198 protein-coding genes, 4 tRNA genes, 3 rRNA genes and 17 pseudogenes (2 of these 222 running past the window's edge) are annotated in these 230,686 nt (G+C 52.4%); 144 read left to right on the top strand and 78 right to left on the bottom strand.

Features of this window, described 5'->3' with window-relative positions:
* The 3 genes and pseudogenes from secA to K8W53_RS18515 all read left to right on the top strand — a co-directional run.
* A protein-coding gene (secA, locus tag K8W53_RS18525) for a preprotein translocase subunit SecA (RefSeq protein ID WP_000905756.1) crosses the window boundary here: on the top strand, positions 1-901 show its final stretch. 1,805 nt of this gene lie to the left of the window's left edge; only the last 901 of its 2,706 coding nucleotides appear in the window; the start codon falls outside the window, past its left edge; its stop codon occupies positions 899-901.
* Positions 902-1,052: 151 nt separating this feature from the next.
* On the top strand, positions 1,053-1,448 hold the full coding sequence (gene mutT, locus K8W53_RS18520; protein ID WP_001615842.1) for an 8-oxo-dGTP diphosphatase MutT: 396 nt from the start codon (positions 1,053-1,055) through the stop codon (positions 1,446-1,448).
* A 212-nt stretch (positions 1,449-1,660) separates the two neighbouring features.
* Positions 1,661-1,774: pseudogene (locus K8W53_RS18515) on the top strand (LysR family transcriptional regulator); the annotation flags it as partial.
* Here the strand turns inward: K8W53_RS18515 and yacG are convergent.
* From yacG to coaE, 3 genes are read right to left on the bottom strand one after another with little or no spacing between them, the layout of a single operon-like run.
* A complete protein-coding gene (gene yacG / locus K8W53_RS18510; RefSeq protein ID WP_023195283.1) occupies positions 1,771-1,962 on the bottom strand; it encodes a DNA gyrase inhibitor YacG in 192 nt (63 codons plus the stop codon). The pseudogene K8W53_RS18515 and the gene yacG sit on opposite strands and share 4 nt — an antisense overlap.
* A 9-nt stretch (positions 1,963-1,971) precedes the next feature.
* On the bottom strand, positions 1,972-2,715 hold the full coding sequence (gene zapD / locus K8W53_RS18505) for a cell division protein ZapD (protein WP_000557441.1): 744 nt from the start codon (positions 2,713-2,715) through the stop codon (positions 1,972-1,974).
* Positions 2,715-3,335: a dephospho-CoA kinase gene (gene coaE / locus K8W53_RS18500; RefSeq protein WP_001270913.1), complete on the bottom strand. Its 621-nt coding sequence runs from the start codon at positions 3,333-3,335 to the stop codon at positions 2,715-2,717. The genes zapD and coaE overlap by 1 nt, the downstream gene beginning before the upstream one ends.
* 225 nt (positions 3,336-3,560) lie before the next feature.
* Here coaE and K8W53_RS18495 point away from each other — a divergent pair, with 225 nt between their 5' ends.
* Positions 3,561-4,604 (top strand): GMP reductase, encoded by a 1,044-nt coding sequence (locus K8W53_RS18495; protein ID WP_001217365.1) that lies wholly within the window; start codon positions 3,561-3,563, stop codon positions 4,602-4,604.
* A 30-nt stretch (positions 4,605-4,634) separates the two neighbouring features.
* Here the strand turns inward: K8W53_RS18495 and hofC are convergent, their stop codons facing one another.
* The 4 genes from hofC to nadC form a co-directional block, all read right to left on the bottom strand.
* Entirely contained in the window at positions 4,635-5,837 is a 1,203-nt protein-coding gene (hofC, locus tag K8W53_RS18490) for a protein transport protein HofC (RefSeq protein WP_023223781.1), read from the bottom strand.
* Positions 5,827-7,212 carry a type II secretion system protein GspE gene (gene gspE, locus K8W53_RS18485; RefSeq protein WP_023223782.1) on the bottom strand — a complete coding sequence of 462 codons (1,386 nt, stop codon included), beginning with the start codon at positions 7,210-7,212 and terminating at the stop codon, positions 5,827-5,829. The genes hofC and gspE overlap by 11 nt, the downstream gene beginning before the upstream one ends.
* A 9-nt stretch (positions 7,213-7,221) precedes the next feature.
* A complete protein-coding gene (ppdD, locus tag K8W53_RS18480; protein WP_000414989.1) occupies positions 7,222-7,659 on the bottom strand; it encodes a prepilin peptidase-dependent pilin in 438 nt (145 codons plus the stop codon).
* A 221-nt stretch (positions 7,660-7,880) separates the two neighbouring features.
* Complete coding sequence (nadC, locus tag K8W53_RS18475; RefSeq protein ID WP_023223783.1) at positions 7,881-8,774, bottom strand: carboxylating nicotinate-nucleotide diphosphorylase; 894 nt, start codon at positions 8,772-8,774, stop codon at positions 7,881-7,883.
* An 87-nt stretch (positions 8,775-8,861) separates the two neighbouring features.
* Here nadC and ampD point away from each other — a divergent pair, with 87 nt between their 5' ends.
* A complete protein-coding gene (ampD, locus tag K8W53_RS18470) occupies positions 8,862-9,425 on the top strand; it encodes a 1,6-anhydro-N-acetylmuramyl-L-alanine amidase AmpD (protein ID WP_000936326.1) in 564 nt (187 codons plus the stop codon).
* Positions 9,422-10,276, top strand: coding sequence for a beta-lactamase regulator AmpE (gene ampE, locus K8W53_RS18465; protein WP_000172039.1), 855 nt, complete (start codon positions 9,422-9,424; stop codon positions 10,274-10,276). Before ampD ends, ampE begins: the two co-directional genes overlap by 4 nt.
* 91 nt (positions 10,277-10,367) lie before the next feature.
* Here the strand turns inward: ampE and K8W53_RS18460 are convergent, their stop codons facing one another.
* From K8W53_RS18460 to aroP, 4 genes and pseudogenes are all read right to left on the bottom strand, one after another.
* Entirely contained in the window at positions 10,368-11,318 is a 951-nt protein-coding gene (locus tag K8W53_RS18460) for a family 43 glycosylhydrolase (protein ID WP_000024767.1), read from the bottom strand.
* Positions 11,318-12,724, bottom strand: a complete 1,407-nt coding sequence (locus K8W53_RS18455; protein ID WP_000357539.1) for a glycoside-pentoside-hexuronide (GPH):cation symporter — start codon at positions 12,722-12,724, stop codon at positions 11,318-11,320. Before K8W53_RS18455 ends, K8W53_RS18460 begins: the two co-directional genes overlap by 1 nt.
* Before the next feature lie 163 nt (positions 12,725-12,887).
* Positions 12,888-13,118: pseudogene (locus K8W53_RS18450) on the bottom strand (aromatic amino acid transporter AroP); the annotation flags it as partial.
* Complete coding sequence (gene aroP, locus K8W53_RS18445) at positions 13,114-14,490, bottom strand: aromatic amino acid transporter AroP (RefSeq protein ID WP_023223785.1); 1,377 nt, start codon at positions 14,488-14,490, stop codon at positions 13,114-13,116. The pseudogene K8W53_RS18450 and the gene aroP, both read right to left, overlap by 5 nt.
* Before the next feature lie 562 nt (positions 14,491-15,052).
* On the opposite strand from aroP, the gene pdhR reads away from it, so the two are divergent.
* The 5 genes from pdhR (at position 15,053) to K8W53_RS18420 (ending at position 22,743) form a co-directional block, all read left to right on the top strand.
* Positions 15,053-15,817: a pyruvate dehydrogenase complex transcriptional repressor PdhR gene (gene pdhR, locus K8W53_RS18440; protein ID WP_000331771.1), complete on the top strand. Its 765-nt coding sequence runs from the start codon at positions 15,053-15,055 to the stop codon at positions 15,815-15,817.
* Between the two features lie 159 nt (positions 15,818-15,976).
* Positions 15,977-18,640, top strand: a complete 2,664-nt coding sequence (gene aceE / locus K8W53_RS18435; protein ID WP_020437936.1) for a pyruvate dehydrogenase (acetyl-transferring), homodimeric type — start codon at positions 15,977-15,979, stop codon at positions 18,638-18,640.
* A gap of 14 nt (positions 18,641-18,654) precedes the next feature.
* Entirely contained in the window at positions 18,655-20,544 is a 1,890-nt protein-coding gene (gene aceF, locus K8W53_RS18430; protein WP_023223786.1) for a pyruvate dehydrogenase complex dihydrolipoyllysine-residue acetyltransferase, read from the top strand.
* Positions 20,545-20,745: 201 nt separating this feature from the next.
* Positions 20,746-22,170, top strand: a complete 1,425-nt coding sequence (gene lpdA, locus K8W53_RS18425) for a dihydrolipoyl dehydrogenase (protein ID WP_052939483.1) — start codon at positions 20,746-20,748, stop codon at positions 22,168-22,170.
* 288 nt (positions 22,171-22,458) lie between these two features.
* A complete protein-coding gene (locus K8W53_RS18420) occupies positions 22,459-22,743 on the top strand; it encodes an outer membrane protein (protein ID WP_000765363.1) in 285 nt (94 codons plus the stop codon).
* A gap of 37 nt (positions 22,744-22,780) precedes the next feature.
* Here the strand turns inward: K8W53_RS18420 and K8W53_RS18415 are convergent, their stop codons facing one another.
* A complete protein-coding gene (locus tag K8W53_RS18415; protein ID WP_000757452.1) occupies positions 22,781-23,572 on the bottom strand; it encodes a DUF2950 family protein in 792 nt (263 codons plus the stop codon).
* 12 nt (positions 23,573-23,584) lie between these two features.
* Positions 23,585-25,207, bottom strand: a complete 1,623-nt coding sequence (locus K8W53_RS18410; RefSeq protein WP_023223788.1) for a DUF3300 domain-containing protein — start codon at positions 25,205-25,207, stop codon at positions 23,585-23,587.
* Positions 25,208-25,595: 388 nt separating this feature from the next.
* Between K8W53_RS18410 and acnB the strand changes: the two genes are divergently transcribed.
* Entirely contained in the window at positions 25,596-28,193 is a 2,598-nt protein-coding gene (acnB, locus tag K8W53_RS18405; RefSeq protein WP_023234440.1) for a bifunctional aconitate hydratase 2/2-methylisocitrate dehydratase, read from the top strand.
* A gap of 31 nt (positions 28,194-28,224) precedes the next feature.
* On the opposite strand, the gene K8W53_RS18400 is transcribed toward acnB, so the two are convergent.
* On the bottom strand, positions 28,225-29,196 hold the full coding sequence (locus tag K8W53_RS18400) for a DUF4424 family protein (RefSeq protein ID WP_023223789.1): 972 nt from the start codon (positions 29,194-29,196) through the stop codon (positions 28,225-28,227).
* Positions 29,197-29,334: 138 nt separating this feature from the next.
* On the opposite strand from K8W53_RS18400, the gene K8W53_RS18395 reads away from it, so the two are divergent.
* Both K8W53_RS18395 and K8W53_RS18390 read left to right on the top strand, forming a co-directional pair.
* Positions 29,335-30,357, top strand: coding sequence for a DUF4431 domain-containing protein (locus K8W53_RS18395; protein ID WP_223163375.1), 1,023 nt, complete (start codon positions 29,335-29,337; stop codon positions 30,355-30,357).
* On the top strand, positions 30,358-30,699 hold the full coding sequence (locus K8W53_RS18390) for a hypothetical protein (RefSeq protein WP_052939484.1): 342 nt from the start codon (positions 30,358-30,360) through the stop codon (positions 30,697-30,699). It abuts the gene before it with no gap.
* Positions 30,700-30,713: 14 nt separating this feature from the next.
* On the opposite strand, the gene K8W53_RS18385 is transcribed toward K8W53_RS18390, so the two are convergent.
* Positions 30,714-31,646: a DUF4424 family protein gene (locus K8W53_RS18385; protein ID WP_023223791.1), complete on the bottom strand. Its 933-nt coding sequence runs from the start codon at positions 31,644-31,646 to the stop codon at positions 30,714-30,716.
* A 74-nt stretch (positions 31,647-31,720) separates the two neighbouring features.
* Between K8W53_RS18385 and K8W53_RS18380 the strand changes: the two genes are divergently transcribed.
* Positions 31,721-32,854 (top strand): DUF4431 domain-containing protein, encoded by a 1,134-nt coding sequence (locus K8W53_RS18380; protein WP_023223792.1) that lies wholly within the window; start codon positions 31,721-31,723, stop codon positions 32,852-32,854.
* An 88-nt stretch (positions 32,855-32,942) separates the two neighbouring features.
* Positions 32,943-33,035, top strand: a pseudogene (locus tag K8W53_RS24045) (hypothetical protein); the annotation flags it as partial.
* 39 nt (positions 33,036-33,074) lie between these two features.
* On the opposite strand, the gene K8W53_RS18370 reads toward K8W53_RS24045, so the two are convergent.
* Both K8W53_RS18370 and K8W53_RS18365 read right to left on the bottom strand, forming a co-directional pair.
* Entirely contained in the window at positions 33,075-33,539 is a 465-nt protein-coding gene (locus tag K8W53_RS18370; RefSeq protein WP_000110442.1) for a membrane protein, read from the bottom strand.
* 409 nt (positions 33,540-33,948) lie between these two features.
* Complete coding sequence (locus K8W53_RS18365; RefSeq protein ID WP_023223793.1) at positions 33,949-34,272, bottom strand: low molecular weight protein tyrosine phosphatase family protein; 324 nt, start codon at positions 34,270-34,272, stop codon at positions 33,949-33,951.
* 270 nt (positions 34,273-34,542) lie between these two features.
* On the opposite strand from K8W53_RS18365, the gene yacL reads away from it, so the two are divergent.
* From yacL to K8W53_RS18340, 5 genes are all read left to right on the top strand, one after another.
* Complete coding sequence (yacL, locus tag K8W53_RS18360) at positions 34,543-34,905, top strand: protein YacL (protein WP_000384308.1); 363 nt, start codon at positions 34,543-34,545, stop codon at positions 34,903-34,905.
* A gap of 234 nt (positions 34,906-35,139) precedes the next feature.
* Positions 35,140-36,093: a 2-keto-3-deoxygluconate permease 1 gene (locus tag K8W53_RS18355; protein ID WP_023223794.1), complete on the top strand. Its 954-nt coding sequence runs from the start codon at positions 35,140-35,142 to the stop codon at positions 36,091-36,093.
* Positions 36,090-37,361, top strand: coding sequence for a D-threonate kinase (gene dtnK / locus K8W53_RS18350; RefSeq protein WP_023205849.1), 1,272 nt, complete (start codon positions 36,090-36,092; stop codon positions 37,359-37,361). Before K8W53_RS18355 ends, dtnK begins: the two co-directional genes overlap by 4 nt.
* On the top strand, positions 37,351-38,334 hold the full coding sequence (locus K8W53_RS18345) for a D-threonate 4-phosphate dehydrogenase (protein ID WP_017441544.1): 984 nt from the start codon (positions 37,351-37,353) through the stop codon (positions 38,332-38,334). The genes dtnK and K8W53_RS18345 overlap by 11 nt, the downstream gene beginning before the upstream one ends.
* Positions 38,335-38,343: 9 nt before the next feature.
* The gene (locus tag K8W53_RS18340; protein ID WP_023223795.1) at positions 38,344-39,111 is read left to right on the top strand and encodes a DeoR/GlpR family DNA-binding transcription regulator; all 768 of its coding nucleotides are present in this window, start codon (positions 38,344-38,346) and stop codon (positions 39,109-39,111) included.
* 29 nt (positions 39,112-39,140) lie between these two features.
* On the opposite strand, the gene speD is transcribed toward K8W53_RS18340, so the two are convergent.
* The 3 genes from speD to K8W53_RS18325 all read right to left on the bottom strand — a co-directional run bounded on the left by speD (position 39,141) and on the right by K8W53_RS18325 (position 41,279).
* On the bottom strand, positions 39,141-39,935 hold the full coding sequence (gene speD / locus K8W53_RS18335; protein WP_000734276.1) for an adenosylmethionine decarboxylase: 795 nt from the start codon (positions 39,933-39,935) through the stop codon (positions 39,141-39,143).
* A gap of 20 nt (positions 39,936-39,955) precedes the next feature.
* Positions 39,956-40,825, bottom strand: coding sequence for a polyamine aminopropyltransferase (gene speE, locus K8W53_RS18330; protein ID WP_023223796.1), 870 nt, complete (start codon positions 40,823-40,825; stop codon positions 39,956-39,958).
* A 106-nt stretch (positions 40,826-40,931) separates the two neighbouring features.
* Positions 40,932-41,279 carry a YacC family pilotin-like protein gene (locus tag K8W53_RS18325; protein WP_000846613.1) on the bottom strand — a complete coding sequence of 116 codons (348 nt, stop codon included), beginning with the start codon at positions 41,277-41,279 and terminating at the stop codon, positions 40,932-40,934.
* 201 nt (positions 41,280-41,480) lie between these two features.
* Between K8W53_RS18325 and cueO the strand changes: the two genes are divergently transcribed.
* Positions 41,481-43,091, top strand: coding sequence for a multicopper oxidase CueO (gene cueO / locus K8W53_RS18320; protein WP_000946058.1), 1,611 nt, complete (start codon positions 41,481-41,483; stop codon positions 43,089-43,091).
* 77 nt (positions 43,092-43,168) lie between these two features.
* On the opposite strand, the gene K8W53_RS18315 is transcribed toward cueO, so the two are convergent.
* Positions 43,169-45,559: a glucose/quinate/shikimate family membrane-bound PQQ-dependent dehydrogenase gene (locus tag K8W53_RS18315; protein ID WP_052939486.1), complete on the bottom strand. Its 2,391-nt coding sequence runs from the start codon at positions 45,557-45,559 to the stop codon at positions 43,169-43,171.
* A gap of 205 nt (positions 45,560-45,764) precedes the next feature.
* Between K8W53_RS18315 and hpt the strand changes: the two genes are divergently transcribed.
* Positions 45,765-46,301, top strand: a complete 537-nt coding sequence (hpt, locus tag K8W53_RS18310) for a hypoxanthine phosphoribosyltransferase (protein WP_000683342.1) — start codon at positions 45,765-45,767, stop codon at positions 46,299-46,301.
* Positions 46,302-46,358: 57 nt separating this feature from the next.
* Here hpt and can read toward each other — a convergent pair whose 3' ends face one another.
* Positions 46,359-47,021 (bottom strand): carbonate dehydratase, encoded by a 663-nt coding sequence (gene can / locus K8W53_RS18305; protein ID WP_023203629.1) that lies wholly within the window; start codon positions 47,019-47,021, stop codon positions 46,359-46,361.
* 108 nt (positions 47,022-47,129) lie between these two features.
* Between can and K8W53_RS18300 the strand changes: the two genes are divergently transcribed.
* Entirely contained in the window at positions 47,130-48,056 is a 927-nt protein-coding gene (locus K8W53_RS18300) for an ABC transporter ATP-binding protein (RefSeq protein WP_000150619.1), read from the top strand.
* Positions 48,053-48,823 (top strand): ABC transporter permease, encoded by a 771-nt coding sequence (locus K8W53_RS18295; RefSeq protein ID WP_000983418.1) that lies wholly within the window; start codon positions 48,053-48,055, stop codon positions 48,821-48,823. The genes K8W53_RS18300 and K8W53_RS18295 overlap by 4 nt, the downstream gene beginning before the upstream one ends.
* 112 nt (positions 48,824-48,935) lie before the next feature.
* Here the strand turns inward: K8W53_RS18295 and K8W53_RS18290 are convergent, their stop codons facing one another.
* The 4 genes from K8W53_RS18290 to stiA are packed head-to-tail and all read right to left on the bottom strand — an operon-like array spanning position 48,936 to position 53,858.
* The gene (locus K8W53_RS18290) at positions 48,936-50,012 is read right to left on the bottom strand and encodes a fimbrial protein (RefSeq protein ID WP_023223798.1); all 1,077 of its coding nucleotides are present in this window, start codon (positions 50,010-50,012) and stop codon (positions 48,936-48,938) included.
* Positions 50,013-50,020: 8 nt separating this feature from the next.
* Positions 50,021-52,567 carry a fimbrial outer membrane usher protein gene (locus tag K8W53_RS18285; protein WP_023223799.1) on the bottom strand — a complete coding sequence of 849 codons (2,547 nt, stop codon included), beginning with the start codon at positions 52,565-52,567 and terminating at the stop codon, positions 50,021-50,023.
* 26 nt (positions 52,568-52,593) lie between these two features.
* Positions 52,594-53,277, bottom strand: a complete 684-nt coding sequence (gene stiB / locus K8W53_RS18280; protein WP_023223800.1) for a fimbrial biogenesis chaperone StiB — start codon at positions 53,275-53,277, stop codon at positions 52,594-52,596.
* A gap of 47 nt (positions 53,278-53,324) precedes the next feature.
* Entirely contained in the window at positions 53,325-53,858 is a 534-nt protein-coding gene (gene stiA, locus K8W53_RS18275) for a Sti fimbria major subunit StiA (protein ID WP_017441540.1), read from the bottom strand.
* A gap of 369 nt (positions 53,859-54,227) precedes the next feature.
* Between stiA and K8W53_RS18270 the strand changes: the two genes are divergently transcribed.
* Together K8W53_RS18270 and K8W53_RS18265 are read left to right on the top strand one after the other, a co-directional pair.
* Positions 54,228-54,668, top strand: a complete 441-nt coding sequence (locus K8W53_RS18270) for a PTS sugar transporter subunit IIA (protein WP_000901960.1) — start codon at positions 54,228-54,230, stop codon at positions 54,666-54,668.
* Positions 54,669-54,729: 61 nt separating this feature from the next.
* Entirely contained in the window at positions 54,730-55,959 is a 1,230-nt protein-coding gene (locus K8W53_RS18265) for a polysaccharide deacetylase family protein (RefSeq protein WP_000245316.1), read from the top strand.
* Between the two features lies 1 nt (position 55,960).
* Here K8W53_RS18265 and K8W53_RS18260 read toward each other — a convergent pair whose 3' ends face one another.
* From K8W53_RS18260 to thpR, 16 genes are all read right to left on the bottom strand, one after another.
* A complete protein-coding gene (locus K8W53_RS18260) occupies positions 55,961-57,022 on the bottom strand; it encodes a fimbrial protein StkG (RefSeq protein WP_023203635.1) in 1,062 nt (353 codons plus the stop codon).
* Between the two features lie 11 nt (positions 57,023-57,033).
* Positions 57,034-57,633 (bottom strand): fimbrial-like protein, encoded by a 600-nt coding sequence (locus tag K8W53_RS18255; RefSeq protein WP_001186616.1) that lies wholly within the window; start codon positions 57,631-57,633, stop codon positions 57,034-57,036.
* Between the two features lie 18 nt (positions 57,634-57,651).
* Positions 57,652-58,209: a fimbrial protein gene (locus K8W53_RS18250; RefSeq protein WP_000673424.1), complete on the bottom strand. Its 558-nt coding sequence runs from the start codon at positions 58,207-58,209 to the stop codon at positions 57,652-57,654.
* 26 nt (positions 58,210-58,235) lie between these two features.
* Positions 58,236-58,820, bottom strand: coding sequence for a fimbrial protein (locus K8W53_RS18245; protein ID WP_001267119.1), 585 nt, complete (start codon positions 58,818-58,820; stop codon positions 58,236-58,238).
* A gap of 22 nt (positions 58,821-58,842) precedes the next feature.
* Positions 58,843-61,440 (bottom strand): outer membrane usher protein, encoded by a 2,598-nt coding sequence (locus K8W53_RS18240; RefSeq protein WP_058654871.1) that lies wholly within the window; start codon positions 61,438-61,440, stop codon positions 58,843-58,845.
* A gap of 67 nt (positions 61,441-61,507) precedes the next feature.
* Positions 61,508-62,260 (bottom strand): fimbrial chaperone, encoded by a 753-nt coding sequence (locus tag K8W53_RS18235; protein WP_017441535.1) that lies wholly within the window; start codon positions 62,258-62,260, stop codon positions 61,508-61,510.
* 86 nt (positions 62,261-62,346) lie between these two features.
* On the bottom strand, positions 62,347-62,952 hold the full coding sequence (locus K8W53_RS18230) for a fimbrial protein (RefSeq protein ID WP_000466114.1): 606 nt from the start codon (positions 62,950-62,952) through the stop codon (positions 62,347-62,349).
* A gap of 278 nt (positions 62,953-63,230) precedes the next feature.
* Complete coding sequence (gene panD, locus K8W53_RS18225) at positions 63,231-63,611, bottom strand: aspartate 1-decarboxylase (protein ID WP_000621526.1); 381 nt, start codon at positions 63,609-63,611, stop codon at positions 63,231-63,233.
* A gap of 94 nt (positions 63,612-63,705) precedes the next feature.
* Positions 63,706-64,560 carry a pantoate--beta-alanine ligase gene (gene panC, locus K8W53_RS18220; RefSeq protein WP_017441534.1) on the bottom strand — a complete coding sequence of 285 codons (855 nt, stop codon included), beginning with the start codon at positions 64,558-64,560 and terminating at the stop codon, positions 63,706-63,708.
* A gap of 125 nt (positions 64,561-64,685) precedes the next feature.
* A complete protein-coding gene (gene panB / locus K8W53_RS18215) occupies positions 64,686-65,477 on the bottom strand; it encodes a 3-methyl-2-oxobutanoate hydroxymethyltransferase (RefSeq protein ID WP_000805489.1) in 792 nt (263 codons plus the stop codon).
* A 120-nt stretch (positions 65,478-65,597) separates the two neighbouring features.
* On the bottom strand, positions 65,598-66,077 hold the full coding sequence (folK, locus tag K8W53_RS18210) for a 2-amino-4-hydroxy-6-hydroxymethyldihydropteridine diphosphokinase (protein ID WP_000150777.1): 480 nt from the start codon (positions 66,075-66,077) through the stop codon (positions 65,598-65,600).
* Complete coding sequence (gene pcnB / locus K8W53_RS18205; protein WP_204355897.1) at positions 66,074-67,471, bottom strand: polynucleotide adenylyltransferase PcnB; 1,398 nt, start codon at positions 67,469-67,471, stop codon at positions 66,074-66,076. Before pcnB ends, folK begins: the two co-directional genes overlap by 4 nt.
* A 161-nt stretch (positions 67,472-67,632) precedes the next feature.
* The gene (gene gluQRS / locus K8W53_RS18200) at positions 67,633-68,529 is read right to left on the bottom strand and encodes a tRNA glutamyl-Q(34) synthetase GluQRS (RefSeq protein WP_023223803.1); all 897 of its coding nucleotides are present in this window, start codon (positions 68,527-68,529) and stop codon (positions 67,633-67,635) included.
* A gap of 68 nt (positions 68,530-68,597) precedes the next feature.
* Positions 68,598-69,053 carry an RNA polymerase-binding protein DksA gene (gene dksA, locus K8W53_RS18195; RefSeq protein ID WP_001155232.1) on the bottom strand — a complete coding sequence of 152 codons (456 nt, stop codon included), beginning with the start codon at positions 69,051-69,053 and terminating at the stop codon, positions 68,598-68,600.
* A gap of 176 nt (positions 69,054-69,229) precedes the next feature.
* Complete coding sequence (sfsA, locus tag K8W53_RS18190; protein ID WP_000899408.1) at positions 69,230-69,934, bottom strand: DNA/RNA nuclease SfsA; 705 nt, start codon at positions 69,932-69,934, stop codon at positions 69,230-69,232.
* Between the two features lie 16 nt (positions 69,935-69,950).
* Positions 69,951-70,481: an RNA 2',3'-cyclic phosphodiesterase gene (gene thpR / locus K8W53_RS18185; protein WP_001294175.1), complete on the bottom strand. Its 531-nt coding sequence runs from the start codon at positions 70,479-70,481 to the stop codon at positions 69,951-69,953.
* Between the two features lie 72 nt (positions 70,482-70,553).
* On the opposite strand from thpR, the gene hrpB reads away from it, so the two are divergent.
* The 13 genes from hrpB to stfH all read left to right on the top strand — a co-directional run bounded on the left by hrpB (position 70,554) and on the right by stfH (position 89,304).
* Positions 70,554-72,983 carry an ATP-dependent helicase HrpB gene (hrpB, locus tag K8W53_RS18180; RefSeq protein WP_052939491.1) on the top strand — a complete coding sequence of 810 codons (2,430 nt, stop codon included), beginning with the start codon at positions 70,554-70,556 and terminating at the stop codon, positions 72,981-72,983.
* A 140-nt stretch (positions 72,984-73,123) separates the two neighbouring features.
* Complete coding sequence (gene mrcB, locus K8W53_RS18175; protein WP_000918127.1) at positions 73,124-75,646, top strand: bifunctional glycosyl transferase/transpeptidase; 2,523 nt, start codon at positions 73,124-73,126, stop codon at positions 75,644-75,646.
* 292 nt (positions 75,647-75,938) lie between these two features.
* Positions 75,939-78,128 carry a ferrichrome porin FhuA gene (fhuA, locus tag K8W53_RS18170; RefSeq protein WP_058654959.1) on the top strand — a complete coding sequence of 730 codons (2,190 nt, stop codon included), beginning with the start codon at positions 75,939-75,941 and terminating at the stop codon, positions 78,126-78,128.
* A gap of 48 nt (positions 78,129-78,176) precedes the next feature.
* Entirely contained in the window at positions 78,177-78,974 is a 798-nt protein-coding gene (fhuC, locus tag K8W53_RS18165) for a Fe3+-hydroxamate ABC transporter ATP-binding protein FhuC (RefSeq protein WP_001157203.1), read from the top strand.
* Positions 78,974-79,864, top strand: coding sequence for a Fe(3+)-hydroxamate ABC transporter substrate-binding protein FhuD (gene fhuD, locus K8W53_RS18160; protein ID WP_001728684.1), 891 nt, complete (start codon positions 78,974-78,976; stop codon positions 79,862-79,864). Before fhuC ends, fhuD begins: the two co-directional genes overlap by 1 nt.
* A 14-nt stretch (positions 79,865-79,878) precedes the next feature.
* Positions 79,879-81,918 (top strand): Fe(3+)-hydroxamate ABC transporter permease FhuB, encoded by a 2,040-nt coding sequence (gene fhuB / locus K8W53_RS18155; RefSeq protein WP_094300858.1) that lies wholly within the window; start codon positions 79,879-79,881, stop codon positions 81,916-81,918.
* Between the two features lie 939 nt (positions 81,919-82,857).
* Positions 82,858-83,418: a fimbrial major subunit StfA gene (gene stfA, locus K8W53_RS18150; protein ID WP_001090554.1), complete on the top strand. Its 561-nt coding sequence runs from the start codon at positions 82,858-82,860 to the stop codon at positions 83,416-83,418.
* A gap of 85 nt (positions 83,419-83,503) precedes the next feature.
* A complete protein-coding gene (locus K8W53_RS18145) occupies positions 83,504-86,161 on the top strand; it encodes a fimbrial biogenesis outer membrane usher protein (protein WP_023223806.1) in 2,658 nt (885 codons plus the stop codon).
* 17 nt (positions 86,162-86,178) lie between these two features.
* The gene (gene stfD / locus K8W53_RS18140; protein ID WP_023223807.1) at positions 86,179-86,931 is read left to right on the top strand and encodes a fimbrial chaperone StfD; all 753 of its coding nucleotides are present in this window, start codon (positions 86,179-86,181) and stop codon (positions 86,929-86,931) included.
* An 18-nt stretch (positions 86,932-86,949) separates the two neighbouring features.
* Positions 86,950-87,462 (top strand): fimbrial protein, encoded by a 513-nt coding sequence (locus K8W53_RS18135; RefSeq protein ID WP_001647824.1) that lies wholly within the window; start codon positions 86,950-86,952, stop codon positions 87,460-87,462.
* A complete protein-coding gene (gene stfF, locus K8W53_RS18130) occupies positions 87,459-87,935 on the top strand; it encodes a fimbrial minor subunit StfF (RefSeq protein ID WP_000725074.1) in 477 nt (158 codons plus the stop codon). The genes K8W53_RS18135 and stfF overlap by 4 nt, the downstream gene beginning before the upstream one ends.
* The gene (locus K8W53_RS18125) at positions 87,935-88,465 is read left to right on the top strand and encodes a fimbrial protein (RefSeq protein ID WP_001129319.1); all 531 of its coding nucleotides are present in this window, start codon (positions 87,935-87,937) and stop codon (positions 88,463-88,465) included. The genes stfF and K8W53_RS18125 overlap by 1 nt, the downstream gene beginning before the upstream one ends.
* On the top strand, positions 88,465-89,304 hold the full coding sequence (stfH, locus tag K8W53_RS18120; protein ID WP_023223808.1) for a fimbrial adhesin StfH: 840 nt from the start codon (positions 88,465-88,467) through the stop codon (positions 89,302-89,304). Before K8W53_RS18125 ends, stfH begins: the two co-directional genes overlap by 1 nt.
* A 98-nt stretch (positions 89,305-89,402) precedes the next feature.
* On the opposite strand, the gene hemL is transcribed toward stfH, so the two are convergent.
* Positions 89,403-90,683 (bottom strand): glutamate-1-semialdehyde 2,1-aminomutase, encoded by a 1,281-nt coding sequence (hemL, locus tag K8W53_RS18115; RefSeq protein ID WP_000045249.1) that lies wholly within the window; start codon positions 90,681-90,683, stop codon positions 89,403-89,405.
* A 169-nt stretch (positions 90,684-90,852) separates the two neighbouring features.
* Here hemL and clcA point away from each other — a divergent pair, with 169 nt between their 5' ends.
* Together clcA and erpA are read left to right on the top strand one after the other, a co-directional pair.
* Positions 90,853-92,274, top strand: coding sequence for a H(+)/Cl(-) exchange transporter ClcA (gene clcA / locus K8W53_RS18110; protein WP_000845436.1), 1,422 nt, complete (start codon positions 90,853-90,855; stop codon positions 92,272-92,274).
* 81 nt (positions 92,275-92,355) lie between these two features.
* A complete protein-coding gene (erpA, locus tag K8W53_RS18105) occupies positions 92,356-92,700 on the top strand; it encodes an iron-sulfur cluster insertion protein ErpA (RefSeq protein WP_006893962.1) in 345 nt (114 codons plus the stop codon).
* A gap of 100 nt (positions 92,701-92,800) precedes the next feature.
* Here erpA and K8W53_RS18100 read toward each other — a convergent pair whose 3' ends face one another.
* Genes K8W53_RS18100 through mtnN form a run of 3 tightly spaced genes read right to left on the bottom strand, consistent with a single transcriptional unit; the run spans position 92,801 to position 94,952 of the window.
* The gene (locus K8W53_RS18100; RefSeq protein WP_000964234.1) at positions 92,801-93,424 is read right to left on the bottom strand and encodes a TRIC cation channel family protein; all 624 of its coding nucleotides are present in this window, start codon (positions 93,422-93,424) and stop codon (positions 92,801-92,803) included.
* 36 nt (positions 93,425-93,460) lie between these two features.
* Positions 93,461-94,261: a vitamin B12 ABC transporter substrate-binding protein BtuF gene (btuF, locus tag K8W53_RS18095; protein WP_023223811.1), complete on the bottom strand. Its 801-nt coding sequence runs from the start codon at positions 94,259-94,261 to the stop codon at positions 93,461-93,463.
* Entirely contained in the window at positions 94,254-94,952 is a 699-nt protein-coding gene (mtnN, locus tag K8W53_RS18090) for a 5'-methylthioadenosine/S-adenosylhomocysteine nucleosidase (protein ID WP_000689822.1), read from the bottom strand. The genes btuF and mtnN overlap by 8 nt, the downstream gene beginning before the upstream one ends.
* An 84-nt stretch (positions 94,953-95,036) precedes the next feature.
* Here mtnN and dgt point away from each other — a divergent pair, with 84 nt between their 5' ends.
* The 3 genes from dgt (at position 95,037) to cdaR (ending at position 99,412) form a co-directional block, all read left to right on the top strand.
* On the top strand, positions 95,037-96,554 hold the full coding sequence (dgt, locus tag K8W53_RS18085; RefSeq protein ID WP_000146450.1) for a dGTPase: 1,518 nt from the start codon (positions 95,037-95,039) through the stop codon (positions 96,552-96,554).
* 129 nt (positions 96,555-96,683) lie between these two features.
* Positions 96,684-98,102 carry a serine endoprotease DegP gene (degP, locus tag K8W53_RS18080; RefSeq protein ID WP_023166208.1) on the top strand — a complete coding sequence of 473 codons (1,419 nt, stop codon included), beginning with the start codon at positions 96,684-96,686 and terminating at the stop codon, positions 98,100-98,102.
* A gap of 152 nt (positions 98,103-98,254) precedes the next feature.
* Positions 98,255-99,412, top strand: coding sequence for a DNA-binding transcriptional regulator CdaR (gene cdaR, locus K8W53_RS18075; protein ID WP_000929420.1), 1,158 nt, complete (start codon positions 98,255-98,257; stop codon positions 99,410-99,412).
* Positions 99,413-99,500: 88 nt separating this feature from the next.
* On the opposite strand, the gene K8W53_RS18070 is transcribed toward cdaR, so the two are convergent.
* The gene (locus K8W53_RS18070; protein ID WP_000272193.1) at positions 99,501-99,887 is read right to left on the bottom strand and encodes a DUF3461 family protein; all 387 of its coding nucleotides are present in this window, start codon (positions 99,885-99,887) and stop codon (positions 99,501-99,503) included.
* Positions 99,888-100,133: 246 nt separating this feature from the next.
* On the opposite strand from K8W53_RS18070, the gene K8W53_RS18065 reads away from it, so the two are divergent.
* Complete coding sequence (locus tag K8W53_RS18065; RefSeq protein WP_023223812.1) at positions 100,134-101,435, top strand: MFS transporter; 1,302 nt, start codon at positions 100,134-100,136, stop codon at positions 101,433-101,435.
* 36 nt (positions 101,436-101,471) lie between these two features.
* Here K8W53_RS18065 and dapD read toward each other — a convergent pair whose 3' ends face one another.
* The 3 genes from dapD to map form a co-directional block, all read right to left on the bottom strand.
* Positions 101,472-102,296: a 2,3,4,5-tetrahydropyridine-2,6-dicarboxylate N-succinyltransferase gene (gene dapD / locus K8W53_RS18060; protein WP_023205841.1), complete on the bottom strand. Its 825-nt coding sequence runs from the start codon at positions 102,294-102,296 to the stop codon at positions 101,472-101,474.
* Positions 102,297-102,325: 29 nt separating this feature from the next.
* Positions 102,326-104,998, bottom strand: coding sequence for a bifunctional uridylyltransferase/uridylyl-removing protein GlnD (glnD, locus tag K8W53_RS18055; protein WP_001094519.1), 2,673 nt, complete (start codon positions 104,996-104,998; stop codon positions 102,326-102,328).
* Between the two features lie 237 nt (positions 104,999-105,235).
* Entirely contained in the window at positions 105,236-106,030 is a 795-nt protein-coding gene (map, locus tag K8W53_RS18050; RefSeq protein ID WP_001018214.1) for a type I methionyl aminopeptidase, read from the bottom strand.
* A 450-nt stretch (positions 106,031-106,480) separates the two neighbouring features.
* On the opposite strand from map, the gene rpsB reads away from it, so the two are divergent.
* From rpsB to tilS, 21 genes are all read left to right on the top strand, one after another.
* A complete protein-coding gene (gene rpsB, locus K8W53_RS18045) occupies positions 106,481-107,206 on the top strand; it encodes a 30S ribosomal protein S2 (protein ID WP_000246886.1) in 726 nt (241 codons plus the stop codon).
* A gap of 257 nt (positions 107,207-107,463) precedes the next feature.
* Positions 107,464-108,315 carry a translation elongation factor Ts gene (tsf, locus tag K8W53_RS18040; RefSeq protein ID WP_000808106.1) on the top strand — a complete coding sequence of 284 codons (852 nt, stop codon included), beginning with the start codon at positions 107,464-107,466 and terminating at the stop codon, positions 108,313-108,315.
* Between the two features lie 144 nt (positions 108,316-108,459).
* Positions 108,460-109,185, top strand: coding sequence for a UMP kinase (gene pyrH / locus K8W53_RS18035; protein WP_000224567.1), 726 nt, complete (start codon positions 108,460-108,462; stop codon positions 109,183-109,185).
* A gap of 146 nt (positions 109,186-109,331) precedes the next feature.
* Entirely contained in the window at positions 109,332-109,889 is a 558-nt protein-coding gene (gene frr, locus K8W53_RS18030; protein WP_000622423.1) for a ribosome recycling factor, read from the top strand.
* Between the two features lie 141 nt (positions 109,890-110,030).
* Positions 110,031-111,227, top strand: coding sequence for a 1-deoxy-D-xylulose-5-phosphate reductoisomerase (gene ispC, locus K8W53_RS18025; protein ID WP_000811899.1), 1,197 nt, complete (start codon positions 110,031-110,033; stop codon positions 111,225-111,227).
* A 312-nt stretch (positions 111,228-111,539) separates the two neighbouring features.
* Entirely contained in the window at positions 111,540-112,298 is a 759-nt protein-coding gene (gene ispU / locus K8W53_RS18020) for a (2E,6E)-farnesyl-diphosphate-specific ditrans,polycis-undecaprenyl-diphosphate synthase (RefSeq protein WP_000947413.1), read from the top strand.
* Positions 112,299-112,310: 12 nt separating this feature from the next.
* The gene (cdsA, locus tag K8W53_RS18015; protein WP_000922422.1) at positions 112,311-113,168 is read left to right on the top strand and encodes a phosphatidate cytidylyltransferase; all 858 of its coding nucleotides are present in this window, start codon (positions 112,311-112,313) and stop codon (positions 113,166-113,168) included.
* A gap of 11 nt (positions 113,169-113,179) precedes the next feature.
* Complete coding sequence (gene rseP / locus K8W53_RS18010) at positions 113,180-114,532, top strand: sigma E protease regulator RseP (protein WP_000949017.1); 1,353 nt, start codon at positions 113,180-113,182, stop codon at positions 114,530-114,532.
* 31 nt (positions 114,533-114,563) lie between these two features.
* Positions 114,564-116,975 carry an outer membrane protein assembly factor BamA gene (bamA, locus tag K8W53_RS18005; protein ID WP_001240924.1) on the top strand — a complete coding sequence of 804 codons (2,412 nt, stop codon included), beginning with the start codon at positions 114,564-114,566 and terminating at the stop codon, positions 116,973-116,975.
* Between the two features lie 122 nt (positions 116,976-117,097).
* Positions 117,098-117,583, top strand: coding sequence for a molecular chaperone Skp (gene skp / locus K8W53_RS18000; RefSeq protein ID WP_000758966.1), 486 nt, complete (start codon positions 117,098-117,100; stop codon positions 117,581-117,583).
* Positions 117,584-117,586: 3 nt separating this feature from the next.
* Positions 117,587-118,612, top strand: a complete 1,026-nt coding sequence (gene lpxD / locus K8W53_RS17995) for a UDP-3-O-(3-hydroxymyristoyl)glucosamine N-acyltransferase (protein ID WP_001139265.1) — start codon at positions 117,587-117,589, stop codon at positions 118,610-118,612.
* Positions 118,613-118,717: 105 nt separating this feature from the next.
* Positions 118,718-119,173 carry a 3-hydroxyacyl-ACP dehydratase FabZ gene (gene fabZ, locus K8W53_RS17990; RefSeq protein WP_000210741.1) on the top strand — a complete coding sequence of 152 codons (456 nt, stop codon included), beginning with the start codon at positions 118,718-118,720 and terminating at the stop codon, positions 119,171-119,173.
* A 3-nt stretch (positions 119,174-119,176) separates the two neighbouring features.
* Positions 119,177-119,965, top strand: a complete 789-nt coding sequence (lpxA, locus tag K8W53_RS17985; RefSeq protein ID WP_000565950.1) for an acyl-ACP--UDP-N-acetylglucosamine O-acyltransferase — start codon at positions 119,177-119,179, stop codon at positions 119,963-119,965.
* Positions 119,965-121,113 carry a lipid-A-disaccharide synthase gene (lpxB, locus tag K8W53_RS17980; protein WP_000741216.1) on the top strand — a complete coding sequence of 383 codons (1,149 nt, stop codon included), beginning with the start codon at positions 119,965-119,967 and terminating at the stop codon, positions 121,111-121,113. Before lpxA ends, lpxB begins: the two co-directional genes overlap by 1 nt.
* A complete protein-coding gene (gene rnhB, locus K8W53_RS17975; RefSeq protein WP_000569412.1) occupies positions 121,110-121,706 on the top strand; it encodes a ribonuclease HII in 597 nt (198 codons plus the stop codon). The genes lpxB and rnhB overlap by 4 nt, the downstream gene beginning before the upstream one ends.
* Positions 121,707-121,729: 23 nt before the next feature.
* On the top strand, positions 121,730-125,212 hold the full coding sequence (dnaE, locus tag K8W53_RS17970) for a DNA polymerase III subunit alpha (protein ID WP_023224203.1): 3,483 nt from the start codon (positions 121,730-121,732) through the stop codon (positions 125,210-125,212).
* 12 nt (positions 125,213-125,224) lie between these two features.
* Positions 125,225-126,184, top strand: a complete 960-nt coding sequence (gene accA, locus K8W53_RS17965; RefSeq protein ID WP_000055753.1) for an acetyl-CoA carboxylase carboxyl transferase subunit alpha — start codon at positions 125,225-125,227, stop codon at positions 126,182-126,184.
* Between the two features lie 179 nt (positions 126,185-126,363).
* A complete protein-coding gene (locus tag K8W53_RS17960; protein WP_042947538.1) occupies positions 126,364-128,127 on the top strand; it encodes a chitinase in 1,764 nt (587 codons plus the stop codon).
* A gap of 75 nt (positions 128,128-128,202) precedes the next feature.
* Positions 128,203-130,344, top strand: a complete 2,142-nt coding sequence (gene ldcC, locus K8W53_RS17955; RefSeq protein WP_023224200.1) for a lysine decarboxylase LdcC — start codon at positions 128,203-128,205, stop codon at positions 130,342-130,344.
* A 55-nt stretch (positions 130,345-130,399) separates the two neighbouring features.
* Positions 130,400-130,789, top strand: a complete 390-nt coding sequence (locus tag K8W53_RS17950) for a VOC family protein (protein WP_000901086.1) — start codon at positions 130,400-130,402, stop codon at positions 130,787-130,789.
* A gap of 62 nt (positions 130,790-130,851) precedes the next feature.
* On the top strand, positions 130,852-132,144 hold the full coding sequence (gene tilS / locus K8W53_RS17945; protein WP_023224198.1) for a tRNA lysidine(34) synthetase TilS: 1,293 nt from the start codon (positions 130,852-130,854) through the stop codon (positions 132,142-132,144).
* A gap of 83 nt (positions 132,145-132,227) precedes the next feature.
* Here tilS and rof read toward each other — a convergent pair whose 3' ends face one another.
* Complete coding sequence (gene rof / locus K8W53_RS17940; protein ID WP_000062330.1) at positions 132,228-132,488, bottom strand: Rho-binding antiterminator; 261 nt, start codon at positions 132,486-132,488, stop codon at positions 132,228-132,230.
* Positions 132,475-132,675 (bottom strand): YaeP family protein, encoded by a 201-nt coding sequence (locus K8W53_RS17935; protein WP_001518678.1) that lies wholly within the window; start codon positions 132,673-132,675, stop codon positions 132,475-132,477. Before K8W53_RS17935 ends, rof begins: the two co-directional genes overlap by 14 nt.
* A 197-nt stretch (positions 132,676-132,872) precedes the next feature.
* Between K8W53_RS17935 and K8W53_RS17930 the strand changes: the two genes are divergently transcribed.
* Genes K8W53_RS17930 through nlpE form a run of 3 tightly spaced genes read left to right on the top strand, consistent with a single transcriptional unit; the run spans position 132,873 to position 134,570 of the window.
* The gene (locus K8W53_RS17930; protein ID WP_023224197.1) at positions 132,873-133,418 is read left to right on the top strand and encodes a YaeQ family protein; all 546 of its coding nucleotides are present in this window, start codon (positions 132,873-132,875) and stop codon (positions 133,416-133,418) included.
* Positions 133,415-133,837 carry an alternative ribosome rescue aminoacyl-tRNA hydrolase ArfB gene (gene arfB / locus K8W53_RS17925; protein ID WP_000560527.1) on the top strand — a complete coding sequence of 141 codons (423 nt, stop codon included), beginning with the start codon at positions 133,415-133,417 and terminating at the stop codon, positions 133,835-133,837. Before K8W53_RS17930 ends, arfB begins: the two co-directional genes overlap by 4 nt.
* Before the next feature lie 31 nt (positions 133,838-133,868).
* Positions 133,869-134,570 (top strand): envelope stress response activation lipoprotein NlpE, encoded by a 702-nt coding sequence (gene nlpE / locus K8W53_RS17920; RefSeq protein ID WP_000252576.1) that lies wholly within the window; start codon positions 133,869-133,871, stop codon positions 134,568-134,570.
* A gap of 73 nt (positions 134,571-134,643) precedes the next feature.
* Here the strand turns inward: nlpE and proS are convergent, their stop codons facing one another.
* From proS to metN, 6 genes are all read right to left on the bottom strand, one after another.
* Complete coding sequence (proS, locus tag K8W53_RS17915) at positions 134,644-136,362, bottom strand: proline--tRNA ligase (protein ID WP_001260688.1); 1,719 nt, start codon at positions 136,360-136,362, stop codon at positions 134,644-134,646.
* A gap of 110 nt (positions 136,363-136,472) precedes the next feature.
* The gene (gene tsaA / locus K8W53_RS17910) at positions 136,473-137,180 is read right to left on the bottom strand and encodes a tRNA (N6-threonylcarbamoyladenosine(37)-N6)-methyltransferase TrmO (protein WP_023203652.1); all 708 of its coding nucleotides are present in this window, start codon (positions 137,178-137,180) and stop codon (positions 136,473-136,475) included.
* Positions 137,177-137,581, bottom strand: a complete 405-nt coding sequence (rcsF, locus tag K8W53_RS17905) for an Rcs stress response system protein RcsF (protein WP_001202315.1) — start codon at positions 137,579-137,581, stop codon at positions 137,177-137,179. Before rcsF ends, tsaA begins: the two co-directional genes overlap by 4 nt.
* Positions 137,582-137,699: 118 nt before the next feature.
* On the bottom strand, positions 137,700-138,515 hold the full coding sequence (metQ, locus tag K8W53_RS17900; protein WP_000874215.1) for a methionine ABC transporter substrate-binding lipoprotein MetQ: 816 nt from the start codon (positions 138,513-138,515) through the stop codon (positions 137,700-137,702).
* Positions 138,516-138,553: 38 nt separating this feature from the next.
* A complete protein-coding gene (locus tag K8W53_RS17895; RefSeq protein ID WP_001287486.1) occupies positions 138,554-139,207 on the bottom strand; it encodes a methionine ABC transporter permease MetI in 654 nt (217 codons plus the stop codon).
* Positions 139,200-140,231 carry a methionine ABC transporter ATP-binding protein MetN gene (metN, locus tag K8W53_RS17890; RefSeq protein WP_000594021.1) on the bottom strand — a complete coding sequence of 344 codons (1,032 nt, stop codon included), beginning with the start codon at positions 140,229-140,231 and terminating at the stop codon, positions 139,200-139,202. Before metN ends, K8W53_RS17895 begins: the two co-directional genes overlap by 8 nt.
* 189 nt (positions 140,232-140,420) lie before the next feature.
* Here metN and gmhB point away from each other — a divergent pair, with 189 nt between their 5' ends.
* The 8 genes from gmhB to dkgB all read left to right on the top strand — a co-directional run bounded on the left by gmhB (position 140,421) and on the right by dkgB (position 147,946).
* Positions 140,421-140,987, top strand: a complete 567-nt coding sequence (gene gmhB / locus K8W53_RS17885) for a D-glycero-beta-D-manno-heptose 1,7-bisphosphate 7-phosphatase (RefSeq protein WP_001140158.1) — start codon at positions 140,421-140,423, stop codon at positions 140,985-140,987.
* A 368-nt stretch (positions 140,988-141,355) separates the two neighbouring features.
* Positions 141,356-142,897 (top strand): 16S ribosomal RNA (locus tag K8W53_RS17880).
* Positions 142,898-142,966: 69 nt separating this feature from the next.
* Positions 142,967-143,043: transfer RNA gene (locus K8W53_RS17875), tRNA-Ile, on the top strand.
* A 109-nt stretch (positions 143,044-143,152) separates the two neighbouring features.
* A tRNA-Ala gene (locus tag K8W53_RS17870) sits at positions 143,153-143,228 on the top strand.
* 182 nt (positions 143,229-143,410) lie between these two features.
* Positions 143,411-146,397, top strand: a 23S ribosomal RNA gene (locus K8W53_RS17865).
* 197 nt (positions 146,398-146,594) lie between these two features.
* A 5S ribosomal RNA gene (gene rrf, locus K8W53_RS17860) occupies positions 146,595-146,710 on the top strand.
* The 16S, 23S and 5S rRNA genes sit together here with 3 tRNA genes alongside, the layout of an rRNA operon.
* 191 nt (positions 146,711-146,901) lie before the next feature.
* Positions 146,902-146,978, top strand: a tRNA-Asp gene (locus tag K8W53_RS17855).
* 164 nt (positions 146,979-147,142) lie between these two features.
* Entirely contained in the window at positions 147,143-147,946 is an 804-nt protein-coding gene (gene dkgB, locus K8W53_RS17850) for a 2,5-didehydrogluconate reductase DkgB (protein ID WP_023223885.1), read from the top strand.
* Positions 147,947-147,966: 20 nt separating this feature from the next.
* On the opposite strand, the gene yafC is transcribed toward dkgB, so the two are convergent.
* On the bottom strand, positions 147,967-148,881 hold the full coding sequence (yafC, locus tag K8W53_RS17845; protein ID WP_000648536.1) for a DNA-binding transcriptional regulator YafC: 915 nt from the start codon (positions 148,879-148,881) through the stop codon (positions 147,967-147,969).
* Positions 148,882-148,985: 104 nt separating this feature from the next.
* On the opposite strand from yafC, the gene K8W53_RS17840 reads away from it, so the two are divergent.
* The 3 genes from K8W53_RS17840 to K8W53_RS17830 all read left to right on the top strand — a co-directional run bounded on the left by K8W53_RS17840 (position 148,986) and on the right by K8W53_RS17830 (position 151,941).
* On the top strand, positions 148,986-150,161 hold the full coding sequence (locus tag K8W53_RS17840; RefSeq protein ID WP_001127551.1) for an MFS transporter: 1,176 nt from the start codon (positions 148,986-148,988) through the stop codon (positions 150,159-150,161).
* Between the two features lie 131 nt (positions 150,162-150,292).
* A complete protein-coding gene (locus tag K8W53_RS17835; RefSeq protein ID WP_001230970.1) occupies positions 150,293-151,093 on the top strand; it encodes an endonuclease/exonuclease/phosphatase family protein in 801 nt (266 codons plus the stop codon).
* Positions 151,094-151,170: 77 nt separating this feature from the next.
* Positions 151,171-151,941 (top strand): class I SAM-dependent methyltransferase, encoded by a 771-nt coding sequence (locus K8W53_RS17830; protein WP_000207236.1) that lies wholly within the window; start codon positions 151,171-151,173, stop codon positions 151,939-151,941.
* Between the two features lie 55 nt (positions 151,942-151,996).
* Here the strand turns inward: K8W53_RS17830 and mltD are convergent, their stop codons facing one another.
* Complete coding sequence (gene mltD, locus K8W53_RS17825; protein ID WP_023223886.1) at positions 151,997-153,364, bottom strand: murein transglycosylase D; 1,368 nt, start codon at positions 153,362-153,364, stop codon at positions 151,997-151,999.
* 71 nt (positions 153,365-153,435) lie between these two features.
* Complete coding sequence (gene gloB / locus K8W53_RS17820; protein WP_023223887.1) at positions 153,436-154,191, bottom strand: hydroxyacylglutathione hydrolase; 756 nt, start codon at positions 154,189-154,191, stop codon at positions 153,436-153,438.
* Positions 154,192-154,225: 34 nt separating this feature from the next.
* On the opposite strand from gloB, the gene K8W53_RS17815 reads away from it, so the two are divergent.
* The gene (locus K8W53_RS17815) at positions 154,226-154,948 is read left to right on the top strand and encodes a class I SAM-dependent methyltransferase (protein WP_023223888.1); all 723 of its coding nucleotides are present in this window, start codon (positions 154,226-154,228) and stop codon (positions 154,946-154,948) included.
* On the opposite strand, the gene rnhA is transcribed toward K8W53_RS17815, so the two are convergent.
* Positions 154,945-155,412: a ribonuclease HI gene (rnhA, locus tag K8W53_RS17810; protein WP_000917872.1), complete on the bottom strand. Its 468-nt coding sequence runs from the start codon at positions 155,410-155,412 to the stop codon at positions 154,945-154,947. The genes K8W53_RS17815 and rnhA overlap by 4 nt on opposite strands.
* Positions 155,413-155,475: 63 nt before the next feature.
* On the opposite strand from rnhA, the gene dnaQ reads away from it, so the two are divergent.
* Positions 155,476-156,207, top strand: coding sequence for a DNA polymerase III subunit epsilon (gene dnaQ / locus K8W53_RS17805; RefSeq protein WP_001670675.1), 732 nt, complete (start codon positions 155,476-155,478; stop codon positions 156,205-156,207).
* Positions 156,208-156,340: 133 nt separating this feature from the next.
* Positions 156,341-156,417 (top strand) — tRNA-Asp (locus K8W53_RS17800).
* 320 nt (positions 156,418-156,737) lie between these two features.
* Here the strand turns inward: K8W53_RS17800 and K8W53_RS17795 are convergent.
* Genes K8W53_RS17795 through tagK form a run of 6 tightly spaced genes read right to left on the bottom strand, consistent with a single transcriptional unit; the run spans position 156,738 to position 162,899 of the window.
* On the bottom strand, positions 156,738-157,793 hold the full coding sequence (locus tag K8W53_RS17795; RefSeq protein WP_023223889.1) for an ImpA family type VI secretion system protein: 1,056 nt from the start codon (positions 157,791-157,793) through the stop codon (positions 156,738-156,740).
* A gap of 10 nt (positions 157,794-157,803) precedes the next feature.
* Positions 157,804-158,799, bottom strand: a complete 996-nt coding sequence (gene tssG, locus K8W53_RS17790) for a type VI secretion system baseplate subunit TssG (protein ID WP_000145239.1) — start codon at positions 158,797-158,799, stop codon at positions 157,804-157,806.
* Positions 158,796-160,679: a type VI secretion system baseplate subunit TssF gene (gene tssF / locus K8W53_RS17785; protein ID WP_000371506.1), complete on the bottom strand. Its 1,884-nt coding sequence runs from the start codon at positions 160,677-160,679 to the stop codon at positions 158,796-158,798. The genes tssG and tssF overlap by 4 nt, the downstream gene beginning before the upstream one ends.
* A 15-nt stretch (positions 160,680-160,694) precedes the next feature.
* Positions 160,695-161,189 carry a type VI secretion system baseplate subunit TssE gene (tssE, locus tag K8W53_RS17780; RefSeq protein WP_000108007.1) on the bottom strand — a complete coding sequence of 165 codons (495 nt, stop codon included), beginning with the start codon at positions 161,187-161,189 and terminating at the stop codon, positions 160,695-160,697.
* Positions 161,186-162,010 carry a type VI secretion system accessory protein TagJ gene (locus tag K8W53_RS17775; RefSeq protein WP_023223890.1) on the bottom strand — a complete coding sequence of 275 codons (825 nt, stop codon included), beginning with the start codon at positions 162,008-162,010 and terminating at the stop codon, positions 161,186-161,188. The genes tssE and K8W53_RS17775 overlap by 4 nt, the downstream gene beginning before the upstream one ends.
* On the bottom strand, positions 161,997-162,899 hold the full coding sequence (gene tagK / locus K8W53_RS17770) for a type VI secretion system-associated protein TagK (protein WP_023223891.1): 903 nt from the start codon (positions 162,897-162,899) through the stop codon (positions 161,997-161,999). Before tagK ends, K8W53_RS17775 begins: the two co-directional genes overlap by 14 nt.
* 367 nt (positions 162,900-163,266) lie before the next feature.
* Here tagK and tssH point away from each other — a divergent pair, with 367 nt between their 5' ends.
* The 26 genes and pseudogenes from tssH (at position 163,267) to K8W53_RS17640 (ending at position 190,657) form a co-directional block, all read left to right on the top strand.
* Positions 163,267-165,906: a type VI secretion system ATPase TssH gene (gene tssH / locus K8W53_RS17765; RefSeq protein WP_023223892.1), complete on the top strand. Its 2,640-nt coding sequence runs from the start codon at positions 163,267-163,269 to the stop codon at positions 165,904-165,906.
* A 100-nt stretch (positions 165,907-166,006) separates the two neighbouring features.
* Entirely contained in the window at positions 166,007-166,549 is a 543-nt protein-coding gene (tssB, locus tag K8W53_RS17760) for a type VI secretion system contractile sheath small subunit (RefSeq protein WP_000996818.1), read from the top strand.
* A 23-nt stretch (positions 166,550-166,572) separates the two neighbouring features.
* Positions 166,573-168,081, top strand: a complete 1,509-nt coding sequence (gene tssC, locus K8W53_RS17755; RefSeq protein ID WP_000013884.1) for a type VI secretion system contractile sheath large subunit — start codon at positions 166,573-166,575, stop codon at positions 168,079-168,081.
* A 14-nt stretch (positions 168,082-168,095) separates the two neighbouring features.
* Positions 168,096-168,254 (top strand): BPSL0067 family protein, encoded by a 159-nt coding sequence (locus tag K8W53_RS17750; RefSeq protein ID WP_223228256.1) that lies wholly within the window; start codon positions 168,096-168,098, stop codon positions 168,252-168,254.
* A gap of 12 nt (positions 168,255-168,266) precedes the next feature.
* A complete protein-coding gene (locus K8W53_RS17745; RefSeq protein ID WP_024147897.1) occupies positions 168,267-168,713 on the top strand; it encodes an STY0301 family protein in 447 nt (148 codons plus the stop codon).
* A gap of 253 nt (positions 168,714-168,966) precedes the next feature.
* Positions 168,967-169,452: an Hcp family type VI secretion system effector gene (locus tag K8W53_RS17740; RefSeq protein WP_000312802.1), complete on the top strand. Its 486-nt coding sequence runs from the start codon at positions 168,967-168,969 to the stop codon at positions 169,450-169,452.
* A gap of 66 nt (positions 169,453-169,518) precedes the next feature.
* Positions 169,519-169,713: pseudogene (locus K8W53_RS17735) on the top strand (type VI secretion system lipoprotein TssJ); the annotation flags it as partial.
* 42 nt (positions 169,714-169,755) lie between these two features.
* Entirely contained in the window at positions 169,756-170,241 is a 486-nt protein-coding gene (locus tag K8W53_RS17730) for a type VI secretion system amidase effector protein Tae4 (RefSeq protein WP_001081550.1), read from the top strand.
* The gene (locus K8W53_RS17725) at positions 170,226-170,609 is read left to right on the top strand and encodes a type VI secretion system amidase immunity protein Tai4 (RefSeq protein WP_000379146.1); all 384 of its coding nucleotides are present in this window, start codon (positions 170,226-170,228) and stop codon (positions 170,607-170,609) included. Before K8W53_RS17730 ends, K8W53_RS17725 begins: the two co-directional genes overlap by 16 nt.
* A gap of 142 nt (positions 170,610-170,751) precedes the next feature.
* A pseudogene (locus tag K8W53_RS17720) lies at positions 170,752-171,236 on the top strand (Hcp family type VI secretion system effector).
* A 66-nt stretch (positions 171,237-171,302) separates the two neighbouring features.
* Positions 171,303-171,839 (top strand): type VI secretion system lipoprotein TssJ, encoded by a 537-nt coding sequence (gene tssJ, locus K8W53_RS17715; protein ID WP_023202967.1) that lies wholly within the window; start codon positions 171,303-171,305, stop codon positions 171,837-171,839.
* 3 nt (positions 171,840-171,842) lie between these two features.
* Entirely contained in the window at positions 171,843-173,186 is a 1,344-nt protein-coding gene (gene tssK / locus K8W53_RS17710; RefSeq protein WP_000118732.1) for a type VI secretion system baseplate subunit TssK, read from the top strand.
* Complete coding sequence (gene tssL / locus K8W53_RS17705) at positions 173,183-174,487, top strand: type VI secretion system protein TssL, long form (protein ID WP_023224021.1); 1,305 nt, start codon at positions 173,183-173,185, stop codon at positions 174,485-174,487. The genes tssK and tssL overlap by 4 nt, the downstream gene beginning before the upstream one ends.
* Positions 174,488-174,491: 4 nt before the next feature.
* Complete coding sequence (locus K8W53_RS17700) at positions 174,492-175,265, top strand: Rap1a/Tai family immunity protein (protein ID WP_224435198.1); 774 nt, start codon at positions 174,492-174,494, stop codon at positions 175,263-175,265.
* Positions 175,266-175,467: 202 nt separating this feature from the next.
* On the top strand, positions 175,468-175,899 hold the full coding sequence (gene sciR / locus K8W53_RS17695) for a Shiga-like toxin A subunit SciR (protein ID WP_077905250.1): 432 nt from the start codon (positions 175,468-175,470) through the stop codon (positions 175,897-175,899).
* Between the two features lie 33 nt (positions 175,900-175,932).
* The gene (gene icmF, locus K8W53_RS17690; protein WP_058654875.1) at positions 175,933-179,826 is read left to right on the top strand and encodes a Type VI secretion protein IcmF; all 3,894 of its coding nucleotides are present in this window, start codon (positions 175,933-175,935) and stop codon (positions 179,824-179,826) included.
* Positions 179,826-180,593 carry a TagF domain-containing protein gene (locus tag K8W53_RS17685; RefSeq protein ID WP_001254120.1) on the top strand — a complete coding sequence of 256 codons (768 nt, stop codon included), beginning with the start codon at positions 179,826-179,828 and terminating at the stop codon, positions 180,591-180,593. Before icmF ends, K8W53_RS17685 begins: the two co-directional genes overlap by 1 nt.
* A gap of 42 nt (positions 180,594-180,635) precedes the next feature.
* On the top strand, positions 180,636-181,106 hold the full coding sequence (locus K8W53_RS17680) for a glucosaminidase domain-containing protein (protein WP_000501517.1): 471 nt from the start codon (positions 180,636-180,638) through the stop codon (positions 181,104-181,106).
* Positions 181,091-181,552 (top strand): hypothetical protein, encoded by a 462-nt coding sequence (locus tag K8W53_RS17675; protein ID WP_023240609.1) that lies wholly within the window; start codon positions 181,091-181,093, stop codon positions 181,550-181,552. Before K8W53_RS17680 ends, K8W53_RS17675 begins: the two co-directional genes overlap by 16 nt.
* A gap of 8 nt (positions 181,553-181,560) precedes the next feature.
* A pseudogene (locus tag K8W53_RS17670) lies at positions 181,561-181,668 on the top strand (cytoplasmic protein); the annotation flags it as partial.
* A gap of 10 nt (positions 181,669-181,678) precedes the next feature.
* A complete protein-coding gene (locus K8W53_RS17665; protein WP_023181852.1) occupies positions 181,679-182,380 on the top strand; it encodes a hypothetical protein in 702 nt (233 codons plus the stop codon).
* Positions 182,381-182,393: 13 nt separating this feature from the next.
* Positions 182,394-182,843: a hypothetical protein gene (locus K8W53_RS17660; RefSeq protein ID WP_223152164.1), complete on the top strand. Its 450-nt coding sequence runs from the start codon at positions 182,394-182,396 to the stop codon at positions 182,841-182,843.
* 31 nt (positions 182,844-182,874) lie between these two features.
* Positions 182,875-185,097, top strand: coding sequence for a type VI secretion system Vgr family protein (locus K8W53_RS17655; protein WP_052939575.1), 2,223 nt, complete (start codon positions 182,875-182,877; stop codon positions 185,095-185,097).
* A gap of 14 nt (positions 185,098-185,111) precedes the next feature.
* A complete protein-coding gene (locus K8W53_RS17650; protein ID WP_001199685.1) occupies positions 185,112-185,543 on the top strand; it encodes a DcrB-related protein in 432 nt (143 codons plus the stop codon).
* 30 nt (positions 185,544-185,573) lie between these two features.
* Positions 185,574-190,112, top strand: a complete 4,539-nt coding sequence (locus tag K8W53_RS17645) for an RHS repeat-associated core domain-containing protein (protein WP_223163370.1) — start codon at positions 185,574-185,576, stop codon at positions 190,110-190,112.
* Positions 190,109-190,657, top strand: a complete 549-nt coding sequence (locus K8W53_RS17640; RefSeq protein ID WP_023236940.1) for a hypothetical protein — start codon at positions 190,109-190,111, stop codon at positions 190,655-190,657. Before K8W53_RS17645 ends, K8W53_RS17640 begins: the two co-directional genes overlap by 4 nt.
* Before the next feature lie 45 nt (positions 190,658-190,702).
* On the opposite strand, the gene K8W53_RS17635 is transcribed toward K8W53_RS17640, so the two are convergent.
* Positions 190,703-191,272, bottom strand: a complete 570-nt coding sequence (locus K8W53_RS17635) for a DUF4291 domain-containing protein (RefSeq protein ID WP_052939574.1) — start codon at positions 191,270-191,272, stop codon at positions 190,703-190,705.
* A 121-nt stretch (positions 191,273-191,393) separates the two neighbouring features.
* On the opposite strand from K8W53_RS17635, the pseudogene K8W53_RS24040 reads away from it, so the two are divergent.
* The 9 genes and pseudogenes from K8W53_RS24040 to K8W53_RS17595 form a co-directional block, all read left to right on the top strand.
* Positions 191,394-191,510 (top strand): annotated as a pseudogene (locus tag K8W53_RS24040) (hypothetical protein); the annotation flags it as partial.
* Between the two features lie 475 nt (positions 191,511-191,985).
* Positions 191,986-192,402 (top strand): DUF2195 family protein, encoded by a 417-nt coding sequence (locus K8W53_RS17630; protein WP_001596567.1) that lies wholly within the window; start codon positions 191,986-191,988, stop codon positions 192,400-192,402.
* A 23-nt stretch (positions 192,403-192,425) separates the two neighbouring features.
* A complete protein-coding gene (locus K8W53_RS17625; RefSeq protein ID WP_000968384.1) occupies positions 192,426-192,947 on the top strand; it encodes a DUF2778 domain-containing protein in 522 nt (173 codons plus the stop codon).
* A 396-nt stretch (positions 192,948-193,343) separates the two neighbouring features.
* Positions 193,344-195,533, top strand: coding sequence for a type VI secretion system Vgr family protein (locus K8W53_RS17620; RefSeq protein WP_052939573.1), 2,190 nt, complete (start codon positions 193,344-193,346; stop codon positions 195,531-195,533).
* A gap of 23 nt (positions 195,534-195,556) precedes the next feature.
* Complete coding sequence (locus K8W53_RS17615) at positions 195,557-196,003, top strand: DcrB-related protein (RefSeq protein WP_000375832.1); 447 nt, start codon at positions 195,557-195,559, stop codon at positions 196,001-196,003.
* 18 nt (positions 196,004-196,021) lie between these two features.
* On the top strand, positions 196,022-200,155 hold the full coding sequence (locus K8W53_RS17610) for an RHS repeat-associated core domain-containing protein (protein ID WP_072106084.1): 4,134 nt from the start codon (positions 196,022-196,024) through the stop codon (positions 200,153-200,155).
* Positions 200,156-200,168: 13 nt separating this feature from the next.
* Complete coding sequence (locus K8W53_RS17605; protein WP_023203424.1) at positions 200,169-200,690, top strand: SMI1/KNR4 family protein; 522 nt, start codon at positions 200,169-200,171, stop codon at positions 200,688-200,690.
* Positions 200,691-200,933: 243 nt separating this feature from the next.
* Positions 200,934-201,458 (top strand): annotated as a pseudogene (locus tag K8W53_RS17600) (DUF4329 domain-containing protein); the annotation flags it as partial.
* An 18-nt stretch (positions 201,459-201,476) separates the two neighbouring features.
* A complete protein-coding gene (locus K8W53_RS17595) occupies positions 201,477-201,785 on the top strand; it encodes a hypothetical protein (RefSeq protein WP_023203423.1) in 309 nt (102 codons plus the stop codon).
* Positions 201,786-201,843: 58 nt separating this feature from the next.
* Here K8W53_RS17595 and K8W53_RS17590 read toward each other — a convergent pair whose 3' ends face one another.
* Positions 201,844-202,101, bottom strand: a complete 258-nt coding sequence (locus tag K8W53_RS17590) for a SymE family type I addiction module toxin (RefSeq protein WP_023203422.1) — start codon at positions 202,099-202,101, stop codon at positions 201,844-201,846.
* A 136-nt stretch (positions 202,102-202,237) separates the two neighbouring features.
* Here K8W53_RS17590 and K8W53_RS24035 point away from each other — a divergent pair.
* From K8W53_RS24035 to K8W53_RS17575, 5 genes and pseudogenes are all read left to right on the top strand, one after another.
* A pseudogene (locus tag K8W53_RS24035) lies at positions 202,238-202,411 on the top strand (RHS repeat-associated core domain-containing protein); the annotation flags it as partial.
* Positions 202,412-203,173: 762 nt separating this feature from the next.
* Complete coding sequence (locus tag K8W53_RS17585) at positions 203,174-203,449, top strand: hypothetical protein (RefSeq protein WP_223163371.1); 276 nt, start codon at positions 203,174-203,176, stop codon at positions 203,447-203,449.
* A gap of 92 nt (positions 203,450-203,541) precedes the next feature.
* Positions 203,542-204,009, top strand: a complete 468-nt coding sequence (locus tag K8W53_RS17580) for a sugar tyrosine-protein kinase (RefSeq protein WP_000828182.1) — start codon at positions 203,542-203,544, stop codon at positions 204,007-204,009.
* A gap of 29 nt (positions 204,010-204,038) precedes the next feature.
* Positions 204,039-204,196 (top strand): annotated as a pseudogene (locus K8W53_RS24030) (RHS repeat-associated core domain-containing protein); the annotation flags it as partial.
* A gap of 130 nt (positions 204,197-204,326) precedes the next feature.
* Complete coding sequence (locus K8W53_RS17575; RefSeq protein WP_012664366.1) at positions 204,327-204,605, top strand: hypothetical protein; 279 nt, start codon at positions 204,327-204,329, stop codon at positions 204,603-204,605.
* Between the two features lie 138 nt (positions 204,606-204,743).
* Here K8W53_RS17575 and K8W53_RS17570 read toward each other — a convergent pair.
* Positions 204,744-204,986: pseudogene (locus tag K8W53_RS17570) on the bottom strand (SymE family type I addiction module toxin); the annotation flags it as partial.
* A gap of 52 nt (positions 204,987-205,038) precedes the next feature.
* Here K8W53_RS17570 and K8W53_RS24025 point away from each other — a divergent pair.
* The 11 genes and pseudogenes from K8W53_RS24025 to K8W53_RS17520 all read left to right on the top strand — a co-directional run.
* The gene (locus K8W53_RS24025; RefSeq protein ID WP_023203419.1) at positions 205,039-205,236 is read left to right on the top strand and encodes a transposase; all 198 of its coding nucleotides are present in this window, start codon (positions 205,039-205,041) and stop codon (positions 205,234-205,236) included.
* Positions 205,170-205,743, top strand: a pseudogene (locus tag K8W53_RS17565) (integrase core domain-containing protein); the annotation flags it as partial. The gene K8W53_RS24025 and the pseudogene K8W53_RS17565, both read left to right, overlap by 67 nt.
* 760 nt (positions 205,744-206,503) lie before the next feature.
* The gene (locus K8W53_RS17560) at positions 206,504-207,001 is read left to right on the top strand and encodes a Saf-pilin pilus formation protein SafA (RefSeq protein ID WP_058654878.1); all 498 of its coding nucleotides are present in this window, start codon (positions 206,504-206,506) and stop codon (positions 206,999-207,001) included.
* A 74-nt stretch (positions 207,002-207,075) separates the two neighbouring features.
* The gene (gene safB, locus K8W53_RS17555; protein WP_052939572.1) at positions 207,076-207,816 is read left to right on the top strand and encodes a pili assembly chaperone SafB; all 741 of its coding nucleotides are present in this window, start codon (positions 207,076-207,078) and stop codon (positions 207,814-207,816) included.
* Between the two features lie 23 nt (positions 207,817-207,839).
* A complete protein-coding gene (locus K8W53_RS17550; RefSeq protein WP_023223985.1) occupies positions 207,840-210,350 on the top strand; it encodes a fimbrial biogenesis outer membrane usher protein in 2,511 nt (836 codons plus the stop codon).
* A 21-nt stretch (positions 210,351-210,371) separates the two neighbouring features.
* Positions 210,372-210,842 (top strand): AfaD family invasin, encoded by a 471-nt coding sequence (afaD, locus tag K8W53_RS17545; RefSeq protein ID WP_000266939.1) that lies wholly within the window; start codon positions 210,372-210,374, stop codon positions 210,840-210,842.
* A gap of 407 nt (positions 210,843-211,249) precedes the next feature.
* Positions 211,250-212,071, top strand: coding sequence for a polysaccharide deacetylase family protein (locus K8W53_RS17540; protein ID WP_000119391.1), 822 nt, complete (start codon positions 211,250-211,252; stop codon positions 212,069-212,071).
* 82 nt (positions 212,072-212,153) lie between these two features.
* A pseudogene (locus K8W53_RS17535) lies at positions 212,154-212,391 on the top strand (PerC family transcriptional regulator); the annotation flags it as partial.
* Positions 212,392-212,886: 495 nt separating this feature from the next.
* Positions 212,887-213,834: a LysR family transcriptional regulator gene (locus K8W53_RS17530; RefSeq protein ID WP_000970302.1), complete on the top strand. Its 948-nt coding sequence runs from the start codon at positions 212,887-212,889 to the stop codon at positions 213,832-213,834.
* 119 nt (positions 213,835-213,953) lie between these two features.
* Positions 213,954-214,073 (top strand): annotated as a pseudogene (locus K8W53_RS17525) (hypothetical protein); the annotation flags it as partial.
* 80 nt (positions 214,074-214,153) lie between these two features.
* Positions 214,154-214,315 (top strand): annotated as a pseudogene (locus K8W53_RS17520) (transposase); the annotation flags it as partial.
* Between the two features lie 64 nt (positions 214,316-214,379).
* Here K8W53_RS17520 and K8W53_RS17515 read toward each other — a convergent pair.
* Positions 214,380-214,937: pseudogene (locus tag K8W53_RS17515) on the bottom strand (ATP-binding protein).
* A 1,035-nt stretch (positions 214,938-215,972) separates the two neighbouring features.
* Here K8W53_RS17515 and tcfA point away from each other — a divergent pair.
* From tcfA to tioA, 6 genes are all read left to right on the top strand, one after another.
* Positions 215,973-216,683 carry a fimbrial chaperone TcfA gene (gene tcfA / locus K8W53_RS17510; RefSeq protein ID WP_001009507.1) on the top strand — a complete coding sequence of 237 codons (711 nt, stop codon included), beginning with the start codon at positions 215,973-215,975 and terminating at the stop codon, positions 216,681-216,683.
* 50 nt (positions 216,684-216,733) lie between these two features.
* Positions 216,734-217,309 (top strand): fimbrial protein TcfB, encoded by a 576-nt coding sequence (tcfB, locus tag K8W53_RS17505; RefSeq protein WP_023223987.1) that lies wholly within the window; start codon positions 216,734-216,736, stop codon positions 217,307-217,309.
* A gap of 108 nt (positions 217,310-217,417) precedes the next feature.
* Entirely contained in the window at positions 217,418-220,105 is a 2,688-nt protein-coding gene (gene tcfC, locus K8W53_RS17500; RefSeq protein WP_052939571.1) for a fimbrial outer membrane usher protein TcfC, read from the top strand.
* A 22-nt stretch (positions 220,106-220,127) separates the two neighbouring features.
* Positions 220,128-221,207 (top strand): fimbrial protein TcfD, encoded by a 1,080-nt coding sequence (gene tcfD, locus K8W53_RS17495; protein WP_000066479.1) that lies wholly within the window; start codon positions 220,128-220,130, stop codon positions 221,205-221,207.
* A 132-nt stretch (positions 221,208-221,339) separates the two neighbouring features.
* Positions 221,340-221,795: an Lrp/AsnC family transcriptional regulator TinR gene (gene tinR / locus K8W53_RS17490; protein ID WP_000141547.1), complete on the top strand. Its 456-nt coding sequence runs from the start codon at positions 221,340-221,342 to the stop codon at positions 221,793-221,795.
* Between the two features lie 139 nt (positions 221,796-221,934).
* On the top strand, positions 221,935-222,552 hold the full coding sequence (gene tioA / locus K8W53_RS17485; protein WP_000241747.1) for a protein TioA: 618 nt from the start codon (positions 221,935-221,937) through the stop codon (positions 222,550-222,552).
* A 601-nt stretch (positions 222,553-223,153) separates the two neighbouring features.
* Here the strand turns inward: tioA and K8W53_RS17480 are convergent.
* A pseudogene (locus K8W53_RS17480) lies at positions 223,154-223,266 on the bottom strand (hypothetical protein); the annotation flags it as partial.
* 56 nt (positions 223,267-223,322) lie between these two features.
* Between K8W53_RS17480 and K8W53_RS17475 the strand changes: the two are divergent.
* Positions 223,323-223,511, top strand: coding sequence for a hypothetical protein (locus K8W53_RS17475; protein WP_031603649.1), 189 nt, complete (start codon positions 223,323-223,325; stop codon positions 223,509-223,511).
* 3 nt (positions 223,512-223,514) lie between these two features.
* On the opposite strand, the gene pagN is transcribed toward K8W53_RS17475, so the two are convergent.
* From pagN to fadE, 4 genes are all read right to left on the bottom strand, one after another.
* Positions 223,515-224,234 (bottom strand): adhesin/invasin protein PagN, encoded by a 720-nt coding sequence (pagN, locus tag K8W53_RS17470; RefSeq protein WP_000787603.1) that lies wholly within the window; start codon positions 224,232-224,234, stop codon positions 223,515-223,517.
* Positions 224,235-224,564: 330 nt separating this feature from the next.
* A complete protein-coding gene (locus tag K8W53_RS17465; protein ID WP_000788200.1) occupies positions 224,565-224,972 on the bottom strand; it encodes a Spy/CpxP family protein refolding chaperone in 408 nt (135 codons plus the stop codon).
* Between the two features lie 309 nt (positions 224,973-225,281).
* Complete coding sequence (locus K8W53_RS17460; protein ID WP_000015789.1) at positions 225,282-226,049, bottom strand: amidohydrolase; 768 nt, start codon at positions 226,047-226,049, stop codon at positions 225,282-225,284.
* A 108-nt stretch (positions 226,050-226,157) separates the two neighbouring features.
* Positions 226,158-228,602, bottom strand: a complete 2,445-nt coding sequence (gene fadE, locus K8W53_RS17455) for an acyl-CoA dehydrogenase FadE (RefSeq protein WP_000973041.1) — start codon at positions 228,600-228,602, stop codon at positions 226,158-226,160.
* A gap of 239 nt (positions 228,603-228,841) precedes the next feature.
* Between fadE and lpcA the strand changes: the two genes are divergently transcribed.
* Together lpcA and K8W53_RS17445 are read left to right on the top strand one after the other, a co-directional pair.
* Positions 228,842-229,420 carry a D-sedoheptulose 7-phosphate isomerase gene (lpcA, locus tag K8W53_RS17450; RefSeq protein WP_000284051.1) on the top strand — a complete coding sequence of 193 codons (579 nt, stop codon included), beginning with the start codon at positions 228,842-228,844 and terminating at the stop codon, positions 229,418-229,420.
* Positions 229,421-229,632: 212 nt separating this feature from the next.
* The gene (locus K8W53_RS17445; protein ID WP_000333387.1) at positions 229,633-230,400 is read left to right on the top strand and encodes a class II glutamine amidotransferase; all 768 of its coding nucleotides are present in this window, start codon (positions 229,633-229,635) and stop codon (positions 230,398-230,400) included.
* Here K8W53_RS17445 and dpaA read toward each other — a convergent pair.
* Positions 230,371-230,686: the end of a peptidoglycan meso-diaminopimelic acid protein amidase gene (gene dpaA / locus K8W53_RS17440; RefSeq protein WP_001225658.1), read on the bottom strand. Its footprint extends 425 nt past the window's final position; the window shows 316 of its 741 coding nt (coding positions 426-741); the start codon falls outside the window, past its right edge; the stop codon is at positions 230,371-230,373. The two genes, K8W53_RS17445 and dpaA, sit on opposite strands and share 30 nt — an antisense overlap.

Below are 230,686 nucleotides of genomic sequence, written 5' to 3'. Positions count from 1 at the left end.
TGTCTCCGGTATGATGCGTAAACTGGGGATGAAGCCGGGCGAAGCGATTGAGCACCCGTGGGTGACGAAAGCTATCGCTAACGCGCAGCGTAAAGTAGAAAGCCGTAACTTCGATATTCGTAAGCAACTGCTGGAATATGATGATGTGGCGAACGATCAGCGCCGTGCAATTTATACCCAGCGTAACGAACTGCTGGATGTGTCTGACGTGAGCGACACCATTAACAGCATTCGCGAAGATGTCTTTAAGGCGACTATCGACGCCTACATTCCGCCGCAGTCGCTGGAAGAGATGTGGGATATCCCGGGTTTGCAGGAACGCCTGAAAAACGACTTCGACCTGGAGATGCCGATTGCCGAATGGCTGGATAAAGAGCCGGAGCTGCATGAGGAGACGCTGCGTGAGCGCATCCTGGCGCAGTCCATCGAGGTGTATCAGCGTAAAGAAGAGGTGGTTGGCGCTGAAATGATGCGTCATTTCGAAAAAGGCGTGATGCTGCAAACGCTCGATTCCCTGTGGAAAGAGCACCTGGCGGCGATGGATTACCTGCGTCAGGGTATTCATCTGCGCGGCTATGCGCAAAAAGATCCGAAGCAGGAATACAAGCGCGAATCCTTCGCTATGTTCGCCGCGATGCTGGAATCGCTGAAATATGAAGTGATCAGTACCCTGAGCAAAGTCCAGGTACGTATGCCGGAAGAGGTCGAAGCGATGGAAATGCAGCGTCGCGAAGAGGCGGAGCGCCTGGCGCAGATGCAGCAGCTAAGCCATCAGGATGACGATGCCGCCGTGGCTGCCGATCTGGCCGCCCAAACAGGCGAACGTAAGATTGGACGTAACGATCCTTGCCCTTGTGGTTCCGGTAAGAAATACAAACAGTGTCACGGTCGCCTGAGCTAATGCGATAAACTTACCGGCCTGATAAGACATAATGTGTTGCCATCAGGTCGGTGCTGGCATTATTGCCGAAGGGCGCTACGCTTATTCGGCCTGGCATTGAACACAGATAAAAAGGCGCAGGCGACTGCGCCTTTTTTATGGATGCACCAAGATGAAAAAACTGCAAATCGCGGTTGGGATTATCCGCAACCCGAACGACGAAATTTTTATTACCCGACGCGCCGCTGATGCGCATATGGCGAACAAGCTGGAATTTCCGGGCGGAAAAATTGAAGCCGACGAAACACCAGAGCAGGCGTTGATCCGGGAGCTACAGGAAGAGGTGGGGATTACGCCAACACAGGTGACATTATTCGACACTCTGGAATATCAATTCCCGGATAGACACATTACGCTGTGGTTTTGGCTGGTTGAACGCTGGGATGGCGAACCGTGGGGGAAAGAAGGACAGCCGGGACGGTGGATCGCGCAGAACGCGTTGAGTACGGACGATTTTCCGCCGGCCAATGAACCGATTATTCGTAAATTACGCCAATTTGCGCTTTAGTGGGGGATCGCAACACGATCCCCATCGATCTTATTAGCGATTTAATGTCGACATAATTTCCGGCCAGTAGCGGGGGCCGGCCGCGGCGTCGTGAGGAAAAACCGTCTCAATTGCCGCCAGCTCCTGCGGGCTTAGGGTCAGTGATAACGCGCCGAGGTTTTCATCCACCCTGGCGCAGTGGCGGCTACGTTTCTGTTATAGCCTAATCTCGCCGGTTTTATTTGTATTATCCCGGCCGCGCGCATATGGCGCCAAAACTACGCGTATTTATTGATTATTTTTGTCATAAGGCGATATTGCCGTCTCAACAGAGCTATCACCGTTAGCGCTCTTCGCTCCAGTTGTCGCTATCAGACTGGTCGCCGCTGCTGGCGATTCGTTTCTCTTCGGCGGCCCATTCGCCCAAATCAATTAACTGGCAGCGTTTAGAACAAAATGGGCGGAAGGGGCTAATTTCCCCCCAGACGACCGGTTTACCGCAGGTCGGACAGTTTACGACGGTCACGTCAGACATTTTTACTCCTTAGCAACAGGCCAGTTCAAAATCAAGACGCTCCGGCACCAGACCATTTTCACTATCCAGCGGCATAAAGCGAATGGCAAAACGGCTCTTATGGCCGGAAATTTGCGGATAAAGTTGTGAATCGAGCGTCAGCATAAGACGCAGCAAATCGGCGTCGTCCCCGTTATCCTGATAAAAACCGTTCAGGCTGGTTTGCTTACGGAAAGGCGCTGAATTACGGATCAGATCAAGCACCAAAGTCAGCGCCTGGGTGAGGGGATTCAGGCTGGCAAGCCAGCTTTCAATCTGGGCGTCGCGCTGCGCCTGTTGTAGGTGTAACCAGATATGCAGAGTGGGTAAATCGAAACTGCAACAGCCGCCAGGAATACTTAAGCGTTGACGCACAAGGGCAATCAAGCGATCTTCGCGTAGCTGCTGGCCAATCCTCGGGGCGGAGATTAGCACGCTGCCCGCGGATTTTAACTGCTGGCGCAGGGCTTCAATACGGTCTTGATCGACGCCGGGAACCTCAACCCAGGCCTGTAATTTACGCTGCTGGCGCTCCAGTTCTTTCAGCAGTTCGGTACGGACTTCGCCCCGTTCGAACACATCCAGTAGATCGCTGATGTTACGGAAAAAATGCAGTGCGCCAGCATGGTCTGCAATTGGCAGGTTGATGGAGAGCTGTTGGATCAAAAACTCTATGCGCAGCCACGTACGCATCTTCTCATTGAGAGGGTGTTCAAATAGGACCTGGGTGTGCATTACGGTTTTTCCTGTGAGACAAACTGCGACGCGAGCTTAAGATAACTGGCGTGCAGGCGGGCCACATCTGATGCGATAGCATCCGGTGCGCCGTTATTATCAATAACATCGTCCGCCACGGCAAGGCGCGCTTCACGCGTCGCCTGCGCAGCGAGAATGTGTTCAACATGCTCGCGCGTAACATCATCACGCTGCATTGTGCGTATGAGCTGCGTTTCGGGCGTCACGTCAACCACCAGTACGCGGTTGGCTTTTTGATACAGCCTGTTTTCAACCAGCAGAGGCACAACCCATAACACATAGGGCGACGTAGCCTGTTGAAACTGTCGTTGGGTTTCCTGCTGAATTAAGGGGTGAAGCAGAGCGTTAAGCCAGGCTTTTTCTTCCGGATGCGAAAAAATACGCTCACGCAGCGCCCGGCGGCGTAACGTGCCGTCGGCGGCGATAAGTTCAGAACCAAAATGTTCCGCTATTGCGTTCAGGGCGGGCTGCCCTGGCTCAACCATCTGGCGCGCGATAATATCCGCGTCGATGACGGTTATTCCGAGGTCAGCGAAGGCATCAGCGACGGTACTTTTACCGCTGCCAATACCGCCGGTTAAGGCTACGGTATACCTCATATCTCCAGCTTCCGGAATTTTAGTTTGACAATCAAAAGGTTAAATTTCAAGCATGCAAAGACGATACGCTCTGAGCATTAACCTACTATTCGCCAGGTAAATTTATGGGATTGTAACGTAAAAAAAGAGAATTTCGCAGTCTTGTACGGCCATGATTAGTGCGTATGATAACGTCACTGGAGTTGTGAGTTTCGATTTTTCGCCATTAACCCCAGGAATCCGCACATGCGTATTGAAGAAGATCTGAAGTTAGGTTTCAAAGACGTTCTTATCCGTCCTAAACGTTCTACCCTCAAAAGCCGTTCCGATGTCGAACTGGAACGTCAATTCACCTTTAAACACTCAGGTCAGACCTGGTCTGGCGTACCGATTATTGCGGCCAATATGGATACCGTCGGGACGTTTGAAATGGCGCAAGCATTGGCCGGGTTTGATATTCTGACTGCTGTACATAAACATTATACCGTTGAAGAGTGGGCAGCTTTTATCAACACGGCTTCGGCTGATGTTCTCAAGCATGTGATGGTTTCCACCGGGACCTCTGATGCTGATTTCGAAAAAACCGTGCAGATTCTGGCGCTGAATCCTGCGCTGAACTTTGTCTGTATTGATGTAGCCAATGGCTATTCAGAACATTTTGTGCAGTTCGTCGCGAAAGCACGTGAAGCATGGCCGACAAAAACAATCTGCGCAGGCAATGTGGTAACGGGCGAGATGTGCGAAGAGCTTATCCTCTCCGGCGCCGATATCGTGAAAGTGGGAATTGGTCCCGGCTCCGTATGCACGACGCGTGTAAAAACCGGAGTTGGTTATCCGCAACTGTCGGCGGTTATCGAATGTGCTGACGCGGCGCATGGCCTGGGCGGCATGATCGTCAGCGATGGCGGCTGCACCATGCCAGGCGACGTAGCAAAAGCCTTTGGCGGCGGCGCGGATTTCGTTATGTTGGGCGGCATGCTGGCGGGTCACGAAGAGAGCGGCGGCAGCGTGGTAGAAGAGAACGGCGAGAAATTTATGCTGTTCTACGGCATGAGTTCGGAATCTGCGATGAACCGTCATGTCGGCGGCGTTGCGAAATACCGCGCGGCAGAAGGTAAAACGGTTAAATTGCCGCTGCGTGGGCCGGTGGGCAATACCGCCCGCGATATCCTGGGCGGCCTACGCTCAGCCTGCACTTATGTCGGCGCGTCTCGCCTGAAAGAGTTGACCAAACGCACCACCTTTATTCGGGTGCAGGAACAAGAAAACCGCATTTTCAATAGCCTCTAATATTCTGGCTGGCGTAAATGTGCGCCAGCCTTATCCCATCCCGCTCATCGCGTCTCCCAGATGAAAAATCGGCAAATACATCGCCACCACCAGCGTACCGATAATTAAACCGGTGATGATCAATAACGCCGGTTCCAACAGCGACGCCAGATTATCGGCCAGCGCCAGCGTAGTTTCACTGTGGTGACGGGCAAGGTTATGCAGCATGATATCGAGTGAACCGGACGCTTCGCCCGTTCTGACCAGTTGCAGGCATAGCGGACTAAATTCCTGGGTATTTTTTAGCGCCAACCAGACCGGATTGCCCGCGGAGATCTCCTGATGTACCTGCGTTAAACGCTGTGACCAGTAAGGGCAGCCGAGACTCTCGATAGCGCTTTCCAGTCCCTGAAGAAAAGGAATGCCTGCGCTTTGGGTTAATGCCAGTACGGTGAATATTTGCGCTAGTTTCTGGCCTCTTATCAGGCGACCCATAACGGGAAGCCGTAGCAGAAGACGCTGCCGCTGCGCTTGCCAGGACGGTTTTTGTTTTACCCTGCGGTGAGCGATAGCAATGAGCATCGTCAGGAACAAGATGAGCCAACCCCATGTCGACCCCCATTGCGCTATCGCGATAATACCGCGCGTCAGAAGAGGGAGCGGGGTATTGAAGCTACGGTAAATGGCGGCAAATTCCGGCAGGACAAAGTGCAGCATGGCGAAAACGACCAGGGCGGCCATTGTCAGAATAATGGCGGGATAGCGCAGCGCCTTTTTCACGCTAACCGTAATCTGCCGTTGCGCTTTTTGCTGACGGGCCAGTTCAAAGCAGCAGTCGGCCAGTTTGCCGGTCAGTTCTCCGGTGCGGATCATCGTCTGGTAGAGCGGCGGAAATACCTGCGGCCAGGAGACTAATGCGCTGGAAAAAGGGACGCCCTGTTCAAGCTCGTGAGCCAGCGTGCGCAACAGCGCTTGCCATTGTCGGTGTGGATGCTGTTGCGCAAGGAGTTCCAGCCCTTCAGAAAGCGTCAGTCCGGCATGAATGAGCGTGGCCAACTGATGAATAATTTCAGCGCTTTGCTCTTCTTTCCACAGTGCGGCGTTAACGCCCATGCGCTTGATGCAAAGCGGCATAATGCGCTGATGTTGCAGGGTGATGATCAGCGCCAGACGATTGTCCACCCATACAACGTCTTGTTCCAGTTGACCTTTATCGTTAACGCCTTGCCAGCGCCAGAGCTGTTTAACGCTCATGGGGCATTCCCAGAACGCGCAGTATCTCTTCAAAGGACGTCATGCCTTGCTCAACGGCGCGACAGCCATTTTCAAAAAGCGTCCCTGTACCGGTCTGTTGGAGGTGGGCTTCCAGTGCTTGCGCCGATGCGCCGCTCGCAATTAACTGACGTAATGCCGGGGTAACGGTTAACACTTCGAATAACGCGGTTCGGCCATAAAAGCCGTGGTAGCAATGCTGGCAGCCGCTTGCCTGCCAGCGCGGTAGCGCGCTGGGCCAAAGATTGGGCGATAGCACTACGGGATCGTTCAGGCGCTGTTTGCAGTGCGGGCAAAGCTTCCTTACCAGGCGTTGCGCTACCACCAGCGTAAGCGCCGATGAGATCATCCAGCGTGCTACGCCCATTTGCTGCAAACGTATCAGGGTTTCGCTGGTGGAGTTCGTATGGAGCGTTGAAAGTACCAGATGGCCCGTTTGTGCCGCCTTAATGGCGATTTCTGCGGTGTCGCCGTCACGAATTTCACCTACCATGATGATGTCAGGGTCCTGGCGTAAAAGCGCGCGCAGCACATTTTGAAAGGTGAGCCCGGCGCGGGGATGGATCTGCGTCTGGTTAATCCCATCCAGTGGAATTTCTATCGGATCCTCAACGCTACAGAGGTTGATATCCGGCGTATTCCGGGTTTGTAGCGCGCTGTATAGCGTGACCGTTTTTCCGCTACCGGTGGGGCCAGTCACCAGTACCAGCCCCTGAGGTTGCTGTAGAGCTTGTCTAAAAGCGGTAAGTTGTGCCCCGTACATGCCCAGCGTGTCCAGATCCAGCGTTTGTTCAACCTGATGCAACAACCGTAAGACGACTTTTTCGCCTTCTTTACAGGGAAGCGTGGCGATACGAAAAGAGATGCTGTCGCCCGTCAGGTCAACGGTAAATTGCCCGTCCTGCGGCAGCCGATGTTCAGCGATGTCCAAATTTCCCAGGACTTTCAATCTGGCCGTCAGCGCAAGCCCCGTCTCTTTGGCGATGTCCTGCAGAATATGAAGAACGCCGTCGATGCGGAGTCTTATTCGGTAGCGGCTGGCGCCTGGTTCGAGATGGATATCAGAGGCGCGTTTCGCCATCGCCGAGCGTAATGTCTGATTGAGAAGCTGGGCCGCGGTTTCTCCGCCTTTCGCGGCGTTTGCCGAGGGAGCCTGATCCGGCTTATGCCGATGATTTTCCATTTGCTGGCGAGTCCAGCACACAATATCAATCTGTTTTTGCGTGGCGAAATGCAGAGCGTCCAGTAACGCATGAGAGGGCGCGTCGACCACCGCAACAGTGATACTGTTGCTGGCGCTATTGATCAGTACAGCCTGATGACGTTGACACAAGGTGTTGAGCTGAGCGTCTTTCATCTTGTCTCCTTAGTTGGCGTCAAAACGGAAGACATCTTCACAAGCCTGTTGTAACGCGCTGTCGCTTTGAATATTGCAGTTACGCGTCCAGCCGGTAATGCCGTTAGCATTGTCCCAGGCGGGCGTCATGATGACGCTAAGCCCGCTCAGACTCTCCTGGCCGGTAAGCGTGATGACGCCTTTTTCCACGCTCATGCCCGAAACATAACGGGTGATGACGGGCGAGGGGATACCGTTGACGCCCGCATCGCATGTGCTCGTCCCACCATGTTCCAGAGCGCAGAGTTCGACGGCGGTACGGTAGGGGACAAACGTTTGCAACATATCCGTCAGCGCCGCTTTACGCAGATAGTTCTGGTAAGCCGGAATGCCAATGGCGCTTAAAATGGCGATGATGCCAATAACGACCATCAGTTCGATAAGCGTGAAACCGCGTTGTTTTTCCATTGTTCGCTCCTTGAGTTAGCTGGCGCTACTGTGGCAAACGCGGGAAGAGCGGGCGAGCGGCAAAAGGTAAAACGGGAAGGCGGATTCTGAAGATTTTTGCTGCGTTACATGACACGGCAACGTTATTGCGAGGCGCTACGAATATTTTACCGAATCACGACGCGGATCTACGGACAGGTGATTTATAGACCCGACGGCGCAGCGCCATCGGGTGGAGAGGATCAGCGAAAACGCATGGAGAGATCGAGCGCGCGTACGTGCTTGGTCAGCGCGCCAACGGAGATGAAATCCACCCCGGTTTCAGCAAATTCGCGTAAGGTTTCCGCGGTGACGTTGCCGGATACTTCCAGCCGCGCCTGGCCGTTGACGCGTTTCACCGCCTCGCGCATCTGGTCGGTGTTGAAATTATCCAGCATGATAATATCCGCGCCTGCTTTCAGCGCATCGTCCAGTTCATCCAGATTTTCGACCTCGACTTCTACCGGCACGTCCGGATGTAGCCAGAACGCTTTTTCCACCGCCTGACGAACCGAACCGGAGGCGATGATATGGTTTTCTTTAATCAGGAACGCGTCAGTGAGGCCCAGACGATGATTGGCGCCGCCGCCGCATAAAACCGCATATTTGAGCGCGGTGCGCAGACCCGGCAGCGTTTTACGCGTGTCGAGCAACTGGGTTTGGGTGCCAGCCAATAGTCCAACGTAGCGGCGTACTTCACTGGCGACGCCGGAAAGGGTCTGGACAAAGTTTAGCGCCGTGCGCTCGCCGGTCAGCAATACGCGAGCCGGGCCGTTCAGTTCAAACACTGTTTGGTTGGCATGAATGGCGTCGCCGTCATCGACATGCCAGGTGAGGCGCACATCATCGCCCGCCAGTTGGATGAAGACCTCTTCAGCCCAGCGCTTGCCGCAGAAAACGCCGTCTTCACGAGTGATCACCGTGGCATGGGCTCGCGTATCTGCCGGCAAAAGTTGCGCGGTGATATCGTTGCCAGCATCGACTTCTCCACCTAAATCTTCACGCAGCGCCTGAGCAACGGCGGCAGGGATATCGAGATTAATGCGTTCCAGTAGCGCGTCACGTCGGTCGTCTGGGTTATAACGGCGAGGCGGCATGATAAAACTCCAAATTGCTAACGAATCATAAGGTAGAAACATGCTACTCTGAAGCAGCTATAAGCACCACTCAAAAGGAGACTCCGCATGTTGCCAGATAAGGGTTGGTTGGTAGAGGCGCGACGCGTCCCTTCTCCGCATTATGATTGCCGTCCGGATGACGAAAAACCGTCCTTGCTGGTGGTGCATAATATTAGCCTGCCCCCCGGCGAGTTTGGCGGTCCGTGGATCGATGCATTATTCACCGGAACGATAGATCCAGACGCCCATCCTTTTTTTGCAGAAATCGCTCATCTTCGTGTTTCGGCCCATTGTCTGATTCGTCGCGACGGTGAAATCGTCCAGTATGTGCCTTTTGATAAGCGTGCGTGGCATGCGGGCGTGTCAAACTATCAGGGGCGGGAACGTTGTAATGATTTCTCCATTGGTATTGAGCTGGAGGGGACGGATACGCTGGCTTATACCGATGCGCAGTATCAGCAGCTAGCCGCCGTGACGCGCACGCTTATCGCTTGCTATCCGGCGATCGCCGACAATATGACCGGACACTGCAACATTGCGCCTGACCGCAAAACGGACCCTGGCCCTGCCTTTGACTGGCCGCGCTTTCGCGCTTTGGTAGCCCTCTCGTCGCACAAGGAGATGACATGACGCTGTTTACGACATTACTGGTGCTGATTGTCGAGCGCCTGTTTAAGCTGGGCGAGCACTGGCAGCTCGATCATCGGCTGGAGGCGCTATTCCGTCGGATTACGCATTTTTCGATGTTGCGCACGATGGGAATGACGGCGATCGCGATGGTGGTGACTTTTCTACTGCTCCAGGCGTTGAAAGGGCTGCTATTTAACGTGCCGACGCTGGTGGTGTGGATTCTCCTGGGCGTGCTGTGTATCGGCGCGGGCAAAGTGCGAGTACATTATCACGCCTGGCTGAAAGCGGCGTCCCGCAACGATCCGCATCCTTGCGAGGCGATGGCCAGCGAGCTTACGCTAATCCACGGCGTGCCGCCGGATTGTAATGAGCGTGAATTTTTGCGTGAGCTGCAAAATGCGTTGTTATGGATAAATTTCCGTTTTTACCTCGCACCGCTATTTTGGTTTATCGTTGGCGGTCCATGGGGGCCGGTAACACTGGTGGGCTATGCGTTTTTACGGGCCTGGCAGACCTGGCTGGCGCGCTATCAGACGCCGCACCAACGTTTGCAATCCGGCATTGACGCTATTCTTCATGTGCTGGACTGGATTCCGGTACGTCTGGCGGGCGTAGTTTATGCATTACTGGGGCATGGCGAGAAAGCGTTGCCGGCCTGGTTTGCCTCGCTGGCGGATCTGCATACTTCGCAGTATCAGGTGCTCACACGTCTGGCGCAGTTCTCACTGGCGCGCGAACCGCATACTGACAAAGTAGAAACCCCCAAAGCGGCGGTGTCGATGGCGAAGAAGGCCTCGTTTGTGGTGGTGGTGATTATTGCGTTGCTCACCATTTATGGGGCATTAGTGTAGCGTTGTGCCGATGGCGCTAACGCTTATGCTGCCTACAATGGAAAAATCTGTAGGCCCGGTAAGCGCTAGCGCCACCGGGCAGTGCAACGGCTCAGATCGTATCGGCTGGCGGCACGCCAAAATCAGGCATCCCGTTTTCGTCCCAGCGCACCCGTTTCAGACGCGTATGGCGGTTGGGATCGTACAACGGATCGCCTTCAATTTCGGTGTAATTTCTCGCGTGGTACACCAGTACATCTTCACCTTCCGGCGTTTGCGTAAAGCTGTTATGTCCCGGCCCATACTGGCGATTTTCATAGCTGGTGGTAAAGACCGGGCGCGGTGATTTATGCCAGTTGGCCGGATCGCGCGGATCGTCGTTTACGTTAATCCACAGTAATCCCATACAGTAGTTTTCATCGGTGGCGCTGGCCGAATAGCTGATAAACAGCTTGTCGCCATGCACCACGACGGCCGGACCTTCGTTAACCCAAAAACCCCGACACTCCCAGTCGTACTCTGGCTTACTGAGTCTTACCGGCTCGCCTTTAATCGTCCACGGATTTTCCAGTTCAGCCAGATAAATATTTGAATTACCGGCAATATCCGGCGCTTTTTGCGCCCACAGATACCACTGCTTTCCCTGATGATAAAAAGTGGTGGCATCGAGGGCGAAGGTATCAAACGGTGTTTTAATTTGACCTTTCTCCGTCCACTTGCCGGTGAGTGGGTCGGCATCGGCGCACTCCAGGGCAAACATGCGGTGCTGGAACATTCCCAGCTTATCAAGCGCTTGAGTATGGGTAGCGGCAAAATAGATGTACCACTTGCCGTTGATGCGGTGCATTTCCGGTGCCCAGATGAGCTGGCTCATCGGGCCACTTTCCGGTTTGCGCCAGACGACAACGGGGTCGGCGGCGCGCAACCCTTCCAGCGAATCAGCCCGGCGGATTTCCAGCCTGTCATATTCCGGTACGGAGGCAATAAAGTAGTAATCGCTGCCGTCGCGTAAAATAAACGGATCGGCACGTTGTTCAATAAACGGGTTTGGCCAGTTTGCCATCAGGCTTTCCTTACGCTTTCAGCGGCTTTGAGCTCCTGCAACTCACTCAATTCGCGGTAATTAGTGCGACGTTTTTCCAAATCGTCCTGGATTTTTTTCATCAGTTCACGGTCAACTTTCAGCAGACGTACCACGCCTGCGGTAATCAGATAGCCAACGCCGGGGATAACGGTAAACAACAGCATAATACCGTTCATCGCCGAGGCGCTTTGCGCTTTGGCGCTGGCGTCATAACCGTACCAGGAGAGCAAAAAGCCGACCATCGCCCCGGCAATCGCCAGGCCCAGTTTCAGGAAGAACAGATTACCGGAGAAGCTAATACCGGTAATGCGTTTGCCGGTTTTCCATTCGCCGTAATCATCGACGTCCGCCATCAGCGACCAGTGCAACGGGGAAGGGATCTGATGCAGAATATTGAGCAGGAAGTAGAGCGCCACTATCATCACGGTAGCTTTCGGATCAAAGAAATAGAACGCGCAGGAGAAAATCGCCAGCGCGATATTGGTCCAGAAAAATACCTTCAATTTACACCAGCGATCGGTTAAGACTTTTGCCAGCATACTGCCGATCATCATACCGACCACGCCAAGACTAATAAAAAGCGTAGCGAAATGGGTGCTTTGTCCCATCACCCAGGTGACGTAATACATGGTCGCCGCCATACGGATAAACCCCGGGCAGACGTTACATAAGGTCAATAGCAGAATGCGTACCCATTGATCGTTTTTCCACACGTCTTTGAAATCATTCTTCATATCATCGTGCGTCGGAACGGCAGGGCGAACGCGTTCGCGGACGCTGGCAAAGCAGAACAGAAACATACCCATGCCGATAATCGCCAGCACGGTCATCGCCAACTGATAGCCTTTGGCTTTGTCGCCGCCGCCAAACCAGTCCACCATCGGCAATAGCGTTAACGATAGCAACAGCGTCGCGATGCCGACTAACACGAAGCGATAAGCCTGACAGGCCACGCGCTCTTTTGGATCGTTGGTGATCACGCCGCCCAGTGAGCAATAGGGAATATTGATGGCGGTGTAGGTCACGGAAAGCAGAAAATAGGTGACGAAAGCATAGACAACTTTGCTGTTATAGCCCCAGTCCGGCGTCGTGAACATCAGAACGCTGAACAGCGCGTAGGGAAATGCAATCCACAGTAGCCAGGGGCGGAAACGACCATATTTACTTTGGGTACGATCGGCAAGCGCGCCCATCACCGGATCGGTAACGGCATCGATAACGCGTACTGAAAGGAGTAAAACACCGACTAACGCCGGGGCAAGACCAAAAATATCCGTATAAAAATAATTAACAAACAGCATGATAGCGCCAAAAATAATGTTACATCCGGCGTCGCCCATGCCATACCCGATTTTTTCTCTTACCGAAAGTCTGCCCTTATCCATTGAGACTTCTCCCCATCAGATGATGGTGGTAATTATTCGCTTGCGAGCTTTTTTTTGCGTAGCAGGATCACGCCGCTGATATGGATAAAATGGTTATACGTGGGAAACTGTGAGGCAGATAACACCCTCCCCGGACGGGGAGGGCGGAAAAGTAACGTCACGATCAGTGGGCTTTCACCGTTTTTGCCGTTTTTTCTTTACACAGGTAGCCGACGCCCAGGATGAGCAGCCATACGGAGATGGCCATGCCCGGGGTCGTCACCATAATGACCAGCACGGCAGCCATGAGGGCCAGGCAGATCCAGTTCCCCAGCGGGTAGAACAGCGCCGGGAAGCGCGTGATGACGCCCTGTTGCTGTTTGGCTTTGCGGAACTTCATGTGCGCCAGGCTAATCTAATGGCCAGCGCAGAAACCAAAACTTCTGCTTAGACATAAAGCCGATGCCCAGAATGATGATCCATGCCGGAATCAGCCACACGGAGATCGCCATACCTGGCGTCATCAGCATAATGATCAATACCGCCGCCATAAACAGCAGGCAGAGAACGTTGCCGAGCGGATAAAACAGGGCCGGGAAGCGGGTTTTCACGCCCTGCTGCTGTTTCGCGCGACGGAACATCATATGGGCAAGGCTAATCATCGCCCAGTTAATGACCAGCGCGGAGACCACCAGCGCCATCAGCAGTCCGAATGCGGACTCTGGGGCCAGGTAGTTGAGCAGCACGCACAACGCCGTCACGACGGCGGAAACCAAAATGGAGCTCACCGGCACGCCGCGTTTGTCGACGTTCAGCAGCGCTTTCGGCGCATTTCCCTGCTGGGCCAGACCGAACAGCATACGGCTGTTGCAGTAAACGCAGCTGTTATAAACCGATAGCGCGGCGGTGAGAACCACGATATTCAGCGCATTGGCGACAAACGTATCGCCCAGCTCATGGAAGATAAGAACAAACGGGCTGGTATCGGCGGTGACGCGAGTCCATGGCAGCAGCGAAAGCAGAACCGCCAGTGAGCCGATATAAAAAATCAGGATGCGATAGATAACCTGATTGGTGGCTTTGGGAATGCTCTGTTCCGGGTTATCGGCTTCAGCGGCGGTGATCCCTACCAGCTCCAGTCCGCCGAACGAAAACATAATAATGGCCATCATCATCACCAGCCCGGTCCAGCCATGCGGCAGAAAGCCGCCCTGTTCCCACAGGTTGCGCACGGTGGCCTGCGGACCAGCGGTATCGCTGAAGAGTAACCACGCGCCGAACAGAATCATAGCGATGACGGCGATCACTTTAATAATGGCGAACCAAAACTCCATCTCACCGAACACTTTAACGTTGGTCAGGTTGATGGCGTTGATAATCACAAAGAAGGCTGCCGCAGAAGCCCAGGTGGGGATCTCCGGATACCAGAACTGGATATATTTACCCACTGCGGTCAGTTCCGCCATGGCAACTAATACGTACAGTACCCAGTAGTTCCAGCCGGAAGCGAATCCGGCAAAGCCGCCCCAGTATTTATAGGCGAAGTGGCTAAAAGAGCCGGCGACCGGTTCTTCAACCACCATCTCCCCCAGCTGGCGCATAATCAGAAAGGCAATAAAGCCTGCAACCGCATAGCCCAGGATAATTCCTGGCCCCGCCGACTGAATAACGGAGGCGCTTCCCAGGAACAAGCCTGTCCCTATCGCGCCGCCCAATGCGATAAGCTGAATATGGCGGTTTTTCAGGCCGCGCTTGAGCTGCTCGCCGTGCTGCTGACTGTCCATCATAAAACCTCGTGTATCGGGCGCGGTTTATTCATAACGCGCTTATTTTGAACGATGCAGTAGTGCGTGTGTAAGTTTGCAATTCCGCTTTTTGTATTGATTTGTTTACAGATTCGTTTTTTTAAATGTCACTTCAACTCTTTCGTCTTGATCAGAATAATGGTATGTGGCCGCGAATGCACCTGCTTTGTGCAGGGGTGATGACGAGTTGCGTAAAAAGAAAGCACTTGTAAATACCTCCTTTTATTTTCCCTTACAGAGGTTAATTTATTTTTATTCATTATTTATGCATATAAATGCATTTAATCTGCTGTTGAATCGGTTCAGATGAGATTTTTTATCGTTTCAAATACGTTAAATCTACCTCCTGGTGGGTAAATTTAACATTTGTACACAGTTACAGTTTTGAAACATGATTTCTGTAAAATTGTTAAAATGTGCCTCCTTTACTGATTTCAATCAAAACCTGTATGGACAGAAGGTGAATACTTTGTTACTTTAGCGTCACAGACATGAAATTGGTAAGACCAATTGACTCCGGGCAAATGGCTTAAGACAGGAAATCATGGCCTACAGCAAAATCCGCCAACCAAAACTCTCCGATGTGATCGAGCAGCAGCTGGAGTTTTTAATCCTTGAGGGAACATTGCGTCCCGGAGAAAAACTCCCACCGGAACGTGAACTGGCAAAACAGTTCGACGTCTCCCGTCCCTCCTTGCGCGAGGCGATTCAACGTCTCGAAGCGAAGGGATTGTTGCTTCGTCGCCAGGGCGGCGGAACCTTCGTGCAGAGCAGCCTGTGGCAGAGCTTTAGCGACCCGCTGGTGGAACTGCTCTCCGATCACCCTGAATCCCAGTTTGACCTGCTCGAAACGCGCCATGCGCTGGAAGGCATTGCGGCTTATTACGCGGCGCTGCGCAGCACCGACGAAGATAAAGACCGTATTCGCGAGCTGCACCATGCCATTGAGCTGGCGCAAGAGTCCGGCGATCTGGATGCCGAGTCCGAAGCCGTGCTCCAGTATCAAATCGCCGTCACCGAAGCGGCGCACAACGTGGTATTGCTTCATCTGCTAAGGTGTATGGAGCCGATGCTGGCGCAAAACGTGCGGCAGAACTTCGAATTGCTGTATGCGCGTCGGGAGATGCTGCCGCTGGTGAGTACGCATCGCACCCGTATATTTGAAGCCATTATGGCCGGAAAACCAGAAGAAGCGCGTGAAGCGTCACACCGCCATCTGGCGTTTATCGAAGAGATTATGCTGGACAGAAGCCGTGAGGAGAGCCGTCGTGAACGCGCTTTACGCCGTCTGGAGCAGCGCAAGAATTAGTTTTTTCTGGCAGAACGTTAACCAGAAGATGTTGTGAATAAAGCGCAAAAATGTGCGCGGCAACTAAACGCAGAACCTGTCTTATTAAGCTTTCTGACGAAAGTTTAATGGGACAGGTTCCAGATAACTCAACGTATTAGATAGATAAGGAATACCCCCATGTCAGAACGTTTCCCAAATGACGTGGATCCGATCGAAACTCGCGACTGGCTACAGGCGATCGAATCGGTCATCCGTGAAGAAGGTGTTGAGCGCGCTCAGTATCTGATTGACCAACTGCTTTCTGAAGCTCGTAAAGGCGGCGTGAAAGTCGCGGCAGGCGCAGGGGCCAGTAATTACATCAACACTATTGCCGTTGAAGACGAACCGGAATACCCGGGTAATCTGGAGCTGGAACGTCGCATTCGTTCTGCTATCCGCTGGAACGCCATCATGACCGTGCTGCGCGCGTCTAAAAAAGACCTTGAGTTGGGCGGCCACATGGCGTCCTTCCAGTCTTCCGCCACGATCTATGATGTCTGTTTCAACCATTTCTTCCGTGCGCGCAACGAACAGGATGGCGGCGACCTGGTATACTTCCAGGGCCACATCTCTCCGGGCATCTACGCTCGCGCGTTCCTGGAAGGTCGTCTGACCCAGGAACAGATGGATAACTTCCGTCAGGAAGTTCACGGCAATGGCCTCTCTTCCTATCCGCACCCGAAACTGATGCCGGAATTCTGGCAGTTCCCGACCGTCTCTATGGGGCTGGGCCCAATCGGTGCTATCTACCAGGCGAAATTCCTGAAATATCTGGAACACCGCGGCCTGAAAGATACCTCTAAACAGACCGTTTACGCCTTCCTCGGCGACGGCGAGATGGACGAGCCGGAATCCAAAGGCGCGATCACCATCGCCACCCGTGAAAAACTGGACAACCTGGTCTTTGTTATCAACTGTAACCTGCAGCGTCTTGACGGCCCGGTCACCGGTAACGGCAAGATTGTTAACGAACTGGAAGGCATCTTTGCAGGTGCTGGCTGGAACGTTATTAAAGTCATGTGGGGCGGTCGTTGGGATGAACTGCTGCGTAAAGACACCAGCGGTAAACTGATCCAGCTGATGAACGAAACCGTTGACGGCGACTACCAGACCTTCAAATCCAAAGACGGCGCTTACGTGCGTGAGCACTTCTTCGGTAAATATCCGGAAACCGCAGCCCTGGTGGCCGACTGGACTGACGACCAGATTTGGGCGCTGAACCGCGGTGGTCACGATCCGAAGAAAGTCTATGCTGCACTGAAAAAAGCGCAGGAAACCAAAGGCAAAGCGACCGTAATCCTGGCCCATACCATTAAAGGTTACGGCATGGGCGACACCGCGGAAGGTAAAAACATCGCTCACCAGGTTAAGAAAATGAACATGGACGGCGTGCGTTACGTCCGCGATCGTTTCAACGTGCCGGTTGCCGATGCTGATCTCGAAAAACTGCCGTACATTACCTTCCCGGAAGGTTCTGAAGAACACAAATACCTGCATGAACGCCGTCAGGCGCTGCATGGCTACCTGCCAAGCCGTCAGCCGAACTTCACCGAGAAGTTAGAGCTGCCTCAACTTTCAGATTTCGGCGCGCTGCTGGAAGAGCAAAGCAAAGAGATTTCCACTACGATCGCTTTCGTGCGTGCTCTGAACGTGATGCTGAAGAACAAGTCGATCAAAGATCGTCTGGTTCCGATCATTGCCGACGAAGCGCGTACTTTCGGTATGGAAGGTCTGTTCCGTCAGATTGGTATCTACAGCCCGAACGGCCAGCAGTACACCCCGCAGGACCGTGAGCAGGTTGCTTACTACAAAGAAGACGAGAAAGGCCAGATTCTGCAGGAAGGTATCAACGAGCTGGGCGCAGGCGCATCCTGGCTGGCTGCGGCGACCTCTTACAGCACCAACGATCTGCCGATGATCCCGTTCTACATCTACTACTCTATGTTCGGGTTCCAGCGTATCGGCGACCTGTGCTGGCAGGCTGGCGACCAGCAGGCTCGCGGCTTCCTGATCGGCGGGACTTCCGGTCGTACTACGCTGAACGGCGAAGGTCTGCAGCACGAAGATGGTCACAGCCACATTCAGTCGCTGACTATCCCGAACTGTATCTCTTACGACCCGGCTTACGCTTACGAAGTGGCTGTCATCATGCATGATGGTCTGGAGCGTATGTACGGTGAGAAACAAGAGAACGTTTACTACTACATCACCACCCTGAACGAAAACTACCACATGCCGGCCATGCCAGCAGGTGCCGAGGAAGGTATCCGTAAAGGTATCTACAAACTCGAAACCCTCGAAGGTAGCAAAGGTAAAGTTCAGCTGCTGGGCTCCGGTTCTATCCTGCGTCATGTGCGTGAAGCGGCACAGATCCTGGCGAAAGACTACGGCGTAGGTTCTGACGTGTACAGCGTAACCTCCTTCACCGAACTGGCGCGTGATGGTCAGGATTGTGAGCGCTGGAACATGCTGCACCCGCTGGAAACCCCGCGCGTACCGTACATCGCTCAGGTGATGAACGACGCTCCGGCTGTAGCATCTACTGACTATATGAAACTGTTCGCCGAGCAGGTTCGTACTTACGTACCGGCTGACGACTATCGCGTACTGGGTACGGATGGCTTCGGTCGTTCCGACAGCCGTGAGAACCTGCGTCACCACTTCGAAGTTGATGCTTCTTATGTGGTTGTCGCAGCGCTGGGCGAACTGGCTAAACGTGGCGAAATCGACAAGAAAGTGGTAGCGGATGCGATTACCAAATTCAACATCGATGCAGATAAAGTTAACCCGCGTCTGGCGTAAGAGGTAAAAGAATAATGGCTATCGAAATCAAAGTACCGGACATCGGGACAGATGAAGTTGAAATCACCGAGATTCTGGTCAAAGTGGGCGACAAAGTGGAAGCTGAACAGTCGCTGATCACCGTAGAAGGCGACAAAGCCTCTATGGAAGTCCCGTCTCCGCAGGCTGGCGTCGTGAAAGAGATCAAAGTCTCTGTCGGCGACAAAACCGAGACTGGTGCACTTATCATGATTTTCGATTCCGCCGACGGTGCAGCTGACGCTGCACCTGCTAAGGCAGAAGAGAAGAAAGAAGCGGCTCCGGCAGCAGCACCTGCTGCGGCAGCGGCGAAAGACGTTCACGTTCCGGATATCGGCAGTGACGAAGTTGAAGTGACTGAAGTGATGGTGAAAGTGGGCGACACCGTAGAAGCTGAACAGTCGCTGATCACCGTCGAAGGCGACAAGGCCTCTATGGAAGTTCCTGCTCCGTTTGCAGGCACCGTGAAAGAGATCAAAGTGAACACCGGCGACAAAGTCTCTACCGGCTCTCTGATTATGGTCTTCGAAGTGGCGGGTGAAGCAGGCGCAGCAGCACCAGCGAAAGCGGAAGCCGCTCCGGCTGCGGCTGCTCCAGCAGCAGCGACGGGCGTGAAAGACGTTAACGTACCGGACATCGGCGGTGACGAAGTTGAAGTCACCGAAGTGATGGTCAAAGTCGGCGATAAAGTTGCCGCTGAACAGTCGCTGATCACCGTCGAAGGCGACAAAGCCTCCATGGAAGTGCCTGCGCCGTTCGCGGGCACCGTGAAAGAAATCAAAATCAGCACCGGCGATAAAGTGAAAACCGGTTCTCTGATTATGGTCTTCGAAGTAGAAGGCGCAGCGCCTGCGGCCGCTCCGGCTAAACAGGAAGCGGCGGCACCGGCTCCGGTGGCGAAAGCTGAGAAGCCTGCTGCCCCGGCTGCCAAAGCGGAAGGCAAGTCTGAGTTCGCTGAAAACGACGCTTACGTTCACGCTACCCCGCTGATTCGCCGCCTGGCGCGCGAGTTTGGCGTAAACCTGGCGAAAGTGAAAGGCACCGGTCGTAAAGGCCGTATTCTGCGCGAAGACGTTCAGGCTTACGTGAAAGACGCAATCAAACGCGCGGAAGCTGCGCCGGCTGCTGCGGGCGGTGGTATCCCGGGTATGCTGCCGTGGCCGAAAGTGGACTTCAGCAAGTTTGGTGAAGTTGAAGAAGTGGAACTGGGCCGTATCCAGAAAATCTCTGGCGCGAACCTGAGCCGTAACTGGGTGATGATCCCGCACGTTACGCACTTCGACAAAACCGATATCACCGATCTGGAAGCGTTCCGTAAACAGCAGAACGCCGAAGCTGAGAAGCGCAAACTGGATGTGAAATACACGCCAGTGGTCTTCATCATGAAAGCGGTTGCCGCTGCTCTGGAACAGATGCCGCGCTTCAACAGCTCTCTGTCCGAAGACGGTCAGCGTCTGACCCTGAAGAAATACATCAACATCGGCGTGGCGGTTGATACCCCGAATGGCCTGGTGGTTCCGGTCTTTAAAGACGTGAATAAGAAGAGCGTGACCGAGCTGTCTCGTGAACTGACCGCCATCTCCAAAAAAGCGCGTGATGGTAAGCTGACCGCTGGCGAAATGCAGGGTGGTTGCTTCACTATCTCCAGCATCGGCGGCCTGGGAACTACCCACTTCGCGCCGATTGTTAACGCGCCGGAAGTGGCTATCCTCGGCGTTTCTAAGTCGGCGATGGAACCGGTGTGGAATGGGAAAGAGTTTGTGCCGCGTCTGATGATGCCTATCTCTCTTTCCTTCGACCACCGTGTGATCGATGGTGCTGATGGTGCGCGTTTCATTACCATTATCAACAATATGTTGTCTGACATTCGCCGTCTGGTGATGTAAGCGAAAAAGCCGGCCCGACGGCCGGCTTTTTTTTGATAATCTCATGGAGTTTGTGAGGTTATTAGCGAAAGCGATAATTCGTGATCCGTTTGTTGTTTCAAAATTGTTAACAATTTTGTAAGATACGGGCGGATAGAACGACCCGGTGGATGATGGGCGATCAAGTACCCCGGACCGCCGGATACAAATAAAGAGGTCATGATGAGTACTGAAATCAAAACTCAGGTCGTGGTACTTGGGGCGGGCCCGGCAGGCTATTCTGCCGCTTTCCGTTGCGCTGATTTAGGTCTGGAAACCGTAATTGTAGAACGCTACAACACCCTTGGCGGTGTTTGTCTGAACGTCGGCTGTATCCCTTCTAAAGCGTTGCTGCACGTAGCAAAAGTTATCGAAGAAGCCAAAGCGCTGGCTGAACACGGTATCGTCTTCGGTGAGCCGAAAACCGATATCGACAAGATTCGTACCTGGAAAGAGAAAGTGATCACGCAGCTGACCGGCGGTCTGGCGGGTATGGCCAAAGGCCGTAAAGTGAAAGTGGTCAACGGTCTGGGTAAATTCACCGGGGCGAACACCCTGGAAGTGGAAGGCGAAAACGGCAAAACCGTGATCAACTTCGACAACGCGATCATCGCGGCAGGTTCTCGTCCGATCCAATTACCGTTTATTCCGCATGAAGACCCGCGCGTATGGGATTCTACCGACGCTCTGGAACTGAAAGAAGTGCCGAAGCGTATGCTGGTCATGGGCGGCGGTATCATCGGTCTGGAAATGGGGACCGTATACCACGCGCTGGGTTCAGAGATTGACGTGGTTGAAATGTTCGACCAGGTTATCCCGGCGGCTGACAAAGACGTAGTGAAAGTCTTCACCAAGCGCATCAGCAAGAAATTCAACCTGATGCTGGAAACCAAAGTGACTGCCGTTGAAGCGAAAGAAGACGGTATCTACGTTTCGATGGAAGGCAAAAAAGCCCCGGCTGAAGCGCAGCGTTATGATGCGGTTCTGGTAGCGATCGGTCGTGTGCCGAACGGTAAAAACCTCGACGCGGGCAAAGCTGGCGTGGAAGTTGACGACCGTGGCTTTATCCGCGTGGACAAACAGCTGCGCACCAACGTGCCGCACATCTTCGCTATCGGCGATATCGTCGGTCAGCCGATGCTGGCGCATAAAGGCGTTCACGAAGGCCACGTTGCCGCTGAAGTTATCGCCGGGAAGAAACACTACTTCGATCCGAAAGTTATCCCGTCTATCGCGTACACCGAGCCAGAAGTGGCATGGGTTGGCCTGACCGAGAAAGAAGCGAAAGAAAAAGGCATCAGCTATGAAACCGCCACCTTCCCGTGGGCAGCTTCTGGCCGTGCTATCGCTTCTGACTGCGCAGACGGTATGACCAAACTGATTTTCGACAAAGAATCTCACCGCGTGATCGGCGGGGCGATTGTCGGCACCAACGGCGGCGAGCTGCTGGGTGAAATCGGTCTGGCGATCGAAATGGGCTGTGACGCGGAAGACATCGCGCTGACCATTCATGCGCACCCGACGCTGCACGAGTCCGTCGGTCTGGCTGCTGAAGTGTTCGAAGGTAGTATTACCGACCTGCCGAACCCGAAAGCGAAGAAGAAATAATCTTCTGTAGGTGGCAATGCGCCACCCGATACAAAAAAGCGGCTTTACAGCCGCTTTTTTTATGCATGGCAAATCAGATGTGTCAAATGATGGCGAAGGATAACGAAACCGCAAAATTTATCTTTTCCGCAGCAGTGCGTTTTTCAAAGCTTATGCCGTCGGTAGTGCCTTTGTCTGTCATTTTCGACCAACTAATTGTTTCATAAGAAATACCTCTCCTTACTTTGTCATCACCCTGAAATTAGTAACGCTATAAAATAATAGCGAGCTAATTATGAGGTTTGATATATGAAACTTTTTCTGACAACAGCAGCGCTAACTGCGACGTTGATTTCCGGCATGGCATTTGCCAGCGATCCCGTCATCCCCTGGGCGACTAACAGCGGCGGTACGGAAAGCACGCATATTGCGGCAATGGGCGAGGATTTGAATGCGCAGCATCAGCAGATCACCCACACGCATGAAGGCGTATGGGCGGCCAATTCCGGCAGCATTCAGGCTGATGAAGCCGCGCTGACCAGCAACAAGCCGCCGGTACAAGGCCACCCGGAATTAATGCCGCATCAGGGCTAATGATCATGGCCTGGCGATAACGCCAGGCGCTTACGGGTTATTCGGCGACCTGCCACTGCGCGTCTGGCGCAAAACGCGTGATAGCCTGAACTTTACTCTCCGTCTCCTTGCCTAAATCCGCCTGATAAATACGATCGTCCTGGTTGACCATAAAACTCATCACCCCGGTTTCGCCGTAATGCATCGGCCAGGCCAGAAGCGCCGCGCCGTGACCGTCGTTATCGCTGATAATACGGAAATGGTAGCCGTGGTAACCCTCGTCTGGCGCTGCGGGGCTAAAGTTTGGGCCTAACGGACTGGGGACGTCGCCTGCTTTGGTTGGCCAGTACAGGCCATCTTTTTGGCCTTCGCTACTGATTATCCTGTGCGCCCAGCGATGGTTTTGTAAGTAATAATCCTGCTGCGCATCAACGTAAGCATGCATGGCCTGTAAGGTAGAAAGTTCATTTCGCCCAATAGTACGGGTGAGGATCTCATTCCCGGCTGCCGCCATATCAAAGCGCCAGCCGCCAGTCTCTTTCACCATGGGCACCGGGAGCTGCCAGTCTTCTCGTCCGACATTCAGGTGCGCCGTATTGTCTTTCTGTACAATGCGATGGCCTTCGCGCCAGTCACGATTGAAGCGGGCCACGGCCTCGGGATCGGCACCTTCCGGCGGCAGAAATTGCCGCCAGTCATCGCCCAGTAGCGCGGTAAGCTGCGTTTCGTTTTTTCCGGCTACCGCCGCGGCGAAGGCGCTGGCGGCCGCTTCCGGGGAGGGGAACCGTTCCTGCGCGTAGCCCAGCAAGGGTAACGACAGTAACAGAGCGCTTAACATAACCTTTTTCATTATCTGCTCCGGTTAACGGCGATGAAATTCATGATGTTCAGAAAAATGTTCCCGCGCGGCGGCGCGTTGCTCGGTGTTTAAGTGACTGCCGCGACGGCTTTCCAGGCCGCGTAGCTGTTGCGATTGCCATGACGGCGATCGACTGTCGTTCCCGCTAAACACATTGGCGTGCATATTCTGGCGAAATGCCTGACGCTGCTGCGGCGTAGAGGATTCAATACGCTGGCGGGCGGTGTCTCTCTGCTGCTGTGAAACAGGGTGCTGCTGGGCTTTAGCCTTCAGCTCGGAACGATGCTGCTGCGTGGTGGATTTATTCAGTGTCTGCTGCGCAGCCTCGCGACGACTGCTGTTTTGTGTTCCGTCATAGCCACGGTAATTATTACGCTGGGCAATTTGATTTAACTGCTGCGATGCCGCTTTGCGCTGTCTATCGCGGGATGTCTCGCCTGACAGGTTAGCGGGTGATGTATGGCTGCGTTGTTGGAATTGCGCCATGGCCGCCTGGCGCTGACTGTCGCGAGACACTGGCGCTTGCTGCGTTGCGCTTAACCCGCCGCTAACATTGGTGGGATGGAACTGTTGCGCAACGGTATTATTCGGATAGGGGACGCCATTGCGCCAGGCGGGATTATGCTGCCAGCCCATCGTTTGGCCCGGCAGGTTTTGCCCGGATATCCGGTTGAAATTATTGACATTGATGTTGATATTATCGCCATTATGTTGATAACCGTTACCACCATGATGGTAATCATCATCATGATGGTCGTCGTCATGGTGGTGATGATCGTCGTCATCCCAGTCTATGCTGCTGAACAACGCATAGGTGGTGGCGACGCCCAGACTATAACCAAAACCTTTAACAAAACTATCGGCAAACTGCTGCCCCGGAGGGGGCGGTAAATACACCGGCGGATAAGCGGTATTGGGCCAGGCGCCATACACCGTCGCGGGGTTATAGTTCGGCACGTACACCACCTGCGGATTCGCGGGTTCAATTTTTATAACGGTCGACGGTGTCGCTGGCGTACTGGCGGATGTGGTGGTTGTCGTCGTGACGGCGGTAGAAGCGCTGGACTTCGGCACGCTGGTGACGGTTTGCTGTGGCGTGGATTTTAGCGAACCGGTTTGTTGAGCGAGCAGACGCAGCCTTTGCACCGCATCCATCACATCCTGTGGCTGGGCTAAGAACGCATCGCCCAGGTTTTGCACCCATTGCGGATTCTCGCCCATAAGCGCCATCAACTGGGGAAAGGCGACCAGCGATTTGACGCTGGGGTCCCACGGTTGGCTGGCCACCGCCTGAATAGCGGCATCGCCCTGCAGCGTAGGGTTATCGCGCGACCACTGGACGGCCTGAACTACGTTCGCCGGGTAGGTGGAGGCCATGAGCACCTGCGAAAGCAGGGCATCGGGATAAAGCGCGACAGGCGCGACCCATTGATCAATTTGCGCAGTGGTAAAGGTCGTTTTCGCGACAGGCGCGGGCACAGCGGTCTGCGTTGGCTCAGAGGCGGGAGCTGCCGCCTGCGCGGGCGCTTCGGGAGCGCGGCTTTTAACATACAGTACGCCCGAAGCGGCAAATAACCCGGCACTGCACACAAGGGCAATGAGATGGGGTTTAAAGGGCAACGTCATTTTATCTCTCCCGATTCCAGAGAATCGCTATGGTCATTATGCCTGCCGCCGACGGGGTGCAGTTTCGCGTGAGTATAAAGGGACGATAGTTTAATTTTTAGCTAATGTTGGGATCGGTAACGTTACGTGACGATCAAAGCACGAAATGAGGTAAGCATTTATGGCTGCAGCTCCCGCCTCAGTAGAGCATTAGACCATCCTTAACGATTCAGCCACTTTTTTATGTTGCTTTTTTGTAAACAGATTAACACTTAAAGAAAATCCTGTTATTGTGCCTTATGCGGTACCGGGCATTTACCCTACTAACTACTGTCTCACAGGAGCGTGAAGAGAATCGCCCATCAACAAAAGCGCCGCATTATGACAATGAGAGCGAGGAGATATCGTCGTGCTAGAAGAATACCGTAAGCACGTAGCTGAGCGTGCTGCCCAGGGGATTGTGCCAAAACCTTTAGACGCAACCCAAATGGCTGCGCTTGTCGAGCTGCTGAAGACCCCGCCTGTGGGCGAAGAAGAATTCCTGTTAGACCTGTTGATCAACCGCGTTCCTCCTGGCGTAGATGAAGCCGCTTATGTTAAAGCCGGTTTTCTCGCTGCTGTCGCGAAAGGCGACACCACCTCCCCGCTGGTCTCCCCAGAAAAAGCCATTGAACTGCTGGGCACCATGCAGGGTGGTTACAACATTCATCCGCTGATTGATGCGCTGGACGATGCGAAACTGGCGCCGATTGCGGCCAAAGCACTGTCCCACACCCTGCTGATGTTCGATAACTTCTACGACGTAGAAGAGAAAGCCAAAGCGGGCAATGAATACGCCAAACAGGTGATGCAATCCTGGGCCGACGCCGAATGGTTCCTGAGCCGTCCGCCGCTGGCGGAAAAAATCACCGTCACCGTTTTCAAAGTGACCGGCGAAACGAATACCGACGATCTCTCTCCGGCGCCGGATGCGTGGTCGAGACCGGATATCCCGTTACATGCGCAGGCGATGCTGAAAAACGCCCGTGAAGGCATTGAGCCGGATCAGCCAGGCGTTGTCGGCCCGATCAAACAAATCGAAGCATTGCAGAAAAAAGGCTACCCGCTGGCTTACGTGGGTGACGTGGTGGGCACCGGTTCTTCCCGTAAATCCGCGACCAACTCCGTGCTGTGGTTCATGGGCGATGACATCCCGAACGTGCCGAACAAGCGCGGCGGCGGCCTGTGCCTCGGTGGCAAAATTGCGCCTATCTTCTTTAACACTATGGAAGATGCGGGCGCACTGCCAATCGAAGTTGACGTTTCTAACCTGAATATGGGCGATGTGATTGACGTCTACCCGTACAAAGGCGAAGTGCGCAATCATGAAACCGGCGAGCTACTGGCAACCTTCGAACTGAAAACCGACGTGCTGATCGACGAAGTGCGTGCCGGTGGTCGTATCCCGCTGATTATCGGCCGTGGCCTGACCACCAAAGCGCGTGAAGCGCTGGGTCTGCCGCACTCTGATGTTTTCCGTCAGGCAAAAGACGTGGCGGAAAGCAGCCGTGGCTTCTCGCTGGCGCAGAAAATGGTCGGTCGTGCCTGCGGCGTGAAAGGCATTCGTCCGGGCGCGTACTGCGAACCGAAAATGACCTCCGTCGGTTCTCAGGATACTACTGGCCCGATGACCCGCGATGAGCTGAAAGACCTGGCCTGTCTGGGATTCTCCGCCGATCTGGTCATGCAGTCGTTCTGTCACACCGCAGCCTATCCGAAGCCGGTTGACGTCACCACGCACCACACGCTGCCAGACTTCATTATGAACCGTGGCGGTGTCTCTCTGCGTCCGGGCGATGGCGTGATCCACTCCTGGCTGAACCGTATGCTGCTGCCGGATACCGTCGGTACCGGCGGTGACTCCCATACCCGTTTCCCGATTGGTATCTCTTTCCCGGCGGGTTCTGGTCTGGTGGCGTTTGCCGCCGCGACCGGCGTGATGCCGCTGGATATGCCGGAATCCGTGCTGGTGCGCTTCAAAGGCAAAATGCAGCCGGGCATCACCCTGCGCGATCTGGTCCATGCCATCCCGCTGTACGCCATCAAACAGGGCCTGCTGACCGTTGAGAAGAAAGGCAAGAAAAACATCTTCTCTGGCCGCATCCTGGAAATCGAAGGTCTGCCGGATCTGAAAGTCGAGCAGGCGTTTGAGCTGACCGATGCTTCTGCCGAGCGTTCCGCTGCCGGTTGTACCATCAAGCTGAACAAAGAGCCGATCGTTGAATACCTGACCTCCAACATCGTCCTGCTGAAGTGGATGATCGCCGAAGGCTACGGCGACCGTCGTACGCTGGAACGTCGTATCCAGGGTATGGAAAAATGGCTGGCAGACCCGCAGCTGCTGGAAGCCGATGCTGACGCGGAATACGCAGCGGTGATCGACATCGATCTGGCGGATATCAAAGAGCCAATCCTCTGTGCGCCGAACGATCCGGACGACGCGCGTCTGCTGTCTGACGTGCAGGGCGAGAAGATCGACGAAGTGTTCATCGGTTCCTGCATGACCAACATCGGCCACTTCCGCGCGGCTGGTAAGCTGCTGGATAGCCACAAAGGCCAGTTGCCAACCCGCCTGTGGGTAGCGCCGCCAACCCGTATGGACGCCGCGCAGCTCACCGAAGAAGGTTACTATAGCGTGTTCGGTAAGAGCGGCGCGCGTATCGAAATTCCAGGTTGTTCCCTGTGTATGGGTAACCAGGCGCGTGTGGCCGACGGTGCGACGGTGGTTTCTACCTCTACCCGTAACTTCCCGAACCGTTTAGGTACCGGTGCGAACGTCTTCCTGGCTTCTGCGGAGCTGGCGGCGGTGGCGGCGCTGATCGGCAAACTGCCGACGCCGGAAGAGTACCAGACCTACGTGGCGCAGGTGGATAAGACGGCGGTGGATACCTACCGTTACCTGAACTTCGACCAGCTCTCTCAGTACACTGAGAAAGCGGACGGCGTGATTTTCCAGACTGCGGTGTAAAAGTGACTGGCCCGGATTTCCGGGCCAGTTTTTACAGCGAAGAATCGTAATAAAAATGGATATCCAGGTTTTCATCGGGCTTGAAGTTTTTTTGTTTAAACTCCAGGGTTAACGGATCAATTTGTTTTAGCGGGTAATTAAAGCAGGGGACAACCACTTCAGTCTCATCCTTCTTATGAATGCGCAAGGTAAAGTCGCCAATGACACCCTCTTTCCAGTTAGCGCCAGTTTTCAGAATATAGCCCAGATAGCCCCAGCCGATATTCGCGCTACCGTCTTCGTTTTTATATTTTATTCCTGCATCCAGCTGTTTTAACGCCTTGCGAGTGGCGGCGGTCAGGCATTGATCGCCGAGCTCATCACCAAGAAGACTGTCAAGGCTGTCAGGCACGCCGGTGGATTTACTGGGCGTGTATGAGTGGTGAATAACGATCTCCTTGCCCGCCGGAAAACGTTGTTGCCAGATAAAATATTGTTGAACGGCAATATTCAGATAGCCGTCATCAAACCACTCTGACGGTAATTGCTGTTTTCCCTCTTTATATCCTTCTTCAATAGAGGCTTTGCCCTCGCGATTGAGGACATGGCGTAGCTGTGGGATCGTCCAGCCGGTTTGCAGTAGTTTCGCCGTAATGTCTTCTTCACCTTTACCGCCTAAGTCATGGATGACTCGCCAGCGGGACTCGCTTTTAACCGGTTTACCGTCCACGCTGATCTTAAAGTTGGCAATACCTTCTGTACTATCTCCCATATATCGTTGGGAAATAGCCGGCATCGGAAAGGCTACCGGAACGGTAATATCCTGCGCCGAATGATTAATAAATACATAATCGACATTGATACGATCGCTGGCAATCAACAATCGCTCTTTCGCCATGCTGATCTCATTTTGTTGCAGAAATTCAATGGAACCATTGGTTTCCCCGACCGCCGAGTCGTTTGCATAAGCATGGTAACTGGTAATAAAACACAGGAGTACGCTCAGCCATTTAAAATATGTCATACCGGTGCATTCCATGTCCGAAACATAATCATTATCATAATCCGGCGAGTGCCGTTTTTCGAGGGAAGAAAAATGCGGTATTATTTATTTTTATTATTAATAATTTGCCAAAATACATTTGCCGAAGAAATAAAGCCATTGCCACAAGGTGATACCTGGCACAAATATATTGCCCTGTCGCTGCGCGATGAAGAAGGGCTTGAGGATGGGCTGTTTAACCTGCGGCGGATTGAAGCAAGCAGTAGCATTGCTTACGTTTGTGGCTTAATAAAAGACAAAAACGATAATTTTCTGACGGATGGGCAAAATCAATATCATCTTTATGACCGCGTGATGGCGATAGGTTATCGCTGGAGTTGGGGCAGCGTTGTGCGCTTTGATAAAACCATTGCTTCGCCGCAGGATGTTCACTGCCATTATGGTAAAAACGTACCGTTAACGTCTGCGCTCTTACGTGAGCAGGTCGCCGCGCAAGGGCGCAAAAATATTTGCCAGCCGGTAAAAGCCAACGACCCGCTGCGAAGCGATATTCTGAACGGCCTGCGCGCCAGTTATATTGGCGACAGCAATAGCTTAACCCTTAACGGCCCGCTGCCGACGGTAAAATTTATCGTCGAAGACCTTTGCGCCACGGAAGATTATGCTTACTTTTTGGGTAAGGCGACGGGAGATAAAACGAGTTTTTTTATCCATGATGACGCCAATAATCGGCTTCGCGTCGTGTTGAAAAAATCCCCGGATGGCGTGTGGCGCCCGCAGCCGGAAAACAACCTGCTGACACAACAATCTAAAGTGAGCGGCGGGTACTATAGCGATGGCACGCTGCGAGAAACCGATTTAGCGCAACTGGCGCAGGCGTGCAGGGTGGAGGGAGACACCGTTAACCTCACCGGCACGCTTCGCCAGCAGGGGGACGGCGAGTCCGCTTACTGGACCCTGACCCCGGATAACCCCCTTGCCTGCGTGCGCGATGCCAATAAGCAGCAGCCTGGCTGGAACCAGACGATGCAACTGGTGCTAACCCCACAAGAGCGGGAATCGCTCAACAATTTGGTCGGTAAAAAAGTCAGCGTCGGCGGCGATATTTTTCTGGCGCTGAGCGCCTCGCATCATACGCCGCTGTTACTGGATAATATTTTTCGCTTAACGGAAATAAAGTGAATGAGAAAGTTATGGGTTATAGGAATGCTATTGATGCTATGCGGCAACGCTGATGCGGCGGCTAAATTACAGTATTTACACGTTACTAACGGTGGGATGATGGCATTTTACGATGACGGTAACGCAAAAATGTGCGCGCGCTGCGAACCGATGGTGCAGAATCTCAAATCAATGAATAACAAGGCGCCTTATGCCCGTTGGAAACAGATGGGGGATGTCATAAAACTGAAGTCGCCAAATGGCGAGAGTGATTATAAATTTTACCAGCAGGGTGAAATTCTTCCTACCTGGTGGATTTTTAATTATAAGACGCTTCACGCGCTCGTGGATTTGAGTGAGTAAAGCGTTTTATGCCATCATTCGTACATGGACGATAAAGAATAAAACGTCACTGCCAGATTTTCCGCAGGCCGGAAATTTTTCTGCTTAAATTCCAGCGTAGTGGCGTTAATCCGCGTCAGCGGCGGCTGAAAGCAGGTGGTTATCGCATCGCCGTGAAGGCGCAGCGTAAACTCGCCGATGTCTCCCTCTTTCCACGCGGGATCACCGGTTAGCACCACATCCATCCGGTTTTGCCCCAAAGCGCCTGCCGGGCCTTGCTTCGTCATTAACTGATCCAGCGCCTGCTGTATTTGCTGGCGGTTTTCCGCCGTCGGGCAGGTGTTGTCATTGTCCAGTTCATCCGTTGACATTAGCGCGCTGAGTGACACGCTCGGGGTATAAACCTGGTGGATAGTCACCGCTTTCCCCGCCGGAAAGGTCTGCTGCCAGATGAAGTTGCGCTGGATAGTAAACTGCGGCTGATTATCCTTAAACCATTCCGGCGGCAGCGCCGGGAGATCCGCCGGAGGCGAAAATTCACCATCGCTTAGCGCGGCGATCAGTTGCTCCACCGTCCAGCCAGCCTGCTGAAGTTTATTGGTGATCTCTTCCTGCGGAGCATTCAGTACTACGGTCCAGCGTGGTTGCGGGGTCACGATCTGACCATCGACGCGGATTTTAATGTTGCGGATGCCGGGGATGTAATCTTCACCGGCTTCGTCAACGTCGCTAAATGACAGCGGCGGCATGGGGAAAACGACAGGAACGGTAATATCCTGCGCGGTCGGATTCACAAACAAATAATCAGCATTAATCCGCTCGCGTTCAATTAACAGACGCTCTTTCGCTAGTTGAATATCGCTCTGTGCCAGTAAATGCAATGAACTATTCGCCACGGCCTCATTGGCTTGCGCCGGATAAGGCAATACTGCCAGCAATAACGGGAAACCGAACGCGATCTTTTTCATGAGCAAATGATTACTGATAATAACGCAAAGCGCTATTATGGCACCCTCAATGCAATTTTTCGACGGTCACGTTCATGCGTTATTTTTTATTGGTGTTGATGATGATTTGTTGCAATTTATATGCATCAGATATGTTCCCGCTGAAGCCTGATGAAAATCCACGCGGCGCTATTGCATTAACGCTACGCGAGGAGGTTGGGCTATTAAACGCCCGCTTCGATATCAAGCGGATTGAAATCAACGAGACGCGCGAACTGGCCTATTTTTGCGGCCTGCTAAAAGATACTGACGGTCAGTATATTAAAGATGAAGATGATAAATATTATCTCTTCGATCGTATTCTGCTGGACAGCGGTACCGAAGGGTGGGTGAGTACGGTTTACCTGGATGAAGAGTTTAGCGCGCCGGAGCAAGCGAAGTGCCACTTTGCCGGGAATGTTGACCTGAAGTCACAGGAATTACGCGCGCTGGTGAAACAGTACGGGCGCATCGCAGCTTGCCTGCCGGTAGAAAAAGGCGATCCGTTGCGCACGCAACTGCTTGACGCGGTACGTGAAAACTACGTTGGCGATCTTAATCGTAAAACAACGCTGAATAATACGCCTGTGCCATCCTTCGTGGTGACGCAGCTATGCGCGGCGCAAAAATATGCCTATTTTTGTGGCGAACCTGCCAATGCCGATGCTGACTGGTATAGTCAGGATAGTAAAAAGCTGGATGTGGTATTGCAGAAAGACGCTAATAATACATGGTGGTTGCCCGTTCCTCAATTTCAGGGCATTAGTCGCCAAAGCTCACTGGCCTGGTGTAACCACAGCACCGACATTTTGCCAGTCAAAACGGTTGAAGAAATGGCGAAAAAACGGCAACAGCGTTGCGTGCGGGAAGGCGATACCGTGTCATTGCGCGGAATACTGGCAGAGCAAAAAAGCGGCGCGCAGCGTTATTGGGTGGTTAAACTCGAAGAACCGTTAACCTGCGTCCAGGATGCCGACATGCAGACAGCCGACTGGAATGGGCAAGTGCAACTCTTGTTGAGCGATGAGATCATAGAAAGAGTTAAAGTACAGTACGGCGACGATTTGTTAAACCAAGAAATTGTTGTCACAGGTGATGTTTTACTGGCATTAAGTTCAGATCACCACACGCCACTGGTACTGGAGAATATTGTGGAACTCATGCCCGTGATGGAGGGGCCGGGTTGGTGATGTGAGACTCCCCATTTTTAATGACTGCGCTCTTCCGGCGCATAATAAAAGGTCATCGACAGATCGTTTTCCGGCTTCTGCGGAGTTGGCGGCGGTGGATACCTACCGTTACCTGAACTTCGACCAGCTCTCTCAGTACACTGAGAAAGCGGACGGCGTGATTTTCCAGACTGCGGTGTAACAGCGACGGGCCCGGATTTCCGGGCCCGAATGGCGCTTCTTATTTATTATTACGCTTCACTTCCCGTAGCCCCGGCAAATACGTAATTACCCCGCCCATTATTGCCCCGGCTACAATCGCTGGAATAAGCATAATCAATACTTCACCATATATTAATGGTAGTATGCTTATGTCAAAACCATATCGCACCAAATTAAACAGCGTCGTGATAAGACCACCTGCAATGGCGCAAAGGATCATCCTGTTAATTATTTTTTGATATAATTTCAGGGGTATCAGCGCGCAGGCGACACCGGTTAACCATGCGGGGAGGAGACTGTATATCCAGCCGGTAATAATAACTAATGCTGGTATTGTTCTGTAGAAACAGAACAAAAATGAGTCTGGTCCGCCAATAATGGCGGGTGAATAGTTTATGACACCTATCGCGGTGGCTGCGCCTATTAACGGCCCAAGCAGAATAAACCAACCGCTATGATAAATTATTCGTCGAAATACAGACATAATGTATCCTTCCTTAATTTTCCTTCAACCGTCTGACAAAAAATACAACTCACTACGGCTTCTCTGCTGATATCGCCCATTGCTGGAGCTCAGTTGAAAAGTGCTTATCAAGTAGCCAACAATTTCATGACAACGACCCGGATGATAAGGAAGCGTCTGAAAGACTAGCAGGCGTCGGCGTGGGCAGGGTATTGATGATTTCTGAAAAAACGCCAGAGGGACACCGGGCTGGTAATGCTATAACTGGATGAGGGTCAGCCGTTTTTAATGACTGCGCTCTTCCGGCGCATAATAAAAGTTCATCTAAACGGCGCGCTGCCTGATGTGAAATTTGTCGTCGAGTTTTCGCTTAACGGAGATTAAGTGAATGTAAGCGTGATGGATGATGGACATTTCCTTGCGGCAATGCCTATATCTCCAACACTTCCGGCACCAGCTCTTCCAGTTGCCTGACCAGCTCAGGGTCCATATAGCGGTAGTCGTCGGGGATGTCGAGTACGTGCAGGGGCTTATTTTCAATAATACGACGATATTCAGCCATCAACCGGTCTTTATGTTTCTGCTCCATAACGCAGATAACGTCAGCCCACTGAAGTAACCCGCACGACACGCTTTTTTTGGCATTACTGCTGGTGCCGGCGGAACGGACGCTAAGGCCGGGATAGCGGCGGAACACCTGCTCCGCCGTGGGGCTGCGCCATTGATTACGGCTGCATATGAAAAGCACATTCATTAAATAAATACTCTTCCAGATCGCGCTTCGCTAACGGCGAGTTTGTCAGTCGTGGAGACTCAATACCCCACGGTGCGGCACGTAGCACTTTGTCGGAGCGCGTGTAGATATATTGAAGCGCTAGAGTGACTTTCTGTATGAATAATAAACCGTTTTGGCATTTTTATTTTATCTTTTGTGCGCCCCGCTGTTTTTCTTTCACCGTGCTGCGATAATTACCTCAAGGCGCAATGCGGTATTGGCGCATTGCCAGGGCAGAGGAAAACAATTATGGATTACGAATTTCTGCGCGACGTTACCGGAGGGGTAAAAGTACGAATGTCGATGGGCCACGAGGTGGTCGGTCACTGGTTTAATGAAGAGGTTAAAGACAATCTCTCGCTACTGGATGAAGTAGAACAAGCCGCGCGTACGGTCAAAGGCAGCGAACGCTCCTGGCAACGAGCAGGGCATGAATACACGATCTGGATGGACGGCGAAGAAGTGATGATTCGCGCCAATCAGCTGGATTTTTCCGGCGATGAGATGGAAGAGGGGATGAGTTATTACGATGAAGAGAGTTTATCCCTGTGCGGCATGGAGGATTTTCTGCGGGTCGTCGCCGCGTATCGGGAATTCGTCAGTAAAGCCTGACCCTCTCTTCGTTATTGTCCCGCAACGCCAGTCGACGGACAGTTGGGGGCGGTAGTGGAAACGAAATCACCACACATTCCAGCCGGGAGTATCCCGGCTTTTTTATTGCAGAATGATTTTTTGATTTTTATTAATCATTTTAAAACTGTGATCTGACGCGTTTGTGATCTTAATTTGATTGAATATAATCGTTATGATTTTATTCAATCACAACAAGCAACAGGCGGTAAGACCATGAACATCAAAAAAGCAATAGAGCGCGTACCCGGCGGCATGATGGTCGTACCGCTCGTTATTGGCGCAGTCATTAACACCTTCGCTCCACAGGCGCTTGAGATCGGCGGTTTTACCACCGCCTTATTTAAAAACGGCGCGGCGCCGCTGATTGGCGCTTTTCTGCTGTGTATGGGAGCCGGTATCAGTGTGAAAGCCGCGCCCCAGGCGTTATTGCAGGGCGGGACGATTACGCTCACTAAGTTGCTTGTCGCCATCGGCATTGGCCTGGGCGTGGAGCATCTTTTCGGCGCGGAGGGTATTTTTGGCCTGAGCGGCGTGGCGATTATCGCGGCGATGAGCAATTCGAATGGCGGACTTTATGCTGCGCTGGTAGGCGAATTCGGCAATGAGCGCGACGTCGGCGCTATCTCTATTTTGTCTCTTAATGATGGCCCTTTCTTTACGATGATTGCGCTGGGCGCGGCAGGGATGGCGAACATTCCCATTATGGCGCTGGTGGCGGTGCTGGTTCCGCTGGTTGTCGGCATGATCCTCGGCAATCTTGATCCTCATATGCGCGATTTTTTGACCAAAGGCGGCCCGCTGCTCATTCCTTTCTTTGCTTTTGCGCTGGGGGCGGGCATCAACCTGGAAATGTTACTGCAAGGCGGACTTGCCGGAATTCTGCTCGGCGTGCTGACAACGTTCGTTGGCGGTTTCTTTAATATTCGCGCAGATCGTCTGGTTGGCGGAACTGGCATTGCCGGGGCGGCGGCCTCCAGCACCGCGGGTAATGCCGTTGCGACGCCGCTGGCTATTGCGCAGGCCGACCCTTCGCTCGCCGAGGTGGCCGCTGCTGCCGCTCCGCTGATTGCCGCCTCGGTGATCACCACGGCAATCCTGACGCCAGTGTTGACCTCCTGGGTTGCGAAAAAACAGACGCGTCAGGCTTCTTTGGAGAAAAACGCATGAAAATGATAGTTATCGCCGACGATTTTACCGGATCGAATGATACCGGCGTCCAGTTGGCGAAGAAGGGGGCGAGAACGGAAGTCATGTTGAGCGCGTCGCAAAAACCGTCCCGCCGCGCCGATGTGTTAGTCATTAACACCGAAAGCCGGGCGATGCCCGCAGATCAGGCGGCATCTGCCGTTTATGCCGCGCTTTTCCCGTGGTGTGAGACATCGCCAGCGCCGCTGGTGTACAAAAAAATCGACTCTACATTTCGCGGCAATATCGGCGCCGAAGTGACGGCGGCCATGCGCGCCAGTCAGCGAAAACTGGCCGTTATCGCCGCCGCGATCCCTGCGGCCGGACGCACGACGCTTGAAGGAAAATGTCTGGTTAATGGCGTCCCGCTACTGGAAACAGAATTTGCCAGCGATCCGAAAACGCCCATTGTCTCTTCCCGCATTGCCGAGATAGTGGCGTTGCAAAGTGAGATCCCTGTGTATGAAGTCTTTTTGCAGGATGTCCGACGCGGTGGGTTAAGCGCCTTACTTACGGCTTATGCGGCTGAGGGCGAAGGGATTATCGTCGTGGATGCGGTGGAAGAGCGGGACCTGACGTTGATTGCGCAAGCGGCGTGCGAACAACCGTCGATGCCGCTGCTCGTCGGCGCAGCGGGTCTGGCGAATGCGTTGCCGGTTGAACTTTTTATGCAAGACCGGCAGCGGCTGCCGGTGCTGGTGGTGGCCGGTTCGATGAGCGAAGCCACGCGACGTCAGGTGGATAATGCGCTGTGCCGGGGACGTGCGGAGGTCGTGGATATTGATGCCGCGCGCATGGTGTCGGATAGCGCGGAGCAGGAAATCGCGTCTGTCGTAGAGCAGGCCTGCGCGCTGTTAAGTCAGCATCGACATACGATTTTACGCACCAGCCGTCGCGCGGAAGATCGACAGTTAATCGACGCATTGTGCGAAAAATCCGCGATGAGCCGTCAGCAATTGGGCGAGCGACTGAGTCAGCGGCTTGGCGTCGTCACGTTAAACATTATCGAGCAGGCGCGGATTGGCGGGCTGTTTCTGACCGGCGGTGATATCGCTACCGCCGTCGCCGGCGCGCTTGGCGCTGAAGGTTATCGCATTCAGAGCGAGGTGGCGCCCTGTATTCCCTGTGGAACGTTTGTAAACAGCGAAATTGACGATCTGCCGGTCATTACCAAAGCGGGCGGATTCGGTTCAGACAGTACGTTGTGTGACGCGCTTTATTATATTGAGGAGATGTATTGTGGAGACTAAAACCGTTGCCATTACTATGGGCGATCCCGCGGGCATTGGGCCGGAAATTATTGTTAAAGCGCTAAGCGAAGACGGTCTCAACGGCGCGCCGCTGGTGGTTATTGGATGCCTCGCAACGTTGAAACGTTTACAGGCGAAGGGCATCACGCCGAACGTCGAGTTACGGGCCATTAAACGGGTCGCCGAAGCGCGTTTTGCGCCCGGCATCATTCATGTGATTGATGAGCCGCTGGCGCAGCCGGAGGCGCTGGAGGCCGGGAAAGTTCAGGCGCAGGCGGGGGATTTAGCGTATCGCTGCGTGAAGCGCGCCACCGAGTTAGCGTTACGGGGCGACGTACAGGCTATTGCTACCGCGCCGCTGAATAAAGAGGCGCTGCACCTGGCGGGGCACAACTATCCGGGCCATACCGAGCTGCTCGCGACCCTGACCCATAGCCGCGATTACGCGATGGTACTTTACACCGATAAACTAAAAGTGATTCACGTTTCAACGCATATCGCGCTGCGTAAATTCCTTGATACGTTAAGTACCACGCGTGTCGAAACGGTGATTGGTATTGCTGATACTTTCCTCAAGCGTGTGGGTTACGTTAAACCGCGTATCGCCGTGGCAGGCGTGAATCCTCATGCGGGCGAGAATGGCCTGTTTGGCGATGAAGAGACGCGTATCCTGACGCCAGCCATTACCGATGCCCGCGCAAAAGGTATGGACGTTTATGGGCCGTGCCCGCCGGATACTGTATTTCTCCAGGCTTATGAGGGGCAGTATGATATGGTGGTGGCGATGTATCATGACCAGGGGCATATCCCGTTGAAATTGCTTGGCTTTTATGATGGCGTGAATATCACCGCGGGGCTGCCGTTTATTCGGACCTCTGCCGATCATGGCACCGCATTTGATATCGCCTGGACGGGAAAAGCAAAATCTGAGAGCATGGCCGTATCGATCAAACTGGCAATGCAACTGGCATAATTCCCTGTTATGAAAGGACAACACCGTCTGGATCTCATTGTGGCGTATCTGAAAAACCATACGCTGGTTACGGTAGAACAGCTGGTTGAGGCGGTTGACGCATCGCCAGCCACTATCCGTCGCGATTTGATCAAGCTGGATGAGCAGGGCGTGATCAGCCGTAGTCATGGCGGCGTGGCGCTGCGGCGTTTTGAACCCGCCCAGCCCACCACCAATGAAAAACAACTGCGATCGCCCGCTGAAAAACGGGCGATCGCACGCGTTGCCGCATCGCTGGTGAATGCTGGCGATGCCGTCGTGCTGGATGCCGGTACGACAATGATGGAGCTGGCGAAATGCTTAACCCATCTTCCGCTGCGGGTCATCACCGTCGATCTGCATATTGCGCTGTTTTTAGCTGAGTTCCGGCAAATTGAAGTGACGATTGTCGGCGGTCGTATCGATGACAGCAGTCAGTCCTGTATCGGTGAGCATGGGCGTAAGCTATTGCGCAGCGTGTATCCGAACATCGCGTTTATGAGCTGTAATTCATGGGGGGTAAAAACGGGCGTGACGACCCCAACGGAAGATAAGGCCGGGCTTAAACAGGAGATTATTGCTAATGCGCAGCGCAAAGTGTTGCTGGTGGACAGCAGTAAGTATGGCGCGCATTCGCTCTTTAATGTGGTGCCGCTTGAGCGCTTTAATGATGTGATTACCGACGTCAATCTACCGCCGTCAGCACAGGTTGAACTGAAAGGGCGCGCTTTTGCGCTAACGCTGGTGCAGCCGGAGTGACAGCGCCGTCAGGCGCTGTCAGTGGTGAATCAGACCGCCGAAATATTGCGGCCGTAGTAAATCTCGCGCATCTCTTTCCACAGCGCGGCGGTGATCTCCTGGCGTTCGGTTTCAGTGAGATCTTCCGGTTTGGTGTGAAACATGTAGTGCTTAAGATCGAACTCTTTAAGCAGCATCTTGGTATGGAAAATATTTTCCTGATACACGTTTACATCCACCATGTCATACAGCGACTTCATATCTTCCGACATAAAATTCTGAATAGAATTAATCTCATGATCGATAAAGTGCTTCATACCGTTGACGTCGCGCGTAAAGCCGCGCACGCGGTAATCGATGGTGACAATATCGGACTCTAGCTGGTGGATCAGGTAATTGAGCGCTTTTAGCGGTGAAATCACCCCGCAGGTTGACACTTCGATGTCGGCGCGAAAGGTGCATAGCCCGCCTTCCGGATGGCTTTCCGGATAGGTATGCACACAGATATGGCTCTTATCGAGGTGCGCCACCACGGTTTCCGGCAGCGGGCCGGGATGTTCGGTTTGATCGATAAGTTTCGGGTCGATCGGCTCTTCGCTCACCAGAATCGTGACGCTGGCGCCCTGGGGTTCATAATCCTGACGGGCGATGTTCAGGATGTTCGCGCCGATAATGGAGCAGGTCTCCGACAGGATCTCGGTCAGTCGGTTGGCGTTATAGAGTTCATCGATATAGGCGATATAGCCATCGCGCTCTTCTGCGGTTTTGGCGTAGCAGATATCGTAAATACAAAAACTCAGGCTTTTCGTCAGATTGTTAAAGCCATGCAGTTTCAGCTTTTTCAATTTTTATCACCTCCTTAACGTCACTGTGCGGACAGTGCGTCATGTAGATATTGCGGTAGCGCAAATGCAGCGGCATGAATAGCCGGGTTGTAATAGCGACATTTGAGGCCGGCGGCATGAAAACGCGCCTGAATAATTTCGCTCGACAGGTGACGAAGAGCGTCGTTGTCCGTCGCCCAGGCGAAGGTCATAATGCCGCCGTAATAGGTCGGAATCGCCGCCTGGTAGAAGCCGACATCGCTGAAGTAATGACTCAGCTTGCGGTGGCTGTCGAGCGCTTCATCCTGTTGCAGGAAGCACACGCCGTTCTGGGCGACAAAAATGCCGCCCGGATTCAGGCAACGCTTACAGCCTTCATAAAAGGCGGAGGTAAACAGGCTTTCGCCGGGGCCGATCGGATCGGTACAGTCGGAAATGATCACATCAAAGGTCTGATGGGTCTGATGGGTCTGATTGACGAAATTCACGCCGTCGTCGATCACCAGCGTAAAGCGCGGATCGTCGTAGCTGCCGGCATTGTGGTTGGGTAAATACTGGCGGCAAAACGAGACTACGCCAGCGTCGATCTCCACCATGGTGATGGTTTCGACGTTTTTATGCCGGGTGACTTCACGTAGCATTGCGCCGTCGCCGCCGCCGATAATCAGAACGTGTTTCGCATGACCGTGCGCCAGCAGCGGGACGTGGGTCATCATTTCATGATAAATAAACTCGTCGCGTTCGGTGGTCTGTACCACGCCGTCCAGCGCCATCACGCGGCCAAAAGCGGCGTTTTCAAAGATGATTAAATCCTGGTGATCGGTTTTTTCATGATACAGAACGTTGTCTACGGCAAAGTACTGACCAAACTGGTCGTGTAGCGTTTCATGCCACATCGTATTTTCGGCCATTGGCTGATACCTCCATTGTTAACACCCGTAAAAAAAGGGCGCAACATCATAGCTAACAATGACCGTGGATGCACGGTCATTATTTCAGCAATAGGATCGCGGAGGATTATTTAACGTAGGCTAACAGGCTCAGAGAATCGCGGGCCAGAGCTTTGCATTTTTTAGCGACCGGAATACCGATGCCGCTAAGATCGCGGTAGCTGTCTTCGCCCAACGATTTCATATCGAAGGTGTCGTAGTTACTCAGGTCCCACTGATTTTGCTGGGCAAAAAAGACCAGCGCACGGCGAATCTGACTGTTGGGTAAATTTTGGTAACCACAGTCATTTTTCAGAAAAACGAAAACCGCCGTTAAATCGGCCATATCTTCAGCTTCGGATTCAGTAAGCGCATAGCTATTTGCGCATAAGGCCATCAGGCTGCCAAACAACACGGGTCTGAAAAACGTCTTCATTGCTTCTACCACGGCATCAGGGAAAGTCAACGTTAGCATACTGAGAACGTAGCGACGACTTTTATTATCAGGATTGGTCGCGGCGTTTTCATTCTTATTGTATTGCTGTCAGGAATGGTAAAGACGTGTTGCTGGCTTGACCTTCCCGTTAGGGCAGGGTCTAAGCTTAGACACCCGCCTGTTCATTATAAGGAAATGATTATGTTACGCCGTGATTTCTTAAAATATTCAGTGGCGCTGGGGGTTGCATCAGCGCTGCCGCTGTGGAGCCGCGCCGCTTTTGCCGCCGAACGTCCCGCGTTGCCTATTCCTGACCTGTTAACGGCAGATGCGAGCAACCGTATGCAGTTAATTGTTAAAGCCGGACAGTCGACATTCGCCGGTAAGAACGCGACAACCTGGGGCTACAACGGTAATTTGCTGGGGCCAGCGGTACAGCTTCACAAAGGAAAAAGTGTGACCGTTGATATCCATAACCAACTGGCCGAAGACACGACGCTTCACTGGCATGGTCTGGAGATTCCGGGCATCGTCGACGGCGGTCCGCAGGGGATTATTCCCGCAGGCGGAACCCGCACGGTGACGTTTACGCCGCAGCAACGCGCCGCGACCTGCTGGATTCATCCGCACAAACACGGCAAAACCGGGCGCCAGGTGGCGATGGGCCTTGCCGGACTGGTGCTGATTGAAGATGACGAGATTCGCAAATTGCGCCTGCCGAAACAGTGGGGCATCGACGATGTACCGGTGATCATTCAGGACAAACGCTTCTCCGCCGATGGCCAGATTGATTATCAACTGGATATTATGACCGCCGCCGTCGGCTGGTTTGGCGATACGCTGCTGACCAATGGCGCTATCTATCCGCAGCATTCCGCGCCGAAAGGCTGGCTACGTCTGCGCTTGCTAAATGGCTGTAATGCGCGTTCGCTGAATATCGCCGCCAGCGATAATCGTCCGCTTTATGTGATCGCCAGCGACGGCGGCCTGCTGGCGGAGCCGGTGAAAGTCACCGAACTGCCGTTATTAATGGGCGAGCGTTTTGAAGTGCTGGTGGATATCAGTGACGGGAAAGCCTTTGATCTGGTGACCCTGCCGGTCAGCCAGATGGGAATGGCGATCGCTCCGTTTGATAAACCGCATCCGGTGATGCGTATCCAGCCGCTGCGGATTACCGCCTCCGGTACGCTGCCGGATACGTTGACGACGATGCCAGCGCTGCCGTCGCTGGAAGGGCTGACGGTGCGCAACCTGAAACTGTCGATGGACCCGCGCCTTGATATGATGGGGATGCAAATGCTGATGAAGAAATATGGCGCTCAGGCGATGAGCGGCATGGATCATGACAGCATGAACGCGCATATGCAGGGCGGCAATATGGGGCATGGCGAGATGGATCATGGCAACATGGATCACAGCGGGATGAATCATGGCGCGATGGGCAATATGAATCACGGCGGAAAATTCGACTTCCATAACGCTAACTTTATCAACGGCCAGGTCTTCGATATGAACAAACCGATGTTCGCGGCGCAAAAAGGCCGACATGAACGTTGGGTGATTTCCGGCGTGGGCGACATGATGCTGCATCCTTTCCATATTCACGGCACGCAGTTCCGTATTCTGTCAGAGAACGGCAAAGCGCCAGCGGCGCACAGAACGGGCTGGAAGGATACGGTACGCGTTGAGGGCGGTATCAGCGAAGTGCTGGTCAAGTTCGATCACGACGCGCCGAAGGAACATGCCTATATGGCGCACTGTCATCTGTTAGAACATGAAGATACGGGAATGATGTTAGGATTTACGGTCTGACCGATATCTCCGACGCAGGCCGGGTAAGGCGAAGCCGCCACCCGGCACAATGCCCGGCATACGCCGGGCATTAATGGTTATTTCGCGTCGTCAGGCAAAGCATAGGCCACGATATAGTCGCCCATCTTCGTACCAAACGAACCGTGGCCTCCGGCAGAAACGACCACGTACTGCTTACCGTTTACCTCATAGGTCATCGGCGTTGCCTGGCCTCCGGCGGGTAAACGTCCCTGCCACAGTTTTTCCCCGTTGCTCATGTTATAAGCGCGCAGGTAGTTGTCGGCGGTCGCGGCAATGAACAGTACGTTACCGGCGGTTGAGATTGGCCCGCCGAGCATGGGCATCCCCATGTTGAACGGCACCGGAACCGGCATCGGGAACGGCATACTGTCGCGCGGCGTCCCTATACGTTTCTTCCACACGATTTCATTGGTCTTCAGATCCAACGCGGAAATATAGCCCCAGGCCGGTTGTTTACACGGCAGGCCAAACGGCGAAAGGAACGGATTCAGCGTGACGCCGAACGGTACGCCGTACTGTGGCTGAATACCTGCTTCTGTACCAGTACCTTTCGCGTCTTTCGGCGGCTCCATTGGATTACCCGGGCCGCGTGGGATCAGCTTCGAGACAAACGGCAGCGCCATCGGGTTAGCGATAGCGACCTGACGGTCTGGATCGACGGAAATACCGCCCCATTCAAACATCCCCAGGTTGCCAGGGAATACCAATGTCCCCTGCTCGGACGGCGGGGTGAAGATACCTTCATAGCGCAACTGGTGGAACATAACGCGGCACACCAGTTGGTCGAACATGGTCGCGCCCCACATATCCGCGCCGGAGAGATCTTTTTTCGGGCGGAAGGTTAAATCAGAGAACGGCTGAGTTTTGGCGACGTAATCGCCTTTTGCCGCGCCCTGCGGGACCGGTTTTTCCGGGGCGGGCACGACCAGCTCGCCATTACGTCTGTCGAGCACAAAGATATTACCGGTTTTCGCTGGCGCATAGATAACCGGAACGGTAGTACCGTCAACGGTAATATCTGCCAGCGTCGGCTGTGCCGGCAGGTCCATATCCCACAGATCGTGATGGACGGTCTGATAACTCCAGGCCAGTTTCCCGGTGGTGGCATTCAGCGCCAGGATGGAGCTGGCATAACGTTCCTGCTCCGGCGTGCGGTTACCGCCCCAGATATCCGGCGTGGTCACGCCCATCGGCAGATAGACCAGATCCAGTTTCGCATCATAGGCGGCAGGCGCCCAGGAGTTCGGCGAGTTAAAGGTAAAAGAGTGCTCATCGGCTGGAATCGCGTTCGGATCTTTCGCCCCCGGATCGAAGGCCCACAGTAGTTTACCGCTATTAACATCAAAACCACGGATAACGCCGGACGTTTCGCGGGTAGAGAAGTTATCCGTGACCGAACCGGCAATGACAATCGTTTTATCGGTGATAATCGGCGGCGACGTCGGTTCATACAGTCCCGGCGTGGTGTCCGGCATATTGGTTTGCAGATTCAGGACGCCTTTGTTGGCGAAGGTTTCACACAGCTTGCCGGTTTCGGCATTCACCGCGAAAAGGCGACCGTCATTGACCGGAAGGATAATGCGGCGCGGACAGTCGGCGATGACCTCCGGCGAGGCGGTATCCGCTTTGGCCTCATGATAAGAGACGCCGCGGCAGGTCACATGCTGGAAAGACGAATCGGTCTTCAACTGAGGATCAAAATGCCACTTCTCTTTACCGCTGGCGGCGTCCAGCGCGAACAGACGCTGGTGAGCTGTACACAGATAAAGCGTATCGCCGACTTTAATCGGGGTCACTTCGTTGGTGATTTCGCCCGGATCGTTGGGTTGTTTCAGATCGCCGGTGCGGAAGACCCACGCTTCTTTCAGTTGGTGAACGTTATCCGCAGTGATCTGTTTCAGCGGCGAATAGCGTTGGCCTTCCTGATTACGTCCATAGGCCGGCCAGTCTTCGTCGGCGATCGACGAGCTTGTTGCGACGGGCGTGGCGTCGGCGCGAAGCGTACCGTTGATCTCCTGCGGGTCGTTGAAGCCAGCCCAGGTCAGAATGCCGCCGCTAATCAGCAGCGCCACGACCAGCGCCGCCACTGCGCCGCTGGAAGGAACCACCAGCCGATGCCAGACAAACGGCAATATTAGCCAGATGCCGAAAAACACCAGAATATCGCTACGCGGCGTGAGCGCCCAGAAGTCGAACCCGACTTCCCACACGCCCCAAATCATTGTCGCCAGCAGCAGGGCGGCATACAGCCACAGCGCGGCACGTTTACTGCGCCATAGCAATCCGGCCACAACCAACATCACGAGGCCCGCGATGGGGTAGTACCAGGAACCGCCAATAGCAACCAGCCAGACACCTCCGATAAGAAGATACAGCCCACAAAGTGCTGCAAAGAGGGCCGTCAGCGTCACGAGTAATCGTGGCGATCGTGCGTTATTTTCTGCCATAAAAAGACACCATCCCAAATTGTTAATTTTTTAGTAGCAATTAAGTATAGGAATTAACATGTGTGATCGTCATCACAAAATGAGCTTTCTTATCAAATGCCGCGAATGAATACGTTTGCTGTTATACTGCGTGCCTTGCGCGTCAATGCGGCGTTATTAGTCACCGGCATTGAGTGATTTGTTTTTAAATCATATGGTTATAAATATGAAACATACTGTTGAAGTCATGATCCCCGAAGCGGAGATCAAAGCACGTATTGCCGAGCTGGGTCGTCAGATTACCGAACGTTATAAAGACAGCGGCAGTGAAATGGTGCTGGTAGGTCTGTTGCGTGGCTCATTTATGTTTATGGCGGACCTGTGCCGTGAAGTTCAGGTTCCTCATGAAGTCGATTTTATGACCGCCTCCAGCTATGGTAGCGGCATGTCCACCACCCGCGACGTGAAAATCCTCAAAGATTTGGATGAGGATATTCGCGGTAAAGACGTGCTGATTGTCGAAGACATTATTGATTCCGGTAATACGCTGTCGAAGGTCCGTGAAATCCTGGGCCTGCGCGAGCCGAAATCGCTGGCGATTTGTACGCTGCTGGATAAACCGTCTCGCCGCGAAGTGGACGTGCCGGTTGAGTTTGTTGGCTTTTCGATTCCGGACGAATTTGTAGTCGGTTACGGTATCGACTACGCCCAGCGTTATCGCCATCTACCGTATGTGGGTAAAGTGGTGCTGCTGGACGAGTAAGAGCAGAAATGCCGGATGGCGTCGCTAAAGCGACTTATCCGGCCTATAGCTAATGGCTTATTGGTGGGGAATGTATTTCAGACTTAGGGCGGAGATACCCTTATGATAGCCGTTCTCCAGCGTTTCTCTGTTGGTGGCGGTGACGTCAAGATCGCGCAGCAGGCCATCATTGATACTGTACGCCCAGCCGTGAATGGTCACATTCTGCCCGCGTTTCCACGCTGACTGCATAATGGTGGAATGCCCCAGGTTATAGACCTGCTCCATGACGTTCAATTCATAGAGCGCGTCCAGACGTTGCTCTTCGGGCATTTTTCCCAACAGCGCGCTATGTTTAAGCCAGATGTCGCGGATATGCAGCAGCCAGTTATTAATCAAGCCCAGCTCAGGGTTTTCTACCGCAGCCTTGATACCGCCGCAACCGGAGTGGCCGCAAATGATAATATGCTCAACTTCCAGAACATCTACCGCATACTGAACCACGGAGAGACAGTTCAGATCGGTGTGAATAACCAGGTTAGCCACATTACGGTGAACAAACAATTCGCCCGGTTCAAGCCCGGTTAAACGCTCTGCGGGAACGCGGCTGTCGGAACATCCAATCCATAGAAAGCGCGGTTTTTGCGCTTGCGCCAGTTTCTCAAAAAATCCGGGGTCCTCTTCCACCAGCATTTTTGACCATAGTGCATTGTTGCTGATGAGTGTATCTATGTCTTTCATGGAAGTTAACGACCTGTAACCAAATAAGTGCGTTGGGCTAATATAGGGCAACTCCGTAGTTATTTAAACCATATATAAAGTGTAAGAACGTAAAGTAAGTGAGAATTTATGACCATTGCGCTGGAACTTCAACAACTTAAAAAAACCTATCCCGGCGGCGTTCAGGCGCTGCGCGGCATAGATTTGCAGGTCGAAGCGGGGGATTTTTACGCGCTTCTGGGGCCAAATGGAGCAGGGAAATCGACCACCATCGGTATTATCAGCTCATTGGTGAATAAAACGTCCGGGCGCGTTAACGTTTTTGGTTATGACCTGGAAAAAGACGTGGTTAACGCCAAGCGACAGCTTGGACTGGTACCACAGGAATTTAACTTTAACCCGTTTGAAACGGTGCAACAGATCGTAGTGAATCAGGCCGGTTATTACGGCGTAGAGCATAAAGAGGCGGTTTTACGTAGCGAAAAGTATTTAAAACAGCTCGATCTGTGGGAAAAACGTCATGAACGCGCGCGGATGCTGTCCGGTGGGATGAAACGCCGCCTGATGATCGCCCGCGCATTGATGCATGAGCCTAAGCTATTGATTCTCGACGAGCCGACGGCGGGTGTCGATATCGAATTGCGTCGCTCGATGTGGGGATTCCTGAAAGACTTAAACGCCAAAGGCACCACCATTATTCTCACCACCCACTATCTGGAAGAGGCGGAAATGCTGTGCCGCAATATCGGTATTATTCAGCACGGCGAGCTGGTGGAAAATACCTCCATGAAAAATCTGCTTTCAAAGCTGAAATCGGAGACGTTTATTCTGGATTTAGCGCCAAAAAGCCCGCTACCTAAGCTTACGGGTTATCAATATCGTCTGGTGGATACCTCGACTCTGGAGGTGGAAGTGTTACGCGAGCAGGGGGTTAACAGCGTCTTTAGCCAACTGAGCGAGCAGGGGGTTCAGGTATTAAGTATGCGTAATAAAGCCAACCGTCTGGAAGAACTGTTTGTGTCGCTGGTGCATGAAAAACAAGGAGATCGCGCATGATGCAGCTTTACTGGGTTGCCCTTAAAAGCATCTGGGCGAAAGAGATCCACCGCTTTATGCGGATCTGGGTGCAAACGTTGGTGCCGCCCGTCATCACCATGACGCTCTATTTTATTATTTTCGGCAACCTGATTGGTTCGCGCATCGGCGAAATGCATGGCTTTAGCTATATGCAATTTATTGTGCCGGGCCTGATTATGATGGCGGTCATTACTAACTCCTACGCGAATGTCGCGTCGTCATTTTTTAGCGCCAAGTTTCAGCGCAATATTGAGGAGCTGCTGGTCGCGCCGGTACCAACGCATGTGATCATCGCCGGATTTGTCGGCGGCGGCGTGGCGCGCGGGCTGTGCGTGGGGATTCTGGTGACGGCGATTTCGCTCTTTTTCGTGCCTTTCCAGGTGCATTCCTGGGTATTTGTCGCGCTAACGCTGATTCTGACCGCGATTCTGTTCTCGCTGGCCGGACTGCTGAACGCCGTGTTTGCGAAAACCTTTGACGATATCAGCCTGATCCCGACCTTCGTGCTGACGCCACTAACCTACCTCGGCGGGGTATTTTACTCGCTGACGCTGTTGCCGCCGTTCTGGCAAGGGCTGTCGCACCTGAACCCGATCGTCTACATGATCAGCGGCTTCCGCTACGGCTTCCTGGGTATCCATGATGTGCCGCTGGTGACGACGTTTGGCGTACTGGTGATCTTTATCGCCGCTTTCTACCTGCTGTGCTGGTCGCTGATCCAGCGTGGGCGCGGGTTGCGCAGTTAAGCGTTGACAGGGGCGTTGGGTTGCACTTTGCTTCACCCCATCTACGGGCCCGTAATATCAATGGGTTACGGGACTGTAGGTGGGGGGGGCTTGCTGAAACCCAACGCTTCTCTCAGCGAATCTGAATCTCCAGCGTGGCGGTAGCCTGGTATTCTCCGGTGTGGGGAACATGTCCGGTGGTATTGACCGGCGCGGCGGTGAACTCGGTGCTGCCTTTACCGTCTGTGTAATCTTCAATCGGCAATTCGGCGCTACCGCCGGGAACGATGGTCTTATCGTATTTATCGGAAATCCGTATCCCTAAATTCTCATTGTCGGTTTTCAGGTATTCCGGGTTGTGCGGATCGGTTTCTCCGTTCAATGACATTGACAGGTTGGTGCCGTCCGCCACGTTGCTACAGGTAAAGTTTACTTGCGTGGTGACGTGCGAGTTCTGCGGACTGTCGCCGAGATTACGAATATCTTTGCCCTCAATATCCGGCAGCCTGACCTCGATAACCTGCCCGGCGTTGATGGAACAGGACTGCGGCACGGTAATAGTTCCGGACATGGTGACGTGCGCGACAGGGGGAACGGCGGGGGGAATATTATCTCCGCTGCTGCCCGGCGTTTTTGATAAATAGAGATTCATGATCGTTGTTTGCGGGATCGAGATTTCACCGACCAAAGGATGAGTAATATAAATCCTTACCGTGCCTTTATTGCCCGCCGTCATTGATTTCATTTCTGCATCGCCACAGCCGCCTGCGGAACTATCTTCATTGCTGATTGAGGAAAACGGGACAGGAATATTCTGGTTCAACTTCCCGGCTACATACGCTTCGGTGCCAATTTCCAGTTTGCCTGCCACGAGGACATAGTAATCCATATGTCCGTAGTATCGCGTCTCGCTGTGCGTGCCTTTCTGCGTCAGATCGCCGGTGGTCGCGGTGAAATAGTTGTACCCGCGATAATCACTGTTATCGCAGTCGCATTTAGCCGAATATTCTCCGCCAGCTGACCAGTGCTCTTCAACGATGGTTCCCGTGTGGTTCCCATCCGTATCGGTAATGGTTTGATTAAAACTAAAAGGAAAATTATGCGTGCCGTTGGTGGGTTGACACCAGCCGCTTCCGTTGCCCATCGTTCCTTCTGCCAGCGCATGGCCTGAAAATAGCGCCAGCGCCAGCAGCATCCATAAATTCTTCATTGTGTTCCTCACTGGCAGACGGCGTTCGCTATCACGATGCCGTTCATATTTTTGCTGATATCAAGGCGGTAATCCGCGCGGCAAGAGGCGCTTCCCCAGTTCACCAGCAGCAGGCCCTCTTCCGGCAGGCCGCTGAGGAAGACCTGGCCTTTATCGCCGACGATACTGGCCAGGTTCGCATCCTGCCCATCGACGCTTGCCGTCGCGCCAAAGGGCACGGGCTCGCCATTGCTGCGCGTCAGCGTTAACAACACGCGATAGCCCTTATGCGTGTCATACGCCGCGCGCACCACCGCATTACGCGTCGGGTAGACGGTCTGGTTGTTGAGCGGAATATCCACGTTGTCGGCAAACGTGCTGCTGTCGAGCGAGATATCGTAGCGATAATACGGCGTGACGTTGGGGATCACCGTATAACCCCGGAAGTCGGTGGCGACGCCGGTCTGGTTTTCAACCGAAACGCCGCTGGCGCCGGGCGCTTTAATTAAAATCGCCGCGCCGGTAATCGGCTGGCTCAGGGTAATACCGTTTTCGTGCGCCAGAATGCCGCCGCTGATGCCGTAGCTGACCTGTTGGCTATCTGGCGACTGATTGTAACCGGCGTTGAGGTTGGCATAAGTGCCTTTGTAGCTGGCGTTTACCCCGCCGGAATCACCGTCTTGTGTGCTGTGGCTCTGCTGTAACGACCAGTTCAGGTTTCTGTCACGCAGCGCGGTGCCGCTAAGGGTGGTGCTGTTCACCGTGGCATCATGCTTACGCGTGTTCAGCATATAGCTGGCGTATAGCCTGGAATCGAACACCGTAAACGGAACATGCAGCGACAACGTGAACAGCCGATCGTTCTGGTTATAACGATCGTCGTCGTTATCATCATCGTCATTGTCCGATCGGTACTGGTAGGTGTTTTTGTTATAGCTGTAGCTCAGCGTATAGCTCACCGGACCCCAGCTATTGTTGTAGCTGGCGCTCAGAGATTCCATCTGCTGCGCGCTGTGCCAGTAATCTTCTTTGACCCAACTTAGCGTTAAGGAACCGAGCGTATCGCTAATTTGCTGGTTGACCGAGGCTTCGAAACGATTATGGCGCTTGCCGTAGTTATCATAAAAATCGTCGTCCGGGTTGATCACCTCGCTCAGCGAATTGTAGTTTTCGCTGGCGTAACGATAGCCGGCCAGCGAAAACGTGGTGCCCGTACTGACGACGCCCTTGCTGTAGCGGACGCGCCAGGATTGCCCGACTTCTTTGCGGCCATCGTCAAATTTGGCGTGCGACCAGATGCCGTCCAGGGAAATGGCCCCCAGCATCTGCATATTTTGCCCGACGCCGAAGGCGACGGACTGGTATTTATCGCCGGCAATCTGGCTGCCGCCGTACAGGGTGATGCCCCACGGCAGGCCGTACAGCAGGGTTGCCTGGCCGAAGTCGTCCAGCGTGTGGTTGTTATAATCGCGATATTTACCCACGGTCACGCTGTATTTTGCCCGTCCGGTGCGCTGCAGAATCGGCAGCGAAGAGTAGGGCACGATAAAATGCTGTTCGCTGCCGTCGGCTTCTTTTACCGTTACGTCATAGTCGCCGTTGCTGCCGGTGGGAAACATATCGTTGATTTCAAATTCGCCCGGCGAAACGGCGGTCTGATAGGCGATATAGCCGTTTTGCCGCACGATAACCTGCGCGTTTGAGCGGGCGATGCCGCGAATCGTCGGGGCGTAACCACGCTGGCTGTTGGGCTGCATTTGATCGTCAGAGGTGAGCTGGAGGCCGCGAAAAGGTACGCTGTCGAACACGTCGGATGGCGTATTGCTGTCTCCGGCGGTGAACTGGCTTTTCAGCGCGATAATGTCGCGCTGTAAATAGTTATAAACGCTGTTCCAGCTACCGCTCTCGCCGTTATTTGAACTCCAGTTACTGTAGTTGCGAAAACGCCACGGCCCGAGGTTAAAACCCGGCTGGAGAGCGAGATACTTCGATTCCGCATCGTCGGAATCTTCGCTGGAACCGTACTCTTTATAGCCGCTGAAGCTGTAGTTCAGCATCAGCGCGGTAATCCCCTCCTGCCACTTTTCCGGCGGCACGTAGCCGCGCGCGTTGTTGGCGATGTAGAGTTGCGGGATGCTTACTGATAATGTCTGTTGCTGAAAATCAAACCGCTGGCTGGCGCCGGGGATAACGCTGAGATCGACGCAGCCTTTTTCACTCTCCAGGGGTGGAAAAAGGTCGGTTTTGACGCCGTTATCTTTTAGTTCCTGGAGCCGTAAACAGCCCTGTAATGCCTGTTGACCGTCACTGAGCGTCGTGAGTTGAAAATCAACGTTTCGCGCGCCGATTTCTGTTTTATTGATATTGATAGTGACGTAATAGGTGCCTGGCAGCTGGCTTTTGTCGTTATCAAATGTCGACAGATCGACGCTTGTGCGACTCGCCTGCCCATGGTTTTCAATAAATGCCGGATTGAAATAGTCGCGCGCCCATGCAACGTGTGCGAACGTGCTGCCCAGCGCGATACACACAGCGCAGCGCGATAAATAAAATACCCGGTGTTGCCTTTTGCGCATCGGCACTCTCATCCCTGTCACTCTTCTCAAGGCGTTTGTTTATGTTCGGGGCCAGTACCGCCAAAATCGTTGATGATAGACCAGATAATCGGGCCGCTGGCGGCGGCAGGCAGCGTGTACTGCGCGTTGCCGAAAGGCGCCACATAGCGCGGGGCTTTCACTTTTTGACTGCCAACGGAAAGGGTGGCGAAGTTCATATAATAGGGCGTGGGGTTCTTCACGGTGAGCGTGCGACCCTGACGCGACCACGTTAACCGATCGGCAACCTCTTCTGGTTTTTGAGTTAACGCTTTTGGCCGGTAAATCAGCTTAAATTCCGCTTTAACGGCCAGCATGAGTGTGTTGTGTTTATTGTCCGGATTGCTGCTGGGAATCGATTTAATATCCAGCCAGTACAGCGACTCGCGATCTTCCGGCAAATTGCCGCCGGTACGGATAATTCGTAGTACGTTCTTTTGCCCGCCATTAAGGCGAAAAAGCGGCGGGGTGACCATAAACGGCGCATCGCCGCTCGCCCCGGTTTCGCTGATCGATTGCGCCCAGGACTGAATTAAATAGGGAACGTTGTCGCTATTGCTTATCGATATGGACGCATCTTTGGCATCGCCGTGAAAAATAACCCGCGTTGTGCCGATGTTTATCCCTGCGGCATGCGCCAGCGAACCGCACAACAGGCAACAAAGCAACCCTGCTTTAGCCAATGAATTCATTGATGACCTCAATAAACAAAGGGGCCAGCCGACGCTGGCCACCAGGATCAGTTATATTGCAGATAGAATGTTGCGGTTGCATCGACCGTTCCCGACTTAACGGGAACCGCGGTGGAGATATAGCGGGCGGTGAAAGGCATTGAGAGTTCCGTCACCCCCTCTGTGAGCACGACTGCGGCAGACCATGCCTGAAGATCGTTAAAGGTCATAGGGGTGCTAGATTTATCAAGAATTTGCACGCCAATATTCTCAGCATCATCCTCATTTTTCAGGATGGTCGCATCGGTTCCGTCGAGTGTGCCTTCAAAGCGCGCCTGTACACTGCTGTAGACGTTTGCGTCGCAGTTTTCGAGTTCGATGGTGAAGTCTTTATCCCCTGCCGTCTGCCCTGCGGCAGTAAAAAGAGAGGCAAATTCGTCCTGTAATGTCACCTCTACTGAATCCGTTTTTACCGTACAGGCGTTTTGCTTAATGAGGCCGGTGATATGTACGGTGCCGTCTTTGGCGGTGTCTGCCAGCGCGGCGGGGGAGAGGGTGATGGCAGCCAGTGCCACAGTGAGTGTTTTTAAGGTGAGTTTCATTATCTTTGATCCTTTAAGATATTATAAATATTGACATAGTAACAATATCTATAGTGTGGAAAGTTATTGTTATTTTTATTGCCGAATGAGTAAATATAACGTCCGATGATTTTTGCGGAGCGAAGAAAAATTCAGAAAACATAAATATGAAATATTTATAATATATATTTAATCAATTATTTTGGTGAGTGTTTGTTTAATTGAATCGCCGTGATTACCCTTTAATGGGCCAGATTCTATGAAGGCTGTTAACAATTTTAAAAATAATGCAAATTTTTTTGAATAAAAAATGATCGTGGTCATAGTGTGTTGTCGGCCAAAAAAACATGCTGACATCATGCAGGATTGGAGCTCAATGGAGGAGAAGTTATGCTGGGATGGGTCATTTCCTGTCATGACGATCGGGCGCAGGAAATGCTCGAAGGTCTTGAAAAGAAGTATGGGCCGTTGGCGCAGTGTCGGGCGGTCAATTTCTGGCGTGGGTTAAGCGTAAATATGCTCAGCCGCATGATGTGTGACGCCCTCCATGCCACCGACTCCGGTGAAGGCGTGATATTTTTAACCGACATTTCCGGCGCGGCGCCTTATCGTGTAGCGTCGCTGATGAGCCATAAACATTCTCAATGTGAAGTTATTTCCGGTGTTAGCTATTCATTGATGGAGGAAATGATTACCTGGCGAGAGTCAATGAGCAGTTCAGCATTTCGCGACCAGATTGTCGCGCTTGGCGCGCCGGATGTCACCAGTCTCTGGCATCAGCAGCAGAAAAATCCGCCTTTTGTATTGCTGCATGATTCGTATGAGTTTTGATCAATACCATTGACGACGCTTTTGCTACAATGACGGCGTTTTTTCGCCTCGGTTATGATATATGGTTATGCGCGTTGTTCTTATCTTGCTGTTCTTTTTCGCCGGTAATGTGTTGGCTGCCTTGCCCGCTCGTTATATGCAAACGACGAAAGATGCCGCCATCTGGTCGCAGATTGGCGACAAAATGGTGACCGTAGGGAATATCCGCGCCGGACAAATTCTTTCCGTAACGCCTGTTGCGGCTGATTATTATGCCTTTAAATTCGGCTTCGGTGTGGGGTTTATCGATAAAGGCCATCTGGAATCCGTGCAGGGAAAACAAAAAGTGGAAGATGGCCTGGGCGATCTTAACAAGCCGCTCAGCAATCAGAATCTGGTGACCTGGAAGGACACGCCGGTGTATAACGCGCCGGACATCAGTAGCGCCCCGTTTGGCGTATTGGTGGATAATTTGCGTTACCCCATTATTAGCAAGCTGCAAGGCCGGCTACATCAAACCTGGTATCAGATTCGTATTGGCGACAGGCTGGCTTATGTCAGCGCCATGGATGCGCAGGAAGACAACGGCATTCCGATTTTGACCTATCATCACATCTTACGTGATGAAGAGAATACCCGTTTTCGCCATACGTCCACCACGACTTCGGTTCGGGCATTCAGCAACCAAATGACCTGGCTTCGCGATCGCGGCTATGCCACGTTGACGATGTACCAACTGGAGGATTACATCCATAACCGCGCCAATTTCCCGGCGCGCGCGGTGGTTATCACCTTTGACGATGGCCTTAAATCGGTGAGTCGCTATGCGTATCCGGTATTAAAGCAGTACGGTATGAAAGCGACGGCATTTATTATCTCATCGCGTATTAAGCGCCATCCGCAAACATGGAATCCCAGATCGCTGCAATTTATGAGCGTGTCCGAATTGCGCAAGATAAGCGACGTTTTTGATTTTCAGTCGCATACCCACTTTTTACACCGGGTAGACGGGCATCGTCGCCCGATTTTATATAGCCGCAGCTACCATAATATTCTGTTTGATTTTGAACGCTCGCGGCGGGCGCTCGCACAGTTTACTCCGCACGTATTTTATCTTTCTTATCCCTTTGGCGGCTATAACGCGACCGCTATCAAAGCAGCAAAAGACGCCGGTTTCCATCTGGCGGTCACCACGGTGAGAGGGAAGGTGAAGCCGGGGGATAATCCGATGTTGCTCAAAAGGCTGTATATTCTGCGCACGGATTCGCTGGAAACCATGTCGCGGCTGATCAGCAACCAGCCGCAAGGGTAGTTTACTCGTAGGTTACCTGGAAGGTGACAGACGATCCGAAAATACCGGGTGTCACGGCCTCCGTCCCTGTTTTGACCAGCTTTGCCTTAAAGTTGGCGTTTACTGAGGTCACCGGCCTCCCGATTATCTCGCCCACGGCAATGACTTCTGGCGTACTGTCGGCATGAATTTGCGGATAGGCCGGTGAGCTTATTTTTACGCCGACGCCGCCAGCCGCGGTAACGCTTGAGTTGCTGGTAATCGAGTTGGTGAACAGGTTCTTATCCGCATTGGTATATGAGGATTTCGCCACGAACGAGACTTCAATCGTCCCGGTACAGGTTCCGGTAATCTGAAAAGGCACCTCGGTGGTCTGATCTTTCTCCAGGTCGCTTCGGTACCAATCACCTAAATTCACGGTGGTGGGCGCGGTAAGAATACAGGTCGGTTCGGAGAATGGAATGTTAAACATCATATCAGAAATGGTGATTAGCGGGCGAGGATGGTCAGACTCAGAACCTACGGGGTCTCCGAGAACAATGCGCCCCAATGGGCCGCCGATTGAGCTAATAAAACCGACTCCTGAAGGCACGCCATTAAAGCCGGGCATCTGGTAGATTTCCATCACGGCGTACCATTTTTTTTCATTCTTGAAATAGCCTTCGTTGTCGTCAGCATAAGCGGTCATATAATATTGACCGGAATTGACGGGAAACCATCCGGTAATGCCTTTCCCTGCGGGGTATAACCCAATGGCATACGTAATGCCGGGTATATTAGTGCGAAACAACGCCTTACCGTCGACATACCCTTCAAGTAAGGTGTTGTCCGTCATCTGGTAAATGTTCTCTCCATCATCCCCCACTGCACAGTGGCTATGCATTTCCGGCGTTAATTCCATCGTAATACCGCTAGCCAGCAGCGTGGCGGTTTGCACCGAGGGGTGAAAGGTAATGATTGGCTGAACGCCTGGCGACATTATCTGTCGTGTATCGCCATTGTAAAATTTACATTCCATAGCACCATAGGCTGCGCCGGATGCGCTCAACAATAACAGTGCGGCCAGATAAGGGGATAGCTTCATCATAAATCCTTTTATTCGTAGCTGACGTCAACCAACACGTTGCTGGTGACAACGCCGCTGACAACTGCGCCCGTATTCTGATAGCGCGCGTAAAACTGATAATCCGTTAAATACAGCGAACTGCTTTTTCCGCTGACGTCGTAAACCACGTTAGAACTGCCATCGCTGTTTAAGACGTTAGTTTTATAGTCTGCCGAGAAAATGACGATACCAACGTTTTGCGCCGCGCCTGTTGTGGCATCATTTTTGAAAACCTGGTTTTGGTTGCTCCAAAAACCGGATTGCGGCGTAAAACTGAACATCAACTGCTTGATGCTACTGTTATCTGCACAGTTTTCGAGACGCACATTAAAAGGCGTGCCGCCCGCTTCGTCGGTAGGCGCATATTTACTGCTGCCGTCGTTATTGTAAAACCATGCCCGCGTGACGTTGGGAAGGTAGACTTCCCCCCCATTTTCCAGACTGAGTTTGCAGGTGCTGTTAACAATACTGGCGGTCAGATTGATATCCAAATTGGAACCCGCCTGGCTGATGCCAGACCAAAACCCGCCCGTCAGACCCATAAGCAACACAAGACCGGGCTGGCGTAAAAGAAACAGTAATTGTTGCATGAACAAAGCACCTGAAAATTAAGGGTATGTCACAACAAAGGTGACCGGAGCCGTGACATCGCCGGCGGTGACGTCGCTCAGGCTTTTACCGTTTGCCACCACAATGCGTGACGTCATTGGGTAGGTACCCGCACCGTTGGTAATGGTCACCTTCTGTGCGGCTGGTGGCGTTTTACAAGACAGTTTCACCCCCGTGTCTGCATCGCCGCCCCAAATTTCGAAGGCGGTATTCAGGCCCGCCGCGTAAGAATCGCCGTCTAAATTATCACCGGAGCAGGTGCCGCCGGTGCCCGCTTTTGCTTCTACTTCTGCGATGGTTACGCCGGAACAATTGCTCAAGACAATGCTCAGCGGCATCGCTTTCTTGTTAAGATCCGATTTATATGTCTCACCATAGCCAATGGTGCTGACATTTTTTCCGTCACCATTAACGACGATAGCTTTACAGGTACCGGTTGTCACTGTGGTCTTAAAGGTCATTTGTACACTGTCGGTACCGGTAATAGCGGCTCTGACCACTCCAGAGAATAAGACGGCAGAAACGGATAATGTGATTAAAGCTGATGTAAATTTCATAGTGATGCTCCGTAGATCTGCGTTAATTACTCGTAGCTAAATACGAAAGTCGCAACGGCTGAGAAAGCCCCGGTGGTAGCCGAATTTGCCTTGGTCTCTTTCATGATGGCGATCAGCGGAACCTCTTTATTGTTAATTTCTACCTCACTCCAGACCAGACGTTCTGAATCGGCGGTGGAGTTAATAACAAAAGGTTCATCTGGTTTGGATGCGCGCGCTACTGACACCCCCATATAGTCGGCTGAGCCTTTTGTTCCATTCGTTAATATTTTTGTTGAATACCCGGATGGCGTTCCGTTGATTGATGTCTTTAATGATTGAAGCGATGCCGGGCATTCAACAATCACTAATTTAAAATCTGCCGTTGCTGTTCCCGCTCTTACATCATCAATACGAACTTCACCACTACTATTACCAATGATTAATTCCTGTACCGTGTCGGAGCCTGTACCACCGACCAGTTTCATGTTGCACGTCGTCTCTAAAATTGTGGCCGTGAAGTTAACATCCAGGTTAGTGGAGTTAGCGGCAAGCGCGCTTCCAGAAGCTGCCATTACGGCAAGTGCCGCGATGGGAAGACTGAGGCGGTTTCTTTTCATATAAACTCTCATTAGTTTTTCCCTAAACAGGTCATTACATGTGACAAAGTTGATTACTCAGTACGGGGGTGAGTCCCGCTTTTGCCGTGGTTTCAGCTAATTGGTAACGCACTGTACAGGTGCTTTCTTTACCACTGCCCCACACCACGCGAAGTTCGCCTTGCTGTTCTACGCCGCGCACGTACGCCTGTCCGGCCTGGCCTACGGTACCGACAGTTTCATTTTTCTCGTTAAGGACATCTGCGCCTAAAGGAATAAAGCCTTTATCGCTACGCAGTAATTCCAGAATCAGTGAGCGACCTTCATCGGTTTCAAAATTCACCAGCACGACGGCGCCGCTACGCGGTACGGTAACCGTGCTGGTGCTTTTGATTTCAACATCGTTCTCCAGCGTGCTGATATCCAGCGACACCCGGTTTTCGCGGTAGGCTGACATATACGGTAAAATGCCATAGCCCGAACTGCCGATTTCGCTGCTGCTGTAGCCCAGTCCTGCGCCTTGTGCGCCGCTGGCTTTCACCATGGCGACAGCGTCGGTTTCGCCAATGCTGCCCGGCGCGAACGCCACGCCGCCAGAATGCAGCACCATGCCACCGCTGTAACTGGCGGAATATTGCTGGCTATTGTCGTCGCCAAACGAGGCGGAAAGCCCTAATGGGCCATAGCTGCTGTTAAGGGAGCCAAAGCCACTTACCTGATTCAGGTTGCCGTAATTACCGCTGCTGGAGGTGGCGCTCACGGAGTAGCTGATGTCGCTATCTTTGGTATTACCGCTGGCGGTGGAGTTGACGTTAGTACCGCCCTTCATGTCAGAACGCAGGCCCATGTTGATATTGGAGAAACCGCCAGAGCGTTCCCCGTTGTGCGAGAACATACTCAACGGAATACTGAAACTTAAATAGACGCTGTCGTCTTTACTGCCGTTCTGGTCATAGGCGCGTTGTAATGACACGCTATAGCTGCCGTAGGCAAAACTGTTGTTGTAACCCACGCTATAGTTGGCCGTGGAGCCCGCATCATTCCAGTAGTCCTGCCATGTTCCGCTGACATACACAGAACCCCAGGTTGTTTCTCCCTGGTTTAAGGGCTGGTTGATGCTGATTTGCACCTGATTTTTGGTACGCTGGTAATCGTCATATAACTCATCGCCTGAGCGATAACTTTGCTGCGCATATTGCTGATGTTTAACGCTGTCTTGCAAAGACGCGGCGTCATTCAGGCTGAGGTAGTCTTCAGTAGAAAAACGATAAGCGGCGACGTTAAATGAGGTATTGGTCGCCTCGATCATTTTGCTGTAGGTCAGCCGGTAGCTTTGCCCGCTGAGCGTGCCTAAATCATCAATACTGGCGTGAGATTGCGTCACATCAAAGGCGAATGCGCCAATACCGGTGTTCATTGCCAGACCTAATAACCCAGCATAGAAATTCATATCGGTATATTGCGCGCCGATATAGCCGGTAAAGGTGTTGTTCAGGCCATAGTAAAACTGCGCGTAACCCACCTGCGGTTTATCATGCAAAGAATCATCGTTCAGCTCGCCGACGCCGATATCCCAGCGCGTCGCGCCGGGGCGTAACATTTGGGTGACTGACGAAAAGGGAACGGTAAAGCTGCGTTTGCTGCCGTCCGCTTCTTCTACGGTGACCAGCAGATCGTTACCATAACCTGTGGTGCTAAGGTCGTTAATCTCGAATGCCCCCGGCGGTACGGTGGTTTCGTAGATTTTATTGCCGCTTTGCATCACCGTGACTTTGGCATTGCTGTTGGCGACGCCGCAGATAACAGGCGCGTAGTTGCTGGAGCCCATCGGTAACATGCGGTCATCGTTATACATCCGTATCCCGCTCAGGCTGAAGGAGTCAAACGCATCGCCACGGGTATAGGAGTCGCCTATCACCATTTGCGCTTTCAGCGCGGTGATATCTCGCTGTAAATAAACGTCCTGATTGTTGTATTCGCTACCGGTATCTTTGTTCCAGTTAAGGCTGCCTCGGGAACGCAAACGCCACGGTCCCATATTTAAACCGTAACGTAGCCCCACGTAAGCGGTATCGGACGTTGTGCCATTGCCTTCACTGTGCCAGGCGTTCATATCGTAAGAGACGATGGCCGCCGGAACGCCATCTTCCCACAGTGAGGGGTCAACATACCCGGCAGGACGCTTCAGGATATAAATCTGCGGGAAGTTGAGATCCATGGCCTGTTTGCCGGAATCGTAATTCGCCGTCGCACCGGGGTAGTATTTTTTTATATCCAGACACGTGGTGTTGTCGTCGACCTCGACGTCATCGCGCATTGCGGCGGGATCAACACCTGCCTGGGTGAGTAAAAGCGGCGTCAGACATGCACTGGCGCGTGGCGTACCGTTTTCATTAAAGGTAATTTCAGAGGTAGATTTCAACGCATTGTTAAGATTCACTTTCACACGATAGGTTCCGGCAAGCACCGGGTTGCCATATGCATAGCGACTAATATCGATATTAGCGCTGCTATTAAGTAAAAATTGTTCGTTAAATTCTACGGCTTCGTCCGACTCAGCAACGTTTTTTTCTGCTGCGGAAGTTGCAGCAGAAACGGAAAAAGGGAGTGCAGCGCCAATAGTAAGACATAATAATGAGCGTTGAAATAGCATTGTTTTTCCGAATAATTAACGTGGGCCAGAATGGCCCACTACATTGGTACGTAATTGTTATAATTGATTAGTCTATTTTGGCTTCTCGTTTATTTGTGCCGCCATTATCATTAATGGTGTTATAGATAACGGTACCGTTAATATTATTCGAAAGGCCTTTTACGGGCATGCTGACCCCGCTAAAGGGTAAAACGGATTTGCTGTCGACGGTATATTCTTTACCGCCCACTTTAAATTTTACGTTGGAAATAGAAACGTTGTACGCGCTGTCATTTTGGGCAAATAGTGAAAGCGTATTGCCTTCTTTTTTCTGCGACCATTTCAGGTTTGCCGCCGCATCGCCAGGCGTGCCTTTCAGGCCATCCGGGCGGAAAAATAATTTGATCCGCGTGCGAAAGGCGAGTTGAAGTTGATTTAAACTCTCGCCTTCTTTCGCTTTTGATTTTGGCGGAATTTCCAGCACGTTAAACCAAAACAGCGATTCCCGATCCTGAGGTAATGCGCTACCCATATACGTAATACGCAAGGATTGCCCTTTTTGTGGATCGATACGAGATACCGGAGGCGTAATGACAAACGGCAGTTTTAGCTCCTGCGGGTCAACACCGTCACGCCCGTCATCCAGCCAGGTTTGCACCAGTAGAGGTTTATTGCCCCGGTTATCCAGGTTCACAATCACGTCTTTTGATGACGCTGGGTACACAATACGTGTTCCGGATATGACGATATCCGCGTTTACCTGGAATGTGGCAAATGCCGTGAAGGCCGCGGCAGCGAAGCAGGTGGTTTTAAATCCCTTTGTAATAACCGTATTGACCATTTTACCCTCCCTGTAGGTATACTTTAAAATTAAAATCCCCCAGCACAGCCGCTGAGGGATTGGCTAATCTTTTTAAATACAAAGGATTAGTTATAAATAACGGTGAAGGCAACTTGTGCCTGTACGGTTCCTGCCGTTACCGGGCTGGTGTCTGCATTCCACTTCTGGCCCTGGGTGTAGGCTACGCGGTAGAACAGGTCACCGGTGCCATCAGCGGAAATAGTGGCTTTCTGCGTGTTGTTAGTCTGGTCAATTTTGATCAGATCGGTAGCGCCGTTACCGTTGTTAGCCAGCACCAGGTTAACGTTTTCTGCTGCACCTTGCAGATTAGCCGGTGGTACTAACAGACCACCTGACGTTGAACTGGAACCACCCCAGGAATTAAACTGAGCGGAGGCATCTTTTACCGTTGCGTTATCACATTCGCTCAGATTCAGGGTGAACTGTTTTTCGCCCAGAGTACTGTTAGCACCCAGTGCGGTAGCGAAGTTTTTAACAAAAACGGTATCCAGAGTAATGTCAAAATCATTACCGTCTTGATCTATTTTATTATCAAGAGAGATTTTACAGGTATTGTTAGAAACCAGACCGTGGAAAGTAATAGTACCCGTATCTGGATCTGCTGCCATTGCAGACCCGGCACCCAAAGTCATTGCAATAAAAGCGGCTACGCCATATTTTCTGAAAAACATTTAGAATATCCATATTTTAGTGATAAAGATAAATAAAATATATTTATATATCTTATTTGTTGAAATATTATATTTCGAGGCGGATTTTATAGAGAGTTGCGATGAAAAGGAATAAAACTATCCATTAGAAATACTTTATGTTCTTTTAAGTAAAGCTAATGTTTTTATTATTTAAGCAATAAGATAAATAATAAATAATATTATTTATTGGTGATTTAAAAAAAAGACAACCCGTCCCAAAATATGTTTTTCTGGAAGGGTTGTCCTATTATTGAAAATCAGGCAACCTGTACCGGAATAGCTTTCGCGGTGCGCTTCATTTCGTTGTCGCCTTCAAAATAGGCCACTTTCGGACGCCATGTACGCGCTTCTTCATCAGACATTGTGACGAAGCTGGCGATAATCACAATGTCGCCAACTTCAGCACAGTGCGCCGCCGCACCGTTCACCGAGATGATTCTGGAGCCGCGTTCAGCCGCAATCGCATAGGTTGAGAAACGTTTCCCATTGGTCACGTTCCAGATATCAATCGCTTCGTTTTCCAGAATACCGGAGGCATCAAGGAAATCCTGGTCAATGGCACAGGAACCTTCGTAGTGCAGGTCCGCCTGCGTGACTTTTACGCGGTGGAGCTTGCCTTGCAGCATGGTGCGAATCATAACTTCTTTACCCTGTCGTTTACCTTGGCTAAGCAGGCGCTTGTGGCCTGCTTTGGAAATTCTCAGGCAGTATTGCCCGATTTTTAACCCCTGTCTACTGGGCTAATGTAACGCTTTGATTATCGATCAGACGCGCCTGACCCAGCCAGGCGGCGGCCAGAATCACTGCGCGTTTGCTGGTTTCCGTCAGCTCCTGCAGCGTGTCGGCATCACGGATTTGAATGTCGTCGGCACGGAAGCCTTTTTCATTCAGTTCCTGTTCGGCAATGGCAATAATCTCTTGCAGCTCACGATTACCCGCAATCAGTTTTTCAGCGATGCTATTCATCACGTTGTGTAGACCCGGCGCAATTTTGCGCTGCTCTGCGGTCAGATAACCGTTACGTGAGCTGAGCGCCAGACCGTCTTTGGCGCGAATAATCGGCACGCCGACGATCTCAATGTCATAACTCATATCCGCCACCATTTTGCGGATCAGCGCCAGTTGCTGGAAATCCTTCTCGCCAAAGCAGGCGATATCCGGCTGGATCAGGTTGAACAGCTTGCTGACGATAGTCGAGACGCCGCGGAAGTGGCCCGGACGGCTGGCGCCTTCCAGCATGGTGGAGAGGCCGGGAACATCAACGTACGTCTGGCCTTCCAGCCCCTGCGGGTAGATTTCCTCAACGGCTGGCGCAAAGACATAATCGACTTTGCGTTTGTTCAGCTTTTCACAATCTTCCTGCAGCGTGCGCGGATAACGCGCCAGATCGTCCGGCCGGTCAAACTGCATCGGGTTGACGAAAATGCTGACGATCACCACATCAGCCCGGGCTTTTGCCTCATCGACCAGCTTCATATGGCCGTCGTGCAGGTTGCCCATGGTGGGAACCAGTGCGACGCGTTGACCTTCCTGACGCAGACGACGAATATGCTGGCGCAGCAGCGGCAGGGTTTCAATGATTAGCACAACAAAACTCCTTGAGTTGCTTGATGATCCTGCCCGATGGCGCTGCGCTTATCAGGCCTACATCCGTTGAGGATCGGTAGGCCGGATAAGACGCGTCGCGTCGCCATCCGGCACGGTCAGAAAAATTAGTGAAAGCTGTGTTCTTCGCCCGGATAAACGCCGGACTCCACTTCAGCCATATACTGCCGTACGGCGGCGCGCATGTCGCCCGCCTCGGCAAGGAAATTTTTCGCGAATTTGGGAATATGGCCGCCGGTGATGCCAAACGCATCGTGCATCACCAGGATCTGACCGTCGGTGACGTTGCCCGCGCCGATGCCGATCACCGGAATCGACAGCGCTTCCGTGACGCGCTTCGCCAGCTCAACCGGCACGCACTCCAGCACCAGCAGTTGAGCGCCAGCGGCTTCTAAAGCCAAAGCGTCATCCAGCAGCACTTGTCCGGCATCGCCGCGGCCCTGAATTTTATAGCCGCCGAAGATATTCACCGACTGTGGCGTTAGCCCCAGATGACCACAAACCGGCACGGCGCGTTCGGTGAGCATTTTCACCGTATCAACCAGCCAGGCGCCGCCTTCAATTTTGACCATATTGGCCCCCGCACGCATCACGATAGCCGCGTTTTCACATGCCTGTTCCGGGGTGGCGTAAGCCATAAACGGCAGGTCGGAGAGCAACAGGCAGTTGGGCGCGCCACGTCGCACGGCACGAGTGTGGTAAGCGATATCTTCCACGGTGACAGGCAGAGTGGAGTCATGCCCCTGAATCGTCATGCCCAGCGAGTCGCCAACCAGCATCACATTGATACCTTCGTCGGCAAATAACTTAGCGAAGCTGTAGTCGTAGGCGGTAATTGTCGCGAAGCGTTTTTTCTCTTGCTTGCATTTCTGCAGCAGTGAAATGGTGGTGGGTTTCATAACGTTTCCTGATGGTAAAAGTTATATTTCCCGGCATTCTAACAGTCATATTCAGGGGGGCAATTGATTTAAGCAATCGTTTGGCGTTAAAGCAGTAAACGCTAAAGGGGAGGCGATGTTTTACCAGTGGGCGGGTTTTGCAGCACCAAGATGGGTGAGATGCTGATGCAGGCTGATACCATCCGGAAAGATCAGATCAGGAGCGATTTCAAACAGCGGCCACAGCATAAAACCGCGGTTTTTCATGTCGTAGTGCGGTACGGTCAGACGGTCGGTGTTAATGACTTCATCGCCAAACAGCATAATGTCGAGATCCAGCGTGCGCGGCCCCCAGCGTTCGGCTTTGCGCACCCGGCCCTGTTGCAGCTCAATGCGCTGGGTATGGTTAAGCAATTCTTCGGGGGCGAGGGCGGTATCCAGCGCCACCGCGGCGTTCAGATAGTCCGGCTGATCCTGTGGACCAAGCGGCGGCGTGCGGTAAAACGAAGACACCGTGACGATACGGCTATCGGGAATGTCGGCGATAGCCTTCAGGGCGGCATTGACCTGCTCCAGCGGAGAGGCCAGATTACTGCCAAGCGCGATATACGCGATCGTCATACGGTGCCCTCGCGGCGCGGCGCGCGTTTGCGCGGACGTGAACGGCGGCGGCGTGGAGCAGGATCGTCGTCCAGCTCGTTGAGCATCCCTTTTTGTTCCGGCGGCGCGGAAGCCTGAAACTCGGCCCACCACTGCGCCAGACGTTGCAGTTCAGTATTATTTTCCACCTGAGCGCGCAGCTCCAGTAAATCAAACGCGGCGCGGAATTTGGGATGTTCCATCAGTTTCCAGGCGCGTTTGCCCTGGCGTCGCGACATCCGTAACTGAAGCTGCCAAATATCACGGGTAAGCGTGGTCAGGCGTTTCGGGATCGCCAGTGAACGGCAGGCTTCATCCAGCACGTCATTCATGGCCAGCGCGAAAGCATCGTAATAGGCCAGACCGCTCTCCTGAGCGATTTTTTGCGCCATCTCCAGCAGCGGATACCAGAACATGGCGGCAAACAAAAATGCCGGATTAACGCGCATCTCGTTACGGATGCGGTTATCCGTATTCTTCAACACCTGCGCAATGATACGTTCCATTGCGCTGTCGCCGTTTTCGGTGAAATAACGCGTAATGGTAGGAAACAACGGCTGGAAGAGGTTGTATTCCCGCAGTTGTTGATAGGTTTCAAAACCGTTCCCCGCCTGCAACAGCTTCAGCGACTCTTCGAACAGGCGCGCGGGAGGAATGTCGTTTAGCAAGGTAGCCAGACGCGGGATTGGCTCAGCCGTTTCAGGGCTGATACGCATATTGAGCTTCGCAGCGAAACGCACGGCGCGCAGCATTCGAACCGGATCTTCGCGGTAGCGCGTTTCCGGATTGCCGATCAGGCGAATCACGCCTTCTTGCAGATCCTGCATTCCGCCGACGTAATCGCGCACGGTAAAATCCGCTACGCTGTAGTAAAGGCTGTTGATGGTGAAATCGCGGCGCTGGGCATCTTCTTCGATAGAGCCGAAGATGTTATCGCGCAGCAGCATACCGTTTTGCCCACGCTGGGAGGTCGTACGGTCGCTTTCACTGCCTTCATGATGACCACGAAACGTTGCCACTTCGATAATTTCCGGGCCAAACATCACGTGAGCCAGGCGGAAACGACGTCCCACCAGACGGCAATTGCGGAATAATTTCCGTACCTGATCCGGTGTTGCGTTGGTGGTCACGTCGAAATCCTTCGGCTTTTTGCCGAGCAGGAGATCGCGGACGCCGCCGCCGACCAGGTAGGCTTCATAGCCCGCTTTGTTCAGCCTGTACAGTACCTTGAGGGCATTTTCACTGATATCTTTGCGGGAGATAGCGTGCTGTTCACGCGGGATAATCGTCATATGTGGACGGGCGACGGCTTGTTCTGCCTCGCTCTCCTCGCGGCTTAACACCTTACGGCAAAAATTAGCGACTCGGGTAAAAATAGCGCACCTCGGTAGTGTCATACATTAATAAGATCAACTTACTCTATGTCTTTCGCATTACGGCAGACGGGCGTAAGAGAACAACGCGACCTGGGCTGTAAGCATCATTAACGCCGCAGCAATGCGAAAGACGATGAGCAAAAATAGCGGCTAATCATAGCTCAGCGAGACGCATTTGAGAATGCCGGATTTACATTAGCCGATGTGGGTACGGCTGTAAGTCTCCAGTGCGCCACCGCAAAGCGCAGCAACTCCTCAACAGACATCTCCTGCCACGCTACGACGGCGCGTTGGCCTAAAAAGCGCAATGCCTGGACCAGTACCGGGCGCGGATCGCCTGTCGCAAGCGCAGGGGCATGATTTTGCTTGGAAAGTTTAGCGCCTTGTTCGTTGAGCGCCAGCGGAAGGTGCACGTAACCTGGCGCACGCCAGCCAAACTGTTTATACAGCGAAAGTTGTCGGACAGTGGGTTCGATTAAATCTGCGCCGCGGACGATCTCCGTCACCCCCTGAAAATGATCGTCGACCACCACGGCCAGATTATAAGCAAACAGTCCGTCGCGGCGGTGGATAATAAAATCTTCGCTCGCCAGCTGTGGGTCAGCCTGGATGTCGCCGCGCAAGGTATCATGAAAACGCATCACCGGATGCTGCTGCTTAATTCTGACGGCGGCATTCTCCGGCCCGTGGTATAACGTCCGGCAATGGCCGTCGTAAATACCGCCCAGACGCTGAATGCGCGAGCGGGGGCAAGTGCAGTAGTAGCTCAGTCCCTGCTCGTGAAGCCAGGCCAGCGCCTCGCGATAAGCCTCATGACGCTGTGATTGCCATAAGACCTCGCCATCCCAGTGCAGGCCGTAATGTTCCAGCTGGCGCAGAATGGTCGCTGCGGCACCGGGAACTTCACGTGGGGGGTCGATATCCTCTATGCGAACGCGCCAAATTCCGCGTTGCGCACGGGCTTGTAGATAGCTGCCGAGGGCGGCGATTAACGAGCCGAAATGCAGTTCGCCGGATGGCGACGGCGCGAAACGGCCAATATAGTGTGAGTCAGTCATGCTGCGGGCAATAAAGAATAAGGCGGGAAAACTCCCGCCTGTCATAAATAGGGTAGAAACGAACGGGATTAACCCGCCATCTGTTTTTCGCGAATTTCAGCCAGCGTTTTGCAGTCGATGCACAGATCGGCTGTTGGACGCGCTTCCAGGCGGCGGATACCAATCTCCACTCCGCAGGACTCGCAATAACCGAAGTCTTCATCTTCCACTTTCTTCAGCGTCTTCTCGATCTTTTTGATCAGTTTGCGCTCACGGTCACGATTACGTAACTCCAGGCTAAACTCCTCTTCCTGCGCGGCGCGATCGACCGGATCGGGGAAGTTGGCGGCTTCGTCCTGCATGTGCGTCACAGTGCGATCGACTTCATCCCGGAGTTGATTACGCCATGCTTCAAGAATACGCTTGAAGTGCGATAGCTGGGCTTCGTTCATATACTCTTCGCCCGGTTTCTCCTGGTACGGCTCCACCCCAGCGATGGCGAGAATACTCAGGGACGATGTTTTACGGTTTTGCCCTTCTTGCATGTTGCTTCTCCTTAACACGCACTATCGATCCCCATGTTCGGGGGAAAATCAGGTCGCTATAAATAGCAGATGCTTTTCCGGATAGCAATTATCTAAACGTAACACTTGACAACCCTGTGAGGAAAAGCGTATTTACGCACGCGGCCAGAATACTTAATAATCAGGCTGTTATTCCACTACAACGTTATGGGTACTGGTTCGTTCAGTTCCATTTTTTGGGCTGAAAGTTCTGCTTTATAAGCTAAAACTTCCACGCCTTTATTCTGAGCCTCGCTCAATAGCTGCGCGTATTTTATATCGATATGACGTGCGGGTGAAAAACGTGTAATGGCGGAGTGCAGCACCGCGAACACCACCACCGCGCGATGACCTGCCGCCGCAACGCCCATCAACTCCCGAAGATGTTTTTGCCCTCGTTCGGTGATGGCGTCGGGAAAATAACCGTTTTCTTTTTCCGCTAACGTGACCGATTTCACTTCAATATAGCAGTCCGGGCGGAAATCTGCCTGTAACATAAAATCTATACGGCTGCGCTCGGCGCCATATTTGACTTCACTTTTCAGAATATTGTACCCCGCCAGCGCCGGCAGGCGATTCTCCTGAATCGCTTCTTTCGTTAGCTGGTTCGCCCGCAGCGTATTCACGCAAATGAATGCGCCGAATTGCGTTTCAGTCAATTCCCAGGTATGCGGATATTTGCGTTTAGTATTTTCTGATGTCGAATACCAGACGGTATCGCCAGGCGTGGCGCAGCCGGTCATCGCGCCGGTATTAGGACAGTGCAGCGTAAGCGTTGTACCGTCAGGGGTGATCACATCGGCTAAAAAACGTTTATAGCGCTGAATCAGCGTAGCGCGTTGTAAAGGGGGTGAGAATAGCATCGACATTCCTTCATTATTATTCGCCCAGCGTCCAGCGCTGCAGCTCGGCATAGCGGGTACGGCCTTGCCCATACGAAGAGGCGTAAAGCGCAAACGACGTGACCGGAAATGACCAGCAAAAGCCCGGCGGCGGGATAGCCACCGTATGGCTGGCGTCGCGCAGCAGCGTAATATGCGGGTGAAAAGGCTGCGGGCTTTGGTAACAACCGCTGCGGGCGGCCTGCGCGCGCAGCATATTAGCCAACTGCAACAACCCGCGCGGCGGCTGGCGCATCCCCAGCCACACCACGCGCGAACGCAGCCACTGACCGGCGTCATCCAGATGTAGCGTAAAGCCCGGCTGGCGAATTCGTCCGGCCAGTTGCGCAAGCGCGCGCTGCTTATCGTTACTGACGTCGCCTAAAAAGGCCAGCGTCAGGTGCAGGTTCGCCGCTGCCACGGGGCGTCCGTCTTCAGACGCAAAATGGGCGGCGCGCCAGGCGATAATTTGCGCGCGCGCGTCGTCGGGTAAGTCAATCGCAAAAAACAGCCGTTTTGGCTCAGACATAGGGATACTCGGTTATGGATTAACACGATGCTACAATGCGGCGCAAAGAAAGTTAACCCCGTGGAGCCGTTTGTGACGTCATTGCCCGTTGCCGCCGTATTGCCTGAATTGTTGACAGCCCTAAAAACCGCGCCGCAGGTTTTGTTGTCCGCGCCTACCGGGGCGGGGAAATCCACCTGGCTGCCGTTGCAACTCCTGCAACAGGGGCCGGTTGCTGGAAAAATCCTTCTGCTTGAACCGCGTCGTCTGGCGGCGCGTAATGTCGCGCAGCGTCTGGCGGAAGCGTTGAATGAAAAGCCTGGCGAAACGGTAGGTTACCGGATGCGCGCGCAAAGCTGCGTGGGGCCGCGTACCCGGCTGGAAGTGGTGACCGAAGGCGTATTGACCAGAATGATTCAGCGCGATCCCGAATTACGCGGCGTGGGGCTGGTGATACTGGATGAATTTCATGAGCGCAGTTTACAGGCGGATTTAGCGTTGGCGCTGTTGCTGGATATCCAGCAAGGGCTCCGTGACGATCTCAGGCTGTTAATCATGTCAGCGACGCTGGATAACGACAGGCTTTGTCAGCGACTGCCTGATGCGCCGACGATCGTCTCGGAGGGGCGCGCGTTCCCGGTGGAGCGACGTTATCAGCCGCTCGCGGCGCATTTGCGTTTTGATGAAGCCGTCGCGATGGCGACAGCGGAACTGCTGCGCAATGAAAACGGTTCGCTGCTGCTATTTTTACCCGGCGTAGGCGAAATACAGCGCGTTCATGAACATCTGGCGTCGCGGGTAGGGAGCGATGTCCTGCTTTGTCCGCTGTATGGCGCATTGTCTCTGGAGGCGCAACGCAAAGCGATTGTTCCCGCCCCCGCCGGGATGCGTAAAGTGGTGTTGGCGACTAACATTGCCGAAACCAGTTTGACGATTGAAGGGATTCGTCTGGTTGTCGATAGCGCTCAGGAGCGCGTGGCGCGATTCGACGCGCGAACGGGACTGACGCGGCTGGTTACGCAGCGTATCAGTCAGGCGTCAATGACGCAGCGCGCGGGGCGCGCCGGACGACTGGCGCCGGGTATCTGTTTACATCTGCTGGCCAAAGAACAGGCGGAGCGGGCGGCGGCGCAAAGCGATCCGGAAATCTTACACAGCGACCTCTCCGGTTTGTTGATGGAGGTGTTGCAGTGGGGATGTCACGATCCGGCATCGCTTTTCTGGCTGGACAGACCGCCGGAGGTGAATCTTCAGGCCGCCCGCCGTTTATTATTGATGTTAGGCGCGCTGGAGGGCGAGCGGTTAAGCGCGCGGGGCCGGAAAATGGCGGCAATGGGTAACGATCCGCGCCTGGCGGCGATGTTAGTCAACGCCGACGAGGGCGACAGCGCCGCCACCGCCGCCATGCTCGCGGCCATCCTTGAGGACCCGCCGCGCGGCGGCGGTACGGATTTAAGCGTGCTATTTTCGCGGCGACAGCCGGGCTGGCAGCAGCGTAGCCAGCAGCTTTTAAAACGGCTGCAGGTGCGTAATGGCGAGCCGGATAGCGCGCTTATTATGCCGCTGTTGGCCAGAGCGTTTAGCGACCGCATCGCGCGGCGTCGTGGTCAGGAAGGGCGCTATCAGTTAGCCAATGGTATGGGCGCGATGTTAGATGCGGATGACGCGTTGGGACGTCATGAATGGCTGATCGCGCCGCTGTTGCTGCAAGGTAGCGCCTCGCCGGACGCCCGAATATTGTTGGCGCAGCCGCTGGATATTGCCTCGCTGATTCAGGCGTGTCCTGATTTACTGCGCCAGTCTGACACGGTTGAATGGGACGAAGCGCAGGGAACGTTGAAAGCGTGGCGCAGAATGCGTATTGGACAGTTGACGGTTAGCGTTCAGCCACTGGCGAAACCGTCTGAAGAGGAGCTTCATCAGGCGATGCTGAACGGCATCCGCGATAGAGGTCTGGCTGTCCTTAACTGGACGCCGGAAGCGGAGCAGTTCCGTCTGCGTCTGCACTGTGCGGCGAAATGGCTGCCGGAATATGACTGGCCTGCCGTGGATGAGGCGTCGCTGCTGGCGACTCTGGAAAACTGGTTGCTGCCGCACATGACAGGCGTACAGTCGTTACGGAGTCTGAAATCTCTGAATGTGACTCAGGCGTTACGGGGACTGCTTGACTATGCCATGCTGCAACGTCTGGATAGTGAACTGCCTGGGCATTACACTGTGCCGACGGGAAGCCGAATAACGATTCGTTATCATGAAGATAACCCGCCCGCTCTGGCGGTCAGAATGCAGGAAATGTTTGGCGAAGCGAAGACCCCAACCATCGCTCAGGGCCGCGTGCCGCTGGTGCTGGAACTGCTTTCGCCTGCGCAGCGACCGCTACAGATTACGCGCGATTTAAGCGCTTTCTGGCAGGGGGCGTATCGCGAAGTGCAAAAAGAGATGAAGGGCCGTTACCCCAAACATGTCTGGCCGGACGATCCGGCGAATACGGCCCCAACGCGGCGCACGAAGAAGTATTCGTGACGTGTTATACGTTGCCTCCAGGCCGGATAAGGCGTTAATCGCCATCCGGCAAAAGGGTAAATTGAGAGATTTCTTCTTCTGTCGTCTGGCGGAAGAATAGAGAATCGGGCCTTTGCGCCTGTATGTTGCGGAGAAAAAGCATGGCGGGGAATGACCGCGAGCCGATTGGACGTAAGGGGAAACCGTCACGTCCTGTGAAACAAAAGGTGAGCCGTCGTCGGCAGCATGACGACGATTATGATGATGACTATGAGGATGAAGAACCGATGCCGCGTAAAGGTAAGGGCAAAGGGCGTAAGCCTCGTGGCAAGCGCGGCTGGCTGTGGCTATTGCTAAAACTGTTTATCGTTTTTGTGGTGCTGTTCGCCATTTACGGCGTCTATCTGGATCAAAAAATCCGCAGCCGTATCGATGGCAAGGTCTGGCAGCTTCCGGCGGCGGTATATGGCCGGATGGTGAACCTTGAGCCAGACATGCCTGTCAGCAAAAACGAGATGGTGAAATTGCTGGAAGCGACGCAGTATCGTCTGGTGACGAAGATGACCCGTCCCGGCGAATTTACCGTGCAGGCCAATAGCATTGAGATGATCCGTCGTCCGTTTGACTTCCCGGACAGCAAAGAAGGGCAGGTGCGCGCGCGGCTGACGTTCAGTGACGGGCGTCTGGAAACCATCGTCAATCTGGATAACAACCGCCAGTTTGGCTTCTTCCGTCTCGATCCGCGGCTTATCACCATGCTTTCTTCGCCAAATGGCGAGCAGCGTTTATTCGTCCCGCGCAGCGGTTTCCCGGATCTGCTGGTCGATACGCTGTTGGCGACGGAAGACCGTCATTTCTATGAGCATGATGGCATTAGTCTTTACTCTATCGGGCGTGCGGTACTGGCCAACCTGACGGCGGGACGTACGGTGCAGGGGGCAAGTACGCTAACCCAGCAGCTGGTGAAGAACCTGTTCCTCTCCAGCGAAAGATCATACTGGCGTAAAGCGAATGAAGCCTACATGGCGCTGATCATGGATGCCCGTTACAGTAAAGATCGTATTCTTGAGCTGTACATGAACGAGGTCTACCTCGGTCAAAGCGGGGATAATGAAATTCGCGGTTTTCCTCTGGCGAGCCTGTATTACTTTGGTCGTCCGGTAGAGGAACTGAGCCTCGATCAGCAGGCGTTACTGGTGGGGATGGTAAAAGGGGCGTCGATTTATAACCCGTGGCGCAACCCGAAACTGGCGCTGGAGCGTCGTAACCTGGTGCTACGCCTGTTACAGCAGCAGAAAATCATCGATCAGGAACTCTATGACATGCTGAGCGCGCGTCCGCTTGGCGTACAGCCGCGCGGCGGCGTTATTTCACCGCAGCCAGCGTTTATGCAGATGGTTCGTCAGGAACTGCAGGCGAAGCTGGGGGATAAAATTAAAGATCTCTCCGGCGTGAAGATTTTCACCACCTTTGACTCCGTGGCGCAGGATGCCGCAGAAAAAGCCGTTGTCGAAGGCATTCCGGCGTTGAAGAAGCAGCGTAAATTGAGCGATCTGGAAACCGCGATGGTGGTAGTGGATCGCTTTAGCGGCGAGGTGCGCGCGATGGTTGGCGGGGCGGAGCCGCAGTATGCCGGCTATAACCGTGCCATGCAGGCGCGCCGTTCCATCGGGTCGCTGGCGAAACCGGCGACCTATCTGACCGCGTTAAGTCAGCCGAACTTATACCGTCTGAACACCTGGATTGCCGATGCGCCGATTTCTCTGCGCCAGCCGAATGGTCAGGTCTGGTCGCCGCAGAACGACGATCGTCGCTACAGTGAAAGCGGGAAAGTGATGCTGGTGGATGCGTTAACTCGCTCAATGAACGTACCGACGGTCAATCTGGGGATGGCGTTAGGTTTACCGGCGGTAACCGATACCTGGACGAAGCTCGGCGTGCCGAAAGATCAGCTCAATCCGGTTCCGGCGATGCTGTTAGGGGCGCTGAACCTGACGCCGATCGAAGTGGCGCAGGCGTTCCAGACTATCGCCAGCGGCGGAAATCGCGCGCCGTTATCAGCGCTGCGTTCGGTTATTGCGGAAGATGGTAAGGTGCTGTACCAAAGTTATCCGCAAGCTGAACGCGCCGTACCGGCACAGGCGGCTTACCTGACGCTCTGGACAATGCAGCAGGTCGTCCAGCGTGGTACGGGGCGTCAGCTTGGCGCGAAATATCCGGGTCTGCATCTGGCGGGTAAAACCGGGACGACAAACAACAATGTCGATACCTGGTTTGCCGGTATCGACGGCAGCCAGGTGACTATCACCTGGGTAGGCCGTGATAACAACCAGCCGACGAAATTGTACGGCGCCAGCGGCGCGATGGCGATTTATCAGCGCTATCTGGCGAACCAGACGCCGACGCCTTTAGTTCTGACGCCGCCGGAAGATGTGGTGGATATGGGCGTTGATTACGACGGTAATTTTGTCTGTAGCGGCGGTATGCGCACTCTGCCGGTCTGGACGGACGATCCAAATACGCTGTGCCAGCAGGGCGAGATGATGCAGCAGCAACAGCAGCCGTCAGGCAATCCGTTCGATCAGTCGTCTCAGCCGCAGCAGCCTGCGCAGCAACAGCCGCCGAAAGAAGAGAAGAGCGACGGCGTTGCCGGCTGGATTAAGGAGATGTTCGGCGGCAATTAATCACGGTAATAGTGCCGGGTGGCGCTGTGCTTACCCGGTCTACACCGTTACGACCCCATTATGTGCGACGTAGGCCGAATAAGACGCTTACGTCGCCATCCGGCAAATCCCTTATAAATAACATTTCAGTCTAATTTATTAACCCTTCCTTTTCATCTGGTTATTTCTTAACCCCTTAGTTTTCGTAGGGCCGCGTATCGCTTGCCATTGCGACGATATTTCGCCTATCATGCTGCGGTTATAATAATAATTATCGTTTACGTTATCATTCACTTTCATCAGAGATATACCAATGGCGCGTCTTAAAACTGCTCAGCCAAACTCTTCACTGCGTAAAATCGCAGTTGTAGTAGCCACAGCGGTTAGCGGCATGTCTGTCTATGCACAGGCGGCGGTTCAACCGAAAGAAGAAACCATTACCGTAACCGCAGCGCCTGCCGCGCAGGAAAGTGCCTGGGGACCGGCTCCGACCATCGCCGCGAAGCGTTCCGCCACTACCACCAAAACTGATACACCTATCGAAAAAACGCCACAGTCGGTTTCGGTGGTCACTAACGAAGAGATGCAGATGCATCAATTCCAGTCAGTAAAAGAAGCGTTGGGTTACACACCAGGCGTAACGGTAAGCAGCCGCGGCGCTTCCAATACCTATGACTTCGTGATTATCCGTGGCTTCTCTTCCGTCGGCCTGAGCCAGAATAACTATCTGGATGGCCTGAAATTGCAGGGTAACTTCTACAACGATGCGGTTATTGATCCCTACATGCTTGAGCGTGTTGAGTTGATGCGTGGCCCAACGTCCGTTCTCTACGGTAAGAGCAACCCGGGCGGTATCATTTCTATGGTTAGCAAGCGGCCGACTACTGAGCCGCTGAAAGAAATTCAATTCAAAATGGGGACGGACAATTTGTTCCAGACCGGTTTTGATTTTAGTGATTCCCTGGATGACAACGGTGAGTTCTCATATCGTCTGACGGGGCTGGCGCGTTCGACAAATGAGCAGCAAAAGAGTTCTGAGTCGCAGCGCTACGCGATTGCGCCCTCTTTTACCTGGCGTCCTGATGAGAAAACGAATTTTACGTTCCTTTCTTATTTCCAGAACGAACCAGAGACTGGCTACTACGGCTGGCTGCCGAAAGAGGGAACGGTTGAACCGTTACCGAATGGTAAACGCTTGCCAACAGATTTCAATGAAGGGGCGTCAAACAACACCTATTCTCGTAACGAGAAAATGGTGGGATACAGTTTCGAGCATGGCTTCAACGACACTTTTACCGTGCGCCAGAATTTACGTTTTGTCGAAATGAAAACCGCGCAAAAAAGCGTCTATGGCACGGGGATTGCGGCGGACGGCCATACGCTTAACCGCGGTACTATCGTTGACAACGAGCGTTTACAGAATTTCAGCGTAGATACACAACTGGAAAGTAAATTCGCGACCGGCGATATTGATCATACGTTGCTGACGGGTGTCGATTTCATGCGTATGCGTAATGATATTAACGCGACGTTTGGTAGCGCGCCGTCAATCGATCTCTATAACAATTACCATCCTGCATACTTTGCTTTCGGCGGCGCTGAGCCGTACCAGATGAACGAAAGTAAACAAACAGGCCTTTATGTTCAGGATCAGGCGGAATGGAATAAGTGGGTATTTACTCTCGGCGGCCGTTATGACTGGTCTAAACAAGCGACAACGGTGCGTCAGAATTCCACTACGCCGACAGAAGGATATATTGAACGTAATGACCACCAGTTCACCTGGCGCGGTGGCGTAAACTACGTATTCGATAATGGAATTTCACCTTACTTCAGCTATAGCCAATCTTTCGAGCCAAGCGCCTTCGATTTGTGGAGCACCCCACGCGTTTCTTACAAGCCATCAAAAGGCGAGCAATATGAAGCAGGGGTGAAATATGTACCGAAAGACATGCCGGTTGTTGTTACGGGTGCCGTTTATCAGCTGACCAAAACCAATAACCTGACCGCCGATCCAACCAACCCATTAGCGCAGGTGCCGGCAGGCGAAATTCGTGCGCGAGGTGTAGAGCTGGAAGCCAAAGCAGCATTGACGGCTAACATCAATATGACGGCGTCTTACACTTATACTGATGCTGAATACACGAAAGACACTAACCTGAAAGGGAATACGCCAGAGCAGGTGCCTGAACACATGGCGTCGTTGTGGGGCGATTACACCTTCAACGATGGTCCGTTGTCAGGTTTAACGCTGGGAACAGGCGGTCGTTTTATTGGTTCCAGTTACGGCGATCCGGCCAATAGCTTCAAGGTAGGCAGCGCAGCGGTGATGGATGCGGTCGTCAAGTACGATCTGGCGCGTTTTGGTATGGCGGGCTCCAGCATTGCGGTTAACGTTAATAATCTGCTCGACCGCGAATACGTCGCCAGCTGCTTCCAGACCTATGGCTGTTTCTGGGGCGCAGAACGTCAGGTCGTTGCAACGGCAACCTTCCGTTTCTAATTTCTTTTTGGGCACGGCTTGCCGTGCCCGTTTTACAAGTTGGCTGCGATGCAGGAAAACCACATTCATTCCGATACCACCTTTGCGCTGCGAAGCGTCGCCTTTCGTGTGCCGGGCCGCACGCTTTTACACCCCCTCTCGTTAACGTTTCCCGCAGGTCGCGTCACCGGACTTATTGGTCATAATGGTTCCGGTAAATCCACGCTGTTAAAAATGCTGGGCCGCCATCAGCCGCCTTCCGAAGGGGATATTCTGCTCGACAATCAGCCGCTGGCGAGCTGGAGCAGCAAGGCGTTTGCCCGCAAAGTTGCCTATCTGCCTCAACAATTGCCGCAGGCGGAAGGAATGACGGTGCGCGAACTGGTGGCGATTGGCCGCTATCCATGGCACGGCGCGCTGGGGCGCTTTGGCGTCGCGGACCGGGAAAAAGTAGACGAGGCGATTACGCTGGTCGGCTTAAAACCGCTGGCGCATCGTCTGGTAGACAGCCTTTCCGGCGGCGAGCGCCAGCGCGCGTGGATTGCCATGCTGGTCGCGCAGGACAGCCGTTGTCTGCTGCTGGATGAGCCGACGTCAGCGCTGGATATCGCCCATCAGGTTGACGTGCTGGCGCTGGTGCATCGCTTAAGCCAGCAGCGCGGGCTGACGGTGGTTGCGGTGCTGCACGATATCAACATGGCGGCCCGCTACTGTGATTATTTAGTCGCGCTACGCGGCGGTGAAATGATTGCGCAAGGAACGCCTGCGGAACTGATGCGCAGTGACACGCTGGAGAAGATTTACGGTATCCCGATGGGTATCCTTCCGCATCCGGCGGGCGCGGCACCTGTGAGTTTTGTGTATTAATGCGTGATTTATATCCTCTTACTCGCCGCCGTTTATTAACGGCGATGGCGCTCTCGCCGCTGCTGTGGCAAATGAATACGGCGCAGGCTGCCGCTATCGATCCCCGCCGGATTGTGGCGCTGGAGTGGCTGCCGGTTGAGCTGCTGCTGGCGCTCGGTATTACGCCGTATGGCGTGGCGGATGTGCCAAATTATAAGCTGTGGGTTAGCGAACCGCCGTTGCCGGATTCGGTGATTGATGTGGGTCTTCGCACTGAACCCAATCTCGAACTGCTGACGGAGATGAAGCCGTCGTTTATGGTCTGGTCGGCAGGTTACGGACCCTCGCCGGAGAAACTGGCACGGATCGCGCCGGGGCGCGGGTTCGACTTTAGCGACGGCAAAAAGCCGCTGGCGATAGCCCGACGATCGCTGGTTGAACTGGCGCAGACGCTGAATCTGGAAGCTGCGGCAGAAAAACATCTGGCGCAATACGATCGCTTCATCGCCAGCCAGAAGCCGCATTTTATCCGCCGCGGGGGGCGTCCGTTACTGATGACGACGCTTATCGATCCGCGGCATATGCTGGTGCTCGGCCCGAATTGCCTGTTCCAGGAGGTACTGGACGAGTATGGCATTGTCAATGCCTGGCAGGGTGAAACCAACTTTTGGGGCAGTACGGCGGTTAGCATCGATCGGCTGGCGATGTATAAAGAAGCGGATGTGATCTGCTTCGATCACGGGAATAGCACCGATATGAACGCGCTGATGGCAACGCCGCTGTGGCAGGCCATGCCGTTTGTCCGCGCCGGGCGTTTTCATCGGGTGCCCGCCGTTTGGTTCTATGGCGCGACCCTCTCCACGATGCATTTTGTCCGCATCCTGAATAACGTGTTGGGAGGCAAAGCGTGAGCAGAAAACGTGAAATGCCGGATGGCGGCGCGAAAAGCGTCTTATCCGACCTACGGTTCGGGCGCTTTGTAGGCCGGATAAGGCGAAGCCGCCATCCGGCGTTGCTGTTATTGGCGCTGTTTGTTGCCGCCTGCTGGCTGACATGGGTTAACTTCTCCGTTGCGCTACCGCGCAGTCAGTGGCAACAGGCTATCTGGTCACCGGATATCGACATCATTGAGCAGATGATTTTTCATTACAGCCTGCTGCCAAGACTGGCGATTTCGCTACTGGTGGGCGCGGGACTTGGGCTGGTAGGCGTCCTGTTCCAGCAAGTATTGCGTAACCCGCTGGCGGAACCGACCACGCTGGGCGTGGCGACCGGCGCGCAATTGGGGATCACGGTGACTACGCTATGGGCGATTCCCGGCGCGCTGACCACGCAGTTTGCCGCCTTGACGGGAGCCTGTATCGTCGGCGCGCTGGTGTTCGGCGTGGCGTGGGGCAAACGCCTGTCGCCGGTAACCCTGATCCTCGCCGGGCTGGTGGTCAGCCTCTATTGTGGCGCAATCAACCAGTTACTGGTGATTTTCCACCACGATCAGTTGCAAAGCATGTTTTTATGGAGCACCGGAACGCTGACGCAAACCGACTGGAGCGGCGTGCAGCGTCTGTGGCCGCAGTTGCTGGGCGGTGTGATGCTCACATTATTGTTGCTACGTCCGATGACGCTGATGGGGCTGGATGACGGCGTTGCGCGTAATCTGGGGCTGGCGCTGTCGTTAGCGCGTCTGGCGGCGCTGTCGCTGGCGATTGTGTTGAGCGCGCTGCTGGTCAACGCGGTGGGCATTATCGGTTTTATCGGCCTGTTTGCGCCGCTGCTGGCGAAAATGCTTGGCGCAAGACGTCTGCTGGCGCGCCTGATGCTGGCGCCGCTCATTGGGGCGCTTATTTTGTGGCTATCCGATCAGATTATCCTTTGGCTCACCCGCGTATGGATGGAAGTTTCCACCGGTTCAGTGACGGCGCTAATCGGCGCGCCGCTGCTCCTGTGGCTGCTGCCGCGGCTTAAAAGCATGAGCGCGCCGGATATGAACGCCAGCGATCGTGTGGCGGCGGAACGTCGGCATGTCCTCGCTTTTGCCGTTGCCGGTGGCGTGCTCCTGCTGCTGGCAACATGGGGCGCGCTCTCTTTTGGTCGCGACGCGCACGGCTGGACGTGGGCGAGCGGAACGCTGCTTGAAGAACTGATGCCGTGGCGCTGGCCGCGGATACTGGCTGCGTTAATGGCGGGCGTCATGCTGGCGGTGGCGGGCTGCATTATTCAGCGTCTGACCGGTAATCCAATGGCCAGTCCGGAAGTGCTGGGGATCAGTTCCGGAGCCGCGTTTGGCGTGGTGTTGATGCTGTTTTTGGTGCCGGGGAATGCTTTCGGTTGGCTACTACCTGCCGGAAGCCTGGGCGCGGCGGCGACACTGCTGATTATTATGATAGCCGCCGGGCGCGGCGGTTTCTCGCCGCAACGGATGTTGCTGGCGGGGATGGCGCTCAGCACCGCGTTTACCATGGTGCTAATGATGCTCCAGGCGAGCGGCGACCCGCGGATGGCGGAAGTGTTGACCTGGATCGCAGGATCTACCTATAACGCCACTGGCGGGCAGGTTACGCGAACCGCGATCGTAATGGTGATTTTGCTGGCCATTGTGCCGTTGTGCCGCCGCTGGTTAACGATTTTGCCTCTGGGCGGCGATGCCGCGCGCGCGGTGGGCATGGCGCTTACGCCGTCGCGTATCGCGCTGCTGGCGCTGGCGGCTTGTTTGACGGCAACCGCGACGATGACCATTGGGCCGCTGAGTTTCGTTGGACTGATGGCGCCGCATATTGCGCGGATGCTCGGTTTTCGCCGGACGATGCCGCATATGGTCATCTCGGCGCTGGCAGGGGGCGTTTTACTGGTCTTTGCCGACTGGTGCGGCAGGATGGCGCTATTTCCGTATCAGATCCCGGCGGGACTACTTTCAAGCTTTATTGGCGCGCCGTACTTTATCTATTTGCTACGTAAACAGAGCCGGTAAAAAAGCTGTGCCACATTTATGTCGGGTAGCGGCCATGCTCAACCCGACCTACAAATTACACAATATCAATATGTTGTGGCAATATTTTGTAGACCTAAAAATAGCTGAACGCTATCAGCGTGCGAAAGCTGTCCTGTCACGTTTTATCGAGGGAACTCTGCTTGTATGTTCAGCAAAAAGCAGGTGTTATTTCTGTATCGATAAGTCATGTGCTATTTCAGTGGCGCGCCGCTGTCTCCTGAACAGGGTGACTAATTTCAACATATCCAGGCCCGAAACGTTGATGATAAATTGCGGCATGATCTATCCAATAATAAGTATTACCGGTTTCGGTATTAAGCCTTTTTAAATATTAAGATGTAGATGCCGCATCTTTAATGCATCCCGTAAATCAATTTTAATTTAATAATAAGTTTTCATTATAAAACTTCGATAATAAAATATTGTTTTTTTATCGAAGTAATAAAAAACAACTCTATTAAAATAAATTAATTGCCACGAGTAAACAAAAAAAATGTAACTTAGCATTTTTTGATTTTTTTAATGGAATTTATACCAAAAATAAATCTTATGCATCATTGCTATATACTCAGTACTGTAATTCTGATCTTTTTTTATTCATTTTGACATGTTTATTGTTTTTTTGGCTCTCCCGTCTTGCTTGTTTTGTTTGTTTTTTGAACGGTAAAAAATATTTATTATTTAATGCTGATGATCCTTTAAATAAAAAACACTTGTCTTTGGGTTTTTAATGGAAAATACTTTGCCGCGCCTAAGGGATGTTATTTATTAACGTGTTGTTTGCTTCTTTTGAATGTTGCATCGGGAATTTCATAACTCGTCATATAATATATATCTACCCATATAAACATGGGGTATTGAGTATAGCTCCGTGTGAATAGCGTAAAAATACTCACCAACTTTTAATAAGGATGAAAAATGAATACAGCAGTAAAAGCTGCGGTTGCTGCCGCACTGGTTATGGGTGTTTCCAGCTTTGCCAATGCTGCGGGCAGTAATACTGGTACGGTGACTTTTACCGGTACTATTGAAGATTCACCGTGTTCAATCGTGGTTGGCGACGAACACCAGACCGTTAACCTGGGCCATATCGGTACCGGTTCTCTGATGGGCGGTAAAGAATCTTCAAAAGTCGATTTCCATATCGGTCTGGAAAACTGCGCATTCACCACTGAGAAAGAAGCGTCTACCGTTTTCTCTGCCATCGGTAACGAATCCAGCGCTAATCCGGGCAGCGTTGCGCTGATGCGCATCGGCGGCGGCGAAATGGCGGGTTCCAGCATTGTTATCGGCAACCACCTGGGTTCCGCGATCAAATTGGGCGACGCTTACAGCGAAAACCTGACGATGAACGGCAGCGTTGCGGCGGCGAAACAGACTCTTAACTTCAAAGCCTGGGTGAAAGGCGATTCCGCTGCCACCACTATCGATACCGGCGAATTCAGCAGCACCGTAAACTTCACGATCAGCTATCTGTAAGTGAAATATCATCCTGCGGCAGTCTGCCGCAGGATAATGCTCAAAGTAAAAAAATAGATTATATATTTCAGGGATAGATTGTCTGATGGCTCACTATAAAAAATTTCGTCTGAGCACGCTTGCGGCCGTGGTGGGTATTGTTCTGGCTGTCGGTCCGGAAAATAGCTACGCGGAAGCGCCCATTCAATTTAATACCCGATTTCTTGATGTTAAAGATGATGCCAGCCTGGATCTCTCCCGTTTTTCCCGTAAAGGCTACATTATGCCGGGGAGCTATCATCTTCAGGTGCTGGTCAATCAGAGTCAAATTGCTCAGGATAATATTATTACGTATTCCGTTGATAATGACGATCCTGATAATACATATCCCTGTTTATCGCCTGAACTGGTATCGCTGCTGGGGTTAAAACCTGAAATAGCAGATAAAATGATCTGGATAAATGCCGGTCAGTGTCTGCAACCAGATCAACTGGAAGGGATGGAAACCCAAACGGATTTAAGCCAGTCAACGCTGACGGTGATTATTCCGCAGGCGTATCTGGAATACAGCGATGAAGAGTGGGATCCACCTTCCCGCTGGGATGAAGGGATTCCCGGCGTGTTATTTGACTACAACGTTAACAGCCAGTGGCGACATGCTGAACATGATGACGGCGATGAATATGACATCAGCGGCAACGGCACGGTGGGCGCCAACCTCGGCGCGTGGCGTTTGCGCGCGGACTGGCAGGCTAACTATCGTCACGAAAATGACAGCGAAGATAAAGACAACTTTGGCTCCAGTTCCGAACAGAACTGGGACTGGAACCGCTATTACGCCTGGCGGGCGATCCCGCAGCTCCGGGCGCAGCTAACTCTGGGCGAAGGATCGCTGGAATCCGATATTTTCGACGGCTTTAACTATGTTGGCGGCAGCCTTATCACCGACGATCAGATGTTACCGCCTAATCTGCGCGGCTACGCCCCGGATATATCAGGCGTGGCGCGCACCAACGCCAAAGTCACCGTGACCCAGCGCGGGCGGGTGATTTATGAGTCGCAGGTCCCGGCAGGGCCGTTTCGCATTCAGGATATTAATGAAACGGTATCCGGCGATCTACACGTCAAAATTGAAGAACAAAGCGGTCAGGTGCAGGAATATGACGTCAGCACCGCCTCCATTCCGTTTCTGACCCGTCCCGGCCAGGTGCGCTACAAGTTGGCAGCCGGGCGACCGCAGGACTGGGATCACAATATGGAAGGCGGCTTTTTCACCTCAGCCGAAGCCTCCTGGGGGATCGCTAACGGCTGGTCGCTGTACGGCGGCGCCATCGGTGAGCAGGATTATCAGGCGCTGGCGTTAGGACTGGGGCGCGATCTGGCGCTGCTGGGCGCGTTTTCCGTCGATGTCACCCATTCCCGTGCGACGCTGCCAGAGGGTAGCGCCTACGGCGACGGCACCATTCAGGGTAACTCGTTCCGTGCCAGCTACGCTAAAGATTTTGATGATATAGACAGCCGTCTGACGTTTGCTGGTTATCGCTTTTCCGAAGAAAACTACATGACGATGGACGAGTTTATCGATACGCATAATGACGATAACGATCGTCAGCGTACCGGCCACGATAAAGAGATGTATACCCTGACGTACAGCCAGAACTTTTCGGCAATAAACGTCAACGCCTATATCAACTACACCCATCGCACCTACTGGAATCAACCTAACCAGGACAGCTATAACCTGACGCTGTCGCACTATTTCGATGTCGGCGAGGTGCGCGGGATCAGTCTGTCGGTGAACGGTTTTCGCAACGAATATGACAATGAACGTGATGACGGCGTGTACGTCTCGCTGAGTATTCCGTGGGGCAACAACCGCACGCTGAGCTACAACGGCTCCTTTAGCGATGACAACAACAGCAATCAGGTCGGCTATTACGAGCGCATTGACGATCGCAATAACTACCAGATCAACGCTGGCCGCGCGGATAACGGCGCGACTCTCGACGGCTACTACCGTCATCAAGCGAGCTATGCCGACATTGACGTCAGTGCGAACTATCAGGAAGGCGACTATACCTCCGGCGGGCTGAACATCCAGGGCGGCGCGACGCTGACTGCTAAAGGCGGGGCGCTGCACCGCACCAGCGTCAACGGCGGCTCGCGGCTGCTGGTGGATGTCGGCGATGAAGCGAACGTACCCATCTCCGGCTACAGCACGCCGGTATATACCAACGCGTTTGGTAAAGCCGTCATTGTCGACGTCAACGACTACTACCGCAACCAGGTGAAAATCGACATTACCCAGTTGCCGGAAGACGCGGAAGCAACCCTCTCCATTGCTCAGGCGACCCTGACGGAAGGGGCGATCGGTTATCGCCGCATGGAGGTGCTCAGCGGTAAAAAAGCCATGGCCAGTATCCGCCTGCGCGATGGCGGCACGCCGCCCTTCGGCGCGGAGGTTTACAACAGTCGCCAGCAACAGTTAGGGATCGTAGGTGAAGACGGCAGCGTTTATCTGATAGGCATTAACCCCGGCGAGCGGTTGCAGGTGACATGGGAAGGTAAAACGCAGTGTGAAGCGGCGTTGCCCGATCCGCTGCCGGGCGATCTGTTTAGCGGCCTGTTGCTGCCGTGCATCGGCGACGCTTCATCACCTGAGGCAACGCAGCCCGCAGAGAAACCATTACTCCAGCTTCATACGCAGCGGCGGACGTCTTCAACGCAACCCGAAGCGCTCTCTTCTCGTTATCCAACACATTGATTCAGGAAATCGCATTCATGATGCCATTAAAACGTTATAACCTGACCGCTGTTTTGCTGCTTTTGCTGGGCGGCTACGGTAGCGCCCAGGCCGCCATCGCGCCCGATCGCACCCGCCTGGTGTTTCGCGGCGAAGATAAATCGATAAGCGTCGATCTGAAAAACGCCAACAGCAAACTGCCCTATCTGGCGCAGTCCTGGGTGGAAGATGAGAAGGGCGTCAAAATTACCTCACCTTTAATCGTCGTCCCACCGGTCCAGCGCATTGAGCCGTCGGCAATCGGACAGGTCAAAATTCAGGGGATGCCGGCGCTGGCGTCGCTCCCCCAGGATCGGGAAAACCTTTTTTATTACAACGTGCGCGAAATTCCGCCGCAAAGCGACAAGCCCAACACGCTGCAAATCGCCCTGCAAACGCGCATCAAAGTTTTTTACCGCCCGCAGGCGCTATCGAAAATCGATATGCAGCATCCCTGGCAATACAAGATCACCCTTCAGCGTCAGGGCAATGGCTATCAGGTGAGCAATCCGACCGGTTACTACGTGGTGTTAAGCAACGCCAGCAACCGCATGGACGGCACACCAGCCAGAGGCTTTAGCCCTTTAGTGATTGCACCAAAAAGCAACGTGACGCTGGGAGGGGACGCCAGTGAATTAGGTCGCTCGCCTGTGCTGACTTACGTCAACGATTATGGCGCGCGGTTACCGCTGATTTTTAACTGTACTGACAATAGTTGTGCGGTAGATGAAGCAAAAAGCAGAAAGTCGTAACCGACAAGGAGACGCAAGATGAGGCAATGGCGGTTACGGCTGGGCACGGTAACGTGTGCGGCCATGCTGAGTGCGGTCAGTATGCCGCTGGCAGCGGAAAGTAAGACGGTCAACATGACGCTGACGATAGTCGTTAATGCCGCGCCGCCCTGTACTGTGACCGGCGGTGAGGTGGAATTTGGCAATGTGTTGACGACGAAAGTGGACGGGGTGAATTACCGGCAGGCGGTGGGCTATCGCCTGAGCTGTAATGGCAGAGTGAGCGATTACCTGAAGTTACAGATTCAGGGGAATGCGGTGACTATCAATGGCGAGTCGGTATTGCAAACCGATGTCGATGGATTGGGTATCCGTCTGCAAACCGCCACGGATGGCGCGCTGATTTCACCCGGCAATACGCAATGGTTGTCATTTCAATACAGCGGTGGCAGCGGTCCGGCCATTGAGGCAATTCCCGTCAAAAATAATGGCGTAACGTTAACAGGTGGCGCGTTTAACGCAGGCGCCACGTTGGTGGTGGATTACCAATGAAAAAAATAGTTTTGACGATGTTAATGGGGGGCAGCCTTGCCGCACAGGCAGCCGATAATCTTAAGTTTCACGGCACATTAATTTCACCGCCGAATTGTACGATTAACAATGATCAGACGATCGACGTTGAGTTCGGTAACCTGCTGATTAATAAAATAGATGGTACGCGTTATGCGCAGAATGTTCCGTATGAGATCACCTGTGATTCAACGGTGCGCGATGAGACGATGGCGATGACCCTGACGCTAAGCGGTTCCGTGAGTGATTTTAATCCGGCGGCGGTAAACACCAGCGTGGCGGGACTGGGGATTGAACTCAGGCAGAACGACCAACCCTTTACGTTGGGGTCCACCATTACGGTGAATGAACAATCGATACCTGTTCTGAAAGCCATACCGGTTAAAAAGAGCGGTGCTTCGCTGAAAGAAGGCGGCTTCGATGCGACGGCAACATTACAGGTGGATTATCAGTAATGGCTAAAAGACAGGCGTTATTACACGGCGCGGCCTGCATCCTCTGTGGGGCGCTGATATTGCCGGTCTCAGCGGCAGATAACCTGCATTTTTCCGGTAGCCTGGTGGCCAGTCCTTGCACGCTCACGATGCAGGGGACGGGGATTGCCGAAGTCGATTTTTCGTCGCTTGACAGTTCTGATTTCACTCCCGACGGCCAGTCTGCTCGTAAGCCTCTGGTGTTTGAGCTCACGGATTGCGATTCGGCGCTGAGTAACGGGGTGCAGGTGACTTTCACTGGAACCGAAGCGACCGGAATGCGCGGTATCCTGGCCATCGATAGCCACTCAGGCGCTTCCGGGATCGGGATTGGTATTGAAACGCTATCCGGCGTTCCCGTGGGCATGAACGATGAAGAGGGTGCGATATTCACGCTGGTGACGGGGAATAACGCGCTAAGCCTGAATGCCTGGGTACAACGCCTTCCTGGCGAAGATCTGGTTCCGGGAACGTTCTTCGCAAGCGCACTAGTTACATTTGAGTATTTATGATGAGAAACATACAGATTTTATTTTTACTGTTGGCGGTCGTTTGTTGCCGTTCAATAGCGGCGGGACCCATGCTGAAAGCGACATTTTCAAGCACCACGATGTATTATGGTATTGGCCCTAATAGCGACAAATCTATTGTGGCGGAGGTGACGATAGCGACTCCGGAGGGAGTGTACTATGGCTCCTGGAACCTTTCGGGACATCGTAAAGGAGAAACGCTAACCGCAGACTCCTGGTCTGGGCCAGAACCTGCGCCGAAGGTTGTATTGAAGGATTTTGATAACACTGTTTCGCGATCTGCGTGCAAGAATCTTCCCTCGAACTGGAGGGGGTGTGGCTCTTTTACCCTGGAGATTACGGTACAAAGCGATGATTATGGTTGCCCCTGGCTGGCGTCGAGCCATATCGTTGCTACCGCTTTTATCACTAACGAAACGTATTCTCCGCCGGATACGCGCAGTTCAGTTTGCCCGAAAGTTCCCGTTGATACTTTTGATATCTCCTGGGATGCGAACGTTTCGAAACAGAAAACAACCCTCATGCTTGATGCCACCGGTGGCACGGTGAATCGCACGTTACATACCTATTTGATGGAGGGGGGGAAACTGTGCGATGGCAGCAAATTTGACAACCGTGGCGCTTATTGCCGTTTTGTCTCATCGGGTATTACGCTCAATGTGCTGGGCTGCGACCAGTCGAGCGTCACGACCAGCGCCGTTGATCATCCGATAACCGATGTTGAGCTTCATGACATTAATGTAGCGGTGAACACCCGCAACATTGGCTCCGGGCAGTTCACGTCGACCTGTAGCTTTCAGTATATTATTGATGAGCTTTAGGTTGTCTGGTGCGGTTCAGGCTAACCTGCGATGAACCAAAAAAAAGCCGGGTGGCGGCTTCGCCTTACCCGGCCTACGTTGTTTCTGGACGTTCTCTTTTACAATTTCGCAAACACCCGACGCGCGGCGTCAATAGTATTATTAATGTCGTCCATGCTGTGTGCGACCGACATAAAGCCCGCCTCAAACGCCGATGGCGCCAGATACACGCCTTCCTCCAGCATCAGGTGGAAGAAACGCTTAAAGCGTTCCACGTCGCACGCCATCACGTCCTGATAGCAGGTTACGCTCTCAGCGTCGGTGAAGAAAATCCCGAACATGCCGCCGACATGGTTAACCACCAGCGGAATATTCGCTTCTTCGGCAGCTTCCAGCAAACCTTCCGCCAGACGGGTGGTGAGCTCATCCAGCGTTTCATGAATGCCGGGTTGGGCGACTTCATTCAGGCAGGCGAAACCGGCCGCCATCGCAATCGGGTTGCCGGAAAGGGTGCCAGCCTGGTAAACCGGGCCCGTCGGCGCCAGCGCATCCATTACATCGCGACGACCGCCAAACGCGCCTACCGGCATCCCGCCGCCGATGATTTTACCCAGACAGGTCAGGTCCGGCACGACGCCGTAGTAATCCTGGGCTCCGGCCAGTGCTACGCGAAAACCGGTCATCACTTCGTCGATAATCAGCAGTGCGCCGAACTCATCGCACAAGGCGCGCAGACCTGGCAGAAATTCCGGCAGCGGCGGGACGCAGTTCATATTGCCCGCCACGGGTTCGACGATGATACAGGCGATTTCCTGTGGATATTGTTCAAACGCCGCGCGCACTGATGCCAGATCGTTATAAGTGCAGGTCAGCGTATGTTTCGCGAAATCTGCCGGCACGCCCGGCGAGTTCGGCTGACCAAGCGTCAGCGCGCCAGAACCGGCTTTGACCAGCAGGCAGTCTGCGTGGCCGTGGTAGCAGCCTTCGAATTTGATAATCTTATCGCGGCCAGTAAAACCACGCGCCAGGCGAATCGCGCTCATCGTTGCTTCGGTACCGGAGTTCACCATGCGCACCATGTCCATGGTCGGCACCAGGTTGGTGACCAGTTCCGCCATTTTCACTTCCATTTCGGTTGGCGCGCCGAAGCTTAAACCGCGCTCCGCAGCTTCGATCACCGCATTGCGGATAGCCGGATGGTTATGCCCCAGTACCATTGGCCCCCAGGAACCGACATAGTCGATATACGCTTTGCCATCGACATCATAAAGATACGCGCCGTCCGCTTTTTCGATAAACAGCGGGGTGCCGCCCACGCCAGTGAAGGCGCGAACAGGGGAGTTCACGCCGCCGGGGATCAGCTCGCGGGCCGCGCTATAGAGATTTTCAGACTTACTCATGGAAAGATTCCTGGTTCGTAGAAAAAGTGAATACCCGCTATTCTAAGTTATTCAGAGAAGGTTATGAAAGTTTTACGCATTTGAAACAATACGATTTGCAGGGGATTTTCGCGGCGTTGGCGAGTAGAATGCCGACTTTAGATTTGTATTACCAATTAATGATCTTCTGATGAAAACAGACACTTCCACCTTTTTAGCTCAGCAAATTGTGCGTTTACGGCGCAGAGATCAGATTCGCCGGTTAATGCAGCGGGATAAAACGCCGCTGGCCATCCTGTTAATGGCGGCCGTTGTCGGCACGCTTACCGGCCTGGTTGGCGTCGCCTTTGAAAAGGCGGTTTCCTGGGTACAAAACATGCGCATTGGCGCGCTGGTTCAGGTCGCGGACCATGCGTTTTTGCTTTGGCCGCTGGCCTTTATCCTTTCGGCGTTACTGGCGATGGTCGGCTACTTTTTGGTGCGAAAATTTGCGCCGGAAGCCGGCGGCTCGGGTATCCCGGAAATTGAAGGCGCGCTGGAGGAGCTACGTCCGGTACGCTGGTGGCGCGTGTTGCCGGTGAAGTTTATCGGCGGGATGGGAACGTTGGGCGCAGGAATGGTATTAGGGCGCGAAGGGCCAACGGTGCAAATCGGGGGCAACCTGGGGCGCATGGTGCTGGATGTTTTTCGTATGCGCAGCGCCGAAGCGCGGCATACGTTGCTGGCGACCGGCGCGGCGGCGGGGCTCTCTGCGGCGTTTAACGCGCCGCTGGCGGGTATCCTGTTTATTATTGAAGAGATGCGCCCGCAGTTTCGCTACAACCTGATTTCGATTAAAGCGGTGTTTACCGGCGTCATCATGTCGAGCATTGTGTTCCGCATATTTAACGGCGAAGCGCCGATTATTGAAGTCGGCAAACTGTCTGATGCGCCGGTTAACACACTGTGGTTATACCTTATCCTCGGCATTATTTTTGGCTGCGTCGGGCCGGTATTTAATTCGCTGGTGCTGCGTACCCAGGATATGTTTCAGCGCTTTCATGGCGGCGAAATTAAAAAATGGGTGCTAATGGGCGGTGCGATCGGCGGCCTGTGCGGTATTCTGGGGTTGATTGAGCCGGAAGCGGCAGGCGGCGGATTTAACCTTATTCCTATCGCCGCGGCAGGTAATTTTAGCGTCGGGCTACTGCTGTTCATCTTTATTGCCCGGGTGGTCACAACGCTGCTTTGCTTTTCTTCCGGCGCGCCGGGGGGCATTTTCGCCCCGATGCTGGCGTTGGGAACGCTGCTTGGTACGGCCTTCGGTATGGCGGCGGCAGTGCTTTTCCCGCAGTATCACCTGGAGGCCGGTACCTTTGCGATTGCCGGGATGGGGGCGCTGATGGCGGCGTCGGTGCGCGCCCCGCTGACGGGGATTGTGCTGGTGCTGGAGATGACCGATAACTATCAGCTCATTTTGCCAATGATTATTACCTGTCTTGGCGCGACACTATTAGCCCAGTTTTTGGGCGGGAAACCGTTATACTCAACCATCCTGGCGCGCACTCTGGCGAAGCAGGATGCGGAACAGGCGGCGAAAAACCAGAATGCGCCTGCGGGCGAGAATACTTGAACGAATTACCAGGGTATTAGATAATGACTGCCAATATTGGGTGAAAATTTATCCAATTACCGATGTCGTTTGGAGCAAAATATGAGTGATGACGTAGCGCTGCCGCTGCAGTTTACCGACGCAGCAGCGAATAAAGTAAAAAGCCTTATCGCTGACGAAGATAACCCGAATCTGAAACTGCGCGTGTATATCACCGGCGGTGGTTGCAGCGGCTTCCAGTATGGTTTTACCTTTGACGATCAGGTGAACGAAGGGGATATGACCATCGAAAAACAGGGCGTTGGCCTGGTGGTTGACCCGATGAGTTTGCAGTATCTGGTGGGGGGGGCGGTCGATTATACCGAAGGCCTGGAAGGTTCCCGCTTCATTGTAACCAACCCGAATGCGAAAAGTACCTGCGGGTGTGGCTCTTCCTTCAGCATTTGATTGTTGTTCGTTGTGCCGGATGGCGACGCGAGCGTCTTATCCGGCCGACAGGAAAGATGTTCCAGGCCCGATAAGCGTAGCGCCATCGGGCAAAACAATATCAACGTCCGTTTTCATCCAGGGCAAACGTCGGCAATTTCAAATGCCAGCGAATGGCGGCCAGCCGAATGAACAGCGTGACCACCATACCCATCATGCTGGCGCTTTCCAGCGGTACTGAAAACGTATAAAACGCGGTAGCGTGAACAATCCCGCCGATAATACAGGCCGTGGCATAGATTTCGGTGCGTAGGATCATGGGGATCTCGCGTGCCAGAACATCGCGAATAATCCCGCCGCCGACGCCGGTAATCACGCCCATACAGACTGCCACTAATGGCCCCGTTTCAGCGAGGAAGGCCTTATTCACCCCAATGCCGACAAACACCGCCAGCCCGACCGCATCCAGTACCGGCAACATCCATTTCGGCAGACGTCTTGGCTGGCGAACCAGCAGGATGGTCAGCATACTGGTGACCATGGCGACGACCAGATCGGTAGGATCTTTAACCCAGAATACTGGGCCGTTATCCAGCGCCATATCGCGGATTGTCCCGCCGCCGACGGCAGTAACGACGCCGAGCACCAGGACGCCGAACGGGTCCATACGTAATTTCCCGGCCAGCAACACGCCAGAGATAGCAAATACAGCCGTGCCTACAATATCCAGCCAATAGACGAGCATTGTCGAATCCCCACTGGGAGCCTGGTAAGACAGGCTCTAATTCACCTGTGAAAGCGCATTACAGAGTTGTTTTGCGGCGAGGATAATACGCGGGCTTGCGCGTTCAAACCAGTCGCTGTTAAGCGGAATAACCGGAATTTTTAACAGGTTTCCCCAGTATTGTTCAATTTTGAGAATTTCGCCCGCTTTTCCGGCCACGATAATGGCCTGAGGATGCCTTGCCAGCACCTGTTCACGGCTGACTTGCGGCCACGGCACGCGGCTGTCAGCAAAGACGTTTTCTCCGCCGCAGGTCGTCAAAACCTGATGTTGAATAGACCCTTTACCACTGGTAAACAGAGGATTCATGCCAAACTGAAGAAAGACGCGCTTTTTAGCTTTACCGGCATACTCGGCGTTGAGCGCGGCGTACTCGTTTAGCAATGTCTGCGCTGCCTGCTGAGCCTTTTCCGGCTGCGGGCTCCAGGCGGCCAGTTGGCGGAGCGTGTCGGCGATCTGTTCGACGGTTACCGCGTCCACCCACATGACCTTAATACCTAATGACGTCAGTTGGTTTACCTGGCGTTCCGCATTACCGCCGCGCCAGGCGACGACCAGATCCGGCTTCAGCGCCACAATGCGTTCCAGATTCATTCCCTGCCAGGTAGAGACCTGTTCTATTTTTTGCGCTTCGGGCGGGTAGTCGGAATAGCTGCTGACGCCAACGGGCGTAATCCCGGCGGCAAAAGCGAGCTCCGTATTGGCGGGAGAGAGGGTAATTACGCGCGGCGCAGCGTAAAGCCACACCGGGAGCGTAAGCAGCAGGGCGACCAGCGCCCTGAACATTTGCTTAGCCATGCGCCAGTTTCTGTACCAGCGTTTCGACCATCAGAGTCGACTGTTTCGCCGCCACCGCGAGGAATTCGTCAAAGCTGAGGTGCGATTGCTGATCGGCCACGTCAGAAATAGCGCGTACCACCACGAACGGCACGTTGAAGTTATAGCAGACGTGTGCGATAGCGGTGGCTTCCATCTCTACGGCGACCGCGTCGGGGAAGTTATGCCGAATTTTTGCCAGCCCGACGGAGCCGTTAATAAACGCGTCGCCGCTAACAATAAGGCCGCGTACCGCGTTCAGATTCAGCTCCCTGATGCAGGATTCCGCGGCGGCGATCAGTTTGTCATCGGCCTTAAATCCGGCCGGACAGCCCGGTAATTGCCCGTATTCATAGCCGAAAGCGGTCACATCAGCGTCGTGGTAACGCGCTTCGTCAGAGACGACGATATCGCCGACCTTCAGCGTGGACGCCAGACCGCCTGCGGAACCGGTATTGATGATCACGTCCGGTTTGCAGTGCTCCAGAAGCAACGTTGCGCCCAGCGCCGCCGCGACTTTACCGATACCGGATTTCAGCAACGCCACTTCGGTGCCATTCAACTGGCCGGTGTAAATTTCGCAGCCGCCTAGCGTAATCGTCTGACGGTTGTCAATTTTGTCACGCAGCAGCGTAACTTCTTCTTCCATTGCGCCAATGATGCCGATTTTCATAGATTTACTCGCGATAAGTCAGTTTTGAGGGCATAGTTTATCATGCGCTTATGGGGAAGCGCATTTCTCAGGCGGGGAGAGAATATGGCATCGATCGATTTCCGAAATAAAATTAACTGGCATCGTCGTTATCGTTCACCGCAGGGCGTAAAGACGGAACATGAGATCCTGCGGATTTTTGAAAGCGATCGCGGGCGGATTATCAACTCTCCGGCTATACGCCGTTTGCAGCAAAAAACGCAGGTTTTCCCGCTGGAGCGCAATGCCGCGGTGCGTACTCGCCTGACGCATTCAATGGAGGTGCAGCAGGTAGGGCGTTATATCGCGAAAGAGATTTTAAGCCGCCTGAAAGAGCAAAACCGACTGGAGGAGTACGGTCTGGACGCGCTGACCGGTCCCTTTGAAAGTATTGTGGAAATGGCCTGCCTGATGCACGACATCGGTAATCCGCCGTTCGGTCATTTTGGCGAGGCGGCGATCAATGACTGGTTTCGTCAGCGGCTGCATCCGGAAGATGCGGAAAGTCAGCCGCTCACGCATGATCGTTGTGTGGTTTCCTCGCTACGGTTACAGGAAGGCGAAGAAAATCTGAACGATATTCGCCGCAAGGTACGTCAGGATATCTGCCATTTTGAAGGCAATGCACAGGGAATTCGTCTGGTGCATACGCTCATGCGGATGAATCTTACCTGGGCGCAGGTTGGCGGAATTTTAAAATATACCCGTCCGGCATGGTGGCGAGGGCCGGTGCCGGATTCCCATCGCTATTTAATGAAGAAACCGGGCTATTATCTTTCTGAAGAGAAGTATATTGCGAGGTTACGTAAAGAACTTCAGTTAGCGCCTTACAGTCGCTTTCCATTAACGTGGATTATGGAAGCCGCAGATGATATTTCTTATTGTGTCGCCGATCTTGAAGACGCGGTAGAGAAAAGAATCTTTAGCGTTGAGCAGCTTTATCATCATTTATATCACGCGTGGGGCCACCATGAGAAGGATTCGCTGTTTGAGCTGGTGGTAGGAAATGCGTGGGAAAAATCACGCGCCAATACATTAAGCCGCAGTACCGAAGATCAGTTTTTTATGTATTTACGGGTAAATACATTAAATAAACTGGTGCCCTATGCCGCTCAGCGTTTTATTGATAATTTGCCGCAGATTTTTGCCGGTACCTTCAATCAGGCGTTACTGGAAGATGCCAGCGGTTTTAGCCGCCTGCTTGAACTCTATAAGAATGTGGCGGTTGAACATGTGTTTAGCCATCCGGATGTAGAACAGCTTGAACTACAGGGATACCGGGTGATCAGCGGATTATTAGATATCTATCAGCCGCTATTAAGCCTGTCGCTTAACGACTTTCGCGAGCTGGTGGAAAAAGAACGGTTGAAACGCTTCCCCATAGAATCGCGCTTATTTCAGAAACTTTCTACGCGCCATCGTTTGGCCTACGTGGAAGTCGTCAGTAAATTACCCACGGATTCGGCGGAGTACCCGGTACTGGAATATTATTATCGCTGTCGGTTGATTCAGGATTATATCAGCGGGATGACTGACCTTTACGCATGGGATGAATATCGGCGTTTGATGGCGGTCGAACAGTAAATGGACTTTTGTAAAGATGGACAATAAATTTTTACTTTTTCCAGAAACTTTATTCCGGAACTTCGCGTTATAAAATGAATCTGACGTACACAGCAATTTTGCGTTACCTGTTAATCGAGATTGAAACACATGAAAAAAACCACATTAGCAATGAGTGCACTGGCTCTGAGTTTAGGTTTGGCATTGTCGCCTCTGTCTGCCACGGCGGCTGAAACGTCCTCTTCAGCAATGACTGCCCAGCAGATGCCAAGCCTGGCACCGATGCTCGAAAAAGTGATGCCATCGGTGGTCAGTATTAATGTAGAAGGTAGCACCACGGTGAATACGCCGCGTATGCCGCGTAATTTCCAGCAGTTCTTTGGCGATGACTCCCCGTTCTGCCAGGACGGTTCTCCGTTCCAGAATTCTCCGTTCTGCCAGGGCGGCGGCAACGGCGGTCAACAGCAGAAATTCATGGCGCTGGGCTCCGGCGTAATTATTGACGCCGCGAAGGGCTACGTCGTCACCAACAACCACGTGGTTGATAACGCCAGCGTGATTAAAGTACAGCTTAGCGATGGACGTAAATTCGATGCTAAAGTGGTGGGCAAAGATCCGCGTTCTGATATCGCGCTGATTCAAATTCAGAATCCGAAGAACCTGACGGCGATTAAGCTGGCGGACTCCGACGCGCTGCGCGTGGGGGATTATACCGTCGCTATTGGTAACCCGTTTGGTCTGGGCGAAACGGTGACGTCAGGTATCGTTTCGGCGCTGGGGCGTAGCGGCCTGAACGTAGAAAATTACGAGAACTTTATTCAGACCGACGCCGCGATTAACCGTGGTAACTCCGGCGGCGCGCTGGTGAACCTGAACGGTGAGCTGATCGGTATTAACACCGCGATTCTGGCGCCGGACGGCGGCAACATCGGTATCGGCTTCGCTATCCCCAGTAACATGGTGAAAAACCTGACGTCGCAGATGGTGGAATACGGTCAGGTGAAACGCGGCGAACTGGGGATCATGGGGACTGAGCTGAATTCCGAATTGGCGAAAGCGATGAAAGTCGATGCCCAGCGTGGCGCGTTCGTCAGCCAGGTGATGCCGAATTCGTCCGCGGCGAAAGCGGGTATCAAAGCCGGGGATGTCATTACCTCGCTGAACGGTAAACCGATCAGCAGCTTTGCGGCGCTGCGCGCTCAGGTCGGCACTATGCCGGTCGGCAGCAAAATCAGCCTCGGTCTGCTGCGTGAAGGTAAAGCGATTACGGTTAATCTGGAACTGCAGCAGAGCAGCCAGAGTCAGGTTGATTCCAGCACCATCTTCAGCGGGATTGAAGGCGCTGAAATGAGCAATAAAGGCCAGGATAAAGGCGTTGTGGTGAGCAGCGTGAAAGCGAATTCACCCGCCGCGCAAATTGGCCTCAAAAAAGGTGATGTGATTATCGGCGCTAACCAGCAGCCGGTGAAAAATATCGCCGAACTGCGTAAGATTCTCGACAGCAAACCGTCGGTTCTGGCGCTGAATATTCAGCGTGGTGATAGTTCTATTTATTTGCTGATGCAGTAATCACCTTTGTCCCCCTTCCTCCATGGAAGGGGGCAACACTTTTCTGTGAAACCCCCCACAACTCCATACTTATTTGCACCGTTTTGTGCATTTGCACAATGTCGAGACCTGTCATCTTCCTTATGCTTGTGCTCTGCTCACAGGAGGGATTTATGGCTGGCTGGCATCTTGATACCAAAATGGCGCAGGATATCGTGGCGCGCACTATGCGCATCATCGATACCAATATCAACGTAATGGATGCCCGCGGGCGTATTATCGGCAGCGGCGATCGGGAACGTATTGGTGAATTGCACGAAGGCGCGCTGTTAGTACTGTCGCAAGGCCGGGTTGTGGATATCGACGACGCCGTGGCGCGACACCTGCACGGGGTGCGTCAGGGGATTAATCTTCCCTTACGCCTTGAGGGCGAAATTGTCGGCGTGATCGGCCTCACCGGCGAACCAGAGCATCTGCGTAAATATGGTGAACTGGTGTGTATGACTGCCGAAATGATGCTGGAGCAGTCGCGGTTAATGCACCTTTTGGCGCAGGATAGCCGTTTGCGTGAAGAGCTGGTAATGAACCTGATTCAGGCCGAAGAAAATACGCCGGCGCTGGTGGAATGGGCGCAGCGTTTGGGGATCGATTTGAACCAGCCGCGTGTGGCGGCGGTGGTGGAAGTCGACAGCGGCCAGCTTGGCGTCGATAGCGCAATGGCGGAACTTCAGCAGTTGCAGAATGCGCTTACCACGCCGGAGCGTAACAACCTGATAGCCATTGTTTCTCTCACCGAGATGGTGGTACTCAAACCCGCCTTAAACTCGTTTGGTCGCTGGGATGCTGAAGATCATCGTAAGCGCGTAGAGCAGCTTATCTCGCGCATGAAAGAGAATGGTCAGCTACGTTTTCGCGTGGCGCTGGGCAATTACTTTACCGGGCCGGGCAGTATTGCACGCTCATACCGCACGGCGCGCACTACGATGATGGTCGGCAAACAGCGGATGCCAGAAAGCCGCAGCTATTTTTATCAGGATTTGATGCTGCCGGTTCTGTTAGATAGCCTGCGTGGCGGCTGGCAGGCCAATGAGCTGGCGCGCCCGCTGGTAAAACTCAAAGCGATGGATAACAACGGGTTATTACGTCGGACGCTGACGGCGTGGTTTCGCCATAATGTCCAGCCGCTGGCGACCTCTAAGGCGCTGTTTATTCATCGTAACACGCTGGAATATCGGCTAAATCGTATTTCGGAACTGACCGGGCTGGATTTGGGAAATTTTGACGATCGGCTGTTGCTGTATGTGGCGCTACAATTGGATGAACAGCGTTAAGCCCGGCGGCGCTACGCTTATCAGGCCTACGGGGATATATCTGTAGGCCGGATAAGGCGTAACACGTCGCCATCCGGCAACACACAGCTTACTTACGGGTAAGCTTGTCCAGATCGGCTTCGATTTCACTGATCTTATTCGCGACGACGCTTTCCAGATGGCGCAAGTCGTCGAGGATCTTACGTTTGAGATCGAGTTCTGAGCGGTCGCGCTGGCAGATTTGGTCCAGCTCGTCAATCACATAGCGTAGGTTAGGGCTAATCTCCTGTACTTCTTTATAACCCTGACCGATGCCATCGGCCACCACCGTTTTACGCTGGCGTGGATACTTAAACTTCACGCTTTTAGCAAAGAATTCACCTCTATCCTTTTGAAAATAGATTTTCAGGATATCGTTATTGGCTTCTTGCCGCAGGCTGTAACGATCGATTTCCTCAGGATTGGTAATGCCCAGACTTTTTAGATTGTCATACATAGCGGTATCCTTCATCACACTATAACTTTTGAATAATTAACGAAAAATTGGTTTTTCGCCACCAGTGTATACAAAAAAAGCGCGGTTGATCGCAGAAGACGTCTCGGCAACGTAATGAGCAAAAGGGCGGCGGTTATTGATAGCTTAAGTAATTCAACGTGATATTCCGTTTATAGAGAAAGCGTTTGAAGTCAGTGTGGGAAATTGACCGGAGGCAGTGGTCGATAACCTTGAGAGGCGGAGTCTATGTCCGGAACGTATAATGCTACTATTCGCCGGGTGGTGGTTTCCGCCTGGATAGGAAACTCCATTGAATATTATGATTTTCTATTATACGGCCTGGCAAGCGCGCTGGTATTTGGCCCGCTTTTTTTCCCTGGCGCCAGCCCATTGACTGCAACGTTATCTTCTTTTGCCAGTTTCGGCGTGGGATTTATCTCCCGACCGCTGGGCGCGCTATTTTTTGGCAACAGGGGAGATACGCTTGGGCGTAAAAACACGTTATTAATCACATTAGGGGGGATGGGCGCGGTCACGTTTCTCATCGGTTGCCTGCCTTCTTACGCCAGTATTGGCGCGCTGGCGCCTGCTTTACTGGTTATTCTGCGTTTTCTACAGGGATTTATGGTTGGAGGCGAATGGGGAGGCGCCATGTTGATGGTCGTGGAATATGCTGCTGGAAAGCACCGGGGGCGGTTAAGCGCGCTATCGCAAACAGGAGGACTCACGGGACAATTATTGGCGACAGGCGTATTTATAGTCGTGACCCAATTACCGCACGAGGCGTTGTTATCGTGGGGATGGCGTATTCCTTTTCTGCTCAGTGCGCTTTTGGTGTTGCCTGGATTATATATGCGTCATCGTCTGGATGAGACGCCTGTCTTCCGTGCGTTTAAAAAGCAGCAGGCCATTAATCATAGGCAGCAAAGAGAAGAAAGGCCGGTGGTCAAAGTAGTACGAGAACAATGGCGCAGCATTTTGCTGATTATAATTCTGCGTTTTGCGGAAAGCGTTCCCTTTTTTCTTGCTACCGTCTTCGCGGTTTCCTGGGCGACGACGCAGCTTGGGATTGCCAGCCTGACTATTCTGTACATTGTAATGTTCACCTGTCTGCTGGCGTATCCCATGCACGTGCTATTTGGCATCATGTCGGATCGGCGTGGCTGCCGTCAGGTGTATATTTTCGGCGCGCTTTTTGTCGCGGCAATGGCTTTTCCCTTTTTCTGGCTGCTGGAAAGCCGTTCGCTCATACTGATGACAATGGGCTACGTTCTGCTTATTAACATTGGTCATAATTCACTGAATGCCGTGCAACCTTCTTTTTTCGCCGGACTGTTTCATCCGCCTGTACGCTACAGCGGTTCATCAATTGGCGCTCAGTTGGGGGCGGTTGTGGCAGGGGGATTCACGCCGTTTATCGCTAAAGCGTTAAGCGCAGTCTATGATAACAGTTGGGCATTGGTTGCCGGTTATGTCGTTTTGACTGCGCTGGCTTCGGCGTTTGCGGCAAAGATTGCGCCGGAAACCGTGTTACCGCATTCGCCGTAATGCAAAGGGGGGCTGTCGCCCCCGCTTTTCACTCGCTTAATCAATAGTGCGCAATAATTCGTTAATGCCCACTTTACCACGCGTTTTGGCGTCGACTTTTTTCACGATCACCGCGCAGTACAGGCTGTACTTGCCGTCTTTTGACGGCAGGTTGCCGGAAACGACCACGGAGCCCGCCGGTACGCGGCCATAGTGAACTTCACCGGTTTCGCGATCGTAGATTTTGGTGCTCTGGCCGAGGTATACCCCCATGGAAATGACGGAACCTTCTTCGACAATGACGCCTTCCACGACTTCAGAACGCGCGCCAATAAAGCAGTTGTCTTCAATGATGGTCGGGTTAGCCTGCAGCGGCTCCAGTACGCCGCCGATACCCACGCCGCCGGAAAGGTGAACATTTTTACCAATCTGCGCGCAGGAACCCACCGTCGCCCAGGTGTCAACCATGGTGCCTTCGTCAACGTAGGCGCCGATGTTAACGTAAGACGGCATCAGCACGGTGTTGCGGGCGATAAATGCGCCCTGACGAACGGCCGCAGGCGGAACGACGCGGAAGCCTTCTTTCTGAAAACGCGCTTCGTCGTAATCAGCGAATTTCATCGGGACTTTATCGAAGTAGCGGCTTTCCGCACCGTCGATAACCTGGTTATCGTTAATACGGAAAGAGAGCAGAACCGCTTTCTTCAACCACTGGTGAGTGACCCACTGACCGTCGATTTTTTCTGCGACACGCAGCGCGCCGGAATCAAGTAGAGAAATGACCTGGTTTACTGCCTCTCGGGTCACGGTATCTACATTAGCCGGCGTAATATCGGCGCGGCGCTCAAAAGCGCTCTCAATAACGTTCTGTAACTGCTGCATTGTTAAACTCTTTCATATAAATAAACACACTACCCTTTATCGTTTGGATTGAGGGCCGCTGTCAACCGTTGTTGCACCTCAAGTTGCAGCACATTATTAAGTGCGCGCCGATCCGCTGTGGCGATTATGAATAAATCTTCTACTCGTTCACCAATGGTTGTAATTCGGGCGCCATGAAGCGAAATTCCCAGATCGGCAAAAATTTGTCCGACCCTGGCCAGCAGACCAGGTTGATCGAGCGCGATCAATTCCATGAATGATTTTCTGTCGGTATGGGTGGGCAGAAAATTGACTTCCGTTTCGACCGTAAAGTGCCGTAACTTTGCCGGTTGCCGACGCGGCTGCGGCGGCTGCCAGCTACGCTGCGTAATGGTCTGTTCAAGACCGGTGCGAATAACGTCATGGCGATCCGCCGCCAGCGGGCTGCCGTCTGGTTCCAGAACGATAAACGTATCCATTGCCATGCCGTCGCGAGTGGTAAAGATCTGCGCGTCATGGACGCTTAAATTACGCCTGTCCAGCTCGGCGCAGACGGCGGCAAACAGATAGGGTCTGTCCGGACTCCAGATAAAAATTTCGGTTCCGCCGCGCGTGGCCTGCGGACTGAGCAACACTAACGGTTGGCGCAGATCGTGCTGCAATAAATGGCGTGCGTGCCAGGCGAGCTGATTTGGACTATGACGAACAAAATAGTTAGCGCGACAGCGGGTCCAGATTTTGTGCAGCGCGGCTTCATCAATATTGTCCATTCGCAGCAGCGCCAGCGCCTGAAGCTGATGGTGACGCACGCGCTCACGCATATCCGGCGTATTTTGCATTCCACGCCTGAGCTGTTTTTCAGTGGCGAAGTACAGCTCGCGCAGCAGGCTCTGTTTCCAGCTATTCCACAAGGTTTCGTTGGTCGCGCAGATGTCCGCGACGGTCAGGCAGACCAGAAAACGCAGCCGTGTTTCGGTTTGCACCTCTTCGGCAAACTGCTTGATGACTTCCGGATCCTGGATGTCGCGGCGCTGGGCGGTGACTGACATTAGCAGGTGTTGGCGCACCAGCCAGGCGACCAGTTGCGTTTCGCGTGAGTTCAAACCGTGCAGTTCGGCGAAGGTGAGTACATCCTGCGCGCCCAGTACCGAATGGTCGCCGCCGCGTCCTTTCGCAATATCGTGGAACAGCGCGGCGATCAGGATCAGTTCCGGATGGGGAAGCCGCGGCCAGAGATCGACGCATAGCGGATGGCGCTGGCGCGTCTCTTCTTTCGCAAAGCTCTCCAGTTTGAGCATTACGCGGATGGTGTGTTCATCCACCGTGTATGCGTGGAACAGGTCAAACTGCATTTGTCCGACGATGTGCGACCACTGCGGCATATAAGCCCACAGTACGCTGTGGCGATGCATGGGCAGCAGGCCGCGGCTGACCGCGCCGGGATGGCGTAGCATACTCAGAAACAGAGTGCGCGCCTCCGGGATGTAACACAGCGGTTGGCTCAGGTGGCGGCGGGCGTGGCGCAAATGGCGTAACGTCGTAGAGTAGATGCCGGTGATCGCGCTATTGCGCACCATCATATAAAACATGCGCAGGATCGCTTGCGGTTCGCGGATAAACAGCGTGTCGTCACGCAGATCAATGAGCGTACCGCGCAGTTGAAACTCATCGTCAACAGGACGTGGTTTTTCATCCGCAGGCAGCGCCAGAATCGCCTCGTCAAATAGCTGAAGCAGCATCTGATTAAGTTCGCTCACCCGACGCGTAACCCGGAAGTAGTCTTTCATCATCCGCTCAACCGGATCGTTGCCCTCGCCGCTGTAGTTAAGGCGTTGAGCGACGCTTAACTGGCGGTCGAACAGCAGGCGGTTATCGTAGCGGCTGACCACCAGATGTAGCGCAAAGCGAATGCGCCACAGGATATGCAGGCACTCGTTGAGCTCCGCGCGCTCAGCCGGGGTTAAAAAGCCGAACCCCACCATCTCATCGAGCGAGGTGGCGCCGAAGTGACGTCGGGCGACCCACTGCAATGTATGGATATCGCGCAGGCCGCCGGGGCTGCTTTTAATATCCGGCTCCAGATTATAGCTGGTACCGTGATAGCGCTGGTGGCGTTGGTTCTGCTCTTCTACTTTGGCGGCGTAAAATTTGTCGGACGGCCAAAAGCCTTCGCTGAAAATATGTTTTTGCAGTGCCAGAAACAGAGCGACATCACCGATCAGCAGGCGCGTTTCGATGAGGTTTGTTGCAACGGTTAAATCAGACAGACCTTCCAGCAGACACTCTTCCAGCGTACGTACGCTATGCCCGACATCCAGCTTGACGTCCCATAATAAAGTCAGCAGCTCGCCGACCTTTTGCGCCTGTTCATCGGGCAGCTTTTTGCGGCTTAAAATGAGCAGATCAATATCGGAAAGCGGATGCAGTTCGCCGCGTCCATAGCCGCCGACGGCGACCAGCGCCAGATCGGCAATCTGACCGAAACCGGCCTCAATCCACAGGCGTTGCAACAACTGGTCGATAAATTCGGTTCGGGCTTCAATAAGCTGTTCAGCACAAATGCCGCTGTCAAATGCCTCGCCCAGCCAGTGTTGAAAGATGTCGATGCGGGCTTTGATACCAGCGACGGTCAGTTCAGCGCGCGGCCAGACGCCAGGGTTTTGCGGCTGGTCAGGGAGGGTGGGGAGTGCGGTATTCGCGTGCTGTTCAGGAAGAGTATTCATATGCGCCACCCATTAAAAAGCCGGATAATGGCGTGAACGCCTTATCCGGCCTACGTATTTACTCTTCATCCTTCAAGTTGCTTCTACGTTGGCTGCGCTCGTTCACTCCAGTCACGTACTTATGTACGCTCCTGAAGATTCACTCTCTTGCCGCCTTGAGGCAACTCGAATGATTTTGAGTAAAGGTGTAATTTGTAGGCCTGATAAGATGCGAAGGCATCGCCATCAGGCAAAACATTATTCGTCGTGTGTGATGATCGCCGGGATGGTGTCATCTTTACGCAGCGTCAGAATTTCACAGCCGTTTTCCGTTACCACAATAGTATGCTCGTACTGAGCAGACAAGCTGCGGTCTTTGGTTTTTACCGTCCAGCCGTCTTTCATGGTGCGGATACGGTAATCCCCGGCGTTCAGCATCGGTTCAATGGTAAAGGTCATGCCAGGCTGCAACACGACGCCGCCATCGTCTGCATCATAATGCAGCACCTGAGGTTCTTCATGGAAGCCGCGACCAATACCGTGTCCGCAGTATTCACGTACCACGGAGAAACCTTCGCCTTCGGCATATTTCTGGATGGCGGCGCCAATGGTGCGCAGGCGGATGCCCGGTTTCACCATTTTGATGCCCAGATACAGGCTCTCTTGCGTGACGCGGCACAGACGCTCGCCCAGAATGGTCGGTTTGCCGACGATAAACATCTTCGAGGTATCGCCGTGGAATTCATCTTTAATCACGGTCACGTCGATGTTGACGATATCACCATCTTTCAGATGTTTAGCGTCATCCGGAATGCCGTGGCACACCACTTCATTAATAGAGATACAGACGGATTTCGGATAGCCGTGGTAGCCGAGGCAGGCGGAGATCGCGTGTTGTTCGTTAACGATGTAATCGTTACAGATACGGTCCAGTTCGCCGGTAGTGACGCCCGGTTTGATATACGGTTCGATCATTTCCAGCACTTCGGCTGCCAGACGGCCCGCGACGCGCATTTTTTCGATGTCTTCAGATGTCTTGATAGAGATAGCCATGAATTCTGTCCATCAGTGCCGATGATTTCGGCAATAATTGTGTAAGTGCTGACAATGGTATCAGTCAGGGGTGTACCCTGCCAAATTGAGAATCATTCTGAACTTCGCCTTTCGTGCCACAGGTGCGTTGGCGACATTTTTTCACCCCAGTCACTTATTGGCCGTAAGCTCCCGGGGATGCAAAAATTTGCCGCCTGCCTGTAACACGAAATTCATCGTTCAATTCAGCATTGAGTGCCAACAATTATTGGTGTCGGTGGCGTATTTGTGGTATAAAGCGCGCCGGACTTCCGATCCATTCGAAGACTACACACGATGGACGGGAGCGACAAATCTCACTTTGTGTAACAACACACACGTATCGGCACATATTCCGGGGTGCCCTTTGGGGTCGGTAATATGGGATACGTGGAGGCATAACCCCAACTTAATCTATAGAGGTTTTAAATCATGGCAACTGTTTCCATGCGCGACATGCTCAAGGCTGGTGTTCACTTTGGTCACCAGACCCGTTACTGGAACCCGAAAATGAAGCCTTTCATCTTCGGCGCGCGTAACAAAGTTCACATCATCAACCTTGAGAAAACTGTACCGATGTTCAACGAAGCTCTGGCTGAACTGAACAAGATCTCTGCTCGTAAAGGTAAAATCCTTTTCGTTGGTACTAAACGCGCTGCAAGCGAAGCGGTGAAAGAAGCTGCTAACAGCTGCGACCAGTTCTTCGTGAACCATCGCTGGCTGGGCGGTATGCTGACTAACTGGAAAACAGTTCGTCAGTCCATCAAACGTCTGAAAGACCTGGAAACTCAGTCTCAGGACGGTACTTTCGAAAAGCTGACCAAGAAAGAAGCGCTGATGCGTACTCGTGAGCTTGAGAAACTGGAAAACAGCCTGGGCGGTATCAAAGACATGGGCGGTCTGCCGGACGCTCTGTTCGTTATCGATGCTGACCACGAGCACATTGCTATCAAAGAAGCGAACAACCTGGGTATCCCGGTATTTGCTATCGTTGATACCAACTCTGATCCGGACGGCGTTGACTTCGTTATCCCGGGTAACGATGACGCAATCCGTGCTGTTAGCCTGTACCTGGGCGCTGTCGCTGCAACCGTTCGTGAAGGCCGTTCTCAGGATCTGGCTTCCCAGGCGGAAGAAAGCTTCGTAGAAGCCGAGTAATAAGGCTTGATAACTCCCTAAAATAGTTCGAGTTGCAGGAAGGCGGCAAGCTCGAGAATTCCCGGGGGCTTACATCAGTAAGTGACTGGGATGAGCGAGTGAAGGCAACGCGCCTGCGGCTCGAAATATGAAGGGGAGAGCCCTTATAGACCAGGTAGTATCACGTTTGGTTAGGGGGCCTGTATATGGCCCCCTTTTTCACTTTTATATCTGTGCGGTTTGATGCCGGGCAGATCAAATCTTTCGAGGATTTTAGAATGGCTGAAATTACCGCATCCCTGGTAAAAGAGCTGCGTGAGCGTACCGGCGCAGGCATGATGGATTGCAAAAAAGCGCTGACTGAAGCGAATGGCGACATTGAGCTGGCAATCGAAAACATGCGTAAGTCCGGCGCTATCAAAGCGGCGAAAAAAGCAGGCAACGTGGCTGCTGACGGCGTAATCAAAACCAAAATCGACGGCAACGTCGCTTTCATTCTGGAAGTTAACTGCCAGACTGACTTCGTGGCTAAAGATGCTGGCTTCCAGGCATTTGCTGACAAAGTGCTGGACGCCGCTGTTGCTGGCAAAATCACTGACGTAGAAGTTCTGAAAGCACAGTTCGAAGAAGAGCGCGTTGCTCTGGTAGCGAAAATTGGCGAGAACATCAACATTCGTCGCGTAGCTTCCCTGGAAGGCGACGTTCTGGGTTCTTACCAGCACGGTGCGCGCATCGGCGTTCTGGTTGCCGCTAAAGGCGCTGACGAAGAGCTGGTTAAACAGCTGGCGATGCACGTTGCGGCAAGCAAGCCGGAATTCGTTAAGCCGGAAGACGTGTCTGCTGACGTGGTAGAGAAAGAGTACCAGGTACAGCTGGACATCGCGATGCAGTCCGGTAAGCCGAAAGAAATCGCAGAGAAAATGGTTGAAGGCCGCATGAAGAAATTCACCGGTGAAGTTTCTCTGACTGGTCAGCCTTTCGTCATGGAACCGAGCAAATCTGTTGGCCAACTGCTGAAAGAGCACAACGCTGACGTGACTGGCTTCATCCGCTTTGAAGTGGGCGAAGGCATTGAGAAAGTCGAGACTGACTTTGCAGCAGAAGTTGCTGCGATGTCTAAGCAGTCCTGATTTTCCTGAGGAGCCGCCTGAGGGCGGCTTCTTTTTGCGCCTCTCTTGTAAAATCAGCCGACGCCTGGCGTCTGCGCTGAAATGCGACGTACAATGTCGCCGGAATTAACTCATATCAATCGTTGACAGTCTCAGGAAAGAAACATGGCTACCAATGCAAAACCCGTCTATAAACGCATTCTGCTTAAATTAAGCGGCGAAGCTCTGCAGGGTACGGAAGGCTTCGGTATTGATGCAAGCATACTGGATCGTATGGCTCAGGAGATCAAAGAACTGGTTGAACTGGGTATTCAGGTTGGTGTGGTGATTGGCGGTGGTAACCTGTTCCGTGGCGCGGGTCTGGCAAAAGCGGGGATGAACCGCGTTGTGGGCGACCACATGGGCATGTTGGCCACCGTCATGAACGGCCTGGCAATGCGTGATGCGCTTCACCGCGCCTATGTGAACGCCCGCCTGATGTCGGCAATTCCTTTAAACGGCGTGTGCGACAACTACAGTTGGGCCGAGGCGATTAGCCTGCTGCGTAATAACCGTGTTGTGATTCTGTCTGCAGGTACGGGTAACCCGTTCTTCACTACCGACTCTGCGGCCTGTCTGCGCGGGATCGAAATTGAAGCGGATGTCGTACTGAAAGCGACCAAAGTGGATGGCGTATTCACTGCCGATCCGGCAAAAGATCCTTCCGCGACCATGTACGATCAGCTGACCTACAGCGAAGTGCTGGATAAAGAGCTGAAAGTGATGGATCTGGCGGCGTTCACGCTGGCTCGTGACCACAAACTGCCGATTCGTGTTTTCAACATGAATAAACCGGGCGCGCTGCGTCGTGTGGTGATGGGCGAAAAAGAAGGGACGTTAATCACGGAATAATTCCCGTGAGCGCCAAATACGGGTAAGATTCTGTTCTATTGACGGGTCTTATTACCTGGCAGAAATTAAACGAGACTATACTTAGCACATCTTTGTATTGTGTGACCGTCTGGTCTGACTGAGACTAGTTTTCAAGGATTCGTAACGTGATTAGCGATATCAGAAAAGATGCTGAAGTACGCATGGAAAAATGCGTTGAAGCGTTCAAAACCCAAATCAGCAAAGTGCGCACGGGTCGTGCTTCTCCCAGCCTGCTGGATGGTATTGTCGTAGAATACTATGGCACTCCGACCCCGCTGCGCCAGTTGGCAAGCGTAACGGTAGAAGACTCCCGTACCTTAAAAATTAACGTGTTTGACCGTTCTATGGGGCCAGCCGTTGAAAAAGCGATCATGGCGTCAGACCTCGGTTTGAATCCAAGCTCTGCGGGCACCGACATTCGCGTTCCGCTGCCGCCGCTGACCGAAGAACGTCGTAAAGATCTGACGAAAATTGTCCGTGGCGAAGCGGAGCAGGCGCGTGTCGCCGTTCGTAACGTCCGCCGTGATGCGAACGATAAAGTAAAAGCTCTGCTGAAAGATAAAGCGATCAGTGAAGATGACGATCGTCGCTCTCAGGAAGAAGTACAGAAAATGACCGACGCGGCAATTAAGAAAGTTGATGCGGCGTTGGCAGATAAAGAAGCAGAACTGATGCAGTTCTGATTGATCTGTACGCAGATATAAACTCATTCCACCGCTAAACCTGGCGGATGAGTGGTGTACAAAGCGCCGCGCAGAAGACATTATCAGGTCTCCTGTGCGGCGTTTTGCTTTTTATTCCGTTTCAACATTTCTGGACGTTTCATGAAGCAATTAACCATTCTGGGCTCGACCGGCTCTATTGGTTGCAGCACACTGGACGTGGTGCGCCATAATCCTGATAGCTTCCGCGTTATCGCGCTGGTGGCGGGTAAAAATGTCGCCCGCATGGCGGAGCAGTGCCTGGAATTCTCGCCGCGTTATGCCGTGATGGACGATACGTCGAGCGCAGAACAGCTCAAAATAATGCTTCAGCAGCATGGCAGCCGCACCGAGGTTCTGAGCGGTCAGCAGGCTGCCTGTGAGATGGCGGCGCTTGATGAGGTCGGGCATGTGATGGCGGCCATTGTGGGCGCGGCTGGTTTACTGCCGACCCTGGCGGCGATTCGCGCAGGGAAGACGATTCTGCTGGCGAATAAAGAATCGCTGGTGACCTGCGGGCGGCTGTTTATGGACGAAGTAAAACGCAGCAACGCCCGGCTTTTACCCGTCGATAGCGAACATAACGCGATTTTTCAGAGTTTGCCGCAATCTATTCAGCATAATCTGGGATACGCTGACCTTGAGCAAAATGGCGTAACGTCGATTTTGCTTACCGGGTCTGGTGGCCCGTTTCGTGAAACGCCAATGTGCGATCTGGCCGCGATGACGCCGGATCAGGCATGTCGTCATCCGAACTGGTCGATGGGGCGAAAAATCTCCGTCGACTCCGCCACCATGATGAATAAAGGTCTGGAATACATTGAAGCGCGTTGGTTATTTAATGCCAGCGCACGTCAGATGGAAGTGTTGATCCATCCGCAATCGGTCATTCATTCGATGGTGCGTTATCAGGACGGCAGCGTCCTGGCGCAGCTTGGAGAACCTGACATGCGTACGCCTATTGCGCATACGATGGCATGGCCGAATCGCGTCGCGTCCGGCGCGCAGCCGCTCGATTTTTGCAAACTCAGCGCGCTGACGTTTAGCGCGCCAGATTATCAGCGTTATCCATGCCTGAAGCTGGCGATGGAGGCGTTTGAGCAAGGTCAGGCGGCAACGACGGCGCTCAATGCGGCAAACGAAATCACCGTTGCCGCGTTTCTGGCGCAACAGATTCGTTTTACCGATATCGCCGGGCTCAATTTAGCGGTGCTGGAGAGGATGGATTTACAGGAACCGGCAAGCGTTGAGGACGTATTGCAGGTTGACGCCATCGCGCGTGAAGTAGCCCGAAAACAAGTGATACGGCTCTCACGCTGACGATTATCCCGCGACAGAAGATCGTGCTATTTGTTAGCGTTGGGCTTCGGTGATATAGTCTGCGCCACCTGATCGCAGGTTTTTGGCTTTTTTCGGTCAGGTTAGCCGTGGTTTTACACGGCTTTTTTGTGGATACACAAAATCATTCAGGACGCATCGGGACGGCAGGCGAATACGTTCCCGGCGTGCGCAGACAGCGCACGACAGGGGCGATGAGGCGCAGTCATCCGCGAAGCGAACCGAAGAGAATGTGTATAAAGGCTTCAGTATTCCTGAGTACCGCTAAATCCTTTCAGGGACAAAAAACGCGTTATGTTGTCTGCAACTCAACCAGTAAGCGAAAATTTGCCAGCACATGGCTGCCGTCATGTTGCCATAATTATGGATGGCAATGGTCGCTGGGCGAAAAAGCAAGGGAAGATCCGGGCCTTTGGGCATAAAGCCGGGGCGAAGTCCGTCCGGCGAGCGGTCTCTTTTGCTGCCAATAACGGTATTGATGCGTTAACGCTGTATGCCTTTAGTAGTGAAAACTGGAACCGACCGGCGCAGGAAGTGAGCGCGTTAATGGAGCTGTTTGTGTGGGCGCTGGATAGCGAAGTCAAAAGCCTGCACCGCCATAACGTTCGCCTGCGTATTATCGGCGATATCAGCCGATTCAACTCACGTTTACAAGAACGTATTCGCAAATCAGAAGCGCTTACCGCCCATAATACGGGTCTAACGCTGAATATCGCTGCGAATTACGGCGGACGTTGGGATATTGTCCAGGGAGTCCGACAACTGGCGGAACAGGTGCAGGCTGGAGTGCTGCGCCCCGATCAGATTGATGAAGAGAGACTAGGCCAGCAAATCTGTATGCATGAGCTGGCGCCTGTGGATTTAGTAATTAGGACTGGGGGAGAGCATCGCATTAGTAACTTTTTGCTTTGGCAAATTGCCTATGCCGAACTTTACTTTACGGATGTTCTTTGGCCCGATTTCGATGAACAAGACTTTGAAGGTGCGCTGCATGCCTTTGCTAATCGAGAGCGTCGTTTCGGCGGTACCGAGCCTGGTGATGACAAAGCCTGATGGGGGTTGCTTTTGCTGAAGTATCGCCTGATTTCTGCTTTTGTGTTAATACCCGCGGTCATCGCTGCGCTTTTTTTATTGCCGCCGGTGGGGTTCGCTATTATTACGCTGGTTGTCTGTATGCTGGCCGCGTGGGAATGGGGACAGTTAAGCGGTTTCGCCGCGCGTTCACAGCGGGTTTGGCTGGCGGTGCTGTGTGGTCTGTTATTGGCGCTGATGCTATTTTTGTTGCCTGAGTATCATCACAACATTCGTCAACCGCTGGTTGAGATGTCGCTTTGGGCATCGTTAGGATGGTGGGTTGTCGCGCTACTGCTGGTGCTATTTTATCCCGGTTCGGCGGCAATCTGGCGCAACTCAAAAACATTGCGTCTCATTTTCGGTTTGTTAACTATCGTGCCATTTTTCTGGGGCATGCTGGCGCTGCGCGCCTGGCACTATGACGAGAATCATTACAGTGGCGCAATATGGCTACTCTATGTCATGATCCTGGTCTGGGGAGCGGACTCTGGCGCGTATATGTTTGGTAAATTATTTGGCAAACATAAGCTGGCGCCGAAGGTTTCCCCGGGTAAAACCTGGCAAGGGTTTATCGGCGGGCTTGCTACGGCTGCCGTGATCTCATGGGGTTACGGTATGTGGGCGAATCTGAATGTTGCGCCTGTTATCTTGCTGATTTGCTCTGTGGTGGCGGCTCTGGCTTCTGTACTGGGCGACCTCACCGAGAGTATGTTTAAGCGCGAAGCAGGAATTAAGGATAGCGGCCACTTGATTCCAGGCCATGGCGGCATTCTGGACCGAATTGACAGCCTGACGGCTGCCGTACCGGTCTTTGCTTGCCTGTTGTTACTGGTGTTCAGGACGCTCTAACGGAAGGTTTTATGCTGAGTATTCTCTGGAATCTGGCTGCATTCATCATCGCACTGGGCGTGCTGATCACTGTGCATGAATTTGGTCATTTCTGGGTTGCCCGGCGCTGCGGTGTGCGAGTTGAGCGTTTTTCCATCGGTTTTGGCAAAGCGCTCTGGCGTCGTACCGATCGGTACGGCACCGAGTATGTCATCGCCCTGATCCCGCTGGGCGGCTACGTCAAAATGCTGGATGAACGCGCCGAACCGGTAGCGCCGGAATTGCGTCGTCACGCCTTCAATAACAAAACGGTGGGCCAGCGCGCCGCAATTATTGCCGCAGGTCCGGTTGCGAACTTCATTTTTGCTATCTTTGCTTACTGGCTGGTCTTTATCATCGGCGTCCCTGGCGTTCGTCCGGTCATTGGCGAAATAACGCCCAACTCGATTGCTGCGCAGGCGCAAATTGCGCCTGGTACGGAACTTAAAGCCGTTGATGGTATCGAAACCCCTGATTGGGATGCCGTGCGTTTACAACTGGTGTCCAAAATTGGCGATCAGCAGACGACGGTGAGCGTCGCGCCGTTTGGTAGCGACCAGCGGCAGGACAAAACGCTTGATTTACGTCACTGGGCATTTGAGCCTGATAAGCAAGATCCTGTATCTTCTTTAGGGATTCGGCCCCGCGGGCCACAGATTGAACCGGTACTGTCAGAAGTGCAGGCGAATTCCGCAGCCAGTAAAGCGGGTTTGCAAGCGGGCGACAGGATCGTTAAAGTCGATGGTCAGCCGTTAACGCAGTGGATGAAATTCGTGACGTTTGTACGCGATAATCCCGGTAAGCCGTTAGCGTTAGAGATTGAAAGGCAGGGGAGCGCCTTGTCGTTGACGTTAACGCCGGATACGAAATCGGTTAACGGAAAGGCGGAAGGGTTTGCAGGCGTGGTGCCTAAAATTATTCCTCTGCCGGAAGAGTACAAGACTATACGCCAGTATGGGCCTTTTAGCGCCATCCTCGAAGCCACGGATAAGACGTGGCAGTTGATGAAGCTGACGGTCAGTATGCTGGGTAAATTGATAACCGGTGATGTGAAACTGAACAACCTCAGTGGGCCGATTTCTATCGCTCAGGGGGCTGGGATGTCAGCGGAGTTCGGGGTGATTTATTACCTGATGTTCCTTGCGCTAATCAGCGTGAACTTAGGGATAATTAACCTGTTTCCGCTGCCCGTTCTTGACGGGGGTCATCTGCTGTTCCTGGCGATTGAAAAGCTTAAGGGCGGGCCGGTATCCGAGCGGGTTCAAGACTTTAGTTATCGCATTGGCTCGATTTTGCTGGTGTTGTTAATGGGGCTTGCACTTTTCAATGATTTCTCTCGGTTGTAAGAGAGTTAGTTAGGAAGAACGCATAATAACGATGGCGATGAAAAAGTTGCTCATAGCGTCGCTGCTGTTCAGCAGCGCCACCGTATACGGTGCTGAAGGGTTCGTAGTGAAGGACATTCATTTCGAAGGCCTGCAGCGAGTCGCCGTTGGTGCGGCTCTCCTCAGTATGCCGGTGCGCACAGGCGACACGGTTAATGATGAAGATATCAGTAACACCATTCGCGCTCTGTTCGCCACCGGCAACTTTGAGGACGTCCGCGTCCTGCGCGATGGTAATACCCTTCTGGTTCAGGTAAAAGAACGTCCGACCATTGCCAGCATCACTTTCTCCGGGAACAAGTCGGTGAAAGATGACATGCTCAAGCAAAACCTCGAAGCGTCTGGCGTACGTGTTGGCGAGTCTCTGGATCGCACCACGTTGTCTGATATCGAAAAAGGTCTGGAAGACTTTTACTATAGCGTAGGTAAATACAGCGCCAGCGTTAAGGCGGTCGTCACGCCGCTGCCGCGCAACCGTGTTGATCTTAAACTGGTGTTCCAGGAGGGCGTATCGGCGAAGATCCAACAGATCAACATCGTCGGTAACCATGCCTTTAGCACCGAAGAACTCATTTCCCATTTCCAGTTGCGTGACGAAGTGCCGTGGTGGAACGTCGTCGGCGATCGTAAATACCAGAAACAGAAGCTGGCGGGCGACCTTGAAACCTTGCGCAGCTACTATCTGGATCGCGGCTACGCGCGTTTCAATATTGACTCCACGCAAGTGAGTCTGACGCCGGATAAGAAAGGGATCTACATCACCGTCAATATCACCGAAGGCGATCAGTACAAGCTTTCCGGGGTTCAGGTGAGCGGTAACCTGGCCGGACATTCCGCTGAAATTGAGAAACTGACGAAAATTGAACCGGGCGAGCTCTATAACGGCACCAAAGTGACCAAAATGGAAGATGACATCAAAAAGCTTCTGGGTCGCTATGGTTACGCCTATCCGCGCGTGCAGTCACAGCCTGAAATTAACGATGCTGACAAAACCGTAAAACTGCGCGTAAACGTCGATGCGGGCAACCGTTTCTACGTGCGTAAGATCCGCTTTGAAGGCAACGACACCTCAAAAGATTCCGTTCTGCGCCGTGAAATGCGCCAGATGGAAGGGGCGTGGCTGGGCAGCGACCTGGTTGACCAGGGGAAAGAGCGTCTGAACCGTCTCGGCTTCTTTGAAACCGTCGACACCGACACGCAGCGCGTTCCGGGTAGCCCGGATCAGGTTGATGTGGTGTACAAGGTGAAAGAGCGCAACACCGGTAGCTTTAACTTCGGTATCGGTTACGGTACAGAAAGCGGCGTTAGCTTCCAGGCCGGCGTTCAGCAGGACAACTGGTTAGGTACCGGTTATTCCGTGGGGATTAACGGTACCAAAAACGACTACCAGACCTACAGCGAACTGTCCGTTACTAACCCATACTTTACCGTTGACGGCGTGAGCCTCGGTGGTCGTATCTTCTATAACGACTTTGAAGCGGATGATGCCGACCTGTCCGACTATACCAACAAGAGTTACGGTACGGACGTGACGCTTGGCTTCCCCATCAACGAGTACAACACGTTGCGTGCTGGTCTGGGTTATGTCCATAACAAACTGTCCAATATGCAGCCGCAGATTGCGATGGATCGTTATCTTGAATCGATGGGCGACCCTGATGCCAGCGATTTTGCTGCCGACGACTTCACCTTTAACTACGGCTGGACCTATAACAAGCTTGACCGTGGGTATTTCCCGACGGACGGCTCGCGAGTCAACCTGACGGGTAAGGTGACGATCCCAGGTTCCGACAACGAATACTACAAAGTGTCGCTGGATACCGCGACCTATGTGCCTATCGATAACGATCACAAGTGGGTGGTTCTGGGGCGTACTCGTTGGGGTTATGGCGATGGTTTAGGCGGTAAGGAAATGCCGTTCTATGAGAACTTCTATGCCGGTGGTTCCAGTACCGTGCGTGGTTTCCAGTCGAATACTATCGGCCCGAAAGCGGTCTATAAAAACGGCGCCCGCACTAGTGGGGGCGATAATGATGAATACGAAGACTGTACTCAGGAATCAGGCTGTAAATCAGATGATGCGGTAGGTGGTAATGCCATGGCTGTCGCCAGCCTGGAATTTATTACCCCGACGCCGTTCATCAGCGAAAAGTATGCCAACTCGGTTCGTACCTCCTTCTTCTGGGATATGGGTACCGTTTGGGATACGAACTGGGATCCGTCATCTGCGCCGTCAGATGTACCGGATTACAGCGATCCAGGCAACATCCGTATGTCCGCGGGTATCGCATTACAATGGATGTCCCCATTGGGGCCGTTGGTCTTCTCCTACGCCCAGCCGTTTAAAAAGTACGATGGAGACAAAGCCGAGCAGTTCCAGTTTAACATTGGTAAAACCTGGTAATTGTTCACTGCAAAGGAATGCATTGGTAGTGTAGCGATGACTTTTGGCGATGCCCCCAGGGATCGCCAGGCCACGCAAAGAGCTGTACCTTCGGGTGCAAATGGGATGGTAAGGAGTTTATTGTGAAAAAGTGGTTATTAGCTGCAGGTCTTGGTTTGGCGATGGTAACGTCCGCACAGGCTGCTGACAAAATTGCAATCGTCAACATGGGTAATCTGTTCCAACAGGTTGCGCAGAAGACGGGTGTATCCAATACACTGGAAAACGAATTTAAAGGCCGTGCGGCTGAACTGCAAAAAATGGAAACCGATCTGCAATCTAAAATGCAGCGTCTGCAATCCATGAAAGCAGGTAGCGATCGTACTAAGCTGGAAAAAGACGTGATGTCTCAGCGCCAGACTTTCGCACAAAAAGCGCAGGCTTTTGAGAAAGATCGCGCTCGTCGTTCCAACGAAGAACGCAACAAACTGGTGACTCGTATCCAGACTGCGGTGAAAAAAGTGGCTAACGACCAGAGTATCGATCTGGTGGTAGACGCAAACACCGTTGCTTACAACAGCAGCGATGTGAAAGACATCACCGCTGACGTACTGAAACAGGTTAAATAAGTAATGCCTTCAATTCGACTGGCTGACTTAGCAGAACAGTTGGATGCAGAATTACACGGTGATGGCGATATCGTCATCACCGGCGTTGCGTCCATGCAATCTGCAACAACAGGCCACATTACGTTTATGGTAAATCCTAAGTACCGTGAACACTTAGGTTTATGCCAGGCTTCTGCGGTTGTCATGACGCAGGACGATCTTCCTTTTGCCAAGAGCGCGGCGCTGGTAGTTAAAAATCCCTACCTGACCTACGCGCGCATGGCGCAAATTTTAGATACTACGCCGCAGCCCGCGCAGAATATCGCGCCAAGTGCCGTGATTGATGCGACGGCAACGCTGGGTAGCAATGTTTCAGTCGGCGCGAATGCGGTGATTGAATCTGGCGTACAACTGGGCGATAACGTGGTTATCGGCGCAGGCTGTTTCGTCGGAAAAAATAGCAAAATCGGGGCGGGTTCACGCTTGTGGGCGAACGTAACGATTTACCACGACATTCAGATCGGTGAGAATTGCCTGATCCAGTCCAGTACGGTGATCGGCGCGGACGGTTTTGGCTACGCTAACGATCGTGGCAACTGGGTGAAGATCCCACAACTGGGCCGGGTCATTATTGGCGATCGTGTCGAGATCGGCGCTTGTACCACCATTGACCGTGGCGCGTTGGATGATACTGTTATTGGCAATGGCGTGATTATTGATAATCAGTGCCAGATTGCACATAACGTCGTGATTGGCGACAATACGGCAGTTGCCGGTGGCGTCATTATGGCGGGTAGCCTGAAGATTGGCCGTTACTGCATGATTGGCGGCGCCAGCGTGATCAATGGGCATATGGAAATATGCGACAAAGTCACGGTAACTGGCATGGGTATGGTGATGCGTCCCATCACGGAACCGGGCGTCTACTCCTCAGGCATTCCGCTGCAACCCAACAAAGTATGGCGTAAAACTGCTGCACTGGTGATGAACATTGATGATATGAGCAAGCGTCTCAAAGCGATTGAGCGCAAGGTTAATCAACAAGACTAACGTTCCGCCTTGTAGTTGCCATTCTTTTCCGGCCTGTCACATTCATACGATTGCGGCAGGCCGTGTTATTATTGCCTTTTTGTATATTTGGACAGGAAGAGTATTTTGACTACTAACACTCATACTCTGCAGATTGAAGAGATTTTAGAGCTTCTGCCGCACCGTTTTCCGTTTTTACTGGTCGATCGCGTGCTGGACTTTGAAGAAGGTCGTTTTCTGCGTGCGGTGAAAAATGTCTCCGTCAACGAGCCGTTTTTCCAGGGACACTTCCCGGGCAAACCGATTTTGCCAGGCGTGCTGATTCTGGAAGCGATGGCGCAGGCAACCGGTATTCTGGCGTTTAAAAGCGTTGGGAAACTGGAACCTGGCGAACTGTATTATTTCGCGGGTATTGATGAAGCGCGCTTTAAGCGTCCGGTGGTGCCAGGCGATCAGATGATCATGGAAGTCACTTTCGAGAAAACGCGCCGTGGCCTGACCCGCTTTAAAGGGGTTGCGCTGGTCGACGGTAAAGTTGTGTGCGAAGCAACCATGATGTGTGCTCGTAGCCGGGAGGCCTGATTCGTGATTGATAAATCCGCCTTTATTCATCCTACCGCCATTGTGGAAGACGGCGCTGTAATTGGCGCTAATGCCCACATTGGTCCCTTTTGTATTGTTGGGCCGCAGGTCGAAATTGGTGAGGGAACCGTACTGAAGTCTCATGTGGTCGTGAATGGTCAAACCAAAATCGGCCGCGACAACGAGATTTATCAGTTTGCCTCCATCGGTGAAGTGAACCAGGATCTAAAATATGCGGGTGAGCCGACCCGTGTGGAAATTGGCGATCGTAACCGCATCCGCGAAAGCGTCACCATTCATCGTGGTACAGTGCAGGGCGGTGGGTTGACGAAGGTGGGTAGCGATAACCTGCTGATGATCAATGCGCATGTCGCACATGATTGTACGGTAGGTAATCGCTGTATCCTCGCCAACAACGCCACGCTGGCGGGGCACGTATCAGTCGATGATTTTGCGATCATCGGCGGTATGACGGCAGTTCATCAATTCTGCATTATCGGTGCGCATGTGATGGTCGGTGGCTGCTCCGGCGTGGCGCAGGATGTCCCTCCGTATGTGATTGCGCAGGGTAACCATGCGACGCCGTTCGGGGTAAATATCGAAGGGCTGAAGCGTCGCGGCTTTAGCCGTGAAGGGCTGGTGGCGATTCGTAATGCCTACAAACTGTTGTACCGCAGTGGTAAAACGCTCGACGAAGCGAAGCTGGAAATCGCTGAACTTGCTGAAAAGCATCCGGAAGTGAAGGCGTTTACCGAGTTTTTTGAGCGTTCAACGCGCGGTCCGATTCGTTAATGGCGGCACAGCGTCCTTTAACGATTGCCCTGGTCGCCGGTGAAACGTCCGGCGATATTCTTGGCGCAGGCTTAATTCGTGCGCTGAAAGCGCGCGTACCCAACGCCCGCTTTGTGGGCGTTGCGGGGCCGCGTATGCAGGCCGAAGGGTGTGAAGCCTGGTACGAAATGGAAGAGCTGGCGGTCATGGGCATTGTTGAAGTGCTCGGACGTTTACGCCGTTTGTTGCATATCCGCGCCGATCTGACCCGCCGTTTTACCGAACTCAAGCCCGATGTCTTTGTCGGGATTGACGCCCCTGATTTCAATATTACCCTCGAAGGTAATCTGAAAAAACAAGGGATTAAGACCATTCATTATGTCAGCCCGTCCGTTTGGGCCTGGCGACAGAAACGCGTTTTCAAAATAGGCAGATCCACCCATATGGTGCTGGCTTTTCTGCCTTTCGAAAAAGCGTTTTACGATAAATTTAACGTCCCGTGCCGCTTTATCGGTCACACCATGGCGGATGCCATGCCGCTGGACCCGGATAAAAATGCGGCGCGCGACGTGCTGGGTATCCCGCATGACGCCCATTGTCTGGCGCTACTGCCAGGCAGCCGTGGCGCGGAAGTGGAAATGCTCAGCGCCGACTTCCTGAAAACCGCACAATTGCTGCGACAGCGCTATCCCGATCTGGAAGTGGTCGTGCCGCTGGTAAACGCGAAACGCCGCGAGCAGTTTGAAAAAATTAAAGCGGAGGTTGCGCCGGATCTCGCCGTTCATTTGCTGGACGGCATGGCGCGCGAGGCGATGATCGCCAGCGACGCGGCTCTGCTGGCCTCGGGTACGGCGGCGCTGGAGTGTATGCTGGCAAAATGCCCGATGGTCGTGGGATATCGTATGAAGCCCTTCACTTTCTGGCTGGCGAAACGTCTGGTGAAAACGGAGTATGTGTCTTTGCCTAACCTGCTGGCGGGAAGGGAATTAGTCAAAGAGCTGTTGCAGGAAGAGTGCGAACCGCAAAAACTCGCCGAAGCGCTGTTGCCGCTACTGGCGAACGGTAAAACCAGCCATGCGATGCACGACACCTTCCGTGAACTGCATCAGCAGATCCGCTGTAATGCCGATGAGCAGGCGGCAGATGCCGTCCTGGAGTTAGCGCAATGATCGAATTTGTTTATCCACACACCCATTTAGTGGCGGGTGTGGATGAAGTGGGCCGTGGCCCGCTGGTGGGCGCCGTAGTGACCGCCGCCGTGATCCTCGATCCGGCTCGTCCGATCGTCGGTCTGAATGATTCCAAAAAATTGTCTGAAAAGCGTCGTCTGTCATTGTATGACGAGATTAAAGAAAAGGCGTTAAGCTGGAGTCTGGGACGCGCAGAAGCGCATGAAATTGATGAGCTGAATATTTTGCACGCCACAATGCTCGCCATGCAGCGCGCTGTCGCTGGTCTGCATATTGCGCCAGAATATGTGCTGATCGACGGCAATCGCTGTCCGGAACTGCCTGTGCCGTCAATGGCCGTGGTGAAAGGCGACAGCCGCGTGGCGGAGATTAGCGCGGCGTCTATTCTGGCGAAAGTCACCCGCGATGCAGAAATGGCGGCGCTGGATATCGTTTTTCCTCAGTATGGCTTTGCGCAGCACAAAGGCTATCCAACCGCTTTTCATCTGGAAAAGTTGGCACAGTATGGCGCGACGGCGCACCACCGACGCAGTTTTGCGCCTGTTAAACGCGCTCTGGGACTTGTGTCCTGATTCTTGTATCGAGAAATCTGAAGATGTCTGAACCACGTTTCGTTCACCTGCGGGTGCACAGCGACTACTCTATGATCGATGGGCTGGCGAAGACCGGGCCGCTGGTGAAAAAGGCGGCCTCATTAGGTATGCCTGCGCTGGCGATCACCGATTTTACCAACCTCTGCGGTCTGGTGAAGTTCTACGGAGCGGGTCATGGCGCGGGCATTAAACCCATCGTCGGGGCGGACTTTAATGTTCACAACGAACTGCTGGGAGATGAGCTGACTCATCTGACGGTACTGGCGGCGAATAATACGGGATACCAGAACCTGACGTTGCTGATCTCGAAAGCGTATCAGCGCGGCTACGGCGCGGCAGGCCCGATTATCGAGCGCGACTGGCTGGTAGAGCTTAAAGAAGGTTTGATCCTGATTTCCGGCGGACGCATGGGCGACGTAGGCCGCTGTCTGCTACGCGGCAACCAGGCGCTGGTGGAGGAGTGCGTTGCTTTCTATGAAACGCATTTTCCCGATCGCTACTTTCTGGAACTGATCCGCACCGGCAGACAGGATGAAGAGACCTATCTCCATGCTGCGGTTGAACTGGCTGAGGCACGTGGTTTGCCGGTTGTTGCGACAAACGATGTCCGTTTCCTTGAAAGCGATGATTTTGACGCCCATGAGATTCGTGTCGCGATCCACGACGGTTTCACCCTCGACGATCCTAAACGTCCACGCAATTATTCACCGCAGCAGTATATGCGCAGTGAAGAAGAAATGTGCGAGCTGTTCTCCGATATTCCGGAGGCGCTGGAAAATACGGTGGAGATTGCCAAACGCTGCAACGTAACGGTGCGTCTGGGTGAATATTTCCTGCCGCAGTTCCCGACCGGCGATATGACCACCGAAGATTATCTGGTCAAAAAAGCGAAAGAGGGGCTGGAAGAGCGTCTGGCTTTCCTGTTTCCGGACGAAGAAGAGCGCAAAAAGCGTCGCCCGGAATATGACGAGCGTCTGGATATTGAACTACAGGTTATCAACCAGATGGGGTTCCCTGGCTACTTCCTCATCGTGATGGAGTTTATCCAGTGGTCAAAAGATAACGGCGTGCCGGTAGGGCCGGGACGTGGTTCCGGGGCTGGTTCGCTGGTGGCCTACGCGCTGAAAATTACCGACCTTGATCCGCTGGAATTTGACCTGCTGTTCGAACGTTTCCTGAACCCGGAACGTGTCTCGATGCCTGACTTCGACGTCGACTTCTGTATGGAGAAACGCGACCAGGTGATTGAGCACGTCGCAGACATGTACGGGCGTGATGCGGTATCGCAAATTATCACCTTCGGTACGATGGCGGCGAAAGCCGTTATCCGCGATGTGGGCCGCGTGCTGGGGCATCCGTACGGTTTTGTCGATCGTATCTCGAAGCTGGTGCCGCCCGATCCGGGCATGACGCTGGCAAAAGCCTTTGAAGCGGAACCGCAACTGCCGGAAATTTACGAGGCGGACGAAGAGGTCAGAGCGCTGATCGATATGGCGCGTAAGCTCGAAGGCGTCACGCGTAACGCTGGTAAGCACGCTGGCGGCGTGGTCATCGCGCCGACCAAAATTACCGACTTTGCGCCGCTGTACTGCGATGAAGAGGGCAAGCATCCGGTTACCCAGTTTGATAAAAGCGACGTGGAATATGCCGGGCTGGTGAAGTTCGACTTCCTCGGTTTGCGTACGCTGACTATCATCAACTGGGCGCTGGAGATGATCAACAAGCGGCGGGCGAAGAATGGCGAGCCACCGCTGGATATCGCCGCCATTCCGCTGGACGATAAAAAAAGCTTCGACATGCTGCAGCGCTCGGAAACCACGGCGGTCTTCCAGCTTGAATCGCGCGGCATGAAAGATCTGATCAAACGTCTGCAGCCGGACTGCTTTGAAGATATGATCGCACTGGTGGCCCTGTTCCGTCCCGGCCCGTTGCAGTCAGGGATGGTAGATAACTTTATCGACCGTAAGCACGGTCGTGAAGAACTCTCTTACCCGGACGTTCAGTGGCAGCATGAAAGCCTGAAGCCGGTACTGGAGCCGACCTACGGCATCATTCTGTATCAGGAACAGGTGATGCAGATTGCCCAGGTACTTTCCGGGTATACTCTCGGCGGCGCGGATATGCTGCGTCGTGCGATGGGTAAGAAAAAGCCGGAGGAGATGGCCAAACAGCGTTCCGTTTTTGAAGAGGGCGCGAAAAAGAACGGTATCGACGGCGAACTGGCGATGAAAATCTTTGACCTGGTGGAGAAATTCGCCGGTTACGGGTTTAACAAATCGCACTCCGCCGCTTATGCGCTGGTTTCTTACCAGACGCTATGGCTAAAGGCGCACTATCCGGCTGAATTTATGGCGGCGGTGATGACTGCCGATATGGACAACACCGAGAAGGTCGTCGGCCTGGTGGACGAGTGCTGGCGGATGGGACTGAAAATTCTGCCGCCGGATATTAACTCCGGATTGTACCATTTCCACGTTAACGATGAGGGCGAGATCGTCTACGGCATCGGCGCGATCAAAGGCGTCGGCGAAGGGCCGATCGAAGCGATCATCGACGCGCGTAATCAGGGCGGCTATTTCCGCGAGCTGTTTGATCTGTGCGCGCGGACCGACACCAAAAAGCTCAACCGCCGGGTGCTGGAAAAGCTGATCATGTCCGGGGCGTTCGACCGCCTGGGGCCGCACCGCGCCGCGCTGATGAACTCATTGGGCGATGCGCTGAAAGCCGCCGACCAGCACGCCAAAGCGGAAGCTATCGGTCAGGCGGATATGTTCGGCGTGCTGGCGGAAGAGCCGGAGCAAATCGAGCAATCCTATGCCAGCTGCCAGCCGTGGCCGGAGCAGGTGGTGTTAGATGGGGAACGTGAAACGTTGGGGCTGTACCTGACGGGCCACCCCATCAATCAGTATTTAAAAGAAATTGAGCGCTATGTCGGCGGGGTAAGGCTCAAAGACATGCATCCGACAGAACGTGGTAAAGTCACCACGGCTGCGGGGCTCGTGATTGCCGCAAGGGTTATGGTCACCAAGCGCGGCAATCGTATCGGCATCTGTACGCTGGATGACCGTTCCGGGCGTCTGGAAGTGATGTTATTTACCGACGCGCTGGATAAATACCAGCAGTTGCTGGAAAAAGACCGCATACTTATCGTCAGCGGACAGGTCAGCTTTGATGACTTCAGCGGGGGGCTTAAAATGACCGCCCGCGAAGTGATGGATATTGACGAAGCTCGCGAAAAATACGCTCGCGGGCTTGCTATCTCGCTGACGGACAGGCAAATTGATGACCAGCTTTTAAACCGACTCCGTCAGTCTCTGGAACCCCACCGCTCGGGGACCATTCCAGTACATCTCTACTATCAGAGGGCGGATGCGCGTGCGCGGCTGCGTTTTGGCGCAACGTGGCGTGTCTCTCCGAGCGATCGTTTACTTAACGATCTGCGTGGCCTCATTGGTTCGGAGCAGGTGGAACTGGAGTTTGACTAATACAGGAATACTATGAGTCTGAATTTCCTTGATTTTGAACAGCCGATAGCAGAGCTGGAAGCGAAAATCGATTCTCTGACTGCGGTAAGCCGCCAGGATGAGAAACTGGATATTAATATCGATGAAGAAGTCCATCGCCTGCGCGAAAAAAGCGTAGAACTGACGCGCAAAATCTTCGCCGATCTCGGCGCATGGCAGGTAGCCCAACTGGCGCGCCATCCGCAGCGTCCGTACACCCTGGATTATGTCCGTCTGGCGTTTGATGAGTTTGATGAGCTGGCGGGCGATCGCGCCTATGCTGATGACAAAGCCATCGTCGGCGGTATCGCGCGTCTGGAAGGGCGGCCGGTGATGATCATTGGTCATCAGAAAGGTCGTGAAACCAAAGAAAAAATTCGTCGTAACTTTGGCATGCCAGCGCCGGAAGGCTACCGCAAAGCGCTGCGCCTGATGGAAATGGCTGAACGCTTCAACATGCCGATTATCACCTTCATCGACACCCCGGGCGCTTACCCTGGCGTGGGCGCGGAAGAGCGTGGTCAGTCTGAAGCCATCGCCCGCAACCTGCGTGAGATGTCTCGTCTGAACGTACCGGTCATCTGCACCGTGATTGGCGAAGGCGGCTCCGGCGGCGCATTGGCGATTGGCGTGGGTGATAAAGTGAATATGCTGCAATACAGCACCTATTCCGTTATCTCCCCGGAAGGTTGCGCCTCTATTTTGTGGAAGAGCGCCGACAAAGCGCCATTGGCTGCTGAAGCAATGGGCATCATCGCGCCGCGTCTGAAAGAGCTGAAGCTAATCGATTCCATCATTCCGGAGCCGCTGGGCGGCGCGCACCGTAATCCGGAAGCGATGGCGGCGTCGCTAAAAGCGCAGCTGCTGGAAGATTTAGCCGATCTCGATGTGTTAAGCACCGATGATTTAAAAAACCGTCGTTACCAGCGTTTGATGAGCTACGGTTACGCCTAATCATTTACCTCATTTCTCCCAGGAGGCCGGATAATCCGGCCTCTTTTTTTTGGACGAGGAAAAATGAGACGCCGATGAGCTGATGTGATTAAACGCAACGGCATGTTCTCCCTGACACTGTAGCAACTGCCAGGCGTGTGGCCAGGGCAGGCAGTGAACTACCCTTCAAGGAGAAAATTATGGGATTGCAAAAAACACTGGCGCTCAGCGCCGTGGCGGCAGGAATCATGTTGAGCTTATCCGGTGCGCAGGCCGCACCGCTGCTTAGCAGTAGTGAGCCAATGACCATCAACGCCAGCGATCTGGCGGCGAAAGAGAAAGCGCTGACGGATTTTCCGTTAATGGAGGCCGTGAAATCCTCTATCCAGACGTTGGATAACAGCGCGGTCGAACAAATCGAACCGGGGCGCGCCGCTAACCCGGCAAACGTAAGACGCGTTGAAAGTATTCTGAAAGAGGCCGACTGGGATTATCTGTTCCCGATGCGCGCGCCGGAATATACTTACTCTAACTTCCTGAAAGCGATAGGTAAATTCCCGGCGGTTTGTGGTACCTACACCGATGGACGCGATAGCGACGCTATCTGCCGTAAAACCCTGGCTACTATGTTTGCGCATTTTGCCCAGGAGACGGGCGGTCACGAAAGCTGGCGTGACATTCCGGAATGGCGTCAGGCGCTGGTCTATCTGCGCGAAGTCGGCTGGACAGAAGGGCAGAAAGGCGGCTACAACGGCGAATGTAACCCGGATGTATGGCAGGGCCAGACCTGGCCGTGCGGTAAAGATAAGGACGGCGATTTCCTCAGCTATTTTGGTCGCGGGGCAAAACAGCTTTCTTATAACTACAACTATGGGCCTTTCTCTGACGCGATGTATGGCGACGTTCGCCCTCTGCTGGATAAACCCGAGCTGGTGGCGGATACCTGGATGAACCTGGCGAGCGCCGTCTTCTTCTTTGTGTATCCGCAGCCGCCGAAGCCGTCTATGCTACATGTGATTGACGGTACCTGGCAGCCAAACGATCGCGATAAAGCAAACGGCCTGGTATCAGGTTTCGGCGTCACCATTCAAATCATCAATGGCGGCGTGGAGTGCGGCGGCGCAGATGAGAATGCGCAGTCGCTTAACCGTATCGCCTACTACAAAGAGTTTGCCAACTACCTGAAAGTGCCGGTGCCGGCGGACGAAGTGTTGGGCTGTAAAAAGATGAAGCAGTTCGATGAAGGCGGCGCTGGCGCGTTACCGATCTATTGGGAACAAGACTGGGGCTGGAGCGCCGATACTGCGGACGGTAAAACCTATTCCTGCCAGTTAGTGGGATATCAGACGCCGTATACCGCCTTTAAAGAGGGTGACTACACGAAATGTGTACAGCATTATTTCAACGTTAATGTCGTCGATGATAACGGAACCACTGAACCGGATGTCACGCCAACTCCGGCGCCAGTGACGGATGAAAACGTGGCGCCAGTCGCGCGCATTGCCGGGCCGGTCGGGGCGGTGGAAGCTGGTAGCCCGGTTTCACTCAGCGCGGAAGGATCGACCGACGCGAATGGCGACAAGCTCACCTATACCTGGATGTCGCAGGATGGCAAAACGCTGAGCGGCCAGGATAAAGCCGTTGTGATTTTCAACGCGCCGGATGTCACTCAGAACACCCAGTATGTGGTGAATCTGACCGTTAGCGACGGTACGCTCTCCAGTACAGCGGTTTATACGCTGAATGTGAAAGCGAAGGCCGCCGCTGCGGATGACGAAGATAAGACCACCAGCTACCCTGCCTGGAGCAGCAGCCAGAAATGGAATCCGGGCGACATCGTTAACAGTAATGGCGCATTGTACCAGTGCAAACCGTTCCCGGAAGGCTCATGGTGTAATGTTGCGCCTGCCTACTATGAGCCCGGCGTAGGGATTGCCTGGGCCGATGCATGGAACGCATTGTAATAAGATAAATCCTGTCGGTGCTTTGCATCGGCAGGATTGTTACTATGCTTATCTCAGGTTTTTTCAGGAGAAAGCATGAACATCATCGCCATTATGGGGCCGCACGGGGTTTATTATAAAGATGAACCCATCAAGGAGCTTGAGCGTGCATTACAATCCCTGGGATTTCAAATTATCTGGCCGCAAAATAGCGTTGACTTGTTGAAGTTTATTGAACATAACCCGCGCATCTGTGGCGTTATTTTTGACTGGGATGAATACAGTCTCGACCTTTGTAGCGAAATCAACCAGCTAAATGAATACCTTCCCCTCTACGCCTTTATCAATACCAACTCCACGCTGGACGTTAGCGTTCACGATATGCGCATGGCGCTGTGGTTTTTTGAGTATGCATTGGGGCTGGCTGAAGATATCGCGACGCGCATTCATCAATATACAAACGAATATCTCGATAATATTACGCCACCGTTTACCAAAGCGCTGTTTACCTACGCCAAAGAAGGAAAATATACCTTTTGTACGCCGGGTCATATGGCGGGAACGGCGTATCAGAAAAGTCCGCCAGGCTGTCTGTTTTATGACTTTTTTGGCGGCAATACCTTAAAAGCTGATGTGTCGATTTCGGTGACTGAACTGGGATCGCTGCTGGATCACACCGGGCCGCATCTGGAAGCGGAAGAGTATATCGCCCGTACTTTTGGCGCCGAGCAGAGCTATATGGTGACGAACGGTACGTCGACCTCGAATAAAATTGTCGGTATGTATGCCGCGCCTGCGGGAAGTACGCTACTCATTGATCGTAATTGTCATAAATCGCTGGCGCATTTGCTGATGATGAGCGATGTGGTGCCTCTCTGGTTGAAGCCGACGCGCAATGCGCTCGGTATTCTCGGCGGTATTCCTAAGCGTGAATTTACCCGCGACAGCATTGCGCGTAAGGTGGCGGAAACCGCGCAGGCGCAATGGCCGGTTCATGCGGTTATCACCAATTCTACTTACGATGGTCTGCTGTATAACACTAACTGGATCAAGCAGATGCTGGACGTTCCCTCGATCCATTTTGATTCCGCCTGGGTACCCTATACCCATTTCCATCCGATCTACCAGGGGAAAAGCGGGATGAGCGGCGATCGGGTGCCCGGAAAAGTGATTTTCGAAACGCAATCCACCCATAAAATGCTGGCGGCTTTTTCGCAGGCGTCGCTTATTCATATCAAAGGGGAATATGACGAAGAGACGTTTAACGAAGCGTTTATGATGCACACTTCCACATCGCCGAGCTATCCCATTGTCGCCTCTATCGAGACCGCAGCGGCGATGCTGCGCGGTAATCCAGGGAAAAGATTGATTAATCGTTCGGTGGAGCGGGCACTCCATTTTCGTAAAGAGGTACAGCGGCTACGTGAAGAGTCCGATAGCTGGTTCTTTGATATCTGGCAGCCGGAAGAGGTTGATGAGGCCGAATGCTGGCCGGTCACGCCGGGAGAAACCTGGCATGGCTTCACCGATGCCGATGACGATCATATGTTCCTCGATCCGGTTAAGGTGACAATCCTGACGCCGGGGATGGATGAACAGGGCAACATGAGCGCAGAGGGGATACCCGCCGCGCTGGTGGCGAAGTTCCTCGATGAGCGAGGCGTGGTGGTGGAAAAAACCGGGCCGTATAATCTACTGTTTTTGTTCAGCATAGGGATTGATAAGACCCGTGCGATGGGGTTGCTGCGCGGACTGACGGAATTTAAACGGGCCTACGATCTTAACCTGCGCGTCAAAAATATGTTGCCGGATCTGTATACGGAAGATCCGGATTTTTATCGCAATATGCGCATTCAGGATCTGGCGCAGGGGATCCATAAACTGATCCGCCAGCACGATCTTCCGGGGCTGATGCTGCGGGCGTTCGAGGTTTTACCGGAGATGATCATGACCCCGCACCAGGCCTGGCAGCGTCAGATCAAAGGCGAGGTGGAAACCGTGGCGCTCGATCAACTGCCAGGGCGCGTTTCCGCGAATATGATCCTGCCTTATCCGCCAGGCGTTCCGCTGTTGATGCCCGGCGAGAGGATCACGCAACAGAGTCGGGCCGTGCTCGATTTTCTGTTGATGCTCTGCTCGATTGGCCAGCATTATCCCGGTTTTGAAACGGATATTCACGGCGCGAAACGGAATGAAGACGGGGTGTACCAGGTACGAGTCTTAAAACACGCTTGTTAGCTTGCCTGACGGGAATGTGACGAGTAACGTACTGATAATCAATAAAGGAGACGCTATGCTGGGATTAAAACAGGTTCATCACATCGCGATCATTGCGACAGACTATGCGGTGAGCAAGGCGTTTTATTGCGATATTCTGGGGTTCGATCTGCTAAGCGAAGCCTGGCGGGAAGAGCGTGACTCGTGGAAGGGCGATTTGGCACTAAACGGGCAGTATGTGATTGAGCTTTTCTCTTTTCCCTTCCCTCCGGCGCGTCCAAGCCGACCTGAAGCCTGCGGCCTGCGCCATCTGGCTTTCAGCGTGGAAAATGTGGAAAACGCCGTTGCGCATCTGGAAAAGCATCAGGTTAAGTGCGAACCGATACGCATCGATCCGTATACCGGGAAGCGCTTTACTTTTTTCAACGATCCGGACGGTTTACCGCTTGAGCTGTATGAGCAGTAAGGCTTGTCATTAAGACGCTCGCCAGGTAACGTTGCCGGGCTAAGTCACTATAAGCATGGATCATGACCACTCTCACGTTGAATACCTCGTTACTCTCTTCTCGCCGTATTCTGGCTGCCTTTAGCGGCGGCCTGGATTCTACGGTGCTTCTGCATCAACTGGTGTTGTGGCGAGAACGCCATCCTGACGTCACGCTGCGTGCTATCCATATTCATCACGGTTTAAGCCCTCATGCTGATAGCTGGGTGCGGCATTGCGAAACCGTATGCGAACGCTGGCAGGTTCCGCTGGTAGTGGAACGGGTGACGCTGGCGGATAATGGCTTGGGTATCGAGGCCCATGCGCGTGAAGCGCGCTACCGGGCGTTCGCACAGACGCTATTGCCTGGCGAAGTGCTGGCAACCGCGCAGCACCTTGACGATCAGTGTGAAACATTCCTGCTGGCGTTAAAGCGCGGCAGCGGTCCGGCCGGACTTTCCGCGATGGGAGAATGCTCGCCTTTTGCCGGAACTCTGCTTCTTCGCCCGCTGTTGAGAGAAACGCGGAAGACGCTGGAACAGTGGGCTGTGCGTCATGGCTTATGCTGGATTGAAGATGAAAGCAATCAGGATGACGCCTACGATCGCAATTTTTTACGCCTGCGCGCGCTTCCGCTCTTGCAGCAGCGCTGGCCGCATTTTCCTGCGGCGGTAGCCCGTAGCGCGACGCTCTGCGCCGAGCAAGAAAGGCTGCTGGACGAGCTTCTGGCCAGCGATCTTACGGACTGTATCACGACGGAGGGAACATTGCGGCTCTCTCCATTAATGTCGATGAGCGATGTACGGCGGGCGGCGATTTTGCGTCGCTGGCTGGCGATGCGTAATGCGCCGATGCCCTCTCGCGACGCGCTGGAACGTATCTGGCAGGAGGTGGCGCTGGCGCGCGACGATGCCTCTCCCTGTTTACGCTTTGGCGATCACGAGATTCGCCGTTATCAGTCGCAACTGTGGTGGATTAAATCCGTGGCCGGACAACACGAAACGACGGTGGCCTGGCCCGCCTGGCAAACGCCGCTGGCGCTGCCTGCCGGCTTAGGGACGGTACAGCTCGTTCCTGGCGGCGAACTGCGCCGACCGCGAGAGGAAGAATCCGTCAGCATTCGTTTTAAAGCGCCAGGCGTGTTACATATTGTCGGGCGTAACGGTGGACGTAAATTAAAGAAAATCTGGCAGGAGCAGGGGATCCCGCCCTGGCGACGAGACACCACGCCGCTGTTGTTTTACGGCGAAACGCTGATTGCGGCTGCGGGTGTTTTTGTGACGCGTGAGGGAGCAGCAGAAGATAAAGAAGGGGTGAGTCTGGTTTGGCATGCCTGATGGCGCTGCGCTTATCAGGCCTACGTATCGCATGGAACGTAGGCCGGATAAGGTGCTTGCACCACCATCCGGCAACAAAATACTCAGGATTCGCTAACTACCACGGTACCAATTTCCGGGTGGCTGAAACTGGCGATTTTATCGAGACGAAGCTCACAAGACTCGCCGGAAACCTCGGCAAGCAGATATTCTACGTTTTTACGTAAGATCAAATCGTTCGCTTTTGCCTGCAAAACCTCGCCATCTTTTAACGTTAGCGTCAGTATTAAATGATGCATGCAGGCAAGCTCAAGACTATCGTAGTCATCGCAATTAATGGGTTGATACGTTTCATTCATTGACATAATCGCTCACCAGTAAGTTCGCGGCAGCATAAGCTGCCTTTTCCCTGACCGACTCTGAAAGGGCGCTATCTGCCGCCACTTCATTAAGCACTTTCAATACACAACCCAGCGCATCCGGGACATACCCTAAGTCTCCGCTGGCGATTTCCGCATACCGCTTGCGTACTAACTCACAATATTTTTCCACATGCCCTCCTGTCAGCATTCTGACTTAACCGTGGATGCAAGTCTAAGCCTACGAAGTTAAATCTTGTTTAGCAAGGTGACTATACCATACTCATTTGCGCAATATCAGCGCCTGACGCGAGTGGGTAAAAGATTCGTTAACAGCCTTTTAGCGCGGTTTTCGCTACAATGGGCGCCTGATTCGAAAGGAGTTTTCTCATGGCGCTTAAAGCGACAATTTATAAAGCCGTCGTCAATGTGGCTGACCTTGATCGCAACCGGTTTCTGGATGCGGCATTGACGCTGGCGCGTCACCCTTCTGAAACGCAGGAGCGCATGATGCTGCGCCTGTTGGCATGGATAAAATATGCTGATGAACGGTTGCAGTTTACACGCGGGCTCAGCGCGGAAGATGAGCCGGAGGCCTGGCTGCGTAACGATCATCTGGGCATCGATCTCTGGATAGAGCTGGGGCTGCCGGATGAGCGCCGTATTAAGAAAGCCTGTACTCAGGCGAGCGACGTCGCGCTCTTTGCTTATAACTCCCGGGCGGCGCAAATCTGGTGGCAGCAGCATCAAAGCAAGTGCGCGCAGTTCGCTAACCTGTCCGTCTGGTATCTGGATGACGGGCAACTGGCGCAGCTCAGTGAATTTGCCGATCGTACCATGGCGCTACAGGCGACGATTCAGGACGGCGCAATCTGGCTTTCTGATGCTCGGAATAATCTGGAAATACAGCTAACCGCCTGGCAACAGCCCTCATGATTGCCATCTCCCGGACGGTCTCCATAGCCGATAATGAGCTGGAAATTACGGCCATTCGCGCGCAGGGCGCGGGTGGTCAGCACGTAAATAAGACCTCTAGCGCGATTCATTTGCGCTTTGACATTCGGGCCTCTGGCCTGCCAGAGTATTATAAACAGCGTTTGCTGACGGCCAGCCACCATCTGATAAGCGATGATGGCGTCATTATCATTAAGGCGCAGGAGTTCCGGAGCCAGGAGCTCAACCGGGAAGCGGCTATCGCCAGGCTGGTTGCCGTCATAAAAGAATTAACCGCGGAGCAGAAAAGCCGTCGCGCAACCCGTCCGACGCGTGCCTCGAAAGAGCGCCGCTTGTCCTCAAAGGCGCAAAAATCTTCTGTAAAGGCGCTTCGCGGCAAAGTTCGTCGTCCACTGGATTGACGGGCAGGAATAGCAATTTCATAAGGATTTTATGGTGAGAACAGCAATATTGTCAGTAGCGGCAGCCTGTACGCTATTTGCATTGATAGGGTGTAATAACCGTGCGGAAGTTGATGCCCTGCAACCTGCGCAGGCGGCGGAATTAAAACCCATGCAGCAAAGCTGGCGCGGCGTGCTGCCCTGTGCGGATTGTGAAGGTATTGAAACGTCACTGTTTCTGGAAAAAGATGGCACATGGGTGATGAACGAGCGCTATCAGGGCGTGCGCGAAGAACCTTCCTCTTTTGCGTCATACGGTACCTGGGCGCGGACGGCGGATAAACTGGTGTTAACCGACAGCAATGGCGAGAAATCGTATTATCGCGCGAAAGGCAATGCGCTGGAGATGCTCGACAGAGAAGGCAATCCGGTGGCTTCGCAGCTTAATTATACGCTTGTGCCTGTTACCGCCAGCCTGCCGGTAACGCCAATGCCGTTGCGTGGTATGTATGTATACAGGGCCGATGCGGCGACCTTTACCGATTGTGCGACCGGAAAACGGCTGCCGGTCGCCAGTAACGCCCAGCTTGAGCGCGGCTATCTGACGGCGAAAGGTGAAGCGGAAAAACCGGTGCTGCTGACGGTAGAAGGGCATTTTGTGTTTGCCGCGAACCCGGACACGGGCGAGCCGGTAAAAATGCTAATAGCCGATAAAAATGCGAAGTTTGCGCCGGGTAAAGATTGCACTCACTAATAAAAGGCCTCGCAGGGTGCGAGGCCTTTACATATCTGCCGGGTGGCGCCGGGCAATCCCAACAAAATGTCGTTTAGCCTTTAATCGCCTTGACCAGATAATCAACGATATCGCCGGTTTTAATCAGCGATTTTTCACCGCTGCGACGGTATTTATACTCAATATCGTCGTTATCCAGGTTGCGATCGCCAATCACGATAGTATGTGGAATACCAATCAGCTCCATATCGGCAAACATCACGCCCGGGCGCTCTTTACGGTCGTCCATCAGCACTTCAATGCCCTGCGCGCGCAATTCGCTGTACAGCTTTTCCGCCAGCTCCTGCACACGGAAGGATTTGTGCATATTCATCGGCAGAATAGCGACCTGGAAAGGCGCAATGGCGTCAGGCCATACAATGCCGCGCTCGTCAAAGTTCTGCTCGATAGCCGCGGCAACGACACGTGTTACGCCGATACCATAGCAGCCCATTGTCAGGATCTGGTTACGGCCATCTTCACCCTGAACGGAGGCTTTCAGCGCTTCTGAGTACTTGGTACCTAACTGGAAGATGTGACCCACTTCGATACCGCGTTTGATAAGCAACGTTCCCTGACCATCCGGACTCGGATCGCCGGCGACTACGTTACGGATGTCGGCAACAACAGGCGTCGCCACATCGCGATCCCAGTTAATACCAAAGTAGTGTTTACCGTCGATGTTGGCGCCAGCGGCAAAATCGCTCATGGCGGCAACGGTGCGATCGATGATGACCGGAATCGTCATATTGACCGGGCCGAGGGAGCCAGGGCCGGCATTAATCACGGCGCGAATCTCTTCTTCGGTAGCGAAGGTCAGCGGGCTGGCAACCTGCGGCAGTTTTTCCGCTTTAACTTCATTCAGTTCATGATCGCCGCGAACCAGCAGAGCCACCAGCGGAGACTTGCTGTCTTTCACCGCTTTCACCAGCAGCGTTTTTACCGTTTTTTCAATTGGCAGGTTGAATTGTTCCACCAGCTCCGCGATGGTTTTGGCATTTGGCGTATCGACCAGAGTCATTTCCTGCGTCGCCGCTGCGCGCGGCGTTTGCGGCGCGATAGCTTCTGCCAGTTCAATGTTAGCCGCGTAATCAGAAACATCAGAGAAAACGATATCGTCTTCGCCGCTTTGCGCCAGCACCTGGAATTCATGCGAGGCGTTGCCGCCGATAGAACCGGTATCGGCCTGTACCGCGCGGAAATCCAGCCCCATACGGCTGAAGATACGGCTATACGCGGCGTACATGGCGTCATAGGTTTCCTGCAACGACTCCTGAGAGGTGTGGAAAGAGTAAGCATCTTTCATCAGGAATTCGCGCGAACGCATCACGCCAAAGCGCGGACGCACTTCATCACGGAATTTGGTCTGGATTTGGAAGAAGTTCAGCGGCAACTGCTTATAAGAGCTGAGTTCATTACGCACCAGATCGGTGATAACTTCTTCGTGGGTCGGGCCGAGTACGAACGGACGCTCGCCACGGTCGACAAAACGCAGCAGTTCCGGACCGTACTGTTCCCAACGACCACTCTCTTGCCACAGGTCGGCTGGCTGAACGACTGGCATCGACACCTCGATAGCACCGGCGTTGTTCATCTCTTCACGCACGATGTTTTCGACTTTTTTCAGGACGCGCAGGCCGGTCGGCAGCCAGGTATATAACCCGGAGGCGAGCTTGCGGATCATCCCGGCGCGCAGCATCAGCTGGTGGCTGATAACCTCGGCGTCGGCAGGTGTCTCCTTCAGAGTGGAGAGCAGGTATTGGCTAGTACGCATGTTGTTACGGTTCCAGTTGAACGATCGAACAGGCTCAATGTGAGCCTGATACAAAAAAAGTGATTTAGTTTACCAGCGTGCAAGAGATGTCAAAAGAGAAGGGCGTGAAATTACCGTGGTTCCAGCGCAAACACTTCAAATCCGGTGTTAACCACACGCCAGCGCACGTTAAAATCATGCAGCCAGACGGCATAGGTTTTGCCCGTCTCTTCACCCTTACGATAAGCCGGGCGAGGATCTTGCGCCAGCACATCGCAAATAAATGTCCGTAGCTGCGGATAACGCCTTTCCAGCGTCGTAAGCTGTTGAGCCACCTCAGCGGTAAAACTCACGGGCATTTCAGCTATCGGCGCCTGTTGCGCATAGCTGGCGGCGGCGTTCGGTAAGGCCTCGGCAAACGGTAAATACGGTTTAATATCCACGACCGGCGTGCCATCCACCAGATCCAGACTGCCTAATTTCAGAATTACGCTCTCTTTCCGGCACTCGATACCTTTTAGCGCAACGAGCGACATGCCAATCGGATTGGGGCGGAACGTGGAGCGCGTGGCAAAAACGCCCATTCTGGCGTTACCGCCAAGACGGGGCGGACGAACTGTCGGCCGCCAGCCGCCGTCCATCGTCTGATGAAAAACGAAAAGCACCCACAAATGGCTGAAAGCTTCCAGGCCGCGAACGGCATCGGCCTGGTTGTAAGGCGCTATCAGATGCAGTTCGCCGCAGGCGCTTTTGACCAGACCAGGCTGGCGCGGAACGGCGAATTTTTCTTTATAGGGGGAGCGAATAACGCCGATTTGTTCAAACTGAAAGCTGCTCATTTCGCCGAAATATTCAGGGCGGACCCGATACAAACCGCCTGACGATAGCAGCCTGGCGTGCCGCTGGTAATTTCACAGCTGTGCAGCAGGACGGCGTTGGCTTTCATTTTAGATGCATTAATCTGCATACGCTTGCGCGCAGTTGGAATGTTAGGCGGAGAGTCTTGATTTGTCGCCTGGCAGGATTCGCCGCTAACCTCGCCAAGATCGCGGAAAGGTTTGCCGACTAAGTCTTCAGCATTGGTGTAAATCCTGACGGGAGCGGCACGCGGCGCTTTAGGTTTCTCCGGCTCCGCTTTTGGCGGGGTTGCGGTGCTTTGAACGGGTTCAACAGGGGATCTGCTTAGCATGGAACAACCGCCCAGCATGAGTGCCAATAAACAGATCGGTAAAGCACGCATAATATTTCCTCAATGAATGTTCTAATTGCCAGATATTGAATCAGGAGCTTGCATAAATGACAAGACGGGCAATAGCCCGTCCTGAATAATATTACAGATTGTGGAATCAGCCTAAAACTTACCAGCCTTTCACCGCGCCGCCATTAAAAACTTTATTTGCGGCTTCGTACACTTCATCAGACTGGTAAGCCTGAACGAATTTTTTCACATTCTCGGCGTCTTTGTTATCTTCACGCGTCACGATCAGGTTAACGTACGGAGAATCTTTATCTTCAACGAAGATACCGTCTTTCGCTGGCGTCAGGCCAATCTGGCTGGCGTATGTCGTATTGATGACTGCTAACGCGATCTGCGCGTCATCCAGCGAACGCGGCAACTGCGGCGCTTCCAGCTCAACAATTTTCAGATTTTTCGGGTTTTCCACGATATCCAGCGAGGTAGGAAGCAGACCAACGCCGTCTTTCAGTTTAATCAGCCCTACTTTTTGCAGCAGCAGCAGGGAACGACCAAGGTTGGTCGGGTCGTTAGGCACAGCGACCTGGGAACCGTCCTTGAGCTCATCCAGAGATTTGATTTTTTTGGAATATCCTGCAATGGGATAGACAAAAGTCTTACCAACGGAAACCAGTTTGTAGCCGCGATCTTTGATTTGCTGATCCAGATACGGTTTGTGCTGGAAGGCATTGGCATCGATATCGCCTTTGCTCAGCGCTTCATTAGGCAGAACATAATCATTAAAGGTCACCAATTCCACGTCCAGGCCGTATTTTTCTTTCGCGACTTTCTGCGCGACTTCGGCAACTTGCTGCTCTGCGCCAACGATTACGCCGACTTTAATATGATTCGGATCTTTTTCATCCTGACCGCAACCCGCAAGTGCCAGAGAACCAATCAGAGCACCCACTGCCGCAAAGGTTTTGAATTTGAACGCCATGCTTATTTCCTTAATGAGTATTTGTGTTGTGTTTAACGTTACTTATGCGTGACAGCCCTGACGATGCGATCGCCGGATAACTGAATTAAATAAACCAGAACGACAAGTAATACCAGCACCGTATTCATCACGGTAGCATTGTATCCAATATAACCGTACTGATAGCCGATTTGACCGAGGCCGCCTGCGCCGACGGCGCCGCCCATTGCGGAGTAACCGACCAGGGTGATTAGTGTAATGGTTGCCGCATTCACCAGACCAGGCAGCGCTTCCGGTAAAAGGATTTTACGTACAATTTGCAGCGGCGTGGCGCCCATCGCTCGCGAGGCTTCAATCAGCCCGGCAGGGATCTCTAATAACGCATTTTCCACCATACGGGCGATAAAAGGCGCGGCGCCGACGGTCAGCGGTACAATCGCGGCCTGCAAACCAATGGAGGTGCCGACAATTATTCGGGTAAAAGGAATCATCCACACCAGCAGGATGATAAAGGGAATCGAGCGGAAAATATTGACCACCGCAGAGAGGGAGCGATACAGCCTGGCGTTCTCCATAATCTGCCCCGGGCGCGTAACATACAGCAATACGCCAACCGGCAGGCCAATCACGAAACCGAAGAAACCGGAGACAAAGGTCATCGCCAGCGTTTCCCAAACGCCACGAACCAGTAACCACATCATTGCCTCAGACATAACCCAGTACCTCTACTTTCACATGGTGATCCTGCAGCCAGGCAATTGCGGCTTGCGTCTCTTCTTGTGTGCCGTGCATTTCCGTTAGCATAATGCCGAACTTCACACCGCCCGCGTAATCCATCTGCGCGCTGATAATATTATTGTTCACGTTGAAACGACGCGCGGTTTCAGAAAGCAGCGGGGCATCCACAGACTGCCCGGTGAACTCCATGCGCAGCATCGGCACGCTGTCAGTTTCCGGCGACGCTTTCAAACGCGCCTGGTAATCTTCCGGAATGTCCAGGTGCAGAGTGGACTGAATAAACTTCTGCGCCAGCGGCGTTTTAGGATGCGAGAAGACTTCGCTGACCGTATCCTGCTCAATAAGCTCGCCATTACTGATGACGGCAACGCAGTCGCAGATACGTTTCACGACATCCATTTCATGAGTGATAAGCAGAATCGTCAACCCCAGACGACGGTTGATATCTTTCAGCAATTCCAGAATCGAACGGGTCGTCGCGGGATCAAGCGCGCTGGTGGCTTCATCGCACAGCAACACTTTTGGATTACTGGCTAACGCGCGGGCAATCGCGACACGCTGTTTCTGACCGCCGGAAAGATTTGCCGGATAGCTGTCGTGCTTGTCGCCAAGACCGACTAAATCCAGCAGCTCTGTGACACGGCGTTTGATCTCTTCCTTTGGTGTGTTATCCAGTTCCAGCGGCAACGCGACGTTGCCAAACACGGTACGGGAAGAGAGCAGGTTAAAATGTTGGAAAATCATGCCGATTTGACGGCGAGCTTTGGTCAACTCAGACTCTGAAAGCGTTGTCAGCTCCTGACCGCCGACCTGAACGCTACCTTCGGTTGGGCGTTCAAGTAAGTTAACGCAGCGGATAAGCGTACTTTTACCGGCTCCGGAGGCGCCAATGACGCCATAAATCTGCCCGGCAGGCACGTGCAGGCTGACATTATTTAGCGCCTGAATGGTGCGCGTCCCCTGCTGGAACACTTTGGTAATATTCGAAAGTTTAATCATTGGTTATTTATTATCGTAATTAAGTTAGCCGTGGCATTTTCGTCTGTCTAATACGGTCAACGCCGTCAACAGAATGGATGTTAAGGCATCCAGACGTCTAAATCAATCAGGCTTTATACGATGAGCACTTTCTTGCCTGCTGAAACATGCGATACTAGCGCCACTTGCTTTACTCAGGAGCTATAAAAGGTGGCAAAGTCTGTACCCGCAATTTTTCTCGACCGTGACGGCACCATTAATGTGGATCACGGCTACGTACATGAAATCGATGCATTTGAGTTTATAGACGGCGTTATTGACGCTATGCGCGAGCTAAAAAAAATGGGCTATGCGCTGGTGGTGGTGACGAACCAGTCCGGAATCGCGCGCGGCAAATTCACTGAGGCGCAGTTTGAAACGTTAACCGAATGGATGGACTGGTCGTTGGCGGATCGCGATGTTGATTTGGACGGCATCTATTATTGTCCTCACCATCCGCAGGGCAGCATAGAAGAGTTCCGTCAGGTATGTGATTGCCGCAAGCCGCATCCAGGAATGCTTATCTCGGCGCGTGATTTCCTGCATATCGATATGGCGGCTTCTTATATGGTGGGAGACAAGCTGGAAGATATGCAGGCGGCAGCGGCGGCAAATGTCGGGACAAAAGTGCTGGTGCGTACGGGCAAACCGGTCACGGCAGAAGCAGAAAACGCGGCGGACTGGGTGTTAAACAGCCTTGCCGATCTGCCATCGGCGATAAAAAAGCAGCAAAAATAAGCGTTATGGATAAAAGATGAGCGGTTAAAACAAAAATGCATTTTTCCGCTTGTCTTCCTGAACCGACTCCCTATAATGCGCCTCCATCGACACGGCGGATGTGAATCACTTCACACAAACAGCCGGTCGGTTGAAGAGAAAAATCCTGAAATTCAGGGTTGACTCTGAAAGAGGAAAGCGTAATATACGCCACCTCGCAACGGTGAGCGAAAGCCGCGTTGCACTGCTCTTTAACAATTTATCAGACAATCTGTGTGGGCACTCGAAGATACGGATTCTTGACGTCCTCGGACGAAAAATGAATACCAAGTCTCAAGAGTGAACACGTAATTCATTACGAAGTTTAATTCATTGAGCATCAAACTTTTAAATTGAAGAGTTTGATCATGGCTCAGATTGAACGCTGGCGGCAGGCCTAACACATGCAAGTCGAACGGTAACAGGAAGCAGCTTGCTGCTTCGCTGACGAGTGGCGGACGGGTGAGTAATGTCTGGGAAACTGCCTGATGGAGGGGGATAACTACTGGAAACGGTGGCTAATACCGCATAACGTCGCAAGACCAAAGAGGGGGACCTTCGGGCCTCTTGCCATCAGATGTGCCCAGATGGGATTAGCTTGTTGGTGAGGTAACGGCTCACCAAGGCGACGATCCCTAGCTGGTCTGAGAGGATGACCAGCCACACTGGAACTGAGACACGGTCCAGACTCCTACGGGAGGCAGCAGTGGGGAATATTGCACAATGGGCGCAAGCCTGATGCAGCCATGCCGCGTGTATGAAGAAGGCCTTCGGGTTGTAAAGTACTTTCAGCGGGGAGGAAGGTGTTGTGGTTAATAACCGCAGCAATTGACGTTACCCGCAGAAGAAGCACCGGCTAACTCCGTGCCAGCAGCCGCGGTAATACGGAGGGTGCAAGCGTTAATCGGAATTACTGGGCGTAAAGCGCACGCAGGCGGTCTGTCAAGTCGGATGTGAAATCCCCGGGCTCAACCTGGGAACTGCATTCGAAACTGGCAGGCTTGAGTCTTGTAGAGGGGGGTAGAATTCCAGGTGTAGCGGTGAAATGCGTAGAGATCTGGAGGAATACCGGTGGCGAAGGCGGCCCCCTGGACAAAGACTGACGCTCAGGTGCGAAAGCGTGGGGAGCAAACAGGATTAGATACCCTGGTAGTCCACGCCGTAAACGATGTCTACTTGGAGGTTGTGCCCTTGAGGCGTGGCTTCCGGAGCTAACGCGTTAAGTAGACCGCCTGGGGAGTACGGCCGCAAGGTTAAAACTCAAATGAATTGACGGGGGCCCGCACAAGCGGTGGAGCATGTGGTTTAATTCGATGCAACGCGAAGAACCTTACCTGGTCTTGACATCCACGGAAGTTTTCAGAGATGAGAATGTGCCTTCGGGAACCGTGAGACAGGTGCTGCATGGCTGTCGTCAGCTCGTGTTGTGAAATGTTGGGTTAAGTCCCGCAACGAGCGCAACCCTTATCCTTTGTTGCCAGCGATTAGGTCGGGAACTCAAAGGAGACTGCCAGTGATAAACTGGAGGAAGGTGGGGATGACGTCAAGTCATCATGGCCCTTACGACCAGGGCTACACACGTGCTACAATGGCGCATACAAAGAGAAGCGACCTCGCGAGAGCAAGCGGACCTCATAAAGTGCGTCGTAGTCCGGATTGGAGTCTGCAACTCGACTCCATGAAGTCGGAATCGCTAGTAATCGTGGATCAGAATGCCACGGTGAATACGTTCCCGGGCCTTGTACACACCGCCCGTCACACCATGGGAGTGGGTTGCAAAAGAAGTAGGTAGCTTAACCTTCGGGAGGGCGCTTACCACTTTGTGATTCATGACTGGGGTGAAGTCGTAACAAGGTAACCGTAGGGGAACCTGCGGTTGGATCACCTCCTTACCTTAAAGAAGCGTACTTTGCAGTGCTCACACAGATTGTCTGATGAAAAACGAGCAGTAAAACCTCTACAGGCTTGTAGCTCAGGTGGTTAGAGCGCACCCCTGATAAGGGTGAGGTCGGTGGTTCAAGTCCACTCAGGCCTACCAGATTCGCTCCCGTGCTTTGTTGTGGCAAAGCTCGCATACTTCAGTATGCTTCGCTTCACCACGCCGCGCCCGGAAACGAATCAAAGGTAAGAGGTTCTGACTACACGATGGGGCTATAGCTCAGCTGGGAGAGCGCCTGCTTTGCACGCAGGAGGTCTGCGGTTCGATCCCGCATAGCTCCACCATCTCGTGAGTGTTTACGAAAAAATACTTCAGAGTGTACCTGAAAGGGTTCACTGCGAAGTTTTGCTCTTTAAAAATCTGGATCAAGCTGAAAATTGAAACACAGAACAACGAAAGTTGTTCGTGAGTCTCTCAAATTTTCGCAACACGATGATGAATCGAAAGAAACATCTTCGGGTTGTGAGGTTAAGCGACTAAGCGTACACGGTGGATGCCCTGGCAGTCAGAGGCGATGAAGGGCGTGCTAATCTGCGATAAGCGCCGGTAAGGTGATATGAACCGTTATAACCGGCGATACCCGAATGGGGAAACCCAGTGTGACTCGTCACACTATCATTAACTGAATCCATAGGTTAATGAGGCGAACCGGGGGAACTGAAACATCTAAGTACCCCGAGGAAAAGAAATCAACCGAGATTCCCCCAGTAGCGGCGAGCGAACGGGGAGGAGCCCAGAGCCTGAATCAGCATGTGTGTTAGTGGAAGCGTCTGGAAAGGCGCGCGATACAGGGTGACAGCCCCGTACACAAAAGCGCATGTGCTGTGAGCTCGATGAGTAGGGCGGGACACGTGGTATCCTGTCTGAATATGGGGGGACCATCCTCCAAGGCTAAATACTCCTGACTGACCGATAGTGAACCAGTACCGTGAGGGAAAGGCGAAAAGAACCCCGGCGAGGGGAGTGAAAAAGAACCTGAAACCGTGTACGTACAAGCAGTGGGAGCACAGGTTTACCTGTGTGACTGCGTACCTTTTGTATAATGGGTCAGCGACTTATATTCTGTAGCAAGGTTAACCGAATAGGGGAGCCGGAGGGAAACCGAGTCTTAATTGGGCGTTAAGTTGCAGGGTATAGACCCGAAACCCGGTGATCTAGCCATGGGCAGGTTGAAGGTTGGGTAACACTAACTGGAGGACCGAACCGACTAATGTTGAAAAATTAGCGGATGACCTGTGGCTGGGGGTGAAAGGCCAATCAAACCGGGAGATAGCTGGTTCTCCCCGAAAGCTATTTAGGTAGCGCCTCGTGAATTCATCTCCGGGGGTAGAGCACTGTTTCGGCTAGGGGGCCATCCCGGCTTACCAACCCGATGCAAACTGCGAATACCGGAGAATGTTATCACGGGAGACACACGGCGGGTGCTAACGTCCGTCGTGAAGAGGGAAACAACCCAGACCGCCAGCTAAGGTCCCAAAGTCATGGTTAAGTGGGAAACGATGTGGGAAGGCCCAGACAGCCAGGATGTTGGCTTAGAAGCAGCCATCATTTAAAGAAAGCGTAATAGCTCACTGGTCGAGTCGGCCTGCGCGGAAGATGTAACGGGGCTAAACCATGCACCGAAGCTGCGGCAGCGAACGTATCACTTAAAGCGATTCAGCGGATTACGATTGACGGAGCGAAGCGACGTCAAAGCGTATACAAAGTCGAGTCGGTTTAAGGATACGTTCGTTGGGTAGGGGAGCGTTCTGTAAGCCTGTGAAGGTGGCCTGTGAGGGTTGCTGGAGGTATCAGAAGTGCGAATGCTGACATAAGTAACGATAAAGCGGGTGAAAAGCCCGCTCGCCGGAAGACCAAGGGTTCCTGTCCAACGTTAATCGGGGCAGGGTGAGTCGACCCCTAAGGCGAGGCCGAAAGGCGTAGTCGATGGGAAACGGGTTAATATTCCCGTACTTGGTGTTACTGCGAAGGGGGGACGGAGAAGGCTATGTTGGCCGGGCGACGGTTGTCCCGGTTTAAGCGTGTAGGCTGGTTTTCCAGGCAAATCCGGAAAATCAAGGCTGAGGCGTGACGACGAGGCACTACGGTGCTGAAGCAACAAATGCCCTGCTTCCAGGAAAAGCCTCTAAGCATCAGGTAACATCAAATCGTACCCCAAACCGACACAGGTGGTCAGGTAGAGAATACCAAGGCGCTTGAGAGAACTCGGGTGAAGGAACTAGGCAAAATGGTGCCGTAACTTCGGGAGAAGGCACGCTGACACGTAGGTGAAGTGATTTACTCATGGAGCTGAAGTCAGTCGAAGATACCAGCTGGCTGCAACTGTTTATTAAAAACACAGCACTGTGCAAACACGAAAGTGGACGTATACGGTGTGACGCCTGCCCGGTGCCGGAAGGTTAATTGATGGGGTCAGCGCAAGCGAAGCTCCTGATCGAAGCCCCGGTAAACGGCGGCCGTAACTATAACGGTCCTAAGGTAGCGAAATTCCTTGTCGGGTAAGTTCCGACCTGCACGAATGGCGTAATGATGGCCAGGCTGTCTCCACCCGAGACTCAGTGAAATTGAACTCGCTGTGAAGATGCAGTGTACCCGCGGCAAGACGGAAAGACCCCGTGAACCTTTACTATAGCTTGACACTGAACATTGAGCCTTGATGTGTAGGATAGGTGGGAGGCTTTGAAGTGTGGACGCCAGTCTGCATGGAGCCGACCTTGAAATACCACCCTTTAATGTTTGATGTTCTAACGTGGACCCGTAATCCGGGTTGCGGACAGTGTCTGGTGGGTAGTTTGACTGGGGCGGTCTCCTCCTAAAGAGTAACGGAGGAGCACGAAGGTTGGCTAATCCTGGTCGGACATCAGGAGGTTAGTGCAATGGCATAAGCCAGCTTGACTGCGAGCGTGACGGCGCGAGCAGGTGCGAAAGCAGGTCATAGTGATCCGGTGGTTCTGAATGGAAGGGCCATCGCTCAACGGATAAAAGGTACTCCGGGGATAACAGGCTGATACCGCCCAAGAGTTCATATCGACGGCGGTGTTTGGCACCTCGATGTCGGCTCATCACATCCTGGGGCTGAAGTAGGTCCCAAGGGTATGGCTGTTCGCCATTTAAAGTGGTACGCGAGCTGGGTTTAGAACGTCGTGAGACAGTTCGGTCCCTATCTGCCGTGGGCGCTGGAGAACTGAGGGGGGCTGCTCCTAGTACGAGAGGACCGGAGTGGACGCATCACTGGTGTTCGGGTTGTCATGCCAATGGCACTGCCCGGTAGCTAAATGCGGAAGAGATAAGTGCTGAAAGCATCTAAGCACGAAACTTGCCCCGAGATGAGTTCTCCCTGAGACTTAGAGTCTCCTGAAGGAACGTTGAAGACGACGACGTTGATAGGCCGGGTGTGTAAGCGCAGCGATGCGTTGAGCTAACCGGTACTAATGAACCGTGAGGCTTAACCTTACAACGCCGAAGATGTTTTGGCGGATGAGAGAAGATTTTCAGCACTGATTCAGAGTTGAGTACGCAATAATTTGCGCAGCAGCAAGGCGGCAAGCGAAGGAAAGGAAGGAGCATACAGAAGTATGTGACTGAGTTTACGAGCGCAGGCAACGCCGCTGATGCGATAAAGAATTGCGTACTGAGCACAAAAGAATTTGCCTGGCGGCACTAGCGCGGTGGTCCCACCTGACCCCATGCCGAACTCAGAAGTGAAACGCCGTAGCGCCGATGGTAGTGTGGGGTCTCCCCATGCGAGAGTAGGGAACTGCCAGGCATCAAATTAGAAGTATGGCATTAACTTTCGGGGCAGTTCACTACTCGACAGAGAGTAGGACAAAAGCGAAAGCTTTTGAACGTTGCGAAGCAACGGCCCGAAGGGTGAATCACGAAGTGATTCATAAACTGCCAGGCATCAAATTGCAGTAAACCGGGATGAAAATCCGGGTTGTGACAAAGAAATTCGGTGGAGCGGTAGTTCAGTTGGTTAGAATACCTGCCTGTCACGCAGGGGGTCGCGGGTTCGAGTCCCGTCCGTTCCGCCACTTATTAAGAGCCCTGAGCATTAGCTCAGGGCTTTTTCTTTGCATGTCATTTAATTATTGCTCAATTCGCAAAAATCCTCTGCATTTCTCGCTCTTTTTCTACAAAGCGCTGAAGGTCATAATTCCCTCAGTTAACGAACATAGTGATTAAAAAGAGGAATTCTATGACTATCCCTGCATTCGGTTTAGGTACTTTTCGCCTGAAAGACGACGTGGTTATCGCTTCTGTTAAAACGGCGCTTGAACTGGGCTACCGTGCTGTCGACACTGCACAGATCTATGATAATGAAGCGGCTGTTGGACAGGCGATTGCTGAAAGCGGTGTACCACGTAATGAGCTGTACATCACCACCAAGATCTGGATTGAAAACCTTAGCAAAGACAAACTAATCCCAAGCCTGAAAGAGAGCCTGAAAAAACTGCGTACCGATTATGTCGATCTGACGCTGATCCACTGGCCATCTCCGGGTGATGCTGTGTCTGTCGAAGAATTTATGCAGGCATTGCTGGAAGCTAAAAAACAAGGGCTGACTCGCGAAATTGGCATTTCAAACTTCACCATTCCGTTGATGAAAAAGGCTATTGCCGCGGTGGGCGCAGACCATATCGCCACCAACCAGATTGAGCTATCTCCGTATCTGCAGAATCGTAAGGTGGTTGACTGGGCGAAAGCGCACGGTATCCATATCACCTCTTACATGACGCTGGCATACGGTAAAGCGCTGAAAGATGAAGTGATTGCGCGCATTGCGGCTAAACATAATGCGACCCCGGCGCAGGTTATTCTGGCATGGGCTATGGGTGAAGGTTACTCCGTGATCCCTTCATCCACCAGGCGTGAAAACCTGGCAAGCAACCTGCTGGCACTGGAACTGCATCTGGATGCCGAAGATAGAGCAGCGATCGCGGCACTGGACTGCAACGATCGTCTGGTTAGCCCGGAAGGACTGGCTCCTGCCTGGGATTAATTACCCGATCCTTTATACCTTTAACCCTCTTTCACAGCTCCTGCGGGAGCTGTTCTTATATATTCGCTCAAAAAGTCGATAAATGCCCGAATGCGTGTGCTGACGGCGCGATCGCTGTAGTAAACGGCGCTGAAAGGCATTTCTACCGGCAGACGTTTATCGGCCAGCAGTTCCACCAGTTCTCCCCGCGCGATCTCTTTATCAATCATATAATCTGAAAGACATGCAATGCCGTTACCGTTCAGGCAAAGTTGTTTTAACGTTTCCCCGCTGTTGGAAGAAATCCCACATTCAACCTCATGGAGCTGCCCATCGCTACAGGCTATTGGCCAGGTATTGAGCGAAACAGGTTCTGAGAACCCCAGGCACAGATGCCGTTTTAACTCTTCAACGGTCTCTGGCTTGCCAAAACGGGCAATATAATCCGGTGAAGCGATAATCTTACGATAACTGGTAAATAACGGACGCGCGCGCAGACTTGAATCTGTCAACGTGCCTGCGCGTATCGCAACATCCACTTTTCGTTCAATAAGATTGATGAACGTTTCTGAGGAGACAAGAGACAACGTTATTTCAGGATACCGTTCACGAAAAGGTTTAATCAGCGGCATCAGGAAATGCAGCATTACCGGCGTTGCCGCATCGATACGCAGTAAGCCGCGCGGGGTATTACGCGACTCCATGATTTCCGTTTCTGCAGCGGCCATTTCTTGCAGTATCTGCTGCACACGCCTGAAGTATCGCTCTCCTTCTTCAGTCAGGCTCAGCTGTCGGGTCGTACGATTAAGCAGACTGACGCCGAGCTTCATCTCCAGCTTTTTAACTGCCCGGCTGACAGCGGAATTGGCCTGTCCAAGCTGCTCTGCCGCCCGGCTGAAGCTGCCGCTTTCCACGACAGCGACAAAAATTGCAAGTTCTTCGGAGGTGGCTTTCATTTTTGCTCCTGCAGCAAAATTAAATTGATATTTTGGCTATTTTTGTCATTAAAACATCCAGGCATACTGCGTGTCATCTGATTACTGTTGTTATGGAGTTATGTATGCCTCTCGCTTTATTTGCACTGACAATAAGTGCCTTCGCTATCGGTACGACTGAGTTTGTGATTGTCGGCCTGGTGCCGACCATTGCACAACAACTGGCTGTCTCGTTACCTTCCGCCGGAATGCTGGTTTCAATCTATGCGCTGGGGGTGGCTATTGGCGCGCCGGTGCTGACCGCTCTGACCGGACGCCTGCCGCGTAAGCAGTTACTGGTTGCGCTGATGGTCTTGTTTACGGTGGGGAATTTGCTGGCATGGCAGGCGCCGGGCTATATGACATTAATCGCTGCCCGTTTGCTGACGGGCCTGGCGCACGGCGTGTTCTTCTCGATTGGCTCTACCATCGCGACAAGTCTGGTGCCAAAAGAGAAAGCGGCTTCTGCGATCGCTATTATGTTTGGTGGTTTAACGGTCGCGTTGGTCACGGGCGTTCCGCTGGGCACATTTATCGGTCAGCATTTTGGCTGGCGTGAGACCTTCCTTGCGGTATCACTGTTAGGCGTGATTGCGCTGATGAGTAGTCAATTGCTGATCCCGGCCAATATCCCCGGTCGGGCGGCCGCCAGCATTCGTGACCAGGTGAAAGTACTGACTCATCCTCGTCTGTTGCTGATTTACGCTGTTACGGCGCTGGGCTACGGCGGGGTATTCACGGCATTCACCTTTCTGGCGCCGATGATGCAGGATCTGGCGGGATTCTCCCCGGCAGCGGTAAGCTGGATCCTACTGGGGTATGGCGTATCTGTGGCTATCGGCAATATCTGGGGCGGTAAACTGGCGGATAAGCATGGTGCCGTGCCGGCGCTGAAATTCATTTTCGCCGCGCTGTTTGTTCTGCTGATGGTCTTCCAGGTGACGGCCTCCACGCAGTATGCCGCGCTGGCTACCATTCTGGTGATGGGGATCTTTGCCTTCGGTAACGTACCGGGGTTGCAGGTCTACGTGGTACAGAAAGCGGAACAATTTACGCCCAATGCCGTTGATGTGGCGTCAGGTCTGAACATTGCGGCGTTTAACATTGGTATTGCGCTGGGCTCCGTGATTGGCGGGCAAACGGTGGCGCATTACGGTTTGGCGCAGACGCCGTGGATTGGCGCCCTCATTGTTCTGGTGGCTTTCCTGCTGATGGGTGTCAGCGGACGTCTTGATAAACCTGTACGCATTGCTCTGGAGTAAATTATTGATGTAAGCGCCTACTTACAAAACAAACTGCAATTGTTCGTTGAAAGTGAGTGCTAAAATCCCTATAACAGAAGAACCAGTCCGGTTGAGGACTGGTTGACGTTACAGAGGTTTGAAAGTCAAAAGTGCGAAAAAACACCTATGCGATGCGCTATGTTGCCGGACAGCCCGCCGAGCGGATTTTGCCGCCAGGGTCGTTTGCGAGCATCGGCCAGGCATTGCCCGCCGGGGAACCGCTAAGCAGTGAAGAGCGGATCCGTATCCTCGTGTGGAATATATTCAAGCAGCAGCGAGCCGAATGGTTATCGGTGCTGAAGAACTACGGCAAAGATGCGCATCTGGTCCTGTTGCAGGAGGCACAGACGACGCCTGAACTGGTACAGTTTGCCACCGCTAACTATCTTGCCGCCGATCAGGTTCCCGCTTTTGTATTACCTCAGCATCCGTCTGGCGTCATGACGCTTTCTGCCGCCCATCCTGTTTACTGCTGCCCTTTACGGGAAAGAGAACCAATTTTACGTTTGGCGAAATCAGCCCTGGTGACGGTATATCCGTTGCCGGATACCCGTTTATTAATGGTAGTAAATGTTCATGCGGTAAATTTTAGTCTGGGCGTGGACGTATACAGTAAGCAGTTACTTCCGATCGGCGACCAGATTGCGCACCATAGCGGCCCTGTCATTATGGCGGGGGATTTTAATGCCTGGAGCCGCCCACGTATGAATGCGTTGTACCGCTTTGCACGTGAGATGTCGCTGCGCCAGGTGCGTTTCACTGACGATCAGCGCCGTCGTGCGTTTGGACGACCGCTGGATTTTGTTTTTTATCGTGGTTTAAACGTGAATGAAGCCTCCGTACTGGTGACGCGCGCTTCCGATCACAATCCGCTACTCGTTGAATTCAGTCCCGGCAAACCTGAGCAATAAAGGTGCGTCAGGTCTGCCGTGGGGCAGGCCTCTTCGGGTGCTGCCCTCTATTTTTCTCATAACAGAAGGGCACTACCATGACAACGCATTCCCATCATGACAATGTTGAAAAGCAGTTTGGTTCACAGGCGAACGCCTATTTACATAGCGCCGTTCACGCATCGGGTCGTGACTTAGCGCGGCTGGCGCAAAGGCTGTCTGATTTTTCCCACGCGAACGTACTGGATATGGGATGTGGAGCTGGACACGCGAGTTTTGTCGCTGCGCAACATGCCAACTCGGTCGTGGCATACGATTTATCCGCCAGCATGCTTGAGGTTGTCGCTGGAGCGGCGGAAGAAAGACATTTAAGTAATATTACTCTCCGCCAAGGCTATGCCGAAAAACTGCCCTTTGAAGATGCATCGTTTGAGGTGGTGATTAGCCGCTATTCCGCGCATCACTGGCACGACGTTGGTCAGGCATTGCGTGAGGTTTATCGTGTATTAAAACCCGGCGGCGTGCTGATTATCATGGATGTCATGTCGCCTGGACATCCTGTACGCGATATCTGGCTGCAAACGGTGGAGGCGTTACGCGACACGTCGCATGTCCGTAACTATTCCAGTGGTGAATGGCTGGCGATGGTCAATAACGCGATGCTGGTAACGAATACCGTGATAACCGATCGTTTATCGCTGGAATTTCGCTCATGGGTAACGCGGATGCGTACGCCAGCGCCGTTGGTTGAGGCGATTCGATTATATCAGGCGAGTGCCCCGGTAGAGGTGAAGCGTTATTTTGAGTTGCAGGATGACGGTTCGTTTAGCAGCGATACTATCATGCTGGAAGCGCATAAAGCGGTATAGCAATTTAAAAGGCGCCGGGGGAAGCGGCGCCTTTTGGCTTTTTCGTCGGACAATATCAGGAGTCTGGCGTGCTATTGTCCTTCACAAACAACGTAAGCTGATCGCCCGGTTGTAGATTATCCGTATCATGGTTCCAGCGCATCACATCTTTGATATTCACCCCGTGACGTCTGGCGATACTGGAAAGCGAATCGCCTTTACGGACACGATAGGTAATGCTATCGCTATTGTTTGCCAGTCGTTGCGCGCTGCTGCCAGCGCCTACGGTCAGGCTTTGCCCGATTTTCAGGCGTGAACCACGCAGGTTGTTCCACTGCTGCAAGTCCTTCGTGCTTACGCCAAGCCGCGAAGCAATACCGGAAAGCGTATCGCCAGAGCGCACCTTATAGCTACGGCTATTCAACGGCGTATTGTCGGCGATCAGTTGGGACTGAACGGCGTCAATCTCACCGGAAGCCAGCGACTCACGCAACTGCTTGGCATGCTTTTTGGGCACCATAACATATTGCGGACCGCTTACGCCTAAGGTAGACCCTTTTACACCGGCATTAAACGTCTTCAGCTTGCTGATAGACATGCCCGCCATATCCGCAACCTGGGCCATTTCAACTGGACTGTTTAAACGAACTCGTGCCAGCGCTCGGCTTTCATCTGTTGTTGGCAGACGTACGCCGTAGCGTTTGCTGTTTTTGAGAATTTCACTCAATGCCAGCATCTTAGGTACGTAGAGTTTTGTTTCTCTGGGCAAAGAAAGCGACCAGAAATCCGTCGGTTTTCCACGCGCTTTGTTTGCTTTAATTGCCCGCATAACACGGCCTTCGCCGCTGTTATACGCTGCAACGGTTAACAGCCAGTCGCCGTCAAACATTTTGTTCAGACGCTGCATCATGTCTAACGCGGCGGTCGTAGAGGCTACAACATCGCGACGCGCGTCATAATTACGGGTCTGCTTTAAACCATAATTGCGCCCTGTGCTCGGTATGATCTGCCAGATGCCTGCGGCATTGGCGCCAGACGTTGCGTGAGGATCAAAAGCGCTCTCCACTATGGGTAGTAGTACCAGCTCCATAGGCATGTTACGTTTCTTAACCTGCCCCGCTATCCAGTACATATACGGCTCTGCCCGTAAAGTTACATCGTGGAGATAGCTCTTATTGCGTAAATACTTCTGTTTCTGTTCGCGAATCCGGCTGTTTTCCGGAATTCCCATCTTTAGCTCGTCGCCAATGAAAGCCCACAAGTCCTGATCTGGCGCGATAGACGTTCCGTCGTCCATCCATCGTGCCTGACTCGTAAACTTTCCTGCTTCCCCTTGACCAGCTGCAGAAAGGCTCTGTGCGTGCTGTTGGACGTTGCCAGTGTTCTGAGACGTCTGGCACCCCACAAGCAGGACAGAGGCGAGTAATATCGCTTTTGCCTTCATGTGTGTGTCAATAGTTGCTTAAAAGACGACCGATCATAACGGCGAAGTTAGCGAATGACAAGTAAGAATTATCAGAACGTGTCTTTCTTTGACCTTAACCATGCAAAACGCGCTTCTGGTTGTTGCAATATTGTTTCTTTGTTTATTTCGTTAATTAAATCAATATCTTCAGTTCTTAAAAAAAGATTAATCTTACGCTCATTTTTAAGAATAACGGGTAATGACATTTGTTTTTTTACACGTAACTCTTTAACTTTACGATAATATTCATTTATGAACGAATCGTGCGGAAGTATGCTCAATGCGAACTTAATGTTAGCTAAAGTGTATTCGTGAGCGCAGCAAATGAGCGTGTCGTCAGGCAGAGAATTAATTTTCATAAGTGACTGATACATCTGTGATGGCGTGCCTTCAAACAGTCGACCACAGCCGCCAGAGAACAGCGTGTCGCCGCAGAATAAGTAAGGATGGCTAAAGTAACAGACGTGTCCTAACGTGTGGCCCGGCGTGGCAAAAAGAGTAAATTTCTCGCCTAAAACGCGAATAGTATCGCCATCGCCAACAAGATGGGTTGCTCCCTTGTCTTGTGTTTCCGCCGGTCCATAAACCGTCATTTGCGGGAAGTGTTGCAACAGCTCTTTGACTCCGCCAACATGATCGTGATGGTGATGCGTCAGAAAAATCGCCTCCGGCATCCACTTATGTTCAGCAATGGCCTTTAAGACGGGGGCCGCTTCGCCGGGATCAACAATCACACAGCGGCCTTCATCATTGGTCAGCACCCAGATGTAATTGTCCTGAAACGCGGGAATACTGTTAAGATTCATATATTACCTCTCAAATAATTAGCGGAAGGTTGCGATGAAACCGGCAAGGCTCTCTCAAACTGTCGTTGCGCCCGGATGTTGGGGTGAGTTGCCCTGGGGCAATTACTACCGTGAGGCGCTGGAACAGCAGCTAAATCCGTGGTTTGCAAAAATGTATGGTTTCCATTTGCTTAAAATCGGTAATTTAAGCGCAGAAATCAATTCCGAAGCGTGCGCGGTATCCCATCAGGTGAATGTTTCATCGCAGGGGTCGCCGATGCAAGTTCTGGCCGATTCGCTACACCTTCCTTTTGCAGATAAATCCGTCGATGTTTGTCTGCTGGCGCATACTTTGCCGTGGTGTACCGATCCGCACCGTTTATTGCGGGAAGCCGACCGCGTATTGATTGATGACGGTTGGCTGGTCATCAGTGGATTTAACCCGCTGAGTTTGATGGGGTTACGTAAACTGGTACCCGTTTTACGTAAAACACCGCCCTATAATAGTCGGATGTTTACCCTTATGCGGCAACTGGACTGGCTGTCTTTACTCAATTTTGAAGTGCTACATTATAGCCGTTTTCATGTCTTACCCTGGAAAAAGCAGGGAGGGCGGCTTTTAAATACGCATATCCCGGCGCTGGGCTGTTTACAGCTTATTGTGGCCCGTAAGCGGACCATTCCGCTTACGCTTAATCCGCTGCGACATAATAAAAGTAAAACCCCTATCCGCCAGACCGTTGGCGCCACCCGGCAATATCGCAAACCGGATGGCTAAGCTTCCGCCTGGTAGCCACTATCTTCCTGCGTGGGATTCATTGCCGCGGCGCGCGCCAGTTCATCACAACGCTCGTTTTCGGGATGGCCTGCATGGCCTTTGACCCATACCCATTTGATCTGATGCTGACCTAACGCAGCATCGAGACGTTTCCACAGATCGACATTTTTTACGGGTTTCTTTTCCGCTGTTTTCCAGCCGCGTTTCTTCCAGTTATGAATCCATTGGGTAATTCCTTGCCGCACATATTGGCTGTCGGTGCTCAATGTCACTTCGCAATGTTCTTTTAACGCTTCAAGCGCGACGATCGCCGCCATCAGTTCCATACGGTTATTGGTGGTCAGCGTGTAACCTTCACTAAACGTTTTTTCATGACCGCGATAGCGTAAGATAGCGCCATAACCACCAGGCCCTGGATTCCCCAGGCAAGAGCCATCGGTGAAAATTTCTACCTGTTTAAGCATCTCTGGTAGACTTCCTGTAATTGAAATCGATAACAAAACGCAAGTCTGACATAAATGACCGATATGAGCACTGCAATTACACGACAGATTGTCCTCGATACCGAAACCACCGGTATGAACCAGATAGGCGCGCACTATGAAGGTCACAAGATTATTGAGATCGGTGCGGTTGAGGTGATAAACCGTCGTCTGACCGGTAATAACTTCCACGTTTACCTGAAGCCGGATCGGCTGGTGGATCCGGAGGCTTTTGGCGTACACGGCATCGCCGATGAGTTTCTGCTGGATAAGCCGGTTTTTGCTGATGTGGTCGATGAGTTTCTCGATTATATCCGCGGCGCGGAGCTGGTCATCCATAACGCATCGTTCGATATTGGCTTTATGGATTATGAGTTTGGTCTGCTTAAACGCGATATTCCTAAAACCAATACTTTCTGCAAAGTTACCGACAGCCTGGCGTTGGCGCGGAAAATGTTCCCCGGCAAGCGTAACAGCCTTGATGCGCTGTGTTCGCGTTATGAGATAGATAATAGCAAACGTACTTTGCACGGCGCATTGCTCGATGCCCAGATCCTTGCCGAAGTGTATCTGGCGATGACGGGCGGACAAACGTCCATGACGTTTGCGATGGAAGGAGAGACGCAACGGCAGCAAGGTGAGGCGACCATTCAGCGAATCGTTCGCCAGGCCAGCCGGTTACGGGTCGTTTTTGCCTCTGAGGAAGAGCTGGCTGCGCATGAATCGCGGCTTGATCTGGTGCAGAAAAAGGGCGGAAGTTGCCTTTGGCGGGCGTAATTTATTCCTTTTTAGGCTATAAAAATCATCCTTCGGGCGATTTTTGCAGCAACTGATTCAAAAGGTGAGAAAAAGCGTTGACGGGCGACACCGCAAACCGTAATATTCGCCTCGTTCCCAGCGGGAACATCACGGAGCGGTAGTTCAGTTGGTTAGAATACCTGCCTGTCACGCAGGGGGTCGCGGGTTCGAGTCCCGTCCGTTCCGCCAGATACAAATCTCAGGGTGTTTTTATACATCCTGTGAAGTAAAAAAAACCGTATCACTGTAAAAGGGATACGGTTTTTTTTCGTCTTCAGCAGTGCCACCGCCTATCGTGGAATCTAACGCAAATGGGCCTACGCCTGGATGACGAACAGGATATTACCGCCACTTCTTTCACTGTCATGGCTATTTTGATCCCACTGGCATTTAAGGCGCGGCCTCATGGCGGTGCTTAACCGGGATCGGGACATGTTCAGCGCAGAAGCAGACTGCGTAATGTTGATGTCACTCAGATAATCACGGAGAACCGCCAGACATGCGCATCATCATTCCAGGGCATCCCACTTCTCCAGCAACTCCACCGGGATCTCATTGATCACCTCCGAGAACCGTTTTCCCACCAGTCTTTCAGCCTGGCGTAACAGTGGGATGGTCGGGCTACTGGGTTCACTGCTCTCAAACCAGCGACGAATGCACCGCAGGCGCTCCAGCGCATCATTACGATCGCGAATTGGCCCCGGTTCAGCATTGTGTGGGAGGGATATACCGGGTGGCGCGTTGACAGGCGGCACATCCTCTGCCCGTGCCGGAACGGCATTATCCATAACCGTGCCTGCGGGAGCTGGCACTGGCGCTGGCGAAGGAGGGATTTCCGGTGTGGTTGTCTGTACCACGTCAGGCAGCAGCGCTAACAACTGCCGCAGGCGTGAAAAATCTGGAGCCAGATCGCCTAATGTCTCACGCGCCCACACTTGCAGGCGTTCTGCGCTTTCCTGCGCTTCGCGAAACGCTGCCAGCGGTAATGCCCCACGGGCTTCGAGGTCGGCCAGTTGCTGGCGGACGGATTCGGGGGCCAGCGCATCAGCCGGGCGAGGGGCGGATAACGCTCGCTCCACATCCCGTACCTGCAGGCGCAGGGCGGCACTGTTTGACAGCGTGATACCGCGAATGTCTGCCATCACGCCTTCGTGATCCAGCAGCGCCGCCAGGGCATTACTGCGCGCCAGCGCCGCATCTTCAATAGATTCTGCGAATGCGCCTTCGCCGGTAAGCAGCTGTGGATGGAGTGCATCAGACCAGATTACGCTCAGTTCTGCCAGTTGTGTGAGCATTTCCGCCAGTCCCTGTGCGCCAGCCTGCTGGATGCGACTGCGCAGCAGCAGGATCAACACCCGGATATCCTTACTGCGCGTGAGCAGACGGCGCGCATCACGCTCAATTTCCGGCCAGTTCACGGCTTCCGGCGTACTGACAAAATCACCATATTGCGCCTCCGCCTGGGGGGCGGCGCGGCTGAACAGCAGCAGGTACTCCGGATCGTACTCCGGATCGGGGCCGCAGGGTTGTTCCGCGCTTACCGGTTTAGTCAGGGACATATCCATATCATTACTCTCAGTGGGTTAAGCCGTGTTCAGGTTCAAAAATCATGCCGGTCACCGGACGGTCATGCATGGCTTTACCTGCCCAGGCCGTCCAGCCAAGCCGCTGCGCGCCGCCGATCACCGCAGGCGGTGCGGCATGGGGCTTCAACTGCAGCTCAATTTCCCAGCAATATTCAAAACCGATGAACGTACGCACCAGTTCTGTCAGCACGGGCAGATTGTTGCCGCCGGGCAGAAAACGCAGATAATCCTCCAGCGTAAGCGGGCCGATAATTAGCCGGAATTTGTACTGCATATCCGGTACGGCCTGGCCGATAAGCGCCCCGTTGCCCAGCACCGAAGACTGCGCGGGCGTGCCCAGACGGGTGATTTCATCGTTCGCCACCGTTATCCAGTGCAGGGCGAACTCTTTCACCGCAAAAGGCACGCTGAAATAGTGCGCCAGCGTGGCGGCCAGCCCGTCAGGATTGCGCGATTCGCGTACCAGATGGGCGGAGGCCGCCAGGCGAACATGATCTGACAGCGGGCTTTCGGCGCTTTCCCGTAGATCCTGCCCGCTGAGACTGGCGATATAAAACGCAAAACGGTCGTGTTCCGGTTTGTCCAGCCCGCCACCAGCGGACTGGGCGCTGCGCCATGCCTGCCAGAACTGCGTCAGCCAGCGGTGGTGAAAAATATTGGAAAAATGAACCAGCGTCGGATCGTGACGGCTCTCTGAGCGGTTTAGTGCCAGCTCGGTATAGTGCAGCGGCAACGGGCCGTTTGGCCCCCATAGTCCGAGGCTGTACAGGCTCAGGTGCAGGCGTCCATCCTGCCAGCTGACCTGGGCGATTTCCCGTGGCGCAAAGGTCATCGTCGGCGTCTGTCCCAGACGGAATTTTTCCATCCGTGGCTGCCAGATACTGCCTGCCGGAGTATCACAGAGCTGGGCATCCACGCGCCGCATCAGGTTCAGGAATCCGTAACGCCAGGGGGTTTTCTGCGCCTGGTCGAGAGCGCCGGTCATACGCTCCCCCGTTGCCCGGTTCTGACCGGCCAGGTCATGACATGCCCGCGTTGCATCGAGTGCAGCGTCATCTGCGAGAAGGTATTAATGGAAACATGGCGGGCAATATAGTGTTCCAGCACCAGACCGAACAGGTAAGGACTGATACCGGAAAATCCTTCTTCGTCCACGGTCAGTTCGCAACTGACGCCCCGGCCATAGACCAACAGGCCGGAGCCGGGCAGGCGGCGGGTCACCGGGGTGGTTTTGCAGCCAATCAGGCTGCGCACCTGGCGCGACTGCGGGCTGTCGTGAGCCGGGATAAACAGATTCAGCAGATCGCGCAGCGCCTGGCCGCCGGTGCGGTGATCCAGATCGGCCAGCGGCAGATAATTAAACGACAACTGCCGGATCAGCCGCCAGGCCATTTCGCGTTCAGCCAGCGGCGGCTGCGGCGGGCGCGGCGGTTTGATAAGACCCACGCCCGCCACCGGAATCGCCGCATCTACGGTCAGATCATCCCGGCCATTACGTGGAATAAGGCAGGGCAGATCGCGGTTAGTCACCATTGCCGTGACGGTGATATGGCGCAGATTTTCCGGGTAGGGCGCTTCATGCTGATCAACCAGCGACAGGAAGACTTCCGAGCCGGTATAGGGGGTTCGGGTGCCATAGCGGCGGGCGTTTTCTGACGAGCGGCGCGGCTCACGACGCAGTGAAAAATAACGCCCGTGGTTGCCTTCGTCATTATTACGGGTGTGATACAGCGGACGAAAAATCATCTTCCGTGTGGTTTCCGCTTCCAGGCCTTCGACTTCCTGAACAGAAAACACCTCGTAATCCAGCGGACGGGTACGATCCACTACCAGATGCTGTTCCGTCACGCTGTGAGTGACTTCAATCCGGGTGGTGGTGCGAGGAAACAGGTTGATCACCGGCGTACAGAACAGGCTGAACTGTGCAGCGTCCGTCTGATGAATCAGCCAGTCCGGCGGCAGGCGGTTAAGCAGTATGACAATTTCCGCCACATTGCCCTGCACCTTTTGTAACCCGGCAGACAATCCGGTCGGGGTGAAGAAGTAAAACCGTTCCGGACAGGCGAAAAATTCATGCAGCAGATTATGGCCGTGAAACACGTTCCAGGCGAGCGGTAGCAGCCCCTGCCCTGGCTCCAGCCCTTCGTGCGCCACCGGGTGTTGAAGATTCACATTCAGTTCGCCGTCAAAGTGACCGGGTTCACCGGCCAGTGTGGCGACGGCGCTGGTATGCAGCAGCTCAAACAGGTGTGACGCAATGCGTTCTTCGCCGCAGAGGTAAAAGGGCAGCCGTGCCGGACCGGCCAGCTCGCTGAAAGTCAGTTCCCCGAAGGTTCGCAGGGTGATGCGCAATGCCCCGGCGACATGAATATTAGGCGGCAGATAGCGGTGCAGGGCGGGCATATCCGGTGGCGCGGCGGTCAGGCGTACCTCCTCGATGGACAGCGGCCACAGCGTGACGTCCTGGCTGCTGCGAAACTGGCAGGCGGTATTTTCGCCTTCCGGGATAGGGGAAACGAACGCGGTATCGCGCGGCACGGTGACCCCTTTCGCCAGGTCGCCTTCCTGCGTATCGGGATACAGCTTTACCACTGCCATTGATGGCGTGGGGGTGACGTAATTGGGGCTGACGACTTCCAGTAACCGCTGTGTGAAGCGGGGAAACTCGGCGTCAATTTTTAGCTGAGTGCGGGCGCTCAGAAAGCTGAACGCCTCGATCATGCGTTCCACATACGGGTCGGCAATATCGGTTCCCTGCATCCCCAGTCGGGCGGCAATTTTGGGATGGAGGGTGGCGAACTCAGCACCGGTCTCCCGCAGGTAGCTCAGTTCGCGGTTGTAATACTCCAGTAGCCGTGGATCCATGAATAATGCCCTGTATTAAAAGAACGTAATGCGGCTCAGCTCCATATCCAGCGCGCTGCGTACCAGAAACTCCGTGGGATACGGCTGCGTCAGAATTTGTCCGCGAATTTCAAACTGTAGCGTGTTATAGCTACCCTGCCGGGTTTTATCGAGCAATGGCGTGACCCTGAGTGTGGCGGCGTTCAGCCGGGGTTCGAAACGGATAATGGCGCGCCGGATCGCCTCGCTGATATCGTCCCACTTATGCTCATACATAAAGCTGCCCGCCAGCGGCGGCAGGCCATAGTTGAGCACTGACGCCGCCGCCTGCGGATAGCGCCTGGCGTCGATGTCACCCTCGTGGCTAATGGTATTGAGCAAAAAGGAGAGATCCCGGCGAATGATCTCCTTCAGTTGTACCGGCGTGACGCTGATATCCCGGTCAATTTTCTGATACGGGGCATTGTCACACAGCCGATCAAATAGGGTGGGCAGCAGATGGTTAGCGGGTGTAAAACGGGACGTGCTCATGCGCCATCGTTTTCCTGAGCATGAAAGGTACAATGGGCCATGTCCAGCAGGCTGATATCGCCGTGGCTGGTCAGCCACACTTTCTGCCCCAGCGCCCGCACGGTGGTTTCGCCGGGGCCATCCTGCCAGGCGGTTTCCCGGCACAGACGCAGGGCGTCAGATGCACTTTCCGAACCGCTGTAACGGGTAAAGAGCCAGGCGCCGTGCGTATCGCCATTCACCAGGGTGATATTAACGGGTTTCCACAGCAGATCGGTCAGGCGCGCCGGTTGCGGCGATTCCAGCGAGCATATTTGCGAAAACGGCAGCCAGATATACACGCCGCCGGTGACCAGCTCAAGTACCGGGCCAAGGCGGGAATCGCTGTCGCTCGCCCAGTCAAATGCGCCGCCGTTCCACTGCCCGCCCGTGTCTGTTATGGCTTCCAGTGCGGTATTACGGTGTTTATCAACCTCACCGGTATCGTCATGACAGGCGAGTGCCGCCAGCAGTGACTCCACCCAAACGGGTTGCGGCAGAAGGAAACCGGGTCGTTGTTCACCCTGAAAAACGGTGCGGCGGAACATTTCGCAGCGAACCAGCTCCCGGTACAGCCGGGCCTCCTGGGTATAATTGGCCTCCATCCTGGCGCATAGCTGAAGCTGGTGTAGCGCCCGCGACCAGTCTCCGGCCACACACAGCAACTGAAACAGGCTGTGGCGGCAGAGCGCTTTCGCCGGATTTTCCCGAACCTGCTGCTCCGCCATCTGAATCCCCTCCGCAATAGAGTATTCCTGTAGCAGCGCGGACAGGGTAGCAGGAAGCGTGTCAGTTTTTTTCATGGGCGGTATTTCCATTTTTCTGTGTCGGAGTGATTCGGTAGTGGCTGTCGATGCCAATAATACGATGCTCGCGGCGGGTCAGATCGGGCAGTATCTCGCTATGTGCGGTTTTCCCCGCCTGTTCCGGCGAGAGCAGTTGCAGGATATCGGGCATTGATTCCATCGCCAGCCAGTGCATTTCACCCTCACCGGTCGTGTCCAGCATATCCAGAATGGCATCAATACCGGGCGCGCCTGCCACCATATCCTGTAACGTGTCGGTGTCGCCCTTTTTATCGTATAACGACGTCAAATCCTGGGTGACAGCGTCTTCATTTCGGGGAAACGGTTTATCACGGAGGGGCTTTTCCTGCCCGGAGGGCCGCAATGCCTGCTGATATTCCTGGTAAAGCTGGTGTAGCGTGCTATCCGCTTCATGGCCGGTGTAAGAGGATGCGGTTTCCCGGACGGGAATAATATCGAACGGGTTCTGCGGATTGAGCTGTTGTTGTTTAAACCAGTCCAGATCCAGGTACTCAGCAACGGATTCAGATGACTGAACCAACTGAGGAAACGAAACATCGGGACGGGACTCATCATTGGTGCGGGCAAGGCACCAGGATGACAGACCCCATTCAATCGTATCTCCATCATTCAGCCGCATACGGTGATGAGGTTCCATCACCTGCTCATTGACGGCACAGCACAGTTCATCCGAGTGATTAACAATCCACCACGCCTCTTCGTGGCGAACAAGACTGAGCGCGATATCGTCTTTCCCATGTTGCTCAAAAAGCGGAATGTAGGGGGCGGCGGCAGTAAATACGATGTATGTCCCTGCGGGATACTGTGCGTTATCCGTTATACCCTGCGACTGTATTTTCCGTAATTCCCACATGTCTTGTTTCATTATGTCCCTTAAATGTATTTATTTTTCTGGAGGAAACGTTTAGGGAGTTTTAATTCATAAATAATTTTAACTAAATTCATAGGGAGTCATTATTGATGACACCCTTTTTATTATTTTCGTCGTGAATGCATTGTTGTATGCATAGATGTCCTTTTTGAAATATTATTTCTTTTAATTCTGCAATTGCGATTTTTATCTTGCTGTTCATTGATTATTTAATATTAACGGCTTAGTTGCTAATTAGTCCCTGATCTGTATCATTGTTTTGTTTCGATATTTTTTCGAGGCTATCAATAAAGAATTGTTTATATATTTATATGCATTGATGCATTATTTTTATGAATTTTTATGTCACAAGGCATAACACATGGAAACTCCTGTTTCACGCAGTGCGTTGTATGGAAAACTGGCCGGCCCACTATTCCGGTCGCTGGAATCGGCAACGGCATTTTGCAAACTACGCTCTAATCCCTGGGTTGAGCTGACTCACTGGCTGCACCAGTTAACACAGCAGCCCGATAACGATATTCTCCACGTTCTTCGGCATTACCAGATCCCTCTTTCTGATGTGGAGAAAGCGTTACTCCGGCAACTGGATATGCTGCCCGCCGGGGCCAGCGCCATTAGTGATTTTTCTCACCATATCGATCTCAGCGTTGAAAAGGCCTGGATGCTGGCGAGCGTCCGTTACGGCGATAACAAAATTCGCAGCGGCTGGTTGCTGCTGGCCTTGTTGACCACGCCAGAACTGCGTCGGGTACTGAGCAGTATCTGCGCGCCGCTGGCCACGCTTCCGGTTGATGAACTGACTGAAATACTGCCCTCGTTGATCGAAACATCGCCGGAAGCGCAGGAGCGCCCTTACGACGGCTCCGGCCTGGCATCAGCCATTCCCGGTGAAAGCAGTCAGGCGATTCCCAACGGCGGGCAGGACGGTAAATCCGCGCTGGCGAAATACTGTCAGGACATGACGGCACAGGCGCGCGACGGCAAAATCGACCCGGTGACGGGGCGTGAGCATGAAATCCGCACCATGACGGATATTCTGCTGCGCCGTCGCCAGAATAATCCACTACTGACTGGTGAGGCGGGCGTCGGAAAGACGGCGGTCGTCGAAGGTTTTGCCCTCGCGATTGCGCAGGGGGAAGTGCCGCCCGCGCTGCGGGAAGTACGGCTGCTGGCGCTGGACGTTGGCGCTCTGTTGGCCGGAGCCAGCATGAAAGGCGAGTTTGAATCGCGTCTGAAAGGGTTACTGGAAGAGGCCGGGCGCTCGCCGCAGCCGGTTATTCTGTTTGTCGATGAAGTTCACACTCTGGTGGGCGCGGGCGGCGCATCCGGCACGGGCGATGCCGCTAACCTGCTGAAACCGGCGCTGGCGCGCGGCACCCTGCGGACTATCGGCGCCACCACCTGGAGCGAATACAAGCGCCATATTGAGAAAGATCCGGCGCTGACCCGGCGTTTTCAGGTGTTGCAGATTGCCGAACCGGAAGAGATCCCCGCAATGGAAATGGTGCGTGGTCTGGTGGATACGCTGGAAAAACACCACAACGTACTGATTCTGGATGAGGCGGTACGTGCGGCGGTACAGCTTTCTCACCGCTACATTCCCGCCCGGCAGTTGCCGGATAAGGCCATCAGCCTGCTGGATACCGCCGCGGCCCGCGTGGCGCTGACGCTGCACACGCCGCCTGCCAGCGTACAGTTCCTGCGCCAGCAGCTAAAAGCGGCGGAAATGGAACGGTCGCTGTTGCAGAAGCAGGAAAAAATGGGGATTCAGTCAGATGAGCGGCGCGATGCGCTGACGGCGCGAATTTTCTCGCTCAACAATGAACTGACTGCATCCGAATCCCGCTGGCAGCGGGAGCTGGAACTGGTACATACGTTGCAGGAACTGCGTCTCGCAGAGTCAGATGCTGATGACAAAACCACGCTGCAACAGGCCGAAACGGCGCTAAGGGAGTGGCAGGGTGACGCGCCGGTGGTGTTCCCGGAAGTCAGCGCGGCGGTGGTCGCGGCGATTGTCGCCGACTGGACCGGTATTCCTGCTGGGCGCATGGTGAAAGATGAGGCCAGCCAGGTGCTGGAACTTCCTGCCCGACTGGCGCAACGCGTTACCGGGCAAGACGGCGCGCTGGCGCAGATTGGTGAACGTATTCAGACCGCCAGGGCGGGACTGGGCGATCCACGCAAACCGGTGGGCGTGTTTATGCTGGCCGGGCCGTCCGGTGTCGGTAAAACCGAAACCGCGCTGGCGCTGGCAGAGGCTATCTACGGCGGTGAGCAGAACCTGATTACCATCAATATGAGCGAGTTCCAGGAGGCTCACACCGTTTCCACGCTGAAAGGCGCGCCCCCCGGCTATGTGGGCTATGGCGAGGGTGGTGTGCTGACGGAAGCGGTGCGTCGCCACCCCTGGAGCGTAGTGCTGCTCGACGAGATCGAAAAAGCGCACCATGACGTCCATGAACTCTTCTATCAGGTGTTTGACAAGGGCGGGATGGAGGACGGTGAGGGAACACATGTCGATTTCAAAAACACCACGCTATTACTCACCACCAACGTGGGTTCCGACCTCATCAGCCAGATGTGTGAAGATCCGGCTTTAATGCCCGATGCTACGGGGCTTAAAGAGGCGCTAATGCCGGAATTACGCAAGCATTTCCCGGCGGCATTTCTGGGCCGCGTGACGGTGATCCCTTACCTGCCGTTGGACGAAACGTCGCGTGGCGTGATTGCCCGTCTGCACCTTGACCGGCTGGTGGCGCGGATGGGTGAACAGCACGGCGTGACGCTGACGTATAGCGAGGAACTGGTCGCACATATTGTGGCGTGCTGTCCAATGCATGAAACGGGCGCGCGGTTGCTGATTGGCTACATCGAACAGCACATTCTGCCACGACTGTCGCGCTACTGGTTGCAGGCCATGACGGAAAAAGCCGCTATCAGGCAGATTGATATCGGCGTTAATGGTGATGAGCAGATTGTTTTTGAGATCGTTTGCTGAAACCGGCCGTTCGAAGTGTCCGTAGTGCGATTTTAAAAACTGTACCGGTATACCGCTCCCCTTGGCGGCAACCAGTTGACTAAAAAGGAAATGAAGGATTATGGCTATCAACAATAGCGCGCAGAAATTCATCGCGCGCAACCGCGCGCCGCGCGTGCAGATTGAATATGACGTAGAGATTTACGGCTCTGAGAAAAAAATCGAGCTGCCGTTCGTGATGGCGGTGCTGGCCGATCTGGCCGGGAAACCGCGTGAAGAACTGCCGCCGGTGACGGATCGCAAATTCCTCGATATTGATATTGATAACTTCAATGAGCGCATGAAAGCCATTGCGCCGCGCGTGGCGTTCGCTGTGCCGAATACGCTGACGGGTGAAGGTCAGTTGATGGTCGATATCACGCTGGAAAATATGGACGACTTTTCACCGGCACAGATTGCCCGCAAGGTGGACGCCCTGAACCAGTTACTGGAAGCCCGCACTCAACTGGCGAACCTCCAGACCTACATGGATGGCAAGGCCGGGGCGGAAAATCTGGTCAATAAACTGTTGCAGGACCCGACTCTGCTGAAAACGCTGGCGAATGCGCCGAAATCGGCCGCTACCCAGCAAGGTGTGTCAGCGGATAATGAATCAGCGGAATAATGTCGAATTTTTAAGGAATTTTCATGGCAAACAGTAATATGCAGGCAACCGACGCGGTTGCTCAGGATACCGTCTCCGCATCCGGTGAATTTGATGCGTTGCTGAATCAGGCCTTCCGACCCAAGACTACCCAGGCGGCAAAAGCCGTGGAAGCCGCGGTGCAGACGCTGGCTCAACAGGCGCTGGCGAACACGATCACCGTCAGCGATGACGCCTATAAAAGCATCAGCGCTATTATTGCGCAGATCGACTTTAAACTGACCGAACAGATCAAACTGATCCTGCAACATCCCGACTGGCAGAAGCTGGAATCCTCGTGGCGCGGTATGGAGCATCTGGTTTACAACACCGAGACCGACGAAAAGCTGAAAATTCGCTTCATGAATCTGTCAAAAGATGAATTGCGGCGCAACATGAAGCGTTACAAGGGCATCGCCTGGGATCAAAGCCCGATGTTCAAGAAACTGTATGAAGCCGAATACGGCCAGTTAGGCGGCGAACCTTATGGCTGTATCATTGCGGATTACTACTTCGACCATACACCGCCCGATGTGGATCTGCTTGGCTCTATCGCCAAAGTCGCCGCGTCGGCCCATGCGCCGTTTATTGCCGGGGCTTCCCCCTCGGTACTGCAAATGGACTCCTGGCAGGAGCTGGCGAATCCCCGCGACCTGACCAAAATCGTCACCCAGAACCTGGAATATGCGCCGTGGAACTCGCTGCGGGCTAGCGAAGACTCCCGTTATATTGGCCTGACGATGCCGCGTTTTCTTGCCCGCCTGCCGTATGGCGCAAAAACCAACCCGGTGGACGAGTTTGATTTTGAAGAAGATGCGGATGGTTCTGACCATACTAAATACGTCTGGAGCAACGCGGCCTACGCGATGGGCGTAAACATCAACCGTTCCTTCAAACACTACGGCTGGTGTACGTTGATTCGCGGTGTGGAATCAGGCGGTGCGGTGGAAAATCTTCCCTGCCATACCTTCCCGACTGACGATGGCGGCGTGGACATGAAATGCCCGACCGAAATTGCCATCTCTGACCGCCGCGAGGCTGAACTGGCGAAAAACGGTTTTATCCCGTTGATCCACCGTAAAAACTCAGACTATGCCGCCTTTATCGGCGCACAGTCGCTGCAAAAACCACAGGAATACTACGATCCGGACGCGACGGCCAACGCCAACCTGTCCGCCCGTCTGCCGTACCTGTTCGCCTGCTCGCGCTTCGCACACTTCCTCAAATGTATTGTCCGCGACAAAATCGGTTCCTTTAAAGAGCGTGAGGATATGCAGCGCTGGCTAAATGAATGGATTATGAATTATGTCGACGCCGATCCGGTGAACTCCTCGCAAGAAACTAAAGCCCGTCGTCCGCTGGCTGCCGCTGAAGTAGTGGTGGAAGAGGTCGAAGGCAATCCAGGTTATTACGACGCGAAATTCTTCCTGCGTCCGCATTTCCAGCTTGAAGGGCTGACGGGATCGCTGCGCCTGGTGACAAAACTGCCGTCAGTGAAGCAGGGCAATGCCTGATATATATTTTATGAATGTTTAAGCGAGTGAAGACAGAGAAGATAGAGAATATAAAGAGGGATATGAAGAAAAGAATTTCGTCTCGCCCACTTTCTCGTAAAGGTGGGGTACGTAATGATGACACATATCCGAATGCCAGTAACAATGCCGAAGCTTTTTATATCATTGAGTAGGAAATACATATTATGACCATAAGCCCAACTTTTCATCTGTTACCTGGTATTGTTCTGCTCTTTTCACAATATGCTGTAGCCTGGGAAGTCAGTTGTCCGGCTGTTATTGATACTCAGTCTTCTGCTGTGAGCCTGAAGTCTGATGTCCCAGCGCCGTGGCAGCTTTCTCCTCGATATATGTCGCGTTTATGGTTAAGTAGTATTGGGGTAACGCAGGGTAAACCTGAAAACCTGATGGATCTCAAACCAGAGACTAAAAAAGTAAACGGTGAAAATTGGTCTGTATGGGAAACAGAACGTGTTAGCGATAAAGAAACCGATCGCTATTGGGTTTCGTGTATTTATGGTCATGAACAGATATGGTTGACGCAACCAATACCTGCTTCTTCTACTCGCTGTAAGACTCATAATTTTGAGGGATCGCCAGAAAACCAGTCTGTATCTTTTATCTGTAATTAGCGATTTGAGACGTGAAAATTTCAGTACAGGTTATGGTTTTTATTATCGGAAGTTATGAAGCATTATTCATATGCATTAAATAATGCAAATTCATAAAATAACTAAATACATTATCGGTACCGAAAAAATATACAGTCTTCTGTTCTCCTGAAGTTATTGGAGAAGGATTCTGTACGGCAATGATTTATCTATAAACAAAAAGATATAGATAAAATCAGGTTTATTTTAAGTAAAACTTAATAAGGATATAAAAATGGCTTATGACATTTTTCTGAAAATTGACGGCATCGACGGTGAGTCGATGGATGACAAACACAAAAATGAAATTGAAGTACTGAGCTGGCGCTGGAATATCCATCAGGAATCCACCATGCACGCCGGTAGCGGCCTCGGCTCCGGTAAGGTCTCCGTCACCAACCTGGATTTTGATCACTATATCGACCGCGCCAGCCCGAACCTGTTCAAATACTGCGCCTCCGGCAAGCACATTCCGCAGGCCATTCTGGTTATGCGTAAGGCTGGCGGCAATCCGCTGGAGTACCTCAAGTATACCTTCACCGACCTGATTGTCGCCGTGGTTTCCCCGAGCGGCAGCCACGATGGTGAAATCGCCTCCCGTGAAACGGTGGAGCTCTCCTTCAGCACCGTGAAGCAGGAATACGTGGTGCAGAACCAGCAGGGCGGCAGCGGCGGCACCATTACCGCAGGCTACGACTTCAAGGCCAACAAAGAAATTTAACGGTTGTTTTTCCGGCCAGATTTATATCTGGCCGGATTTATTGTTTTGATTTTAAAGGAATTTACAGTGAATGAATGGCGTAACCCCACTCGGTGGTTATGTGCGGTAGCTATGCCTTTTGCACTGCTCCTGCTTTCCGGATGCGGCAGTAGCGATGCGTTACCTGACCCCTAATCGCAGCGGCCTGGCTTGAGCGTGAAAGCATTTTACAAGGTGAATTCTGACAATCAGAAGAAAGCGGCGTCCATGAAGATACGTGTTGAGAATTAATGATCTACACAGAATTTTTAGAGGGTAAGCAAAATGAACAGACCTTCATTCAATGAAGCGTGGTTAGCTTTTAGGAAGGTGAATCATTCCGTCGCTGATGTGGGTAGCATTATTGGTGGAAACGTTGGGAAAAATATAACTGGTGGTTATTTTCAAAATGCCTGCCCTATTCGAATGAGCTATGTTTTGAATGCGACAGGATTCCCAATAGCCCGTAACTCTCCGTATGCAAAGGTTAGTGGTGCCGATAATAAATTCTATATTTATCGCGTGAATGATATGATTGATTATCTTACTCATACTATGGGCAAGCCTGATCTTATTGTTAATAATCCGAAACAGAGTGACTTTATAGGGAAGAAAGGAATTATCGTAGTAAAAGGGCATGGCTGGAGCAATGCCAGAGGACACGTTACATTATGGAATGGCAGTATCTGTTCAGATCAGTGCCACTTATTAAATGACCCAGATAATGGACCATTTGTTCCTGAAGTTGGGACTCTGTGGATACTGCCGTGAAATGGTTAATATTAGTTACTTTCAGCATAAGTGGAATGCTGGTATGGCAGCCATCCTTTGCACAAGAAGCATTGACCACACAATATTCACAGTCGGAACTCTTAAAAAATTGGGCGCTGAGTCATTGTCTGGCATTAGTATACAAAGATGATGTCGTTAAAAACGATGCCAGAGCTACGGCCAGTGCTTACCTTGAATATGGTAAACAATCTGTGGAGATTTACCATGAAATTGATGAGATTGCGAAAAAATATTCAGGGTTGAAATATAACGGTTCGATATCATCAGATTTTAATACCATGAAGTGCATAGATTTTATCCATGACAGGGAATTAAATGAATTAATTAAAAGGCGTGTCGAGAAGTAAAATTCAAAGATATTAAAAGCATACGTTCTCTTGCTCTGATGAATTTATGGGTAAGAAAGAGCTGTACAGGAATAGTTAATCTGTTCACCTAATAAAGCAGATAAATCAGGGCTTAATTTAGGTAGTTAAAAGGATAGTAGATATGTCTTATGACATTTTTCTGAAAATTGACGGCATTGACGGCGAGTCAATGGATGACAAACACAAAAATGAAATTGAAGTACTGAGCTGGCGCTGGAATATTCATCAGGAATCCACCATGCACGCCGGTAGCGGTCTCGGTTCCGGTAAGGTCTCCGTCACTAATCTTTCATTTGAACATTACATCGATCGCGCCAGCCGAACCTGTTCAAATACTGCTCTTCCGGTAAGCACATTCCGCAGGCCATTCTGGTTATGCGTAAGGCTGGCGGCAATCCGCTGGAGTACCTCAAGTACACTTTCACAGATCTGATTATTGCAATGGTATCGCCCAGCGGAAGCCAGGGAGGGGAAATTGCGTCTCGCGAATCAATTGAACTCTCCTTCAGCACCGTGAAGCAGGAATACGTGGTGCAGAACCAGCAGGGTGGCAGCGGCGGCACCATTACCGCAGGCTACGACTTCAAGGCCAACAAAGAAATTTAACGGTTGTTTTTCCGGCCAGATTTATATCTGGCAGGATTTATTGTTTTGATTTTAAAGGAATTTACAGTGAATAAATGGCGTAACCCCACTCGGCGGTTATGTGCGGTAGCTATGCCTTTTGTACTGCTCCTGCTTTCCGGATGCGGCAGTAGCGATGCGTTACCTGACCTCGAATCACAGCGACTCGACCTGAGCGTGAAAGCCTCCGATAAGGTGAATCCTGACAATCAGAAGAAGGCCGCGCCCATTGAGATACGTGTGTATGAACTAAAAAATGACGCCGCTTTCACGACAGCTGATTACTGGTCGCTCCATGACAACGACAAATCCGTCCTTACCGACGATTTAGTGCGTCGCGACAGCTTTATTTTGCGTCCCGGCGAAGAGAAAAAACTGCGTCGCCCGCTGAATGCGCAGACCACGGCAATCGGCGTACTGGCCGGATACCGTAACCTGGCCAAATCGGTCTGGCGGGTAACCTATAAAATCCCGGAAGCCCCGGAAAAAGCCTGGTACAGCAGCCTCATACCGGGGAAAGGAAAAGTGCAGTTGGAGGCGGAACTGGAACAAAGCGCCATTGTAATTACGGAACGGGATAAATGAATTATGAGCTGGAATGACCGCGTAGTCTGGAGTGAAGGACAATTTTTACTGCCGCAGATGTTTCAGCAGCAAGAGCGTTATCTGGAACACGTCATGCATTACCGCAGCCTGCCGCTGACCCCCTTTTTCTGGGGATTCAGCCACTACAATATTGATGGAGAAGCGCTGAACATCGGTAAACTGATACTGAAAGAGGCATCAGGGATTTTTCCTGACGGCACGCCGTTTAACGCACCGGACCACACCCCGCTGCCGCCGCCACTGACCATCCTGCCGGAGCACCTGAACCAGCAGATTTGTCTGGCGGTACCGGTACGCGCGCCGAACAGCGAAGAAACTACGTTTGACAATAACCCGGAATCACTGGCGCGTTTCTCGGTACATGAACACGACATCCGCGACGCCAACTCGCTGGGACGTGGCGCGCAGTTATTACAACTCAGTCATCTGCGCCTGCGGCTGCTGCCGGAAAAGGCGGTGACGGGCGCCTGGATTGGCCTGCCATTGACCCGCATCACCGGGTTGAACCCTGACGGGCGGATAGATATCGACCACGACCTGATCCCGCCCATCATTAATTATCAGGCCAGTTCACTGATGTGTACCTGGCTGTCGTGGATCAACGATCTCATCCGGATGCGGGCCGATTCGCTGGCGGAACGGCTGACCGGCAGCGACAACCACGGCCATGAAGCAGCGGAGGTCTCCGATTACCTGCTGCTGCAAATTCTCAATCGCTTTGAGCCGCTGTTGACCCACCTGGCGAAAACGCCGCTGGCCCCGGAAGTGTTATATCGCTACCTGTCCGAACTGGCCGGGGAACTCTCCACCTATGTGCGTCCACAAACGCGACGGCCCGCTGAATACAAAGAGTACAAACACCTGACGCCCTATGCCGGACTGAAATCGCTGGTTGATGAGGTGCAGTTCCTGCTGAATGCGGTACTGATCCGGGGCGCGCAGCGCATCGAGCTGAAAGAGGGGACTTACGGCATCCTGAATGCGGTGGTGGCCCCTTCCGATCTTGCCGATTTCAGCACGCTGGTACTGGCGATAAAGGCTTCAATGCCGACCGATGTGCTACTGCAACATTTTGCCGCCCAGACCAAAATCGGGCCATCCGATCGCCTGCCGGAACTGATCCGCTCGCATCTGCCGGGGCTGGCTTTGCAGGTTCTGCCTGTACCACCGCGCCAAATCCCGTTTCAGGCCGGATACATCTATTACGACATCCGCCGCGAGGGAGCATTGTGGGAACACATTGCCCGTTACGGCGGGATGGCCATGCATACCGCCGGGGAATTTCCGGGGCTGGAGACAGAACTGTGGGGAGTGCGCGATAAATGACAGACAGTACCCTGACGCCGCCAGCGGCGGACATGATGTCCTTTTTGTCCACCACGCCGGAGCATAAGGACAGTGAATATGAAACGCCGGTACACACCAGCCAGCGCACGGAACTCAATGTCATCGTTGAAGACGGTCCGGACAGCAAACTCCGGCTGGCTGAAATCAGCGCGGCGGCTAACCCGTTGCTCGCCGCTGCCCGGCCTTTATTGTGCGCTCTCGCAGCCATGCCCGCTAAACTGGATGCGGCCCTGGTAGAGCCTTACCGTAATCTGTTGGTACGCGAGATGCATCTGTACCAGACATTATGCGATCAGGCGAACCTGCGGCGCGAGCACGTACTGGCGGTACGTTACTGCCTGTGTACGGCGCTTGATGAAGCCGCCAATAACACAACCTGGGGACGGCGCGGCGTCTGGGCCGGAAAAAGCCTGCTGGTAACATTTCATGGTGAAAGCGAAGGCGGGATAAAACTTTTCCAGATCATCGGGCGTCTGGCAGCCAGCTTCCAGGAGCATGGCAACGTACTGGAGGTTATCTACCACCTGCTGGGGTTGGGATTTGAAGGCCGCTACAGCGTGCAGCCAGACGGGCGTAAGCAACTGGACAATATTCGCCAGCAACTGCTGACACAGCTTTCACAGCGTCGCGATCCGGTTATGCCCGCGCTCTCGCCTGACTTTCAGGGGGCGATAAGCGGACGACTGCGGCGGATGCGCCGGGTGCCGGTCTGGCTGAGCGCCGGGATAGCCCTGTTGGCGATGCTGACGCTGTTTGGCCTTTACAGCCACCGGATGGATGTGCAGACCGTCACCGTACAACAGCATATTGATGCGATTGGTATAATACTGCCGCCGCCGCCCGTGCCGGTTCATAAGCTGCGGCTGAAAATCCTGCTGGCAAACGAAATCGCCCGTGGCCTGCTGACCGTGGACGAAGATGACCAGCACAGTAGGGTGGTCTTCCGTGGCGACGCCATGTTTGTACCGGGACAAAAAACGGTGAGTGACGCAATCCGGCCAGTGATTAACAAAGCGGCGCGGGAAATCGCCCGCGTGGGCGGCGCAGTCACTGTAACGGGTCACACTGACAGCCAGCCCATTCATTCGGCTGAATTCCCATCCAACCTGGTGCTGTCGGAAAAACGGGCGGCGGAAGTTGCGGCGTTGCTGACCTCCGGCGGCGTACCTGCCGGACGGGTACATATCGTCGGCAAGGGCGATACGGTGCCGGTGGCGGATAACGGCAGTAAAGCCGGGCGGGCGAAAAACCGTCGGGTGGAAATTCTGGTAGTGGAGTGAATGAATGATGAAAAAATCAACCTATGATGTGTCTCATCATTCGGCAGTATGTGGCGTGACGGGGGATTATTATCGGATCTCAGCGACATATCACATAAAACGATCTGTTCGTGTTTTTTTGATCATTTTATATTGTTTATTACCCGGTGGCGTTTTTGCCGGGTCCCTGATTAACGCAGGATTCATTTCCCCCGATAATGTCAACCTCAGTATACGGGATTTTCTGGGATTTTATGCCAGTGATAACTTACAGGAAAAAGATAATACACTGATGTATGTGTTGGGGGTAGCGGATGCCACAGAAGGTAAGACGTGGTGTGGATATGGTCAGGTTGACAGTATAACAATAAACCATACTGTGCTGGCCTGGCTTGATCGGTACTCTGTGAAAAAGCCTGATGCAAGAGCTTCGGTGCTGATAGAGGAAGCATTAGTTAAAAATTTCCCCTGTCAGGGGACTGAACCCTCCGTAAAAATTGCTTCCCGGTCATCTCCTGTGTTATCCCTGACGCCGGATGCGCTTAATCTTTCAGGTAATGACTTTTTTAAATTTTGGGTATCTGGTAATCAACTGGATAAACTCAGGGCGGGTATCTATCTGCTTGGCGTGGAGGATGCGACAGAGAAAAAACTATGGTGTGGATACGATTTATTTAAGACGCTAACATTAAATGAAATTGTCTATGTTTTTCTTAAAAATAAGACACATAAAGAACTTAATTCTCGCGCGGCTGAGCTTATCATAAATAAATTAATAGAGTACCCCTGTAAGATATAAAATCATTCAAGTTGCATCAAGGCGGCAAGGAAATAAATCCCCGGGAGCATACATTGGTTCGTGACTGGGGTAAGAGAGTAAAGCCAGCGCACATGTAGCCTGAAATGTGACAGGTATACCCTGTGATAATGTTATCGCTGCCAGTTCAGATAAAGTCTTGGTGGTAAAGTCTTGGTAGTAAGGGATTGATATGTTTAAGATAATGGTCTGTCTGTTGGTGGGTATTCCTGCCATTTCTTATGCGCACGATTATGGGTGTGCTACGGTTGGAGCATCAATGGAGTCATCATTATTTGATGCCATAAAAAATGACCTGAATATAGATGTCGCTACTATTATAAAGGATAAAACAAAGGTAGAGATTCTTGATATCTCGCCTGTATCTAAGGTCTATGCAGAATCTCTGGCCAGGATGGATTATGAAAAAGATAAGGCCAAAAATAAAGTGGCAATATTAGATAAAAAATCCTATTTCGATAGTTACTATGAAAATCAGGTTAAATCTATCGTGGCAAAATATACCTATATTAACAAAGATAAAGAAAAAGATATTTTCATTGCATCCAGCTTCATGAACGCTGATGAGTGTTCTGTAAGATTTAATGGTTATATTACTTTATTCAGGGAATTTTAAAATATTGATTATTGGGTGGCGAGTCGAAATATAATGCAAAAATTTCTTAGTCTGCTTTTTTCCCGGCGCGCGCTGGCAGTTGTGGGCGTTCTGGTTCTGGCGCTGCTGGTCTGGTTTGTCGGGCCGCTGGTGTCATTTGATACCCTGCGCCCGCTGGCCTCCGTGGGTAGCCGGGTAGTGACCATTGCCCTGTTGCTGATGCTGCTGGTACTGTGGCTGGTCAACTGGTCGATGAGTATCATCGGCATCAGTGTCCTGTGCCTGGCGATTGGCTTCGTCACACCGCTGCTGGCCCTGGGCGATGTCCATCCGTTTGCGCCGCTGTGGGTCCGCCTGACCCTGATTGGTTTCATCCTGCTGATGTACGCGCTGTACGGCCTGTACCGGCTGTGGCGTGCGCTGCGTATGGATGAACAACTGCTGCGTCGCTTCCTGCATCCGCGCGGGGAAGAGGTACCGGTGGCAGGCGAGATCAAAGCCGACCTGCGCACCGTCAACCATATTGTCACGCAGGCCATCCGGCAGCTGCGGCAGTTGCGGGTGGATATGCCTGGCTGGCGTAAAATCTTCGAGGGAAAACGCTTTCTGTATGAGCTGCCGTGGTTCATGGTGGTCGGCAGTCCCGGCGATGGCAAAACCACGGCCCTGCTGAACACCGGATTGCAGTTCCCGCTGGCGGAGCAAATGGAGCAGACCTCGCGTATCCTGACAGTGCCGGGTGGCGGCACGCTACACTGCGACTGGTGGTTTACCAACGAAGCGGTGTTGATTGATACCGCCGGACGCTACGCCCGCCACGATGACGGTGGTGAAGCGAGCGCCGCGCAGCGTAACGCCGGAGAGTGGCAGGGCTTTCTCGGTCTGCTGCGTAAACATCGCCCCGGCGCGCCGCTTAACGGCGTGATCCTGACGCTAAACGTGGCGGATTTAACCGCACAGTCACCGGCGGAACGCCTGGCGGCCTGCGCCGCTCTGCGGGCGCGACTGGCAGAACTGCGCGAGACCCTGGGGATTCGCTTTCCGGTCTATCTGGTGGTCACCAAAATGGATTTGTTGCCGGGGTTCAGCGAGTATTTTCGCACGCTGACCAGCCATCTTCGCGCACAAATCTGGGGCTTCACGTTGCCGTACAGCCGCAGGCGAAAAGCGGGCGACCCGCAGGCGCTGCACGCCGCCTGCGCGCAGGCGCTGCACGCCGCCTGCGCGCAGGAGCTGGCGCGCCTGACGCTGCGGTTGGATCAGGGACTGGATACCCGGTTACAGGAAGAGTACGACCTTAAAAGCCGCCAGCGGCTGTATACCTTCCCGCGTGAGTTCGCCGCCCTCGGCGAGCCGTTGCTGGAGGCTATTGAACAGATCTTCCTCGATTCAAAATTCGATGCCACGCAACTGAATAACACGCTGCGCGGGGTGTTTTTCACCAGCGCCGCGCAGGCGCAGGCCGACGCCGTGGCCGACCAGTTGAGTATCTGGCAGCGCTTTGTCCGGGCGATAAAAACCGCCCGTGGCGAATCCTCCGCCTCTCTCCCGCACGCTCTGCCGGACGGCAACCGCAGCTACTTTCTGCATGATCTGCTAACACAGTTTATTTTCCGTGAAGCGCACCTGGTGGAGCCAAACCTCCAGTGGGCCTGGCGTTACCGCCTGCTGCGCCTCGGCGGGCACCTGCTGGTACTGGTGCTGGCATTCCTGTTGTGGCAGGGGATGCAGACCAGCCAGCAGACCAACGGCGACTATATGAATGAAATCAGCGCCCGCGCGGCCCGGCTGGACGGTGATGTGAAAGCCTACACCGGTAAACCGGCGATGGCTCCCGTCCCGGCACTGCTGGACAGCGCAAGGGAACTGTCCGCCTGGCCGGAACTGGACCCGGACGCGCCGCCGCTGACCTGGCGCTACGGCCTGTACAGCGTACCGCCGGTAACCGACAGCGTGGCGTCGCTGTACAACCGCCTGCTGGATCAACTGCTGCTGCCGCCGCTGGTGAAACGGATGGAGTATGTGCTGGCGGACGCCATTGCCCGTCAGGACAGTAAAGCGGCCTACGATGCCCTGCGCATCTATCTGCTACTGAATCTGGATAAAGATCACGAAGATAAATACAACGCGGCGGAGATCCAGTCGTGGGTGATTAACGATCTGGGGAACAGCGACAGCGTGGCCGGGTTCGGCGGGCGCGCCGCCGTGCTGACGCATATCGAAGCGCTGTTTGACGGCAGCCGGGTGGTGCATTCACCGTATGAGAAAGATGAGGCGCTGATCCGCCAGGCGCGGGCATTCCTCGACGGTCACACCAGTACCGAGCGTATCTATGCGCGGGCGCTGGCGGCAATGGAGAGCGAAGCGCCGCAGGAGTTCACGCTGGTACGCGCTGTGGGCGCGGATGCGGGAACGGTGTTTGTGCGTAGCAACGGCGCGCCGCTGGATCGGGGCGTGCCGGGTATTTTTACCCGTGAAGGTTACCGGGAGCTGTTCGACAAACGATTACCGGAATTTGTGGCGGCGGCGACGGCGAACGATGGCTGGGTGATGGGCCGGGAGAGTACGCCAAAAAAGCTGACTGACAGCCTGCGCAGCCAGATACCGGGGCAGGAGCAGTCTGTCGCCCGCGAAGTCCGCCGTTTGTACCTGACAGAATATGCCCGCCGCTGGCAGGATTTTCTGGACAGTATCCATAGTATCAACAGTGCCGGGGAAGAGGGCAGTTCCGGCCTGGCCTATGATTTACAGGTGCTGCGCACCCTGGCATCGCCGGACTCACCGCTGATGCGGCTGGGAAAAGCGGTGGTGGAGCAGACCACGCTGGTGCCGCCGCCGGACCCGCAGGCCAGACAGAAACAGCTGGCGCAGCGCGCGTCCGGTAACGCGGGGAAAGTGGTACAGACGGCAAAACTGTTCCAGGATATTCACCCGGAAGAACGGCTGGAAAAAACGCTGGTGGATGACCGTTTCGCCGCGCTGCGCGAGGTCATTGCCGGGCGGACGGACGGCGGACAGAGCGGCGGTGGGACGATGCAGATCGCTTCGCTGCTGACCATGCTCAACGAGTATTACACCCAACTGACCATTGCTGATAGCGCGCTGGCGGCGGGGACGTTGCCAGCGCGCATTACTGCCGCAGACAAGTTGCAACTGGAGGCGGCGAAACTGCCTGCGCCGCTGAAAAACATCCTGCTGGATCTGACGAAGCAGGGAACGCGCAAAATCAACGCCGGGACCGGCGACGTGCTGAACACCCAGATGGAGGCGATGATGGGCGACGACTGCCGTGACGCCATCGACGGGCGCTATCCGTTCGCCGACAGTCCGCAGGAGGTCAGCGCCGAGGACTTTAACCGCATCTTCGCCAGCGGCGGCGTACTGGATGCTTTCTGGAGCAAACAACTGGCTCCGCTGGCGGACACCGCCAGCGATCCGTGGCGCTACAAACCGACCGAAGGCAACATGACGTTGCAGGGGCCGGATTTAACGCCGTTTCAGCAGGCGAAGCAGATCCGCAGCGTGTTTTTTAACAGCGAGGGCGGGAAAAAATTTTCCTGGTCGATGCAGATTAGCGTGGTGGATATGGACCCGGCCATCACGGAACTGGTGATTGATATCGACGGTCAGGTGCTGCGCTACGCCCATGGTCCGGACCGGCCCCTGAAAGTGACGTGGCCGGGACCGCGCAACGGCTCGATGGCGGAAATCACCGCCAGCCCGCGTATTCGCCAGGACACCTCAACGCTACTGACCGGCGGGCCGTGGGCGCTGTTTCATCTGCTGGACGCCGGAATGGTACAGGAAACGGCGGTGCGGGGGCGTCAACTGGTGGAATATGATTTTGACGGTCGCCGGGTGGTGCTGGAAATCACCGCCGGGCGGGATTTTAACCCGGTCAGCCGGGAGCTGTTGCAGAACTTCAGTTGCCCGGCGAGGGCGCTGTAATGCGCCGGCCAGCGGTGGTATCAGCCCCGGCGATGTTCGGCAGGCTGCCGGACCAGCGCGACTATGTGCGCTGGCGGGTGGGCGCTGAAGAGGGACGAATATGGCAGGACTGGCTGAACCGCCAGACGTGGGTGGGCAGCGGGCGGCATATCGTGTTGCCGGAAGGCCAGACGACCGATGAAGAGCGTGACGGCTGGATGCACCTGTCGCCGCGTGGCGAACATGATATGCCCGCGCCGGAACACCATCCGCTGCCGTGGAGCTTTGTGATGTCGCCGGGATTTTTGCCGATGGGTGGGACGACTGACTGGCTGACCGGAGTGCTGATGGCGTCACGGGATAGCGTGGGACGCCCGTGGCCGCTGGTGATTTACCAGCGCTGCGGTCGGGAGTGGCTGGACGAGAGTTTGCAGGAGACGCAGGGCTGGCTGTACTGGCTGGCGAGGCTGGCGGCGCAGCATATCACGCTGGACACGATGCGGCGCGGGCGGCTGACGGAGCAGGTGGACCAGCTATGGGCGATGTGGCAGCCGGGGCCGTGGTGGGCGCAGTGGCTGCGCGGGTTACGACGAACATCGCAGCGCAGCCGGGAACTGACCGGGCTGCCGGATGAAGCACCGGTAGTAGAACTGCCGGGCGTGCGTTATCTGCCGTGGCCGGGCTGGCCGGGTAAGACGCTGGGGCAGGCAACACCGGGGCAAGGCTGGTTCTGGCAGCAGAACAGTGAAGGGCGGTATGTGGATGCGCTGCGACTGGTGGAGAAATAATGAACATGGTGGTTTTAAAAACACCTGCTAAGGAATGAAGAAATGGGTGCTTATGATAAAGCGTGTAATAACGTGGGTGCGGTAAGATTTGTCCAGGAGCACATGAAGGTTTGTGAGATAATTGCAAAAGAGCTTGACGTACCGGTAGAGAATATACTGGGTCTTGCTGCTGCCGAAAGTCAATATGGTACAGGTCGTATTGCCAGGGAATATAATAATTACTTTTCTCTCCAGGCTCCTGCATCATTTCAGTCAGGTCGGGTTCATCCAAAGGATAGTAACAAAACTTGGGTGGCTATTTTTTCTTCGTTTTCAGTTTGTGCGCGATCTTTTGCTGTCAAGTATGGTGACGCTGTTCGGGGGAAAAAAGATGCTCTGGCCTTCTCTGAAGCTCTGGTAGCTGCTGGGTTTAATTCAGGATCTCATATTACTGGTGGTACGGATAATTACGCCAGGATAACTGCTGGAATAATTATTATGGTCGGACGGAGAATAGCATGCCCCGTAAAATAATGCTTGTTTTTTTTCTCTTTATATCTGAGTTCTGTTATGCCCAAGTGGTTGTATCTGAATTTAATTTGTCAGATATAAATCGCGGTGGAATGACGAAAGCACAGGCAGAAAAACTACTCATTATTGCACTTAAATATCAAAAATATGATTTATCGCTGGATGGCGTTTTTGTTGACGGTGATTTGCAGGATAAACACGGAAATCCTCCCCATCCGGGATATTATGATTTTAGCCTTGGCTATGATACACCGACTGTCGGAGCAATAGATTATTGGGGGCTGTTTTCAGTAAGTTCTCAAACTGGTGATATATGGGAAATAAATAAATGTGAGAGAATTATATTTCCGCAGTTGCAAAAAATACAACAAGAAATAATGAAAAAAACTGGCGCGACATTTGCCAGTGAAGTGGTACAGCGCCGGGGGCTGGGCTGTACAGATGAATAGCGGGATAGTTGGATCTACCGGGCATACGTTACCTGCCAGGGCAAGGCTGGTTCTGGCAGCAGAACAGTGAAGGGCGGTATGTGGATGCACTGCGGCTGGTGGATGAAAACAGGTAAAGGATTTTATATGAGTAAACGTGAAGAAATTAAAGGTAATCAGAAGTTTGATGAACTCAAATTTGGCATTGTATATACCGAAGTGTTGGGTTGGCTTGATATGGGACATGCCGGTGGTGACGATATTTCCTTGCTAAAACAGCAATTTGATGCGGGTGAAAGCTCCGGTAATAAATATTACTCAGTGATATATAAACAGAATATGCGAATCAGAAGTAAAACACTGAGGCAGGAAATGGGGACAGGAAAATTCACTCGCTGGGAAATCCAAAGAGGACGTACTCAGGATGAAATTAATAGCATCATGCTGGCGATGATGATGAATACAGCATTGAAGTTTGAGGCGTATCAAAGCTTGAAAGCATTTTCATGGCATACAGATAGTGGATTTAGTGGTGAAGATTTGGTTTCAGATCTTTTTGGTTTTTATCGTTTTATGATCCCGGGGAAATACAGTAGTTTGGTTCGTCCCGTCAGTTATAATGATGCGGTTAGTCGCTGGGATTTTTACGGACCTGTTGGCAGTTTTAAAAATGATGGGTTTCGACCCATTCTGTTTCCTGATCCGAAGGATCCCTGTGTCAAACATAAACCTTATAAGGTAAATTTGCCACATTTTATGACATGGATCCAACCGTGGAGTGATTTTACATCGGGTAAGATAAGAATCATAACTAATGATGGAACATCATTTTCTTTTTTACCCATATAGGATGTATATAAACATGCAAGGGATGAGAATTTTCAGACGTCTTTTTTTATGGTTTATCCTTGCCGTATTTTCTATGCTTTTTATCGCTTGTATTTTTATATATATGATTTCATCAGGAATGAATGATGGTGGAGTTTATACGGAAAATGATTTTTTAAAATACCACATGCTTACTGATCCTGACATATTAAATAGTCCTAAAGTATCTGAGAAATATTATTTTGAATACCATCCAGGTGATGGTTATCCACTTTCAAACTCCATAGTATTTAGTGGGGGGACAGATGTGGAGCCTTTGAAAAGATATCTCTCAGAACTGGGGTATAAATTACATAAGCGCATTCTCAATAAGAATGAAATTGTATGGGAGAGTCGTTGTTCGATAAATCAGTCATCATCGTTTTATCTTTCAGTTAACTATACAGAAAATAGTGTTCAGCTTGAAAAAGAAATTTGTTATTAGCAGATGACTACATTCTTCAGAAGGATCCATTATGAGTTTTGTATCCACGGGTAATAAAACTGTCGGGAGCGATGGGCCAGCTATCACTACGCCGCCAATTGTCGGAGAAAATAACGGTGTTAGTTCAGGTGCCGCCGTAGCCAGCGTTACTGACGCAGCCGAACAAATGGCAGAACAGGCAGTGGAATTGTTGTTTGGCGAGTTGCCGGAACCATCAGGACTGGTAAAAGCCGCGGTGGCAGCGGCGCAGGCCGCCGCTGTGGCGGCAGGGATATCGGATATAGCTGGTGCCGCACAGGACGTAATGTCATCCCTTATCTCCGGACCGGGAGTGCATAACGTTACGGTAAGCGGCAGTGCCGTGCCGCCGCAGATGTTGTTGTTTGCCAGCCTTAATGGCTCGGAAACACTGGGAGCCTTGTTTACTTATGTGGTACAGCTAAAAACGCCCGACACCCTGAATCTGGGCTATGTCTCCCCGGCGGCCAACCTGCCGCTCAAACCGATGGTGGGCAAAGATCTGTGCGTCAACATCGAACTGGATGGTGACGGTAAACGGCATATCAGCGGGCTGGTCACGGCGGCGCGGGTAGTCGGTCATGAAGGGCGTTCGGTTACCTATGAGCTGCGTATGGAGCCGTGGGTAAAACTGTTGACCCATACCAGCGACTACAAAGCATTCCAGAATAAAACCGTGGTGGATATTCTGGATGAGGTTCTGGCGGAATACCCCTACCCGGTGGAAAAGCGGCTGGTGGAAAGCTACCCGGTACGCACCTGGCAGGTGCAGTACGGTGAAACTGATTTTGATTTTCTTCAGCGACTGATGCAGGAGTGGGGCATCTACTGGTGGTTTGAGCACAGCGAGGACAGCCACACGCTGGTGCTGGCGGATGCCATCAGCGCCCACAAAGCATGTCCGGACTCGCCGCTGGTCGAGTGGCACCAGGAAGGGCTGAAGCTGGACAAGGAGTTTATCCACACTATCACGGCAAACGAGAGTCTGCGGACTGGCCAGTGGGTGCTGGATGATTTCGATTTTACGAAGCCACGTTCATTGCTGGCAAACACGGTGGCAAACCCGCGTGAAACCGGTCATGCCACCTACGAGCATTATGAGTGGCCGGGAGACTACTTCGACAAGAGTGAAGGCGAGATGCTGACGCGCATTCGTATGGAAGCGCAGCGCAGCCCCGGCAGTCGGGTGCTGGGGGGAGGGAATATCCGCACACTCATGACAGGCTATACCTTCACGCTGATGAATCACCCTACGGCAGAACTCAACCAGGAATATCTGTTGGCGCAGACCTTGCTGTTTGTGCAGGACAACGCGCAGCACAGCGGGCAGGACCAGCACTTTACCTTTTCCACCAGTTTTGAACTGCACCCCACCCGCGAGGTGTACCGCCCGCAGCGAACCATCAGCAAACCCCACACCAAAGGACCGCAGAGCGCCATTGTCACCGGCCCGTCGGGCCAGGAAATCTGGACGGATCAGTACGGGCGGGTAAAGGTGCAGTTTGGCTGGGACCGTTACGGCAAAATGGATGAAAACAGCTCCTGCTGGATACGCGTCAGCTACCCATGGGCGGGCAAAGGCTTCGGGATGATCCAGATCCCGCGTATCGGCCAGGAAGTGCTGGTGGATTTCAAAAACGGCGATCCGGATCTGCCGATCATCGTGGGGCGTACCTACAACCAGGACACCATGCCGCCGTGGGGACTGCCGGGAATGGCAACACAGAGCGGGATATTCAGTCACTCACTATATGGCGGGCCAACGAACGGCAACATGCTGCGTTTTGATGATAAAACGGGCGCGGAGGAAGTGAAGTTCCACGCGGAAAAAGATCTCAACACCACGGTGAAGAATAATGAAACGCATACGGTAAATGCTGACCGGACGAAAACCATTATCCATAACGAAATTACAAAAGTGCATATTGATCGCACGGAAGATGTTTTTGGTAAACACACTGAAACCATTAAGGGCGATCGGGATATTACGGTCACGGAAGGCAAGCAGTCGCTGACGGTGAAGACGGGCAACCGGACGGTCACAGTGGCAACGGGCACCAGTACCGAAACAGTACATGGGGATATTTCCATTACCTCCACCACCGGAGCCATTCACCTGACAGCAAACACGCAGATTACATTGACGGTGGGACAAAGTACGCTTGTCATGAATGCCAACGGCACCATAAAGCTGGATGGCCCCACCCATCTGGCGCTTAACCCGGAATCAAAATAACAGGGCATATTTCCATGCAATACCTTATTAATGAAGGACATTTTTCCCTGCCCGGAAACTGGCAGGATAACACGATGAACATCCTGACACCGGTGCTGAGCGACATTGCAGGCGCAAACCTGGTGGTCACGCGTGAAATTCTGCCGGAAGGGGCGGAGTTCAGTGATTATCTGGCGGTACAGAAGAAGAAATTCCGTACTGAGCTGAAGGCGATGACATTCACGGTGGAAGAATCCTGCCATGTGGAAGAGCGTCCGGCGGAATACTGGGAGTTTAGCTGGAACAACAACGGAATAACGATACAACAGCTACTGCTGGTGATACTTAACGGTCGTCAGGTGCTGACGCTGACCTATTCCTCAACGCAGGCGCTGGCAGAGGAAGATCGTAAAACGATGCGGGGGACATTGTTGCATTTTCGTTTTGGGATGCCGCAGGACAAATAACCCGGCGGACGCAGTGGTAAGGACGAACGGATGACGGAAAAAAGCGCGCAGGAAAAGCTGGCGGAACTGGACCAGCGGGACAGTAATGCCGAAACAGTAGAAAACATCGCCACCACAGGGCATGTTGCCAGTGTCGGAATCACGGTCGTCAGTATGGTGGGGGCAACGGCAAAGGTAGGGCTGGCAGCAGCAGCGGCCAAAACCTGTGCAGCCGGAATAGCCAAAGCCGTTGCTGGATTTGGCGGCCCTCTGGTTGCCGGAATGGCGGGAGGGATGCTGGGAGGATGGCTGGGTACCAAAGCGGGTGACTGGTTTATGGATACCTGGGGTAAAGATCACGCAGTTTCTGGCCCCACAGATATACCGGCGTGTGTGGGACATCATATTGTTCATAACAATTCCTTTCTGGGCGCAATTGGTGGGTTGATTGGCGGACTTATTGTAGGGATTGCGGTTGGTGCACTAGTCGTTGCGACGGGAGGGGCTGCGCTGGGGGTACTCGCTGCCACTGTTGCTGCCGGAGCTGGAGGGCTGGCGGGGGGATTTGTCGGCGGTGCCGCGATGGCCATTGGTTCCCGCTGGGCCTCTGATACCGGAGAAATTCATGAAGGTTCGCCCAATGTCACTTTTGAAGGAAAAGCAGTGGCACGGGTAACCGATCCAGTGATTTGCAGCGACGATCCGGGCGAACCGCTGCCGCAGATAGCTGAGGGCAGCAAAATCATTTCTGTAAACAGTCTGCCGCTCGCACGTAAGGGGCATAAAATCACCTGTTCGGCAGTGATTCAGGACGGGTGTAAAACCATCACGGCGGATAAGACTACCGGGCAGTACGGGCCGATTAATGCGGATATGTCTGTTACAGAACAATCTATCGTGTCCGGTTTAGAGGTTCTGACAGCTCTGTGGGGCGCAAAACAGTTAAACCGGGCAGCCAATGAGCGTATCAGCCAGGGATTCAGCGACCCGGTGGACGCGGGAACCGGCGAATACCTCGACTACCGTACTGATTTCCACTGGCCCCATATCCTGCCGTTAACGCTGAAACGCGCCTACACTGGCCGCCACACCGTGAGCGGCTTTCTGGGCACTCGCTGGCTGTGTAACTGGTCGCAGTACCTGGAATTTGACAGCGACGGGCAGAATGTCACCTATTTTGATGTTGAGGGTTTATGTCCGGCCTATGCCACGGTGCAGGAGCCATACAACTGCCGCAACCTGCTGGTGCCGCACTACCGCCTGACGGGTAACCGCAGGCGGGCCGTCATCTTCGATGAGCATACGCAGCAGGGCTATATCTTCACACCCGTTTCCCCCGGCGCACGCCGCCTGCGTCTGTCCGCTATCAAAGACCGTAACCGCAACGAAATCCGCTTTCTCTATAACGGTGTGGGCCATCTGACAAACGTCGAACACAGCGGCGGCCTGCGCCTGCGGGTGATGTGTGGCCCGGAAGGACTGATTTACCGCGTCAGCGACGAGGCGGACGGCAGTGAGCTGGTACGTTATGACTACACTCACCACGGCGATGAGTGGTGGCTGCGTGATGCGCAGACGCGGTTTAACGGCACGCTGCATTACACGTACACCGAACAGGGCTGGCTGAATTCCTGGCGCGACAACGGCCCGACACATTTCCACCTGCGCTACGACGATGAAGGGCGGGTGGTGGCGACGGGCACCGAAGAGGGGCTGTATAACGACACCTTCCGTTACTTCCCGGCAGAGCGCAAAACCGAGTACACCGATGCAACCGGGGCCGTCACCACGCTGTGGTTTGATGAAACATGGCTGCTGATAAAACAGCGAGACCCGCTGGGGCGCATCACGGAATGGGTGCGCGATGAATATGACCATCCGGTGAGTATCCGGCAGCCGGGCGGGCGTGTCACACAGATTAAACGCGATTATGCCGGACGCATCCTGAGCGAAACGGATGCCGACGGGCGCAAGCGGGAATGGCAGCGGGATGCGTTCGGGCAGATAACGGCTTACCGGGACCACCGCACCACGGCGGCATACCGCTATAACAGCGAAGGCAACCTGGTTCACCGGGAAGTGAATGACCAGAAATGGCAGTACCGTTACACCGAAGATGGCCAGATAAAGGAGGTTATTTATCCGGACGGCAGCCGCGAGCAGTGGGCTTATAACGCGCAGGGCAGCCTGACGGCGCATACCGATGCGGCAGGCCGGACGACGCATTATGCGGAAGACCGCTGGCTGCGGCTGACGGGCGTTACGGATGCGGAAGGGCGCAGCACGTACTGGCAGTACCGTCCGGGAGAGAGCAACCCGCATGAGAAGGTCAGCGCGGTTATCCGGGCAGACGGCGGCGCAGAGACGTTCCGTTACGACGGCGAGGGAAAAATCGCCGTCCATACCGGCGCGATGGGCCAGACCACGCGCTACCGCCACGGGGCATTCGACCTGCTGCGCGAGGTGGAGGACGCAGGCGGGCAGCGCATTGTCTGCGACTATGACGGCGCGGCGAGGCTGACACAGTTAACCCGCTCCGGCAACCAGCGCTGGCGGCTGCATTATGATGCGGCGGGGCAACTGGCGGGGGAGGATGACTGGTCGGGACGGCGGACGGTTTACCGCCGGGATGAACAGGGCAGGCTGGCGGAGAAAGTGCGCCCGGACGGCAGCGTGTGGCGCTATGCGCGGGATGAATTCGGTCGGGTGACAACCATCACGGGTGAGCACCAGCAACTGCGCTACGGCTGGGACCGTTATGACCGGATGGTGAGCGCGGAGGTATATGAGTGCAGCGACGCCACGCAGAAGGATTATACGCTGACCAGCCGCATCACGCTGGAATGGGATGACCGGCACCGGCTGGTGGCGGAAGTGCAGGACGGTCAGCGCACGGAATACCGCTACGATGAAGCGGGACGGCTGACGGGAACGAAAACCGCGGACGGCGAAACGCAGCGGGAATACGATGCCTCGGGCGTATTAACGGCTTACCGCAGCAACGGCCACCGGATGGAGTTTGGTCATACGCGGGCAGGGCAGGAACGGAGCCGCCGCTACCGCCCGGAGGATGAAGAAAGCTGGCTGGCGCAGACGCCGCTGAACCACGCGGTCTACATCCAGGAGCAGGGCCATGATGCCTGTGGCCGCACGGCGTGGCAGCGGGCGGGGGCGGAGCGACTGACAGGCAGCCATGAGAGCGTGGCGTCATGGCGACCGCTGGGCGAACACCGTTACGCGTGGGATAAATCGGGCCGCCTGACGGGCCATGAGGTGTGGTCGAAAACGCGCAGCGAACAGGAAGCACGCTACAGCTATGACAACCGCGACCAGATAACCAGCGTGCTGCGGCTGAACGCCGACGGCCCGGCGCAGGAAGAGCGCTACCGCTACACGGTGAACGAGCAAATCGCGGAAAGCCGGATAAACGGCATTCTGTCACAGCATGACTACCGCAACGAATGCGTGACGCAGGCAGGAGACAGCCGCTACGAATACGACGCCTGCGGGCGGGTGATAAAACGCACCGAACAGAAACGGGGCTTCCGGCCGCAGGAATGGCGCTACCGCTGGGATAACTTCGACCGTCTGCGGGAGGTGAGAACGCCGGACGGTGAGGTGTGGCAGTACAGCTACGACGCTTTCGGACGCAGAACGGCGAAGCGTAATATTATCCGTGCGGCGTGGAAACAAAATCACCACACCGTCAGCGAGGTGCGCTACCAGTGGCTGGGGATGGCGCTGTCGGCGAGTGAGAAGCGCTACGCGGACGGCAGCCCGGCGCTGCGTGAGCAGTGGCATTACCGGGGCGGTTTTGAGCTGCTGGCGAAGGAGGCGCGGGCGGCGAACGACGACACCAGCGACTTTTATCCCATACTCATCGGCCCGGACGGCGCGCCGCAGGAGATGTACAGCGCGAACGGGCGGAAGGTGTGGCGGCGGCAGCGAAGCCTGTGGGGGCTGGCGGCGGCGAATGACGCGTCGCCTGACGGGCGTGAAAGCTGTGACGCGGGCTTTATGGGCCAGTGGCAGGACGAGGAGAGCGGGCTGTGGTATAATTTACACCGCTACATGGACTCACGGACGGGGCAATATTTAAGCCAGGACCCGCTGAAACTGGGCGGCGGGCTGAACACGCAGTCGTATGTGCATGATCCGGTGGGGTGGTGCGATCCGTGGGGGTTGATGGACTGTCCGTCTTCAGCGGAGGCGGAGATATTCTATCGGACTATGTCAGAAGATAATTATGCCACATTACAAAGTACAGGGCGTATGCCTGGAACAACCGAAACGACGATATCGCCAACAAGAGTGTTTTCTGAAGCATATGATGGTGTTCTGGTAAAATTTAATATGAAATCAGGAACTCAAAAATCACTTGAGAATATAGGTATTAGAGATGGTTCTAAGTTAACTGAGGTAATGTATCCTGATATGCCTAGTCCCACCAAGACTAAAGGGTGGGGATATAATTATGCAAGATTTAAAGGAGAGGGAGAACAGATTAATATTGGACTAGGAAAAGAGGGAGGGAATGCTTTGAAAGTATTTAATGATGGTATTGACTCATATGAGGTTGTGAGACCATGATGGATAGTAGACAGAAAAAATTAGTTCTTTCGGTTATTAATAATAAACCAATCCACGAGGGAAAAGTGTCTGATGAGGATTTTCTTGCCGAATTTCCATCCGGTTGTGACAATGTCAGTGAGTTTGTAACTAAATTATTGATTGAATCCTGTGTTTCTATGGATGCGCAATGTGTTGAATTATCTCTATATGTAGGATTCCACTTTGGTTTTTCAGGTGCTGATGAGCTCATTTTAGATAAGCTTCTGGTATGTGATTTTCATTACAGACATGATGAAATTGTACGAGCTTTAGTTCTAATAGGAGCATCCACAGATGAGACTGTCGATGCTCTTTCCAAATGCGCTTTAACTGAATTTGATTATCTATCAGATGACAGAGATGACGGCATATATACTTTGTCATGGAATTGTATATATGCGCTGGCTAAAATAGCAACACCTTATGCGATTAATAAATTGAAATGGTTATCTGAATGTGATATCCAGGAAATTAAAGATAAAGCAGTTGAAGTAATAAAAAAATATAAAATAAATATTATGTGATTCTCTATTTTTGGACTAAAATATTCCCAAGTAAATGGGGATGTTTTACCTTTGATGGTTAGTGGGGTATTCAGATTCTATTGGCAATAATAACATTGCTTCTTCTAAATTACCTGATAGTACAAGTGAATGTATTTTTGATGCTAATTTAGTAACATCATGGATGTTTTTTATCCATTTATTAGTATAATTTATGACGGCTTCATTTCGTAGACCTATTTGAATTGTCCGGTAATTAAGTTTGTTTAAATAAATATCTCGTTCTGGATCCCATTGAATGATAATATCACTTTTTTTCACTGCTTCTTTCCAGCTATTTGATGATAAATTGTGATTTTTGTCATGGTTGTTAATTACCGACTTTTCGAAAATAGTATCAAAGTCAGTGCGAGCTATGTCAATAGCTAGGATTCTTTTTTGACCAGGATCTTTCGTACCCCAGTGAGATCTATACATCATCCAGAGAAATGATGGTTTAATCCAGGTCATACGCGCCATGTTAAACGGCGGGGAAACAAAAGTTTTGTTTTTTAAGGCGGAATCGGCAATTTCATCTGAATATGCTTGATACACTCTGATAAAATTTTCTGTGTAATAGGCTCTTACTTGATCCATGGGCTGAAACTTTGTCACACTGTAATAAACCCCAAATAATATTTAGATTTTATTATCATACTACTCCCCCATGTAATCATCTATTGTTTTTTATGAAAATCGGAATAAATAAGTATAGAAAGACTTGGGGGGCAGCGACAGCGTGGCCGGATTCGGCGGACGCGTGGCTGTTTTGACGCATATCGAAGCGCTATTTGATGGCAGTCGGGTAGTGCATTCGCCGTATGAGAGAAATGAGTAACTGATCCGCACTGACCTATTGAAGATTCCGGTTCATCACCGGGACCATATCAATTATCTGCCACGTTTGATCACCGGAATATCCCCCGGTATCATTCAGCGCACCGGGAAAGTTTTTCAGCCATGCTTTAATGTTTCGCTGGTTGATATACGTCACGCTCATCTCTTCAACACAGCCCAAAGTTTGCGGGTATTTTGCGGCGTAATCAAGACACAGTCTTTCTGAATACTGCTACGACGCTTTCGAACGCAGAACGGCGAAGCGTAATATTATCCGTGCGGCGTGGAAACAAAATCACCACACCGTCAGCGAGGTACGTTATCAGTGGCTGGGGATGGCGCTGTCGGCGAGTGAGAAGCGGTATGCGGACGGGAGTCCGGCGCTGCGTGAGCAGTGGCATTACCGGGGCGGTTTTGAGCTGCTGGCGAAGGAGGCGCGGGCTGGTGGATGAAAAAAATAGAGGTCAGATGCTGTGAAAAAGTACGCTGTAGAGGTTCTGTTTATGTCTGCCTGTGCAGGAATGTTCCTGCCCGTATTTGCCTGGGGCGGAACAGATGTAAACATTGATAACCCGCTGGCGGAGTGTGTGGATATCCATCCCGTTCATCGTCAGGAAATGGATAACCTTACCATTCTGAAAACAACGGTCACACTGAAAAAAAGTACCGGTGAATGTGGCTGTTTCTCAACATTAATCAACTATACCAGCTTACTGGCGCAGGATGTTGAGGGTTACGGACGCGGAAGTGCATATTCCCTTCAGGAGGGGAATATTTCACTGGCGAAGATGCAGGGACGTTATCCTTTCAGCTTTGTATTATCGGTGGATAACCAGTCTGTACGGGATCAGAAGCTGGCGCTAATGATACGTTGTACACCACCGCTGTAATACACAGAATAGTCAGGGAGAAGATGATGGCAGTAAGACTGACTTTTGACGGGCAAAAGCTGACATGGCCTGGTATCGGGATATTTAAGGCGACCACGGGGTTACCGGATTTACAGTGGCCAGATAAACAGTGTGTGCCGGATGCGGCGATACCGGAAGGGAATTATAAATTGTTTATTCAGTTTCAGGGGGAGGCACCGATAAGAAATGCTGCGGATTGTGATCTGGGACCATCATGGGGCTGGAGTACCATTCCGCGAGGCCAGGCTGCCGGAACATGTGAGATATACTGGGCGAACTGGGGATATAACCGTATCCGGCTGGAATCAGCGGATGAGAAGACCCGAAAAGCCTGTGGGGGCAAGCGGGGTGGTTTTTATATCCATGATTCCACCAAAGGTTACAGTCATGGTTGTATTGAAGTGGAACCGGTGTTTTTCCGTATTCTGAAACAGGAGACGGAAAAAGAAAATGGTGAAAAGACATTTACGGTTAATGTTAAGTATGTTTCTGGTCAGCAAACGAATGGTGGAACAAAACAATAATACCGTTAAAACCGGCTGAAATTATCGTGTCTGGACGTGCTGTGGTTGACAATCATTACAATGGTGGCCAGATAAGTAATGAGCACCAATGATAAAGTATATGGCTGGCGGTGTGCTGGTTATTAATCAAATTTTTATAAAATGCAATGTGAATCTGGTAAGCGTAATAAAAATAAAATCATAATATTGTTATATTCATTTCCTTATTTATGTAATTCAGTATTTATGTTATGTGCTAATTTTTGTGTTTTTATTTTCATGGCTCTTGTCAGCAATATACCCTGTTCTTCTGGTAAATATTTAAATATAACAGGCTGGTTGCATTATAAAGTGCGGGGCACTGTTTCCTGACGGTGAGTCTATTTATTTTAATCCGGTATTAAAGGAGTCACTACCATGAGTTTTGTATCCACAAATAATAAATCCGGTATGGGAGGGCTGACGACAACCACGCCGCCGATAACCGGAGAAAGTGGCGGTGTCACCGCAGATTCAGTCGCCGGAAGCGTGGCAGATGCGGCGGAAGCCGCCGTGGAACAGGCTGCGGGATCGCTGTTTGGCGCATTGCCGGAGCCATCAGGACTGGTGAAAGCCGCGGTGGCAGCGGCGCAGGCTGCCGCCGCCGCAGGTATGGCGCAGGATGCGGTATCGGCCATCGTCTCCGCTGTTGCAGGCGGGCCGGGGGCGCATAATGTGACGGTCAGCGGCAGCGCCGTACCGCCGGGCGCATTACTGTTCGCCAGCCTGGACGGCGGCGAAACATTAAGTGAACTGTTCAGCTATGTGGTACAGCTAAAAACGCCCGACCCCCTGAATCTGGGCTATGTCTCCCCGGCGGCCAACCTGCCGCTCAAACCGATGGTGGGCAAAGATCTGTGCGTCAACATCGAACTGGATGGTGGCGGTAAACGACATATCAGCGGGCTGGTCACGGCGGCGCGGGTGGTGGGCCATGAAGGGCGTTCGGTTACCTATGAGCTGCGTATGGAGCCGTGGGTAAAACTGCTGACCCATACCAGCGACTACAAAGCATTCCAGAATAAAACCGTGGTGGATATTCTGGATGAAGTGCTGGCGGAATACCCCTACCCGGTGGAAAAGCGGCTGGTGGAAAGCTACCCGGTACGTACCTGGCAGGTGCAGTACGGTGAAACTGATTTTGATTTTCTTCAGCGACTGATGCAGGAGTGGGGCATCTACTGGTGGTTTGAACACAGCGAGGACAGTCACACGCTGGTGCTGGCGGATGCCATCAGCGCCCACAAAGCATGTCCGGACTCGCCGCTGGTCGAGTGGCACCAGGAAGGGCTGAAGCTGGACAAGGAGTTTATCCACACTATCACGGCAAACGAGAGTCTGCGGACTGGCCAGTGGGTGCTGGATGATTTCGATTTTACGAAGCCACGTTCATTGCTGGCAAACACGGTGGCAAACCCGCGTGAAACCGGTAATGCCACCTACGAGCATTATGAGTGGCCGGGAGACTACTTCGACAAGAGTGAAGGCGAGATGCTGACGTGCATTCGTATGGAAGCGCAGCGCAGCCCCGGCAGTCGGGTGCTGGGGGGAGGGAATATCCGCACACTCATGACCGGTTATACCTTCACGCTGGAAAACTATCCCACTGCCGAAGTCAATCAGGAATACCTGCTGATGCAGACCTTGCTGTTTGTGCAGGACAACGCGCAGCACAGCGGGCAGGACCAGCACTTTACCTTTTCCACCCGTTTTGAACTGCACCCGACCCGTGAGGTGTTCCGCCCGCAGCGGACGGTGAGCAAACCCCACACCAAAGGGCCGCAGAGCGCCATCGTCACCGGCCCGGCGGGCCAGGAAATCTGGACGGATCAGTACGGGCGGGTAAAGGTACAGTTTGGCTGGGATCGCTACGGCAAAATGGATGAAAACAGCTCCTGCTGGATACGCGTCAGCTACCCATGGGCGGGCAAAGGCTTCGGGATGATCCAGATCCCGCGTATCGGCCAGGAAGTGCTGGTGGATTTCAAAAACGGCGATCCGGATCTGCCGATCATCGTGGGGCGTACCTACAACCAGGACACCATGCCGCCGTGGGGACTGCCGGGAATGGCGTCGCAGAGCGGGATCTTCAGCCACTCGCTGTATGGCGGGCCAACGAACGGCAACATGCTGCGTTTTGACGACAAAACGGGCGCGGAGGAAGTGAAGTTCCACGCGGAAAAAGATCTCAACACCACGGTGAAGAATAATGAAACGCATACGGTTATGGTGGATCGCACTAAAACCATTATTAAAAATGAAACCAACAGTATTGGTGAGGACAGAAACACCACGGTAACGAAGAATGACGGCCTTTCCGTAAAACTGGCGCAGACGATCAATATCGGCACCACTTATCGTTTAGATGTTGGCGATCAATTCACGCTTCGCTGCGGCAATGCGGCGCTTGTTTTACATAAGGACGGCTCCATTGAGTTTTGTGGCAAGCAACTGATGTTACATACCAGCGATGTCATGCAACTGATTGGTAAAGGTATTGATATGAACCCGGATGGCGGCACAGCCGTAACCGCCGATGATATTGCCCCCCTTCCCACCTCTGAGTGATCTGAATTAAACCTGGAGTTCTCATGGATCGACCATACCGCATACAGGAAGGGTGTTTTGTCCTGCCTGAAACATTTACGGATCGCAGCGTTAATATTTTTATCCTGGAGGGCAATGAACGAACATCGCCCAGCCTGAATATTTCCCGCGATACGCTAAAACCTGATGAAGACCTGCCCGCCTATATTGACCGCCAGATTGCGCTGATGAAAAAAAATCTCGGTCAGCACCGGGTATTGTCGCGAGCGCCTGCACAGGCAGGAACGGGCAATGATGCCCTGATGGGGGAACAAATTGCCGCCACCCATAAATCCGGGAAAACGGAAGTGTACCAGCGTCAGGCCGGGTTTATTGCAACCCCTGGCAAGGTACTGGTCTTCACCCTGACCAGTCCCCGTCCTTTTGATGATAAAGCAGACCTACTCTGGAACACCTGGCTGGCAGGCTTTCAGCCGGATAAAAACGAATAATCACACGGAGGTGTGACCATGTATGAAGCAGCCCGTGTGGATGACCCTATCTACCACACCAGTGCGCTCGCCGGGTTTCTTATCGGCGCTATCATCGGCATCGCCATTATCGCGCTTGCCGCCTTTGCCTTCTTTAGCTGCGGTTTTCTTGCCGGGCTGATTCTGGGTTTTATGGCCGATCAAATAGCCTCCGGGGTATTGCAACTGGGCGAGGCCATCGGGCGCTCCATCCACCACACGGCAGGAAAAATCCTCACCGGTTCGGAGAATGTCAGCACCAACAGTCGCCCGGCGGCGCGCGCGGTACTGAGTACGGTGAAATGCGATAACCATATCGCAGAAAAACGCATCGCCCAGGGGTCGGAAAATATCTACATCAACAGCCAGCCCGCCGCCCGTAAGGATGACCACACCGAATGCGACGCGGTGATTGAAGACGGTTCGCCGAATGTGTTTCTCGGCGGCGGCACACAGACGGTACTGGAAATCAGTTCTGAAATTCCGGACTGGCTGCGCAAGGTGGTGGATGTATTGTTTGTCGTGGCGAGTCTGCTCGGCGGGCTGGCCGGGGCGTGGCGGCAGGCGGCAAAGCTGGGGACGAAATTTGGCACTAAATGTGCCGCTAAGTTTATCGGCGGGGAGCTTGTCGGGATGGCCGTGGGTGAGGCTATCAGCGGGCTGTTCAGCAATCCGGTGGATGTGACCACCGGGCAGAAAATCCTGCTGCCGGAAACGGACTTCACCCTGCCCGGTCGCCTGCCGGTCACCTGCTCGCGTTTTTACGCCAGCCACCTGGAAACTGTGGGACTGTTGGGACGGGGCTGGCGGCTGAACTGGGAAACCAGCCTGCGCGAGGACGATGAACACATCACGCTGACCGGCGTACAGGGGCGGGAACTGCGTTACCCGAAAACGATGCTGACGCCCGGCCACCAGATATTTGACCCGGAAGAACAGTTATACCTCAGCCGCCTGCATGACGGGCGTTACGTGCTGCATTACACCGATCGCAGCTATTACGTATTTGGTGATTTTGACAGTGACGGCATGGCATACCTGCTGTTTATGGAGACGCCGCACCGCCAGCGCATTGTCTTCGGGCACGAAGGAGGCAGACTGGTACGGATAGCCTCCAGCAGCGGGCATCACCTGTTACTGCACCGCACACAGACCCCGGCAGGGGAGCGGCTGTCGCGAATTGAACTGGTGCAGGGCGGCACCCGTGGCAATCTGGTGGAGTACCGGTATGACGATAACGGTCAACTGACTGGCGTGGTGAACCGGGCGGGAACGCAGGTGCGGCAGTTTGCTTATGAAAACGGGCTGATGACGGCGCACAGCAATGCGGCGGGGTTCACCTGCCGCTACCGCTGGCAGGAACTCGACGGCGCGCCGCGCGTAACGGAGCACGACACCAGTGACGGTGAACATTACCGCTTTGACTATGATTTTGCCGCAGGCACCACCACCGTCACCGGCAGGCAGGGGGAGTCATGGCAGTGGTGGTACGACAGGGAGACGTATATCACCGCGCACCGGACGCCGGGCGGTGGAATGTACCGCTTCACGTACAACGAAGACCACTTCCCTGTCAACATTGAGCTGCCCGGCGGTCGCACGGTGGCGTATGAATATGACATCCAGAACCGGGTGGTGAAGACGACAGATCCGGAAGGCCGGGTGACGCAGACGCAGTGGAACGGCGAGTTCGACGAAATCACGCGCACGGCGCTGGACGATGACGCTGTCTGGAAAACGCAGTACAACGCCCACGGCCAGCCAGTGCAGGAGACGGACCCGGAAGGGCGGGTGACGCAGTACGCTTACGATGAACAGGGGCAGATGTGCAGCCGGACGGATGCGGCGGGCGGCACGGTGGTGACGGCGTTCGACAGCCGGGGGCAGATGACGCGGTACACCGACTGTTCAGGGCGCAGCACAGGATATGACCACGATGAGGACGGCAACCTGACGCGGGTGACGGACGTGGAAGGGAAGGTGGTACGCATCAGCTACAACCGACTTGGGTTGCCGGAGACGGTGAACTCACCGGGGAAACAGCAGGACAGGTATACCTGGAATGCGCTGGGGCTGATGAGCAGCCACCGGCGCATCACGGGGAGCGTGGAGAGCTGGCGGTATACGCCGCGCGGTCTGCTGGCGGCGCACACGGATGAGGAGAAGCGCGAGACGCGCTGGCAGTACACGCCGGAAGGCCGGGTGACCGCGCTGACCAACGGCAACGGGGCGCAGTACCGGTTCAGTCACGATGCGGACGGCAGGCTGGTGCGTGAGGTGCGCCCGGACGGACTGAGCCGTACTTTTATCCTGGACGACAGCGGTTATCTGACGGCGATACAGACCACGGGCACGCAGGGCGGCGTGCGGCGGGAGACGCAGCAGCGGGATGCGCTGGGCCGTCTGTTACGGACGGAGAATGAACACGGCCAGCGGACGTTCAGCTACAACCGGCTGGACCAGATAACGGCAGTGACGCTCACGCCCACGGAGGCGGGGCAACAGCAGCACCGGATGCAGGCCGACACGGTGCGTTTTGAGTATGACCGCAGCGGCTGGCTGACGGCGGAGCACGCGGGGAACGGCAGCATACGTTATCAGCGCGACGCGCTGGGCAACCCGACGGACATCACGCTGCCGGACGGGCAGCACCTGACGCATCTGTATTACGGGAGCGGGCATCTGTTACAGACGGCGCTGGACGGCCTGACGGTGAGCGAGTATGAGCGCGACAGCCTGCACCGTCAGATAATGCGCACGCAGGGGCAGCTTGCGACGTACAGCGGCTATGACGACGACGGGCTGCTGAGCTGGCAGCGCAGCCTGGCGTCCGGCAGTGCCCCTGTTCTTCCCGGCCAGCGCCCGGCGCGGCAGGGCTGCGTGACGTCGAGGGACTATTACTGGAACAACCACGGCGAGGTGGGCACGATTGACGACGGCCTGCGTGGCAGCGTGGTGTACAGCTATGACAGAAGCGGTTACCTGACCGGGCGCTCAGGTCAGATGTATGACCATGACCGTTATTATTACGATAAGGCGGGCAACCTGCTGGATAACGAAGGGCAGGGTCCGGTGATGAGCAACCGGCTGCCGGGCTGTGGTCGTGACCGTTACGGTTATAACGAGTGGGGCGAGCTGACCACGCGGCGCGACCAGCAACTGGAGTGGAACGCGCAGGGGCAGCTGACGCGGGTCATCAGCGGCAACACGGAGACGCACTACGGCTACGATGCGCTGGGGAGGCGAATCCGCAAGGCGACGTACGGGCGGCACACGGGCCATACGGCGCGGAGCCGGACGGACTTTGTGTGGGAGGGGTTCAGGCTGTTGCAGGAGAACGTGCAGCAGCAGGGCTGGCGGACATATCTGTACGATGCGGAACAGCCGTACACGCCGGTGGCGAGCGTAACGGGGCGGGGAGAAAGCAGGCAGGTGTGGTATTACCACACGGATGTGACGGGCACGCCGCAGGAGGTGACGGCGGCGGACGGAACGCTGGTGTGGGCGGGATATATCAGGGGGTTTGGAGAGAATGCGGCGGACATCAGCAACAGCGGGGCGTACTTTCACCAGCCGCTGCGGCTGCCGGGGCAGTATTTTGACGACGAGACAGGGCTGCATTACAATCTGTTCAGATATTATGCACCGGAGTGTGGCAGGTTCGTCAGTCAGGATCCGATTGGGCTGAATGGAGGTATTAACCTCTACCAATATGCACCGAATCCGTTAAGCTGGATTGATCCGTGGGGTTTGATCGGCAAGCCGTTGAATTCTCCATTAACGGATAAATGGTTAGATAAGGGAGGAAGTATCTGGCAGGAGATTGATGGTCAGACATGGGTATATCAAGATAAATATGGCAATGTAGTGAGGTATCCGGATGGATATCCAGACTTCAGTCCTTATGAGGTGCAACATGTTGATGTCCCCGATTTAAAAGGGAATCACCGCTTGGGTCCATCAGGAGATTTTGGCAAAGCCAATGCTTTAGCTCCCAAAGGGGCTGCCGATTTGGAAGTTAATACTTGGCATCATCATCAAAACGGAGTCACCATGCAAGAAGTTCCTAAAGACATACATAGTAGATTTACCCATCGGGGTGGTGTCTCAAATATTAGAAATAAATGTTTGTAAATGTGGAGTGCATATGCCTGTTTCATGTGGTAATGGTTTAGCCGAAAACCAAATTAGAGATCTGGAAAAAAATTTTTCATTATCATTTCCCGATGACTATAAGGATTTTCTGTCTCGGTATAACGGGTTTGTTGTTAAGCAGCCTGATTTTTGTGAATTTGACTATGATTCTGTTGATGATGGGGCCATTGCCTTTTATGCGTTATTCGGATACGGAATTTCAAATAGAAACGATGAATTAGTTTACCAGAATAATGAATATCTCGACGAGATAGATTTCATAAGCAATGCATTTATTATCGGCTCCGACCCGGGAGGAAACTACTTTGTCTTAGTATGTGAAGGTGAAAAGAAAGGCGTTTATTATTGGGATAGGACTCATTTACACTCGGAAGATGATTTACAAAAATTTGATATAAATGCTGAGAATGTAAGTGGGCCTCTCTATAAATTTAGTGATAACTTCTATGACTTTTTTGAGAGACTAGTTATAAATACGTTAAGCGCAGGGATGAAGTTGTACCGAGACTTGTAGTGTAAATGGAAGATCTTGGGTGTCATATGCGGTTGATGAAAGTATCAGCATGATGAAAAAATGACTGATTGTTTTTTTGCCCTATGATATTACCCATCGGTTAATGGATAGAATAATACTCATAAAGATGGAATGCTGATTAGAGTAAGACGATAGCATATGAACTATGATGCAGTGTTTTTTGTCATTTACATACAAAACTGACATTATGTTCCACAATCTGATTAGATCCACTATCCTTATCCAATCTCGCTGAGGGGCGGAATAAACTTATATGCGTATGCGCCGAATCCGTTAAGTTGGATCGATCCCCTCGGATTAAGGAAATCATGTTCAGGTTTTTCAAGTGCGGATGATGCTGTGAGATCTGCTCTAAGTAAATATAATCCGATGTCCATATTTAAAAACAGAGAGTACGGCGGAGTTATATTTAGAGCTAAAGATGGTTCTTACGGATATACACGTGGTCGTTTAGGAACCAGCAGAACAGCACCAACATTTAAAGACTCCGCAGGTGGTTTACCCAAAGGTTCTACACCCGTCGGGCAATATCACACGCACGGCGATTATTCAGATGCGGGTTTTAACCGGACGAATAAGGCAGGAGATTATCATGATAGTGATCAATTTTCTTCAAAAGATATATTTATTCATAATCAGGCAAATGGTTATTATCCTGGCTATACTGATGCTTTAGGAGCGCTAAGTGGCGGGTTTTGGAAGATTTTTGGTAGAGTCAGCGGCCCTGATGATGCGATACCGTTATAAGGTGCGGGGGTATATCTGATGAATAGAAAAAATCGTTGTGTTCTTGAGATTGATAAAGAATTAACTCCGTTCTTATTTAATGCAATTATAGCAATTAAAAATAGTGAGTGGAGTAAATTATACGATGTGGAAAATTTTTATTTAATTTTCAATCCTATTATCCGTAAAACAGAAAATGTAGAGTTCTATACTATTACATTTTTATCAGAGGAAATTACTCAAGATAACTGGATGGATATAGGTTCTGGTGGTATTGAGGTTAAAGAGATAAATGTTAACATAAACGTAAAGACTAAAGAAGTCATCTCTATATATGGTGGTCGTTAGTATATTGGTCCGAGAGATATTCTCGGACCTCTTTTATTATTAATCCCCGTTCATTCCACTAAACAATCACGTCCCGCATCCCCTTAACCACCTGTTCAGCCTTGTAAAGCTGTTCGCGCAGCTTCTGCTCCTCGTTACTGTCCGCCATCAGCACAATACACCCCTGTGAAATCTTCACGGTGACGCCGCGCCCGGTCTTAAATCCCGCTTCTTCCTGCCAGTCACCCTTAAGGTGCTGGCTGGGGATATGTGAGTAACTGGTGGTCATGCAGGTTTCGCTGTTGATGTGGCGGACGCTGGCGCCGGAGGCATTCATATTTGCTGACTAAATAAATTCTTAATTCTCCGCCGGATGCTGGCTGATTGTGGAGCTTAGGGTGAGCGAGTATGGGCGCGACATCCTGGCACCGCGCCTCCCTCTCCCCGGCCAGTACCGGGCGGTGATGAGCAACCGGCTACCGGGGCCGTATTTTGACGATGAAACGGGCCTGCATTAAAATCTGTTCAGATATTATGCACCGGAGTGTGGCAGGTTCGTCAGTCAGGGCCCGACAGGGCTGTAAGGAGGATTAAATCCTTACCACTATCCGTTGAATCCCGTCACAGATACAGATCCGCTGGGATTGTTTACATGTGAATTATGTAGTCGCATGATAGATGAGACTAATAATAGTCTGGATAGTCTTCCATTTAATCCGGCAAAAATGTTAACGGCTAGTTTAAATATGGCTAATTCTGCAAGATTGCACGCAAGTGGGGTAGCCAAACTCGGGATAGGTATTGCTGCTGATGGATTGGTTATATTGTCTCCAGTGGGCAATGTCTCTCTGGCATGGGGGGAATATCAAATTAGCAACTGCTTCATATAACAGGGCAAATTTATGATTATCAGAATCACTTAATGAAACCGACAAGGATAGGTGCTGGAGAAATTTATTAGATGTATTCCCTTATAGCGAACAGTTTGACGCCCAGGTAAGCCATCAATTAGCGATGTGTGTAAAGAGAAACTCCATAACATGATGGATTCTCCAATGAATTTCATCAAAAAGATAGGGACATTGATGTTTGATGAATATGATTAATAAAATATCCATGTTGATCTTTATTATTGGAAGTGTAATCGCGATAATATGGATGTTATATGCCACTTTATCGAAAAGAGGGATGTTTAGAGATAATCTTAAAAAAATAATCAAGATAATATGTGATTTATTTTGGGGGATAAGCTGATAACTCTGAGTAAAGAATATCAGAGACTGTACATGAAATTATTAATCCTTCGTTGAATAAAAGCCGGGAAATCATTATAGGCGGATAACCGCATCACGGAAGATATGCAGTACGTGTACCGGTATGGCTGTTACGGGAGGCTGACGCCGGAGCAGATGGCGGGACAACTGGAGCCGGAGTACACACCCCAAAGGAAAGAGAGGTTTGTGCGTATTATTCATTGTGTGATCATAGCGGTACAGGTACTTCTGCTGGTTTGTTATTCACACTATCAGCCCCTGATGCTGATTTATTACCAGGAATATCAGAGTCTGGAGGGGATTCTTATGGAGGCACTTCTTGCGGGAATGGCTTATACAGATGCTTGTGATCAAAATGATAGTTATAAATATACAAAAGGTGTGAGTATGGAACCCGGATTTGGAGACTAGGGGGAACTCACATGCTTCCGGCATTCGAGGTGTCTATCGGAGATTTTCGATCTGATGGATAAGGAATATGATTGGTTATCAGGTGAATTCAAGTGAAAAGAAATAGATTTTTTCTATCGTTACTATTTATGGTGTTGATTGTGTTGTTCGTTATTCTATTTTTTACATGGTTAGGTAGAGAGAATATTAAAAATGATAGCGCTATTCGAGAAGTTGCGAAAGAAGAAGTTGATAAGCTTTTTTCTCTTTATAATAAAGGGGAGTATGCTGAGATATATGATTTGTCATGTGACTCTTTCAAAAATGCCACTGCGAGAAAAGATTTTTTAACAGTTATGGGAACTAAAATGAAAATACTCGGTGAATTTAAAGGGCGAAAACTTCAATATAGTAATGTCATTAATTCAAAATCCGTGGAGTTATATTATAGAGTGGACTATATTAACTATTCTTTAATTGAAGAATTTAACTATATTAAAAATGATGGACAAAAAATATGCTTGCAAGCAATGTTTACGGATGATGCGGGGAAACATGGGGAGGTAATTAAATTACATTAACGTGTGATAACTCCAGTTAAAGCCTATCCCAATGCGATGAAGAATTGGGGCTGTATTATAACTAGCATCGTTTCTATAATCCGGGACTGGGAAGGTATATTACGCAGATCCAATAGGGCTGAAAGGGGGATGGAACCGATATCATTATCCTCTGAATCCTATTACAGATAGTGATCTTCTTGGTCTTATTACTTGTGGTACTGATAGAGATGATCCTGGCAAGTTATTAAGATGAAAAATTGTTGAAAATAATTGCGTTAGTGAATGCTCATTTATGCCTTTACCTACAAAAAGTAACGGATTTGCTTGCTGGAATTGTGTTAACGAATGTAAAGGAAATCAAGGCTATTGATGTTTTTACTACAGGAATAAGTATGGTTAACGATAAGGATACAGCTATATTAATTAGTGATTTAATGTTGAGATTCGGTAAGGAACTTGATGAATCTGTTGCTGTTGTTCAGTCCCGTTGTGATGAGGATGAATTTAAGGTATATCGAGAAGCGGTTGGTTTTATCATGGGTGAAATGCTTATTAAAATAATGAATCCATTATATGAAAAGCATCCAGAAATAAAACCAAAAGGATTGAAATAAAACATCTGGAACCGGATGAATAATGTGTAAAAGCCGGAGGGGTTATCTTTTCCCGGCTTTTTATTATCAATTACTCATTAACTCCTGTTCCGTTCTTTTGCGTTTAATCACCGGAATATCTCCGGTATTGTTCAGCGCCCCCAGAAATGTTTTTAACCACTGTTCTGCATTCCGTTTATTAATGCGGATCACGCCCATCCCTTCAATACAGCCAAAGAGTCCGCGGGTATGCTGCGGCGTGATCACGATGCAATCCCTCATTACCCGCACCTTGACGGGCATCCCGTTAATAAACCCCGCCTGCGGTATCTATTCACCGTACAAACGAACTGAAAGTCTCTCAACGCGTGAGTATGTAAGTATCCCGCATAATCGAGCCATTCACATTTAGAGATCATCCGACATAATCAATCTGCCAACGCAGGAGATCGCTGTGCGTAAAGCCCGTTTTACTGCGCACCAGATCATCGCTGTGATTAGAACAGTCGAATCCGGACGGACTGTTAAAGATGTCTACCGGGAGGCCGGTATTTCTGAAGCCACCAGGGACAACTGGAGGTCTGGATACGGCGGCAGGGATACGCGTGGAATCACAAAAGGCTCCACCGTATTTACTGTCTGCTCAAGCTGAATTTTCGCCGTAAGGGTAAACAACGGCTGCCGGTACGCAATCCCTCGCCACTGGTCACGCCGGAAGCGCTGAACCAGAGCTGGTCTGTGGGCGTCGTTTTCGCACGTTCAATGTTGTTGATGACTGTAATCGTGAAGCGTTGTCGATTGAAATCGATCTGAATCTGCCAGCTCTGCGAGTGGTCCGTGTACTCGACAGGATTACAGCAACCGCGGTTATCCGGCCATGCTGCGTATGGATAAGGGACCGGAATTTATCTCGCTGGCACTGGCTGAATGGGCAAAGAAACATGTAGTAAAGCTGGCGTTTATCCAGCCGGGTAAGCCGAAGAAAAACGTTTTCATCGAGCGTTTTAACCGGACATACCGTACAGAAATACTCAATTCTTATCTGTTCAGAACGCTGAATGAGGTGCAGGAAATTACGGATAAAGGTTTATCAGAATATAACTGCGAACGTCCACATGAATCGCGGAACAATATGATACCGGAGGAATACCGCCAATGACGTTATCTGGCCGGAATCTTAAAAATGCATGGAACTAAAACGGGTCTATTTACAGGGGCACCTGCGATGAATTTCGCTGTACTGAAAAGCGATACCGGATGAGAGCTGCTTCAAATTAATGTGCCATGTTCACGGGGAGGTGGTGCGACGTTTGCATAATCCAGCAAGAACTGAAAGGAAGGGGAGAGCTTTTTCATGCCTGTATAATCAGTCTGGCCTGTGTCAGTCAGCTCTTAGTGTTGAGACTCTCGTTGGAGCGCTATAATTGCTTTTCCGTTTCGGAAAACAAGATTTTCCATTAAAGATCTTCCCTGCGAGGAAAAGTTAACTAATAATCTTACCGTCGAGTTAGGAGATGTATGTTTAAATATAAACAATGTTGCAACGATGCCTGATAATTATCCTCTCTTCGAAGATAAGTTTCCCACACCCAGTGTGGTGGGTTTCATTGTAATGTTATCACTTGAATGTAAATGGAAGGTATAATTGCTTTTTGACTGGCATTCTATTCCACCCTGACAATACGATGTTAACATCAATGCTGGTTATATTGGCAATAACGCAATTTTTTTCAGATTAAGAGGTGCTCTGATATATAGATTTTTATGACATTACTTATTTGAATTGGTAACAAATACCAATAAGTACAAGCTGTTATTACCAGCCACGGATTTTTACATACGGTAAGATTTGGTATGGCGTTATGTATTATGGATGTGCTGGACTATTTTAATTTGGTCAAAAAAAAGGTGGTTTTTCGATGAAAAATGTAAAAAATTTAATTATCGCAAGTGCATTAAGCATTATGGCTGCTAGTTGTTATGCCGGCTCGCTCGTGCCGAATACAAGCACTGGCGTGTCGGCGGATGTAAATTTCAGTAATCCTGGACAACTACACGCACAGCTTACTCCAGTGTCTGGCTTGGTGGCAGGGGCTCATAAGGGTGATGAGGCTATTGCTATACTTTCGGCAAGCGGTTCGAGCAAACAATACGTGGTAACGGGAGACTATTCTAAACCTGAAACAGTGGGCAACGGCAGCGATGTGTGGACGGTAACTGGTAAAAGTGGTAATACCATTAAAGTTACCTTTGGGGGGGTAGCCTGTGCCAATAAAGGTTCATTAGTGGATGGTGCTTCGCATAAGTGGTGGGTATATAACATGACAGATAAAGTCGCTGTGAAATTGTCTGGATCACAAACGGTAAAGGCTGATACTTATCCAGTGACGCTACACATAGCGGAGTATCAAGCTTAATAGTAAACAACTTTTATTGCGCCTTATTAAGGCGCAATAAATATCAAGTCATACATTTTTTTATAACTTGTAATATGAAAATTATTAGTTTTGGTGTAATGGCGGCTGTTTTATTCGTCTCTAATTCTATAACTCCTCCAGTGTATGCCTCTGAGCAGAAATTAAATTTAAACACTAAATCATTCAGCGTGAAGCTGGGGGCTACACGGGTGATTTATCACGCTGGTACAGCTGGAGCCACGCTCTCGGTGAGCAACCCGCAGAATTACCCTATTTTGGTTCAGTCTTCAGTCAAAGCAGCAGACAAAAGTTCGCCTGCTCCCTTTTTGGTGATGCCGCCTCTATTTCGTTTAGAAGCGAACCAGCAGAGTCAACTGCGTATTGTCCGTACTGGTGGTGACATGCCAACGGATCGTGAAACTTTACAGTGGGTCTGTGTAAAGGCGGTACCACCCGAAAATGAACCGTCGGATACACAGGCTAAGGGCGCGACCCTTGACCTCAATTTGTCCATCAACGTCTGTGATAAGCTGATTTTCCGCCCGGATGCCGTGAAGGGGACGCCGGAAGATGTTGCAGGAAATTTAAGATGGGTGGAGACGGGCAACAAACTTAAGGTGGAGAACCCCACCCCGTTTTACATGAATTTAGCCTTCGTCACAGTAGGGGGAAAGCCCATTACAGGGCTTGAGTATATCCCCCCCTTTGCTGACAAAACACTAAATATGCCAGGTGGCACTCGTGGTGATATCGAGTGGAGAGTTATTACAGACTTTGGTGGTAAAAGTCATCCGTTCCACTACGTCCTTAAATAAATCCAGGGGCTTAGCGGCAGAATATGAAGTTCAAACATCCTGCCTTGCTACTGTTTATCGCGGGAGTAGTTCACTGCGCAAATGCGCACGCTTACACATTCGATGCATCGATGTTGGGCGATGCAGCGAAAGGGGTTGATATGTCGCTCTTTAACCAGGGGGTACAACAGCCAGGGACTTATCGCGTGGACGTGATGGTGAATGGTAAACGTGTCGACACCCGTGATGTGGTGTTCAAATTGGAAAAGGATGGGCAAGGAACGCCTTTTCTGGCTCCTTGTTTGACGGTCAGTCAGCTTTCACGCTACGGCGTAAAAACGGAAGATTACCCTCAGTTGTGGAAAGCAGCAAAGCCCCCAGATGAGTGTGCGGATCTGACCGCCATTCCACAGGCTAAAGCGGTACTGGATATCAACAATCAGCAACTGCAACTGAGTATTCCGCAGTTGGCGTTGCGTCCGGAATTTAAGGGGATCGCTCCTGAAGATCTCTGGGATGATGGTATTCCGGCGTTTCTGATGAACTACAGTGCGAGGACAACGCAGACGGATTACAAAATGGATATGGAGAGGCGTGACAACTCTTCCTGGGTACAACTGCAACCGGGAATCAATATAGGTGCGTGGCGTGTCCGCAATGCGACCAGCTGGCAGCGGAGTGGTCAACTGTCGGGGAAGTGGCAGGCAGCATATACCTATGCTGAGCGTGGACTGTACTCACTAAAAAGTCGTCTGACTCTGGGGCAAAAGACTTCGCAGGGGGAGATATTTGATAGTGTGCCATTTACCGGTGTGATGTTGGCATCGGATGACAACATGGTGCCCTACAGTGAGCGGCAGTTTGCTCCGGTAGTGCGTGGGATTGCCCGCACGCAGGCTCGGGTGGAGGTCAAACAGAATGGTTACACCATTTACAACACCACTGTGGCGCCCGGACCGTTTGCACTGCGGGATCTGTCGGTAACAGACAGTAGTGGTGATCTGCATGTCACCGTGTGGGAGGCCGATGGCAGTACACAAATGTTTGTGGTGCCGTATCAGACCCCGGCGATAGCACTGCACCAGGGATATTTGAAGTACAGCCTGTTGGCGGGCCGATACCGATCGTCAGACTCTGCAACGGATAAGGCGCAGATCGCGCAGGCTACGTTGATGTATGGTCTGCCGTGGAATCTCACTGCATACGGCGGTATACAGAGTGCAACGCACTATCAAGCTGCATTGCTTGGTTTGGGGGGATCTCTCGGGCGGTGGGGGAGTTTATCTGTCGATGGAAGCGACACACACAGTCAGCGTCAGGGGGAGGCGGTACAGCAAGGAGCCTCCTGGCGACTGCGTTACAGCAACCAGCTGACTGCGACGGGGACAAATTTTTTTCTGACGAGATGGCAGTATGCCTCGCAGGGCTATAACACCCTATCCGATGTGCTCGACAGTTATCGACATAATGGCAACCGTCTATGGTCGTGGCGGGAAAATTTGCAGCCGAGCTCGCGTACTACCCTGATGTTGAGTCAGTCATGGGGGAGGCATTTGGGCAATCTGAGTTTAACCGGTTCCCGTACCGACTGGCGTAATCGCCCCGGTCATGATGACAGCTACGGACTGAGTTGGGGAACCTCTATCGGAGGGGGCTCGCTGTCATTGAACTGGAATCAAAACAGAACGCTGTGGCGCAATGGCGCGCACCGTAAAGAGAACATAACCAGCCTGTGGTTCAGTATGCCATTAAGCCGCTGGACGGGGAATAATGTAAGTGCTAGTTGGCAGATGACTTCACCATCACACGGTGGTCAGACGCAACAAGTGGGGGTCAACGGAGAGGCATTCAGTCAGCAACTGGATTGGGAGGTGCGTCAGAGTTACCGTGCCGATGCCCCGCCAGGTGGTGGTAATAACAGCGCATTGCACTTGGCATGGAATGGGGCTTACGGCCTGTTAGGTGGTGACTATAGCTACAGCCGGGCGATGCGCCAGATGGGAGCCAATATCGCGGGAGGTATAGTTATCCACCATCATGGTGTGACGCTGGGGCAACCTTTGCAAGGCTCAGTGGCGCTGGTTGAAGCGCCAGGGGCCTCGGGGGTGCCAGTTGGCGGCTGGCCTGGCGTTAAGACGGATTTTCGTGGCGACACCACAGTGGGCAACCTGAACGTCTATCAGGAGAATACAGTCAGCCTCGATCCGTCGCGACTACCGGATGACGCAGAGGTCACACAAACCGATGTGCGCGTGGTGCCAACCGAAGGGGCGGTGGTGGAAGCGAAGTTTCACACTCGCATCGGGGCCAGGGCACTGATGACGCTGAAACGGGAAGATGGTAGCGCCATTCCTTTCGGGGCGCAGGTTACAGTCAATGGGCAGGATGGCAGCGCTGATCTGGTGGATACTGATAGCCAGGTTTATCTCACTGGTCTGGCGGATAAGGGCGAACTGACGGTGAAATGGGGAGCACAGCAATGTCGGGTTAACTACCACCTACCTGCCCACAAGGGAATCGCGGGCTTGTATCAAATGAGCGGTCTCTGCAGATAGCCGATTCTGAAGGAGAGAATAATGTGGATGAAAATACAGCGAGTGAAAACGGTTATCTATAGCGTAAGCTTACTGGTCGCTGCCAGTAGCTTGGTGCCGATAGCGAACGCCGCAGAAAAACTTCAGACAACGCTACGTGTAGGGACTTACTTTCGGGCTGGGCACGTGCCAGATGGGATGGTGCTTGCGCAAGGCTGGGTGACTTATCACGGCAGTCACAGCGGGTTTCGGGTATGGAGCGATGAGCAAAAGGCGGGTAACACGCCTACCGTATTGCTGCTGAGCGGGCAACAGGATCCTCGCCATCACATTCAGGTTCGCCTGGAGGGCGAGGGGTGGCAACCAGATACGGTGAGTGGTCGTGGCGCCATTTTAAGAACCGCTGCAGATAACGCCAGTTTCAGTGTGGTCGTTGATGGCAATCAGGAAGTGCCTGCGGACACCTGGACGCTGGATTTTAAGGCCTGTGCATTGGCGCAGGAGGATACGTAGCCGTCTGTTCCACTCATACTTCCTGTATCAGTGAATAAGGCGAATACTGTATATCAGGTTCGAGGATGTATTGAAAATTTACTCAAGGCAAATATGGTTAGCAATCTTCATTGCAGAAAAATCAATTGCTGATTGATTTTAAAATCTGAAATTCATCTTTTTTTGTAGGGAGAGGAATATTATGTTTCGTAAAATAATTTAACGGACACTGATGCCTTTATTATTTTCTGTTTTGTGGATTTGTTTGATTCACTCTTTTGTGAGCGGGGCTTTATAAGCCCTTAGTATAAGGTTTGTTTATCTGTCAGGTATTCATATGTGATATTTAAGATTTTATGTTTAGGGGGCTTTTTCTTGTCCCCTCAGGCGTAAAAATAATTTATTTTTTACATAAAGGAATAAAGCATATGTCTTATGCACGACATTTACCGGTATTAATGTATCACCATGTCAGTGATAAACCCGGACAGATAACCTTATCTCCCCGTACGTTCCGGGCGCAGATGAAATGGCTGGCTGAATCTGGCTGGAAAACCGTTACTGCTGCAGAGGTGGAAGCTTTTTATCATGGTGCAAGATTGCCTCGTAAAAGCGTCATGCTGACCTTTGATGGCGGCTGGCTGGATAACTGGTTGCAGGTTTTTCCGGTGCTGCAGGAGTTTAATCTGCATGCGCATCTCTTTCTTGTGACCAGTTTGATCAGTGACGGACCGGTCCGTATTCCTGCAGGCGAACCGGTGTACTCTCATGATGAGTGTCAGATGCTGGTTAAACAAGGCCGGGCTGATGAGGTCATGCTGCGCTGGTCAGAGGTCCGGGAGATGCACCTCAGTGGCCTTGTTGAGTTTCACTCGCACACGCACACCCACCGACGCTGGGACCAGAAACCTGTGTCCCGTAATCCGTCGGATTTGCTTCGTGTCGATATTCTTCTTAGTCGTAAGCGGATGAGGGAGATGCTGGGTTACTGCAGTCAGCATCTGTGCTGGCCTGAGGGCTGGTATTGTTCTGACTATATTCATGTGGCTGAAGAGCTGGGGTTCACATACCTGTATACCACAGAAAGGCGTATGAACAATCCAGTCATCGGTTCACAGCGTATTGGTCGTATCAACACAAAGGAGCGAAAGAATGTGGGCTGGCTGAAACGTCGTCTGTTTTATCACACCACGCCCGGATTTTCTTCGCTGCTGGCCCGGCATAAGGGGGCACGTCGGATAGCTGACTGAGCCGGAGACCAGGATGAAAGTGCTGCATACCGAATCCTCCCCCATCATCGGCGGGCAGGGGTTGTAGGCTATATCCCAAATGATGGTGCTGATTTTGAGCAGAAATAAGATAACACCGGAGGCCGTGATAGACCCGGTTGCGCAGAATCTGGAGGCCGCAGGTCACTGGCGCAGGGCTTCTACCCGCTGGCTTTTGGTCATGGGAGATTTTGAATGTACAGAGGCCCAGCGGGAGTGGTTGTTGTTGCGCCGGAATTATTGCCTTGCGCAGATATCTTCCCTTGGCACCAGTAAAGCTGGATATCAGCGACGTGACGAAATGAGAGGGCCTGCACATAGGTTTATGTTTTGAGTAAGCGTCTTATTTAAACCGTCTGTTCTGTTTCCTCCACTTTCACAAATAATGTCGAACCGGGTGGGGGGGACTCAAGTAAGAATAATCTGGCGATGTTTTGCTTGTTTCCACGGGATACTTTGTTAGGTGAACGATGCAATTAATGCGCTCCAGACTGCGTCACAGAAAAGGAGAATGCCTTTGCAGAACGGGCGCATGACAATGAACCACTTTATTATTGGTATCTGGTTCGGCGACAACCTTGACGATCACTTCTGAGATAGGGTATTTACACTGAGTGGTAAACAGGTTCAATTAGTAACCGGAGATGGATGCAAAATCATGATCGATTCAGATGCTATTTTGCAGCCAATAGATTTTTTATTATGATGATATCAAGGACATTGAGGCACACAATGACGCATCAGTAAGTCGTTGATAGCTCCTTTAATATAAGAATTTCTTTTATCAACGGAAGATAATGATGGAACTGATCAATAATCGTGGTATGCGAGACTGGATGATATTTATTAAAGTGGCGGAAGTGGGGAATCTTTCCCGGGCTGCGCGGGAATTAGATATTAGCATTTCTGCTGTCAGTAAATCGCTTAGCCGCCTTGAGAATTCTATTGAGGTTACTTTACTTCGGCGCGATTCACATCACTTAGAACTGACTGGAGCTGGTCAGACAGCCTATGCAAGCATGAAAAGGATAACATCTTCCTTTCAGTCCTTGCTGGATGAATTGCGAAATCCGGATAAAATTATCAGAGGGAGTATAAAATTTTCGGCTCCGGCTATTGTCTGTGAGTTTCTTGCCAATAAGTGGATATGGGAATTTACAGCTAGCTATCCGGATACAAAAATCTACCTGGATTCACGAGAGCGTAGCGATTTTTTTAGTAAATCCCTGGAGTTTGATGAGCTGGTTTTTAAAAGTGGCATAATCGAAAGTGAGGATCTCGTGTATCGAAAGATAAGCCCTTTAAAGTTGGTTCTTTGTGCGAGTCCGAAATATATCAGAAAATATGGCAGGATCTCACATCCTGGCGATTTGGAAAATCACATTATTGTGGGTCTTCACAACCATGGTCTTTCCGGACCTCTTACTCTTTTCCGTCAAGATGAATCATACACTATTAGTGGCGCTGTTAATGTTCATTTATCTTCCAATAATCTTTTGAGTGTTCTTAATTTGGTTTTAGAAGGAAAGGGTATCAACCTCATGACTCCGGCCTGGCTTGCCACCAAATACTTAAAAAATAATGAACTTGAAATTATACTTCCTGAATGGAGGGTTCCAGATCTCCCCATTTATCTTGTATGGCGTCATCGTCAGTATTATTCTCCTTTATTTCAACGCTTTCTGTCTTTTATTGAAGATAAATGGAATAATCGCCCACAAATTGATTTTCTGAATGATGATTAACCCGTTTGGAATGGTTTTGACACGTTCCTGACTTAAACCCACATGATGATGACTGAATTGAGGCATCGAGATATGCGACTGGTCAGCCAGTCGTCTTTTGACGATGCCCAATACAAAACATGATGCCGACTGACGGAAATGATAATACCCGGAAACAGGACGGGGCTGTTTTTGGGCAGCCGGAAGTTAAGCCCATACCAGAAACGTTGCAGTGTACTGAAAAATGGCGCCAGGTTGCACTGTAAGTATCCCGCATAATCGAGCCATTCACATTTAGAGATCATCCGGCATAATCAATCTGCCAACGCAGGAGATCGCTGTGCGTAAAGCCCGTATTACTGCGCACCAGATCATCGCTGTGATTAGATCAGTTGAATCCGGACGGACTGTTAAAGATGTCTACCGGGAGGCCGGTATTTCTGAAGCCACCAGGGACAACTGGAAGTCTGGATACGGCGGCATGGAAGCTTCTGATATTAAATCTTGAGGATGTCAACGCCAGGATTTATGGTCGTTTTTCGCTATTTTTAATATCCGCTGTTTGATCACTTCTGCTGTCCGCTTTCCGCCATTTCATCTTCACTGATTGGCGTTGCGCTTTTGGTCAGCGCCCCGACTTTGCGTTTTTCCTTCAGTTGGTAACTTTCTCCTTTGATATTCAGTGTGGTTGAGTGATGCAGTAGCCGATCCAGGATCGCTGTTGCCAGCACGTTATCACCGAACATCTCACCCCAGTCTGCGAAGCCTTTGTTTGACGTCAGGATAATGCTCGCTTTTTCATACCGTCGGTTCAGCAGTCGGAAGAACAGACTGGCTTCCTCACTGGTCATTGGCAGGTAACCTATTTCGTCCAGGATCAGCCCCCGCGCATAGCTCAGTTGTTGTAGCTGGCGCTCCAGGCGGTTTTCCAGCTTCGCTTTCATCAGCGTCTACCAACCTGTCCTGCGGCATGAACAACACCCGATGGCCCATATCTGCCGCTTTCACACCGGGGGCAGCGGCCAGGTGGGTTTTCTCCACTCCGGGGGCCCCAGCAGGATCACATTCTCGCAGCGCTCCACGAACGCCAGACCGGCCAACTCCCGGACGACCTTACGATCGATGCCTGGCTGGAAGCTGAAGTCGAACTGCTCCAGCGTTTTGACTCATGGCAGACGAGCCTGTTTCAGCCGGGATTCCATTCCGCGCTGATGTCTGCCGTTCTATTCCTGCTGCAGCGCCATGCACAGGAATGTCGACTTATTTTTGGGCTGACAGAGGCATTGGTCGTTAAGACTTGTATATTCATGTTGCTTACTCGCACAAAAGGGGGAAAGGAACCGTAAACAACATTGACAGGTAAGGGACTGGCATCAATTTGAATGGTGTTTTTTTATAACATTATGTTTTAAAAGGTGAATTATATTTTCATGGTTAATTATTCTGTTTTCTATTGTTGTTTATGGAGTATTTAACCAATATTTAAGCTAAAAACAGTGTATTATATTGATTACACTTTGCTGGAGAGGTGTAAACATCAAGCATAACCATATGATGTGTATGAGTTTTTGTTTGCTGATATCATATTTTTAACAGATATTGAGCAAGTAAATCTGATCTAACTGTAACTTTAGTTTTCTAAATTAATTACTTTGCTTACTTTTTTTTACCTGGTTTTGTAAAACCTCATAATGATCAGTCTATTTGTGGCTTTGTTTAAGGTTTATTTGGTTTTGTAGTCTGAATTGTATCTCCCTCCTGGAGGGCTTTCTTTAGATTCTCTGTCTCCTACGTTGTTATGTTACGTATTTGTTGCTTTGAAGGGGGGGGAATACAGTTCCATTTATCTGAGTAAGTCAGGTACACAGTAACAACTTTCTTATGAAGAATTTCCAAAATTTTTACTGCGGCGTTATTAATTGTTCAGCGATTCTTACAGATCTGTCGTTCGCTTTTGGTGAATGAAATCCGTGGACTTTTATTTACTAATTTTTTCTTTCCTGAAAAAAACAGAGGTATTGAGCGAAAAATTTTATTCCGTATGATGCCCTCCACACAAAATGTATTAACACTGAATCGTAATTTGCTTCTTTATGCTGATAACTTTCTGTCTATGCTAATACTAAAATTTAGATGACTTTTATACGGTAAAATCTGGTATGAATTTTAAAGATACTCTTCCCGGGGTGTTTCTCTGTGTCGCTATGTTTGCATGTGGTCATGCCAGGGCGAATATGCTCGTTTATCCCATGGCGGCAGAAATTAATAGTAGCCGCGAAGAGGCCACCTCGCTGTTCGTCTATTCTAAATCAGATCATGTGCAATATATTCGAACAAGAATCATGCGTATTGAACACCCTGGTATGCCACAGGAGAAGGAGGTACCAGCAGGGAATGATATAGAGACAGGACTTGTTGTCTCCCCGGAGAAATTTGCCCTTTCCCCGGGAACAAAAAAAACAATACGTGTTATCAGTACTCAGGCACCGGAAAGAGAGGAAGCCTGGCGGGTATACTTCGAGGCTGTTCCTGAACTGGAAGATGATCCACAGGCAGGCGGAAAGCAAAATTCATCCGTAAGTGTGAATCTTGTCTGGGGGGTGTTGCTGCGTGTTTCTCCGTCAGACCCCAGGCCTGCGCTGGTAACGAACGGTCACCACCTGCTGAATACGGGAAATACCCGGCTTTCTCTTATTCGGGCCGGCAACTGCGACACCACATGCCACTGGCAGAATATAGACAAAAGTATTTATCCCGGCGGGAGTGCTGATATTCCGGCCGGAATAAAAAGTAATGCATTTCGTGTGGAATATCGTACGGGTGCAAATTCACCGGTAATCTCTGCTGATTTAACAGCAGCCGGAAAGTAAAAACACACGGAGCGTACGCTATACCCTACATTTATTCTCAGGGGGAGCGGATGTATACCGAGTGTACATATATCACTGTAATAAACAACAAAGCAAGGTTATTTTTTATGAACATGAAAACATCTTTTATTGCCGCAGCTGTGGCATTGGCCACCGTTTATTCTTTTTCTGTTTCTGCGGTTCAGAAGGATATTACCGTCACTGCCAATATTGACAGTACACTTGAACTGCTGCAGGCCGATGGTTCATCCCTCCCGTCGACTATGAAGCTGGATTTCATGCCGGGTAAGGGCCTGGTCCATAAATCACTCCAGACCCGCCTTTACAGCAACGATCAGACCAAGTCGGTTGATGTAAAACTGTTGAATGCTCCACAACTTATCAACGTCCTGGATCCCACCAAAACCATTGATATGGAAGTGACTCTGGGAGGACGGTCACTGACCACCACCAATTCTGTACTGGAAGCTAAAACCCTGTTCCCGGACGGAAAAACTGGCGATGCTTCAGCTCTGCTGAACCTGGATATTGGTCAGAAGGCTGGAGCAGCCTTACAAAACCTGCCTGCCGGTGAATACAGCGGATTGGTCAGTCTGGTGATTTCACAGGCTGTCACTGCCGGCTAATAACCGGTTATTAGCTCTTCATCTGATCCGGTTTTGGGGTGTCACCGTTCGTACCTGAACCGGATCCGGTATTGATCTTATTATTCATTGCAATTCAGGTCTCTTTACGTGAGTCGTTATTTCTGGATGTATTATTTACTGGGATTGTGCAGTTTTACCAGCCAGGCAAATCTTATTCCCCCACCTGGATTTGAATCTCTGCTGGAAGGACAGACTGAGCAAATTGAAGTGTTGCTACCAGGGCATTCACTGGGATTATTTCCGGTGGTGGTTAAACCGGACACCGTGCAGTTCATGTCCCCATTGATGGTACTTGAAAGCAGTGGGCTTGCCGCGTTGCCGGTCGCAGAACGGCAAAAAGCGCTGGCTGCACTCAGCCGTCCGTTGCTACGTAACAGCAATCTGGTCTGTGGTGTCTCAGAAGCAAAAGACAGCAGCGAGTGTGGTTACGTGGCAACAGATAAAGAGGATGTTGCGGTTATTTTTGATGAGAACAACGGTCAGTTATCTTTGTTTCTTAACCGGGACTGGTTGCCGGATGAAGAACGACGTGATAAACGCTGGCTGACTCCGACCCCGGAGGGTGTCAGCGCATTTATTCACCGCCAGACGCTGTATCTGAGTGATGATCTCCACAGTCGTAATATGACACTGAATGGTAGCGGTGCCCTGGGGCTTGGTGACGGTCGTTATCTGGGAGGCAACTGGGCGGCTATCTGGAATCAGTCAGAACATTACAATAACAGTCAGGCCTGGTTTGACAATCTGTTTGTCCGTCAGGATCTCGGCAATCAGTATTATCTCCAGGCTGGTCGGATGGATCAGCGGAATCTGTCCAGCGCCACGGGGGGGGATTTTGGGTTCAGTCTGCTTCCCCTGAGCCGGTTTGATGGATTACGAACCGGGACCACCCAAGCTTATGTTAACCATGAGGTGGACCAGAATGCCACTCCGGTTATGGTTCAGGTTACCCGAAATGCCCGTATTGATATTTATCGTGGCAGCGAGTTGCTGGGGAGTCAGTTCCTGACCCCGGGAATGCATACCCTGGATACTCACTCTCTTCCACCGGGAAGCTATCCTCTGGCGTTGCGGGTGTATGAGGATGGGATTCTGCGGCGAACGGAGACCCAGCCCTTCAGTAAGGGGGGCAATAGCTTCAGTGCACAGACCCAGTGGTTTATTCAGAGCGGGCTGGAAGATACCGGGGATAAAGCCAGCCATTATGACGGTGAGACTGTCATGGCTGCCGGATTCCGAACTGGGCTGCGGAAAAATATCAGTCTGACCGAAGGTATCTCTCTGGCACATGAGGCCTGGTACAGTGAAACCCGACTGAATTCACAGCATGCAGTGCTGGATGGCACGCTGGACCTTTCTGCCGGGATACTGCATGGGACAGACAGCACGAGCGGTAACACTGAGCAGGTGACATACAACGACGGATTTTCCGCGAGTCTGTGGCGTAACCATACGGAAAGTGATGCCTGTAGTGGTCGTCATCCACAGTCAGTGCATGCCAGTATGACCTGCCAGACTTCGATGAACGCCTCCCTGTCGGTTCCGGTGGGGAACTGGTATGCCCTACTGGGATACAGTACCAGCAGGACAGAAGGTCGGCCGGTTTACCGGGGATATGATGATAACAGTGACAAAGAAAATGTGTTCTGGCGACAGGCATACATCCCTGCCTCTCACCGCGAATCTGCTCAGGCTAGTGCAACGTACAGCCTTAATATGGCTGGCATGAATATTAATACCCATGGGGGAGTATGGCGAACCCGAAATGACGGAGTGAATGATGATGGCTTGTTTATGAGTGTCAGTGTGTCATATGCCTCTCAACCACCGACAATGACTGGCAGTAATGGGTATACCTCAGCCGGGACCGATATTCACAGTAGCCGGAATCAAAAAACACAGACGTCCTGGAATGTGAACCATGTGAGATCCTGGCAGCAGGATCTGTATCGTGAACTGTCGGTGGGTTTCTCCGGTTATAACGACGACAGCTGGAGCGGGAGTCTCGGCGGACGCATGAGCGGCCGTATGGGTGAACTGAGCGCCACTATCAGTAACTCCCATCAACGTAATGCGGGCAGCGCCAGTTCACTCACCGCTGGCTACAGCTCGTCTCTGGCGTTATCCCGTAATGGACTGTTCTGGGGAGGTGGTCAGGACGGTGAACCGGCCTCTGGCATGGCGGTGAACGTGGAGTCAGAGGGGGACGAGGGCAGTAGCGGGAAAGTAGTCAGCGTTCGTGGCAGCAGCCAGCCGTTCAGTCTCGGTTTTGGTCAGCAGTCGCTGTTGCTGATGGAAGGCTATAACGCCACGGAGGTGACCATTGAGGATGCAGGGGTTAGTTCACAGGGTATGGCAGGCGTAAAAGCGGGAGGGGGAAGCAGGCGTTACTTCCTGACACCCGGGCATCTGCTGGTTCACAACATCAGCGCCAGTATGAGCCGACTGTACGTTGGCCGCGTACTGGACAAGGATGGCAGACCGCTGCTGGACGCACAGCCACTGAACCATCCATTTTTGTCGTTGGGACCTTCCGGGCGATTTAGCCTGCAGAGCGAGCATAAAGAATCCAGCCTGTGGCTGCTGTCAAAAAACAGGATCCTGCGTTGTCCGATGTCAGTACATAAACGTCGGGATGTTATGCAGGTAGTGGGTGATGTGCGGTGTGAATTAAGTGACGTGGATGCCCTGCCACAGGCGTTGCAAATATCGCCGCGGGTCATCCGTTTGCTGAACGTGGCAGGTTTGCTGCGCCATTCCGTTCAGGAAGCATGACGTAGAGATAAAAGCGTTAACTATGAGTAATAAAATGAAGTGGACGAGTATGACAGCCTATTGGTCAGCAATTATTAATTTCATCCGAAAATATGTTTATCCAGCAAGGATAATTGCCATCCTGCTGATGGCTGGCGCTACACTGCCACAAGTCGCCGATGCGATTACCGTCGACCTGAATTACGACAAGAACAATGTACCGGTCATCACTCCTGTCTGGTCCCAAGAATGGAGTGTAGCAAATGTGTTGGGGGGATGGGTATGTCGTTCAAACAGGAATGAAAATGAGGGGGCGTGTGAAGAAACACATTTGGTATGGTGGTATGCTTTTGGAGCTTATTCAAAAATTCGTCTGCGTTTCAGAGAACAAATCAGCCATGCTGAAATCACGCTCATACTGCTCGGCAGTGTTCGTAATGCCTGTTATACTGGTGTCGTGAACATGAACGCTGCTGCATGTCAATGGGGTAGGTCGCTGAAACTTAGGATACCTTCAGAAGAGCTTGCGAAGATACCTACAAGCGGAACATGGAAAGCAACGTTAGTCCTGGATTATTTACAATGGGGCGGAGACGATCCTTTAGGCACATCAACTACAGATATCACGCTGAATGTAACAGACCACTTTGCAGAAAATGCGGCTATTTACTTTCCGCAGTTTGGTACTGCAACCCCTCGTGTTGACCTGAATCTTCACCGGCTGAATGCCTCACAAATGTCGGGCAGGGCTAATCTGGATATGTGTCTGTATGACGGAGGTGTGAAAGCCCGTTCATTACAGATGAAGATAGAAGGAAGCAATAAGTCAGGTACGGGATTTCAGGTTATAAAGAGCGATTCTGCTGATACGATTGATTATGCGGTCAGTATGAATTATGGGGGACGAAGTATTCCTGTCACCCGTGGCGTGGAGTTCAGTCTGGATAACGTGGATAAAGCAGCAACGCGTCCGGTGCTACTTCCCGGGCAACGGCAGGCGGTACGTTGTGTGCCAGTGCCCCTTACCCTGACAACACAACCCTTTAACATCAGGGAGAAGCGTTCTGGTGAGTATCAGGGAACGCTGACAGTGACAATGCTGATGGGAACACAAACCCCCTGACAGTAATTATTTATTTTATTGATATCTTTCTTATATGGTTTTTTAAATCAGAGTTCTCTTTATATATTTGCTTTATTTAATAAAGAAAATCTATTCACTTATGAAAATCAATGCGTGAGGTTCTGCTTTCCTATGACTGAGTATTTAGATGATAAAGATAAAGAATTATTGAAAGAAATCCAAAAAGATTGTGCGCAAACTTTATGGCAACTTGCATATAAAGTGGGACTTACGCCCACACCATGTTTCAAACGTTTAAAAAAACTTAAAGACAGGGGGGTTATCATTGGTCAGTTCGCTTTATTGGATAAAGAAAAACTAGGTCTTTCACTTAATGTCTTTATTATGATTAACATATCTGAGGAGCAATACGCTAGTATTTCTGAGAAAATAAAGTCAATGCCTGAGGTTATTGCCTTTTATCGAATTTCTGGATCATTTAATTATTTAATGCATACAGTATTTACAGATATGAACGATTACTATAGTTTTTATGAGAAAATAATATTAACTAATTCTTCAATTAGTGGATCTGCATCGAGCTTTGTTCTTGAGCAAATAAAAGAAACAAACGAACTGCCAGTGTGAAAGTGTGATGTGTACTTACTGATTTAATACATTATTATCCTTCTTACGGAACAACAACGGCAGATTGCGGCTGTTGAACAAGGATTTTAATCAGCAGTGGTGAAATTAAGCGGCACAGAATAACACAGCGGAATATCACATGGTTAAATATCACCCCGTGCATGTAACAAAAAACCGCATTAAAACAGATGATGTTACTGATATTTATTTCGTTGAACCCTTCTGGAAAGAAGGCGAAAACCACATAATTGAGTCATTGATGTTTTTTGAAGAGTTACAAAAGTCATTTAATTTATTCAACCATAAATATGGGTTAAATAAATATATACTCAGGATCCCCTGGGAATTTGTGCTCATACATATGGAAAGGATCAGTAAATTAAATAGCGTCGGGTTATTTGCTGTTTCTGTTGACTTTAATAACAACCACAAATTTCTGAGCGAGTACATCAGGAGTCGCAGAGATTATGGTATGGAAGTTTGGTTTGATTTTTGTGGTAAACATTCTTATTCCAGTGAAATTAAAAACCTTGGGTTCTTTTTTCAGGCTTGCGTAGTGCCTCGTGATCCTAATTTTATTAGTAGTGTTTATCATTATCATAAGTTCCAAAAGATTCTTGTCGGGGATATAAATGATGTAGAACAGAGAGCCGTGTACCAGAACGAAGTTGATTACATGTATGGAATGCAATGGCCATCGTCATATGACGGTTTTTTCTTTCGGGATCATAAAAAAAATGAAACTTGGTGTATATAACAGAAGGAGTGAAAATTTGAATCAAAAATATCTTATTTATTTTTTGTTTAATTATTGTTTTGTTTTTTATTACGATTAAATATAAAGAACATCATTGTTCGTGCGGTGGGGAGGCTGGAATTTTAGGGGGTGACCGTTTATCAACAATTTTATTACAGCCACCATACGAATGGTTTATATATGCACTAGATGTATTATTTTAGTTTAATATATCGATGGTTGCTATTTGCATTGATGATGTTCCGTTACATTAAGGAATATACATCTGTATCTCTTTATACGCACGCTCACATTACTAATCATTATTAATATGAGTGTGGTTCTTGTTTTACGCATGCATGGTTGCATGTGACGTTAAATTTAAATGAGCTGACTGTATGAATTCTAAATACTTTAGAGAGGTGTTTTTTGTCTCGGTAGTTGTTATATTATTATTTTATTTGGTGTTATTTGCAGCCAGTGCTCATGCTGAAGGCGGTTTCAGCTCTGGAGGCATTGGGTTATTTATGACGGGAACAAGAGAGATGCTACTGTAGAGATAATAAATTCTGCTAAAGATTCCCCAATTCTTGTGCATTGACATCCTCCACGTCCTGAAGGGCGTGGGTTCCTGCTCCAACGGGCTGCCTGACTGCACGCTCCTTCCACAGGCAAGCACGGCGTGTCCCGCTCTAAAATGTTACGCGCGCCGTTTACATCGGCGTTCGCAGTATATCTTCATACCAGACACTTGTAAGTATCTCGCATAATCGTGCCATTCACATTTAGAGATCATACAACAGGACGGGGCTGTTTTTGGGCAGCCGGAAGTTAAGCCCATACCAGAAACGTTGCAGTGTACTGAAAAATGGCGCCAGGTTGCACCTGTTCAACGATTTTCTGAAGGCGCAGGAGTATTCATTACTGATATCCTCCATTGCGCCTTCGGGAACCCACAGGACCAGCTATTTTACCGATAGTGTTTAAAAGGCGTAAGTAATGCCGAGCATGAAGTCATTGGAGGCAGCCTTTGTGTCTGCATCATAAGCGGTATGTTCATCACCAGCATAGTGATTTTTTGAAATGCTTACTTTGCCAGCATTAATGTATTTATAACTGGCGTCAATCATAATATTATCTGTTACAGCATATTTTGCACCGATACCTGCGCCCCAGGCAAAGTTATTTTTTGAAGCAGACAGAGTTTCATTAATACCAAAACCAACAGGAATGGTGTTATTACTTAGCTTCACATGAGCGAGGCCAACGCCTGCGCTGATATAGGGAGTAAATGCCGTACTATTGTGAAAATCATAATAGCCATTAACCATGTAAGTGGTCATTCGGACCTGATTTTTTACATTTATGTGTACTGGATCACCAAATGCAATAATATCCTGCCCGCCTTTAGCATCCGTCTCACCTCTGAAAGTGGTATCCAGTTCTAAACGTACTGGAAGCTGGAATGGATCATAAAAGTCATAACCGATAGCAACCCCGCCGCCAAAAACGCCTTTGGTACGGTCAGGTAACGTTGCATGACCATTAACTATCTCATCCTGGCTGAAGGTTGAGTTGATTCCATAGACATTGACTACGGATGTCCCCGCTTTCCCGGTGATATAGATCCCTTCTTTTGCTGATGCAGTAGCGGACCAGGCTACCACAAGGGGAATGATGCAGACTGCGAAAAAGTTTTTCATTTCAGAACCTGCCTTAATATTGGGCTAAAAGACAAGTTTCACGGTATAGGGTGTGATATAACGATTACATAAACGAAGCCCAAAAAACGGTCTATTGTAACGCTGGGTTTTCTGTAAGCGGGTAAAAAATGAGATGAAAATTTTAAATAACAATACGATAATCGTCGGTATGGAAATCCATCTCCTCGCCAAATTGCCCCACGTACGGTTTCACTTCTACGTTATGTAACGGGTAGTGTTAGATAGAGCGATGCTGTAACAAAAAGATGAAGATGAATTTGTACCCGACCTGGATAAAGCCCGTTATCCAGGAATAACGGGCAAAAATATTTACTCAAGTGCCTGGGCGAGATCTTGTTGTACCTGTTGACGCTGTTCTGGTGTTAAGACTTTGCTTAAATCAAAATAATATTTAACCCGATAATAGCGAGCCTGTTGTTCTATGTTACTGAAGGCTGCAAGCTGCTGTTTTACGGCGGCGTCATCCCATTTACCGGATTTAATCACCTCTATCAGCGCACCGTCTTTAATTCCCTTCATAGAAATCTGACTGACGTCGGTTTCCAGTTGTTGGTGAAGTTTTTTGATCCGGGTAATCTGATCGTTTGTCAGCTTCAGATGCTGGACAATAGGATCCTGGGCGGGCAGGGGAGGATTGGGGACAGCGGTGGCGAAAGCGCCAAAAGAAACGCCCGCCAGAGTCGCTGCCAGTAAAGTTGTGCGTACAAAGTTTTTCATGAAGATATCCTGATAAGGGAGTGATTAACCGTTCTTATTACCCACGAATGGCGAGCAATTATCTTAGAGCCTATCCCAGTAGGCGTTATTGGCGCAGCCAGTTTGGACACGGACAGCGCGCAAAAACCGGAGCGTACACGTAGTACGTGAGGATTTTGAGCACTGCCCAGGTCCAAAATGGCAAGTAAAATAGCCCTAATGGGATAGGCTCTTAGTCAGAATACGTTGCCTGCCACATTACGCCACGCGAATTTGTTTTACGGAGAGTTACGGAGTGAAACAATCCCGCCGCGGTGAGCGGCAGGTTGCTTACAAGGTGAATGGATCGGCATCGCGCCAGGCTGGAAATTTTTCGCGATAGTCCTGCAAGGCGACGAGAGAAAGATCGGCATCGATACGTGTCGCCTGGTGTGGTTCGGCGGTGGCGATAATGTCGCCCTGGGGATTAATGATCCGGCTATCGCCGCGATAATGTAGCCCGTTACCATCGGTGCCAACCCGGTTGCAGCCTGCGACATAAGCCTGATTTTCAATAGCGCGCGCCGTCAGTAATGTTTGCCAGTGTAGCGAGCGCGGCGCGGGCCAGTTCGCTACATACAGCGCCAGATCGTAATCATTGCGGTTGCGTGACCATATCGGAAAGCGCAGATCGTAACAGATCAGCGGCAGAATGCGCCAACCGCGCCACTGCACGATGATGCGTTTATCGCCTGCGGCATAATGTTGATGTTCATCCGCCATACGAAAGAGATGGCGCTTATCATAGAGATGAACCTTGCCTTCCGGTTCAACCAGTAAGAAGCGATTTACGGCGCCGCGCTCAGTTTGTAGCGCCGCGCTGCCGGCAATCAGAGCGTCAGTTTGTCGGGCTTTGGCCTGCATCCACGTAATCACGCTATCTTGCGAAAGTGAGTTATTAGCGGCCTCCATCGCGAAGCCGGTGGTAAACATTTCAGGCAGAACAATCACATCCCGGCCAGATACGAGCTCTAGCTGTCTGTCAAAATGACGCAGGTTTGCCGGGCCGTCCATCCAGACTAAAGGTTGTTGCAACAGAGTAATTTTCAAACCAGACACGATCGGAGCTCCTCATTGAACAGCGTCTTTACACTGTAGCATGAGCAATAATAAAAAAGCGGCAAGAAAAAGCCCCGCGAAAGCGGGGCAGGAAAGACGCGAGACTGATTATGCGGCTTCGACTTTACGCACTTTCTCCGGCAGCTTTACCGGTTTGGTCGCCAGCGCTTCAGGTTCAAAATCATCAACGTTGATACTGCGCAGGCGGCTCTCTTCCGCTTTCGCCAGAATGGCGGCTTCATCTTTATCTATAAGCCCTTTCGCCAGCGCATTGCGCGCCAGTTCATCCAGACGAGTAAACGGCAGATTTTTACCCAGTTCTTTGCAGATGCGCTGGTGGATAGGGTCGGCAGCGATGACATCACGCAGCGCTTCTTCCAGTAAACCGACCGGATTATGTTCGGCGGGTGTCAGATACTGGCCGCGCCCAATGCGTGAACGTGTGGCGTTCGGCACTTGCAGGATCTTCGCCACGGCGTGATCCAGCTTATCAGACGGCGCCAGATAATGACGGCCAGTCGGGAAGATCATCGCGGTGAGCAATCCGGCCACGACGCGGTTCGGGAAGTTCTGCAGCAGATCGTCCATCGCTTGTTCAGCACGATACAGCGCATCCTGTACGCCCCAGTGCACCAGCGGCAGGTCGGCTTCGTGGCGACCTTCGTCGTCGTAACGCTTCAGTACGGCTGAGGCCAGATAAAGCTGACTCAACACATCGCCCAGACGCGCGGAGATACGCTCGCGGCGTTTCAGGCTGCCGCCCAGTACCGCCATTGACACGTCAGACAGCAGCGCCAGGTTTGCGCTCAGTCGGTTCAGATGCTGGTAATAACGCTTCGTGGCGTCGCCGGTTGGCGTATGGCTCGTTAATCCGCGGGTCAGGCCAAGCCAGAAACTGCGGACGGTATTGCTGCCGACATGGCCGATATGTTTAAACAACAGCTTATCAAAGGCATTCACATCATTATTCTGCGCTGCGGCCATCTCTTCCAGTACATAAGGATGGCAGCGAATGGCGCCCTGACCAAAGATCATCATGCTACGGGTCAGGATATTCGCGCCTTCCACGGTAATCGCGATAGGCGCGCCCTGGTAAGCACGCGCCAGGAAGTTGCTCTCGCCCAGCATAATGCCTTTACCCCCAGTGATATCCATCGCGTCGATAATGGACTGCTGGCCGCGGTGGGTGCAGTGGTACTTCACGATAGCCGACAGTACCGCCGGTTTTTCACCCAGCATAATGCCGTAGGTGATTAACGATGCGGCGGCATCCATCACATAAGCGTTACCTGCAATACGCGCCAGCGGTTCTTCAATACCTTCCATCTTGCCGATAGAAATTTTGAACTGACGACGAATGTGAGCATAGGCGCCGGTTGCCAGCGCGACGGATTTCACCCCGCCAGTGGAGTTGGACGGCAGGGTAATACCGCGTCCTACCGACAAACATTCCACCAGCATACGCCAGCCCTGTCCGGCCATTTTGGGGCCGCCGATAATATAATCAATAGGCACGAAAATATCGTTACCGCGGGTTGGGCCATTCTGGAACGGAACGTTAAGCGGGAAGTGACGACGACCAATTTCCACACCCGGCGTTGAGGTGGGGATCAGGGCGCAGGTAATACCCAGCTCTTCTTCTCCGCCTAACAATCTATCCGGATCGGAAAGCTTAAACGCCAGGCCCAACACGGTAGCTATCGGCGCCAGCGTAATGTAACGCTTGTTCCAGGTCAGGCGCATACCCAGCACCTGCTGGCCCTGCCATTCGCCCATACAAACCACGCCGGTATCCGGAATGGCGCCTGCATCAGAACCTGCTTCCGGGCTGGTCAGCGCAAAGCAGGGAATCTCCTGGCCGCGCGCCAGTCGCGGCAGATAGTGATTCTTCTGCTCTTCCGTACCATAGTGCTGCAACAACTCGCCAGGGCCGAGTGAGTTTGGAACGCCGACGGTGATAGCCAGAATCCCGGAGACGCCGGACAGTTTTTGCAGTACACGGGACTGCGCATAAGCGGAGAACTCCAGCCCGCCATACTCTTTTTTAATGATCATCGCAAAAAAACGATGCTCTTTCAGGTAAGCCCACAGTTCCGGCGGCAGATCCGCCAGTTCATGGGTAATCTGGAAATCGTTCGCCATCCGGCACGCTTCTTCTACCGGGCCGTCGAGAAACGCTTGCTCTTCGGCAGTGAGTTGCGGTTGTGGATAGTTGTGCAGTTTTTTCCAGTCAGGCTTGCCCTGGAACAGATCGCCTTCCCACCAGGTTGTACCGGCATCAATCGCTTCTTTCTCAGTGCGCGACATCGGCGGCATGACCTTACGGAAGCCGCGGAACACCGGTGCGGAAATCATTGATTTTCGCATCGGTGTGAGGTTAAACGGCACGAGGATAATGGCCAGAGGAACCAACAGCCAGATGGACCACAGGCCAGCGACGCCAAGTGCGGCGGTCCAGGCGAGCAGAATCAGGCTGCTGAGAAATAAACTCACGCGGTGATAGAACAATGCGCCGAGCAGAACAACCGTAGCGATAATACTCAAAATCATCATAACGAAAAGCTCCCTTGCTTGTAGGAGGTCTGACCACTTGTGATGATTAGGTTGTAGTGGATGTAAAATTTTTTAGCAATGTGTTTACAAAATAATTACAACAAAGCTCACATTGTTGCCGTTTTTGGGGGCACGAAAAATCAAAAGCGTGAGGCGTTAATTCGGCTTATGCTTCTCGCCTGTACTGCTATCCGGTACACTGCATACTGTCATTTACATTCATGCTGAAGGATATCCTCATGTACCAGGATCTTATTCGTAACGAACTGAACGAAGCGGCGGAAACGCTGGCTAATTTTTTAAAAGATGACGCCAATATTCACGCCATTCAGCGCGCGGCGGTCCTGTTGGCTGACAGTTTTAAAGCGGGTGGTAAGGTACTTTCCTGCGGTAACGGCGGCTCCCATTGCGATGCGATGCACTTTGCTGAAGAGCTGACAGGTCGTTATCGTGAAAATCGTCCGGGCTACCCGGCAATTGCGATTTCTGATGTTAGCCATATATCCTGCGTCAGTAATGATTTTGGCTATGACTATATTTTCTCTCGTTACGTTGAGGCGGTAGGGCGCGAAGGCGATGTCCTGTTAGGGATCTCGACGTCGGGTAACTCTGGTAACGTGATTAAAGCGATTGCCGCGGCCCGTGAAAAAGGCATGAAAGTGATCACGTTGACCGGTAAAGACGGCGGCAAAATGGCGGGAACGGCGGATATTGAAATTCGCGTACCGCACTTCGGTTATGCCGATCGTATTCAGGAAATTCATATCAAAGTGATTCATATTTTGATTCAGTTGATCGAAAAAGAGATGGTTAAATAACTATACCCGTCATACTTCAAGCTGCAGGTGCGTTGGTTGCGCTCAGAAACCCCAGTCACATAGTTATCTATGCTCCTGGGGATTTCCTCCCTTACCGCCTTCCTGCAACTCGAATTATTTAGGGTGTAGCATATTGTTTTCTTTGATATTTTGACTTTTGATTGGCTGTAAAAATTACGCCTTCCCGCTTAAGGCGTTAGTGGAGGTGATGTATGTGCGAACTGCTTGGGATGAGCGCCAATGTGCCGACGGATATCTGCTTTAGCTTCACCGGACTGGTGCAGCGTGGCGGCGGAACCGGGCCGCATAAAGACGGCTGGGGAATTACCTTTTACGAAGGAAAGGGCTGTCGCACGTTTAAAGATCCGCAACCGAGCTACCATTCGCCGATTGCGAAACTGGTACAGAATTACCCGATCAAGTCCTGCTCGGTTATCGCCCATATCCGTCAGGCTAATCGCGGTGAAGTGGCGCTGGAAAATACACACCCTTTTACCCGGGAATTATGGGGACGCAACTGGACTTATGCTCATAACGGTCAGCTCAACGGTTATAAGTCGCTGGAAACCGGTAATTTTCGTCCGGTGGGGGAAACCGACAGCGAAAAAGCGTTTTGCTGGCTATTGCATAAATTAACGCAGCGTTATCCCCGCACGCCGGGCAACATGACAGCGGTATTTAAATATATTGCGACACTGGCGACGGTATTACGTGAAAAAGGCGTTTTTAACATGCTGCTGTCAGATGGGCGATATGTGATGGCGTTTTGCTCAACCCATTTGCACTGGATCACTCGCCGGGCGCCGTTTGGCGTAGCCACGCTGGTGGATCAGGATATGGAAATTGATTTCAGCTCACAGACCACGCCAAATGACGTGGTTACCGTGATTGCTACCCAGCCGCTAACGGGGAATGAAACCTGGCAAAAGATTATGCCAGGCGAATGGGCGTTATTTTGCCTCGGAGAGCGTATAATTTGAGGCCAGCTGTGGCTGAACGACTTCGTGACTCAACGGTTTGCTCACGACGTAACGTCCATCAACGATAGAAACAGTTGGCGGCTTATGCGTCTGTTCAAAATAATCGTAGCCGGGTTTTAGCTGCGCCCAGAAATCTTTGTAATATGAATATTTATGACGCTGCATATTGGCGTCGGTCATCCGGAACGGATAAATACTCACCTGCACGCTCGGCTGACCAAAGACCAGCGCGGCGGTGACAAACTGGAAAATCTCATCAATGCCGCTGTCGGTCATGGCATAGCAG

The organism is Salmonella sp. A29-2 (genome assembly GCF_020150755.1).
In the GTDB taxonomy this organism is placed as follows: Bacteria; Pseudomonadota; Gammaproteobacteria; order Enterobacterales; family Enterobacteriaceae; genus Salmonella; species Salmonella enterica.
Note: the sequence above shows the minus strand (reverse complement) of the source record. Positions and strands in the feature narration are given on the sequence as shown.

Bases quoted from the DNA above. Each gene is read 5' to 3' on its own strand.
- mutT (WP_001615842.1), top strand. From the start codon at position 1,053: ATGAAAAAACTGCAAATCGCGGTTGGGATTATCCGCAACCCGAACGAC.
- yacG (WP_023195283.1), bottom strand. From the start codon at position 1,962: ATGTCTGACGTGACCGTCGTAAACTGTCCGACCTGCGGTAAACCGGTC.
- zapD (WP_000557441.1), bottom strand. From the start codon at position 2,715: ATGCACACCCAGGTCCTATTTGAACACCCTCTCAATGAGAAGATGCGT.
- coaE (WP_001270913.1), bottom strand. From the start codon at position 3,335: ATGAGGTATACCGTAGCCTTAACCGGCGGTATTGGCAGCGGTAAAAGT.
- K8W53_RS18495 (WP_001217365.1), top strand. From the start codon at position 3,561: ATGCGTATTGAAGAAGATCTGAAGTTAGGTTTCAAAGACGTTCTTATC.
- hofC (WP_023223781.1), bottom strand. From the start codon at position 5,837: ATGAGCGTTAAACAGCTCTGGCGCTGGCAAGGCGTTAACGATAAAGGT.
- gspE (WP_023223782.1), bottom strand. From the start codon at position 7,212: ATGAAAGACGCTCAGCTCAACACCTTGTGTCAACGTCATCAGGCTGTA.
- ppdD (WP_000414989.1), bottom strand. From the start codon at position 7,659: ATGGAAAAACAACGCGGTTTCACGCTTATCGAACTGATGGTCGTTATT.
- nadC (WP_023223783.1), bottom strand. From the start codon at position 8,774: ATGCCGCCTCGCCGTTATAACCCAGACGACCGACGTGACGCGCTACTG.
- ampD (WP_000936326.1), top strand. From the start codon at position 8,862: ATGTTGCCAGATAAGGGTTGGTTGGTAGAGGCGCGACGCGTCCCTTCT.
- ampE (WP_000172039.1), top strand. From the start codon at position 9,422: ATGACGCTGTTTACGACATTACTGGTGCTGATTGTCGAGCGCCTGTTT.
- K8W53_RS18460 (WP_000024767.1), bottom strand. From the start codon at position 11,318: ATGGCAAACTGGCCAAACCCGTTTATTGAACAACGTGCCGATCCGTTT.
- K8W53_RS18455 (WP_000357539.1), bottom strand. From the start codon at position 12,724: ATGGATAAGGGCAGACTTTCGGTAAGAGAAAAAATCGGGTATGGCATG.
- aroP (WP_023223785.1), bottom strand. From the start codon at position 14,490: ATGATGGACAGTCAGCAGCACGGCGAGCAGCTCAAGCGCGGCCTGAAA.
- pdhR (WP_000331771.1), top strand. From the start codon at position 15,053: ATGGCCTACAGCAAAATCCGCCAACCAAAACTCTCCGATGTGATCGAG.
- aceE (WP_020437936.1), top strand. From the start codon at position 15,977: ATGTCAGAACGTTTCCCAAATGACGTGGATCCGATCGAAACTCGCGAC.
- aceF (WP_023223786.1), top strand. From the start codon at position 18,655: ATGGCTATCGAAATCAAAGTACCGGACATCGGGACAGATGAAGTTGAA.
- lpdA (WP_052939483.1), top strand. From the start codon at position 20,746: ATGAGTACTGAAATCAAAACTCAGGTCGTGGTACTTGGGGCGGGCCCG.
- K8W53_RS18420 (WP_000765363.1), top strand. From the start codon at position 22,459: ATGAAACTTTTTCTGACAACAGCAGCGCTAACTGCGACGTTGATTTCC.
- K8W53_RS18415 (WP_000757452.1), bottom strand. From the start codon at position 23,572: ATGAAAAAGGTTATGTTAAGCGCTCTGTTACTGTCGTTACCCTTGCTG.
- K8W53_RS18410 (WP_023223788.1), bottom strand. From the start codon at position 25,207: ATGACGTTGCCCTTTAAACCCCATCTCATTGCCCTTGTGTGCAGTGCC.
- K8W53_RS18400 (WP_023223789.1), bottom strand. From the start codon at position 29,196: ATGACATATTTTAAATGGCTGAGCGTACTCCTGTGTTTTATTACCAGT.
- K8W53_RS18390 (WP_052939484.1), top strand. From the start codon at position 30,358: ATGAGAAAGTTATGGGTTATAGGAATGCTATTGATGCTATGCGGCAAC.
- K8W53_RS18385 (WP_023223791.1), bottom strand. From the start codon at position 31,646: ATGAAAAAGATCGCGTTCGGTTTCCCGTTATTGCTGGCAGTATTGCCT.
- K8W53_RS18380 (WP_023223792.1), top strand. From the start codon at position 31,721: ATGCGTTATTTTTTATTGGTGTTGATGATGATTTGTTGCAATTTATAT.
- K8W53_RS18370 (WP_000110442.1), bottom strand. From the start codon at position 33,539: ATGTCTGTATTTCGACGAATAATTTATCATAGCGGTTGGTTTATTCTG.
- K8W53_RS18365 (WP_023223793.1), bottom strand. From the start codon at position 34,272: ATGAATGTGCTTTTCATATGCAGCCGTAATCAATGGCGCAGCCCCACG.
- yacL (WP_000384308.1), top strand. From the start codon at position 34,543: ATGGATTACGAATTTCTGCGCGACGTTACCGGAGGGGTAAAAGTACGA.
- K8W53_RS18355 (WP_023223794.1), top strand. From the start codon at position 35,140: ATGAACATCAAAAAAGCAATAGAGCGCGTACCCGGCGGCATGATGGTC.
- dtnK (WP_023205849.1), top strand. From the start codon at position 36,090: ATGAAAATGATAGTTATCGCCGACGATTTTACCGGATCGAATGATACC.
- K8W53_RS18340 (WP_023223795.1), top strand. From the start codon at position 38,344: ATGAAAGGACAACACCGTCTGGATCTCATTGTGGCGTATCTGAAAAAC.
- speE (WP_023223796.1), bottom strand. From the start codon at position 40,825: ATGGCCGAAAATACGATGTGGCATGAAACGCTACACGACCAGTTTGGT.
- K8W53_RS18325 (WP_000846613.1), bottom strand. From the start codon at position 41,279: ATGAAGACGTTTTTCAGACCCGTGTTGTTTGGCAGCCTGATGGCCTTA.
- cueO (WP_000946058.1), top strand. From the start codon at position 41,481: ATGTTACGCCGTGATTTCTTAAAATATTCAGTGGCGCTGGGGGTTGCA.
- K8W53_RS18315 (WP_052939486.1), bottom strand. From the start codon at position 45,559: ATGGCAGAAAATAACGCACGATCGCCACGATTACTCGTGACGCTGACG.
- hpt (WP_000683342.1), top strand. From the start codon at position 45,765: ATGAAACATACTGTTGAAGTCATGATCCCCGAAGCGGAGATCAAAGCA.
- can (WP_023203629.1), bottom strand. From the start codon at position 47,021: ATGAAAGACATAGATACACTCATCAGCAACAATGCACTATGGTCAAAA.
- K8W53_RS18300 (WP_000150619.1), top strand. From the start codon at position 47,130: ATGACCATTGCGCTGGAACTTCAACAACTTAAAAAAACCTATCCCGGC.
- K8W53_RS18295 (WP_000983418.1), top strand. From the start codon at position 48,053: ATGATGCAGCTTTACTGGGTTGCCCTTAAAAGCATCTGGGCGAAAGAG.
- K8W53_RS18290 (WP_023223798.1), bottom strand. From the start codon at position 50,012: ATGAAGAATTTATGGATGCTGCTGGCGCTGGCGCTATTTTCAGGCCAT.
- K8W53_RS18285 (WP_023223799.1), bottom strand. From the start codon at position 52,567: ATGCGCAAAAGGCAACACCGGGTATTTTATTTATCGCGCTGCGCTGTG.
- stiB (WP_023223800.1), bottom strand. From the start codon at position 53,277: ATGAATTCATTGGCTAAAGCAGGGTTGCTTTGTTGCCTGTTGTGCGGT.
- stiA (WP_017441540.1), bottom strand. From the start codon at position 53,858: ATGAAACTCACCTTAAAAACACTCACTGTGGCACTGGCTGCCATCACC.
- K8W53_RS18270 (WP_000901960.1), top strand. From the start codon at position 54,228: ATGCTGGGATGGGTCATTTCCTGTCATGACGATCGGGCGCAGGAAATG.
- K8W53_RS18265 (WP_000245316.1), top strand. From the start codon at position 54,730: ATGGTTATGCGCGTTGTTCTTATCTTGCTGTTCTTTTTCGCCGGTAAT.
- K8W53_RS18260 (WP_023203635.1), bottom strand. From the start codon at position 57,022: ATGAAGCTATCCCCTTATCTGGCCGCACTGTTATTGTTGAGCGCATCC.
- K8W53_RS18255 (WP_001186616.1), bottom strand. From the start codon at position 57,633: ATGCAACAATTACTGTTTCTTTTACGCCAGCCCGGTCTTGTGTTGCTT.
- K8W53_RS18250 (WP_000673424.1), bottom strand. From the start codon at position 58,209: ATGAAATTTACATCAGCTTTAATCACATTATCCGTTTCTGCCGTCTTA.
- K8W53_RS18245 (WP_001267119.1), bottom strand. From the start codon at position 58,820: ATGAGAGTTTATATGAAAAGAAACCGCCTCAGTCTTCCCATCGCGGCA.
- K8W53_RS18240 (WP_058654871.1), bottom strand. From the start codon at position 61,440: ATGCTATTTCAACGCTCATTATTATGTCTTACTATTGGCGCTGCACTC.
- K8W53_RS18235 (WP_017441535.1), bottom strand. From the start codon at position 62,260: ATGGTCAATACGGTTATTACAAAGGGATTTAAAACCACCTGCTTCGCT.
- K8W53_RS18230 (WP_000466114.1), bottom strand. From the start codon at position 62,952: ATGTTTTTCAGAAAATATGGCGTAGCCGCTTTTATTGCAATGACTTTG.
- panD (WP_000621526.1), bottom strand. From the start codon at position 63,611: ATGATTCGCACCATGCTGCAAGGCAAGCTCCACCGCGTAAAAGTCACG.
- panB (WP_000805489.1), bottom strand. From the start codon at position 65,477: ATGAAACCCACCACCATTTCACTGCTGCAGAAATGCAAGCAAGAGAAA.
- folK (WP_000150777.1), bottom strand. From the start codon at position 66,077: ATGACGATCGCGTATATCGCGCTTGGCAGTAATCTGGCCTCTCCGCTG.
- gluQRS (WP_023223803.1), bottom strand. From the start codon at position 68,529: ATGACTGACTCACACTATATTGGCCGTTTCGCGCCGTCGCCATCCGGC.
- dksA (WP_001155232.1), bottom strand. From the start codon at position 69,053: ATGCAAGAAGGGCAAAACCGTAAAACATCGTCCCTGAGTATTCTCGCC.
- sfsA (WP_000899408.1), bottom strand. From the start codon at position 69,934: ATGCTATTCTCACCCCCTTTACAACGCGCTACGCTGATTCAGCGCTAT.
- thpR (WP_001294175.1), bottom strand. From the start codon at position 70,481: ATGTCTGAGCCAAAACGGCTGTTTTTTGCGATTGACTTACCCGACGAC.
- mrcB (WP_000918127.1), top strand. From the start codon at position 73,124: ATGGCGGGGAATGACCGCGAGCCGATTGGACGTAAGGGGAAACCGTCA.
- fhuA (WP_058654959.1), top strand. From the start codon at position 75,939: ATGGCGCGTCTTAAAACTGCTCAGCCAAACTCTTCACTGCGTAAAATC.
- fhuC (WP_001157203.1), top strand. From the start codon at position 78,177: ATGCAGGAAAACCACATTCATTCCGATACCACCTTTGCGCTGCGAAGC.
- fhuD (WP_001728684.1), top strand. From the start codon at position 78,974: ATGCGTGATTTATATCCTCTTACTCGCCGCCGTTTATTAACGGCGATG.
- fhuB (WP_094300858.1), top strand. From the start codon at position 79,879: ATGCCGGATGGCGGCGCGAAAAGCGTCTTATCCGACCTACGGTTCGGG.
- stfA (WP_001090554.1), top strand. From the start codon at position 82,858: ATGAATACAGCAGTAAAAGCTGCGGTTGCTGCCGCACTGGTTATGGGT.
- K8W53_RS18145 (WP_023223806.1), top strand. From the start codon at position 83,504: ATGGCTCACTATAAAAAATTTCGTCTGAGCACGCTTGCGGCCGTGGTG.
- stfD (WP_023223807.1), top strand. From the start codon at position 86,179: ATGATGCCATTAAAACGTTATAACCTGACCGCTGTTTTGCTGCTTTTG.
- K8W53_RS18135 (WP_001647824.1), top strand. From the start codon at position 86,950: ATGAGGCAATGGCGGTTACGGCTGGGCACGGTAACGTGTGCGGCCATG.
- stfF (WP_000725074.1), top strand. From the start codon at position 87,459: ATGAAAAAAATAGTTTTGACGATGTTAATGGGGGGCAGCCTTGCCGCA.
- K8W53_RS18125 (WP_001129319.1), top strand. From the start codon at position 87,935: ATGGCTAAAAGACAGGCGTTATTACACGGCGCGGCCTGCATCCTCTGT.
- stfH (WP_023223808.1), top strand. From the start codon at position 88,465: ATGAGAAACATACAGATTTTATTTTTACTGTTGGCGGTCGTTTGTTGC.
- hemL (WP_000045249.1), bottom strand. From the start codon at position 90,683: ATGAGTAAGTCTGAAAATCTCTATAGCGCGGCCCGCGAGCTGATCCCC.
- clcA (WP_000845436.1), top strand. From the start codon at position 90,853: ATGAAAACAGACACTTCCACCTTTTTAGCTCAGCAAATTGTGCGTTTA.
- erpA (WP_006893962.1), top strand. From the start codon at position 92,356: ATGAGTGATGACGTAGCGCTGCCGCTGCAGTTTACCGACGCAGCAGCG.
- K8W53_RS18100 (WP_000964234.1), bottom strand. From the start codon at position 93,424: ATGCTCGTCTATTGGCTGGATATTGTAGGCACGGCTGTATTTGCTATC.
- btuF (WP_023223811.1), bottom strand. From the start codon at position 94,261: ATGGCTAAGCAAATGTTCAGGGCGCTGGTCGCCCTGCTGCTTACGCTC.
- mtnN (WP_000689822.1), bottom strand. From the start codon at position 94,952: ATGAAAATCGGCATCATTGGCGCAATGGAAGAAGAAGTTACGCTGCTG.
- dgt (WP_000146450.1), top strand. From the start codon at position 95,037: ATGGCATCGATCGATTTCCGAAATAAAATTAACTGGCATCGTCGTTAT.
- degP (WP_023166208.1), top strand. From the start codon at position 96,684: ATGAAAAAAACCACATTAGCAATGAGTGCACTGGCTCTGAGTTTAGGT.
- cdaR (WP_000929420.1), top strand. From the start codon at position 98,255: ATGGCTGGCTGGCATCTTGATACCAAAATGGCGCAGGATATCGTGGCG.
- K8W53_RS18070 (WP_000272193.1), bottom strand. From the start codon at position 99,887: ATGTATGACAATCTAAAAAGTCTGGGCATTACCAATCCTGAGGAAATC.
- K8W53_RS18065 (WP_023223812.1), top strand. From the start codon at position 100,134: ATGTCCGGAACGTATAATGCTACTATTCGCCGGGTGGTGGTTTCCGCC.
- dapD (WP_023205841.1), bottom strand. From the start codon at position 102,296: ATGCAGCAGTTACAGAACGTTATTGAGAGCGCTTTTGAGCGCCGCGCC.
- glnD (WP_001094519.1), bottom strand. From the start codon at position 104,998: ATGAATACTCTTCCTGAACAGCACGCGAATACCGCACTCCCCACCCTC.
- map (WP_001018214.1), bottom strand. From the start codon at position 106,030: ATGGCTATCTCTATCAAGACATCTGAAGACATCGAAAAAATGCGCGTC.
- rpsB (WP_000246886.1), top strand. From the start codon at position 106,481: ATGGCAACTGTTTCCATGCGCGACATGCTCAAGGCTGGTGTTCACTTT.
- tsf (WP_000808106.1), top strand. From the start codon at position 107,464: ATGGCTGAAATTACCGCATCCCTGGTAAAAGAGCTGCGTGAGCGTACC.
- pyrH (WP_000224567.1), top strand. From the start codon at position 108,460: ATGGCTACCAATGCAAAACCCGTCTATAAACGCATTCTGCTTAAATTA.
- ispC (WP_000811899.1), top strand. From the start codon at position 110,031: ATGAAGCAATTAACCATTCTGGGCTCGACCGGCTCTATTGGTTGCAGC.
- ispU (WP_000947413.1), top strand. From the start codon at position 111,540: ATGTTGTCTGCAACTCAACCAGTAAGCGAAAATTTGCCAGCACATGGC.
- rseP (WP_000949017.1), top strand. From the start codon at position 113,180: ATGCTGAGTATTCTCTGGAATCTGGCTGCATTCATCATCGCACTGGGC.
- bamA (WP_001240924.1), top strand. From the start codon at position 114,564: ATGGCGATGAAAAAGTTGCTCATAGCGTCGCTGCTGTTCAGCAGCGCC.
- lpxD (WP_001139265.1), top strand. From the start codon at position 117,587: ATGCCTTCAATTCGACTGGCTGACTTAGCAGAACAGTTGGATGCAGAA.
- lpxB (WP_000741216.1), top strand. From the start codon at position 119,965: ATGGCGGCACAGCGTCCTTTAACGATTGCCCTGGTCGCCGGTGAAACG.
- rnhB (WP_000569412.1), top strand. From the start codon at position 121,110: ATGATCGAATTTGTTTATCCACACACCCATTTAGTGGCGGGTGTGGAT.
- dnaE (WP_023224203.1), top strand. From the start codon at position 121,730: ATGTCTGAACCACGTTTCGTTCACCTGCGGGTGCACAGCGACTACTCT.
- accA (WP_000055753.1), top strand. From the start codon at position 125,225: ATGAGTCTGAATTTCCTTGATTTTGAACAGCCGATAGCAGAGCTGGAA.
- K8W53_RS17960 (WP_042947538.1), top strand. From the start codon at position 126,364: ATGGGATTGCAAAAAACACTGGCGCTCAGCGCCGTGGCGGCAGGAATC.
- ldcC (WP_023224200.1), top strand. From the start codon at position 128,203: ATGAACATCATCGCCATTATGGGGCCGCACGGGGTTTATTATAAAGAT.
- K8W53_RS17950 (WP_000901086.1), top strand. From the start codon at position 130,400: ATGCTGGGATTAAAACAGGTTCATCACATCGCGATCATTGCGACAGAC.
- tilS (WP_023224198.1), top strand. From the start codon at position 130,852: ATGACCACTCTCACGTTGAATACCTCGTTACTCTCTTCTCGCCGTATT.
- rof (WP_000062330.1), bottom strand. From the start codon at position 132,488: ATGTCAATGAATGAAACGTATCAACCCATTAATTGCGATGACTACGAT.
- K8W53_RS17930 (WP_023224197.1), top strand. From the start codon at position 132,873: ATGGCGCTTAAAGCGACAATTTATAAAGCCGTCGTCAATGTGGCTGAC.
- arfB (WP_000560527.1), top strand. From the start codon at position 133,415: ATGATTGCCATCTCCCGGACGGTCTCCATAGCCGATAATGAGCTGGAA.
- nlpE (WP_000252576.1), top strand. From the start codon at position 133,869: ATGGTGAGAACAGCAATATTGTCAGTAGCGGCAGCCTGTACGCTATTT.
- proS (WP_001260688.1), bottom strand. From the start codon at position 136,362: ATGCGTACTAGCCAATACCTGCTCTCCACTCTGAAGGAGACACCTGCC.
- tsaA (WP_023203652.1), bottom strand. From the start codon at position 137,180: ATGAGCAGCTTTCAGTTTGAACAAATCGGCGTTATTCGCTCCCCCTAT.
- rcsF (WP_001202315.1), bottom strand. From the start codon at position 137,581: ATGCGTGCTTTACCGATCTGTTTATTGGCACTCATGCTGGGCGGTTGT.
- metQ (WP_000874215.1), bottom strand. From the start codon at position 138,515: ATGGCGTTCAAATTCAAAACCTTTGCGGCAGTGGGTGCTCTGATTGGT.
- K8W53_RS17895 (WP_001287486.1), bottom strand. From the start codon at position 139,207: ATGTCTGAGGCAATGATGTGGTTACTGGTTCGTGGCGTTTGGGAAACG.
- metN (WP_000594021.1), bottom strand. From the start codon at position 140,231: ATGATTAAACTTTCGAATATTACCAAAGTGTTCCAGCAGGGGACGCGC.
- dkgB (WP_023223885.1), top strand. From the start codon at position 147,143: ATGACTATCCCTGCATTCGGTTTAGGTACTTTTCGCCTGAAAGACGAC.
- yafC (WP_000648536.1), bottom strand. From the start codon at position 148,881: ATGAAAGCCACCTCCGAAGAACTTGCAATTTTTGTCGCTGTCGTGGAA.
- K8W53_RS17840 (WP_001127551.1), top strand. From the start codon at position 148,986: ATGCCTCTCGCTTTATTTGCACTGACAATAAGTGCCTTCGCTATCGGT.
- K8W53_RS17830 (WP_000207236.1), top strand. From the start codon at position 151,171: ATGACAACGCATTCCCATCATGACAATGTTGAAAAGCAGTTTGGTTCA.
- mltD (WP_023223886.1), bottom strand. From the start codon at position 153,364: ATGAAGGCAAAAGCGATATTACTCGCCTCTGTCCTGCTTGTGGGGTGC.
- gloB (WP_023223887.1), bottom strand. From the start codon at position 154,191: ATGAATCTTAACAGTATTCCCGCGTTTCAGGACAATTACATCTGGGTG.
- K8W53_RS17815 (WP_023223888.1), top strand. From the start codon at position 154,226: ATGAAACCGGCAAGGCTCTCTCAAACTGTCGTTGCGCCCGGATGTTGG.
- rnhA (WP_000917872.1), bottom strand. From the start codon at position 155,412: ATGCTTAAACAGGTAGAAATTTTCACCGATGGCTCTTGCCTGGGGAAT.
- dnaQ (WP_001670675.1), top strand. From the start codon at position 155,476: ATGAGCACTGCAATTACACGACAGATTGTCCTCGATACCGAAACCACC.
- K8W53_RS17795 (WP_023223889.1), bottom strand. From the start codon at position 157,793: ATGGATATGTCCCTGACTAAACCGGTAAGCGCGGAACAACCCTGCGGC.
- tssG (WP_000145239.1), bottom strand. From the start codon at position 158,799: ATGACCGGCGCTCTCGACCAGGCGCAGAAAACCCCCTGGCGTTACGGA.
- tssF (WP_000371506.1), bottom strand. From the start codon at position 160,679: ATGGATCCACGGCTACTGGAGTATTACAACCGCGAACTGAGCTACCTG.
- tssE (WP_000108007.1), bottom strand. From the start codon at position 161,189: ATGAGCACGTCCCGTTTTACACCCGCTAACCATCTGCTGCCCACCCTA.
- K8W53_RS17775 (WP_023223890.1), bottom strand. From the start codon at position 162,010: ATGAAAAAAACTGACACGCTTCCTGCTACCCTGTCCGCGCTGCTACAG.
- tagK (WP_023223891.1), bottom strand. From the start codon at position 162,899: ATGAAACAAGACATGTGGGAATTACGGAAAATACAGTCGCAGGGTATA.
- tssH (WP_023223892.1), top strand. From the start codon at position 163,267: ATGGAAACTCCTGTTTCACGCAGTGCGTTGTATGGAAAACTGGCCGGC.
- tssB (WP_000996818.1), top strand. From the start codon at position 166,007: ATGGCTATCAACAATAGCGCGCAGAAATTCATCGCGCGCAACCGCGCG.
- tssC (WP_000013884.1), top strand. From the start codon at position 166,573: ATGGCAAACAGTAATATGCAGGCAACCGACGCGGTTGCTCAGGATACC.
- K8W53_RS17750 (WP_223228256.1), top strand. From the start codon at position 168,096: ATGTTTAAGCGAGTGAAGACAGAGAAGATAGAGAATATAAAGAGGGAT.
- K8W53_RS17745 (WP_024147897.1), top strand. From the start codon at position 168,267: ATGACCATAAGCCCAACTTTTCATCTGTTACCTGGTATTGTTCTGCTC.
- K8W53_RS17740 (WP_000312802.1), top strand. From the start codon at position 168,967: ATGGCTTATGACATTTTTCTGAAAATTGACGGCATCGACGGTGAGTCG.
- K8W53_RS17730 (WP_001081550.1), top strand. From the start codon at position 169,756: ATGAACAGACCTTCATTCAATGAAGCGTGGTTAGCTTTTAGGAAGGTG.
- tssK (WP_000118732.1), top strand. From the start codon at position 171,843: ATGAGCTGGAATGACCGCGTAGTCTGGAGTGAAGGACAATTTTTACTG.
- tssL (WP_023224021.1), top strand. From the start codon at position 173,183: ATGACAGACAGTACCCTGACGCCGCCAGCGGCGGACATGATGTCCTTT.
- K8W53_RS17700 (WP_224435198.1), top strand. From the start codon at position 174,492: ATGATGAAAAAATCAACCTATGATGTGTCTCATCATTCGGCAGTATGT.
- sciR (WP_077905250.1), top strand. From the start codon at position 175,468: ATGGTCTGTCTGTTGGTGGGTATTCCTGCCATTTCTTATGCGCACGAT.
- icmF (WP_058654875.1), top strand. From the start codon at position 175,933: ATGCAAAAATTTCTTAGTCTGCTTTTTTCCCGGCGCGCGCTGGCAGTT.
- K8W53_RS17685 (WP_001254120.1), top strand. From the start codon at position 179,826: ATGCGCCGGCCAGCGGTGGTATCAGCCCCGGCGATGTTCGGCAGGCTG.
- K8W53_RS17680 (WP_000501517.1), top strand. From the start codon at position 180,636: ATGGGTGCTTATGATAAAGCGTGTAATAACGTGGGTGCGGTAAGATTT.
- K8W53_RS17675 (WP_023240609.1), top strand. From the start codon at position 181,091: ATGCCCCGTAAAATAATGCTTGTTTTTTTTCTCTTTATATCTGAGTTC.
- K8W53_RS17665 (WP_023181852.1), top strand. From the start codon at position 181,679: ATGAGTAAACGTGAAGAAATTAAAGGTAATCAGAAGTTTGATGAACTC.
- K8W53_RS17660 (WP_223152164.1), top strand. From the start codon at position 182,394: ATGCAAGGGATGAGAATTTTCAGACGTCTTTTTTTATGGTTTATCCTT.
- K8W53_RS17655 (WP_052939575.1), top strand. From the start codon at position 182,875: ATGAGTTTTGTATCCACGGGTAATAAAACTGTCGGGAGCGATGGGCCA.
- K8W53_RS17650 (WP_001199685.1), top strand. From the start codon at position 185,112: ATGCAATACCTTATTAATGAAGGACATTTTTCCCTGCCCGGAAACTGG.
- K8W53_RS17645 (WP_223163370.1), top strand. From the start codon at position 185,574: ATGACGGAAAAAAGCGCGCAGGAAAAGCTGGCGGAACTGGACCAGCGG.
- K8W53_RS17640 (WP_023236940.1), top strand. From the start codon at position 190,109: ATGATGGATAGTAGACAGAAAAAATTAGTTCTTTCGGTTATTAATAAT.
- K8W53_RS17635 (WP_052939574.1), bottom strand. From the start codon at position 191,272: ATGGATCAAGTAAGAGCCTATTACACAGAAAATTTTATCAGAGTGTAT.
- K8W53_RS17625 (WP_000968384.1), top strand. From the start codon at position 192,426: ATGATGGCAGTAAGACTGACTTTTGACGGGCAAAAGCTGACATGGCCT.
- K8W53_RS17620 (WP_052939573.1), top strand. From the start codon at position 193,344: ATGAGTTTTGTATCCACAAATAATAAATCCGGTATGGGAGGGCTGACG.
- K8W53_RS17615 (WP_000375832.1), top strand. From the start codon at position 195,557: ATGGATCGACCATACCGCATACAGGAAGGGTGTTTTGTCCTGCCTGAA.
- K8W53_RS17610 (WP_072106084.1), top strand. From the start codon at position 196,022: ATGTATGAAGCAGCCCGTGTGGATGACCCTATCTACCACACCAGTGCG.
- K8W53_RS17605 (WP_023203424.1), top strand. From the start codon at position 200,169: ATGCCTGTTTCATGTGGTAATGGTTTAGCCGAAAACCAAATTAGAGAT.
- K8W53_RS17595 (WP_023203423.1), top strand. From the start codon at position 201,477: ATGAATAGAAAAAATCGTTGTGTTCTTGAGATTGATAAAGAATTAACT.
- K8W53_RS17590 (WP_023203422.1), bottom strand. From the start codon at position 202,101: ATGAATGCCTCCGGCGCCAGCGTCCGCCACATCAACAGCGAAACCTGC.
- K8W53_RS17585 (WP_223163371.1), top strand. From the start codon at position 203,174: ATGGCGGGACAACTGGAGCCGGAGTACACACCCCAAAGGAAAGAGAGG.
- K8W53_RS17560 (WP_058654878.1), top strand. From the start codon at position 206,504: ATGAAAAATGTAAAAAATTTAATTATCGCAAGTGCATTAAGCATTATG.
- safB (WP_052939572.1), top strand. From the start codon at position 207,076: ATGAAAATTATTAGTTTTGGTGTAATGGCGGCTGTTTTATTCGTCTCT.
- K8W53_RS17550 (WP_023223985.1), top strand. From the start codon at position 207,840: ATGAAGTTCAAACATCCTGCCTTGCTACTGTTTATCGCGGGAGTAGTT.
- afaD (WP_000266939.1), top strand. From the start codon at position 210,372: ATGTGGATGAAAATACAGCGAGTGAAAACGGTTATCTATAGCGTAAGC.
- K8W53_RS17540 (WP_000119391.1), top strand. From the start codon at position 211,250: ATGTCTTATGCACGACATTTACCGGTATTAATGTATCACCATGTCAGT.
- K8W53_RS17530 (WP_000970302.1), top strand. From the start codon at position 212,887: ATGATGGAACTGATCAATAATCGTGGTATGCGAGACTGGATGATATTT.
- tcfA (WP_001009507.1), top strand. From the start codon at position 215,973: ATGAATTTTAAAGATACTCTTCCCGGGGTGTTTCTCTGTGTCGCTATG.
- tcfB (WP_023223987.1), top strand. From the start codon at position 216,734: ATGTATACCGAGTGTACATATATCACTGTAATAAACAACAAAGCAAGG.
- tcfD (WP_000066479.1), top strand. From the start codon at position 220,128: ATGAGTAATAAAATGAAGTGGACGAGTATGACAGCCTATTGGTCAGCA.
- tinR (WP_000141547.1), top strand. From the start codon at position 221,340: ATGACTGAGTATTTAGATGATAAAGATAAAGAATTATTGAAAGAAATC.
- tioA (WP_000241747.1), top strand. From the start codon at position 221,935: ATGGTTAAATATCACCCCGTGCATGTAACAAAAAACCGCATTAAAACA.
- pagN (WP_000787603.1), bottom strand. From the start codon at position 224,234: ATGAAAAACTTTTTCGCAGTCTGCATCATTCCCCTTGTGGTAGCCTGG.
- K8W53_RS17465 (WP_000788200.1), bottom strand. From the start codon at position 224,972: ATGAAAAACTTTGTACGCACAACTTTACTGGCAGCGACTCTGGCGGGC.
- fadE (WP_000973041.1), bottom strand. From the start codon at position 228,602: ATGATGATTTTGAGTATTATCGCTACGGTTGTTCTGCTCGGCGCATTG.
- lpcA (WP_000284051.1), top strand. From the start codon at position 228,842: ATGTACCAGGATCTTATTCGTAACGAACTGAACGAAGCGGCGGAAACG.
- K8W53_RS17445 (WP_000333387.1), top strand. From the start codon at position 229,633: ATGTGCGAACTGCTTGGGATGAGCGCCAATGTGCCGACGGATATCTGC.